The sequence below is a fragment of the Streptomyces sp. NPDC001889 genome, assembly GCF_053594535.1.
The window spans coordinates 56993-239737 of the sequence record NZ_JBSFER010000016.1 but is presented as its reverse complement, the minus strand read 5'-3'; the positions used below and the strand labels follow the sequence as shown (position 1 = coordinate 239737).

The following is a 182745-nucleotide window of genomic DNA, read 5'->3' as shown; positions in this document are numbered from 1 at the left end:
GGTCGCCGACGCTCCGCGTGGGCTCCCTCCTCCGCCTCGCGATCCACGGCACCGGACCCCGCTCACCGATCCGGCCCGATCCGAAAGAAACTCCCCAGCGGAGCCTCACACCACGGCTCCCCGCCCCGGGTCGTCGTTCTCCTCGTCGTCCCCGCTGGACATCCGCGCCACCAGCGTGGCGAACCCGCCCAGGAAGCCGCCGATGCAGAGCGTCGTCAGCCACCAGGTCATCTCCCAGCGGAAGAGCACCGCGATCAGCATCAGCACCGGCCCGCCGATCACCGCCAGCCAGGCGAACTTCGCCGTCACATCCGCCTCGGGCAGCGGGGGCGGCTCCGGCGGGACGAAGTGGCCCTCGTCGCTCTCGTCCAGGTCGTCGTCCTTGGGCGCGGCGACCTGGTAGTCACGCGGGCCGGCGCCGCCGACCCCGGGGGCGAAGGTGATCGAGCTGCCGAGCGCCGGACGGTCCTCGTCGGACTCCGGCTCCGGCTCCGGGGGCTCGGCTCTCGCTCTCGGGGTCTCGTTGATCTCGACCCCGCCTTCGAGCTTGGCGAGGTCCTCCACGGACTTGAACGGCTTGGCCCCCGGCGGGTCCGCCGGCTCCTCGCCGTACCCCGCGACGATCGCGGCCCAGGCGGCCTCTTCGTCAATGGGCTGCGGCTCACGGTCCGCGTCATGCTGCTCAGCCACCGGCGGTGCTCCCCTTCGTCCCGACACTTGGAGCGAACCGGCCGATGAACGCGTGACTCTCCTCGAAAATCCGCTCCGCATCGAGGTCCAACGTCGCGACGTGGTAGCTGTGTTCCAGGAGGACCTCCCGGACATCCGTGGAGGAGACCCGGCCGAGGATGCGCGCCGAGTCCACCGGCGGCACCACATGGTCGCGCGGACTGTGCAGCAGCAGCATCGGCTGGGTCACCCGGGGCAGCTCGCGGTCGACCACGCGCAGGAAATCCCGCAGGGAGTTCGCCGCGTGCAGCGGCACCCGGTCGTATCCCACCTCGTGGGCGCCCGGCTTGGCGATGTCGTCGGCCACCCCCGCGGTGGAGCGGACGAAGTGCCGCAGCACCGGCAGCGCCGCCGCGGTGATCCCGTGCACCTTGTTGGCCGGGTTCACCACCACGATCCCGCGCACCGCGTCCCCGTGTCTCGCGGCCAGCCGCAGGGTCAGCGCGCCTCCCATGGAGAGCCCGAGGACGAAGACCTGGGAGCACCGCGCGCTCAGCTCCCGCAGCTCCCGGTCCACCTCCGCGTACCAGTCCTGCCAGCCGGTGATCCGCAGGTCCTGCCAGCGGGTGCCGTGCCCGGGGAGCAGCGGCAGCGAGACGGTCAGCCCGCGCTCGGCCAGATAGTCGGCCCAGGGGCGCAGCGACTGAGGAGATCCGGTGAATCCGTGACAGAGAAGGACGCCGACCTCTCCGCCCTCGTGGCGGAACGGCTCGGCTCCGGGAAGGACCGGCACCGGGGTCTCCTGTTCTGTGGCTGGGACGCCCGCGGCGTGGACTGCCGTGTCGGGGGTGTCCGTGGCGGGCGTTTCTGTGGCGGGGTCGCACAGCTCCGAGGGTGTATTCACCGTACGCGACCGGACTGACACCGACCAGATCCACTGGCCCTCCGGCGCGGAGATACCCGGTCACCTCGGGTTAAGGTCTGTTCGACAGCAATAGGAGGCATTCGAGTTGATCTACGGCGCAATGAAGTTCTCCCTGGGAGGCTCGCTCAAGCTTGCCTTCAGGCCCTGGGTGGAGGGTCTGGAGAACGTTCCCGTCGACGGGCCGGCGATCCTCGCGAGCAACCACCTCTCGTTCTCCGACTCCTTCTTCCTCCCCGCGGTGCTCGACCGGAAGGTCACCTTCGTCGCCAAGGCGGAGTACTTCACCTCGCCCGGGGTCAAGGGCAGGCTCACCGCCGCCTTCTTCAAGGGCGTGGGGCAGCTCCCCGTGGACCGCTCGGGCGCGCGCGGCGCGGCCGAGGCGGCGATCAAGGCGGGGATCGAGGTCGTGCGGGGCGGCGGCCTCTTCGGCATCTACCCGGAGGGCACCCGCTCCCCGGACGGCCGCCTCTACCGGGGCAAGCCCGGCGGGCTCGCCCGGGTCGCGCTGGCCACCGGAGCCCCGGTCATCCCGATCGCCATGATCGACACCGAGAAGATCCAGCCCCCCGGCAAGGTCATCCCCAAGCTGATGCGGCCGGGCATCCGGATCGGCAAGCCGCTCGACTTCAGCCGTTACCACGGCATGGAGGAGGACCGGTACATCCTCCGCTCGGTGACCGACGAGGTCATGTACGAGATCATGAAGCTCTCCGGCCAGGAGTACGTGGACATCTACGCCACGGTCGCCAAGCGCCAGCTGGCCGAGGAGGAGAAGGCGGCGAAGGCCGCCGCGAAGGTCGAGAAGGCCGAGGCGGAGAGAGCCGAGGCGGAGAGAGCCGAGGCGGAGAGAGCCGAGGCGGAGAAGGCCGAGGCGGAGAAGGCCGAGGCGCGGGCTGAGCAGGACGCCGGCGCCGAGGACGGCGGAGCGGCGGACGGCACGGAGTCGACGAACCGCCCGGCCGCCTAGCCGAGACGCGTTCGTTCCTGGGGGGAAGACGTGGGGAATCCGGCCAAGCGCGAGCGGGTCGTACGGATGTCGGTGGAGCTGCCGCTGTGGCGCGCCCTGACCGGCTATCGCGTCCTGACCATGGGGTACGCGGTACTGCTCTTCGTCTTCGAACGGGAGAGGTTCGAGCGCCCCTGGGTCGCCGCCGGATTTCTCGCGGTGATGGTCGTATGGACGCTGGCCACCCTGCCCAGGGTGTTCAGCGCCGACCGGTGCACCAAGCGGTTCCTCGGCGCCGATCTGACCGTCGCGCTCACCGGCATTCTCCTCACCCCGCTCGCCGACACCCACGCGCAGCAGGTCGACGGGCCGACGCTGCCGTCGATATGGACCGCCGGCTCCGTGCTCGCGTTCGCGCTCAAGGGCGGCTGGCGCTGGGCGGGCTTCGCCTCCTCCTTTGTCGCCGTCGCCAATATCGTCGAGCGCGGTGAGCCCAGCCGGGACACCTTCCACAATGTGCTGCTGGTCTGGGTCGCCTCCATCGCGATCGGCTATGTGGTCGAGGTCGCCCGCGCCTCCGAGCGCACCCTCGCCCGGGCCCTGGAGATCGAGGCCGCCACCCGGGAGCGGGAGCGGCTCGCCCGCGACATCCACGACAGCGTCCTCCAGGTGCTGGCGATGGTGCAGCGGCGCGGCACCGCGATCGGCGGCGAGGCGGCCGAGCTGGGGCGGATGGCGGGGGAGCAGGAGATCGCCCTGCGCACCCTGGTCTCCAGCGGTCTGGTGCCCGCCACCCGCGTTCCGGGCGACACCCCGGCACGGGCTGTCCCGGCGGACCCCGCCGGGAGCGGGGACGGCGGGGACGGCGACCGCGATCTGAGGTCGCTGCTCGCCCCGTACGCGGGCCCCGCTGTCACCTTCTCGGAGCCCGGCGCTCCGGTCACCCTGCCGTCCGCCGCGGCACGCGAACTGGCCGCCGCTGTCGGTGCCGCCCTGGACAATGTGGGACGGCACGCGGGGGAGGGCGCCCGCGCCTGGATTCTGGTCGAGGACTGGCCGGACGAGGTGATCGTCACGGTCCGGGACGACGGGCCCGGCATCCCCGAGGGCCGGCTCGCCCAGGCGGAGGGCGAGGGGCGGCTCGGGGTCGCGCTCTCGATCCGGGGCCGGCTGCGGGATCTGGGCGGCACCGCCGAGCTGATCTCGGTGCCGGGCCAGGGCACGGAGGTCGAGCTGAAGGTGCCCCGGACACCGGGTGCGGCACACCGGGCGCGGGGATCACAGGAATCAGGGACAGCACAGGTTTGACGGGGGAAGGCGGACGGAAGATGACGGACCGGATGGAGCGGACGGGCCCGGCGGACCGGGAGGGCCGGGAGGGCCGGGAGGGCCGGGCGGGCCGGGCGGACCGGCGGCCGGTGAGGGTGATGGTCGTCGACGACCACCCGATGTGGCGGGACGCGGTCGCCCGCGACCTCGCCGCCGCCGGTTTCGACGTGGTGGCGACGGCGGGCGACGGCCGGCAGGCGGTGCGCCGCGCCCAGGCCGCCGTCCCGGAGGTCCTCGTCCTCGATCTCAACCTCCCCGAGCTGCCCGGAGTGCGGGTCTGCAAGGAACTGGTCGGCTCGCTGCCCGGGCTGAGGGTGCTGGTGCTCTCCGCGAGCGGTGAGCACGCGGATGTGCTGGAGGCGGTGAAGTCGGGTGCCACCGGCTATCTCCTCAAGTCCGCGAGTACGGAGGAACTGGTCGACGCCGTGCGCCGCACCGCGGTCGGGGACGCGGTCTTCACCCCGGGCCTGGCCGGCCTCGTCCTCGGCGAGTACCGCAGACTGGCGTCCGAGCCCGCTCCGTCCCCCGGGGCCGGTGAGCCCAACGCCCCTCGGCTGACCGACCGGGAGACCGAGGTGCTGCGGCTGGTGGCCAAGGGGCTCTCGTACAAACAGATCGCCGAGCGGCTGGTGATCTCCCACCGCACCGTGCAGAACCATGTACAGAACACCCTGGGCAAGCTCCAGCTCCACAACCGCGTGGAATTGGTGCGCTATGCGATTGAGCGCGGACTGGACGACATCGACGCCTGATCACTCCTTCGGGTGTAGAGGGCGTCTCGTGTCGTCCCCCGTTCTGCTGAATTCCCGGCGGCGCCCGGAACCGCTCCAGGACTGGTCCGGGGCGGCTCCGAGGCCGCAAACACCGCGTCCCGGACAGAAATTGACCTTCCCTCCCATCCCGGAGTGACGTGGATCACCATTAGCGTGGCGCTCCACAGGGCTCACTCAGGCGAAGGGAGTATCCATGCGCGTCGGAGTACTGACCGGAGGCGGCGACTGCCCCGGTCTCAACGCTGTCATCCGCGGAGCCGTCCGCAAGGGTGTTCAGGAGTACGGGTACGAGTTCATCGGCTACCGCGACGGATGGCGCGGCCCCCTCGAAGCCGACACGATTCCGCTCGACATTCCGGCTGTACGCGGCATTCTGCCCCGCGGCGGCACCATTCTCGGGTCTTCGCGCACCAACCCCCTCAAGGCGGAGAACGGCATCCGCCGCATCAAGGACAACCTCGCCAAGGCGGAGGTCGACGCGCTGATCGCGATCGGCGGCGAGGACACCCTCGGGGTCGCCGCCCGGCTCCACGACGAGTACGGCGTCAGCTGTGTCGGCGTCCCCAAGACCATCGACAACGACCTGTCCGCCACCGACTACACCTTCGGCTTCGACACCGCCGTCTCGATCGCCACCGAGGCCATCGACCGGCTGCACACCACCGCCGAGTCCCATATGCGGGTCCTGGTCGTGGAGGTGATGGGCCGCCACGCGGGCTGGATCGCCCTCCACTCGGGGCTCGCCGGCGGCGCCAATGTCATCCTCATCCCCGAGCAGCGCTTCGATCTCGACCAGGTCTGCGCCTGGGTGACCTCCCGGTTCCGGGCGACGTACGCGCCGATCGTCGTGGTCGCGGAGGGAGCGATGCCGCAGGACGGCGACGCCGTGCTCAAGGACGGAACCCTCGACTCCTTCGGCCATGTACGGCTCTCCGGCGTGGGCGAGTGGCTGGCGAAGGAGATCGAGCGGCGCACCGGCAAGGAGGCCAGGACCACGGTGCTCGGCCATGTCCAGCGCGGCGGCACCCCGAGTGCCTTCGACCGCTGGCTGGCCACGCGCTTCGGGCTGCACGCCATCGACGCGGTCAGGGACGGCGACTTCGGCAAGATGGTCGCCCTCCAGGGCACGGACATCGTGCGGGTCCCGATCGCCGACGCCACCGCCAGGCTCAAGACGGTGGACCCCCGGCTGTACGCGGAGGCCGGGGTGTTCTTCGGCTGACGGCCACCGCACCGGACCGGCCCTGACCGGACCGGCCCGGACCCGGTGGAGCCGCCCGGACCGGGTCCGGACACCCGTATCCGGACCCCGCCCGGTCGGCCGGGCGCGCCCGCGCCCGCGCCGCGTACGCCCCGGTGGTGCCCCGGCGAGGCGGGCGGTTCAGCCCCCCCGGGGCCGGGGACGGACCCCGCGCCACGGGGGACCCGCACCGTGCGGGCCACCCGGGGCCCGGCCCCCCCGGGCGCACCCACCGCCTGGTCACGGCCCCGGCCGGAGCCGCCGCCGCCCGGTCACGGCCGCGGCACGCGGCCCGGCCGCTCGCCCCCCACGGCCCCGGGGGCTCCCGCTGCCCCAGCGGCCGGCGCGCCCTCCGCCGCCGCGGCAGGCACAGCGGACAGCGCGGGCACAGCGGGCGCAGCGGGCACAGCCGCGGCTCCTGGCAGCCCCGCCAGCAGCTCCGCCACCACCCGGGGGCCGTCCAGCGTCAGCACCGACTCCGGGTGGAACTGCACCGAGGCGAAGCCCGCCGCCCGCAGCGCGTGCACCTCCCCGCTCGCCGGATCGCGCGCCGTCTCCACTCCCCGGGCCGCCAGCTCCGCCGCCTCCTCCGCGCCGCAGCGCGCGGTGAAGCTGTTGTAGAAGCCCACCGTCTCCGTCCGCCCGAAGAAGTCGATCCGCTCCTGCGTCCCCTGGTACGGGATCTTCTTCCGCACCACGTCCAGCCCCAGCCCGGCGGCGATCAGCTCATGCCCCAGACACACCCCCAGCACTCCGTGCCGGTGACCGGCCAGCAGCTCCGCCGTGAGCGAGCGCAGCGCCCGCATCCGGGCGTCCGCCCCGTCCGCCGGATCGCCCGGTCCCGGGCCGAGCACCACGGGACCCGGGTGTGCCAGCGCCGCCTCCCGCAGGCCCGGCTCGTCGAACCGCCGCACCGACACCGAGGGCCCCGCCGACCGCAGCAGATGCGCCAGCATCGAGGTGAAGGTGTCCTCGGCGTCGATCACCAGCACCTGCCCCCGGGTCTCGCCGCCGCCCTCCCGCATCCGCAGCCAGAACGGCGCGAGCGAGGCCCGGCGCCCGTCCAGCGCCGCCCGCACCCGGGGGTCGGCCGCCAGACCCGCGTACCCCCCGGACCCGCGCGCCGCCCCCGGGCGCACGCCCAGCGCCGCCAGCACCCCCGCCGCCTTGGCATGGGTCTCGGCGACCTCGCCCGCCGGGTCCGAGTGGCGCACCAGCGTGGCGCCCACCGGCACCTTCAGCCCGCCCCCGGCGTCGATGTCGGCGGTGCGGATCAGAATGGGGGAGTCCAGGGTCTGCCCGCCGCCCGCGTCCCGGCCGATCAGGGCCAGCGCCCCCGCGTAGTAGCCGCGCCCGCCCGTCTCGTGGCGCTCGATGACCCGGCACGCGTTCTGCACCGGGGAGCCGGTGACGGTCGCCGCGAACATCGTCTCCCGCAGCACCTCCCGCACATCGAGCGAGGACCGGCCGCGCAGCTCGTACTCGGTGTGCGCGAGATGCGCCATCTCCTTGAGCCGGGGCCCGACCACCACCCCGCCCATGTCGCCGACCGTGCACATCATCTTCAGCTCCTCGTCCACGACCATGGAGAGCTCGTCCCGCTCCTTGGGGTCGTCGAGGAAACGCAGCAGCGCCTCGGTGCTCGGGCCCCCGGGCGGATAGCGGAAGGTGCCGCTGATCGGATTCATCACGACCGTCCCGCCGCTCATCCGGACATGCGCCTCGGGGCTGGCGCCCACCAGGGTGCGCTCCCCGGTGTGGACGACAAAGGTCCAGTACGCGCCGCGCTCACCGGTCAGCAGCCGCCGGAACAGGGCCAGCGCGTCGGCCCGCCCGAAACCGGGGATCGTGCCGGTGAAGGTCCGCCGGATGACGAAGTTCGCGCCCTCGCCCCGGCCGATCTCCTCCGTGACGACCCGGCGGACGGTCTCCGCGTACTCCTCGTCCCCCACGTCGAACGCCCCGCCCTCGACCCGTACGGCATGGGCGGGCAGCGCGGCCACCATCCCCGCGAGAGGCAGGGCCGCCGACTCCTCGGCGAGCAGCACGCTCAGCGGGGTGCCGTCGTCGCGGACGTCGAAACCGCGCTCCCTGATCTGGCGGAAGGGGATCAGGGCCAGCGCCGGAGTCCGGCCGGCCGGGATCTCGGCGAGCGTCGCGCACTCCACGACCGGGCCGGTGAGCACCTCCACGGTGTCCTCGTCGTGGCCGGGGGTGCGCCGGCGCAGCAGGGCGAAGGGGCCATCGCCGGCGAGCAGCCGGGCGAGGACCGCTCCGGGAGCGGGGGAGGTGTCGGGGTGAAGCGGCATCGGATGTGTTCCTTCCGGTGGTCCCACCGTGCGGTGGGGCGGGGGAGGAACGGCCGGTTTCCCTGCGGATACACCAAAGGCCGCCCCTCGGGCGGCCTTCGCGGTACGGATCGGGTACGCGCAGTCAGTGGGCCGCCGGATGAGCGGTCCACCACCAGTTCCGGTTCGGAAGCGTCTGGTCTCGGTGCGCGAACATGCCGGGAACCCTACCCCAGCCCGGTGCGGACCGTGGGCGGAGTCACAGGACGGTGGAATGGGTGTCTCATTTACTGGGCGGCTTGAGGTGTGCACGGTGTGACCACGTACTGTGGGCGGTGTGACCGTGAACGCTAAGACCACCCCCGCTGGTGGCAACACCTGGCGAGACCTGCCCGCGGCGCAGCAGCCCGAGTACCCGGATGCCGAGGCTCTGCGCGATGTGATCGCCGAGCTCGAAAGCTATCCGCCACTCGTCTTCGCGGGCGAGTGCGACCAGCTGCGCGCCCGTCTGGGAGCCGTCGCCAGGGGCGAGGCGTTCCTGCTCCAGGGCGGCGACTGCGCCGAGTCCTTCGAGGCCGTGGGCGCCGAGGACATCCGGGCGAAGCTCAAGACCCTGCTCCAGATGGGCGCGGTCCTCACCTACGCGGCATCGGTGCCGGTGGTCAAGGTCGGCCGGATCGCCGGTCAGTACTCCAAGCCCCGCTCCAAGCCCACCGAGACCCGTGACGGTGTGACCCTCCCCACGTACCGGGGCGACTCCGTCAATGGATTCGAGTTCACCGAGGCGGCCCGGATTCCGGACCCGCAGCGGCTGAAGCGGATGTACAACGCCTCCGCGGCGACGCTCAACCTGGTCCGCGCCTTCACCACCGGCGGCTACGCCGATCTGCGCCAGGTGCACGCCTGGAACCAGGACTTCGTGAAGTCCTCGCCCTCCGGCCAGCGGTACGAGCAGCTCGCGCGCGAGATCGACAACGCGCTGAACTTCATGGAGGCGTGCGGCACCGACCCGGCGGAGTTCCGCACGGTCGAGTTCTACGCCTCCCACGAGGCGCTGCTGCTGGACTACGAGTCGGCGCTCACCCGCACCGACTCCCGCACCGGACAGCTCTACGACGTCTCGGGCCACATGGTCTGGATCGGTGAGCGCACCCGGCAGCTGGACGGCGCGCACATCGAGTTCGCGTCGAGGATTCGCAACCCGATCGGGATCAAGCTCGGCCCGACGAGCACCGTCGACGAGGCGCTGACCTACATCGACCGGCTCGACCCCGAGCGCGAGCCGGGCCGGCTGACCTTCGTCGTCCGCATGGGCGCCGACAAGGTCCGCGACAAGCTCCCCGAGCTGGTCGAGAAGGTCACCGCCTCCGGCGCGGCCGTGGCCTGGGTCACCGACCCGATGCACGGCAACACCTTCGAGGCGGCCTCCGGCCACAAGACCCGCCGCTTCGACGACGTGCTCGACGAGGTCAAGGGCTTCTTCGAGGTCCACAAGGCCCTCGGCACCCACCCGGGCGGCATCCATGTCGAGCTGACCGGCGACGATGTCACGGAGTGCGTGGGCGGCGGCGATGAGATCTTCGTCGACGATCTCCACCAGCGCTACGAGACGGCCTGCGACCCCCGGCTGAACCGGAGCCAGTCGCTGGACCTGGCGTTCCTGGTCGCCGAGATGTACCGCGACCAGTGATCCGGCCGGCCCGTTGAACCGACGGGCCGGTTGATCTTCCGGAGAGCGGCAGTGGGGCGCGGATTCATGTGATCCGCGCCCCACCGTGCGTCCGACTGCTTTTACGCCGCCACCGGGACGGGTAAGGTTAGGTTAGCCTCACCGAAGATCGGCGGGGGCGCGACCGACAGTCCCCCGGGAGGTGAACCGCGTGTACGTCTGCTCTTGCTTCGGTATCACCGAGCAGCAGGTGAAGGAGCACGCGGACGCCGGTGCCTGCACGCCCCGCCAGATCGCCTCCGCCTCCAAGGCGGGCACGGACTGCGGATCGTGTGTGCGCAGGATTCAGTCCATTCTCGGCCGGGGTGCGTGTCCCCGGCGCGAGCTTCTCGACCGGGGCCGCCCCGCGCTGGCGTCCGGTGTCGCGGACGCCGTCGCGCTGGACGAGGCCGCCTAGGTCGTCTCAAGGCGGCGCGGCGGCGCGCCGTGTGCGGGTGGGCCCGGCGGGCTCAGCTGCTCGGCTGCTCGATCTGCTGTGCCAGATAGAGGGGCTCGCCGAGGGACTCGATCAGCTCCAGCTGGGTGTCGAGATAGTCGATGTGGTGCTCCTCGTCCTCCAGGATCGACTCGAAGATATTGGCCGATGTGACATCGCCCTTGGCCCGCATCACATCGATCCCGCGCTTGAGGCGGTCGATCGCCTCCACTTCGACCTGCCGGTCGGCCTGGAACATCTCGGTGACCGTCTGGCCGACCCGCACATGGAACAGCCGCTGGTAGTTCGGCAGCCCGTCCAGGAAGAGAATGCGTTCCGTCAGGACATCCGCGTGCTTCATCTCGTCAATGGACTCGGCACGTGTGTATGCGGCCAGCTTCGTCCAGCCCTTGTTCTCCTGGATACGGTAATGGAGCCAGTACTGGTTGATAGCGGTCAGCTCGCCGGTCAGCTGCTCATTCAGAAACTCGATGACCTCGGGGTCGCCCTGCATCGCGGGTGCTCCTTCCACGCGTATGGCCTCGGGGGCAGGTCCGCGCATCCTCGCATCGCCATCGGGAGCCGTCCAGTAAGTGCCTCCTTAGTAGTAGTTGCCCGAATCGGCTCAGACCTGGTCATGACCACCCCTCCCGGTCTGTCACCATTGAGGCATGGGTCAGCCGGAGAACCGGGATTACCGCGCACCGGAGGAGTCCGCGCTTCCGCCGGGCCAGAGATTGCAGCGCGGCTGGCCGGTCACCCATTACGGGCCCGTTCCGAAGTTCAAACCCGACCGCTGGGAGTTCAGGGTCTTCGGTGCCACGGCGGACGGCGACAAGCACTGCTGGAATCACGAGGAGTTCTCGGCGCTTCCGTTCTCGACGGTCGTCGCCGATCTGCACTGCGTGACGAAGTTCAGCATGCTGGGGGCCGAATGGGGTGGTGTGTCCACCCGTGCGATCGTCGAGCTGGCGCCGCCGGCACCCCATGTCACACATGTCATGGTCTGGGCCGAGTACGGGTTCAGCGCCAATATGAGGCTCTCCGATTTCACCGCCGAGCGGGCGATTTTCGCCACGCATAAGGACGGTGAACTGCTCACCGCCGAACACGGCTTTCCGCTGCGCCTTGTCGTGCCCCAGCTCTATGCCTGGAAAGGGCCCAAATGGGTCCGGGGTGTGGAATACATGACGGCGGACCGCCGGGGTTTCTGGGAGGAGCGCGGCTACCACAATCTGGGGGACCCCTGGCGGGAGCAGCGCTACTCGTACCAGGAGGAGCCGGGGGACGGCCCGGAGCTGTAGCCCGGCGTCCCGGGCTCACGGCGGGGCCGGCGGAGCCGGAGCGGCGCCGGGCCGGTGGAGGGTCAGTGGAACCGGTGCATCACCGCGTGCCCCCTGCCCCGGCCGATCAGCCACTTGTTCACCGGAGTGGTGATGACGAAGGCGACCGCGAAGGCGATGGCCAGGGCGTACCAGAACAGGGCGTCCGACAGCTCCGCGTGCAGCGCGCCCGGCCAGAGGGCGAGCACGCTGTTGTCGGTGATCTCCATGACGGTGATGGAGAGGGTGTCGGCGGCGAGTGCGATCTTCACGGCGGTCCGGAAGCCGATGCCCGCCCGCAGGATGGTGACCATGGTGAACGAGTAGCCGAAGACAAAGGCGAGGAAGATCGCCAGGGCCATCGTGGGCACGTTGTGCCAGCCGAGCGCGGTGCCGATCGCCATGCCGAGAACCTCGCCGATGGCGCAGCCGACGAGGCAGTGCAGGGTCGCCCGGACGGCCATGCCCCAACTGGCTCCGCCGTTCCCCGGGTGCTGATGCCGCGCGTGGTCCGCCCGCTGTCCGGGGCCCTCGGGCCGACGGTGGCCGTCGCGGCCGTCGCGGCCGTTGTGCCGGTCGTGGCCGTCGTGCCCGTGGTCCGTGGGGCGGGAGTGGGCTCCGTGGTCCATGAGGGGTCCCCAGGGTCAGGTGTGCGGGTGCGCCGACAGGGAGACTCTATACCCCCCTAGGGTACCTCGCCAGGTTCACCGCTCCCGGAGCGTCTTGAGCAGGGCCACATCCGCCGTGTGGCCCTCCTTGCCGCCGGGCGTCTCGATGATCAGCGGCACCCCCTCGGTGGCCGGATGGCGCAGCAGCTCCCGGAAGGGCTCGGCGCCGATATGGCCCGCGCCGATACTGGCGTGCCGGTCCTTGTGCGCACCGGCCGGCTCCTTGGAGTCATTGGCGTGGATCAGTTTCAGCCGCCCCTCGCCGACGGTCCGCACCAGCAGATCGAGGGTCTCGGTCACGCCGCGCGGAGCCGCGAGGTCGTGCCCGGCGGCGTGGATGTGGCAGGTGTCCAGACAGATGCCCAGCGCGGGGTGGGCGTCGAGCGCCTCGAAGTACGGCCCGAAGTCCTCCGCCCGCGAGCAGAGCGAAGCGCCCTGCCCGGCCGTGGACTCCAGCAGCAGCCGGGGATCGTCGTCATGGGTCAGCTCGTCCAGCAGCGGCAGCATCAGCTCGCGCGCCTGGGCGAGCGCCACCTCCCGGGAGCGGCCCCCGGTCGCCGAACCGGTGTGGACGACCACACCCCGCGCACCGATCTCCCGGCCCCGGCGCAGCGAGTGGCGCAGGGACTCCACGGACCGCTCGGCGGTCGCCTCGGTGTGCGAGCCGAAGTTGATCAGATAGGGGGCGTGGACATACACGGACAGCCCCGCCTCGGCGCATCCGGTGCGGAACGCCTCGTCCTGGGCCGGGTTGCCCGGAGGCGTCGCCCAGCCGCGGGGATTGGCCACGAAGACCTGGAGGGTCTCCGCCGCCAGCTCACGGGCGTAACCGAGGCCCGTGGTGGCGAGGCCGCCCGCCACGGGCACATGTCCGCCGACCGGATTGCGCATAGCTGTCTCGTCAGTCCTTCGCTGGTGTGCGGGGGCGCCCCCGGAGGAACGGGAGGCGCCGGAACGCTGATGTCCGGGGGTGTCCCGGGGCGGAGGGAGCGAGCGGCGGCGCTCACAGCCCCTGGAGACGGACGGTGACCGTACTGCCCTCGGGTGCCCGGTCCCCGGCCCCCGGTGACTGGCTCTCGACGGTGTCGCCGAGGTAGGGGAAGCTCTTCTCCACCCTGACCTCGAAGCCCGCCGACTCCAGCGCGCTCCTGGCCTCGTCCTCGCTGTCGCCGGTCACCTCGGGGACGGTGACCATGCGCGGGCCCTTGGAGACGGTGAGGGTGACCGTGTCGCCGGCGGCCAGCCTGGCGCCCCGGGCCGCGGACTGCCGGGCCACGGTGCCCTCGTCCTTCGGTGAGTGGACCCGCCCGGAGGCGATCTCCACCGTGAATCCGGCGCCCTCCAGTTCCTCGGTCGCCTCCGCCACGGAATCGCCGGTCACCCCGGGCACCTCGATCGGGGCGCCCTTGCTGACCACCACGGCCACTCCCGAGTCCGGGCTGCGCCGGGCGCCCGCCTCCGGGTCGGTGCGGACGACCGAGCCCTGCGGCACCGTCTCGCTGAACTCCCGGGAGACCGCGCCGGGCGCGAGACCGGCCTCCTTGAGCCGGCGCTCCGCCTCCGCGAGCGGCTCGCCCTTCACCGAGGGCACCCGGATCACCTCCGGGCCGCGCGAGACGACCAGCGTCACCGAGCCGTTGCCCCGGATGCGCTCGCTGGTGGCCGGGTCGCTGGTGATGACCGCGCCCCGGTCGAAGGTCTCGCTGAACTCCTCCCGCACCGTCCGCACATCGAGACCGGCGCTCTCCAGCTCCCGGCGGGCGTCGCTCTCGGTCTTGCCGATCAGGGCGGGGACCCGGGTGAACTGCCCGGAATTGATGTACCAGACACCGATTCCGCCGCCGAGCACCACCAGGACCGCGGCCACGATCGCGAGAACACCCCGCCGGGACAGGGTGAGCCGCCAGGACCGGGCGCCTCGGCGCGCGGGCGGCGCCGGTGCCGCCGGTGTCAGGGAGAGCCGGGCGGTGCGGCTGACCCCGGGCTCCTCCCGGGGGAGGGCCCGCGCGATGACATCCGTACGCTCCTCGCCGGTGGCGGGCGCCGGGGGGTCGTCCGGCTCGCGGGCGCCCGGCGGCACCAGGTCGAGCTGTTCGTCACCGAGCGCCGCCCGGGCCTCGCGGGCGCGGGCCAGCAGCTCCACGGCGTCGTACGGGCGGGCCCCGGCGTCCCGCGCGGTCGCGCCGGCCACCAGCGCGTCCAGCTCCGGGGCCAGGCCGGGGGCGGACGCGGAGGGCGCCGGCACGTCCTCGTTCAGATGGCGGTAGATCACCTGGGCGGGGGTGTCCCCGGAGTGCGGCTTGGCGCCCGTCAGCATCTCGTACAGGACCACCCCGCACGCGTACACATCGCTGCGGGTGTCGGAGGCGCCGTCCTCGATCTGCTCGGGCGCCAGATAGGAGACCGTGCCCAGCACGGCGCCGGTGGTGCTGGTGACCGAGCCGACGGCCCGCACCAGGCCGAAGTCGGCGACCTTCACCCGGCCGTCGTCCCCTATGAGGACGTTCTCCGGCTTGATGTCCCGGTGGACGAAGCCCGCCCGGTGCGCGGCGCCGAGTGCGGCGAGCACCGGCTCCAGGATGTCCAGCGCGGCCCTGGGGCGCAGCGCGCCGCGCTCGCGCAGCACGTCGCGCAGGGTGCAGCCGGCGATGTACTCCATGGCCAGATAGACATAGGCGCCCTCGGCGCCCTGGTCGAAGACACCCACCACATTGGGGTGGGCGAGCCGCGCCACCGACCTGGCCTCACGGATGAAGCGCTCCACGAACGCGGCATCCCCGGCGAGGTCCGGATGCATCACCTTGAGCGCCAGCTCGCGGTCGAGCCGGGTGTCGACGGCCCGGTAGACCGTGGCCATACCGCCGACGGCGATGCGCGCGTCGACGCGGTAGCGGCCGTCGAGCACCTGCCCGACGAGAGGGTCCTGGAGGGTCGTATCCACCCCGCGATTCTACGAGCCGCCACCGACACCCCCGGTCCGGCGGGGTGCGGCGGGCGGTACTGGGGCCGAGCTGTGACAGCCCGGGCGCCCACCCCGGACCCGTACCGCCCCGGGGCGCGGCCGGAACCCGTGCGGCCGGAACCCGTGCGGCCGGGACGCGGGCCGGCCCGTGCGGCCGGGTCCGTATCGCCGGGGGCGGAGGCGGGTCCGCGCGGCCGGGCCCGTACAGCCGGGCGCGCGGCCGGGCTCAGAAGGCCGGGCGCTCCGGGTCCAGCGCCGCCATGCCGTCGACCGGGGACGACGCCTCGGCGAAGTGGCGGCGCGGAATCCGGCCCGCGCGGTGCGCCAGCCGGCCGGCCTCGACGGCGTGCCGCATCGCCCGAGCCATCAGCTCCGGCTCCTGGGCCCGGGTGACGGCCGACGCCAGCATCACCGCCGCGCACCCCAGCTCCATGGCGAACGCCGCGTCGGACGCCGTGCCCGCGCCCGCGTCGAGGATCACCGGCACCCCCGCCCCCTCGACGATCAGCCGGAAGTTGTGCGGGTTGCGGATGCCGAGCCCGGAGCCGATGGGGGAGCCGAGCGGCATGATCGCCGCGCAGCCCACATCCTCCAGCTTCCGGGCGAGGACCGGATCGTCATTGGTGTACGGGAGGACGGTGAAGCCGTCGTCCACCAGGATCTCGGCCGCGTCGAGCAGCTCGATCGGGTCGGGCAGCAGGGTCCGCTCGTCGGCGACGACCTCCAGCTTGATCCACGAGGTGCCCAGCGCCTCCCGGGCCAGCCGGGCGGTGAGCACCGCCTCCCCCGCCGTGAAGCAGCCCGCCGTGTTGGGCAGCACCTGGATACCGAGCTTCTCCAGGACGGACAGGACGGAACCCTGGACGGTCGGGTCGAGACGGCGCATGGCGACCGTGGTGAGTTCGGTGCCGCTGGCGACGAGGGAGCACTCCAGGACCTGGAGGCTGGGCGCCCCGCCCGTGCCCATGATCAGCCGGGAGCCGAAGGTGGCGGGCCCGAGGGTGAGCCGGTCGTCCGACATCGCGCCTCAGCCTCCCTGGACGGCGGTGAGGACTTCCACCCGGTCGCCGTCGCCGAGCGGGGTGTGGGCCCAGCGGCTGCGCGGGACCACCGTCTCGTTGACGGCGGCGGCCACCCCGGCCCCGGCGCTGGTGAGCTGCGCGATCAGGGTGTCCAGCGTGGTTCCGGTGGCGAGTTCACGCCGTTCGCCGTTGACGGAGACGGCGACGGGCACAGTACTCATACGGGCTGCTCCTGGGAGAGGGGGGAGAAGCGGCGGGGAGTGAAGGGGCGGGCTTCCTCCGGCAGTACGCCGGTGCTCAGCGCGGTCGCCAGCACATCGCCGGTGACCGGCGCCAGCAGCACGCCGTTGCGGTGGTGGCCGGTGGCCAGCAGCAGGCCCGGCAGGGCCGTCGGGCCGAGCAGGGGCGCGTTGTCGGGCGAGCAGGGGCGCAGCCCGGCGCGGGTCTCGGTCAGCGGGAGCTCGGTGATGCCCGGGACCAGCTCATGGGCGTCCCGCAGCAGTTCGTACACCCCGCCGGCGGTGACGGTGGTGTCCCACCCCAGCTCCTCGCTGGTGGCGCCGATGACCAGCTCACCGCTCTCGCGCGGCACCAGATAGACCTGGCTGCCCCGCACCACGGCCCGGACGGTCCGGGACAGGAAGGGGGCATGGGACGGTGGCACGGTCAGCCGCAGCACCTGGCCCTTCACCGGGCGGACCGGAGGAAGCACATCCTCCGGGACCCCGCCGAGACGGCCGCTCAGACTGCCCCCGGCGAGCACCACCTGCCCGGCGTCCACGGCGGTCCCGTTGTCGAGCACGGCTCCGGTGGCCCGCCCGCCCGCCACCGAGAGCCGCTCGGCCCAGCCGAGGTGGAAGGCCACCCCCGCGCGCTCACAGGCCGTCACCAGGGCGCCGGCGAGCCGCCGGGGATCGACCTGGTGGTCGCCGTCCACCCGCAGCCCGCCGCGCACACCGGGGGCCAGCATCGGTTCGAGCCGACGGCACTCACGGCCGCTCAGCCACTGGGACTCCAGCCCCGACCGCAGGTGCAGGGCGTGCAGCTCGCGCAGATGCGCCCGGTCGTCGGCGTCGAGGGCCACGGCGAGGGTGCCGCAGGCGCGATAGCCGATGTCCCGTCCGGACGCCTCCTCCAGCTCGGCGGCGAAACCGGGGTAGCGGCGGGCGGATTCGAGGTTGAGGCCGAGCAGGGTCTGTTCGCCGTAGTGGAGTTCGGTGACGGCGGCGAGCATCCCGGCGGCGACCCTGGCGGCCCCCCGGCCGGGGCGCGGGTCCGCGACGGTGACGCTCAGCCCCCGTTGGGCGGCCCGCCAGGCCGTGGCGAGGCCGATGATTCCGCCCCCGATGACCAGGACGTCCGGCACCGGTGGTCGGTCCGTCGCGGTCCGTGTGACAGAGATCTGTGGCATGGACGGTCGGCTCCTCCCTTCGCCGGCATGACCCGGATCAGGTTCGTACGGTCGGAGGCCGTCCAGCCTCCCTCTCAGCCCGGTGCGTCCGGGCTCCCGCGAGTGCTTTACGGTGGCCACCCTAACCCCAGCGCCCAACGCGCAGTAAGGCGCGTGGGCACCGGCCGGACACCGAGGCAGAGGGAGCACGGCAGTGACGAGGTCGCTCGACGGACTGGTCTTCGCGCCGGTCGCGGATCAGGCCCCCGGACAGGTGGGCACCGGCACCCGCTTTCTCTACCACGAGCGGGACGGCCGGATCTGGGCCGAGTACGAGGGCGGCGATGTGGTCCTGGGCCGGCTGGTGGGCACCCGGGAGGGCGACCGCGTCGACTTCCGCTACGTACAGCTCACGGCCGACGGCGCCACCTCGTCGGGGCACTGCGTCTCGACCGTCTCCCCGCTCGCCGACGGCAGGCTGCGGATGACGGAGACCTGGGAGTGGGAGTCCCGGGCGGGCAGCGGGACGAGCGTGGTGGAGCAGGTGCGGTGACGGCGGGGCGGACGCCTCCTGTTCGCGGGGATCACCGGCTGCGTAAGGTTGGCGCGTGAGCGAGCGGAGCGGTGAGCGGCGGGCGGGGCGCGTGGTCGTGGCCGGCGCGGGCATGGCCGGGGTGCAGACCGCCGTCGCCCTGCGCGATCAGGGATTCACCGGACCGGTCACCCTGATCGGAGCCGAACCCCACCAGCCCTACGACAGGCCGCCGCTCTCCAAGGCGGTCCTGCTCGGCACGGCCGAGGGCTCGGCGTTCGATGTGGACTTCGAGACACTCGGCATCGAGCTGCGGCTCGGCTGCGCCGTCACCGGCGTACGGCCCGGGGCGCACGAGCTGGACACCGAGGCCGGAGCCGTCCCGTACGACACCCTGGTCATCGCCACCGGCGCCGAGCCCCTCACCCTGCCGGGCACCGGCGCGGTCCCCGGGGTCCATCTGCTGCGCACCCTGGACGACGCCGCCCGGCTGCGGCCCGTCCTCACCGCCCGGCACGACATCGTGGTCGTCGGCGCGGGCTGGATCGGGGCGGAGTTCGCCACCGCCGCCCGGGGCGCGGGGTGCGCGGTCACCGTGGTGGAGGCCGCCGGGCGGCCTCTCGCGGGCGCCCTGCCCGCCGAGGTCGCCGCCCCGATGGCCGGCTGGTACGCGGAGCACGGGGTCACGCTGATCACCGGCGCCCGGGTGGCGGGGATCGAGCCGGGCACCGTCGTCCTCGCGGACGGGCGGAGGCTCCCGGCGGGCGCGGTGGTCGTCGGCATCGGCGCCAGGCCCGCCACCGGCTGGCTCGCCGGCTCCGGGATCGAGACCGGCCCCGACGGCGCGATCACCGCCGACAGCCATCTGCGCACCTCCCGCCCCGATGTGTACGCCGTCGGGGACTGCGCCTCCTTCCCCTCCGCCCGCTACGGCCGGCGGCTGCTCGTCCACCACTGGGACAACGCCCTCCAGGGCCCGCGGACCGTCGCCGCGAACGTGCTGGCCGCCGGGCGGGGGGAGCCGCCGCTCCGCTACGACCCGGTGCCCTACTTCTGGTCCGAGCAGTTCGGCCGCTTCGTCCAGTACGCGGGCGACCACACCGGCGCCGACACCACGTGGTGGCGGGGCGGCCCCGACGACACCGGCTGGACGGTGCTCTGGCTGCGCGACGGCGCCCTCACCGCACTGCTCGCCGTGGACCGCCCACGGGACCTCGCCCAGGGCCGCAAGCTCCTCCTGTCGGGCGCCCGGCTGGACCGGGAGCGGGCCACCGACCCCTCCGTACCCCTGAAGGGCGCGTCCGTCTGATCCGGTCATGACCGAGATGCACCGCTCTGACCAGCCATAATGTTAAAAAGGTGGTTCGCCTTCAGCGGATGGCCCGGGGGCTGGCTACCGGCTGTCAGTCCCAGATGGCAGGCTTGTCCCGTGACCGAGATTGACGCAAAGATCGATGCTCTCGTCCCTGCCTGGCTCACCCTCCCCGACATCGCGGAACTCCTCGATGTCGAGGTGACGCGTGTGCGCCAGCTGGTCAAGGAGGGCCAGCTGATCGCCGTGCGCCGGGGTGAGAACCGGGCGCTTCAGGTTCCCGCCGCCTTCATCGACGGCGACAAGGTCGTCAAGGGCCTCTCCGGCACCCTGACGCTCCTGAAGGACGACGGCTTCACCGACGGAGAAATGCTGGAGTGGCTCTTCACTCCCGACCCCAGCCTGCCCGGCACCCCCGCGCAGGCCCTCAGCGAGAACCGCGGCACGGAAGTGAAGCGCCGCGCCCAGGCGCTGGCCGTCTGAGCCCGGCGCCCGCGTCCGGCCGTCCCCGGCGGGCGCTCCGACGACCGCACCACGGCCACGTGGAGCGATGACACCAGAGCGGGGTGCGTGCGGGGCCGCCGCGCCATGCGGCGCGCGCCCGCCCGTGCCCCGCCGACCCACCCGGGGGGAACCGCCATGCCCAGCACCCGAGCGCCGCTCACCGACGCCCGGCTCTACCTCTGCACCGATGCCCGCACCCGGCAGGGCGACCTCCCCGAGTTCCTCGACGCGGTCCTCGCCGCCGGGGTCGACATCGTGCAGCTCCGCGACAAGGGCATGGAGGCCGCCGAGGAACTGGACCGGCTGAGCGTCTTCGCCGACGCCTGCCGGCGCCACGGCAAGCTGCTCGCGGTGAACGACCGGGCGGACGTCGCCCACGCGGCCGGCTCCGATGTGCTCCATCTGGGCCAGGGTGATCTCCCGGTCCCGGCCGCCCGGGCGGTCCTCGGCGAGTCCGTTCTCATCGGCCGCTCCACCCACTCCCCGGCCGAGGCGGCGGCCGCCGCCGCCGAGCCGGGCGTGGACTACTTCTGCACCGGGCCCTGCTGGCCCACCCCGACCAAGCCCGGGCGGCACGCCCCCGGGCTCGACCTGGTCCGCTCCACCGCGGCCCTCGCCACCGACCGTCCCTGGTTCGCCATCGGCGGGATCGACGCGACCAATCTCGACGAGGTGCTGGAGGCGGGCGCCCGCCGGATCGTCGTGGTCCGGGCGATTACGGAGGCGTCCGACCCCGCCGCGGCGACCGCGGATCTCAGCAGGAGGATTCGGGCATACAGCTCATAGTCGAAGGCTGTCGAGCCCTGGCCGCGCCCGGTGGGAAACCGCTTTCCGGCGGGCGGAGTGATCAAGCCGAATGCGCGCGGCGCGTGTCCGATTGCTGGACTCCTGTTGGGTGACCCCCTTACCCCCGATAACCTGCGGGTATGGCCTTCGGAACATATTCGACCAGGACGGACCGCGCACGGACCGTGCGCGAGTTGCTCGCGACAGGCAAGGCGTCCTACTCCTTCGAGTTCTGGGCGCCCAAGACCGAGAAGGGCGAGCGCAACCTCTGGAACGCCCTGCGCAGGATCGAGGCGGTGGCCCCCAGCTTTGTCTCCGTGACCTACGGCGCGGGGGGCTCCACCCGGGCCGGCACGGTCAAGGCCACCGAGCAGATCGCCGCCGACACCACGCTCACCCCGGTGGCCCACCTCACCGCGGTGAACCACTCCATCGCCGAGCTGCGCAATATGATCGGCCAGTACGCCTCCGCCGGAATCCGCAACATCCTCGCCGTCCGGGGCGACCCGCCCGGCGACCCGATGGGGGAGTGGGTCGAGCATCCCCAGGGCGTGCGGTACGCGGCCGAACTGGTCCGGCTCATCAAGGAGTCCGGCGACTTCTGCGTGGGCGTCGCGGCCTTCCCCGAGATGCACCCCCGCTCCCAGGACTGGGAGACGGACATCCGGCACTTCGTCGACAAGTGCCGCGCCGGTGCCGACTACGCGATCACCCAGATGTTCTTCCGCCCCGAGGACTATCTGCGGCTGCGCGACCGGGTCGGGGCCGCGGGCTGCGACACCCCGATCATCCCCGAGATCATGCCGGTCACCAGCGTCCGGCAGCTCGAACGGTTCGGGCAGCTCAGCAATGCCGTGATCCCGGCGAAGCTGAAAGAGGGCATCCTCAGCGTCAAGGACGACCCCGCGGCTGTACGCTCCATGGGAATAGAGTTCGCAACCGAGTTCTGTGCGGAGCTGCTCTCCGAGGGTGTTCCCGGGCTGCACTTCATCACGCTCAACAACTCCACGGCGACACTTGAGATATACGAGAATCTCGGACTGCACAGACAGTCCTGATCGGCCCTACCCGCCCCGAGCCGGGGCGGGGGCCGAGGGAGAGGGGCGGGCATGGGCTGGACGGTCCTCTACATCGCGTTCGGCGTGGTCGCGCTGTGGCTGCTCGGTGAGGTGCTGCTGCAGTACAAGGCGCGGCTGAGGTGGCGTCTCCTCGCCTTCGTCGGGTTCCTGGGGGTGGTGCTGGGGGTGCTGCTCTCCTCCGTGGTGGTGATCGCGCTCGGCACGATCACCTTCGCCGTGGGGCAGACCTATGTGACGCTCTCCTTCCGCCGGGGCTTCTCCACCGGCTGGGCGATCGGCGGGCGGCCCGGGGCGAGCCGCCGCCGCAAGGCAGGGGAGAAGGACGCCTCGCGCGAACCGGTCATCGAGGTCTCGGGACTTGAGGAGACCGCCGTACCGCCCTACGCGACGGCGGCCCCGCTGGATCTGGACCCCGAGCCGGTCTACGCGCCACAGCCGATGCCCGACGACACCAACGGGTACGGCGTCTACACCGGCGCCCCCTTCGACGGCCCCCAGCCCGCCCCGGGCGGCCCGTCCGGCGAGGGCTACGGCCAGTACGACCCGTACTACGACGCCGGACAGCCGCCCGCCCGGGACGACTTCGGCACGGACCCCCAGCAGTACCCCGCGTACTCCGATCCCTATGTGGGCGGCCAGCAGTACAGCCCGGCGGAGAGCTACGACAGCTTCGGCAACCCGCAGTCGTACGACGCCGATCCGTACTACGCGCAGCAGTCGTACACGGATACGCCTCCCGGTGGTGTGTGGGTCCCGCAGCAACGGGACACGGAGCCGCCCCGGGAGCAGCCGGACCCGCAGCAGCCGTACGGCTACGACCCCGAGTACAACAACGAGCAGCAGTACCGCTACTGACTCGCAGGGGGCTGACCTCCCTGACCCGGCCGCACCCCGGCCACTCCCTGCCCCTGTGGTGAGGGGTCCGTCCTCAAGCGCCGGGCGGGCTGGAGATGCGCATGCTCGGGCTCCCGTGGTGCGGGTGCGTCCTCAAGCGCCGGGCGGGCTGGGGGTGACGGGTTCGCCCGGCGCGGAGCGCTCTCACTGGGAGCCGCGGAAATCCGGCCCCTCGACGATCAGCCCCGCCACCAGCGCCCCGGACATCCCCGCATGAGCCAACCCCCCGCCCGGATGCGCATACCCCCCCACCAGATGGAGCCCCGGGAGCCGGGTGCTGTTCGCCGGGTGGAGATGGCGCCCCCCGGGCCCGGCCAGCGAGGGCGCCGCCATCCCTCCCGTCTCGGCGGGGGTCAGGATCTCCCGCCACAGCATCCGCTCCCGCAGCCCGCCCCCGCTCTCACCCATGGCCCGGGCGGCCGCCTCGACCAGGACCTCCGCGTACCGCTCGCGCAGCGCCTTGTCCGTCCAGTCGACCGGGCCCCCGTGGCCCGCGACCGTCGCCGACACGGTGACCGCCTCATGGCCGCCGTCCGGGCGGGTCGCCGGATCGTCCGGACGCAGCACGGTGACGGTGGGCCGCTCGGCGAGCCGCCCGCCGAAGACGGCCGCAGCCTCCTCCCCGGTGTCCGGGGCGTGCACCACACTGCGGTGCGCAACGGCCGCCGGCCGCCCCCCGCGCAGCGCCAGCAGCACGGTGAACCTGCCGGGCAGCGGCTCCTCGCCGCCGCCCTCGCGCGGCCGGATGTCATCCTCCCCCCACAGCGGACACCCGGTCAGCGCGGCGGCCCCCGCGCCCGCCACCACCTGGTCGGCCTCCACGGCCGAGCCGTCCGCCAGCACGACGCCCGCGGCCCGGCCGTCCCGCACCACCACCGAGGTCACCTCGCACTCGAAGCGGAACTCAACCTTCCGGGCGAGGCATCTCCCGTGCACCGCCCGCGCCAGCCGGTGCAGCCCGCCCTCGACGTACCAGGTGCCGAAGGTCTGCTCCAGATACGGCAGCAGAGCCGCCCCCGCCGGCGCGTGCCGGGGGTCCAGGCCGTACCCCAGGACACAGCCCTCGAGGAGCGCGGCCAGCCGGCGGTCGGCCAGCTCCCACGCCCCGGTCTCGGTCACGCTGGCCGCCTGCCGGGTGCGCAGCATCCGGCGCTGCCGGAGCGCCGGATAGGGATCGCGCTCCAGCACCCGCCAGTCCCGCCACAGCGGCTCCTCCAGCAGGGGCCGCCGGGAGCGGTCCCAGGCATCCCGGGCCCGGCCCAGGAAGTCCCCCCACCGCTCGCCCGCCCCCCCGCCGAGCGCCGACTCCAGCGCGGAGACGATCCCCGCGCGCGACGCGTCGGGCAGCACGGCCTCGGTGCCGTCGGCGAACAGATGCCGGCCGGCCGGATCGACCTGGACCAGGCCGACGCACCGCTCCAGCGGCTCCCGGCCCGTCTTCACGAAGAGATCCCGCCAGACCGCGGGCAGATGCAGCAGACCGGGCCCGGTGTCGAAGGCGAACCCCTCGCGCTCGAAGGAGCCCACCGACCCGCCGGGGGCAGCCGAGCGCTCGTACACCGTCACCCGGTGGCCTGCCACGGCCAGCCGGGCGGCCGCCGCCATCGCGCCCATCCCGGCGCCGATCACCGCAATCCGTGCCATGCCGAAAACTCTATCGACCCCCACTGACACTGCCGCCGCACGCCCTCGGCCCGCGCCCGCCCACCCGGGCGGGGACCGCGCCGGCGACCGCAGCCCCGCACGGGGGGAGTACGGACGCGGACGCGATCGTCACCAGACCGGACCTCCCACGGCTGGGCCCGCGCCCCCACGGCTGAGTACGACTACCTAGCCGCCGATATGAGTACGCGCGCGGATGGGCCGCCACCTGCGCGGACGGAAGAGTGGAGCCCACGGAGGGGGACGCGGCGCCGGCACCGACGACACGGGGCGGCGGAACGGCGCGGCGCCCCCGACGGAGAGCTTCCCTCGCGGAAGCGTTCCGGCGGCACGAGGGGAACGGGGAACGGGGAACGGGGCGCCGGAAACGGGGGACAGGGGGAACAACGGGGGAATCGAGGGAACGGGGGAACAGCGGGGGCCGCGATGCGCCGGCCCGGCGGGACTCGGGGGAGTCCCGCCGGGCCGGCCCATCGCCGTCCGCGCGGGTCAGCGCCCGCTGACCCGCCCGTGCAGCAGCCGCGACAGCGCCGCGTGCACATCGTCCAGGGACCGCTCCGGCTGGAACGACTGCCAGTCCAGCGCCGCCACCAGCACCATCCCCACCAGGGCCGCCGCGCTGAGCGGAATATCGATCTCCTCGCTCAGCTCGCCGTTCTCCACGGCCTCCCGCAGCACCGTCTCGACCACCGCCACCGCCTGCTGACGCACCACCAGCAGCGTGGACTGCCACGCCCGGTTGGTGCGCCACAGCTCGGCGACGTAGAGCTGGGTGAAGGCCGGATAGCGGTCGATGAAGACCAGACCCGCCCGGATCATCCCGTCCAGCGCCTCGACCTTGGTGCCCCCGCGCTCCGCGGTCTCGTCCGCGGCGGACTGGAGCGACGCGGTCAGCAGGCCGACCCCGAACCGCAGCAACTCCTCGAACAGCTCCGTCTTGCTCTTGAAGTTGTAGTAGACCGTGCCCTTGGCGACCCCGGCCCGCTCGGCGATCTCGTCCACCGTGGTCGCCGAGAAACCCTGCTCGGCGATCAGGGTCACCGCGGCCTCGTAGAGCTTGGCCCGGGTCGCCCGGCGTCTGGTGCTGCTGCTGTCCCTCGCGTCCATGCCGCCGATTCTCACAGGTCTCGGGGTTTTCCCGGGCTTGTTCCGGCAGCCGGCCGGCCTCGTCACAGACTCAGCTCGGGGTGGAGCCGGTCCAGTGTCCAGACCTGCTTGCGCCGCGCCGTCAGAGCGGTGAGAGCCAGCGCCCCGGCCGTGAAGGCGAGCAGGACGGCCGTCGCCTGCCACACCGGTCCGAGACCGCCGCCCGTGATCAGCCTCCGCAGCGCCTCCACCACATGGCTCATCGGCAGGAACGGATGGATCGCGTTGAAGAACGCCGGACTGGTCTGAACGGGATAGGTGCCGCCCGCCGAGGTCAGCTGGAGCATCAGCACCGCCAGGACGAGAATCCGTCCGGCCGCCCCGAAGCGGGCGTTCAGCCACTGGATGATCGCGGCGAAGCAGCAGATGACGAGCGCGAGGAAGGCGAGCGTCCCGGCCGCGTACGCCACCCTCATCCCCAGCGACCAGTGCAGCACCGCCATCAGCGCCCCGACCTGCACCAGACCGATGGCCACCACCGGCAGCCAGCCCGCCAGCGCGATCCGCCAGGCCGAACCCCCGGCGGCGAGCGCCCTCCGGTTCATCGGCTGGATGATCATGTACGCCACCATCGCGCCGACCCAGAGGGAGAGCGGGATGAAGTACGGGGCGAAGCCCGTGCCGTAGTTGGGCGCCTGGTTCAGGGTCTGGCTGGCCAGTTTCACCGGGTCCGCCATGACCTCGGTGCGCAGATCGCGGTCCTTCTCGCTGTAGTCGGGGATCTTCGCCACACCGTCGTGCAGGCCCCCCGCCAGATCGGCGGAGCCGTCGGCGAGCTTGAACAGGCCGCCGTCCAGGTCCCCCGCGCCCTTCTTCAGCTTCCCGACACCGGTGTCGATCTCGCCGGCGCCGGACCGGGCGCCGGTCAGCCCCGTGTGCAGCTCGGTCATGCCCCGGGAGACGCTCTGCGCACCCGTGTTGAGCGCGTTGATCCGTTCCAGGGCCGAGGCGAGGTCCTTCTCCAGGCCGGGCGAGCGCTCGGCGAGCTCCGCCGCCTTCTTCTGGAGGTCCTGGAGACGGCTGTCCAGCTTCCGCAGACCGCCCTGGTTCTCCCGGACCAGGGCGGTGACCCCGGCCGCCGATGCGGCGGCCTCCGTCGCGGCGGCGCTCGCGCGCTCCAGCGCGGGGCAGGCGACGGGGTCGGGCTCGGCCACGTCCCCGCACTGCTTCCCGTGGAGCGCCTTCAGCTCGTCGGCCGAGGTCTGGACACGTGTCGCGGCGGCGGGGCCGCTCTCCGTCAGTCCGGCGAGGCCGTCGCGGATCAGCTTCGAGGAGTCGGCGACCAGCAGGGCCGCGTCACCGATGGATGTGCCGTTGTCCTTGAGGTACGGGCGGATGCCGCCGGCGAGGCCGCCCGCCTTCCCGGCGAGCGCCCCGGTGCCGTTCGCCAGCTCCCGGGTCCCGGTCCTGAGATCCCCCGCGCCCTTCTCCAGCCGGGCGAGGGCTCCGGTGAGCCTGTCGGTGCTGTTCTTGGCGTTCTTCAGGCCGTCCGCCAGCTCCGTGGAGCCCTTCCTGGCCTCGCCGATGCCGCCCTTGAGGTCGTCCGCGCCCTTCGCGGCGTCCTCGGTCGCGCTGTGGATGTCCGAGAAGTTGATGAAGATCCGGTCCAGGAACGAGCGGGACGCCTTGGTGGAGGCGGCGGTGCGCACCTCCGCGAACACGGTCCGGGAGACCTGTCCGACGATGTAGTTGCTGGCGTCGTTCGTGCGCACCTGGAGGGCGCCGGTCTCCGGTGAGTCGCCGGAGCTGGACGCGATCCGCTCGCTGAAGTCCTCGGGCATCGTCAGGGAGAGGTAGTACGCGCCGTTCTCGACGCCCTCGCGGGCCTCGGCCCCGCTCACCTCGTGCCAGTCGAACACCTCGCTGTCGCGCAGGTTCCGGGCGATCTCGTCGCCCGCCGCGAGCCTCCCGTCGCCCTCCTCGGCCCCCTTGTCGTCGTTGACCAGGGCGACGGGGATGCGGTCGAGCCGTCCGTACGGGTCCCAGAAGGACCACAGGTACAGCGCCCCGTACAGCAGCGGCAGCAGCACGATCGCCACCACGGCGGCCCTGGGGAGCCTGCCCCTGCCGAACCGCCTCAGCTCAAGCGCGGCCAGTCTCGGCGAACGCATCGGCCGTCCCCTCCCCGTTGTCGTCGTCCATGGAGCCGCCCGCACCGTCGGTGCCGCCGCTGCTGTGGGTGCTGTCCGTGCTGTCCGTGCTGTCCGCGGCGCCTGCGCCGTCCGGACCGTCCGTGCGGACGACGGTGGTCCCCTCGGGCGCCTGGCTGCACACGGACACCACGGTGGTGCCGGTGCCGGCCGCCACCGAGCGCAGCAGCTCCCACGCCTCGGTCCGTTCGGCGTCCGAGAGCTTCAGATCGGTGTCGTCCACCGCGAGGAGCCGGGGGCGCCCGATCAGCGCGAGCGCGATGGACAGCCGCAGGGCCTCCAGCCGCTCCAGGGCGCGTACGGGGGTGCGCTCCGCCCTCGGGAGCGAGGCCGGGTCGAGCCCGGCCGCCGACAGCGCCTCCGCGATCCGCGCCCGGGTCCCGGCCGCCCGCTCGCCCGGCGGGCGCAGCAGCGCCCGCAGCGAGCCGTCGAACCGCCGCTGGAGCAGGGCGCGCTCGCGCAGATGCTCCGCGACGGTCAGTGCCGGGTCCAGCTCGCTCACCGACGGTACGGGGCCGAGCGCGCTGATCCTGCGGACCGCGGCCATCCCGCGCGGCAGCGTGAGACCGCCGATCTCGGCACGGCCCTCGGTGGGGCGCATCCGGCCGGCGAGCGCGAGCAGCAGACAGGTCCGGCCGGAGCCGGAGAGGCCCTCGACCGCGATGAGCGAACCGGGCGCCGCGTCGATGTCGACCGAGCGGAAGGCCCATCCCCGCGGGCCCTTGAGCCCGAACCCCTCGGCGAAGACGGCCGCCCCGTGCGGGCTGTCCACAGGCCCCTCTTGTTTTTGTACTGACCAGTCAGTGCAAAAACTAACCCTGGATCGAGCGTTGAGGCAAAAGCGCAGGTCAACGCGGATTGTCAGTGGCTGCCCCCACGATGGACACATACGGCCACAGTGCCGTCACACGACGACAGGAGGCTCGTCATGGCCAGCGACCACACGGCAGCCCCACACCGGCGCCGTGCCACCGGCCCTGTCCCCTCACTGACCGGGCCCGCGAGCGATGTGCACCCCGTCCCACGGCGTGCGTCGGCCCCGCCCGCGGCCCTCGATCTGCTCGCCCAGGCCCGCCGGGGCCTCGACGAGGCCGCCGCTCTCGAACCGCCCAACGAGCGGTACGCCACCGCCCACCTCGCCGCCCTGCGGACCGCCGCCGCGGTCCTCGCCGCCCGGGGCTACCCCGACGGTCCGCCCGCCGCCCGGCGCGGCCGGGGAGAGCCCACCCGGCGCGGTCGCAGGGCGGGCATCCGCAGCGCCTGGGAGCTGTTGCCCGAGAGCGCTCCCGAACTGTCCGAGTGGAGCGCCCACTTCGCCTCCGGAGCGCCGCGCCGGGCGCGCGCGGAGGCCGGTATACGCGGCGCGGCCAGCAGCCGCGAGGCCGACGACCTGCTGAGGGACGCGGCGATGTTCCTCCGCCTGGTGGAGCGCCTGCTCGTGCTCCACCCCGCACCGCCCGGGCCGGCGGCGGCCGGTCCGCCCGCACCGCGCCCCCCGGAGCCCGGGCCGCGGCCCGCCGTGCGGCAGGAGGAGGCCGGGTGAGCGCGCCCGCCGCCCGGCCTCCCTCTCCCGCCGCCCGGCCCCGTGCCGGTCCTCGCGGCCCCGCCGTCCCGCCGTCCCGCTGACCCGGCGTGCTGCCGCCCCGCCGCCCTGTCGCGCGCACCGGCCGCGGGCGCGCGCGACCACGGAGCGGGACGCGGCGCCGGCGTCCGGGAAGGAGGCAATAGGGTGGGAGATGTCCTCAGTCCCACGGGGGCCACCCAGCGGGAGGCCCTCCACGAGAGTCCACCGTCCACCGCGAGAGCCCGACCCGGCGGTCCCCGACCGAGGTCGTCGCCCACCGCACGCCCCGCCGCTCCCGCGCGGCCGGGGCGGCACCGTCCGAGGAGTCAACTGCCGTGCCGGACCCGTCCCACCGCGGGGCCACCCCGCCGCGCCCGCCCCGCGCCGCCCTCCGCACCTCCGTGGTCTGGGAGGTCCTCAAGGAGGCCCTCGACCGCCGGGTCGAGGCCACCGGGAGGGAGGCCCTGGACGTCCTCGACACCGGCGGCGGCAGCGGGTCCTTCGCGGTGCCCGTCGCCCAGCTCGGCCACCGGGTGACCGTCGTCGACCCCAGCCCCAACGCGCTCTTCGCGCTGGAGCGCAGGGCGGCCGAGGCGGCCGTCGCCGACCGGGTGCAGGGCGTCCAGGGCGATGTGCACGGCCTCTTCGACGTCGTCGGGCGCGACGGCTACGACGTGGTCCTGTGCCACGGCGTCCTGGAGTACGTGGACGACCCCGCCGACGGCGTGCGCAACGCGGTGGACGCGCTGCGGCCCGGCGGCGCGCTCAGCCTGCTCGCCGCCGGGCTGGGCGGGGCCGTCATGGCCCGCGCGCTCGCCGGCCACTTCGCGGAGGCCCGCCAGGCGCTCACCGACCCCCGGGGCCGCTGGGGCGACGGGGACCCGACGCCCCGCCGCTTCACCGCCGAGCAGCTCTCCGGGCTGGTCACCGGGGCCGGCGCCGAGATCGGCGCGGTCCACGGGGTGCGGGTCTTCGCCGACCTGGTCCCCGGCGTCCTGGTGGACACCGAGCCGGGCGCCCTGGACGCCCTGCTGAAGCTGGAGGCCGAAGCCGCCGAGCTGCCCGCCTTCCACTCGGTCGCCACCCAGCTCCACGTACTGGGCCGGAAGCACGGCTGATCAGGGGCGCAGCCGCAGATGGAGTAGGACACAGACCCCCCGATCGGGTCCGCCGCCCCGTATGATCGAGGGACACCATCCGGCATGACGGATCGGAGGTTGGGGAATCTACGCCTCAGCAGCCAAAGCCGCCGTGGCGGCCCAAACTGGCGAACTGGCGTAGAGGGCGGGTTTCACGGGGGCGATTCCCTGCCTATCCTGAAAGGGCCGCATACGGTCGCCCCCGCGGCCGACGACTAGGAGGACTCCGTGCCGCTCTCGGAGCACGAGCAGCGAATGCTCGAGCAGATGGAGCGAGCGCTGTACGCCGAAGATCCCAAATTCGCGACAGCGCTTGAGGGAAGCGGGCTGCGTACGTACACCCGGCGACGGGTCTACCAGGCGGTTGCAGGCTTCCTGGTGGGTATCGCGCTCCTCATGGCCGGAATGGTCGCGCAGATGATCTGGATCAGTGTGGTGGGGTTCCTCGTCATGCTGGGCTGTGCGGTTCTGGCCGTCACCGGATGGCGCAAGGCGCCCAAGCCGGGCGAGCAGCAGACCCTGGGGGAGACGGCGGGCAGCGCTCGTCGCCCGTCCCGTCAGTCCCGTCAGCGCAAGTCGATGATGGACCGGATCGAGCAGCGGTGGCAGCGCCGCCGCGACGAACAGGGCCACTGAACCACCCGGTCCCCAGGGACCGGCGGACCGGCCCGGACCTTGTGTCCGGGCCCTGCGGCACAGGGCGGCCTCCGCCGCGCCCCCTTCCGCCCGGGAGCTGAGCCCCGGCGGACTCCCCTCTCCGGCACGGACCCGCGCCCGGTCACCGCTCCGTCTCCGGTCACTGATCCGTGACCGATCGCGGAACCGCCCCCGATCCGCCCCGGGGCCCTCCCCGGGATGGCTCCGGGCCACCGACCCCGACCAGCGAGACGCCGATCAGACGTCGATCAGACGTCGATCAGCGGCGTACGGGCCGTGGCGGCGGCCGGGGAGCAAGCGTCCGGGGGCCGGCCCCGCCGGGCACCGGCCCCACTCCTGCCCTCCCCGCCCGTCCGTCAGCCCCGCTGACGGAACGGCCGGCGCAGCAGTGCCGCCCGCCACTCCCCGCCCCGGGCCCGCAGACGGCCGGTCACCGAGGCCCACCGGTCCGACCCCGCCCAGATCACCCGGACGGCCGAACGGGGAAGCAGCACTGCCCTCAGCCGCCCCCACCGGCCCGCCCCGGCGCGCAGCCCGGCCCGGACACGCGCCGCGTCGTCGGCGAGACCCGTGACCGGCCGGGGCTCCGGCGCGTACAGCACCTGCTCCACCGCGCCGGCGAGGCGGTGCAGCGCCTCGGCGGGCTCGCCCGCCAGCTGCCCCAGCCGCACGATCCGCTCCGCTGTTCCGCGCGGCGTCCGTGAATCGTCCGGCGGGACACCGTGGTCCCAGGCCGTGTCCAGCACCTCCTGCCAGGCCGCCAGCACCCGCGCCCGGACATCCGCCGGGGCCCGGCCGCCGGACGACCGCAGCCTCCGCGCACCGGCGCCGCGCCGCCACAGCATCGGCCCCAGCAGCAGCGCCGCGGCGGCCACCACTCCCGCCACGACCAGCGCCACCGAGCCGATGGACCGGCCCGACCCGGCCGATGTCTCCTCGTCCACCGGGGCGGCCACCGAGCACTCACCGGCCCGCCGCAGCTCCGGAGGGCAGCTGTCCGAGGCCGAGGGAGCCGCGCTCGCCTCGTCGGAGGCCGTCGCCGAGGGCTGCGCCGAGGCGCTCGGCCCACCGGCGGGCGTGTTCTCCAGGGTGTAGTCCGGCTGGCTGCCCCGGCTCGGCGTCGGCTCGAAACGGGTCCAGCCGACCCCCTCGAAGTACAGCTCGGGCCAGGCGTGGGCGTCCCTGGTGCTGACCGACATGGTGCCGTCGGCGCGGGGAGAACCCGGGGTGAACCCCACGGCGACCCGCGCCGGTATACCGAGCGTCCGGGCCATCGCCGCCATCGAGAACGAGAAGTGGATGCAGAAGCCCTCCTTCTCGCGGAGGAAGCGGCTGATCGCGTTGACGCCCGTGCCCGACTGCACCTCGGTGTCATAGGTGAACTCACCGCTGTCGGCGAACCACTCCTGGAGCAGCACCGCCCGCTCGTGGTCGTTGGCCGCACCGCTGGTGACCCGCTCGGCCGTCCGCCGGACCGTCTGCGGGAGGTTGTCGGGCACGTCGGTGTACTCGCGCCGCAGAGCGGCTGGGGCGGGCGGAGCACCGGCCAGCTGCTCCGCCGTCGGGTTCACCGCCAGGCTGCTGACGGTGTACTGCGCCCCGCGGGAGTCCTGGCCCCGGTCCCCGACCAGGGTCCGGCCGCTCGGCTCGAACCGCCAGCGGCCGTCGATCCCGACCCGGGTCGCCGGATAGGGCAGCGGCAGCCAGTTCTGCTTGTAGTAGTCGGCGGCCGAGATGCTCGACCGGACGGGCTTGGTGGGGACCGCGCCGCTCAGCCCCTCCGGCCGGGGGAACCGCTCCGGCACCTCCTGCACCTTGCGCGGCGAGGACCGCCAGGTCGTGCCGTCGAACTGGTCCAGGGCGACGATCCGCAGATAGAAGTCCTCCTTGTTCTCCGCGTCGGTGCGGTAGCGCAGCACCTCGCGGTCCTCCGGCTGGTTCAGGCTCTCCTGGAGCGACACCAGCGGATTCACCGCCGAGATCGTGCTCCCGCCGCCCGACCCGGACCCTCCGGACCCGCCGCCCACATCGGCCAGCAGCCCGCCGTCCAGCGCGGGCAGGGCCGCGGGCACCGCGAGGGCCACACCGAGCGCCAGGACGCCGATCCGGCGTCCGGTGCGCAGCGGGGAGACGGACGGTCCGGCGCCGGGCTCGAAGGGCCGGGCGCCGCCCGTCCGGGGAGAGCCGAAGACCCTGCCCCACTGGGCGACCCGGTCCCGGCCCTCCGCCAGCAGAAGCAGCAGATAGCCGGAGGCCGCGAGCAGGAACCAGAGCCAGTTCGCCGCACCTCCCGCGAGACCCGCCGCCACCGAGTACAGCGCGAGCAGCGGCAGACCCGCCGGGGCGGCACTGCGGAAGGTCACCGCGATGGTGTCCACCGCGAGCCCGATCACCAGCACCCCGCCGATCACCATCAGCGAGATGCCGTCGGAGACGGGCGCCGGGATGGCGTACTGCCCGATGTCGTCGCCGCCCGCGCTCAGCAGCCCGGCGAACCGCTGGAAGACCTCCGGCCCCGGCAGCAGCCCGAACAGTGCCTGCTCCCGGGCGAAGACCCAGGTCAGCAGCGTCAGCCCGGCCAGCGCCTGGACCAGCGCCGTGAGCGGCCCGGCCAGCGCCGCCCGCCTGGCCAGGGCGCCCGCGGCGCTCTGGACGCCCAGCAGCACCACGGCCTGCACCAGCCAGCCCACGCCGTCGAGCAGCGGCACCATCGCGCACGCCGCCATCAGCGTGGCCGCGTACGCACTCAGCGTCAGCCGTCCCCGACCACTCATGACCCATCCCCACCGTTCATGACCATCCCCCGAAGCCGCCGCCCGCACCGCCGGACGGTTCGCCGCGCTGCTGGTCGGCCAGTTGCCACAGTGCCGGGAACGACGCCCCCGGCGGTACGGCCAGCGCCGTCCAGCCGGCCTCGCGCAGCACCCTCAGCCGGCTCTCGACCGGGCCCGGCGAGCCTCCGCCGCTCGTCCACGCCCCGCTGTCCAGGACAAAGGCCACCGCCGAGCCGGCCCGCCGGCACATCCGGGCCGCCAGTGCCGCCTGCTCCTCGTCCAGATCGCCGAAGAAGGCCACCAGCAGCCCCTCGCTCCCGCCGCGCAGCGCCGTGTGGGCGGCCCGCAGCCCCTCCTCCTCCGAGTGGTCCACCACCGCCAGCTCGTCCAGCATCAGCCCGGCGGTGTCGGCGGAGTCCTGGGCACCGGCGAACCCGTCGCCCGTGTCCTCGGGGACGGTGCTCCCGGTGTCCGTCATCAGCCGCACCGAGAAGCCCCGCTCCAGTATGTGGACCAGCGCGGAGGCGGTCCCGGAGACCGCCCACTCGAAGGCGGAATCGGGGCCCGCCCCCTGGTAGGCGATGGCCCGGGTGTCCAGGAGGACCGTGCAGCGGGCGCGCTGCGGCTGCTCCTCGCGCCGCACCATCAACTCGCCGTACCGCGCGGTGGAGCGCCAGTGCACCCGGCGCAGATCGTCGCCGTAGCGGTAGTTCCGCGGGATCACGTCGTCGTCCCCGGCGAGCGCAAGGGAGCGCCGCCGGCCCTCCCCGTACCCCGAGGCGTCACCGGTCAGCCGCACGGGCGGCAGCGGCTCGGTCCGCGGGATCACGGTGAGGGTGTCGAAGGCGCCGAACGAGCGGGTCAGTTCGCACATGCCGAACGGGTCGGTCAGCCGCAGCTGGAGCGGGCCCAGCGGATACCGCCCCCGCAGATCGGAGCGGACCCGGTACGACACCTCGCGGCGGCCCCCCGCCTCCATCCGGTCCAGCACGAACCGGGGCCGGGGTCCCAGCACATAGGGCACATGGTCCTGGAGCATCAGCAGTCCGGTGGGCATCCGCGAGACATTGTCCATCCGCAGGTGCACCCGCGCCTCGGTGCCGGTGGGCACCCGCGCGGGAGTGAGCCGGCGGCTGCCCGTGACGCGGTGGCGGGTGCGGTGGAGCACGGAGACACAGACCAGCGGCAGCACCGCGAGGAGCAGCCCCACCCGCAGCAGATCGCTCTGCCCCAGGACATAGGCACAGCCCGCGGCCGCCACCCCGGCGGCCAGGAACGACCGGCCGCGCGTGGTCAGCCCGCTGAGACCGGCCCGGAAACCGGGCCGGTCCGCGCCGTCGGTGCCGCTGTCGCCGTCCGTTCCCGCCGCCGCGCCGGAAGCCCCGGCGGGCTCCCCCGCGCCTTCCCCGGCCAGGCCCCCCGGAGACATCACAGCCGCCGGGCCCCGGGTACCCCGCCGGGGAGGGGCTGTGGCCGCTCGCCCGCCACATACGCGGTCCGCGCGCCCTCGGCCGTGGGCACCGGAGTGCGCTGGAGGATGTCCAGCACCACCTGCTCCGCCGTGCGCCGGTTCAGCTGGGCCTGCGCCGTGGGCAGCAGCCGGTGCGCCAGCACCTGCACCACCAGCGACTGCACATCGTCCGGCAGCGCGTAGTCCCGGCCGGCCAGCGCGGCGGTGGCCTTCGCCGCGCGCAGCAGATGCAGGGTCGCGCGCGGGGAGGCACCGAGCCGGAGGTCGGGGTGGCTGCGGGTCGCGGCCACCAGCTCCACCGCGTACCGGCGGACGGGCTCGGCCACATGGACATGGCGCACGGCGTCGATCAGCTTCACCATGTCGTCCGCGTGCGCCACCGGCTCCAGGTCGTCGAGGGGCGAGACCCCGCCGTGCACATCGAGCATCTGGAGCTCTGCCTCGGCGCTGGGGTAGCCGATGGAGACCCGCGCCATGAAGCGGTCGCGCTGGGCCTCCGGCAGCGGATAGGTGCCCTCCATCTCCACCGGGTTCTGGGTGGCCACCACCATGAAGGGGCTGGGCAGTTCATAGGTCTTGCCGTCGATGGTGACCTGGCGCTCCTCCATCGACTCCAGCAGCGCCGACTGGGTCTTGGGCGAGGCGCGGTTGATCTCGTCCCCGATCACGATCTGGGCGAAGATCGCGCCGGGCTTGAACTCGAAGTCCCGCCGCTGCTGGTCGAATATGGACACGCCGGTGATGTCGGACGGCAGCAGATCCGGCGTGAACTGGATACGCCGCACCGAGCAGTCGATGGATCTCGCCAGTGCCTTGGCCAGCATGGTCTTCCCCACGCCGGGGACATCCTCGATGAGCAGATGTCCCTCGGCGAGCAGCACGGTCAGCGAAAGCCGTACGACCTCGGGCTTGCCTTCGATCACCCGCTCCACCGATCTGCGGACACGATCCGCTGTGGTGGTCAGATCTGTGAGGCTCGCTCGATTGTCATAGGTCGTCACCCGGCCCTCCTCGGCCCGTTCCACACGGGCCGGGTCTCCAAGCGGCCCGGCCCACCCCGAATCACGAACACCGCACGCGGGAAGTTCCGGAGTGGTGTCGTACCCGCATTCTTGTTGCCGTCGGCGGGTCGTGTCACTTGCCTGTGGACAAGGGGGTGTGATTTGCCGGGTTGATGGGGCTATTTCATGGTGTTCCGGTCGAGCCCTCGAACTTTCCGCCGGGGCGGCCGCATCCGTACGGCCGCCCCGGCGCTTCTCAGAGGCCCGCTCCGGCCATCATTCCGAGGGGACGATCATTCCGGGGGGTCGGTGGGGTCGATCTCCCGCAGCACACCCTGCTTCACATCGAACACAAAGCCGCGCACATCATCGGAGTGCAGCAGGAACGGCGAGGTGCGCACCCGCTGCATGGACTGCCGTACATCCTGGTCCACATCGCGGAACGCCTCCACCGCCCACGGAGGACGCTGCCCGACCTCGTCCTCCAGTTCGTGCCGGAAGTCCTCGGTCAGCGATTCGAGGCCGCAGCCGGTGTGGTGGATGAGGATCACCGTGCGGGTGCCCAGCGCCCGCTGGCTGATGGTGAGCGAACGGATCACATCGTCGGTGACCACGCCGCCGGCGTTCCGGATGGTGTGGCAGTCACCCAGCTCCAGTCCGAGGGCGGCGTGGAGGTCCAGCCGGGCGTCCATGCAGGCGACCACGGCGACCCGGAGAACGGGGCGAGCGTCCATCCCGGGGTCCTGGAACACGGCGGCATAGCGCTGATTCGCCTCGACGAGGCGATCGGTGACCGATCCGCCCGTACGCACAGCGTCGGGGGAGTGGTGCGCGGAAGTCGTCATGGTGACGACGTTAATGGGAACGGGCCGCACCGGCCTGCTGACGGAGGTGACAAAGAACATCAACACGGCTTGTTGTGAGGTAACCCACAGGGGTGCCGACGCCCCACCCGTTCGAGTGAAGTGTTCGCCGTCCCGGCCGCTCCGCCACGCCGTCGGCCGGTTGATTGACCGGCAAGGCCGGTGGACTAAAGTGACGCGCAGTTCACGGAATCATCCTGCACGTTTCCACGATTTCCCCGCGTGTGCGGCGGTACGCACCGCGAGTGCGGCGTACGCACGGTCCGGTCCCGCTCGGCGGTGGACCGGGCCCCCGCGCCGGACCTGAGAGGGCCCTTTGAGCAATACCCGACACGTCCCGGTGATGCTCCAGCGGTGCCTGGACCTCCTGGCCCCGGCCCTGGAAACGCCGGGGTCGGTCGTCGTCGACTGCACCCTGGGGCTCGGCGGCCACAGCGAGGCCCTGCTCACCCGCTTCCCCGGCGCGCGGCTCATCGCCCTCGACCGCGACCCCGAGGCCCTGCGGCTCTCCGGCGAACGGCTCGCCCCCTTCGGCGAGCGTGCCACGCTCGTCCACGCGGTCTACGACGAGCTGCCGGACGTGCTGGAGCGGCTCGGCGTCCCCGCCGTCCAGGGCGTCCTCTTCGACCTCGGCGTCTCCTCCATGCAGCTCGACGAGGCCGGGCGCGGATTCGCGTACGCCCAGGACGCCCCGCTCGACATGCGGATGGACCAGACCACCGGGATCAGCGCCGCCGAGGTCCTCAACACCTATCCGCCCGGCGAGCTGGTGCGCATCCTGCGGATGTACGGCGAGGAGAAGCAGGCCAAGCGGATCGTCTCGGCCGTCGTGCGCGAACGGCAGACGGACCCCTTCACCAACAGCGCCCGGCTGGTGGAGCTGATCCGTGACGCGCTGCCGCAGGCGGCCAAGCGCACCGGGGGCAACCCCGCCAAGCGCACCTTCCAGGCGCTGCGGATCGAGGTCAACGGCGAGCTGACCGTCCTGGAGCGGGCGATTCCGGCGGCGGTCGGGGCGCTCGCGGTCGACGGCCGGATCGCGGTCCTCTCGTACCACTCCCTGGAGGACCGGCTCGTCAAGCAGGTCCTCGCGGCGGGCGCCGCCACCACGGCCCCGCCGGGCCTCCCGGTGGTGCCCGAGGAGTTCCAGCCCCGGCTGAAGCTGCTGACCCGGGGCGCCGAACTGCCGACCGAGGAAGAGGTGGCCGAGAACCGCCGCGCCGCCCCCGCCCGGCTGAGGGGAGCACAGCGCATCCGGGAGGACGTGCGGTGAGCCCGGCGGCCGAGCAGCTCAAGGGGCGTGCCGCCAGGCTCGCCCGCATGATGCCGGCGGGCCCCAGCACCGCCGCGCGCACGCCGTTCGTGCTGCTGGTCGTCGTCCTCCTCGGCGGCGGACTGATCACCCTGCTCCTGCTGAACTCCTCGCTCAACGAGGGCTCCTTCGAACTGAACGAGCTGAAGCAGGAGACCACCGAACTCACCGATGAGCAGCAGGCCCTCCAGCGGGACGTGGACAGCGGGCTGGCCCCCGACGCGCTGGAGCGGCGCGCCCGCGAGCTGGGCATGGTCCCCGGCGGCAACCCCGCCTTCATCGACCCCGGCGGCAGGGTCCGCGGCACCCCCGGCGAGGCCACCGCGCCCCCCGCGACCGGCGTCGCCCCCTCCCCGACCCTCCCCGCCCCTCTCGGCCCCACCCCCCAGACCCTGGGCGGGACCCCCGCCGGTCCGCCGTCCGAGGGACCGACCCCCGGCCCGGGCCAGACCGGCCCCGGACAGACCGGCCCGGCGCCCGGGGGCGGACCCCGCGCCCCGGGCGACCCGACGCAAGCGGACCCGACGCAAGCGGACCTGACGCAAGCGGACCTGACGCAAGCGGACCTGACGCAAGCGGACCCGACGCAAGCGGACCCGGACCGGCCGCCCTCCCCGTCCGGCACCCCCGCCCCGCCCTCCACGCCCCCCGGCAGGTGACCCAGTGCCACCCAAGGAACGATCAGCGCGCCCCTCGGGACGGCCGGCCGGCCCGCACGACCGGGTGCCGGGACCGGCCCGCAAACCACCGGCCCGCAGATCACCGTCCGGTGGGCCACCCTCCCGCCCGGCCCGCCGGACCCCGAAGCCGCCCCCGCTGCGGCTCGGCAGCCCCCGCCCCCGGCTCCGCCTGGTCAGCCTCGGTCTGACGCTGGTGATGCTGGTCTTCGTCGTCCGGCTGCTCCAGGTGCAGGCCGTCGACGCCGAGGCGTACACCGACAAGGCGGAGAAGCACCGCTATATGAGCGTGGTGCTCGCCGCCGAGCGCGGAGAGATCACCGACCGGTCCGGGGTCGCCCTCGCCAGCAGCGTCGACGCCCACGACATCACGGCCGACCCGAAGCTGTTCACGCCCGGCGAGAGCAAGTCCCCGAACGCGCCCGAGCAGGCCGCCGCCCTGCTCGCGCCCATCCTCGGCAAGGAGACCGGCGAACTCGCCGAGAAGCTCCGCACCCCGAACTCCCGCTACACCGTGCTGGCCCGCCGCCAGACCCCGCAGGTCTGGAAGCAGATCAAGGACCTCAAGGGCGTCCTCGCCGAGAAGGCCCGCACCGACCGGGCGGCCGGCGGCCCCGGGGCCAATGTCCTCGCCGGGGTGCTCCAGGAGTCCAGCAGCAAGCGCGTCTACCCGAACGCCGATCTCGCCGCCGGGATACTGGGCTATGTGAACGCCGAGGGCCGCGGCGGCGGGGGCGTCGAGTCCATGCTCGACAAGACCCTCGCCGGCGAGGACGGGGAGATCACCTACGCCCAGTCGGGCGGCCGGCGGGTCCCCACCGCCGACGGCACCCGCGAGACCCCGGCCGTTCCCGGCTCCGATGTGGAGCTGACCATCGACCGCGACATCCAGTGGGCGGCCCAGCGCGCGATCAGCGACCAGGTCTCCAAGTCCAGGGCCGACCGCGGCTATGTGATAGTCCAGGACACCCGCACCGGCGAGGTGCTCGCGATGGCGAACGCGCCCGGCTTCGACCCCAACGACATCTCCCGGGCCGACGCCACCGCCATGGGGAACGCCGCCCTCCAGGACGCCTTCGAGCCCGGCTCCACCGCCAAGGTGATGTCGATGGCCGCCGTTCTGGAGGAGAAGGCCGCCACCCCCGGCACCCATGTCGTGGTCCCCAACCGGCTGCACCGGGGCGATCGGCTGTTCAAGGACGACATCGACCACCCCACCTGGTATCTGACCCTCAACGGGGTGCTCGCCAAGTCCAGCAACATCGGCACCATCCTCGCCACCGGACAGCTCGGCAGGACCCAGGCCGAGGCCAATGAGGTGCTCCACTCCTACCTGCGGAAATTCGGCATCGGCAGCCCCAGCGGGCTCGGCTACCCGGGGGAGACCCCCGGCATCCTCGCCCCGCCGAAGAAGTGGTCCACCTCGCAGCAGTACACGATCCCGTTCGGCCAGGGACTGTCCATCAACGCCATGCAGGCCGCCTCCGTCTACCAGACCATCGCCAACGGCGGCGTACGCGTCGAGCCCACCCTGGTCCGGGGCACCAGGGGGCCCGATGGCCGGTTCGGCGCCGCCCCCGAGCCCAGGAAGACCCGGGTCGTGAGCGAGCGGACCGCCAAGACGCTCTCCACCATGCTGGAGTCCGTCGTCGGCAGCGAAGAGGGCACCGGCACCAAGGCCCGCATCCCCGGCTACCGCGTCGCGGGCAAGACCGGCACCGCCAACCGTGTCGACCCGGAGCTGGGCCGCTACCGCGGCTACACCGCATCCTTCGCCGGCTTCGCCCCCTCCGACGAGCCCCGGATCGCCGTCTACTGCGCCATCCAGAACCCCACCAAGGGAAGCTACTTCGGCGGCCAGATCTGCGGCCCGGTCTACCAGCAGGTCATGCAGTTCGCGCTGAAGACCCTCCAGGTGCCGCCCACCGGCAACGCACCGGCCAGACTCCCCGTCACCTTCGAACCCGGCCCATGACCCGCCGGCGCACCTCCCGCGAGGCGGCCCCGGGCCGGCGGCCGGCCCGCCGGCCCCCGGCCCGCCCCGCACCCGATCGCTCCGGCACCCGATCGCTCCGGCACCCGATCGCTCCGGCACCCGGCCGGCCCGGCCCCCGACCGCCGGGCGTCCCGCCCGAGAACGACCCGAGGAACCACCAGTGACAACCATCACCCCCGACTCCGGGAACCGCGGACCCTCCGGGGCCACACCCTCCGGCAGCCCGCCACCGCCCCCGGCGGACGGCACCGAGGGCGGCCCCCCCTCTTTTGGCTCCGGGCCGGGTGCGCCCGGTACGCTCACCGCCGTGCCACACGCTGATCAGTACCGAACCGCCCCGCAGGACGCCCCCGCGAAGCAGCCGGGAGCTCCCCGGCCGGAAAGGCCCCACCCGACCCCCCTGGGGGACCTGGCCGCCCGGCTGGGGGTGACGAGCCCCGCGGCGGACGAGATCACCGTCACCGGCATCACCCACGACTCACGGGCGGTACGCCCCGGTGATCTGTACGCGGCCCTGCCCGGCGCCCGGCTCCACGGCGCCGACTTCGTCGCCCAGGCCGCCGGTCTCGGCGCCGCCGCCGTCCTCACCGACCCGGCGGGCGCCGAGCGCGCCGCCGCCACCGGACTGCCGGTCCTGGTCACCGGGGACCCGCGGGGCCGGATGGGCGCCCTCGCCGCCGAGATCTACGGCCGGCCCGGCGAGCGGCTGCTCCAGCTCGGCATCACCGGCACCTCGGGGAAGACGACCACCGTCTACCTCATGGAGGGCGGCCTCCGCGCGGCGGGCCGCACCACCGGTCTGATCGGCACGGTCGAGACCCGGATCGGCGACGAGCGGCTCAAGTCGGAGCGGACGACCCCGGAGGCCACCGACCTCCAGGCGCTCTACGCCGTCATGGGCGAGCGCGGGGTCGAGGCGGTCGCCATGGAGGTCTCCAGCCACGCCCTGGTCCTCGGCCGGGTCGACGGCTGTGTCTTCGACGTCGCCGTCTTCAACAACCTCAGCCCGGAGCACATGGAGTTCCACTCCGGCATGGAGGACTACTTCCAGGCGAAGGCGCGGCTCTTCACCCCGGCCCGCAGCCGGCGCGGCGTGGTCAACCTCGACGACGAGTACGGCCGCAGGCTCGTCACGGAGGCCTCCGTCCCCCTCACGACCTTCTCCGCCGAGGGCCATCCGGACGCCGACTGGCGCGCCGAGGACGTGGAAGTGGGCTCCCTGGGCTCCGTCTTCACCGTCGTGGGCCCCGGCGGGGTGCGGGTGCGGGCCGCGGCGCCGCTGCCCGGCCCCTTCAACGTCGCCAACACGCTCGCCGCCGTCGTCACCCTCGCCGTCGCCGGGATCGACCCGCAGACCGCCGCCGACGGCATCGCCGCCGTCCCCGGCGTCCCGGGCCGGCTGGAGCGCGTGGACGAGGGCCAGCCGTACCTCGCCGTGGTCGACTACGCCCACAAGACCGACGCCGTCGAGTCCGTGCTGCGCTCCCTGCGCAAGGTCACCGACGGCCGGGTGCACATCGTCCTCGGCTGCGGCGGCGACCGCGACACCACCAAGCGCGGCCCGATGGGCGCCGCGGCGGCCCGGCTCGCCGACACCGCCGTGCTGACCTCCGACAACCCGCGCTCGGAGGACCCTCTCGCCATCCTCGCCACCATGCTCGCCGGCGCCGCCGAAGTGCCGGCCCACGAGCGCGGCGACGTCCTCGTCGAGGCCGACCGCGCCGCCGCCATCGCCGCGGCCGTCTCCCGGGCCGAGCCCGGTGACACCGTGCTCATCGCCGGAAAGGGCCATGAGCAGGGCCAGGACATCGCCGGAGTCGTCCGTCCCTTCGACGACCGCCAGGTACTGCGCGACGCCATCCGGGCCTCTCGCGCCTCCGTTCACCAGAAACCCCGGGGATGACCAAGTGATCGCCCTCTCCCTCGCCGAGATCGCCAGCATCACCGGCGGGCAGTCGTACGACATACCGAATCCGGAGCTGCTCGTCACCGGGCCCGTGGTCACCGACTCCCGCGCGGTCGGGCCGGGCGCCCTGTTCACCGCCTTCGCGGGCGAGCGCGCCGACGGCCACGACTTCGCCGCCGGCGCGGTCGCGGACGGCGCCGTCGCGGTGCTGGCCACCCGGCCCGTCGGCGTGCCCGCGATCGTCGTGGACGATGTGACCGCCGCCCTCGGCGCCCTCGCCCGCCATGTCGTCGAACGCCTCGGCGCCACCACCGTCGCGCTCACCGGCTCCGCCGGGAAGACCAGCACCAAGGACCTGATCGCCCAGATCCTCCAGCGCAAGGGGCCCACCGTCTACCCGGCGGGCAACCTCAACAACGAGATCGGACTGCCGCTGACCGCGCTGCGGGCCGATGAGACCACCGAGCACCTCGTCCTGGAAATGGGCGCGCGCTATGTCGGTGACATCCGTTACCTGACCGGCCTGGTGCCGCCCCGGGTGGGCCTGGTGCTCAACGTCGGCACCGCCCATGTCGGCGAGTTCGGCAGCCGTGAGCGGATCGCCGAGGCCAAGGGCGAGATGGTCGAGTCCCTGCCGGAGGACGGGGTCGCCGTCCTCAACGCCGACGACCCGCTCGTCCGCGCCATGGCCTCCAGGACCAAGGCCCGGGTGACCCTCTTCGGCGAGTCCGCCGACGCCGACGTACGTGCCGAGAATGTCCGGCTCACCCGGCATGGTCAGCCCGCCTTCACGCTTCACACCCCCACCGGGTGCAGCGATGTGACGATGCGGCTGTACGGTGAGCACCACGTGTCGAACGCGCTCGCCGCGACCGCCGTCGCCCATGAGCTGGGCATGCCCGTCGAGGAGATCGCCAGCGCGCTCTCCGAGGCCGGCACCCTCTCCCGCTGGCGCATGGAGGTCACCGAGCGTCCGGACGGCGTGACGATCGTCAACGACGCCTACAACGCGAACCCCGAGTCCATGAGAGCGGCACTGCGCGCGCTGGCCGCCATGGGCCAGGAAGCGCAGTCCCGGGGGGGACGCACGTGGGCGGTGCTCGGCCTGATGGCCGAACTCGGAGACGAAGCGCTCGCCGAGCACGACGCTGTCGGACGGCTCGCCGTCCGGCTCAACGTCAGCAAGCTCGTCGCAGTCGGGGGCAGGGAAGCGTCCTGGCTGCAACTGGGCGCATATAACGAGGGTTCGTGGGGTGAGGAGTCGGTGCACGTGTCCGACGCACGGGCGGCGGTCGACCTGTTGCGCAGTGAACTGCGACCGGGAGACGTCGTGCTGGTGAAGGCATCCAGATCGGTCGGGCTTGAGCGGGTCGCCGAGGCGCTGCTCTCGAACCCGGCAGCGCCTTCGGATGGGCAGGGTGCCGGCCGATGAGGCAGATCCTCTTCGCGGGGGCCATCGGGCTCTTTCTGACGCTCATCGGCACCCCGCTGCTGATCAAACTCCTGGCCCGCAAGGGGTACGGGCAGTTCATCCGGGACGACGGCCCGCGCACCCACGGCAGCAAGAAGGGGACGCCCACCATGGGCGGTATCTCCTTCATCCTGGCCACCCTGATCGCCTACGCGCTCGCCAAGGTGATCACCGGGGAGAAGCCGACCATCTCGGGCATCCTGGTGCTCTTCCTGATGGCCGGCATGGGTGTCGTCGGATTCCTGGACGACTACATCAAGATCGTCAAGCAGCGCTCGCTGGGTCTGCGGGCCAAGGCGAAGATGACGGGGCAGCTCGTCGTCGGCATCGCCTTCGCCGTGCTGTCGCTGCAATTCGCCGACCAGCGCGATCTGACCCCGGCCTCCACCAAGCTCTCCTTCATCACGGACTTCGGCTGGTCGATCGGACCGGTGCTGTTCGTGGTCTGGGCGCTCTTCATGATTCTCGCCATGTCCAACGGCGTGAATCTGACGGACGGTCTGGACGGCCTCGCCACCGGCGCGTCGGTGATGGTCTTCGGCGCGTACACCTTCATCGGCCTCTGGCAGTTCCAGGAAGCCTGTGCGCGGGCCGGCTCGCTGACCAACCCGGCGGCCTGTTTCGAGGTACGCGACCCACTGGACCTCGCGGTGGTGGCCTCCGCCCTGATGGGCGCCTGCTTCGGCTTCCTGTGGTGGAACACCTCACCCGCCAAGATCTTCATGGGTGACACCGGCTCTCTCGCCCTCGGCGGCGCCCTCGCGGGTCTGGCCATCTGCTCCCGCACGGAGCTGCTGCTGGCGCTGCTCGGCGGTCTCTTCGTCCTCATCACCATGTCCGTGGTGATCCAGGTCGGCTCCTTCAAGATGACCGGTAAGCGGGTCTTCCGGATGGCCCCGCTCCAGCACCACTTCGAACTCAAGGGGTGGTCCGAGGTCCTGGTGGTGGTCCGGTTCTGGATCATCCAGGGCATGTGCGTGATCGTGGGTCTGGGGCTCTTCTACGCGGGCTGGGCGGCCGACAAGTGAGTACGGAGCAGTGGCGGGGCAAGCGGGTCACCGTCGCCGGACTCGGGGTCTCCGGGATTCCGGCGGCGAAGGCCCTGCACGGCCTCGGCGCGGTGGTCACCGTCGTCAGCGACGGCGACGACGAGCGCTCCCGGGCCCAGGCGGCCGAGCTGACCGCCTGGGCCCGGGAGCGGGGCGGCGCCGATCCGACCGTGCGCCTCGGCGACGGCGCCACCCTGCCCGAGGGCACCGAACTGGTCGTCACCGCGCCCGGCTGGCAGCCCGGCAAGCCCCTGTTCTCCGCCGCCGCCGAGGCGGGCGTGGAGATCTGGGGCGATGTGGAGCTGGCCTGGCGGCTGCGCGACAGCCGCCCCGGCCGCACCCCGGCCCCCTGGCTCGCCGTCACCGGCACCAACGGCAAGACCACGACCGTGCGCATGCTCGCGTCGATCCTGAGGGCGGCGGGCCTGCGCACGGCCGCCGTCGGCAACATCGGCGTCTCCCTCCTGGACGCCGTCCTCGGCGACGAGGAGTACGACGTCCTCGCCGTCGAGCTGTCCAGCTACCAGCTCCACTGGTCGCCCTCGCTGCGCGCCCACTCCGCCGCCGTGCTCAATCTGGCGCCCGACCACCTCGACTGGCACGGCTCCATGGCCGCGTACGCCGCCGACAAGGGCCGGGTCTACGAGGGCAACACCGTCGCCTGCGTCTACAACGCGTCCGACCCCGCCACCGAGGAACTGGTGCGCGAGGCGGAGGTGGAAGAGGGCTGCCGGGCGATCGGCTTCACCCTCGGCACCCCCGGCCCCTCCCAGCTCGGCGTCGTCGAGGGAATCCTCGTCGACCGGGCCTTCGTGGCCAACCGGCGGCAGCAGGCGCAGGAGCTGGCCGAGGTCGCCGATGTCAGCCCCCCGGCCCCGCACAACATCGCCAACGCCCTCGCGGCGGCGGCGCTGGCCCGTGCCTACGGTGTGCCCCCGGCGGCCGTACGGGACGGTCTGCGGGCCTTCCGGCCCGATCCGCACCGGATCGAGAAGGTCGCCGACGTGGCGGATGTCGCCTATGTCGACGACTCCAAGGCCACTAACACCCACGCCGCCGAGGCGTCGCTGGCCGCCTACGACCCGATCGTCTGGATCGCGGGCGGACTGGCCAAGGGAGCCTCCTTCGACGAGCTGGTCCGGACGTCGGCGGAGCGGCTGCGGGCCGCTGTCCTCATCGGCGCGGACCGTGCGCTCATCCGGGAAGCCCTCGCGCGACACGCCCCCGAGGTCCCGGTCGTGGACCTCGACCGGACCGACACTGGGGCGATGTCGGCGGCGGTCCGGGAGGCGGCACGGCTCGCCCGGCCCGGGGACACGGTACTGCTGGCCCCGGCCTGTGCCTCGATGGACATGTTCGTCAATTACAACAAGCGAGGCGAGGCGTTCGCGGAAGCGGTCGGAGCCCTCGCCGCCGAGCGCGCCTGAGCGCCCGGACACCTGAGCGGACCGGCCTTCGCGCCGTGCCCGGTGTCCCGGGGCCCGCCCCGGACACCGGGCACGCGCCGGGCACGACTGGAGGGGACAGCGTCCATGCCGGCCGATGACACCACCGCCGGGCCGGGTCCGGCCCGCCCGCCCCAGCGGTGGGCGCGCCCCCTCACCCCCGCCCCGGCCCTCGCGGGCCTCACAGGGGCCCGCCCGGGCCGTCCCGGGCTCGCCCTGCGCGGCCGTACCGCCCAGGCGCGCGGCGGCCCGCCCCCGCGTGGCCCGCGCGGCGGCGCCCGCACCCCCGGGCCCCCGCGCGGCGGTGGCCCGCGCCGGGCCTTCGAGCGGGCCCGCAGAGCCTGGGACCGGCCGCTGACGGCGTACTACGTCATCATCGGCAGCGCCCTGCTGATCACCGTGCTCGGCCTGGTGATGGTCTACTCCGCCTCGATGATCAGAGCGCTGTCGCTCTCGCTCCCCAGCTCCTACTTCTTCCGCAAACAGCTCCTCGCCGCCTTCATCGGCGCCGGACTGCTGCTGCTCGCCTCCCGGCTGCCCTCCCGGCTGCACCGCGGGCTCGCCTATCCGCTGCTGCTGGTGACCGTCTTCCTGATGGTGCTCGTGCAGATCCCCGGGATAGGGGAGTCGGTCGGCGGCAATCAGAACTGGCTCTCCCTCGGCGGCCCCTTCCAGCTCCAGCCCAGCGAGTTCGGCAAGCTGGCGCTGATCCTCTGGGGCGCCGACCTGCTCGCCCGCAAACAGGACAAACGGCTGCTGAACCAGTGGAAGCACATGCTGGTCCCGCTCGTCCCGGTCGCGTTCATGCTCCTCGGGCTGATCATGCTCGGCGGGGACATGGGCACCGCGATCATTCTCACGGCGATCCTCTTCGGCCTGCTCTGGCTGGCCGGAGCGCCCACCCGGCTCTTCGCCGGAGTCCTCGCCTTCGCCACCCTCGTCGGGTTCATGCTCATCAGAACGAGCCCGAACCGGATGTCCCGGCTCACCTGCGTGGGCGCGGCCGATCTCGGCCCCAAGGGCGAGTGCTGGCAGGCGGTCCACGGGATCTATGCCCTCGCCTCCGGCGGATGGTTTGGTTCCGGACTGGGCGCAAGTATGGAAAAATGGGGTCAACTCCCCGAACCGCACACCGATTTCATCTTCGCCATCGCGGGGGAGGAACTGGGCTTGGCGGGGACGCTGTCGGTGCTCGCCCTGTTCGCGGCTCTAGGCTATGCGGGTATCCGCGTGGCCGGACGCACGGAGGACCCCTTCGTGAGGTACGCGGCGGGAGGTGTGACCACCTGGATCATGGCGCAGGCCATGATCAATGTCGGTGCGGTGCTCGGTCTGCTGCCGATCGCCGGGGTCCCGCTCCCGCTGTTCTCCTACGGGGGTTCGGCGCTGCTGCCGTCCATGTTCGCGATCGGGCTGCTGATCGCCTTCGCGCGAGAGGAGCCCGCCGCGAAGGCGGCCCTGGCCATGCGGAGGCCAGGGAGATGGAAGACGATGAGACGGCGCGCGACCAAGCGTCCGTCCGGAGAGCGGTGAATTTCGGTGCATGTCGTACTCGCCGGTGGGGGGACCGCCGGCCACATCGAGCCCGCGCTCGCCCTCGCGGACGCCCTGCGCAGGCAGGACCCCACCGTGGGGATCACGGCCCTCGGCACGGAACGCGGACTGGAGACCAGGCTCGTCCCGGAGCGCGGCTACGAACTGGCGCTCATCCCCGCCGTGCCGCTGCCGCGCAGGCCCACACCCGAGCTGATCACCGTACCCGGACGGCTGCGCGGCACCATCAAGGCGGCCGAGCAGATCCTGGAGCGGACCAAGGCCGACTGCGTCGTCGGCTTCGGCGGCTATGTGGCGCTGCCCGGCTATCTCGCCGCCAAGCGGCGCGGAGTGCCGATCGTCGTCCACGAGGCCAACGCCCGGCCCGGCCTCGCCAACAAGATCGGTTCGCGGTACGCCGCCGGGGTGGCCGTCGCCACGCCCGACAGCAAGCTGCGCGGTGCCCGCTACATCGGCATCCCGCTGCGCTACTCCATCGCCACCCTGGACCGCGCCCGGGTGCGCCCCGAGGCGCGCGCCGCGTTCGGGCTCGACCCGAACCTGCCCACCCTGCTGGTCTCCGGCGGCTCCCAGGGCGCCCGGCGCCTCAACGAGGTCGTCCAGCAGGCCGCTCCGGTGCTCCAGCGCTCCGGAATCCAGATCCTGCACGCGGTCGGCCCCAAGAATGAACTGCCGCATGTGGACAACATGCCCGGAATGCCGCCGTACATCCCGGTACCGTATGTCGACCGGATGGATCTCGCCTACGCGGCGGCCGACATGATGCTCTGCCGCGCGGGTGCGATGACCGTCGCCGAACTCTCCGCCGTCGGGCTCCCCGCCGCCTATGTCCCGCTGCCCATCGGCAACGGCGAACAGCGGCTCAACGCCCAGCCGGTGGTGAAGGCCGGCGGCGGACTGCTCGTCGACGACGCCGAACTGACCCCCGAGTGGGTCCAGGGCAATGTCCTCCCGGTACTGGCCGATCCGCACCGGCTGTACGAGATGTCCCGCGCGGCCGCCGAATTCGGCCGCAGGGACGCCGACGACCTGCTGGTCGGCATGGTGTACGAGGCGATCGCGGCGCGCCGGCAGGCGTGAGCCGCGCGGCCCGGGGAAGCCCCCGGGCCCCAGCCGGAAGGAGACCGGAGCGTGGCCGGACCCACCACCGCCGAACGCGGTGCGCGCAGACCCTCACGTCGTCCCCGGGGGGCGTCCGGCCCGCCCCCCGGCGGCCCGGGACCGCGCCGCCGGCTGCGCCTGCCCGGCCGCAGGACCCTGCTCATCGCCCTGGCCGCCACCGCGCTCCTGGCCGGCGCCGGCTGGCTGCTGTACGGCTCCGAGTGGCTGCGCGTGGAGCGGGTGCGGCCCTCGGGCACCGAGGTGCTGACCCACCGCCAGGTGACCGGGGCCGCCGGGGTGCCGATGGGGTCCCCCCTGATCTCCGTGGACACGGACGGGATCGAGGACCGGCTGCGCGCCCGGCTGCCCCGGATCGACTCGGTGGAGGTCTCCCGGTCCTGGCCGAGCACCATCACCCTGGAGGTGACCGAGCGCCGGCCCGTTCTGCTCCTGCGCAAGGGCGGGCGCTTCGTCGAAGTCGACGCCGGCGGCTTCCGTTTCGCGACGGTCGACAAGGCCCCCCGGGGCGTACCCCTGCTCGAACTGAATGCCGGTGACGCGCCGAGTCTGCGCCGCTTCCCCGCGGCCCGGCTGACCGAGGAGGCGGTACGGGTCAGGGCCGAGCTGCCCGAGAAGGTGGCCGCCGACGCCCGTACCATCGCGGTGCGCTCATACGACTACTTCGCGGTCGAGTTGACCGGGGGCCGGACGGTCCTCTGGGGCAGTCCCGAGGACGGCGAGGCCAAGGCCCGGGCGCTCTCCGCGCTGATGAAAGCGGCCCCGAAGGCCCGTCACTTCGATGTCAGCGCCCCCACCGCCCCTGCCGCGTCCACCAGTTGACGCGCAAACGCACTGGCCAGGCCCCTGGCTGGTCAGCGCAATGGCTGATCACATAGGGTGAAAAGAAAAACGGGAGGTTCGGCGTGTTCATTGAACGCGCGCCACTTGTCGACTTAGTGTCCTGTTCGGAGAGTCCAACGAACAGACACACTGGTAACCCTAAACTTCAACGTTAGGGTTCGGGTCGGCGTTTCGGACCGTCCCATCGGCATCCGTCGTCGCAGCGCGTGAACCGCGCCGTGGACGACACGTATCTCGAGGCGAGAGGCCTTCGACGTGGCAGCACCGCAGAACTACCTCGCAGTCATCAAGGTCATCGGTGTCGGCGGCGGTGGTGTCAATGCCATCAACCGAATGATCGAGGTCGGCCTCAAGGGCGTCGAGTTCATCGCCATCAACACCGATGCCCAGGCACTGTTGATGAGCGACGCCGACGTCAAGCTCGACGTCGGCCGGGAACTCACCCGGGGCCTCGGCGCCGGCGCCAACCCGGCCGTGGGCCGGAAGGCGGCGGAGGACCACCGTGAGGAGATCGAGGAGGTCCTCAAGGGGGCCGACATGGTCTTCGTCACGGCGGGTGAAGGCGGCGGCACCGGCACCGGCGGCGCCCCCGTCGTGGCCAACATCGCACGCTCGCTCGGCGCCCTGACGATCGGTGTGGTCACCCGCCCGTTCACCTTCGAAGGGCGCCGCCGGGCCAATCAGGCGGAGGACGGCATCGCCGAACTCCGGGAAGAGGTCGACACCCTCATCGTCATCCCCAACGACCGGCTGCTGTCCATCTCGGACCGCCAGGTCAGCGTGCTCGACGCGTTCAAGTCCGCTGACCAGGTACTGCTCTCCGGCGTTCAGGGCATCACCGATCTGATCACCACACCGGGTCTGATCAACCTGGACTTCGCCGACGTCAAGTCGGTGATGTCCGAGGCCGGCTCGGCGCTCATGGGCATCGGCTCGGCCCGTGGCGACGACCGCGCGGTGGCCGCGGCCGAGATGGCGATCTCCTCGCCGCTGCTGGAGGCGTCGATCGACGGAGCGCGCGGAGTGCTGCTCTCCATCTCCGGCGGCTCCGACCTCGGTCTCTTCGAGATCAACGAGGCGGCCCAGCTGGTGAGCGAGGCCGCGCACCCCGAGGCCAACATCATCTTCGGCGCGGTCATCGACGACGCCCTCGGTGACGAGGTCCGGGTCACGGTCATCGCGGCCGGGTTCGACGGCGGCCAGCCGCCCGCCCGCCGGGACACCGTCCTCGGCTCGTCGGCCGGCAGCAAGCGCGAGGAGCCGCAGGCCCCTCCGGCCCGCACCGAGACCTCGCGCTCCACCGGCGGCCTCGGCACGGTCCCGCTCCGCGACGAGCCCGCCGCCGAGCCCGCGCCGCTCGCCACCGATCACCACACCTCCGCACCCCAGGTTCCCCCGGCCCGTCCCTACCCGGACACCTCGGTCGAAGAACTGGATGTTCCGGACTTCTTGAAGTGACCGTGGGGCACGACGCGATACACGCGAACGGCGCGCACTTCGCCTTCACCAGCCGGTGGGGCGGGGTGAGCGCCGTTCCGTACGAGGAGCTGAACCTCGGCGGCGCGGTCGGCGACGACCCCGGGGCCGTACGGGCCAACCGGTCCATCGCCGCCAAGGAGCTGGGGCTCGACCCGGACCGGGTGGTCTGGATGAACCAGGTCCACGGGCGGGATGTCGCCCGGGTCGACGGACCCTGGGGCGAGGGGCCGGTGCCCTGTGTGGACGGGGTGGTCACCGCCCGGCGCGGGCTGGCCCTCGCCGTGCTGACCGCCGACTGCACCCCCGTACTGCTGGCCGATCCGGTCGCCGGAGTGGTCGCCGCCGCCCACGCGGGCCGGCCGGGGCTGGTCGCCGGGATCGTGCCGGAGACCGTCCGGGCGATGGTCGCCGCCGGCGCGGCGACGGAGCGGATCGTCGCCCGCACCGGGCCCTCGGTCTGCGGTCGCTGCTACGAAGTGCCCGAGCGGATGCGGGACGAGGTGGCCGCGGTCGAACCGGCCGCCTGGTCCGAGACCAGCTGGGGAACCCCGGCCGTCGATGTCACCGCGGGGGTCCACGCCCAGCTGGCGGCGGCCGGAGTCCGGGACCGGGACGCGTCCCGGTTCTGCACCCTGGAATCGAACGACCATTATTCGTACCGACGGGACCGCGTCACCGGGCGGCTCGCCGGATATGTCTGGCTGGCACCGCTCTCCGGGGAGACGGACGCCGATTCCCCGGCAGGAGAGAGCGCATGATGACGGACCGCGACAGCACCACCGGCGCCGGGGGGCCGGAGGGCACGCCCCTGGGCGGCCGGCCCTCCGCCGGGGAGACCGGGACCACCGGGACCACCGGGACCACCGAAGGCGCCGGGGCCCGGCGGGCCGAACTCGCCGCGAATCTGGCCCGCGTGGAGGAACGTATCGCCTCCGCCTGCGCCGCCGCCGGCCGGGAACGGTCGGATGTGACGCTCATCGTGGTCACCAAGACCTACCCCACGAGCGATGTCCGGCTGCTCCATGAACTCGGTGTGAGGAATGTCGCCGAGAACCGCGACCAGGACGCCGCCCCGAAGGCCGCGGCCTGTGCGGATCTGGACCTCCGCTGGCACTTTGTCGGTCAACTCCAGACCAATAAAGTCCGCTCCGTCGCGAGTTATGCCGATGTGGTGCACTCGATCGACCGCATGAAACTGGTCACCTCTCTCTCCACCGCGGCCGGGAACGCCGGGCGGGAGCTGGGGTGCCTCCTCCAGGTGGCGCTGGACGCGGGCGCCGGCGCGCGCGGGGAGCGCGGTGGGGTCGCGCCGGAGGGAATCGAGGAGCTGGCCGCGGCGGTTGACGCCGCGTCAGGACTCCGTCTCGAAGGACTGATGACCGTCGCCCCGCTGACCGGTCCCTACGCGGGACGGCCGCGGGCGGCGTTCGAGCGGATGATGGAATTCTCATCCGGCCTGCGCGGGGGGCATCCTGCTGCGAACATGGTCTCGGCCGGGATGAGTGCGGACCTCGAAGAGGCCGTGGCGGCCGGGGCGACACATGTGCGCGTCGGCACTGCGGTACTCGGAGTCCGTCCTCGGCTCGGGTAACGTCGCCAAGAAGTCGGACCACAGCAGAAAATATGGTCATTCCCGTAACAAAGCGGGCAGACCTAGTGGATCGCGGGCACTTGGTGACACGAGGACATTCGTGGCGAGGGCGATCCACCACAGAGCGGAGGACTCAGAGCATGGCCGGCGCGATGCGCAAGATGGCGGTCTACCTCGGCCTCGTGGAGGACGATGGTTACGACGGCCGGGGCTTCGACCCCGACGACGACTTCGAACCCGAGCCGGAGCCCGAGCGGGACCACCGGCGGCACCAGCCCCCGCACCCCGTGGAACGCGAGGAGCCGGTACGGGCGGTGCAGCCCCCGGCGCAGCGCGAGCCGATGCCGATTCCCGTGTCGCTACCCGCAGAAAACGGGCGTCCGGCGCGAATCGCCCCCGTGGCGTCCATCACACCTGAACGTCCGAGCCTGGAGAAGAACGCACCGGTGATCATGCCCAAGGTCGTGTCCGAGCGGGAGCCTTACCGCATCACCACTCTGCACCCCCGGACCTACAACGAGGCCCGTACCATCGGGGAACACTTCCGCGAGGGGACTCCGGTGATCATGAATCTGACCGAGATGGACGACACCGATGCGAAGCGACTTGTCGACTTTGCCGCGGGACTTGTCTTCGGTCTCCATGGCAGCATTGAGCGGGTGACACAGAAGGTGTTCCTGTTGTCGCCTGCTAACGTCGATGTCACGGCGGAGGACAAGGCCCGTATCGCAGAGGGCGGTTTCTTCAACCAGAGCTGAGAAGCACCACACCGGGACGACCCGGCCGTACGGCCGGACCACGAGAGCACAGGGGAGAAGCGCGGGATGGGCGTCGCACTACAGGTGGTCTACATCGCGCTGTTGTGTTTCCTCGTCGTGCTGATTTTCCGGCTGGTCATGGACTACGTCTTCCAGTTCGCCCGTTCATGGCAACCCGGTAAGGCGATGGTGGTCGTCCTTGAGGCCACCTACACTGTCACCGATCCACCACTCAAGCTTCTTCGGCGGTTCATCCCGCCGTTGCGTCTCGGGGGCGTGGCACTCGACCTGTCCTTCTTCGTTCTGATGATCATCGTCTACATCCTGCTCAATATCGTGGGTCGCTTCGCGAGATGAGGGAGACAACCGTGGACGATACGGTCTTGCCGACTGCCGACGACTACGTAGAGGTGAAGAAGAGATGCCGCTGACCCCTGAGGACGTGCGGAACAAGCAGTTCACGACCGTCCGCCTCCGAGAAGGCTATGACGAGGACGAGGTCGATGCCTTCCTCGACGAGGTCGAGTCGGAACTGACCCGCCTGCTCCGTGAGAACGAGGACCTGCGGGCCAAGCTGGCCGCCGCGACTCGTGCGGCAGCGCAGAACCAGCAGCAGCAGGGAATGCGCAAGCCGCCGGAGCCGCAGGACGGCCGGCAGGGACCGGGTGCCCCGGTGCCCGCCGCCATATCCGGACCCCCCGTCCAGCAGCAGCAGCCCCCGCAGATGGGTCCCCCCCAGCTGCCCGGTGGAGCTCCTCAGCTGCCGGCCGGTCCCAGCCATGGCAACCCGATGCAGGGCGGCCCCGGCGGTCCCATGCAGGGCGGCCCGATGCAGGGCGGTCCCATGCAGGGCGGTCCCATGCAGGGCTCGATGCAGGGGGGCCCGATGCAGGGCGGTCCCATGCAGGGCGGCCCGATGCAGGGTGGTCCCATGCAGGGCGGTCCCATGGGCGGTCACGGCCAGCAGATGCAGCAGCCCGGTCAGGGCCCCGGCGGCGACAGCGCGGCACGGGTCCTCTCCCTGGCGCAGCAGACCGCCGACCAGGCGATCGCGGAGGCCCGTTCCGAGGCCAACAAGATTGTCGGCGAGGCGCGTTCGCGCGCCGAGGGCCTGGAGCGGGACGCCCGCGCCAAGGCCGACGCGCTGGAGCGGGACGCCCAGGAGAAGCACCGTGTCGCCATGGGCTCCCTGGAGTCGGCGCGCGCCACGCTGGAGCGGAAGGTCGAGGACCTCAGGGGCTTCGAGCGCGAGTACCGGACCCGGCTGAAGTCGTATCTGGAGAGCCAGCTGCGTCAGCTGGAGACCCAGGCCGACGACTCCCTGGCCCCGCCGCGCACCCCGTCGGCGGCCTCGCTGCCGCCGTCCCCGTCGATGGCGTCCGCGGGCGCCCCCTCGATGGGACACGCGATGGGTGGAGCCCCGTCGATGGGCCAGTCCATGGGCGGGAACCCGTCGATGGGCGGAGCCCCTTCGTACGGTGGCCAGCAGCAGATGTCGCCGGCGATGACCCAGCCGATGGCTCCGGTCCGGCCGCAGGCTCCGCAGCCGATGCAGCAGGCGCCGGCGCCGATGCGGGGATTCCTGATCGACGAGGACGACAACTGAGTGGCGGCAGCGCGCTGAGCGCGTAGCCGTCGGCAGATCATGGGGCCGGGCCCGGGACACTGTTCCGGGCCCGGCCCCATGTCGTGCCCGAATCCCCCCGGCCTCCGGGTCCCGAACCCCGGCTTCCGGCCCGCGAACCTCCGAGTCATGGGGGCCTTTCGGACCCACAGGACGCGGATACGCCCGAGGGCCGGGTCCTTGTCCAGGACCCGGCCCTCGGGGTGTGCCCGCCGGTGCGGCCGGCGCGGCTACACCTTGCGCAGATGGAAGGTGAGCGCCAGGGGCTCGTCCGTGAAGGCCGCGCCGAAGGAACCGTCCGGGTCCGACGCGGCGAAGCTCTCCGCCAGGACCTCATCGGCGATCAGCGGCGAGTGCGCGGTGAGCGCCTCCACCGTGGACGGGTCGGCGGACGACCAGACCACCGCGATCCGGTCGGCCACATCCAGCCCGCTGTTCTTCCGGGCCTCCTGGATCAGCCGGATCGCGTCCCGGGCCAGCCCCGCGAGCCGCAGCTCGGGGGTGATCTCCAGATCCAGCGCCACCGTCGCCCCGGAGTCCGACGCCACCGACCACCCCTCCCTCGGGGTCTCGGTGATGATCACCTCGTCGGGGGAGAGGGTGACCGTCTCGCCGTCGGCCACCACGGAGGCCGTACCCTCGCGCAGCGCGAGCGACAGCGCGGCGGCGTCCGCCTCGGCGACGGCCTTCGCCACCGCCTGGACCCCCTTGCCGAACCGCTTGCCCAGCGCCCGGAAGTTCGCCTTCGCCGTGGTGTCGACCAGCGAGCCGCCGACCTCGGAGAGCGAGGCCAGCGAGGAGACATTCAGCTCCTCGGTGATCTGCGCCCGCAGCTCGGGCGGGAGCGCGTCGAAGCCGGCCGCCGCCACCAGCGCGCGGGAGAGCGGCTGACGGGTCTTCACTCCCGACTCGGCCCGGGTCGCCCGGCCCAGCTCCACCAGCCGGCGCACCAGCACCATCTGCCGGGACAGCTCGGGGTCGATCGCGTCCAGCTCCGCCACCGGCCAGGTGGAGAGGTGCACCGACTCCGGCGCGTCGGCGGTGACCGGGACCACCAGGTCCTGCCAGACCCGCTCGGTGATGAACGGGGTCAGCGGCGCCATCAGCCGGGTCACCGTCTCCAGCACGTCGTGCAGGGTCCGCAGCGCGGCCGGGTCGCCCTGCCAGAACCGGCGGCGCGACCGGCGCACGTACCAGTTCGACAGATCGTCCACGAAGGAGGAGAGCAGCTTGCCGGCACGCTGGGTGTCGAAGGTCTCCATCGCCTGGGTGACCTGGTCCACCAGCGCGTTCAGCTCGCTCAGCAGCCAGCGGTCCAGGACCGTGCGGCCGGCCGGGGCCGGGTCGGACGCGGAGGGCGCCCAGTTCGCCGTACGCGCGTACAGCGCCTGGAACGCCACGGTGTTCCAGTACGTCAGCAGGGTCTTGCGCACGACCTCCTGGATCGTGCTGTTGCCGACCCGGCGCGCGGACCACGGGGAGCCGCCGGCGGCCATGAACCAGCGCACCGCGTCCGCGCCGTGCTGGTCCATCAGCGGGATCGGCTGGAGGATGTTCCCCAGGTGCTTGGACATCTTGCGGCCGTCCTCGGCGAGGATGTGGCCGAGGCAGACGACGTTCTCGTACGAGGACTTGTCGAAGACCAGGGTGCCGACCGCCATCAGGGTGTAGAACCACCCGCGGGTCTGGTCGATCGCCTCCGAGATGAACTGCGCCGGATAGCGCTTCTCGAAGATGTCCTTGTTCTGGTAGGGGTAGCCCCACTGCGCGAAGGGCATCGACCCCGCGTCGTACCAGGCGTCGATCACCTCCGGCACCCGGGTCGCGGTCCCCTCGCACCGCGGGCAGGGGAAGGTGACCTCGTCGATGAAGGGCCGGTGCGGGTCCAGCTCCGTCTGGTCGGTGCCGGTCAGCCCGGTCAGCTCGGCGCGCGAGCCGACACAGGTGAGATGGTCCTCCTCGCAGCGCCAGATCGGCAGCGGGGTGCCCCAGTAGCGGTTGCGGGAGAGCGCCCAGTCGATGTTGTTGTTGAGCCAGTCGCCGAACCGGCCGTGCTTGACCGACTCCGGGAACCAGTTGGTGTTCTCGTTCTCCTCGATCAGCCGGTCCTTGACCGCGGTGGTACGGATGTACCAGGACGGCTGCGCGTAGTAGAGCAGCGCGGTGTGGCAGCGCCAGCAGTGCGGATAGCTGTGCTCGTACGGAGTGTGGCGGAAGAGCCGGCCGCGCTCCTGGAGGTCGGCGGTGAGCCGCTCGTCCGCCTTCTTGAAGAAGACCCCGCCGACCAGCGGTACGTCCTCCTCGAAGGTGCCGTCCGGGCGGACCGGGTTCACCACCGGCAGTCCGTAGGCGCGGCAGACCTTGAGGTCGTCCTCGCCGAACGCGGGGGACTGGTGGACCAGGCCCGTGCCGTCGGAGGTGGTGACGTACTCGGCGTTGACGACATAGTGCGCCTCGGCCGGGAAGTCGATCAGCTCGAAGGGACGCTCGTACGTCCAGCGCTCCATCTCGGCACCGGTGAACGACGCACCCGTGCGCTCCCAGCCCTCGCCGAGGGCCTTCTCCAGCAGCGGTTCGGCGACGACGAGCCGCTCCTCGCCGTCGGTCGCCACCACATAGGTGACCTCGGGGTGCGCGGCCACGGCGGTGTTCGACACCAGCGTCCACGGGGTGGTCGTCCAGACCAGCAGCGACGCCTCGCCCGCGAGCGGCCCCGAGGTCAGCGGGAAGCGGACGAAGACCGAGGGGTCCACGACCGTCTCGTACCCCTGGGCCAGCTCGTGGTCCGAGAGGCCGGTGCCGCAGCGGGGGCACCAGGGGGCGACCCGGTGGTCCTGGACCAGCAGTCCCTTGTTGAAGATCTCCTTCAGCGACCACCACACCGAGTCGATGTACTCGGGCTTCATGGTCCAGTAGGCGTCGTCGGTGTCGACCCAGTAGCCCATGCGCTCGGTCAGCTCGGCGAAGGCGTCCGTGTGCCGGGCGACCGACTCACGGCACTTGGCGTTGAACTCGGCGATGCCGTACGCCTCGATGTCCTTCTTGCCGGAGAAGCCCAGCTCCTTCTCCACGGCCAGCTCCACGGGCAGGCCGTGGCAGTCCCAGCCGGCCTTGCGGGCGACGTGGTAGCCGCTCATGGTGCGGAACCGGGGGAAGACGTCCTTGAAGACGCGGGCCTCGATGTGGTGGGCGCCGGGCATGCCGTTGGCGGTCGGCGGGCCCTCGTAGAAGACCCACTCGGGCCGGCCCTCGGACTGGGCCACACTCTTGGCGAAGACCTTGTTCTCGCGCCAGAAATCGAGCACGGCGTGCTCCAGCGCGGGCAGGTCGACCTGGGCGGGCACCTGACGGTACTGCGGGGGTGTCATCGAAACTCCTCCGGCGGACTGCGAACTCTTCCGTCGGAGGGACGAGAGCCGACAGCTCCCGCGGTACCACCCTCCTTGGCGGCGCGGACCCGCACCGCCCCCTCATTGGGGTCGCGACACCGGGTCTAGTCACCGGCGGGTCGTCCGACGGTTTTCTTCCGGTGGCTCCGGGGTGATCCTTCACCTCGCGCTCGCCCCCGGGCTCGCACCGTCCCCGGGTCGCTCATGGCTGCGTACGACGTTACTCGTCCCCATCCAAGCCTTTCGCTCCGCCCAGTGTAAGGGGCCGGGGGCCGGGCGTCGGACCGATTAATTCCGGGCCGGACACCGGGCTCGGCACCGGGCTGGATTCCGGGGCGGATTCCGGGGCGCGCTCCGGGTGGGGTGCGCCCCGGGCGGATGACCCGGATGGCGGGATGTGCGCCGGTGGGGACCGAGGCCCCGGCCCGGGGCGGATTACCGGGCGAGGGGCTGGGCACAACGGATGCAGGTCCGTTTCACCGAGGCCGGGGCGGGCCGCCGTGCGGTGTGCCCCGATTGCCGCGGAGCTGGGGTCGATTTATCGTCCCAGCACGATTCGCGAGCAATATCACAGTATGTGAAGGGGCCGCGGCCATGGTGGCGAAGAAGACCGCCGAGAGCGATCCGGCGTCCGTGAGTACCACCGCCGCCTCGGCTCCGGCCGAGGGCCGGGCGGGCCCGGCGTCTGCGAGAAGGACGGCGGGCACGACCCCGGCGGAGAAGGCCCCGGCCAAGAAGGCGGCGGCGAGGAAGGCGGTCGCCAAGAAGGCGGTCGCGAAGAAGGCCGTGGCCAAGAAGGCGGTCGCCAAGAAGGCGGCGGCGAGGAAGGCGGCGGCGAAGAAGAGTGCGGCGGGGACGGGCGCGGCCGGGAAGGCCGTGGCCGGGAGGACGGCGGCCGGTACGGCGCCCGACGGGAAGGCCGGGGCGCGGACCCCGGCCAGGACCGCGAAGAAGACCGCGCGGAAGACCGCGGCCCGGAAGGCGCCCACCGCAGCGGCGCCCGCGAGACAGACAGGAGCCCCTACGGTGCGAGCGAAGAAGACGGTGGCCGCCGGCACCGGCCCGGCGGCGGTGCCCACGGCCCGTGCGGCGGACGAGCCGGCTCCGGGAGAGCTGGCGGTCCGGCCGGGCGAGGAACCCTGGACCCCGGAGGAGGTCGCCGAGGCCAGGGCGCTCCTGGAGAGCGATGTCACCCGGCTGAACGCCGAGCTGACCGCGTCCGAGGCGGCCCTCGCCAATCTGATGCGCGACTCGGGCGGCGGCTCCGGCGGCGACGACGCCGACACCGGCACCAAGAACATCACCCGGGAGCACGAGCTGTCGCTCGCCGCCAACGCCCGCGAGGTGCTGGAGCAGACCGAGCGGGCGCTCCAGCGGCTGGAGGCGGGGACCTACGGCCTCTGCGAGAACTGCGGCAAACCCATCGGCAAGGCCCGTATGCAGGCGTTCCCGCGCGCCACGCTCTGTGTCGAGTGCAAGCAGAAGCAGGAACGCCGGGGCTGATCCCGTACGCGTGTGCCGTACCCTCGTGGTCAGTCAGGCACCTAGGTTGAGGGACTCACGTGGCAGAGGCGGAGCGCATCATCGGTACGCCGGATGTTGACGACGAGGCTGCGGCGCCCGCCGAGCAGCCCAAGGGCAGGCGCAGAGTCGCCGTACTGCTCTCGGTCGCGGTCGTCGCGTATCTGATCGATCTCACCACCAAGATGCTCGTGGTGGCGAAGCTGGAGCACCACGAGCCCATCGAGATCATCGGTGACTGGCTGCGGTTCGAGGCGGTACGGAACGCGGGTGCCGCCTTCGGCATCGGCGAGGCGTTCACGGTGATCTTCACCGCGATCGCCTCCATCGTGATCGTGGTGATCATCCGGCTGGCGCGCAAGCTCTACAGCCTGCCCTGGGCCATCGCGCTCGGTCTGCTGCTCGGCGGCGCGCTCGGCAACCTCACGGACCGGATCTTCCGGGCCCCCGGGGTCTTCAAGGGCGCGGTGGTCGACTTCATCGCCCCCGCGCACTTCGCCGTCTTCAATCTCGCGGACACCGCGATCGTCTGCGGCGGCGTTCTGATCGTGATCCTCTCCTTCCGCGGCCTGGACCCGGACGGGACTGTCCACAAGGACTGAGGACCCGGGGCCGGAGGTCCGGGCGGGGAAACCGGGACCGGGGGTCCGGGACCGGAAGCCGGACCGGGAGGCAGACCCGGGGCCGGACCGGGAGGCCGGGCTCTTCGGGGCCGGGCGGGCCCCGGGGCCCGCCCGCACCGGCCGCGGCTCCGGGCGTGTCCCCGGACAAGGCATACTCGACGGGTGAGTACCCTTCCCGAGATCCGCACCCTGCCCGTACCCGACGGCCTTGAGGGCGAGCGCGTCGACGCCGCCATCTCCCGTATGTTCGGGTTCTCCCGCACCAAGGCCGCCGAGCTGGCCGCCGCCGGGAAGGTGCTGGTCGACGGCGCTGCCGTGGGGAAGTCCGAGCGGGTGCACGGCGGTGCGTGGCTGGAGGTCGAGATGCCCCAGGCGCCCGCCCCGGTCCAGATCGTGGCCGAGCCGGTCGAGGGCATGGAGATCGTCCACGACGACGACGACATCGTCGTGATCATGAAGCCGGTGGGCGTGGCCGCGCACCCGAGCCCCGGATGGACCGGCACCACCGTGATCGGCGGCCTGGCCGCCGCCGGGTACCGCATCTCCACCTCCGGCGCCGCCGAGCGCCAGGGCATCGTGCACCGGCTGGACGTCGGCACCTCCGGTCTGATGGTGGTGGCCAAGTCGGAGCGCGCCTACACCCTGCTCAAGCAGCAGTTCCGCGAGCGCACGGTCGACAAGCGCTACCACGCGCTGGTGCAGGGCCACCCGGACCCGATGAGCGGGACGATCGACGCGCCGATCGGCCGTCACCCCACCCACGACTACAAGTGGGCCGTGACCGCCGAGGGCAAGCCGTCGGTGACCCACTACGACCTGATGGAGGCGTTCCGCGCCGCCTCGCTGCTGGACATCAAGCTGGAGACCGGGCGCACCCATCAGATCCGGGTGCACATGTCCGCCCACCGCCACCCGTGTGTCGGCGACCTCACCTACGGCGCCGATCCGACGATGGCCAAGCGGCTGGGTCTGACCCGGCAGTGGCTGCACGCGGTGCGCCTCGGCTTCGAGCACCCGGCGGACGGGCAGTGGGTCGAGTTCGAGAGCGGCTACCCGGACGATCTGCGCCAGGCGCTCGACCGCATCGCGGAGGAGAGTGCGTGACCGGGTCCGGCCGCTGGGAGGTCCGGGTCGCCGGGAGCGCCACCGACCGCGCGGCCTGCTTCGCCCTCCGTGAGGAGGTCTTCATCGCCGAGCAGCGGGTGCCCGCCGAGATCGAGTACGACACCTTCGACGAGGAGGGCGCCGACACGGTGCATGTGCTGGCGGTCCGCGCCGACGGCACCCCGCTCGGCACCGGGCGGCTGCTGCACGGCCCGGCCGCCGCCGGGCGGACCGGTGGTGACCCGGCGCTGGGTGTGCTGGGCCGGCTCGCGGTGACCGCGCGGGCGCGGGGTCTGGGCGTCGGGGTCGCGCTGGTCCGCGCGATCGAGGACGCGGCCCGTGCCCGGGGGCTCACGGCGGTGGATCTGCACGCCCAGACCGGGGCGCTCGGGTTCTACGAGCGGCTGGGGTACGTGGCGTACGGGGCGGAGTTCTCCGAGGGGAACATCGGCCACCGGGGGATGCGGCGGGAGCTGTAGCTCCCGGGAGCCGCCGGGCCGGGACCCGCCGGGCCGGGACCCGCCGGGCGGGCACGGGCCCCGCGTGGCCGGAGCCGCGCACGGGGGCAGGGGCAGGGGCAGGGAGGCACAGGGCGCGGGCGCGCGGGTGCTGGATTCGCATTTCGGGCTTACCGGACCCTTCGCATGGCAGGCTGAGGCCCTGATCGTGGAGGTTCGCCACCCCGGAGGCCACCGACGTGGACCAAGTCGCCCTGCTGCTCGCGCTGCTGCTCGGCGCCGTGGTGACCGTACCGCTGGGGGAGCGGTTCGATCTGCCCCCGCCCGTGCTGATGACCCTCGCCGGCGCGGGCGTCGCCTTTCTGCCCTTCGCCCCGACCGTCGACATCCCGCCCGAGTTCATTCTCCCGCTGGTGCTGCCGCCCCTGCTCTACGCGGCGGTCCAGCGCACCTCCTGGCGGCAGTTCACCGCGCATCTGCGGCCCATTCTGCTGCTCGCCGTCGCCCTGGTCTTCGTCACCACCGCGGCCGTCGCCGCGGTCCTCCACTCCATCGTGCCCGGGCTGCCGCTGGCCGCCGCCGTCGCGCTCGGGGCGCTGATCGCGCCGCCCGACCCGGTCGCCGCCACGGCCGTGGCCGGCCGGCTGGGGCTGCCCCGGCGGCTGGTCTCCATCCTGGAGGGCGAGGGCCTCTTCAACGACGTCACCGCGATCGTGCTCTACCACGCGGCCATCGCCGCCGTCGTCAGCGGCACCTTCTCCTGGCCCGCCGCCGCCGGGCAGTTCGTCCTCTCCGCCGTGGTCGCCGTCGCCGTGGGGTTCGCCCTCGGCTGGGCCTGCAACAAGCTGATGGGCTTCCTCGGCGACGCCACCCTCCAGATCGGCCTCTCGCTGATGGTGCCGTTCGTCAGCTATGTCCTGGCCGAGGAACTGCACGGCTCCGGGGTCCTCGCGGTCCTCACCACCGCCCTCTACCTCGCCGAGCACACCGCCGACGCGGACGACGTGATGGGGCGGATCGCCGGAACCACCTTCTGGGAAGTGATCGACACCCTGGTCACCGGGGTCGCCTTCGGACTGATCGGCCTGGAGCTGCGCACGGTCTTCGGCACCGTGGACGGCCGGCTGCCGCTGCTGCTCGGCTGGGGTGCCCTGATCACCGCCGTGGTCGTCGGCGTACGGCTGCTGTGGCTGCTGCCCGCGACCTGGCTCGCCCAGCGGCTGCACACCCGCCGCGACATCGAGGAGGACATCCCCGTCAGCTGGCGCGAGACCGTCGTGGTGTGGTGGTCCGGGATGCGGGGCGTCGCCTCGGTCGCCCTGGCCCTCGCGATCCCGCTGACGACGGACGCCGGTGACCCCTTCCCGCACCGCGACGAGATCGTCTTCATCGCCTTCGTGGTGATCCTCGCCACCCTGCTGCTCCAGGGGCTCACCCTGCCCTGGCTGGTGCGCCGGCTCCATGTGCGGGCCGACGCGGGAGCCGAGCGCGAACTGGAGCACAGCCTCGCGCTCCGCGCGGCCCGCGCCGCCCGCCACCGGCTCCGGGAGATCGAGGAGGTCGAGGAGCTGCCCGAGGACATCAGCGAGCGGCTGCTGCGCGGCGCCTACGAGGTGGGGGCGAGGATCAGCCCCGACATCGTCGAGGAGGACCGGCGCGACTGGTATCTCCGGCGCACCGAGCGGGCCAGGACCGTCCGCCGCATCCAGCGGGAGATGATGTCGGCCGCCCGCCACGAGGTGCTCGCCGCCCGCAGCGAGCCGGGCGCCCACCCCGAGGTCGTGGACCGGGTGCTGCGGCATCTGGACGTCAGCGGACTGCACTGACCGCACGCCGGTCCGCCGTTCCCCCGGTGGCGCCCGCCACCGGGGGAACGGCGGACCGGACGTGGACCGCTCCGGGCCGTTCCTTCCGGACCTTTCCGGTCCGGAAGGAACGGCCCGGAAAGGTCCGGAAGGAACTGCCTAGCCCCGGCCCGTCCGGGGGGTGTCCTCCTCCACCGGACGGTCCCCGTCGGCGGGCTTCTTCACCGAGACGCCCTCCACCTGCTGCGCCGGACGCTCCGCCGGCTCCACCGCGGGGCCGGTCGCGATCTTGGGCAGCGCGTACGGATGGTGCTCGTGCAGCCAGGCCACGAGCTGCTCGCGGACCGTGCACCGTACGGTCCAGATGTCGTCCGCGTCCTTCGCGGTGACCACCGCCCGTACCTGGATCGTGGTGGGAGTGGTGTCCGTGACGGCGAGCGACCAGTCCCGGCCGTCCCAGGCCGGGCACTCGCGCACGATGTCATGGAGCTTCTCCCGCATCAGGGTCACCGGAGTGGAGTGGTCCAGATGGAGGAAGACGGTCCCCGTCATCTGCACCCCGCCGCGCGACCAGTTCTCGAACGGCTTGCTGGTGAAGTACGAGACCGGCATGGTGATCCGGCGCTCGTCCCAGGTCCGTACGGCGAGGAAGGTGAGGGTGATCTCCTCGATCGTGCCCCACTCGCCGTCCACCACCACGGTGTCGCCGATGCGGACCATGTCGCCGAAGGCGATCTGGAGACCGGCGAAGAGATTCCCCAGCGTCGACTGGGCGGCCACACCGGCGACGATGCCCAGCACACCGGCGGAGGCCAGCATCGAGGTGCCCACCGTCCGCATGGCCGGGAAGGTCAGCAGCATCGCGGCGACCGCCACCACGCCGACCACCGCGATCACCACCCGCTGGATCAGGGTCACCTGGGTCCGCACCCGGCGCACCCGGGCCGGGTCGCGGGTGGCCGTCGCGTAGCGGGAGTAGACCGACTCCACCACGGCCGTGGCGATCTTGACGACCAGCCAGGCGGACGCGCCGATCAGCACCAGGCTCAGCAGCTGTCCGATGCCGCCGTGGTACTGCCGGATGGACTCGATCTGCGCCTGCCGGTAACTGCCTCTCAACAGCGCCGTCCCCAGCACCACCAGCAGCGGATTCCGGCAGTTGCGCAGCAGACCCCACAGCGGGGTCTCGGGGTGCCGGGCGTCGGCCCGGCGGAGCAGCAGGTCGACCAGCCATCCCACGAGAAGCGTGAGGACGGCCGACCCGCCGATGACGATCAAAGGGCGCAGCACGTTCTCCATGTCTTCGAACGTAACCTGAAGACATGCACATCATGCTTTTCCATTCCACTTACGGTCTCCGCCCCGCCGTGCACTCCGCCGCCGAGCGGCTGCGGGAAGCGGGCCACCAGGTGTGGACACCCGATCTCTTCGACGGTGCGACCTTCACCACGGTCGAGGAGGGGATGGCCTTCAAGGACGGCCTCGGCAAGGACGAGCTGCTGAAGCGCGCGGTCATGGCCGCCGCGCCCTACTCGGACCGGGGACTGGTGTACGCGGGGTTCTCGCTCGGCGCCTCCATCGCGCAGACCCTGGCGCTCGGCGACGAGAAGGCCCGGGGACTGCTGCTGATGCACGGCACATCGGACATCGCCCCCAGCGCCTCGGTGGACGAGCTGCCCGTACAGCTCCACATCGCCGACCCGGACCCCTTCGAGCCGCACGACTGGCTCACCGCGTGGTACCTCGGCATGGGCAGGGCGGGCGCCGACACGGAGGTCCACCACTATCCGGGCGCCGGGCATCTGTTCACCGACCCGGAGCTGCCGGACCACGACGCGGAGGCGGCGGAGGCGGCCTGGCGGGTGGCGCTCGACTTCCTCCGCTCGCTGGAGACCGACGGCGCCGGGGACGGCCCGAGGGTGTGAACCGCCTCCCCGGGAGCCCGGCCGGGCTCCCGGGGAGCGGCGGGGATCAGCCCTTCAGGGCCTTGTCCACCGACGCGCGGAACTGCTCGACCGTCATCGGCGGGTTCTGCGTGCCCTCGGCGGTGACCTTCTTGCCGTCCATCCGGAGCGTCGGAGTGCCCTTGACCCCGCTGTCGTCGAACGCCTTGGACATCTTCATCGCCCAGGCGTCGAAGGTGCCCTCCTCGACGTTCTTCTTGAAGGCGGCGTTGTTCTTGAGCGCCGGGACCGCCTCGGCGATCTCCAGCATGTAGGAGTCCTTGGCGAACGAGTCCGCGTTCTCCTCGGGGTGGAACTGCTTGGAGTAGAGCGCGGCCTTGTAGTCCATGAACGCGTCGGGGCTGACATCGAGCGCCGCGCCCAGGGCGCTCAGCGCGTTCCGGGAGCCCTCGCCCTGGGCCACGTCGTCGATGAAGGTGGCACCGACGTACTTGACCTTGTACTTGCCGGCGTCGACGTCCTTCTTCAGCGTCTCGCCCACCTCCTGCTCGAAGGCAGCGCACGACGGGCAGCGGGAGTCCTCGTACAGCTCCAGGGTCTTCTTCGCCGACTTCTCGCCGATCACCACGTCGGTGCCGTGGGTGCCCGAGGTGTTCTTCGGGGCGGTGACGGTCTTGGCGTCCTTCGCCTCGTCCCAGGCGGACGGCTGGTTGGCCTGCACCACGGCGTAGCCGATGCCGCCGGCGAGGGCGAGGACCGCGACCGTGGAGCCGATCACGACCAGCTGCCGGCGCGCCTTCGCCTTCTTCAGCTCGCGCTCGCGCTCCTGCCGGAGCCGCTCACGGGCGGCGGCCTTGTTGGCCTTGCTGTTACGTGCACTCATGCTGATGTCACTCCGGAAGATGACGTATCGGTGGGATACGGGACAAGTGGGGGAGCGGGGGCGCGCGGGTGGCGGGTCCCCGGGGCCGCGGAGGCGGTGGCCTCAGCCGCGGCGGGGTACGGCTCGGCTCAGCCGAGGGCCGGGGCCGGGCACGGGGGACCCCGCCGTCCGACGGAGTGCACCAGTGAACGGGTCCGCGAGACGGCGGGCCGGGCGAGGGCGCGCGCCCCGCGCCGTACCGGCGGGCGCACGGCCGTGACCACGGCGACGGCGATCAGCAGCGGGCGGAACGCGAGGGTGCCGACCGTCCGCAGCAGGGCGGCCAGCGCGGCCTCCCCGTGCCACAGCCAGGCGGCGGCGAGCAGCCCGACCGAGACATGCGCGGCGAGCAGCAGCCAGGGCAGCGCCGGGGCGGGGCTCTGCAGGAGAGCCGCCGTGCCGTGCTCGGCCGGGCTCACCCCGGCGAGCTGTCCGCCGACGCCGCCGCAGAGCACATCGAGCCCCAGCGCCCGCAGCGATCCGGTGACCGGGCCGCCCCCGGGGCCGTAACAGGCGTCCTGCCCGGCGGTGAAGACCGTGTCGGCGGCCAGTTCGAGCGGGACGAGCAGGCTCGCGATCCGCCAGTACCCCCGCTCACGGCCCGAGAGGGCGTAGGCGACGGCGAAAACGCCCGCGGACAGCGCCGCCACCGTGGTCCACGGCAGCGGGGCCCGGGAGAGCAGCACATGGGACGCGGCGGACAGCGTCACGGCCAGTGCCGTGAAGATCGCCGCCCGCAGCGCTCTGAGCTGCACTCCCGATACGTCCATCGCCATCCGAGTGTGTCATGCCCGCCTGAGAGGAGCCTTAAGGGCTCCGGCCCAATCCGCCGGAGCCCCGGGCCCGGCCGGAGCCCCTGTCACCGCCCCGGCGCCCGCCCTGGTCACCGCTTGCTCACCCTCCGCTCACCGCCCCGCTCACAGTCCCGGGATGCGGCCGTTGCGGAAGAGATCGACGAAGATCTGGTGGTCGGCCCGCGCCCGCGCGCCGTACCCGTGCGCGAACTCCACCAGCAGCCGGGCGAAGCCCTCCTCGTCGGCCGCGATGGCCGCGTCGATGGCCCGCTCGGTCGAGAACGGGACCAGCGAGTGGCCGCTCTCGTCGTCGGCGGCGCCGTGCATGGTGGCCGCGGCCCGGCCCAGATCGGCGACGACCGCCGCGATCTCCCCGGCGTCGTCGATGTCCGACCAGTCCAGGTCCACCGCGTACGGGGAGACCTCGGCGACCAGCTGTCCCGCGCCGTCCAGCTCGGTCCAGCCCAGCCAGGGATCGGCGTGGTCCTGGAGCGCCCGCTGCGAGATCACCGTGCGGTGGCCCTCGTGGCGGAAGTACCCGCGCACGGCCGGATCGTCGATATGGCTGGAGACCGCCGGGGTCTGCGCCTGCTTCATATAGATCACGACATCGTTCTCCAGGGCGTCGCTGTTGCCCTCCAGGAGGATGTTGTACGAGGGCAGCCCGGCGGAGCCGATGCCGATGCCGCGCCTGCCGACCACGTCCTTCACGCGGTACGAGTCGGGGCGGGTGAGGCTGGACTCGGGCAGTGTCTCCAGATAGCCGTCGAAGGCCGCGAGGACCTTGTACCGGGTGGCGGCGTCGAGCTCGATCGCGCTGCCGCCGGGGGCGAAGCGCCGCTCGAAGTCCCGGATCTCGGTCATCGAGTCCAGCAGCGCGAACCGGGTCAGCGAGCGGGCGTCGCGGAGCGCGTCCAGCAGCGGGCCCTCGGCGGTGTCCAGGGTGAACGGCGGCAGCTCCTCCTCCTTGGCGCCGCTCGCCAGGGCGCGGATGCGCTCCCGGTAGGCGGTGGCGAAGGTGGACACCAGCGCGGTGATCTGGTCGTCGCTGAACGCCTTGGTGTAGCCGATCAGCGCCAGCGAGGCGGCCAGCCGCTTCAGATCCCAGGTGAAGGGGCCGACATAGGCCTCGTCGAAATCGTTGACATTGAAGATCAGCCGGCCGTTGGAGTCCATATAGGTGCCGAAGTTCTCCGCGTGGAGATCGCCGTGAATCCACACCCGGCTGGTGCGCTCGTCCAGATACGGACCGCTGTGGATGCCCTGGTCCCCGCGCGCCGCGTGCTCCCGCTCCAGATCGCTGTAGAACAGGCAGGCGGTGCCGCGGTAGAAGGCGAAGGCCGAGCCGGCCATCTTCCGGAACTTGACCCGGAAGGCGGCCGGGTCGGCGGCCAGGAGCTCGCCGAAGGCGCTCCCGATCACGGTGAGAATCTGCTCACCGCGCTCTTCGGCCGTGACCTCGGCGGGGTGCGGTACCGACATCGCTCTGTGCCTCCTGGGCAGGGACGAGAGGGCCCCGGCGCTGACCGGGGAGAAGGGTTCTTCCGACCTCTCCAACGCGCGGACCCGCACGGGAGTGCCCCCACCCGGCTTCCTCCGGGCGAGCCTCGTCTGTCGGTCCCAAGTCGTAGACTTCCGAGCTGTCCCCCCAGACACTCCGCTGCCTGCCGTCGCCCGTTTCTCTGGAGGCCCCCGCCGTGACCAAACCGCCGTTCACGCATCTGCATGTGCACACCCAGTACTCGCTGCTGGACGGTGCGGCGCGGTTGAAGGACATGTTCGCGGCCTGCAATGAGATGGGCATGTCGCACATCGCGATGACGGACCACGGCAATCTCCACGGCGCCTACGACTTCTTCCACACGGCGAAGAAGGCCGGTGTGACACCGATCATCGGCATCGAGGCGTATGTGGCGCCCGAGTCGCGGCGGACGAAGCGGAAGATCCAGTGGGGACAGCCGCACCAGAAGCGGGACGATGTCTCCGGTTCCGGTGGTTATACGCATAAGACGATCTGGGCGGCGAACAAGACGGGGCTGCACAATCTCTTCCGGCTCTCCTCGGACGCGTACGCGGAGGGGTGGCTCCAGAAGTGGCCGCGGATGGACAAGGAGACGATCGCCCAGTGGTCGGAGGGCCTGATCGCCTCCACCGGGTGCCCCTCCGGTGAGCTCCAGACACGGCTGCGGCTGGGTCAGTTCGACGAGGCGCTGAAGGCGGCGTCGGAGTACCAGGACATCTTCGGGAAGGAGCGGTACTTCCTGGAGCTGATGGACCACGGGATCGAGATCGAGCGCCGGGTGCGGGACGGGCTGCTGGAGATCGGGCGGAAGCTGGACATCCCGCCCCTGGTGACCAATGACTCGCACTACACCTACGCGAGCGAGGCGACGGCGCACGACGCGCTGCTCTGCATCCAGACGGGCAAGAACCTCTCCGACCCGGACCGGTTCCGTTTCGACGGCACGGGCTACTACCTCAAGTCCACCGACGAGATGTACGCGGTGGACTCGTCGGACGCCTGGCAGGAGGGCTGCCGCAACACCCTGCTGGTGGCGCAGCAGATCGACACCGAGGGCATGTTCCAGGAGCGGAACCTGATGCCCAGGTTCGACATCCCCGAGGGATACACCGAGGTCTCCTGGTTCCGGGAGGAGGTCCGGGTCGGCATGGAGCGCCGCTTCCCCGGCGGCGTCCCGGAGGACCGCCAGAAGCAGGCGGAGTACGAGATGGACGTCATCATCAAGATGGGGTTCCCGGGGTACTTCCTGGTGGTCGCCGACTTCATCATGTGGGCGAAGAACCAGGGCATCGCGGTGGGCCCCGGCCGCGGCTCGGCCGCCGGCTCGATCGTCTCCTACGCGATGGGGATCACCGACCTCGACCCGATCGAGCACGGGCTGATCTTCGAGCGGTTCCTCAACCCCGAGCGTGTCTCCATGCCCGATGTCGACATCGACTTCGACGAGCGCCGGCGCGTGGAGGTCATCCGCTATGTGACCGAGAAGTACGGCGCCGACAAGGTCGCCATGATCGGCACCTACGGAAAGATCAAGGCGAAGAACGCGATCAAGGACTCGGCCCGGGTCCTCGGCTATCCGTACGCCATGGGCGACCGGCTCACCAAGGCCATGCCCGCCGATGTCCTCGGCAAGGGCATCGACCTCTCCGGCATCACCGACCCCTCGCACCCGCGCTACAGCGAGGCGGGCGAGATCCGCGCGATGTACGAGAACGAACCGGATGTGAAGAAGGTCATCGACACCGCCAAGGGCGTCGAGGGCCTGGTCCGGCAGATGGGTGTGCACGCGGCCGGCGTGATCATGTCCAGCGAGACCATCACGGACCACGCGCCGGTCTGGGTCCGCCACACCGACGGCGTCACCATCACCCAGTGGGACTATCCGCAGTGCGAGTCGCTCGGACTGCTGAAGATGGACTTCCTCGGTCTGCGCAACCTCACGATCATGGACGACGCCATCAAGATGGTGAAGGCCAACAAGGGCGTCGACCTGGAGATGCTCGCTCTCCCCCTCGACGACGCCCCCACCTTCGAACTGCTCTGCCGGGGCGACACCCTCGGCGTCTTCCAGTTCGACGGCGGGCCGATGCGCTCGCTGCTGCGGCTGATGAAGCCCGACAACTTCGAGGACATCTCCGCCGTCTCGGCCCTCTACCGGCCGGGCCCGATGGGAATGAACTCCCACACCAACTACGCCCTGCGCAAGAACAAGCAGCAGGAGATCACCCCGATCCACCCGGAGCTGGAGGAGCCGCTCCGGGAGGTCCTGGACATCACCCACGGCCTGATCGTCTACCAGGAGCAGGTCCAGAAGGCCGCCCAGATCATCGCCGGGTACTCGCTCGGCGAGGCCGATATCCTCCGCCGCGTCATGGGCAAGAAGAAGCCCGAGGAGCTGGCGAAGAACTTCACGATCTTCCAGGCCGGCGCGCGCGAGAACAACTACTCCGACGAGGCGATCCAGGCCCTGTGGGACGTGCTGGTCCCCTTCGCCGGATACGCCTTCAACAAGGCCCACTCCTCGGCCTACGGCCTGGTCACCTACTGGACCGCCTATCTGAAGGCGAACTACCCGGCCGAGTACATGGCCGCGCTGCTGACCTCGGTGAAGGACGACAAGGACAAATCGGCGGTCTATCTCAATGAGTGCCGCCGCATGGGCATCAAGGTGCTGCCGCCCAATGTGAACGAATCCCAGTCGAACTTCGCCGCCCAGGGCGACGACGTGATCCTCTTCGGTCTCACAGCGGTACGGAATGTCGGCACGAATGTCGTCGATTCGATCATCCGCTGCCGCAAGGCCAAGGGGAAATACGCCTCGTTCCCCGACTTCCTGGACAAGGTGGAGGCCGTCGTCTGCAACAAGCGGACGGTGGAGTCGCTGATCAAGGCCGGCGCCTTCGACGAGATGGGCCACACCCGCAAGGGGCTGGTCGCCCACCACGAGCCGATGATCGACAACGTGGTGGCGGTGAAGCGCAAGGAGGCCGAGGGGCAGTTCGACCTCTTCGGCGGGATGGGCGACGCGGACGCGCCCGACGAGCCCGGTTTCGGCCTGGACATCGAATTCTCCGATGTGGAGTGGGACAAGTCCTATCTGCTGGCCCAGGAGCGGGAAATGCTCGGGCTGTATGTCTCCGACCACCCGCTCTTCGGCATCGAACACGTCCTCTCCGACAAGTCCGACGCCTCCATCTCCCAGCTCACCGGCGGTGAGCACGCGGACGGCGCGGTGGTGACCATCGGCGGGATCATCTCCGGCCTCCAGCGGAAGATGACCAAGCAGGGCAACGCCTGGGCGATCGCCACCGTGGAGGACCTCGCCGGGTCGCTGGAGTGCATGTTCTTCCCCGCGACCTACCAGCTCGTCTCCACCCAGCTCGTCGAGGACACCGTCGTCTTCGTCAAGGGGCGCCTCGACAAGCGCGAGGACGTGCCCCGTCTCGTCGCCATGGAGCTGATGGTCCCCGATCTCTCGTCGGCGGGCACCAACGCCCCGGTGGTCGTCACCATCCCCACCGTGAAGGTCACCCCGCCGATGGTGACCCGGCTCGGGGAGATCCTCAGCCACCACCGGGGCAACACCGAGGTGCGGATCAAGCTCCAGGGCCCCCGCTCCACCACGGTGCTCCGGCTCGACCGGCACCGGGTGCAGCCGGACCCGGCGCTCTTCGGCGATCTGAAGGTGCTGCTCGGCCCGGCCTGCCTGGCGGGCTGACCGGCAGACCGGCACACGGAAGGGGCGCGCCCGTCGGTACGGGCGCGCCCCTTCCGTGCGTCCACGGCTCCGCCGGGGCGGGCGTCAGGGATGGCGTCAGTTGTGGCCGAAGCGCCGCTGGTGCTTCCGGGCGACATCCGACGGGCTGCCCTGCGCCTGCGACTGGGGCTGGTTCTGGGTCTCGAACGCCGTCGACCTGGCCTCCTCCTTGCCGCGTTCCGCGGCGCTGGAGCGGTCCTGCTGATGACTGCCCTTGCGATTCTTGTTCTTGGCCATGGTGTGCCTCCATCGGGGGTTCTCGGGGCCAGGGCCGCGACCAGATTCACATACGGGACGATGAGTCGCATTTTGGATCATTGCGGTGGGTAAGGGCCCCTTGTCATCGACGTCTGGCGAGGTTTCGCCACGCCGATGATCGAGTTCCGGCCGTTAACCCTCATCCCGTCGGGCAGACTCGAAGGAAACCCGGAACAATCCCCGGTCCGGAACCGTACCCGGGGTGTGTACGTTCCTCGATTCCCCGGAACCGCCGGATCTCTCAGATTTCCCAAGATCGATTCTTCACTTTCTCAGATCTTCAGGCATTTCCCCGATTTCCCAGTCCCCAGGACCTCTGAGTACCCGAAAGAGGGTGGAGCGCGTGGACCGTTGCGTTGTGCTGGTGGACGCCGGCTATCTGCTCGGCGCCGCCGCGAGCCTGCTCGCCGGGGAACCGACACGTTCCCGGATCACCGTCGACCACGCCGCCCTCATCCTGGGCCTGCGTGAACTCGCGGAGGCCGACACGGAACGCCCCCTGCTGCGCATCTACTGGTTCGACGGCGCCCCCGACCGAGTGCCCCAGCCGGAGCACCGCCGGCTGCGGGTGATGCCCCGGGTGACGGTCCGGCTGGGCGCGCTCACCCGCAGCGACGGCCGCTGGGCGCAGAAGGGGGTGGATGCGGCCATGCACGCCGAACTGACCGAGCTGGCCAGAAACCGCGCCTGCTCCGATGTGGTGCTCGTGACCGGGGACGGCGATCTGCTGCCCGGTCTGATGTCCGCGAAGGAGCACGGCGTCGCCGTCCACCTCTGGGCGGTGCAGGCCGCCGACGGCGACTACAACCAGTCGGAGGACCTGGTCGCCGAGGCGGATGAGCGCCGGGTGCTCGACCGGGCCTGGATCACCACCGCGGTCCGGGCCAAGGAGCTGAGCGGGGTCTGCGCGCCGCCGCCCGTGCCCCGGCCGGAGATCGCGGCCATCCTCTCCGCCCCGCTGCCCGAGTCGGCCCTCGCCGCCGCCCAGGCCGCCGGCGGCGATACCCCCCGCAACGGCTCGCGGCCCGCCCCGCCGGACGGGCCCCCGGCGGCTCCCGCCCCCGCGGCCGCCAAGGGGGTGCCCACCCCCAAGGACCTCGCGAGCCTGCGCGCCCCGGGCAGCCACACCCCGCACCACCCGGCGAGCGCCACCCTGCGCTGGTCCTCCGACAAGGGCTGGGTGGAGCGGCCGGGCGCCGGGCCGCTGGGGGAGCCGGCCGAGACCGCGTCCCTGCCCACCCTCGCCCAGCTCACCAGCGCCGAGCAGCGCTGGGCCGACCGCGAGGAGGACATCACCACCGTCGGCGGGGACCCTTTCGAGGTCGGCCAGGTCTTCGCCCGGCGCTGGATGGAACGGCTGACCGAGACCGGGCACGTCCAGAAGCTGTCCACGATGTACCCGCGCATTCCCCACCGCATCGACGGTGAACTGCTCCGGTACGCGGCACGGTTCGGCCTCCTCGCGCACAAGGACGACCAGATCGACGAGCACGACCGCTATGCGATCCGCGCCGGATTCTGGCGGGAGATCGATGTACGGGCCGCCGCCGAACACGCCCCCGCGGGGGAGTAGCGAGCGCGACCCCGTACTCTCGTACCTCGTGAGTACGGTGTGCGTAGTGCGGCGACTGGTGAAGACGTACCCTGCCGCGCGCGCCCGCAGAGGAGTCCCGGCGACGCCGGAGGTCCGGGCAACGGACGGCATCAGCCTGGAAGTCGAGGGCGGTGAGATCTTCGGACTGCTCGGTCCGAACGGAGCCGGGAAATCCACTCTCGTCCGCCAGCTCACCGGTCTGATGCGGCCCGACTCGGGCAGCGTCGAGGTGCTCGGCCACGATCTCGTGCGCCACCCCGAGCGGGCGGCGCGGCTCATCGGCTATCTCGGACAGGAGTCCACGGCGCTCGACGAGCTGACCGTCGCCCTCGCCGCCGAGACCACCGGGCGGCTGCGCGGGCTGACCACCCGGGACGCCCGCGCCGAGCGGGACGCCGTACTGGAGGAACTGGGGCTGACCGAGCTGGCCGGGCGCCCGCTCAAGCGGCTCTCCGGCGGACAGCGCCGGCTGGCCTGCTTCGCCGCCACGCTGGTCGGCCGGCGCCCGCTGCTCGTCCTGGACGAGCCCACGGCCGGGATGGACCCCGTGGCCCGGCGCGCGGTCTGGGGCGCGGTGGACCGCAGACGGGAGCGGTACGGCACGACCGTCCTTCTCGTCACCCACAATGTGATCGAGGCGGAGACCGTGCTCGACCGGGTCGCCGTGCTCGAACGGGGCCGGGTGATCGCCTGTGACACCCCCAGTGGGCTCAAGGAACGAATCGCGGGTGAGGTACGGGTGGAACTGGTGTGGCGCGAGCGCGCACCGCTGGATGTGCCGGAGGTGGCCGCGCTCCGCGGCTCCGCGCAGGAGTCCGGGCGCCGCTGGGTGCTCAGGCTCGCGCCGGACGAGGCACGGGCCGCGGTCGCCGCGGTGACGGGCGGCGCGGCCTTCGCGGCGCTCGACGACTTCACGCTGGCGACGCCCAGCCTGGAGGACGTGTATCTGGCGCTCGGGGGGAACGCGACGAAGGGGCTGGTCAAGGCGTGAGCATCGTGCCCGTGGAGGCGGTGTCCGGGAGGACGAGGACCAGGGGGATCGAGGTGCCGGAGGCCATGGCCGCCGCGCCGCTCGCGCCCCGGGCCCGGCTGTTTCCCGCGATGGGCGCGGTCTACCGCGCCCAGTTGTCGCGGGCGCGGGTCGCCCGCATCCCGCTGCTCTTCGTGGCGACCTTCCAGTCGGTCGGGATCATGGTCCTGATGCGGGGGGTCGTCGACGGCGGGGACGAGGCGCGGGCCGTGGTGGCCGGCTCCTCCGTGCTGGTCGTCGCGTTTGTCGCACTCAACCTCCTCGCCCAGTACTTCGGGCAGCTGCGGGCGAGCGGCGGCCTGGACCACTACGCCACCCTGCCCGTGCCGCCCGCGGCCGTGGTGCTCGGCGCGGCGGGGGCGTACGCCTCCTTCACCGTGCCCGGCACCATCGTGACCGCGGTGGCCGGCAGCGTGCTCTTCTCGCTGCCGATGACGCATCTCTGGGTGCTGGTCGCGGTGATCCCGCTCGCCGGGGCGGCCCTCGCGGGCCTCGGCGCCGCGCTGGGGCTGCTGGCGCCGCGCCAGGAACTCGCCACACTGCTGGGCCAGTTGGGGATGTCGGCGGCGCTGCTGCTCGGGGTGCTGCCGGCCGACCGGATGCCCGCGGTCATCTCGTACGCGCGTGATCTGCTGCCCTCCACCTACGGTGTGGAGGCGCTGGCCAGGACGTTCGAGAGCAGCCCGGACTGGGCGGGCGTCGCGCTCGATCTGACGGTCTGCGCCGTGGTGGGTGTGGTGTCGCTGGCGGTCGCCACCTGGGCGTACCGGCGGGCGGCGGTCCGGTGAGGCGCGGACCGCGCCCGCCTGGCACGATGGCCGGGTGACCGCACCTCTGACTCCGCCGCCGCCGAACGACGACCCCTGGCAGGCTCCGCCCCCGCCCGGCCCGGCGGACGGGACCGCCGGCGACCCCGGGCTCCGGGCCGAGGCCCGGGACGGCGCGCTGGTCATGGTGGCCGTGGCCGCGCTCGGCGTGGCGCTGGGCCTGCTGTGGCTCTGGCTGGCACCGAGGGTGCCGCTGATCTCCGACGGCAAGGCCGTCTTCCTGAAGAACACCGAGGGCGAGGCGGCGGTGGGGGCGGACAGCGTCTTCGCGCTGCTGGGGATCGGCTTCGGGGTGGTGAGCGCGGCGGCGGTGTACTGGTACCGGCGGCGCGGCGGGATCGTCCTGGTCGTGGGGCTGGCGCTGGGCGGGGCGCTGGGGTCGCTGCTGGCGTGGCGGGTGGGGGTGTGGTGGGGGCCGACGGCGGATGTGGTGGCCCACGCGAAGGAGGTGGGGAAGGGGGTGACCTTTGACGCGCCGCTGAAGCTGGGGGCGAAGGGGATGCTGCTCGCGTGGCCGCTCGCGGCGATGCTCACCCATCTGACCCTCACGGCCTTCTTCACCCCGAAGGACCCGGACCCCGCTCCGGCGCTCCCGCCCTGGGATGCCCCTCCCACTTCCTGAGCCTCCCCTCGCACGGCGCGGGCGACGGTCGGGGGCCTGTCCCCGAGCCCCCGCGCCTCCATCGCCGGCGGGGCTGTTTTCTGCCGCTGCGGTGATCTGCGGGGGGCCCGGGGATTTGGGTGGTCTGGGCTGACTGGGCCGGTTCGAGGGGTGTTCCTGGTGGGGGTGGGGTATTTCAGCCCGTCCGGCATTTGAGGACGGACCCCGCACCTCGGGAGACCCGCACGGCGCGGCGGGCCGCGGTCGCGGGCCTGCCCCCGACCCTCCCCGCCTTCATCGCCGGCGGGGCTACGCCGGGCGGCGGCCGTGGTTGGCCTTGCGGGTGCGCCACTTGCGTTTGCGGGTGCGCTTGGACACGGAGGGCCTCCTCGGTGGGCGTCCCTACGGGAATACCGGAGGAACCCCTCCCCGTCGACCCCTACACCCGCCCGATCCTCGCCAGCACCGCCCCCGTCAACCCCACCAGATCCCCGGGCGCCACCTCCACCTCCAGCCCCCGCCTCCCCGCCGAGACACAGATCGTGGAGTGCTCCGAGGCCGACTCGTCCAGCACCGTCGGCAGCCGCTTCCGCTGGCCCAGCGGTGAGATCCCGCCCCGGACGTACCCGGTGACGCGCTCCGCCGCCGCCGGGTCCGCCATCGCCGCCCGCTTCCCGCCGACGGCCGCCGCCAGCGCCTTCAGATCCAGCCGCCCCGCCACCGGGACCACCGCGACCGTCAGCTCTCCGTCCACCTCGGCCACCAGCGTCTTGAACACCCGCTCCGGCGCCACCCCCATCGCCTCGGCCGCCTCATCGCCGTACGACGCGGCCGACGGGTCGTGCTCGTACGCGTGCACCGTGAACGGCGCGCCCGCCGCCGTCAGCGCCACCGTCGCCGGGGTGCCCCCCTGCTTTCCGGACTTCCTCGCCACTGGGCCGTCTCTTTCGGATCGTGCCGGGCTCGCGAGCCCCGGCACCGTGCCTCGCCGTCTCGTCGTCCGTCGCCGACGCTCCGCGTGGGCTCCCTCCTCCGCCTCGCGATCCATGGCACCGGACCCCGCTCACCGATCCGGCCCGATCCGAAAGGAACTCCCCGGGCGGTCTCTCCTGGTTCAGTTGGGGTTGGTCGGTGCCTGGGTCAGATTCACCGCGGGCAGCGACGGCAGATGCCGGATCACCGCCGTCTCCGCGCGGAGCAGCTCCAGTTCCTCCCGCAGCCGCCCCGCCGTGTCCGGCGCCTCCAGCAGCCGCTGCTTGGCGGGCGTGTCCAGCACCGCCGCCGCCGCGACCAGATACGACACCACGGACGGGTCGTCCGGCAGCTCCGCGCCGGTCGACAGGGTCCGCTCGCGCGCCCCGGCCAGCCGTTTCTGGTAGCTCCGGAAGGCCCGCAGCACCCCTTCGGCCAGGGCGCCCGCGCCCTCGCCGGTCGCCTCGGGGATCTCCTCCACCTCGGCGGTGAGGAAGGGGCCGCTCGCGTCGACGGAGAGCAGCCGCACCCGGGTCGTACCGGTGGCGAGCACCTCGAAGGTGCCGTCCTCGCGCTCGCGGATCGTCGCCGCGTCCGCGACACACGCCACCGGGTGGAACACCTGGAGGGGATCGTCCCCGAAGCCCGCCGCGGGGCCGCGCTCGGGCAGCGCGGTCGGGTCGGGCAGGCCGGGCGCCGTCGCCGCGGTCTCGCGGCCGTCGCGGATGGCGACCACGGCGAACAGACGCGGTTCGGAATCATCCGTCTTGAGCAGTTCGCGCATCATGGCGCGGTAGCGCTCCTCGAAGACGTTCAGGGGCAGGACGAGCCCCGGGAACAGTACCGAGTTCAGCGGAAAGAGCGGGAGCCGTGCGGTGGTCACAACGGTCTAGCCTAATGGCCCGCGGGGCCGCTTCGTCCGGTACGGGACCGCAGAGGTGTCCGGGACGCCAGCTCGATCCGTACCCCGTCCCGCGCGTCCAGGAACTGTCCGAGCGGATCATCCGAGAACCGGTTCCACGGGAACGAGGTCGCGTACGGCCCGATCAGCCGGAACTGCTCCAGCGCCGCCTCCCACCGCCCCCGTCTGACCAGGATGTACGCGGTGAGATTGCGGACCTCGGCCGGCCAGGGGTCCGCCGCCGGGTATCCGGCGGAGAGCGCCGCCGCCAGATCGGCCGCGCGGTCGATCCGCTCGGCCTCCAGCGCCGATACCGGCTTCGCCGCGGTCCCGAACCCCTCGTTCTCGATCCTGGCGAAGGCCGCCCGCACCGGCAGCGCCTGCACCAGCGACCCCGGCAGCGCGTCCGCCGCCGCCTGCTCGGCGAAGTCGAAGCACTCCCGGTGCGAGCCGTGCCACTGCGCCGAGAGATAGCGCAGGGCCGCCACATGGCAGCCGTAGTGGTGCGGCGAACGGCGCACCGCCTGTTCCCACAGCCCCTCGAACGCGGTGTGCCCGGCATGGGTGCCGCGGGCGTGGTCCAGGGCGATCCGCCAGGGCACGGGATCGCCGGGGGCCGCCGCTGCCGCCGCGCCGATCAGCGGACCGATCTCGCGCAGCCGCTCCACCCGCGCGGGCGACTCCCACGCCCGCCGCACCGCCAGCTCCGCCTTGACGGTCAGCGCGTCCGGATCGTGCGGCGCGGCGGCCAGCCAGGAGCCGAGCCACTCGCCCCGGGAGTACGCGAAGACCGCGAGCCGCATCACATACCGGTCGCGGTTCTCCCACTCCGCCGCCTCCCGGGTGGTCGCCAGCAGCTTGGCCGCCGGTTCGTACTCGCCCAGGGCCGCGGCCACCAGGGCCGGCCCGATCCGTTCATCGGGCGCGTCGAGCAGCACCTCCTCGCCGGGTGGCAGTCCCTCGGCCAGCCGCGGCGAATGGCGGATCATGCGCAGGGTGCGAAGCAGTGCTCTCGGCAATGACATGGTGCGGACCATTGAAAACCGCAGGTGGGGGCGGCGCCAGAGGGTGGCTGTGAAGCTTTGGTGGCGGCGGGATGGTTGTCCTGACGCAAGCCAAGAGACTGTAAAGAAAAGCGCCCCCGCCATGAGGAAGGGCGCCCCCGCCGTCCGCCGGGGCACGCGCTCACCGCCCGGCCCGCCACTCCCGGCCGCCCGCCAGGCCCCGGCCGCACCTCACGGCCCCCGGCGCATCCCCGGCTCATCCCCGGTTCAGCAGCCTCGTCGCCCCCGCCGCCACCGTCGTCGCCAGAATCCACCCCAGCATCACCAGCACCGCGGCGGCCCACTGCCAGTGCCCCTCCAGCCGCCAGTACCCGTCCTGGCCGAGGTTGATCACCGGGATGAGCAGATCCAGCGCGTAGAGCGGGGCGTTCCACTCCGGGTGCTCCTCCTTCTTGATGGGGGCCGGGTCGACCCGGGAGAAGGCGAGCGCCCCCGCCGCCCACACCACCGCCATCCACAGCGCGGCCCGCCCCGGCCGGTAGCCGTACGCCACGGTCCAGTCCTGGAGGAAGCCCCACAGCTTCGCCGCCAGCGGCAGCGTCTCGCGGCGGCGGCGCTGCTTGGTCAGCAGCACCTCCCGCGCGTCCGCGTCCTCCCCGCTGTTGCGGAGCACGGTCGCCAGCCGCTCGTACGGCTCCGGGGAGTACTCCGGCGTCGCCGACGCCACCCACTCCAGCCGGCGGCTGAGCGGGAAGTCCTCGTACGGCACGAGGTTCTCGTAGACGAAGCCGCCCATCGCCAGGCCCCCGGGCCCCGGCCAGCTCGCCGCCAGATCGACCAGGGTCACCACCTTCGCCCCGTTCAGCACGACCCGGCCCTCCTCGGGGCGCTGGGCGTTGAACCGCAGTTCGGGGCTGACTATCCGGCGCAGCGACAGCTCCTCCCCGGGGCTGAGCACAAAGCGCGCCCGGTGCAGATCCACCGCGTCCCCGAACCGGCCATCGTCCAGACGCACCCCGCCGTAGCACTCGAAGGGCCGGAGCCGGGTGTTGCGCCGCCGCGCGTCGCCCAGCGGGATGCCGAACGGGGGAGTGGCGTTCTGGTCGCCGGTGGTCTCGCTCACCCAGGCACCGGTCATGTACAGCGTCCGCTCGACCGTCAGCTGGGGGGCGTTGAGCGCCCGGCGCTCGGCGGCGGCCCGCAGCCGGCTGCCGCGCAGGCTCAGGGAGACCCCGACCTTCGCGCCGCGCAGACTCACCTCCCCGTACGTCTCGATCAGCTCCGCCTGTAAGTCCTGCGCCACCGAGAGGCCGTCCGCCGTGATCGCCCGGCCCCGGCGGTCCGGCCGCACATGGATCTGGTTGATCAGCAGATCCGTGCCGATCTGCGCGTCGGTGAGCCGGATGCCGTGCTCCACCCGGCAGCGCGGCAGATGCAGATCGCCCTCGGTGCGCAGCCGGGCCGCCTCGATCCGCGGAATCGCGCAGCCCACCATGCGCACGGTCGTGAAGTGCGTCTCCGGCAGCCAGATCTCGTTCTCGAACCGGCAGCCGCTCAGCTCGACATAGGGGGAGACGCTGCCGCCGGCCAGCTTGAGCGTGCCGGTGATCTGCCCGCCGCGCAGCTTCAGCGCCGCGACCCGCCCGGGGTGCGGCTCCGGTCCGCTCAGCAGCAGCCGGGCCACGATCGAGGCCCGGACACTGCGCTCGGGGCCCCAGCGGCGGGGCGAGAAGGGGTCGTTCAGCAGGGGGTCGGGATCGCTCAGGTCGTAGGTGCTCCCATTCCGAAAGGCGTTCCACATGCGCTGTTCGGTCGGGCTGAGCCCGTCCGGGGGTCCCTCGTCCGGCGGCTCTGTCAAGGCCGCTCCTCCGCTTCCTCTGCGTGCACCGGTGCTCACTCAACGTGTCGTACAGTCGTTCTTCCCGCTGAGTGACCGGGTGAACGCTAGTGGTCATGGAATATGCGGGAGCACCCTGGGGTGTGTATCAGCCAGTGATACGGCGAACGGCAGTCGAATCGGGTCTGCGAGAATTGGCCGTGTGATTTCCCGAATCGATCTGCGCGGCGATGCCCTCCCCGAGGGGGCCGCCCTGCGCGCCCTGCTGCCCCGTGCCGAGTTCGACGTGGAAGCCGCCCTGGAGAAGGTGCGGCCCATCTGCGAGGACGTGCATCATCGCGGCACGGCGGCGCTGATCGAGTACGCGGAGAGGTTCGACGGCGTCACCCTGGAGCGGGTCAGGGTCCCCGCCACCGCGCTCGCCACCGCACTGGCGGGGCTGGACCCCGAGGTCAGGGCGGCGCTGGAGGAGTCCATCCGGCGCGCCAGGATCGTCCACCGCGCCCAGCGCCGCGGCGAGCACACCACCCAGGTCGTCCCCGGTGGCACCGTCACCGAGAAGTGGGTCCCGGTCGAGCGCGTGGGTCTCTACGCGCCGGGCGGCCGGTCCGTCTACCCCTCCTCCGTGATCATGAATGTGGTCCCGGCGCAGGAGGCCGGTGTCGAGTCCATCGCGCTCGCCTCCCCGCCGCAGAAGGACCACGGCGGTCTGCCCCACCCGACCATCCTCGCCGCCTGCGCCCTCCTCGGCGTCGACGAGGTGTACGCGGTGGGCGGCGCCCAGGCCGTCGCGATGTTCGCGTACGGCACCACCGGCCCCGACGGCTGCCCGCCCGCGAACATGGTCACCGGCCCCGGCAACATCTGGGTCGCCGCCGCCAAGCGCTACTTCACCGGCCGGATCGGCATCGACACCGAGGCCGGCCCCACCGAGATCGCCGTCCTCGCGGACGCCACGGCCGACCCGGTCCATGTCGCCGCCGATCTGATCAGCCAGGCCGAGCACGACCCGATGGCCGCCGCCGTGCTGGTCACCGACTCGCCCGCGCTGGCGGACGCGGTGGAGCGGGAGCTGGTCCCGCAGATCGCGGCCACCCGGCACGTCGAGGACCGCATCGTGCCCGCCCTCTCCGGCACACAGTCCGCGATCGTCCTGGTCGACGGAGTGGAGGAGGGGCTGCGCGTCGTCAACGCCTACGGCGCCGAGCACCTGGAGATCCAGACCGCCGACGCCGCCGCGGTCGCCGCCCGGGTGCGCAACGCCGGCGCGGTCTTCATCGGCCCCTACGCGCCCGTCTCGCTCGGCGACTACTGCGCGGGCTCCAACCACGTCCTGCCGACCGGCGGCTGCGCCTGCCACTCCTCGGGGCTCTCCGTCCAGTCCTTCCTCCGCGGCATCCACCTCGTGGACTACACCCGCGACGCCCTCGCCGAGGTGACCCACCACGTCGTCACCCTCGCCGAGGCGGAGGATCTGCCCGCGCACGGAGCCGCCCTGAAGGCGCGCTTCGGATGGAAGGTACCGAGCAAGTGACCGAGCCGCCCGCCCGCGAGAAGTCTCCCGTCCGCGAGAAGTCCCCCGTCCGCGAGGAGCTTCCCGTCCGTGAGGAGCTGCGCGGCAAGTCCCCGTACGGCGCCCCCCAGCTGGACGTCCCCGTCCAGCTGAACACCAACGAGAACCCCTACCCCCTGCCCGAGCCGCTCGTCGAGCGCATCGCCGAGCGGGTGCGGGAGGCCGCGCGCGGCCTCAACCGCTACCCCGACCGGGACGCGATCGAGCTGCGCACCGGCCTCGCCGCGTATCTGACCCGCACCACCGGGCACTCCGTCGGGGTGCGGAACGTCTGGGCGGCCAACGGGTCCAACGAGGTCATCCAGCAGCTGCTCCAGACCTTCGGCGGCCCCGGCCGGACCGCCATCGGCTTCGAGCCCTCGTACTCGATGCACGCGCTGATCTCCCGGGGCACCGGCACCGGCTGGATCTCCGGCCCCCGCGATGACGACTTCACCGTCGATGTCGCGGCGGCCTGCCGTGCCATCGCCGAGCACCGGCCCGAGGTGGTCTTCATCACCTCGCCCAACAACCCCACCGGCACCGCCGTCGCGGCCGACACGGTGCTCGCGCTGTACGAGGCGGCCCAGGCGGCCCGCCCGTCGCTGGTGGTGGTGGACGAGGCGTATGTCGAGTTCAGCCACCGCCCCTCGCTGCTCCCGCTCATCGAGGGCCGTCCCCACCTGGTCGTCTCCCGGACGATGTCCAAGGCGTTCGGCGCCGCCGGGCTCCGGCTCGGCTATCTCGCGGCCCACCCGGCCGTGGTCGACGCCGTCCAGCTCGTCCGGCTGCCGTACCACCTCTCCGCCGTCACCCAGGCCACCGCGCTCGCCGCGCTGGAGCACACCGATACGCTGCTGGGGTACGTCGAGCAGCTGAAGACCGAGCGGGACCGCCTGGTCACCGAGTTGCGCGCCCTCGGATTCGAGGTCACCGACTCGGACGCGAACTTCGTCCAGTTCGGCCGGTTCGCCGACGCCCACGAGGCCTGGCAGCGGATTCTCGACCAGGGCGTCCTGGTCCGGGACAACGGTGTGCCCGGCCGGCTGCGGGTCACCGCGGGCACCCCCGCCGAAAACGACGCGTTCCTCGACGCGGTACGTCAGTTGAAGAAGGAGCAGAGCGCATGAACCGCGTGGGCAGGGTGGAGCGCACCACCAAGGAGACCTCCGTGCTCGTCGAGGTCGATCTCGACGGCACCGGGAAGACCGACATCTCGACCGGGGTCGGCTTCTACGACCACATGCTCGACCAGCTCGGCCGCCACGGGCTCTTCGATCTGACCGTGCGCACCGAGGGCGACCTCCACATCGACTCGCACCACACCATCGAGGACACCGCCCTCGCCCTGGGCGCCGCCTTCAAGCAGGCCCTCGGCGACAAGGTCGGCATCTACCGCTTCGGCAACTGCACCGTCCCCCTGGACGAGTCGCTCGCCCAGGTCACCGTGGACCTCTCCGGCCGCCCGTATCTGGTGCACACCGAGCCCGAGCGCATGGCGCCGATGATCGGCTCGTACGACACCACGATGACCCGGCACATCCTGGAGTCCTTCGTCGCCCAGGCGCAGATCGCGCTGCACGTCCACGTCCCGTACGGCCGCAACGCCCACCACATCGTCGAGTGCCAGTTCAAGGCGCTCGCCCGGGCGCTGCGGTACGCCTGCGAGCACGACCCGCGCGCCGCCGGAATCCTCCCCTCCACGAAGGGCGCGCTGTGACCGGCCTCTCCACTGTCCTGATCGTCGTGGGGCTCTTCCTCCTCGGCGGTGTGTACTCCTTCGCCAAGCAGGAGCAGCCCAAGGGCGTCATCGTCCTCCTCGCGATCGGAGCCGCGATGTGTCTCGTCGCAGGTGCGCTCCGGCTGACGGTGTGGGCATGAGCGCCCCCCGGAAGGTCGTCGTCCTCGACTACGGATTCGGCAACATCCGCTCCGCCGAGCGGGCGCTGGCCCGGGTCGGCGCCGAGGTCGAGATAACCCGCGACTTCGACACCGCGATGAACGCCGACGGCCTCGTCGTCCCCGGCGTCGGCGCCTTCTCCGCCTGCATGGACGGACTGCGCGCCGCCCGGGGCGAGTGGATCATCGGGCGCCGGCTCTCCGGCGGCCGGCCGGTGCTCGGGATCTGCGTCGGCATGCAGATCCTCTTCGCCCGGGGCATCGAGCACGGGGTGGAGACCGAGGGGCTCGACGAGTGGCCCGGCACGGTCGGCCCGCTCAAGGCCCCGGTCGTCCCCCACATGGGCTGGAACACCGTCGACACCCCCGCCGACAGCACTCTCTTCGCCGGGATCGACCCCGGCGACCGGTTCTACTTCGTGCACTCCTACGCGGTGCGCGACTGGGATCTGGAAGTCACCAACCCCGTCATCCGCGCCCCCCGGGTCACCTGGGCCACCCACGGCGAGCGCTTTGTCGCCGCCGTGGAGAACGGCGCGCTGTCGGCGACGCAGTTCCACCCCGAGAAGTCCGGCGACGCCGGCGCCCAGCTGCTGACCAACTGGATCGGAACACTGTGAGCAAGCTCGAACTCCTCCCCGCCGTCGATGTCCGCGACGGCCAGGCCGTCCGTCTCGTCCACGGAGAGTCCGGTACGGAGACCTCCTACGGCTCCCCGCTGGACGCGGCCCTCGCCTGGCAGCGCGCGGGCGCCGAGTGGCTGCACCTGGTCGACCTGGACGCCGCCTTCGGCACCGGCGACAACCGCTCGCTGATCGCCGAGGTCACCTCCGCCATGGACATCCGGGTGGAACTCTCCGGCGGCATCCGCGACGACGCCTCGCTCGCCGCCGCCCTCGCCACCGGCTGCACCCGGGTCAACCTGGGCACGGCCGCGCTGGAGAGCCCCGAGTGGGTCGCCAAGGTCATCGCCGAGCACGGCGACCGGATCGCGGTCGGCCTCGATGTCCGCGGCACCACTCTGCGGGGGCGCGGCTGGACCCGCGACGGCGGCGACCTCTACGAGACCCTCGCCCGGCTCGACTCCGAGGGCTGCGCCCGCTATGTCGTCACCGACATCGCCAAGGACGGCACTCTCCTCGGCCCCAACCTGGAGCTGCTGAAGAACGTCTGCGCCGCCACCGACAAGCCCGTCGTCGCCTCCGGCGGGGTCTCCTCGCTGGACGATCTGCGGGCCATCTCCGCCCTCGTCCCCACGGGTGTGGAGGGCGCGATCGTCGGCAAGGCGCTGTACGCGAAGGCGTTCACCCTGGAGGAAGCGCTCGCGGCGGTGGCGGAGTGACCCTCGCCGTCCGGGTCATCCCCTGTCTGGACGTCGACAACGGCCGGGTCGTCAAGGGCGTCAACTTCCAGAACCTGCGGGACGCCGGCGACCCCGTCGAGATGGCGAAGCTCTACGACGCCGAGGGCGCGGACGAGCTGACCTTCCTCGACATCACCGCCTCGTCCGGGAACCGGGAGACCACCTACGACGTGGTGCGCCGCACCGCCGAGCAGGTCTTCATCCCGCTCACCGTCGGCGGCGGGGTCCGCTCGGCCGACGACGTGGACCGGCTGCTGCGCGCGGGCGCCGACAAGGTGGGCGTCAACACCGCCGCCATCGACCGCCCCGAGCTGATCCGCGAGATCGCCGAGCGCTTCGGCCGCCAGGTGCTCGTGCTCTCCGTCGACGCCCGCCGCACCCCGTCGGGCTCCTTCGAGGTCACCACCCACGGCGGCCGCCGGGGCACCGGCATCGACGCGGTCGAGTGGGCGCACCGCGCCGCCGAACTGGGCGCCGGTGAGATCCTGCTCAACTCGATGGACGCCGACGGCACCAAGGACGGCTACGACACCGAGATGATCGCCGCGGTACGCGCCCTGGTGAGCGTCCCGGTGATCGCCAGCGGTGGCGCGGGACGGCTGGAGCACTTCCCGCCGGCGATCACCGCCGGCGCCGACGCGGTGCTGGCCGCCTCGGTGTTCCACTTCGGCGATCTGCGCATCGCGCAGGTCAAGGACGCACTGCGGGAAGCCGGTCACCCGGTCCGCTGAGCCGTGGCGGCGGTGCCGCGGGAGGCTTCGGCCAAACCCGTGGCACCCTACACGTACAGAAGTCCTAAAACCGTCGTACAGCCGCCCCGCGGGCCGGGTTAGCGTGCCGTTCAACCCGTCTATCCTCTGGGGGAACACCATGGCGGTCCGGCCCGTTGTCGATCTGCTGGAGCTCAGCCCGGATTTCCTGCGCGACCCGTACCCGGTCTACGCCAAACTGCGGGCCGAGGGCCCGCTCCACCGGGTGCGCAACCCCAGAGGTCTGGAGCTGTGGCTGATCGTCGGACACGACGCGTGCCGTGCCGCCTTCACCGACCCGAGGCTGAGCCGCGACTGGGTGGGGTCGGGGGACATCTCGCTGATCTCCGGCGCGGGACCCGACCACCCGGGCCACGCCCATATGCTGATGGCCGACCCGCCCGACCACACCCGGCTGCGCCGGCTGGTCGCCCGCGGCTTCACCGTCCGCCGGGTCGAGTCGATGGCCGCCCGGGTCCAGCAGGTCGCCGATGAACTGCTCGACGCGATGGAGGCGGACGGGCGGCGCGAGGCCGATCTGATCGCCTCCTACGCCTTCCCGCTGCCGATGATCGTCATCTGCGAGCTGCTCGGCGTGCCGGAACTGGACCGGGACCGCTTCCGCGTCTGGTCCAACGAGATCATCGCCCCCACCAACCCCGCGAACGAGGGGCGGGCCTACACGGAGCTGCTGGAGTATCTGGTCGCGCTGATCGCCGCCAAGCGGGAGCGGCAGGGCGACGACATGCTCAGCGCCCTGATCCACGCCGTGGACGAGGGCGGCGACCGGCTCTCCCACAAAGAGCTGATCGGGATGTCCCTGCTGATCCTGGTCGCCGGGCACGAGACCACGGTCAATCTGATCGGCAACGGCATGCTCGGGCTCTTCGCCCACCCCGATCAGCTCGCCGACCTCCGCGCCGACACGGGTCTGCTCGACGGCGCGATCGAGGAGATGCTCCGCTACGACGGCCCGGTGGAGAACTCCACCTTCCGGCTCGCCCTGGAGGACATCGAGCTGGGCGGGGACACCATTCCCGCGGGCTCGCCCGTCGTCATCGCGATGGCCGACGCCGACCGCGACCCGGTGCGCTTCCCGGAGCCGGACCGCTTCGACATCCGCCGGGACGCCCGGGGCCATATCGCCTTCGGCCACGGCCTCCACTACTGCCTGGGCGCGCCCCTGGCCCGGATGGAGGGGAAGATCGCGATCCGCTCGCTGCTGGAGCGCTTCCCCGGTCTGGCCCTGGCCGTGGACGAGCGGGAGCTGAACTGGATGTCCGGGATGCTGATCCGGGGGGTGCGGTCGATCCCCGTGCGCTGGTGATCACCCCACGGCGCCGGCCCGGCACGGTCGGTTCCGGCACGGCGGGGCCCGGGCGGGGATGCCGTGCGCCCCCGGGGCCGGGCCGGAGCCCGGGCGCCTCGGTCAGGACGAGATGCCGAGGCGGGCGTCCCGGACCCGGGAGACCGCTTCCTTCTCGCCCGCCAGATCCACCTGGGCCGCGTCCTGCCGGCCGAAGGCGAAGACGGTCAGCTCACCCGGTTCCCCGGTCACCGTGACCACCGGGGTGCCCCGGTGCGCCACCGCCGTCTGCCCGTCCGGGCGGCGCAGCACCAGTCCGACGGGTGACTTCCGGCCAAGCAGCCGGGCACCCTTCTCCAGCCGGGCCCAGAGCGCGTCCTCGAACACCCGGTCCAGCGGGCGCGGCGTCCAGTCGGGCTGGGCCCGCCGCACATCCTCCGCGTGGACGAAGAACTCCACCGTGTTCGCGGCCTCGTCCACCTGCTTGACGCTGTACGGGGAGAAGCGCGGCGGACCCGTGCGGATCAGCTGGATCAGCTCCTCGTACGGCTTCGCGGCGAACTCCGACTGCACCCGCTCCAGCCTGCCGCGCAGGGCGCCGAACAGGATGCCGCCGGCCGCGTCGGCCCGGCGCTCGCGCACCACCACATGGGCCGCGAGGTCCCGGGTGCGCCAGCCCCCGCACAGGGTCGGCGCGTCCGGACCGGCCGATTCCAACAGATCCGCGAGCAGAAGCCGTTCACGCTTCGCATGGGTCGACATGCTGGCCAGGGTACGGCGACCGGGCCCGGTCCGCCCAGCGACCCGTCCGCGACCCGCCCGGGTGCGGCCCGGTGACCCGTCCGCGCCCCGCCGGGCGGCCCGCCCGTGCCCGTCCGGGTCCGGCCTGTGGACGGCGGCCCGGACCACCCCCGGGGCGCGGCACAATGGAGCGCATGACCAGCAGTGTCCCCGCCAGCTCCCTCGACCCCGCCGTCGCCGCCCGCCTCAAGCGCGACCCCGACGGGCTCGTCCCCGCCATCGCCCAGCAGTACGACACCGGGGAGGTGCTGATGCTGGGCTGGATGGACGACGAGGCCCTGCACCGCACCCTCACCACCGGCCGCTGCACCTACTGGTCCCGCAGCCGCCGGGAGTACTGGGTCAAGGGCGACACCTCCGGCCATGTCCAGCACGTCAGGTCCGTCGCCCTCGACTGCGACGCCGACACCCTGCTGGTCAAGGTCGACCAGGTGGGCGCGGCCTGTCACACCGGGGACCGCACCTGCTTCGACGCGGGCGCGCTCCCGCTCGGAAAGTAGGGTCGGGCGCCATGGACCTGGAGACCTTCCGCAAGCTCGCCGCCGACCGCCGTGTCATCCCCGTCAGCCGCCGCCTCCTCGCCGACGGAGACACCCCGGTCGCGCTCTACCGCAAACTGGCGGCCGAGCGCCCCGGCACCTTCCTGCTGGAGTCGGCCGAGAACGGGCGGTCCTGGTCCCGCTACTCCTTCGTGGGTGTGCGCTCCGCCGCCACCCTCACCGAGCGGGACGGCCGGGCGCACTGGCTCGGCACCCCGCCCGTGGGCGTCCCCGCCGACGGCGATCCGCTCGCCGCGCTGCGCGCCACCGTGGAGACCCTGCACACCCCGCGCGACCTGGTCTCCGGCATGCCGCCCTTCACCGGCGGCATGGTCGGCTATCTGGGGTACGACATCGTCCGCAGGCTGGAGCGGATCGGCCCCGGCGAGCGGGACGATCTGCGGCTGCCCGAGCTGACCATGCTCCTCACCTCCGATCTCGCGGTGCTCGACCACTGGGACGGCACCGTCGTGCTGATCGCCAACGCCATCAACCACAACGACCTCGACACCGGGGTCGACGAGGCCCACGCGGACGCCGTCGCCCGGCTCGACGCCATGGAGAGGGACCTCGCCCGCCCGCTGGCCTCCGTACCGGCCGTGCTGCCGCCCTCCGAGCTGCCCGCGTTCTCCGCGGAGTGGGGCGGCGAGCAGTACCAGGAGGCCGTCGAGGACATCAAGGAGCGCATCCGGGCCGGGGAGGCCTTCCAGGTCGTGCCCTCCCAGCGGTTCGAGACGGAGTGCGCGGCGAGCGCTCTCGACGTCTACCGGGTGCTGCGGGCCACCAACCCCAGCCCGTACATGTACCTCTTCCGCTTCGACGGCTTCGATGTCGTCGGCTCCAGCCCCGAGGCCCTGGTCAAGGTCGAGGACGGGCACGCCATGGTCCACCCCATCGCCGGCACCCGCCCGCGCGGCGCCACCCCGCAGGAGGACCAGGCCCTCGCCGACGAGCTGATGGCCGACCCCAAGGAGCGCGCCGAGCATCTGATGCTGGTCGACCTCGGCCGCAACGACCTGGGCCGGGTCTGCCGCCCCGGCAGCGTCGAGGTCGTCGACTTCATGTCCATCGAGCGGTACAGCCATGTGATGCACATCGTCTCGACGGTGACCGGCGAGGTCGCCGAGGGCCGTACCGCCTTCGACGTGCTCACCGCCTGCTTCCCGGCCGGCACCCTCTCCGGCGCGCCCAAGCCCCGCGCCATGCAGATCATCGACGAGCTGGAGCCCTCCCGGCGCGGGCTGTACGGCGGCTGTGTCGGCTATCTCGACTTCGCCGGCGACTCCGACACCGCGATCGCCATCCGCACCGCGCTGCTGCGCGACGGCACCGCGTACGTCCAGGCCGGAGCGGGTGTCGTCGCCGACTCCGACCCGGTCGCCGAGGACACCGAGTGCCGGAACAAGGCCGCCGCCGTGCTCCGCGCCGTCCACACCGCCAACCGTCTGAACGGCGGTACCGGCCGGTAGCCTCCGGCCGCCCCCCGGTTCCGGAACGGCGTAGGGGATAGTGGGTCGGGTGAGTGCTGTTCCCGTACCCCAGCCCCGTACCGCCTCCACAGCCGCCCCGGCCGCCCGGAGCGGCCGCCGGAGCCTCGCCGCCGCCCTGCTCCTCGGCGCCGCCGGCGCCGCCGTCGTCCTGCTCACCTCGGGACAGACCTGGGCCGAGGGCACCGCCGAGGCCGCAGGCACCCCGCTGCCGCTGGAGGCCGGCGGCAGCGAGGTCACCGGCGTCCCCACCGCTCTCGCCGTCGTCGGCCTGGCCGCGCTCGTCGCCGTCTTCGCGGTCCGCCGCTCCGGCCGGCTCCTCGTCTCGGCGCTGCTCGCCCTGAGCGGCGCCGGCGCCGCGCTCGCCGCCTTCCTCGGCGCCACCGACTCCACGGCCCTCGACGCCAAGGCGGCCGAGGCCGTCGGCGACTCCGCCGCCACCGCCGACGCCCTCACCCATACGGCCTGGCCCTGGGTGAGCATGGCCGGCGCGCTGCTGATCCTCGCCGCCGGGCTGCTCGCGCTCCGCTACGGCGCCCGGTGGCCCGCCATGTCGGGGCGGTACGAGCGCGAGGGAGCGCCCCGGGCCCGCACCGCGCCCGCTTCCGCCGACCCCGACCGCCCCGAGGACCTGTGGAAGGCTCTGGACCGCGGCGAGGACCCCACCCGCTGACACCCGGCCCGCCGGCACCCGGGCCCCCGCCGCCCGGCCCCCGGCCGTCCGGGCCATCCGGCCCCGCTCCCGGCCCCCGGACGCGTACGGACGCACCGCGTGCGGAACAATGAGTGACGAGCCCGGCGGATTCCCGTACCAGGGCTCACCGGCACGGCGCCGGGCTCACTCCCGAGCACCTGCACCGGGCTCACCACAGACATCAGCAACGAGGAGCAATTCATGTCGGCCTCCGCCCACGGACACACCCCGGCCGCCTGGACCGGTGTCGTCATCGCCTTCGTCGGCTTCTGCGTCGCCGGCGTCTTCATGGTCGCCGCCAACCCGCTCGGCTTCTGGGGCGGCATCGCGCTCGTCTTCGTCGGCGGTGCCGTCGGCCTGGCGATGAAGGCCGCCGGTCTCGGGAGCCCGAAGAAGTCCGCGGAGCAGCTGGAGGCCCGGGAGCGGGCCACCGAGGCGGCGCGCGCCCACGCCCGCCCCGCTCTCTGACGGCCCGGGACGACCCGCGGCGCGCGGCGCGGACCGGCACCGCCGGGCTGCGCCCGCCCGCGTCCCCGGCGACAATCACGGGGTGGACGCCATGACCTCCTCCGCCGCCCCCGGGCGGCGGCCCGGACCCGCCCCGCTCGCCCGCCGGCTCGTCGCGCCCCTGGCCACCCTCGCGGCGGTGGCCGGGGCCTTCGCGTACGTGGGCGCGGTCGACCCCAATGAACCCGGCCACTATCCGGTCTGTCCGCTGCTCGGCGTCACCGGTCTGTACTGCCCGGGCTGCGGCGGTCTGCGCAGCGCCCACGCCATGGTCAACGGCGACCTGGCCACGGCTCTCGGGTCCAACGCGGTCGCCGTGGCCGGCGCTCTCGCCTTCGCCGTCATCTGGCTGGCCTGGCTGATTCTCGCCGTCCGGTCCCGCCCTCTGAGACTCCGTGCCGCACCCGTGTGGTGGTGGTCGCTCGGCGGCGCCGTCCTGCTCTTCAGCGTGGTGCGGAATCTTCCGTTCGGCTCCGCGCTGGCCCCCTGAGGCCCCGCGCCGGGCCTCCCGGAGTCCCATCACGTGGGACGGCCGGCGGCCGGATGCGAGGCCGGAGCCCCGCTGCGGATACCATCGGCAGTGGCTGAACCTCAACCATCAACGTTCCGGAAGGGGGCCGCTCGGGTGAGTGTGCTCGACGAGATCATCGAAGGCGTACGCGCCGACCTCGCGGAACGGCAGGCGCGCGTCAGCCTCGACGAGCTCAAGGAGCGTGCCGCCAAGGCCCCCGCGGCCCGGGACGGCGCCGCCGCGCTGCGCGGCGAGGGTGTCCAGGTCATCTGCGAGGTGAAGCGCTCCAGCCCGTCGAAGGGCGCGCTCGCCGCCATCGCCGACCCGGCCGGACTCGCCGCGGACTACCAGGAGGGCGGCGCGGCCGTCATCTCCGTCCTGACCGAGCAGCGCCGCTTCGGCGGCTCGCTCGCCGACCTGGAGGCCGTCCGGGCCAAGGTCGACATCCCGGTCCTGCGCAAGGACTTCATCGTCACCGCCTACCAGCTCTGGGAGGCCCGTGCCCACGGCGCCGACCTGGTGCTGCTGATCGTCGCCGCGCTGGAGCAGGAGGCCCTGGTCTCGCTGATCGAGCGCGCCGAGTCGATCGGCCTCACCCCGCTGGTCGAGGTCCACGACGAGGAGGAGACCGAGCGCGCGGTGGCGGCCGGCGCCCGCATCATCGGCGTCAACGCCCGCGACCTCAAGACCCTCAAGGTCGACCGCTCCACCTTCGAGCGGGTCGCGGAGGACATCCCGGCCCACATCGTGAAGGTCGCCGAGTCCGGGGTGCGCGGCCCGCACGACCTGATCGCCTACGCCAACGCGGGCGCCGACGCCGTGCTCGTCGGGGAGTCCCTGGTCACCGGGCGCGACCCCAAGGCGGCCGTCGCCGACCTCGTCGCCGCCGGCGCCCACCCGGCCCTGCGCCACGGACGGAGCTGACGCTCCCCGTGCACCCGCCCCGCCGACCGCCGCCGGTCCCCGGCCACGCCTACGCCCGCCTGGCGCGCGGCTGCCGCCCCCGCGGCTGCCGCGCCCCGGCCCGGCGCGTGCACGGCCGCCGGGTCCGGTATGTGATCGGCTCGGAGCCGGGGCAGGTCAACGGCATGCGATGGCGCGCCGAGCCCGCGCACCACTGACGCCCGCTCCGCCCGGGGAGTGCTCCCCGGCGGGCCCGCACCGGTGATCCCCCGGCTCTTCCACCCGCGTACGAGGACCAGCTCCGCCGCCGCCCCACGGCCGCGCCCGGAGCCGTTCCCCCGTGCCACGGGCCCGGCCGCGGGAACACGGGCCCCGGTGACCGCGCACACCGCCCGTCCCGAGCCACACCAGACTTCAGGGGCCCCGCGCCCCGACCGAGGAGTACGCCGGATGTCTTCCGACTTCTTCATTCCCGACCCCGACGGCCGCATCCCCAGCGCGACCGGCTACTTCGGCGACTTCGGGGGCAAGTTCATCCCCGAGGCGCTCGTCGCCGCCGTCGACGAGGTCGCCGTCGAGTACGACAAGGCCAAGGCGGACCCCGCCTTCACCGCCGAGCTGAACAGCCTGCTGGTCAACTACACCGGCAGGCCCAGCGCCCTCACCGAGGTGCCCCGGTTCGCCGAGCACGCGGGCGGCGCCCGGATCTTCCTCAAGCGGGAGGACCTCAACCACACCGGCTCGCACAAGATCAACAATGTGCTGGGCCAGGCGCTGCTCACCCGGCGCATGGGCAAGACCCGGGTCATCGCCGAGACCGGAGCCGGACAGCACGGCGTGGCCACCGCCACCGCCTGCGCCCTCTTCGGCCTGGACTGCACCATCTACATGGGCGAGATCGACACCGAGCGCCAGGCGCTCAACGTCGCCCGGATGCGCATCCTCGGCGCCGAGGTCATCGCGGTGAAGTCCGGCAGCAGGACCCTCAAGGACGCCATCAACGAGGCGTTCCGCGACTGGGTCGCCAATGTCGACCACACCCACTACCTCTTCGGCACGGTCGCCGGACCGCACCCCTTCCCGGCCATGGTGCGCGACTTCCACCGGGTGATCGGCGTCGAGGCCCGCCGCCAGATCCTGGAGCGCGCCGGCCGCCTGCCGGACGCCGCCCTCGCCTGCGTCGGCGGCGGCTCCAACGCCATCGGGCTCTTCCACGCCTTCATCCCCGACAGCGGGGTCCGGCTCATCGGCTTCGAGCCCGCCGGCCACGGCATCGAGACCGGCGAGCACGCCGCCACCCTCACCATGGGCGAGCCCGGCATCCTGCACGGTTCGCGGTCGTACGTCCTCCAGGACGAGGAGGGCCAGATCACCGAGCCCTACTCGATCTCCGCCGGACTCGACTACCCGGGCATCGGCCCCGAGCACTCCTACCTCAAGGACAGCGGCCGGGGCGAGTACCGCGCCGTCACCGACGACGAGGCGATGAGCGCGCTGCGGCTGCTCTCCCGCACCGAGGGCGTCATCCCGGCGATCGAGTCCGCGCACGCGCTGGCCGGCGCCCTGGAGGTCGGCCGCGAGCTGGGCCCGGAGGGGCTGCTCCTGGTCAACCTCTCCGGCCGCGGCGACAAGGACATGGACACCGCCGCCCGCTACTTCGGGCTGTACGACGGGGAGGAAGCGAAGTGAGCGGACAGGTACAGCTGCTGGGCGAGGCGCTCGCGGCGGCGAAGGCGGAGGACCGGGCCGCGCTCATCGCCTATCTGCCGGCCGGCTTCCCGACGGTCGACGGCGGCATCGAGGCGGTCAAGGCCGTACTGGCGGGCGGCGCCGACATCGTCGAGGTGGGGCTGCCGCACAGCGACCCCGTCCTGGACGGGCCGGTCATCCAGACCGCCGACGACATCGCCCTGCGCGGCGGAGTCAAGATCGCCGATGTGATGCGCACGGTCCGCGAGGCCCACGCCGCCACCGGCAAGCCGGTCCTGGTGATGACGTACTGGAACCCCATCGACCGCTACGGCGTCGAACGCTTCACTGCCGAGCTGGCCGAGGCGGGCGGCGCCGGCTGCATCCTGCCCGATCTGCCGGTCGAGGAGTCCGGGGTGTGGCGCGAGCACGCCGAGAAGCACTCCCTGGCCACCGTCTTCGTCGTCGCGCCGAGCAGCAGGAACGAGCGGATCGCCACGATCGCGGCGGCCGGCTCCGGCTTCGTCTACGCGGCCTCGCTGATGGGGGTCACCGGCACCCGCGCCTCGGTGGGGGCCCAGGCGCAGGACCTGACCGAGCGCACCCGCGCCGCCACCGATCTCCCGGTCTGCGTGGGCCTCGGCGTCTCCAACGCCCGGCAGGCGGCCGAGGTCGCCGCCTTCGCCGACGGAGTGATCGTCGGCTCCGCCTTCGTCCAGCGGCTGCTGGACGCCCCGGACGAGGCCACGGGACTGGCGGCCGTACGGCAGCTGGCCGCCGAACTCGCCGACGGCGTGCGGCAGGGGCGCACCGGCGCGTAGGACGGCGCGCTCGTACGTGATCCCTCGTACGGGTGGTTCCGGACCGGGGAGGCGCGTTGGCGCCTCCCCGGTTCGTTTGCGGGATGTGAGCGACAACAATCAGGTACGGAAAGGGTCCGCGCGCGAGCGGCTCCAGCAGGAACGCGAGCGGGAGAAGGCCCGGGACAGACGGCGGCGGACACTGATCGTCTCCGCCGCGGTGGTGGCCGTCCTCGGTCTCGCGGCCGTGATCGGGGTGATCGCCGCCAACACCGACAGCGGCAAGGACAGCGGCACCGGGAGCGGTCCGCTGCTGGCCCCCGCCGGCGCGGAGGGCAAGGACCAACTGGCCATCCCGGTCGGCGCGAGCGACGCCCCGTCCACGCTCACGGTGTGGGAGGACTTCCGCTGCCCGGTCTGCGCCCAGTTCGAGAACGTCTTCCGGGACACCATCCACGACCTGGAGAAGTCCGGTCAGCTGAAGGTCGAGTACAACCTCGCCACGATCATCGACGGGAACATGGGCGGCAGCGGCTCCCTGCGCGCGGCCAACGCGGCGGCCTGCGCCCAGGACGCCGGCAAGTTCGCCCCGTACCACGATGTCCTCTTCCAGAACCAGCCGCCGGAGCCGGACGACGCCTTCGGGAAGAACAGCCGGCTGATCGAGCTGGCGGGCAAGGTCGACGGCCTGGACACCCCCGCCTTCCGCGGCTGTGTGGAGGACGGCGCGCACGACTCCTGGGTCCGGAAGTCGAACACGGCCTTCTCGGAGGGCGGCTTCCGGGGCACGCCGACCGTGCTGCTCAACGGCGAGTCGGTCTTCCCGGACAAGGCGGGGGAGCAGATCTCCGTGGCCAATCTCCGCAGGTGGGTCACCGAGGCCAACAAGGGCAAGCGGCCGGGGAGCCGGACGCCCGCCCCGCCGGCCTCCTCGGCGCCCGCCTCCGCGTCGCCGGCCCCCGCGTCGCCCGCCATGGCGCCGCCGCCCGCCGCGCCGGCACCGGGCGCGACCGCTCCCTGAGCCCGCCGGGGCCCGGCGGCGGGCGGCCCGGACACCCGCCCGCCGCCGGGCCCCGTTATGCAGACGTTGCCCGGGCGGGTTGTCCCGGTCGCGGTGCGGCAGGGTAGCGTCGGACCTGCCATGGAACTTGCCTACATTCCCAGCCCGTCGAGCGGGGCGATCCATCTCGGACCGCTTCCGCTCCGCGGCTACGCGCTCTGCATCATCATCGGCGTCTTCGTCGCCGTCTGGTACGGCAACAAGCGGTGGATCGCCCGGGGCGGCAAGGCCGGCACCGTGGCCGACATCGCCGTCTGGGCGGTGCCCTTCGGACTTGTCGGCGGCCGGCTCTACCACGTGATCACCGACTACCAGCTGTACTTCAGCGAGGGTGAGAACTGGGTTGACGCCTTCAAGATCTGGGAGGGCGGCCTCGGGATCTGGGGAGCGATCTCCTTCGGCGCCGTCGGCGCCTGGATCGGCTGTCGCCGCCGGGGCATCCCCCTGCCCGCCTGGGCCGACGCCCTCGCGCCCGCCATCGCCTTCGCCCAGGCGATCGGCCGCTGGGGGAACTGGTTCAACCAGGAGCTCTACGGGAAGCCGACGGATCTGCCCTGGGCTCTGAAGATCAGCGAGGGGCCGAACCGCGAGGCGGGGCTCTACCACCCGACCTTCCTGTACGAGTCCCTGTGGTGCGTCGGGGTCGCGGTCCTGGTGATCTGGGCGGACCGCCGTTTCCGGCTGGGCCACGGCAGGGCGTTCGCCCTCTATGTCGCCGGTTACTGCGCGGGGCGCGGCTGGATCGAGTACATGCGGGTCGACGAGGCGCACGAGGTGCTGGGGCTGCGGCTCAATGTGTGGACCTCGATCGTCGTCTTCGTCCTGGCGGTGGTGTACATGGTCATCTCGGCGCGGCTGCGGCCGGGCCGGGAGGAGATCGTGGAGCCCGAGGGCACGGGCGCTGTCTCCGCCGACGGTTCTGACCTTTCCGACGGTTCTGACGTTTCCGATGGTTCCGACGGTTCCGACGAGGACGCGTCGGACGGTTCCGGGGGGACGAAGGCCGCGGACGGCTCCTCCGCCTCTCCCGGCTCTTCCGGCTCCTCCGGCGCGGGCAGTGGCAGTGGCAGTGGTTCCGGCTCCGGCTCCGGCTCCGGTGGTCCGGCCGCGGCCAAGAAGGTCTGACACCGGCCGGCACGTCCGCGCCGTGCCGTGGGCCGCCGGGTATCCCTGGATACCCGGCGGCCCACGGCCGTTTCCGGGACTCCGCACAGGGTCCCGTGGCGGGGCCGCCCGGCCCCCGTTCCGTGCGCATCGCCCCTGTGGAGGCGGCAGTTGAACGATCCCGCTCCGCCCAGCGGCGCCCGGCGGGCCGCCCATGTCGCCGTCTCCGCCGCCCTCGCCCGGTACGGTGACACGGCCCTGGCCGAACTGCTCGACACGGCGGAGCCGATCGGCTCCGGCATCGGCGGGACATCGGCGCTGCTGGAGATCGCCGGCACACCGGTCTTCGTGAAGCGCGTCCCCCTGACCGATGTGGAGCGCGGACCGGAACACCTCCGGTCCACGGCGAACCTCTTCGGACTGCCCGTCTTCTGCCACTACGGCATCGGCGCCATCGGCGGACCCGGCTTCGGGGTCTGGCGTGAACTCGCCGCGCACATCATGACGACGGAGTGGGTGCTCGCGGGGGAGTACGAGGGTTTCCCCCTGATGTACCACTGGCGGGTGGTCCCCGGCGCGGCGCCCCTGCCCGACGAGCTGGCCGATATCGAGCGGGCCGTCGCCTACTGGGGCGGCGGCCCGCGGGTGCGCCACCGGATCGAGGCGCTCCGGGAGGCGTCGGCGAGCGTCGCGCTGTTCCTGGAGTACATTCCCCGGGATCTGCACCAGTGGCTGGGGGACCGCGTCGAAGCGGGCGGCGGCACCGCCGCGGCGGCCTGCGCCATGGTGGAGCGGGAGCTGCGGGCCGGTACCTCGTTCATGAACAGCCGCGGACTGCTGCACTTCGACGCGCACTTCCAGAACATCCTGACCGACGGCCGGCGCCTCTTCTTCACGGACTACGGCCTGGCGCTCTCCTCCCGCTTCGCGCTGTCCCCCGATGAGCGGGACTTCTTCGGGCGCCATGAGAGCTACGACCGCGACTACACGGCGAACCACCTGGTGAACTGGCTGGCGACCGCCGTGTACGGGGACGGACGGGAGGAGCGCGAGGCGCGGATACGCCGCTGTGCCGGAGGCGAGCGGCCCACCGGGGTCCCCGAGGAGGTGGGGGCGATCCTCACCCGCCACGCGCCGCGCGCCGCCGTGCTGTCCGGCTTCTTCCGCGGATTCCGCGAGGAGAGCAGATCGACCCCGTACCCGCTGGAGCGGCTCCGCCGCGTCGGCGACCCGTGGACCGGGGCGCCGGGCCGGCCGGACACCTCCCGGCGGGCGGCGGACTAGGCCGTCTCTTTCGGATCGTGCCGGGCTCGCGAGCCCCGGCACCGCGCGCCGCCGCGGTGTCGGTTGCCGTCCGTCGCCGGTGCTCCGCGTGGGCTCCCTCCTCCGCCTCGCGGTCCACGGCACCGGACCCCGCTCACCGATCCGGCCTGATCCGAAAGAAACTCCCTAGCCGGGCGCCTCCCCGAGGGAGCCCGGCCGGCCGGGCGACTCCCGGCGGGCGGCGGAGAGGGTGCGCCGGGCCGCCGCCACGATCGCCGCGTCCACGAAACGGCCGTCCGGGAGGGCGAACGCCGCCCCGCCCGTCGCGGCGGCCCCGATGATCTCCTCGGCGGCCTCGATCTCCTCCGGCGCGGGCCGGAAGACCCGCTCGATGACCGGGAGCTGGCGCGGATGGATCGCGGCCCGGCCCACGAAGCCCAGCGACCGGCCGCGGACGCAGGACGTGCGCAGCGCCTCCATGTCCCGGATGTCGGGGAAGACGGACTGGACCGGTGGCGCGAGCCCGGCCGCGCGGGCGGCGACCACGACCCGGGCGCGCGGCCAGTCGAGCGCGGAGTCCTCCCGTACGCCCAGGTCGGCGCGGAGGTCCGCCTCCCCGATGGAGATGGCGTGGACGGCGGGGTGCGCGCCGGCGATGGCGTAGGCGTGCTCGATGGCGAGGGCGGACTCCAGCAGCGGGTGGAGCGGGACGCCGGGGGCCAGCTCCGCGATCCGGTGGATGTCAGTGGCGTGTGCGACCTTGGGAACACGGAGCGCGCCGAGGCCGGGAAGTCCGGTCAGTGTCGCGATGTCCTGGGGGGAGTTGATGCGGACATGGACGGGCCGTGGCTGGGGGGCCGTGAGGAGTTCGGCCGTGGCGGCGAGGGCGTATTTCCTCCGGTCGGGGGCGACCGCGTCCTCCAGGTCGACGATCACCACATCGGCGCCGGAGGCGAGCGCCTTGAGCACGGTCCGGGGGCGGTCGCCCGGGGCGTAGAGATAGGTGAGGGGGAGGGTCACAGGGCGCCCTGGCCGCGGAGTTCGGCGATATCGGCCCCGGTGAGGCCGAGTTCGGTGAGGACCGTCTCGGTGTCGGCGCCGTGCGGGCGCCCGGCCCAGCGGATGGCCCCGGGCGTCTCGGAGAGCCGGAAGAGGACGTTCTGCATACGGATGGTGCCCAGTTCCGGGTCGGGCACCTCGGTGATGGTCCCCAGCGCCTGGTACTGCGGATCGTCCATGACATCGCGGATGTCGTAGACGGGGGCGACGGCCGCCTCCGCCTTCTCGAAGGCGGCGAGGACCTCGCTCCGGCCGCGCCGGGCGATCCAGCCGCCGACCGCCTCGTCCAGCTCGTCCGCGTGGCCGGCCCGCCCGGCGCCGGTGGCGAACCAGGGCTCCTCGGTGAGTTCGGGGCGGCCCACCAGCCGCATCAGCCGTTCGGCGACGGACTGGGCCGAGGTGGAGACGGCCAGCCACTGTCCGTCCCGGGTGCGGTAGGTGTTGCGGGGCGCGTTGTTGCGGGAGCGGTTGCCGGTACGGGGCTGTACGTACCCCAACTGGTCGTACCAGAGCGGCTGGGGGCCCAGCACGGTCAGGATCGGTTCGATGATCGCCATGTCCACCACCTGGCCCCGCCCGGTGACCGCCCGGGCGGCCAGCGCGGTCATCACGGCGTAGGAGGTGGCGAGGGCGGCGATCGAGTCGGCGAGTCCGAAGGGAGGGAGGGTCGGCGGGCCGTCGGGCTCGCCCGTGACGGCGGCGAAGCCGCTCATGGCCTCGGCGAGGGTGCCGAAGCCGGGGCGGTGGGAGTAGGGGCCGAACTGGCCGAAGCCGGTGACCCGGGTCAGCACCAGACCGGGGGCGGCGGCGCTCAGCTCCGGCCAGCCGAGCCCCCATTTCTCCAGGGTGCCCGGGCGGAAGTTCTCGATGACCACATCGGCGGTGGCGGCCAGGCGCAGCAGGGTGTCCCGGCCGCCGGGACAGGAGAGATCGAGGGTGATGGCGCGCTTGTTGCGGCCCAGCAGCTTCCACCAGAGGCCCACCCCGTCCCGGGCGGGGCCGTGGCCCCGGGACGGGTCGGGGCGGCCGGGGTGCTCGACCTTGATGACCTCGGCGCCGAAGTCGCCGAGCATCGTGGCTGCGAGCGGCCCCGCGAAGAGGGTGGCCAGATCCAGGACCCGCAGGCCCTGAAGGGGGGTGGTGGTCATGTGCGGTGTGCCTCCTGGTGGGTGAGGTGGGCGAGGGTGTCGAAGCCGATGCCGTCGAAGCCGGGGACGGAGGTGGCGAGCCGGTTCTTGAGCGGGGTGGTCCAGCGCTCGGGCAGGGCGTTCGGGTCTCCGGCGAGCAGCCCCGCGACGGACCCGGCGGTGGCGCCGTTGGAGTCGGTGTCCCAGCCGCCGGAGACGGCCCGGCAGATGGAGCCGGAGAAGTCGCCATCGGCATGGGTGAGGGCGGCGGCGAGCAGGGCCGCGTTGGGCACGGCGTGCACCCAGTGGTGGTGGCCCCAGCGGGAGTGCAACCGGTCCACAACCGTGTCGAAGGAGGGTTCGGCGCGGGCCTGTTCGATACCGGAGCGGACCGCCCGCGCGAGACGGGAGCGGGGCGGTACGACGGTGAGACCGGTGGCCAGGGCGCCGTGCACATCGTGGGTGCCGTCCGCCGCGGCGGCGATCGTGGCGGCGATGAACATCGCGCTGTGGACACCGCTCGCGGTGTGGGTGAGGGCCGCGTCGCGGTGGGCCTGCTCGGCGGCGCCGCCGGGGTCGCCGGGACGGGTCCAGCCGTGGACATCGGCCCGGATGGCGGCGCCGATCCACTCCCGGAAGGGGTTGTGGTGGAGGGCGGTGAGCGGGGGCTCGACGCCGGAGAGGAGATTGCGGTAGGCGACGCGCTCGGCGGTGAAGGTGCGGCCCGCGGGGAGTTCGTCCAGCCAGAGGCGGGCCACGTCGGTGGTGCGGAAGCCGCGTCCGTACCGCTGGAGCAGAAGGAGGTTGAGCAGGGGGTAGTTGAGGTCGTCGTCCTCGGGCATGCCGTCGATGTTCTCGGCGAGGGAGGTGGGGGCGGAGCGCCGGTTCCAGGGGTGGGCGCGGGCGAGGTCGCCGGGGAGGCCCTTGGCGGTGAACCAGGTGGTGAGCGGCCAGTTCCCGGTGGCGCGGGCGAGGGCGCGGATGGCGCCCAGCGGGAGCTTCTCCACCGGCTTGCCGAGCAGGCACCCCGCGGCCCGGCCGAGCCAGGCGGCGTGCAGGGCGTCGGGGGAGGGGCCGTCCTGCGCGGTCCCGCGCGGCGCGGGGGCGGCCGGCCAGTCGGGGCAGACGGCACGGATGGCGGGGAGGGCGGTCGGCTCGTCCCCGGTCAGCGGGGAGGGGAGGGCGGCCAGGTCGTCCAGCAGCCGGAGGGCGAGGGCCCGCAGGGCGGGAGGGGCGGGGGCGGGGGAGGCGCCCGCCGCGCCGGGCGGGCGATGCCCGCCCGCCCGGCGCCAGGCGGCGGCGATCCCGGCGGCGTCCCGGCCGTCCTCCGCCGCCTGCCGCAACTCGTGCCCGAGCAGGTCCTCGGGCTGCACCCAGGTCAGCCTGAGCGCGTCGTCCGTCACCGGGGGCCGTCCGCCGTCAGCAGGCCGAAGGCGGCCTCGTGGGCGCGGTGGCGCTCCCGGTCGCGCGCGAAGACCTCCCGGGCCACCGATGCCAGCTCGCGCGCGGGGGCGTGCAGATCGAGCCGGCTGGCCCCGGCGACCTCCCCGGCCCACTCCGGGGGCACCGCCGCCTCCCCGTGGAGCGCGCCCGCGATGGCCCCCGCCATGGTGGCGATGGAGTCGCAGTCGCGGCCGTAGTTGACCGCGCCCAGCACGGTCCCGCGGTAGTCGCCCCCGGCGATCAGCAGCATGCCCAGGGCGATGGGCAGCTCCTCGATGGAGTGCACCCGGGAGGGGCGGCGGGCGGCCAGCGAGGGGTTGCGGTAGTCGGGTCCCACGGTGTCGAAGGGGGCGACGGCCGCCCGCAGCGGGGCGAGCGCGGCTTCGGGGTCGGTGTGGCGGGCCGCGACCCCGGCGACGGCCTCGATGGCGGCGCGCGTGCCGTCCTTGGCGAGGGAGAGGGCCGTGTCCAGGACGGTCGCGGGCGTGGCGCCCGGCGCGCAGGCCGCCGCGACCGACGCCGCGAGGACCCCGGCCGCCTCCCGTCCGTACGAGGACTGGTGGGCGCCCGCGATGTCGAGGGCCTCGGCGTAGGCGGCCCGGGGGTTGGCCGCGTTGACCAGCCCGACCGGGGCCGTGTACATCGCGGCACCGCAGTTGACGATGTTGCCGGAGCCCGCCTCGCGCGGGTCGTGGTGGCCGTAGTGGAGCCGGGCCACCAGCCACTTCTCGGCGAGGAAGATCCGCTGGAGGGGGAGTGCCTCGGCCTCCAGCTCGGGAATCCAGCGCGGGCGGGTCATCAGGTCCGGCACCAGGTGGTCGGCGACCGCGTAGGCGTCGAGATGGTCGCGGACCGTGGCGTACACCCTGATCAGCGCGTGGGTCATCAGGGTGTCGTCGGTGACGTGCCCGTCTCCCTTGTGGTAGGGGGCGATGGGGCGGGCGGTGCGCCACTCGTCGCCGTACCAGGGGCCGACGATGCCCTGGACACGGCCGCCGTGGCGTTCGGTGATCTGCTCCGGGGTCCAGCCCTCGACCGGGCCGCCGAGCGCGTCGCCGACGGCGGCGCCGATCAGACTGCCGGTGATCCGGTCATCGAGTGCCGTGGTGGGGAGTGCTGTCAGCATCATGCCGGAATTGTCCACCCATGACGGCCAGTTCCGAGTCTGCCAGCATCTCGGCGAGTTTCACCAGATCCGTCCCCGCGAGTCGGGGCAGTGCGCACCCCGCGAGGGTGCGGCAGGCCGCACGCCAGCCGGCCGGGATGGTGTCGCCGCCGCCGAGCGCCCCCGTCAGCGCGCCGGCCAGCGCGGGGGCCGAGTCGGCGACCCGGGAGAGACAGGCCGCGGTGGGCACCGCCTCCGACACCCGTCCGCGCGCGGCCGTCGCGACGGCGAGGGCGACCGGGACCGTCTCGGCCGCGGCGATGCCATAGCTGTAGACATGGTCCACGATCTGATGCTCCAGCAGCGGTACGAGATCGAAGGCCGCGGCGGCCTCCCGGGCGAGCCTGACGGCGTGCCGGCCGTTGCGGCCGATCTCCGTGGTGTCGGGGAGCTGGGCGAGCGCGGCGTCCACGGCGTCGTCGACGGCCGCGCCCCCGAGGGCCGCCGAGACGGCGGCGGCCATGGCGCGGGCGCCGTGCACCCCGTCGCCGTCCTGGGTGTAGCGGGCGTCGAACTCCGCCAGGGCGGCGGCCGATTCGGGGTCGCCCGGGTGGACGGTGGCCAGGACCACCGCCCGTACACAGGCGGCGTCGTCGAAGTAGTGCGGATTGTCGTGGCCGGTGGCGGGCGGGCGCAGCCCGGTGGCCAGATTGCCGAGGCCCGCGCGCACGGAGATCCGCGCCCGGAGCGGCAGGACGGCCGACTCCACCTCGGGCGCCCGGGCCGCCGCCGCCGCGACCTCGCCGGCCAGCGCGTTCCAGGCGAGATCGACGGCGGCGCGCAGCCGGTGGGCGGGGGCGAGAGCGGTGAAGAGCCGGCCGGAGGCGGCGAGGACGGTCTCGGCGGTGAAGGCGGCCCACTCCGCGTCGTCGGACGGTCCGAGCCGCAGCGGCTCGGGCGGCTGGTTCAGGGCGATGGGGACGGGGAGGGTGGTGGTGGCGTTCTGCTCGGCGAAGGTGTCCAGCTCCCGGGTGAGCCGGCGGGTCCACTCGGGCATCCGGGCCGCGCGGTGGCGGGCGGCGGGCCAGCCGGCGGCGTCCCCGGCGGCCAGCCCGAGGAGCAGCCCCTCGACGGGGCGGGCGACCGCGCCGGCGGGGCGCCCCGGGGCGGTCCGCGCCGCCCGCCGTCCGCTCTCCCGGCCTGCGTCGCCCGGTCCGGTCCGGGTGAGGTGCGGGCGGGAGGCGGTGTCGGGGCCGGCCGGGGGCAGGTGTGGGCAGGAGGCGGTGTCGGGGCCGGACGGGGGCGGGTGCGGGCGGGTGGTGTCCGCGGGCCCGGGGTGCAGCGGCTCCCGTGGTTCCGGCGCGGGCCAGGCCTGCGTCGCGCTCGTCATGACGCCGCCTCCGGGCCGTCCTCCGGACAGAGCAGATCCGCGATGTCCAGGACATGCTGGCCGCGCATCGACGGCAGACAGCTCCCCCGCACCGGGCCGATCGCCGCCGCCCACGCGGCGGGAATCGCCGAGACACCGGAGACCGCCCCGGCCAGCGCGCCCGCCACCGCCGCCGTGGTGTCGGCGTCGCGGCCCATGTTGACGGCGGTGAGCACCGAGGTGCGGAAGTCGCCGCGCGCCGCCGTGAAGGCGCCGAACGCCAGGCCCACGGCCTCCGGCGCGAGATCCGTCCAGGGGTACCCGCCGATCACCACCGAGGAGCGGACCGCCCGCTCCATCGTCAGGGTGTCCGGGTAGTCGCGCTGGGCGGTGACCACGCCCCGGCGCAGCGACCGCGCCGTCCAGGAGTCCATCGGGATCACCGAGAGCGCGGCGCCGATCACCCCGGCGGGGCCCGCGCCCGCCATCGCCGCCGCGACGCCCGCGGCCACCGCCCGGCCGCCGTAGATGCCCTCGCCGTCGTGGCTGACCGTGCCGTCGATCGCCACCAGCCGGGCCGCCTCCAGCGGCCGTCCGGCCGCGAAGACCCCGAAGGGGGCGGCCCGCATCGCCAGACCGTCGCTCCAGGCGTGCCGGTGCTGGGCCGAGATGGGGGCGGCGAGCCCGCGCCGGAGGTTCTCCAGGGTGCCGCGCTCGCTGAATCCCGCGCCCCGGAAGGGGCCCTCGTCGAGATCGGCGATCCAGTGGTGCCAGGCCCGCTCCACATGGGCGACGGTCAGAGCGGAGCCGTGCCGGGCGAGGAGCAGGCCGGAGAAGATGGCGTACTCCGTGTCGTCGGTGCCGGCCGGGTCGTCGGTGACGAAGCCCTCGATCCTGCCCCACCGGCGGCGGATCTCCGAGGGCCGCAGATTCTCGGCGGGCGCCCCCAGCGCGTCGCCGACCGCCAGTCCGAGGAGGGCGCCCCGGGCCCGTTCGGAGAGCGCGCGGGGGAGGGGGGCCGGGGGCGCGGGGCGGAGGGGGGCGGGGTGGCGGGCGGTCACAGCGGTCAGATCCATGGGGTGGGGCCTCTCGCGCGCGATCCGGGTTGCTGGATCTGTGCCCCGGGTGCCCCCGTGCGAGTCGGAGAATCGTTTCTGTCACCCCCTCGACGTCAGGTAAGTACGGCCTGCCTTGCTGGCGCGCCCCTTACTTCGTGCGTATTTTCGACACTGTTCGAAAGGTGTGGGACGGAACGGTCCGTTCTGTGCCGGGGAAGGGGATTGACCGTGTCCATCATCGAGAGCGCGGCGCCGACGCACGAGGCGCACCGCGACAACCACACGCACCGCGATGTGAACGGCGGCTGGCTGCGGCCCGCCGTCTTCGGCGCGATGGACGGTCTCGTCTCCAATCTGGCGCTGATGACGGGGGTCGCGGGCGGGGCGGTCTCCACCCGGGTCGTGGTGGTGACGGGGCTGGCCGGGCTGGCGGCGGGGGCGTTCTCGATGGCCGCGGGGGAGTACACCTCGGTCGCCTCCCAGCGGGAGCTGGTCCAGGCGGAACTGGAGGTGGAGCGGCGCGAATTGCGCAAGCACCCGGTGGACGAGATGGAGGAGCTGGCGGCGCTGTACGTGGCGCGCGGGGTGGAGCCGGCGCTCGCGCGGGAGGTGGCGATGCAGCTCTCCCGGGACCCGGAGCAGGCGCTGGAGATCCATGCCCGGGAGGAGCTGGGGATCGACCCGGACGATCTTCCGTCGCCGGTGGTGGCGGCGGTGTCGTCCTTCGCGGCGTTCGCGCTGGGGGCGCTGCTGCCGCTGCTGCCGTATCTGCTGGGAGTGGGGGAGCTGTGGGCCGCGGTGGGGGTGGGGCTGGCGGGGTTGTTCGGGTGCGGGGCGCTGGTGGCGAGGGTGACGGCGAGGAGCTGGTGGTTCAGTGGGGTGAGGCAGCTGGGGTTGGGGGGGTTGGCGGCGGCGATCACCTTTGGGTTGGGGGCGTTGTTGGGGGCCGCGCTTTAGGGCCCGGGCGGCCTGAGCCCGTCTGGGGCTTGAGGGCGGCCCCCGCGCCGGGGCCGGTCCGGTGCCCCCGGCCCGTCCGGGAGCCCCAGAGGGGCTGGGGTGGTGCTGCTCAAACCCCGGCGGGGCCGAGGTGGCGCTCCTCGGAAATGCCGATGGAGCGGGAATTCGTGCCTGGGGTCCGCGCTGGGGCGGGGGCCTCAGGGGGATGGGGGTGCCCCGGGGTGGGAGGGGCTTGAGGGTGAGACACTATGCGGGGGGATGCAAAAGTAGCCGTAACTCGCCGGTTTCGATTCCTTCATCTCCGGGCATGAGCCGGGGGCGCCGCGGGCAACGAAGCCCGCTCTTCGAAGGCCCTGCGGATACCGATCTGTCCGACGGTGACCCCTTCACCCGCTTAGTGCGGTGTCCGCATGCTGGAATGAGCTATCCGCTTTCCGAGAACCTCTCCATCATGTAACCTGCACGAAATTTCACGGAGGGCCAACGTCGTCCCTCGGTATCTGATACATGCCACGACGACGACGGGAGAGCCGATGCGTTCCGACGCCTGGTCGCCCATGGACGGTCGCCCCGCCCCTCAGGGGATGTACGACCCCCGTAACGAACACGATGCCTGCGGCGTCGGGTTCGTGGCCACCCTGACCGGTGTTGCCAGCCATGAGCTGGTGGAACAGGCGCTGACCGTACTGCGGAACCTTGAGCACCGCGGTGCCACCGGCTCCGAGCCCGACTCGGGAGACGGCGCCGGAATCCTGTTCCAGGTGCCCGACGCGTTTCTGCGCGAGGTCAGCCCGTTCGAGCTGCCCGATGCCGGGGCGTACGCCGTCGGCATCGCCTTCCTCCCCGAGGACGGCACCGACGAGGCCGTCTCGCGGATCGAGACCCTCGCCGCCGAGGAGGACCTCACCGTCCTCGGCTGGCGCGAGGTCCCCGTCACCCCGGGCCTCCTCGGCAACGGCGCCCGCGCCACGATGCCTGTTTTCCGCCAGCTCTTCGTGGCCGACGGCAGCAGCACCGGGATAGCCCTCGACCGCAAGGCCTTCGTGCTGCGCAAGCGCGCCGAGCGCGAGGCCGGCGTCTACTTCCCGTCCCTGTCGGCGCGCACCGTCGTCTACAAGGGCATGCTCACCACCGGCCAGCTGGAGCCGTTCTTCCCGGACCTCTCCGACCGCCGGCTCGCCTCCGCCGTCGCCCTGGTCCACTCCCGGTTCTCCACCAACACCTTCCCGAGCTGGCCGCTGGCCCACCCGTACCGCTTCGTCGCCCACAACGGCGAGATCAACACGGTCAAGGGCAACCGCAACTGGATGCGCGCCCGCGAGTCCCAGCTGGCCTCCGGCCTCTTCGGGACCGCCGCGCTGGAGCGGATCTTCCCGGTCTGCACCCCTGACGCCTCCGACTCCGCCTCCTTCGACGAGGTCCTGGAGCTGCTCCACCTCGGCGGCCGGTCCCTGCCCCACGCGGTGCTGATGATGGTCCCCGAGGCGTGGGAGAACCACGACTCCATGGACCCGGCCCGCCGCGCCTTCTACCAGTACCACTCCACGATGATGGAGCCCTGGGACGGCCCGGCCTGTGTCACCTTCACCGACGGCACCCAGGTCGGCGCGGTCCTGGACCGCAACGGTCTGCGCCCGGGCCGCTACTGGGTCACCGACGACGGCCTGGTCGTGCTCTCCTCCGAGGTCGGCGTCCTCGACATCGACCCCGCCAAGGTCGTCCGCAAGGGCCGTCTCCAGCCCGGCCGGATGTTCCTCGTCGACACCGCCGAGCACCGCATCATCGAGGACGACGAGATCAAGGCCGGTCTCGCCGCCGAGCACCCCTACGAGGAGTGGCTCGACGCGGGCACCATCGAGCTGGAGGACCTGCCCGAGCGGGAGCACATCGTGCACACCCACGCCTCGGTCACCCGCCGCCAGCAGACCTTCGGCTACACGGAGGAGGAGCTCCGCATCATCCTCGCGCCGATGGCGAGGACCGGTGGCGAGCCCCTCGGTTCCATGGGCACCGACTCCCCGATCGCGGCCATCTCCCAGCGGCCCCGGCTGCTCTTCGACTACTTCACCCAGCTCTTCGCCCAGGTCACCAACCCTCCGCTGGACGCCATCCGCGAGGAACTGGTCACCTCCCTGCTCTCCACGCTCGGCCCGGCCGGCAATCTGCTGGAGCCCAACGCCGCCTCCTGCCGCAGCGTCACCCTCCCCTTCCCGGTGATCGACAACGACGAGCTGGCCAAGCTCGTCCACATCAACGCCGACGGCGACATGCCCGGGATGAAGGCCGCCACCCTCTCCGGCCTCTACCGCGTCAGCGGCGGCGGCGACGCGCTCGCCGCCCGTATCGACGCCATCTGCGCCGAGACCGACGCGGCCATCGCCGACGGCGTCCGGCTGATCGTGCTCTCCGACCGCCACTCGGACGCCGAGCACGCGCCGATCCCGTCGCTGCTGCTCACCTCCGCCGTCCACCACCACCTCATCCGCACCAAGCAGCGCACCCAGGTGGGCCTGCTGGTCGAGGCCGGCGATGTGCGCGAGGTCCACCATGTGGCGCTGCTGATCGGCTACGGCGCCGCCGCGGTCAACCCGTATCTGGCGATGGAGACCGTCGAGGACCTCGTCCGCGCGGGCACCTTCATCGAGGGCATCGAGTCCGAGCAGGCCATCCGCAACCTGATCTACGCGCTCGGCAAGGGCGTGCTGAAGGTCATGTCCAAGATGGGCATCTCGACCGTCGCCTCCTACCGGGGCGCCCAGGTCTTCGAGGCCATCGGCCTGGACGAGGCCTTTGTCGAGCAGTACTTCAACGGCACCGCCAGCAAGATCGGCGGCGCGGGTCTCGCCGTCGTCGCCGACGAGGTCGCCGCCCGCCACGCCAAGGCGTACCCGGTCTCCGGCATCTCCTCCGCGCACCGCGCGCTGGACATCGGCGGCGAGTACCAGTGGCGCCGCGAGGGCGAGCCGCACCTGTTCGACCCGGAGACGGTCTTCCGCCTCCAGCACTCCACCCGCAACCGCCGCTACGACATCTTCAAGCAGTACACGGACCGGGTGAACGAGCAGTCCGAGCGGCTGATGACGCTCCGCGGGCTCTTCGGCTTCCGCTCCGGCCGCGAGGCCGTCCCGATCGACGAGGTCGAGCCGGTCTCCGAGATCGTCAAGCGGTTCTCGACCGGCGCCATGTCGTACGGATCGATCTCCCGCGAGGCCCACGAGACCCTCGCCATCGCCATGAACCAGCTCGGCGGCAAGTCCAACACCGGCGAGGGCGGCGAGGACCCTGAGCGGCTCTACGACCCCGCCCGCCGCTCCAGCATCAAGCAGGTCGCCTCCGGCCGCTTCGGTGTGACCAGCGAGTACCTCGTCAACGCCGACGACATCCAGATCAAGATGGCCCAGGGCGCCAAGCCCGGCGAGGGCGGCCAGCTCCCCGGCCACAAGGTCTACCCCTGGGTGGCGAAGACCCGCCACTCCACCCCCGGCGTCGGACTGATCTCCCCGCCGCCGCACCACGACATCTACTCCATCGAGGATCTCGCCCAGCTGATCCACGACCTCAAGAACGCCAACCCGAGGGCCCGTATCCACGTCAAGCTGGTCTCCGAGGTCGGGGTCGGCACGGTCGCCGCCGGTGTCTCCAAGGCCCACGCCGATGTGGTGCTGATCTCCGGACACGACGGCGGTACGGGAGCCTCCCCGCTCACCAGCCTCAAGCACGCGGGCGGCCCCTGGGAGCTGGGACTCGCCGAGACCCAGCAGACCCTGCTGCTCAACGGCCTGCGCGACCGGATCGTCGTCCAGACCGACGGCCAGCTCAAGACCGGCCGCGATGTGGTGATCGCCGCTCTGCTGGGCGCCGAGGAGTTCGGTTTCGCCACCGCCCCGCTGGTGGTCTCCGGCTGCGTCATGATGCGCGTCTGCCATCTGGACACCTGCCCGGTCGGCATCGCCACCCAGAACCCGGTGCTGCGCGACCGCTTCTCCGGCAAGGCCGAGTACGTCGTCAACTACTTCCAGTTCATCGCCGAGGAGGTCCGGGAGATCCTCGCCGAGCTGGGCTTCCGCACCGTCGAGGAGGCCGTGGGCCACGCGGAGCTGCTCGACACCGAGCGGGCCGTGGACCACTTCAAGGCCCAGGGCCTGGACCTCGCCCCGCTCTTCCACGTCCCCGAGCTGCCCGAGGGCGCGGTCCGCCACGCCCTGATCGAGCAGGACCACGGGCTGGCCAAGGCGCTCGACAACCAGCTGATCAAGCTGGCCGCCGACGCGCTGGGCGCGGAGAGCGCCGAGGCCGCCCAGCCGGTGCGCGCCCAGGTCCCCATCCGCAACATCAACCGGACCGTGGGCACCATGCTCGGCCACGAGGTGACCCGGAAGTTCGGCGGCGCCGGGCTCGCCGACGACACCATCGACATCACCTTCACCGGTTCGGCCGGCCAGTCCTTCGGCGCCTTCCTCCCGAGCGGCGTCACCCTGCGCCTGGAGGGCGACGCCAACGACTACGTCGGCAAGGGCCTCTCCGGCGGCCGGGTGATCGTCCGCCCCGACCGGGCCGCCGACCACCTCGCCGAGTACTCCACCATCGCGGGCAACACCATCGCCTACGGGGCCACCGGCGGCGAACTCTTCCTGCGCGGGCGCACCGGTGAGCGGTTCTGTGTCCGCAACTCGGGCGCCACCGTGGTCTCGGAGGGCGTGGGCGACCACGGCTGCGAGTACATGACCGGCGGTCACGCGGTGGTCCTCGGCGAGACCGGGCGCAACTTCGCCGCTGGTATGTCCGGTGGTGTCGCCTATGTCATCGACCTCGACCGGGACAACGTCAACTCCGGCAACCTCCAGGCGGTCGAGACCCCGACCGAGGCCGACAGGCAGTGGCTGCACGATGTCGTGCGCCGCCACCAGGAGGAGACGGGCTCCACCGTCGCGGAGAAGCTGCTCGCCGACTGGCCCGCCGCCGCCGAGCGCTTCAGCAAGATCATTCCGACCACGTACAAGGCAGTGCTCGCCGCCAAGGACGCCGCTGAGCTCGCCGGTCTCTCCGAGCAGGAGACCACCGAGAAGATGATGGAGGCGGCGATCAATGGCTGACCCCAAGGGCTTCCTGACCACCGGGCGCGAGACCGCGTGCACCCGCCCGGTGGGCGAGCGACTCAAGGACTGGAACGAGGTCTACGTACCCGGCTCCCTGCTGCCGATCATCAGCAAGCAGGCCGGCCGCTGCATGGACTGCGGCATCCCGTTCTGCCACAACGGCTGTCCGCTCGGGAATCTGATCCCCGAGTGGAACGACTACGCCTACCGGGAGGACTGGGCGGCGGCCTCCGAGCGGCTGCACGCCACCAACAACTTCCCGGAGTTCACCGGGCGGCTCTGCCCCGCGCCCTGTGAGTCGGCCTGTGTGCTGGGCATCAACCAGCCCGCCGTCACCATCAAGAACGTCGAGGTCTCCATCATCGACAAGGCGTGGGACTCGGGCGATGTCACCCCGCAGCCCCCGGAGCGCCTCTCCGGCAAGACCGTCGCCGTCATCGGCTCGGGACCGGCCGGTCTCGCCGCCGCCCAGCAGCTGACCCGGGCCGGCCACACCGTCGCCGTCTACGAGCGCGCGGACCGGATCGGCGGACTGCTCCGCTACGGCATCCCCGAGTTCAAGATGGAGAAGGTGCACATCAACCGCCGTATCGAGCAGATGCGCGCGGAGGGCACCAAGTTCCGCACCGAGGTGGAGATCGGCCGTGACATCGACGCGGCCAAGCTGCGCCGCCGCTACGACGCGGTCGTCATCGCCGCCGGGGCCACCGTCTCCCGCGATCTGCCCGTGCCGGGCCGTGAGCTGAGCGGTATCCACTTCGCGATGGAGTACCTGCCGCTCGCCAACAAGGTGCAGGAGGGCGACTTCATCGCCCCGCCGATCACCGCCGAGGGCAAGCATGTCGTCGTCATCGGCGGCGGCGACACGGGCGCGGACTGCGTGGGCACCGCCCACCGCCAGGGCGCGGCCTCCGTCACCCAGCTGGAGATCATGCCCCGGCCGGGCGACGAGCGCGCCGCCGGGCAGCCCTGGCCGACCTTCCCCATGCTCTACAAGGTCACCTCGGCCCACGAGGAGGGCGGCGAGCGGGTCTACTCCGTCTCCACCACCCACTTCGAAGGCGACGAGGAGGGCCGGGTGCAGGCCCTGCACCTGGTGGAGGTCGAGTTCATCGACGGCAGGCTCACCCAGAAGCCGGGGACCGAGCGCAGCATCCCGGCCCAGCTGGTCACCCTCGCGATGGGCTTCACCGGCACGGACCGGGCCAACGGGCTCGTCGAGCAGTTCGGCCTGGAGCTGGACGAGCGCGGCAACATCGCGCGGGACGCGGAGTACGCCACCAACGTCGACGGCGTGTACGTCGCGGGGGACGCGGGCCGCGGCCAGTCGCTGATCGTCTGGGCCATCGCCGAGGGCCGTTCGGCCGCCCGCGGCGTGGACCGCTATCTGACCGGTGCGAGCGATCTGCCCGCCCCGATCCGCCCCACGGACCGGGCGCTCACCGTCTGAGCCCCGGCCCGCCAGACGTCCCGTACAACGGCGTGCGGAACTGACAACGGCGCCTGCCCCGTCCCCGACCGGACCAGGGTGGGCGCTGTTGCGCGTTCACCGGCCGGCCCCCTCCGGTCACCCGCCCCCGGTCACCTGCCCCGGTCATCTGTCGGCGGGCACCCGCTCGGCGGGCCGGGGCCCGGGGGGCAGGGGGGCCTTCCGGGCGGTACGGGGGCGCAGCAGCCGGTGCGCCAGTACGGCGGCGATCAGCAGGGCCGCCCCGATGGCGCCCAGCAGGGTCTGCCAGGCGCCGGTGAACTCCCCGGCGACCTCCGCGCCCCGGCCCGTCACCACCAGATCCGCCGCGCCCCGGTCGCCCAGCTCCGTCTCCACCAGCGTCATCAGCGCCGCGCCGAAGCCCGCGAGGACCAGGGTGCCCGCGACGCTGCGGCCCGTGCTGAGCAGCCCGGACGCCATCCCCATCCGCTCGGCGGGCACCGTGCTCAGCGCCTGGGCGTCGATCTGGCCGAGCCCCAGGCCATTGGCCGCCCCGATCAGCAGCAGCGGGACGGCCAGCCGCGCGGCCCCCGCGTCCGGGGCCAGGGCCAGCGCCAGCGAGAGATTGCCGACGGCCGACAGCAGCAGCGCCGTCACCGCCAGCCGGCGCGCCGGGACCCCCCGGGCGACCAGCAGACCGCTCACCGAGGGCAGGGCGAAGACCGGGACCGTCATCAGCAGCATCAGCGTCCCGGCGCCGGAGGCCGAGAGCCCGCCCGTGCCCTGGAGATACGTCGGCAGGAAGACCAGCACCCCGATCGAGCCCAGACTGATCGACATCGCCGCGAAGAGCCACCCCGAGAACAGCCGATCGCGGATCAGCGACAGATCCAGCACCGGGTGGCCGCTGCGCCGCTCCACGGCCACGAACACCACGAGCAGCGCGACACCCGCCCCCAGCGGGCCGAGCACCGCGAGGCTGCCCCAGCCGGACTGCGCGCCCTGGGTGACGGCGAACATCAGCAGGGCGAGCCCGGCGATGAAGGTGAGCACCCCCGGACGGTCCACCTTCGGCCGGTCGGCGGCCCGGGACTCCGGGATCAGCGCGGTGAGCGCGAGGACCAGCAGCGCGGCCACCCCGAAGAGCAGGAACGAGGCCCTCCAGCCGAAGGCGCCCACCAGCGCGCCCGACAGGGTCGGGCCGATCGCGATGCCGATCCCGGCGGTGGTGCCCACGGCGGCGAAGACCCGGGCGCGCGCCGGGCCCTCGTGGAGCGTCGCGAGGATCGCGACCCCGCCGGCCATCACCGCGGCGGCGCCGACACCCGCGACGGTCCGGGCGATGTCGAGCACCAGGATGCTCTGTCCGGCGGCGGCGGCGAGGGTGCCGGCGGCGTAGAGCGCGACTCCGGCGGCGAAGACCCTGCGCCGGCCGAAGAGATCGCCCAGCGAGCCGGCGACCAGCATCACCGAGGAGGCGGCGAGGACATAGCCGGTGACCACCCACTGGAGAGCCGCACCGGAGGCGCCCAGGTCCCGGCCTATCTCGGGGAGCGCGACGGAGGTGCCCGTCATGGCCATGGGGAAGGTGAAGTAGGCGAAGAGGATGGCGAGGAGGGCGAGGGTGGGGCGGGAGGGGCGGCGTGGTGAGGTCATGGTCACAGCCTTGGGGCTCAACTTTGGTTGAGGTCAAGGGGTGTGGTCTTTCCTCGCGGGGCGCGGAAATCCCGACAGGGGGTGGCGGGATTGGGTGGTTGGGTGGGTGCATGACTTCGGATACGGGCTCGGGCTCGGGTTCGGCCCCGGCCCCGGCCTCGTGGTCCGGTTTCCGGGCGGCGGAGCCCGCCTTCGCGGACGCCGTTCAGGACCGCTTCGGGAAGCACCGCCACCATGTGCTGGCGACCCTCCGCAAGGACGGGTCGCCCCGGGTCTCCGGGATCGAGGTGATCTTCCGCGACGGAGAGCTGTGGCTCGGCATGATGCCCGGCTCGGCCAAGGCGCGGGACCTCCGCAGGGACCCCCGGCTGGCGCTGCACGCCAATCCGGGGGAGGGGGATTCGATGGACGGGGGAGATGTGAAGGTGGCGGGGTGGGGGGTGGAGGTGGTGGACGAGGGGGAGGTGGGGAGGTTCGCGGAGGCGATGGGGCAGCCGTTGCCGTTTCATCTGTTCCGGGTGGGGGTGGGGTCGGTGGTGCGCACGGGTGTGGAGGGTGCCCGCCTGGTCGTCCACACCTGGCACCCGGGCCGTGCCCTGACCCGCGCCTCCCGCGCCTGACCTCCGGCCGTTCTCTGTCCCGTGCTAGCCGCGCTTGACCTTCGGCGGTGCTCTGACCCGTGCTAGCCGCGCTTGACCTTCGGCGGTGCCCTGACCCGTGCCTCCCGCGCCTGACCTCCGGGCCCGCCCGGAGCGAATCCGCCCCCGCTGGTGTTCGAGGCGAACACTCCAGCCCCTTCGGCGGACATCTCAGCCCCTCCGGCGAGCTGAGGCACAAAATCCAGCCTCGCTGGGGGGTGCCCCCGGACGGGCCGGGGGTGCCGGGTCCGGCGGGAAGTGGTCAGGTGCGGGGCGGGGCGGGGAGGAGTTGGGTGCGGCAGGCGGCGGGGGTGCCCCAGGCGGTGAGGAGCGGGCGGGCCTTGCGGAGCCACAGGGAGAGGTCCAGCTCATCGGTGTAGCCGATCGCCCCATGGAGCTGAAGCGCCGCCCGCGCGGCGGCATACCCCGCCTCCCCGGCCACCACCTTCGCCGCCGCCACATCCCCCGCGTCCCGCGTCACCCCCGCCCCCCACACCACCGCCCTCGCGAACTCCACCCCCACCGCCACATCCGCCAACCGGTGTTTCACCGCCTGAAACCCCCCGACCGCCGACCCGAACTGCACCCGTCCCCGCACATACCCCACCGTCCGCTCCAGCAGCGCCACCCCCACCCCCAGGCACTGCGCCGCCGTCAGCAGCCGCGCCGTCTCCCCGGCGAGCACGGCCGCGGCCCCCACCTCCGCCGACTCCACCACCACCTCCCCGCCCGCGAGCGGCACCGCCAGCCGCCGCACCGGGTCGGAGGAGACCCGCAGCGGCCCGTGCCCCGGCGCGGCCCGCACCCGCCCGGCCTCCGCGACCAGCACCGCCCCCGCCGCGTCCGGGTCCAGCGCGTACCGCCCCCCGCCCGGCAGCACCACCGCCGTCGGCACCCCCTCCGCCACCTCCCGCCACAGCCTCCCCTCCGGGGCGCCCGCGCGCCCCAGCAGCACCCCGGCGGCGACCGTCTCCGCCAGCGGCCCCGGGACCGCGTGCCGTCCCAGTTCCACGAAGGCCACCACCCGCTCCACCGCCGGCAGCTCCGGGTCGAAGACCCCCGCCCCCGCCAGCCGCCGGAACAGCTCCCGGCCGGGAGCGTGGTCCCCCGCCGCCCAGGCCCGGGCCGCCGACGGGACATCGGCGGCCGTCAGCATCGCGTCCAGCGACCGCCCGAACGCCTCCTGCTCCCCCGTCGGCAGAAACCGCATCAGCGCCGCCCCTTCGGCAGGCCGAGCAGCCGCTCGGCGATGATGTCGCGCTGGATCTCGTTGGTCCCGGCGTAGATGGGCCCCGCCAGGGCGAAGAGATGCCCCTCCGCCCACGCGGTGTCCGCGAACCCGCTCTCCTCGCCGAGGAGATCGAGCGCCGTCTCGTGGAGCGCGATGTCGTACTCCGACCAGAACACCTTGTTGAGGCTGGACTCCGCCCCGATCGTCCCGCCCCGGGCGACCCGCGCCGCCCCCGCCCAGGTGAACAGCTGGTAGGCCCGTGCCCCGATGACCGCGTCCGCCACCCGGTCCCGCAGCGCGGGGTCCCCGCCCCCCGCCTCCCACTCCCGTACCAGCCGGCGCGCCGCCGCCAGAAAGCGCCCGGGGGAGCGGAGCATCAGCCCCCGCTCGTTCCCGGTCGCCGACATCGCGATCCGCCACCCCTGTCCCGGCTCGCCGATCACATCCTCGTCGGGGACGAACACCTCATCGAGGAGGAGTTCGGCGAAGGCGGGCTTCCCGTCGAGCCGGCCGATGGGCCGGACGGTGACCCCGGGCTCGGAGAGGCCGAACATCAGATACGTCAGCCCCTGATGGGGGCGGGCGGCCCCCGGGTCCGTACGGAAGATCCCGAACGCCCGGTCCGCGAAGGCGGCCCGCGACGACCAGGTCTTGTGCCCGCTCAGCAGCCACCCCCCGGCGGTGCGCACCGCCCGCGACCGCAGCGCCGCGAGATCCGAACCGGCCCCGGGCTCCGACCACGCCTGCGCCCAGATCACCTCACCGCCGGCCATCGGCGGCAGTATCCGCGCCCGCTGCTCCTCCGTGCCGTGGTCGAAGAGGGTGGCGGCGAGCAGCTGGACGCCGTTCTGCGAGACCCTTCCCGGCGCGCCCGCCGCCCAGTACTCCTCCTCGAAGAGCAGCCAGCGGACGAGACCGGCCCCCCGGCCCCCGTACCGCTCGGGCCAGGAGACGGCGGACCAGCGGTCCGCGTACAGCTCCGCCTCCCAGGCGCGGTGGGCCGCGAACCCCTCCCGGGTCTCCAGGGACGGCAGGGCCGTCCGGGGCACATGGGCGGCCAGCCAGTCCCGGGCCCCGGCCCGGAACGCCTCGTCCTCGGGGGAGTGGTGCAGATCCATGCGCACGCCCATCCTTCCCTAACAAGTGTTTGGTAGGTTAACGTGCCCCTGTGAAGGACAACAGGGCCGGCGGCCCACCGGAGTACGTTCCCGGGCACGGCCTCCTCGCGGGCCGCACCGCCGTCGTCACCGCCGCCGCCGGCACCGGGATCGGCGGCGCGACCGCCCGCAGATTCCTGGAGGAGGGCGCCCGGGTCGTCATCGGCGACGCCCACTCCCGCCGCCTCGGTGAGACCCGGGCCGCCCTCGCCGAGGAGTTCGGCGCGCCCGCCGTCGCCGCCCAGCCCTGTGACGTCACCGACGAGACACAGGTCCTGGCCCTCTTCGAGCGGGCCGCCGAGGAGCACGGCGGGCTGGACATCGTCGTCAACAACGCGGGCCTCGGCGGTACGGCGGCCCTCGCCGACATGACCGACGAGCAGTGGGACCGGGTCCTCGACGTGACCCTGAACGGCACCTTCCGCTGCACCCGCGCCGCCCTGCGCGCCTTCCGCGCCACCGGCCGGCCCGGGGTGATCGTCAACAACTCCTCCGTGCTCGGCTGGCGGGCCCAGGCCGGCCAGGCCCACTACGCCGCCGCCAAGGCCGGGGTCATGGCCCTCACCCGGTGCGCGGCGATCGAGGCCGCCGGGTACGGCGTACGGATCAACGCCGTCGCGCCCAGCCTCGCCCTCCACCCCCATCTGGCGAAGGTGACCTCGGCCCGGCTCCTCGACGAGCTGACCGCGCGCGAGGCGTTCGGCCGGTGGGCCGAGCCCTGGGAGGTCGCCAACACCATCGTCTTCCTGGCGAGCGACTACTCCTCGTACCTCACCGGAGAGGTCCTCTCGGTCAGCGGCCAGCACCCATGAGCCCACAATGAGCGGGTGCCAGCAGACATCACCCCCGAGAACACCACCCCCGAGAACACCAGCCCCGCGAACACCGGCCCGGCGAACACCGGCCCCGCCGAGAAGAAGAGCCCGGTGACCTCCGCACCCGCGCGCCGCCGCGAACTCCTGGACCTCGCCGCCGAGGTCTTCGCCGCCCACGGCTACAACGCCACCACCGTCCGCCGGATCGCGGACGAGGCCGGCATGCTCGCCGGCAGCCTCTACTACCACTTCGATTCCAAGGAATCGATGCTGGACGAGATCCTCTCCACCTTCCTCGACGAGCTGTGGCAGGGGTACGACGAGGTACTGGGCGCCGGTCTCGGCCCCCGGCGGACCATCGAGGCCCTGGTCACCGAGTCGTTCCGGGAGATCGACCGGCACCGCGCCGCCGTCGCGATCTACCAGAAGGAGTCCCGGCAGCTCGCCGCCCAGCCCCGCTTCCACTACCTCGCCGAGTCCCAGCGGAAGTTCGAGAAGGCCTGGCTCGGCACCCTGGAGCGCGGTGTCGCCGACCGGGCCTTCCGCGAGGATCTCGACATCCGGCTCACCTACCGCTTCGTCCGCGACACGGTCTGGGTCGCCGCGTCCTGGTACCGGCCGGGCGGACAGCACAGCGCCGAGGAGATCGCCCGCCAGTACCTGTCGATGGTGCTGGACGGAATCGCCGTACGTGAGGAGTAGTCATGGGCGAGGCCTACATCGTCGAAGCGGTACGCACCCCTGTCGGCAGGCGCCGGGGCGGTCTCGCCGCCGCGCACCCCGCCGATCTCGGGGCGCATGTGCTCAAGGAGCTGGTCCGGCGCGCGGGGGTCGACCCGGGCGCCGTCGACGATGTCGTACTCGGATGTCTGGACGCGGTGGGCCCGCAGGCCGGTGACATCGCCCGGACCGCGTGGCTGGCCGCCGGGCTCCCGGAGGAGGTGCCCGGGGTGACCGTGGACCGGCAGTGCGGATCGTCCCAGCAGGCGGTGCACTTCGCCGCGCAGGCCGTGCTCTCCGGCACCCAGGACCTGGTGGTCGCGGGCGGCACCCAGAACATGTCCATGATCCCCATCGCCTTCGCCTCCCGGCGGGCCGCCGAGCCGCTCGGACTGGTCCAGGGACCGTTCGCGGGCAGCGAGGGCTGGCGCGCCCGCTACGGCGACCAGCCCGTGAACCAGTTCCACGGCGCCGAACTCATCGCCGCCGCGTGGGGCATCACCCGCCGCGACCAGGAGGAGTTCGCCCTGCGCTCCCACCGGCGGGCGGTCCGCGCGCTCGACGAGGGCCGGTTCGCGCGCGAGACGGTCCCGTACGGAGCGGTGACGGCCGACGAGGGGCCGCGCCGGGACACCACCCCGGAGAAGATGGCCGCCCTGCCGCCGGTCGCCGATGGCGGCACCATCACCGCCGCCTGCTCCTCGCAGGTGTCGGACGGCGCCGCCGCGCTGCTGCTCGCGAGCGAACGGGCCGTACGGGACCACGGGCTCACCCCCCGGGCCCGCGTCCACCATCTCTCGGTGCGCGGCGGCGACCCCATCCAGATGCTCTCGGCCCCGATCCCGGCGACGGCCCATGCCCTCAGGAGGACCGGGATGTCCATCGACGACCTGGATCTGATCGAGATCAACGAGGCGTTCGCGCCGGTGGTGCTGGCCTGGCTGAAGGAGACGGGCGCCGACCCCGCGCGGGTGAATGTCAATGGCGGCGCCATCGCGCTGGGGCATCCCCTGGGCGCGACCGGGGCGCGGCTGATGACGACCCTCCTCCACGAACTGGAGCGCACCGGGGGAAGGTTCGGGCTCCAGACGATGTGCGAGGGCGGCGGCCAGGCGAATGTGACCGTCATCGAACGGCTCTGACCCGTGGGCGGGGTGGCGGAGGCGCCCCGCCACCCCGCCCCGCCGGTTCAGGCCCCGCGGATACGGTCCGGGAGGCCGATCGGGTTCGGGAAGCGCAGGGTCTTCGCGACCGTCTCCGCGAGGGGCGAGAGCACCGCGCCCAGCTCCCCGGTGTCCACCGGGGCCCAGGGGCGGGCCGCCGCCCGGTCCGTCGCCTCCTCGATCCCCGCGAGGACCCGGCGCCCCTCGTCCGTCGCCTGCCCGTCCGGGACCAGCAGCCCCCGCTCCACCAGCCGCCGCACCGAGGCGTCCCACTCGTCGTCCGTCCACCCCCGGTACGGCTGGAGCTCACTGCGCGGCAGATCGATCCCGACCCGCAGCGCGAGGATCTCGCAGCCGTCGAGGTCCTCCGCGAGCTGCGCGGCGACATGGCCGTCGCCCCGGTGCTCCCGCAGGATCGTCGCGGCGTGCCACAGCCGGTCCAAGGGGTCCCTCGGCCAGGGCAGGGCGACATTGGCGGCGGTCAGCGGGCGGCCCGTGGAGTCCGGGGCCACGGCGGCGGCCGCGAGCAGCTCGCCCGCCCGCACCACCTCGTCCTCCTGGCCCGCGAGCAGCCGCGCCAGCGCCGCGCGGGCGCCCGCCCGGCGCACCTCCAGGGCCTGCTCCGGGTGGACGGTCTCCCAGACGGACGGGAGGGACTCCGCCACCATCGACGGGGCGAACGAGCAGAAGACGGCGGCTGCCGGCTCCGGGCGCACGGCCCCCAGGGGAGCGGCCCGCCCGGCGAAGTAGCCGCGCCAGAAGCCGCGCAGACCGGCGTCCTCGAAGGCGGCGACGGCCTCGGGGGAGAAGTAGGTGACGGCGTGGATCGGCTCGAACAGGCCCCACAGATGGCGGGGGGTGACGACCGGGGTGTCGGTGATGGCTTCCATGGGCGGCATTTTGTCGGGAGGGGAGGGGGGTGGGGGCGTGCGGAGGGGGGTGGGGTGGGGGGTGGCCGTGGCCGAGACAAGCAGATAAGAACGCCGGGGGTGTTCCCCGGCTGGCCCCGGGGGTGTCCGGCTCTCGCGGGGCCCCGGGTGCCGCAGCTGTGTTCGTGGTGGTCAACCCTCCCCCGTGTACACCTGTCCGGGCTACCTCCCGGTCCCCCGCGCCTCAATCGCCACCGAGCCCGAGCCGGCCCACCCCGCCCGCCACCCGGGCACGCCCCCCGCACTACGGGTGCCCCGAGCAATCCCAGCCCGTCCGGGGGCACCTCCCAGAGGCAGCTCCGGGGGGCGAGGACGGACCCTGTGCCACAGGTGCCCGCGTGCTGCGGGTCCGGGTCGGGGGCCGGCCCCCGAGCCCCCGCTCCTCAATCGCCGGAGGGGCTGGGGGTGGCGGCCTAATCGCTGGCGGGGCTGGGTGGGCGTGCCCGCGCGTCACAGGTGCCCCGAGCAATCCCAGCCCGTCCGGCGTTTGAGGACGGACCCCGCGCCACGGGTGCCCCGAGCAATCCCAGCCCGTCCGGCGTTTGAGGACGGACCCCGCGCCACGGGTGCCCCGAGCAATCCCAGCCCGTCCGGGGGCACCTCCCAGAGGCAGCTCTGGGGGAGTTTGAGGACGGACCCTGTGCCACAGGTGCCCGCGTGCTGCGGGTCCGGGTCGGGGGCCGGCCCCCGAGCCCCCGCTCCTCAATCGCCGGAGGGGCTGGGGGTGGCGGCCCAATTACCGGAGGGGCTGAGGGGTGCGGCCCAATCGTCGGAGGGGCTGGCTGGGCGCGCCCCCGCGTCATGGGTGGGTCGGGCCATTTCAGCCCGTCCGGGGGCACCTCCCAGAGGCAGCTCCGGGAGGGGCGAGGACGGACCCCGCGCCGCACAGGACCGGGTCGCGCGGGTGCGCGGGGAGAGCGGGGGCGGTCAGCAGGCGGGGAGGCTTCTGATGACCGCCTCCGCGTCCGCCACCATCCCCTCCACCAGCTCCGCGCAGCTCGGCAGATCCCCGATCACCCCCGCCACCTGGCCGGAGGCCATCACCCCCAGATCCGCCCGCCCCTCCACCATCGCCGCGCGCAACAGCATCGGCGCGTTCGCCGCCATCAGCACCTGCCCCCAGCTCAGCCCCCTCCCGCGCCTCATCGCCACCCCGTCCCGCACCATCCCCGCCCAGGTCAGCCCCGAGAGCCGCCGGAACGACGCCGCGTGCCGCACCGCCCGCAACAGGGTCCTCGCGCGGCCGTGTCCCTCCAGCGAGCGCACCAGGTCGGTACGGAGCATCCGGTGCGGCAGCCCGTCCACGGCCCGGGTCACCGTCACATCCCGTACCGTCGCCGCCAGATACCGCGCCTTCACCGCGTCCGGCACCGTCGAGTCGGAGGTGAGCAGGAAACGGGTGCCCATCGCCACCCCCGCCGCGCCCAGCGCCAGTGCCGCCACCAGACCACGGCCGTCCCGGAAACCGCCGGCCGCGATCACCGGGATGGAGACCGCGTCCACCACCTGCGGCAGCAGCACCGTCGTCGCCACCTCCCCGGTGTGGCCGCCGCCCTCCCCGCCCTGCACGATCACCGCGTCCGCGCCCCACGCGGCCACCTTCTCCGCGTGCCGCCGCGCCCCGACCGACGGGATCACCACCACGCCTGCGTCCCTCAGTTCGGCGATCAGCTCCCGCGAGGGCGCCAGCGCGAACGACGCCACCCGTACGCCCTCCTCGACGACGATCCGCACCCGCTCCCGCGCGTCCGCCGCGTCCGCGCGCAGATTCACCCCGAAGGGCGCGGGAGTGCGGGACCTCACCTCGCGCACCGCGCTCCGCAGCTCCCCGGTGGTCATCGTCGCCGAGGCGAGGATGCCGAGCGCGCCCGCGTTCGCCGCGGCGGAGACCAGCCGGGGCCCGGCCACCCACCCCATTCCGGTCTGCACCACCGGATGCCGTACCCCGGTCAGCGCGGTGAGCGCCGTCTCCATCTACCGCACCGCCCCGACCTCGCGCTCGCGCACCCCGTCCGGATCGAGGACCTCACGGATCAGCCGCAGCTCACCGGCCGTGGGATCGCGGGTGTACGGGACGTCCGCCGGCACCGTCAGCGGGAACCCGGTCGACTCCCTCACCCGCTCCGCCGTCACCCCGGGGTGGAGCGAGGCGAGGCGCATCGAGCGGTCGGGGGTGGCGAAGTCGAAGACGCCGAGGTCGGAGACGACGCGGGCGATGCGGTGGTAGCGGGTGGCGCTGGGCCCGGCCGCCGCGGCCCGGTCGTACCCCACCCCGCACACCAGGTCGACCTCCGCCACGAACACCCGGGTCGAGTGCCGGGGTATCCAGTAGCTGACCGGGTTGTTGAGGGTGTTGACGGGGGCCCCGCGCACCCCGAGCAGCTGGCGGGCGGGCCGTTCCCAGTCGCCGACGCAGGAGATGTTCTGGTTGCCGTGGCGGTCGATCTGGCTCGCGCCCATCATCACGTGCCGCCGCCCGCCGCTGACCATGGTCAGATGACGGCGGTACGGAAGCCACCCCTCCACCTCCCCGTCGGCGCCGAGCAGCATCGCCTCGCCGTCGGTGAGCAGCAGATCGGGGGAGAAGGTGGCACGGGCGAGCCGTGCGGCGATCGACGGAATCGCGCCCATGGGGCTCGCCAGCACCTCACCGGCGCCGCGCCAGGCCTCGGCGCAGGCGATGACACAGTGCTCGGCCCGGGTGACGGCTTCCGCGCTCATCGGCTGTTCTCCTCGTGCCAGGTACGGACGGCCGACTGGTAGGCGTGCTCGTCCCCGGTGAGGAACCGTCCGGCGAACTCCTCCCAGGGGGTGGCCGCGTACATCCGCTGGAAGGACTCGTCCCGGCCGTGGTCGGGCGCGCCGGAGGTGAAGTGGGCGCCGTTCGGGGCCCGGACGACCCCGGTCACCGAGTGCCGGCTGACCAGCAGGGTCTGCGGCACGGCGCCCGCGAAGGAGTCCACCAGCTCCTCGCAGGAGAGATAGGCGCTCTCCGCCGCCTCGCAGAAGAGATCGTCGAAGTAGGGGTCGGGGCCCAGGTACTGGCCGTTGCCGAGCCGGTCGGCCCGGTTGAGGTGGACCAGGGCGGCGTCCATCCGCAGCGCGGGCGCCGCGACGAACTCCTCGCCGTCCTCGTACGGCGAGACCACCGTCCGCAGCTCCGGGTTGACCCGCATCACGTCCGACCCGAGCCCGGCCCGCACCGGCAGGAACGGCAGCCGGCCGGCGGCGGCCCGCAGCCCTGACAGGAACATGGCCTCGTCGATCTCCGTCAGCGCGAGGCCGCCGCGCTCGCGGGCGGCCCGGTAGTGCGGCTCCAGGGGGATGGAGTCCAGGGTGACGAAGGGGGTGACCAGCCGGCGGACGCGGCCGGCGGCGGCGAGCATGCCGACGTCCGGGCCGCCGCAGGAGACCACGGTCAGATCGGTGACCGCGGACCGCAGCAGCGCCCGGACCAGCGCCATCGGCTTGCGGCGCGAACCCCAGCCGCCGATGCCGATGGTCATGCCGCTGCGCAGCCGCCCCACGGCCGCCTCGGGCGTCATGGTCTTGTCGGTCATGCCCCCTCCCCGCGGCCGGACGGTCCGGGCGCCCCGAAGGCGGACCGGACCCGGCCGGCCGCCCCGCTGAGCGCCGCCTCGAAGGTGAACCCCTGCTCGTACCGGTAGCTGCGGCGCACATCGACCGGGTCGATGCCGTTGATGGCGGCCTTGGCCAGCCGGATCAGGGTGCCGTCCTTGGCGGCGATCTCCCCGGCCAGCGCCAGCGCCGCCCCGGCCAGGTCCTCGCGCGGAACCACCCGCCACACCGAGCCGTGGGCGCGGAGTTCGGCGGCGGTCGCGGTCCGCGAGGTGTAGTAGAGGGCGCGCATCAGATGCCCGGGGACCAGCCGGGCCAGATGGGTGGCCGCGCCCAGCGCGCCCCGGTCCAGCTCCGGCAGCCCGAAGACGGCGTCGTCGGCGGCGACGATCGCGTCCGCGTTCCCGGCGAGCCCCACCCCGCCGCCGAGACAGAAGCCCTGGACGGCGGCGACGACCGGCACCTCGCACTCGTACACCGCGGCGAACGCCTCGGCGCAGCCCCGGTTGGCGCCCAGCAGCGCGCCCTGCCCGGGGTCGCGCCGGATCTCCTTGATATCCACGCCCGCGTTGAAGCCGCGGCCCGCCGCCGCCAGGACGACACAGCGGATCGCCGGGTCCCGGCCCGCGGCGCGGACCGCTTCCGCGAGGTCGTGCCAGCCGCTCACCGGGAGGGCGTTGACGGGCGGATAGTCGGCCGTGACGACGCGCACGCCATCGGCCGCGTCCGTGGTGGAGACACCCATGACAGGATCAGCTACCTTTCCACCAAACATTTGTTAGGTGAGGAAGGTAGCAGCCGATGGAGCTGGACGGGAGGGTCGCCGTCGTCACCGGCGGGACGCGCGGGGTCGGCGCGGGCATCGCCCGCGCCTTCCTGCGGGCGGGCGCCCGGGTGGTGGTCTGTGCCCGCAGACCGCCCGAGGAACCCCTGCCGGGCGCCGTGTTCCTCCCGCTCGATCTGCGCGACCCGGCCGCCGTGGAGTCCTTCTTCGCCACGGTCGCCGAGCGGTACGGACGGCTGGACACCCTGGTCAACAACGCCGGCGGCACCCCCCGGCGGCTGCTCGCCGACGCCGGGGCCGAGCGCCACGCCCGGGTGATCCAGCTCAACCTGGTCGCACCGCTCACCGCCTCCCTCGCCGCCCGGCCGCATCTGCGGGCGGCGCGCGGCTCGGTGGTGATGGTCGGCAGCGTCAGCGGCGGCCGGCCGTCGCCCGGGTCGGCGGCCTATGGCGCCGCCAAGGCCGGTCTGGAGAGCCTGGCCCGTTCGATGGCGGTGGAGTGGGCGCCGGAGGTGCGGGTCAACACCCTGGTGCTCGGGATGGTCCGCACCGAGCGGTCCGCACGGCACTACGGCGACGGGAGCGGTGTCGCGGCGGTCGGCCGCACGGTCCCGCTGGGGCGGCTGGCCGAGCCGTCGGAGGCGGGGGACGCGGCGGTCTTCCTCGCCTCCGGACGCGCGGCCTACATCAGCGGGGCCGCACTGCATCTGCACGGTGGCGGGGAGCGCCCCGCCTTCCTCGACGCCGCGACATCCCCTCAGGAGGGCTGAGATGACGGGTATCTGCGCGAACCGGGTGGTCGTGGTGACGGGCGCGGGCCGGGGGCTCGGGCGGGCCCACGCCCTGGCGTTCGCCGCCGAGGGGGCCGCGGTCGTCGTCAACGACCTGGGCGCCGCCCTCGACGGGGCGGGGGCGTCGGACGCGCCCGCGCGCGAGGTGGTCGCGGAGATCGAGGCGGCGGGAGGACGGGCGGTCGCCCACGGCGGGGACATCGCCACCGCCGAGGGGGCGTCCTCACTGATCGCCACCGCTCTGGAGACCTATGGGCGGCTGGACACCCTGGTCAACAACGCGGGGTTCCTGCGGGACCGGATGCTGGTGAATCTGACGGAGGACGACTGGGACGCGGTGGTGCGGGTGCATCTGCGGGGCCACTTCCTCCCGCTCAAGCACGCCGCCGCGCACTGGCGCGCCGAGTCCCGGGCCGGGCGCCCGGCCGCGGCCCGGGTGATCGGCACGACCTCCGGGGCGGGGCTGCTGGGGAGCGTGGGGCAGGGCAACTACTCCGCCGCCAAGGCCGGGATCGTCGCCCTGACGCTGGTCGCGGCGGCGGAGCTGGGGCGGTACGGGGTCGGGGTCAACGCGATCGCCCCGGCGGCGCGGACCCGGATGACCGAGGGGGGGTTCGCGGGGTTGCGGGGGCTGCCGGAGGATGTGTCGCCGCTGGTGGTGTGGTTGGGGTCGGGGGGGAGTGAGGGGGTGACGGGGAGGGTGTTCGAGGTGGAGGGGGGGAGGGTGACGGTGATGGAGGGGTGGCGCCGGGGGGCCTCCGCCGAGGCGCCCGCGCGCTGGACGCCCGAGTCGGCCGGGGCCACCGCCCGCACCCTCCTCTCCACGACCCCTCCTCCTCTCCCCCCGTACGGCAGCACCCCCACCCCCTGACCCCGAAGACCCCGGACCCCCGCGCCTCAAACGCCGGCGGGGCTGGATGTGGTGCCTCGGCCCTCGGCGGGGCGGGGGTGTGCTCGGCCCCTCGTGGGGCTGGATGTGGTGCCTCGGCCCTCGGCGGGGCGGGGGTGTGCTCGGCCCCCAGCGAGGCAGGGGTGTGCCCGGCCCCGGCGGGGCGGCTCCGTGCGAGGCCAGGGCGCCCAGGTGCCGCAGACCCCGGCGGGGTTCTTCAGGTCTCGCAGTCGAGGATCGAGTGGCAGACCCCGCACCGCACCCTCCCCCGCACCCCCACCCCCACCCGAATCCGCTGATGGCAGGTCGGACACCCGAACAGCACCCGCCCCCGCTCGAACGCGTACCCCGCCCCCGCCGAAGCCACCCCCGCCCGCCGGTCCCTCGCGTACCGGTGCCGCGCCGCCCACCCCGCCGTCGTCAGCGGGGGGCGGCGCGCGTCCCGCAGCGCGCGGGCGCGGCCCTTCGTGTACGCGGTGTACCCCTGCGGGCTGGTGAACCACGGCGACGGGTCCTCCCCGAACACCAGCGCCCGTTCGGCCAGCACATAGCCGAACTCCTCCGGAGTGAGATACCCCAGCTTCTGGCTGGTCAGCCGGTCCTCCCGGAAGGCGTCGAGCAGCAGCCACCCCGCCCCGAGATAGGTCGTCACGGTGTCGGTGAGGATCTCGTTCTCCCGGGTCCCGGGAAAGGAGAGATCCAGCCGGTGCAGCAGCACATGGGTGATCTCGTGCGCCAGCGCCGCCCCCACATCCCGCCGATGCCCCCGGAAGCGGTCGTTCAGCTCGATGAAGTACTCCGGTCCCGCCGTCAGCTCCACGCTCGCCGCGTGCTCCATCTCCCGGAAGCTGATGATCATCCGCGCGTCCGGCAGCCGCAGATGCCGCACCAGCGCCCGCGCCACCGACTGCGCCCCGAGATGGAGATCGTCCCCGTCGGAGAAGGCGACATCGGCCGGCGGCACGCTGGGCGCGTACGAGAGCACCCCTTCCGGCGAGACGCGCCGGTAGAGCGCCGTGACCGCCGCCCGCACGGTCTCCAGGTGCGGGAAGCCGTGCTCGACCCCGCTGTCCTTCGACACCACGTTCTCCGCACCCCCTGTACGACGGTCCGCGGCCCGCTCCAACTCTACGGCGGACCCCGACGACCTTGGCCGAAATCTGATGCTTGTGGCGCGCCCCGCTCACTCCCCATAATCCCGATCACGCCTTGTCGGGCTCATGTCAGGGAGTGATGTTCCCTGTCGGGGACCGGCGCGGGCCAGACACCTCAACCCCCCACGAAGGGCAGGCCGTTGAAGCTCATCCGCACGTTCAAGAGATTCGCTGTCATCGGCGCGGCCATGGCTGCCGCCGCCGTCAGTGTCACCCCCGCCACCGCCGGCGCCGCCACCCCGGCCGACACCCCCGCCGCCACCGCGGCCGCCCCGCCCGTCGTCGGCGGCACCCGTGCCGCGCAGGGCGAGTTCCCCTTCATGGTGCGGCTCTCCATGGGCTGTGGCGGCTCTCTGCTCACGCAGCAGATCGTCCTGACCGCGGCCCACTGTGTGAGCGGCTCCGGCAACAACACCAGCATCACCGCCACCGCCGGAGTCGTGGACCTCAACAGCACCAGTGCGATACGGGTCCGCTCCACCAAGGTCCTCCAGGCCCCCGGCTACAACGGGACCGGCAAGGACTGGGCCCTGATCAAGCTCGCCACGCCGATCAACCTGCCCACCCTGAACATCGCCGAGACCACGGCCTACGACAGCGGCACCTTCACCGTCGCCGGCTGGGGAGCGGCCCGTGAGGGCGGCGCCCAGCAGCGCTACCTGCTCAAGGCCACCGTCCCGTTCGTCTCGGACGCCTCCTGCCGCAGCTCCTACCCGGGCCTGGTCGCCGCCGAGGAGATCTGCGCCGGTCTGCCCCAGGGCGGTGTCGACACCTGCCAGGGCGACTCCGGCGGCCCGATGTTCCGCCGGGACAACGCCAACGCCTGGGTCCAGGTCGGCATCGTGAGCTGGGGCCAGGGCTGCGCCCGCCCCAACTACCCCGGTGTCTACACCCAGGTCTCGCACTTCGCCGCGCAGATCAAGTCCGCGGCCGCGACCCTCTGACGGACCCGCGGTGACGCCGTGACGGCGGGGGCGGGTGCGAGGGCGCTTTAGTCCAACACCTGCCCCCGCTTTGTCCATGGGCGTACTCCCCCGCCCGGCGGAGATTGTCGGTGTACGACATCCCCGTCACCGAGGAGGACGAGCGTGTACGCAAGCGATGCCGGTCCCAGCCGCAGGACCGTGGTGGCCGCGACCGCCCTGGCCGGCGCGGCCGTCGCCGCCGGCACCCCGGCGGACGCGATCGCGGCTTCCCGGGCCGAGACCGTCCTCCGCTCGCCCGAACTGGAGGTCCGCGTCGACAGCGGCTTCCCGCGCATCGTCTCGTACACCGACCGCGACAGCGGAGCGATGCTGTACGGGCAGGAGGAGCCGATCACCTCCGTGCTGATCGACTCCACCGCCCACACCCCCGGCAGGGTCACCGCGAGAGCCCGGCGCGACCGGGTCGCGTACACCCTCTCCTTCGGGCCCACCGAGATCGATGTCGAGATCCGCGTCGACGGCCGCGCCGTCCACTGGCGTGTCACCCGGATCGCGGACACCGGGGCGCTGCGCGTGGGCACCCTCCAGATCCCGTCGCTCGCCCTGCTGTCCGTACGCCACGACCAGCCGGGCGCGACCCTGCTCGCCGCCCGCGTCCAGCTGGACAAGGCGGCCAGCGGCGACACCCTGATCCGGCTCGCCCCGGACACCCCGGCCGAGCCGGGGCCCACCGGCTGCGCCTACGCGGTCCTCTCCCACGACCGGCTCGGCGGCGCGATCGAGACCAACACCGTCTGGGACAAGCCCGACAGCGCGTCCGGCACCACCTGGGACAACGGCCGGCTGATGCGCCAGACGGTCGTCCGGGACGGCCTGGTCACGGCCCGGCTCGCCCCCGGGCAGTGGACCCACCGCGCGGCCGGCTCACCCGTCGGAGCGGTCGAGCCCCTCCCGTACGCCACCGTGGTGATCACCGGCGACCGCAACGGCGACGGGGTCGTGGACTGGCAGGACGCGGCCATCGCCTTCCGGGACATCATGACCGACCCGCTCGGCGCCGAGCAGCAGCATCTGCGGGTGGTCCCGCACATCCCCTTCAACTTCGCCTCCCAGGCCACCAACCCCCATCTCGCCACCCTCGACCAGGTGAAGCGGATCTCCCTCGCGACGGACGGCCTGCGCCAGTACACCCTGCTCAAGGGCTACCAGTCCGAGGGCCACGACTCGGCCCACCCCGACTACGCGGGCAACCACAACAAGCGCGCGGGCGGCCTCGCCGACCTGAACACCCTGCTCCGCGAGGGCCGCGCCTGGGGCAGCGACTTCGGTGTCCATGTGAACGCCACCGAGTCCTACCCGGTCGCCAACGCCTTCTCCGAGACCCTCGTCGACAAGAGGAACGAGCAGTGGGACTGGCTGGACCAGTCCTACCGCATCGACCAGCGGCGCGATCTGATCAGCGGCGACATCGTCCGCCGCTTCGCCGCTCTGCGGGCCGAGACCGACCCCGCGCTGAACATGCTCTACATCGATGTCTTCCGCGAGTCCGGCTGGACCTCGGACCGGCTCCAGCGGGCGCTGCGCGAACAGGGCTGGCAGATCACCACCGAGTGGGGCCACGGACTGGAGCGCTCCGCGCTCTGGGCGCACTGGGCCACCGAGGTCGACTACGGCCCCGACTCCTCGCGCGGGATCAACTCCCGGCTCATCCGCTTCATCCGCAACCACCAGAAGGACGTCTTCGCCGACAAGTGGCCCACCCTGCTGGGCATCCCGCGCACCGGGAACTTCGAGGGCTGGGTCGGCAAGACCGACTGGAACACCTTCTACCGGCTGATCTGGACGGACTCGCTGCCCGCGAAGTACCTCCAGGCCCATCCCATCAAGCGCTGGACCGACCACGAGATCACCTTCTTCGGCCCCGGCGCGGTCTCTGTCTCCGACGCCGGCGGCGTCCGCCGGATCGAGACCGACGGGCGGCTGGTGTACGAGGGCGGCACCTATCTCCTCCCCTGGGAGCCGCGCCGGGCGGCCGACCCCTCCCGGCTCTACCACTACAACCCGGCCGGCGGCAGCAGCACCTGGCGGCTGCCGCGCGGCTGGTCGGGCGCGTCGACGGTGGTGCTCTACCGCCTCACCGACCAGGGCCGGGTGTACGAGAGGGAGCTGCGGGTCCGGTCCGGCCGGGTCACCATCGAGGCCGAGGCCGACCAGCCGTACGTCGTCCACCGCACCCGCGCCCGCGCCGTCGGCGACCCCGGCTGGGGCGAGGCGACCGGGCTCCACGACCCCGGCTTCCACTCCGGCTCCCTGGACGGCTGGCGGGTCACCGGCCCCGCGTCGGTCGAGCTGAGCGCGCTCGGCGACTACGAACTGGTGATCGCGGCCGGCGCGGCGGCCTCGGCCGGCCAGCGCCTGGACCGGCTGCGGCCCGGTACCTACGCCGCCTCCGTCCAGGTCGAGGTGGGGGAGCGGGCGGGGGAGCGGCGCCGGGCGAGTCTGGAGATCCGTACCGCCGACGGGGTACGGGCGGTGAACTGGACCGACGTCTCCACGGCGGGCAACTTCGTCGCGGCGGACCGCAAGCACGGCACCCGCTTCCAGCGGATGTTCACCCACTTCACCGTCCCGGAGGGCGGCGGCCCGGTCCATCTCGCCCTGCGCGCGGGGCCGGGCACCGCCCGGGTCCGCTTCGACAACGTACGCGTCGTCCCGGCGAAACCGGCCCGCGGGGCGGGCACCCTCGCCTACGAGGACTTCGAGAACGTTCCCCAGGGCTGGGGCGTCTTCGTCAAGGGCGACGCGGGCGGCGCGACCGACCCCCGCACCCATATCGCCCAGCGCCACGCCCCCTTCACCCAGCGCGGCTGGAACGGCAAGGCGATCGACGATGTCATCGACGGCACCGAGTCCCTCAAGTCGCGCGGCGAGAACAAGGGCCTCGTCTACCGGACCGTCCAGCACACCGTCCGGTTCGAACCGGGGAAGCGGTACCGGGTGAGCTTCCGGTACGAGAACGAGCACGCGGGCCAGTACGCCTGGATCACCGGCGCCGACGACCGCGAGCTGTCCCGGGAACCGATCCCGGTGGCGACCGCGCCGACCGTGTGGGAGTACGAGTTCACGGCGCCCGGCGAGGGCGAGACCTGGGTGGGCCTGCGCAAGACCGGGGACGCCGGGAAGTCGGAGTTCGTCCTCGACACCTTCGAGGTCCGGGAACTCTAGCCCCGGCCCTCTCCAGCCCCGGCCCTCTCCGGACCGGCTCTCCCCGGACCGGCCCTCCCCGGACCGGGCCCCCTGGACCGGCCCGCCGCCCCTGCGGGCCGCCCCGGCCCCGCCCGTCCGCCGCTTCCCCCCTTCCGGCGGACGGGCGGGGTCCGTCACGGCCCGCTCACCCCAGCGACACCACGGCCCCGGCCTCCTCCAGCTCCAGCACCCACACCTCGTTCTCGCCCTCCCGCAGCACCGGACCCGGCACGAAGAGCGATTCCTGCGCCCCCACCCACCAGTACCGGCCCAGACAGAAGCCGTTGACCCAGACGAACCCCCGGTTCCAGCCGGGAAGGCTCAGCCGGGTGTCACCGGGCGCGTACACCGTCACCGAACCCCGGTACAGACCGGCCGCACCGCCCTCCGGCGCCCGGAAGGGCATCCGCGCCACCGCCTCGGTCCCGAAGGCCGCCAGCCGCAGCCCGCGAGCGCGTACGCCGTGCAGATACTGCCGCTCGTGGAGCAGCCCGCCGGTGATTCCCTTCGGCTCGCCGACACGGGGGCCGTAGTTCACCCGGCCCAGCGACTCCACCCACAGCTCGACCTCGGCCGGGCCCGGCACCGGCTCCGGCAGCGTCTCGTGGTCCTCGCTCAGCACCCCGGCCCGCACCCCGTCGACGTACACCACCGCCCGGTCCCGCAGACCGGCCGCCCGCAGCGGATAGGGCTGCCTCGGGCCCGGCACCCGGACGCGGTAGCGCACCAGGCCCCGGTCGACGCCCAGCTCCTCGAAGACGGGCGGCACCCGGCCCCCGGTCTCGGGGTCGCCGAGGGTGTCGATCACCGTGCCCAGCGGCGCCCACCCGGTGAGCCGGATGCCCGCCGGCTCGGCCAGCACCGGCGGGGCCGGCGGCACCTCGGGGAGCGGGCCGTCCGCGTACGCCGACAGCACCTCGCGGAACTGCCAGAACTTCTCCGTCGCCCGCCCCGCCTCGTCGATCGGCGCGTCGTAGTCGTACGAGGTCACCGTCGGCTCCAGCGCGCCGTCCTGGACGTCCCCCGCGCGGTTCGCCCCCGCCCAGCCGCCGAAGCTGGTGCCGCCGTGCGCCATGTAGATGTTCACCGAGGCACCGCACTCCAGGATCTCCCGCAGCGCGCCCGCCGCGTCGCGCGCGTCCCGCACCCCGTGCTGCTCGCCCCAGTGGTCGAACCAGCCGCACCAGAACTCCATGCACATCAGCGGACCCCCGGGCTGGTGGCGGCGGAGGATCTCGAAGGCCCCCCGCGCGCCCGAGCCGAAGTTCACCGTCGCCAGCGCCCCCGGCACCGAACCCCCGGTCAGCATGTGGTCCTCGGGCCCGTCCGAGGTGAAGAGCGGCAGCCGCACCCCGCACTCCCGCACCAGCTCCACCAGCCGCCGCAGATAGCGCTGGTCGCTGCCCCAGCTCCCGTACTCGTTCTCGATCTGCACCATGAGCACCGGACCGCCCCGGTCGATCCCCCGCTCCACCACCTGGGGCAGCAGCGCCCGGAACCAGCGCTCCACATGGCCGAGGTACTCGGCGTCCCCGGTCCGCACCCGGCGCCCCAGCGCGCCGGTCACCCAGTGCGGCAGCCCGCCGTTCTCCCACTCGGCACAGATGTACGGACCCGGCCGGACGATGGCCCACAGCCCGGCCCGCCGGGCCGCGTCCAGGAACCGGCCGAGCGCCCCCGGGTCGGAGAACTCCCCGGGCGCGGGCTCGTGGAGGTTCCAGGGGACATAGGTCTCCACGCAGTTGAGGCCCATCGCGCGCAGCATCGCCAGCCGGTGGTCCCACTGCCCCTCGTGCACCCGGAAGTAGTGCAGCGCCCCCGACAGCAGCCGCACCGGCCGCCCGTCCAGAAGGAAGTCCGACGCACCCACCCGGAAGTCCGCGCCACCGCCGGTCCCGGTCCCACTGCCACCGCCGGTGCCGGTGCCGGTCCCGGTCCCACCGCCCGTGCCGCTGCCCGTGCCTCTGCCGCTCTCGCTGTCCCTGCTGATTTCCGCCATCCCACCACCATCGGCCTCTGGCGGCGGACCGGTCCATGGACAAAGATCGGCGCTGTTTGGACACAACTCGGGCGGGACGACGGAGTAAGGGCAGCGAACGGATGTACCACACCTGGATGCGCTATTTCACCCCCGGACCCGTCCACCGCCGCCTCGGCCTGGTCTGTCTCGGCGTCGGGCTCCAGCACGGCGCCCTCCCCACCGTCGGCCCCCGCACCCTCGACCACCATGTCGCCGTCGTCATCAGCGCCGGGCACGGCTGGTTCCGCACCCCCGACGGACGGCGCACCGGCGTCACCGCGCCCGCCCTGATCTGGATCACCCCCGGGGTGCCCCACCACTACGGCCCCGACCCCGGCGGCTGGGACGAGAGCTTCGTCGACTTCGACGGACCCGCCACCGCCACCTACACCGAGCTGGGCTACATCGACACCGACCGCGCCGTCGTCCCGCTCTCCGACACGGCCGGGCCGCGCGCCGCCATCGGCCGGATAGCCCGCGCCGCCCGCCGGGGCAATCCGCTCCTGGAGGTCGAGACCGCCGCCGCCGTCCACGAGCTGCTGGTCGCGCTCCGCCGGGCCCGCGCCGACACCAACCCCGCCGGCGACCCCGTCCTCTCCGCGCTCGCCCGCGACGCCTTCCTCCCGCTCTCCGTCGCCGAGCACGCCGCCCGCCACCGGATGACCGCGGCCGAGCTGCGCGCCGCGGTGCGCCGGGGCGCGGGATGCAGCCCCAAGGACTATCTGCTCTCCATCCGCCTCGGCCGCGCCAAGGAACTCCTCGCCGCCACCGAGCTGCCGGTCGCCGCCGTCGCCCGGAGGGTGGGCTACGAGGACCCGGCCTACTTCTCCCGGCTCTTCACCCGCCGGGTCGGGACCGCGCCCATCCGCTTCCGCCGCCAGCAGGGGCGCGCCGTCCCCGGCGGATGGAGCGACCGCGTCCCGCATCCCGACCACCCTCCGACGATCCCCACCCGTTGCCCGTAAGCTCGGCATCCATGACCACCAGGGACATCGACACAGACGTACGGGCGGAGCTGGACCGGCTGCGCGGGAGCATCGACAACATCGACGCCGCCGTCGTCCATATGCTCGCCGAGCGTTTCAAGTGCACCCAGCAGGTCGGCCGGCTCAAGGCACACCACCAGCTGCCGCCCGCGGACCCGGAGCGCGAGGCCCGCCAGATCGAGCGGCTGCGCCAGCTCGCCGAGAGCGCCAGGCTGGACCCGGCATTCGCGGAGAAACTGCTCAATTTCATCATCGCCGAGGTCATCCGGCACCATGAGACGATCGCCGCCAATCCGGACGCACCCGATCCGGATTACCACGCCTGAGCGCCCGGCGGGTGCCCGTGCGCTCAGAGCGCAACCCCCACCCCGTGTGCTCGACGGCTCTCATCAGGCAGCATGGCCCCCATGTCCGTACTCACGCGCGACGAAGCGCAGCACCGTGCCCGGCTTCTCGACGTCCACCGGTACACGATCGACCTCGATCTGACCACAGGGGCCGAAGTTCCTCCCGATCCGTCCGCCACCGGGGCCACCGGGGAAGAGGTCTTCGGCTCCCGCAGCGTCATACACTTCACCGCCCGCGCGGACGGGGACACCTTCGTCGAGCTGAAGCCGGCCGTACTGCACTCCCTCACGCTGGACGGACAGTCCCTCGACCCCGCCCTCCTGGAGGGCAACCGCTACCCGCTCACCGCGCTGAGCGCGGGCGAGCACACCCTGAGCGTCGAGGCGGACATGCGCTACTCCCGCACGGGGGAGGGGATGCACCGCTTCACCGACCCCAGCGACGGTGAGGTCTATGTCTACACCCAGCTCTTCCTCGACGACATCCAGCGGGTCTTCGCCGCGTTCGACCAGCCCGACCTCAAGGCCGTCTTCGAGCTGACGGTGAAGGCGCCGCGGGGCTGGACCGTCCTCGGCAACGGCATCGCCACCGACCACGGCGACGGCACCTGGACCTGCGCCCCCACCCCGCCGCTCTCCACCTATCTGGTCGCCGTCGCCGCCGGGCCCTGGCACTCGGTGCGCACCGAGCACGCCGGGCTGCCCTTCGGCCTGCACTGCCGCCGCTCCCTCGCCGAGCACCTCGACGCGGACGCCGAGGAGATCCTCGACATCACCCGCCAGTGCTACGACCGCTACCACGAGAAGTTCGAGGAGCCCTACCCCTTCGACTCCTACGACCAGGCGTTCGTCCCCGAGTTCAACGCGGGCGCGATGGAGAACCCCGGGCTGGTCACCTTCCGGGACGAGTTCGTCTTCCGCTCGGCCGTCACCGACACCGAACGGCAGACCCGGGCCGTGGTCATCGCCCACGAGATGGCCCATATGTGGTTCGGCGACCTCGTCACCATGGTCTGGTGGGACGACCTCTGGCTGAACGAGTCCTTCGCCGAGTACATGGGGTTCCAGATCCTCACCGAGGCCACCCGCTTCACCGACACCTGGGTGGACTTCGCGGTCAACCGCAAGGGCTGGGGGTACGACGCCGACCAGCGGCCCTCCACCCACCCCGTCGCCCCCGACCCGGACGCCGTCCCCGACACCGCCGCCGCGCTGCTCAACTTCGACGGCATCTCCTACGCCAAGGGCGCCTCCGCGCTGCGGCAGCTCGTGACCTGGATGGGCGAGAAGGACTTCCTCGCCGGGATCAACACCCACTTCGCCCGGCACCGCTTCGGCAACGCCACCCTCGCCGACTTCATCGACTCCCTCGCCCAGTCCACCGACCGCGATGTGCACACCTGGGCGGAGAGCTGGCTGCGCACCACCTCCGCCGACACCCTGAGGCCGTCGGTCACCGAGTCCGGCGGCACCTGGCAGCTGAGCGTCGAGCGGGAGGGCAGCCGGCCGCACCGCGTCGCCGTCGGCGCCTACGACGTCGACCCGGTGGACCCCGAGCGGGTCGTCCCGCGCGACCGCTTCGAGCTGGACCTCCCGCTGACCGGCCCCGACAGCCGGCCCGGGCGCCGGCCGGCCCTCGTCGTCCTCAACGACAACGACACCACCTACGCCAAGATCCGCCTCGACGAGGGCTCCTGGACCACCGCCGTACGCATCCTCTCCCGCATCCCCGACCCGCTGACCCGCGCGGTCGTCTGGAACGCGGCCCGTGACATGGTCCGCGACGGCGAACTCGCCCCCACCGCCTATCTGGAGGCCGCGAGCGCGCATCTGCCGCGCGAGACGGATCTCGCGGTCGTGCAGGGGGTGCTGGGGTTCGCGGCGGGTCAGATCGCCGAGCGGTATGTGCCCGCCGAGGAGCGGCCCGCGGCCCTCCGCGCGATCCGGGAGATCTGCCGGGCGCTGATGCGCCGCACGGAGGACGGCAGCGACAGCGGGCTGCGGCTGATCGCCGTACGCCACTGCATCGCCGCCGCGGCCCAGCCCGAGACCATCCAGGAGTGGCTCTCCGACGGCAGTGTGACCGGCGGGCCCGAGCTGGACCCGGAGCTGCGCTGGCGCATCCTCCACCGCCTCGCCGTCCTCGGCGCGACCGACGAGCGCGCCATCGCCGCGGAGCTGGAGCTGGACCCCAGCGCCACGGGCCGCGAGGGCGCGGCCCGCTGCCGCGCCGCGCTGCCCGACCCGGAGGCGAAGGCGGCGGCCTGGGAGCTGCTGTTCGGCTCGGACACGCTCTCCAACTACCTCTTCACGGCGACGGCCCAGGGGTTCTGGCAGCCGGAGCAGGCCGAGCTGGTACGGGAGTACATCCCGCGCTTCTACCCCGCGGCCGTCGAGCTGGCGGCCCGCCGGGGCCCGGCGCTGGCGGACGCGGCGGCGCGCCACGCCTTCCCCCTCCACGCGGTGGACGCGGAGACCCTGGCCCTGGGGGAGCGGTGTCTGCGCGACACGGAGATGATCCCGGCGCTCCACCGCCGCCTCGCCGACCAACTCGACGACCTCCGCCGAGCCCTCACCATCCGCACCCCCTGACCCCCTCTCCCCCGAGCCGAGCCCATCCGCCCTGCGAGGCGAACCCCCGTAGCCCTCGCTCAGCCCGTCCGTCGCGTGAGGCGACCCCTCTCAGCCCTTCCGGCGCCCCGAGTCCCGAATTCCAGCCCTGCCGGCGAGCTGGGCAGCACCACCTCACCTTCGCCGGCGGGCTGAGGAGCACCACCTCACCTTCGCTGGCGGGCTGAGGAACAAGACCAGCCCCGCCGGCGAGCTGAGCCGCACCACCTCACCTTCGCGGGCGGGCCGAGGCACAAGAACCAGCCCCGCTGGCGAGCTGAGCCGCACTACCTCACCTTCGCCGGCGGGCTGAGGAGCACCACCTCAGCCCCTCCGGCGAGCTGGGCAGCACCACCTCACCTTCGCCGGCGGGCCGAGGCACAAGAACCAGCCCCTCCGGCGATTGAGGAGCGGGGGTTCGGGGGCTGGCCCCCGACCGTGGCCCGCAGCATGCGGGAACCTGTGGACCAGGGTCCGTCCTCAAACGCCGGACGGGCTGCATCTTGCGGCATGCGGGAACCTGTGGACCAGGGTCCGTCCTCAATCTCCCCCAGAGCTGTCTCTGGGAGGTGCCCCCAGACGGACCGGGTGTGCCGGACGGGCCCGGTGTGCCGGGTGTGCCGGGTGTGCCGGACGGACCGGGTCCGCTGGGCGGGCCGGGGTTGCTCCGGGTCGACCGGGGCGCGGGGTCCCGCACCGCACGGGGGCGAGGGGCGGGGCCGCACCCAAAGAGGGGGGCTCCTCGTTGAACCCGGCGACCCCACCGGAGGTGAAGGACCTCGCATGCCCCCCACCCCCCTCGCCGGAGGCCCCCCCGGACCCGACGCCCTCCACCCCCTCCTCCGCACCGTCCTCCACGCCCTCCGCGACGGCGCCACCGAGCGCGCCGGCCCCCTCCCCCGGGGCGGCCCCGCCGAGACCGCCGCCCGGGTCCTCGCCGCCGCCACCCCCGTCCTCCCCGAACACGGCACCGGCCCCGCCGAGGCCCTCCACCGCCTCGTCCACACCCTCGCCCTCGGCGCCTGCGACCCCGCCCACCCCCTCTGCGCAGCCCACCTCCACACCCCGCCCCTCGCCCTCGCCGCCGCCGCCGACCTCGCCGTCTCCGCGCTCAACCCCTCCCTGGACTCCTGGGACCAGGCCCCCGCCGCCTCCGCCCTGGAGCGGCTCGTCACCGCCGCCCTCGCCGCCGAGGTCTTCCCGGCGGCACCCGCCCCGGACGCCCTGGTCACCACCGGCGGCACCGAGTCCAACCAGCTCGCCCTGCTCCTCGCCCGGGAGCGGCACGGCGCCGTCCGGGTCGTCTGCGGCTCCGGCGCCCACCACTCCGTACGCCGTGCCGCCTGGCTCCTCGGACTGCCCGAGCCCCTCACCGTCCCCGACGCCCGCGGCCTCGACCCCGCCGCCCTCGACGACACCCTGGCCCGTCTCCCCGGCCCCTGTCTGGTCGTCGCCACCGCGGGCTCCACCGACACCGGCCGCATCGACCCGCTCCCGGAGATCGCCGACCGCTGCGCCCGCCACCGCGCCGAACTCCACATCGACGCCGCCTACGGCGGCGGGCTCCTCCTCAGCCCCCGCCACCGCCCCCTCCTCACCGGCCTGGACCGCGCCCACTCCGTCACGCTCGATCTGCACAAGCTCGGCTGGCAGCCCGTCCCCGCCGGGCTGTTCGCCGTCCCCGACGGCGCCCTCCTCGCCCCGCTCGCCCTCACCGCCGACTACCTCAACCCCGGCGACGACACCGAGGCCGGCCTCCCCGATCTCCTCGGCCGCTCCCTGCGCACCACCCGCCGCGCCGACATCCTCAAGGTCGCCGTCACCCTCCGCGCCCTCGGCCGGAGCGGCCTCGCCCGACTGATCGACACCGTGATGGACCACGCCCGCCGGTTCGCCGCGCTGGTCGACGCCCACCCCCGGCTGGAGCTCTTCGAACCCCCGGCCCTCACCACCGTCCTCTTCCGCCCCACCGGCGCGGACGACGCACAGATCGCCGGAATCCGCCGGCACCTGCTCACCACCGGCAGCGCCGTCCTCGGCCGGGCCCGCGCCGACGGCCGGCTGTGGCTCAAGGCGACCCTCCTCAACCCCCACGCCACCCCCGGCGACCTGGACCGCCTGATCGAACTCGTGGAAGGCAGCACCCCCGATGACCGCCATGCCCCCCGCCGAACCCGACCAGCCCCATGACCTCGTGGGAGTGGGCCTCGGCCCCTTCAACCTCTCCCTGGCGGCCCTCGCCCACGGCGTCCCCGGCGGCCTCGCCACCGCCTTCCTCGAACAGCGCCCCCGCTTCAGCTGGCACCCGGGACTGCTGATCGACGGCGCCACCCTCCAGGTCCCCTTCCTCGCCGACCTGGTGACCCTCGCCGACCCGGCGAGCCCCTGGAGCTTTCTGCGCTATCTGCGCGGACGCGAGCGCCTCTTCCCCTTCTACTTCGCCCAGAACTTCCACATCCACCGCGCCGAGTACGACGCCTACTGCCGCTGGGTCAGCGACAGCCTCCCCGGCATCCACTTCGGCCACCGGGTCGACGCGGTCCACTGGAACCCGGAACGCGAACTCTTCACGGTCGACTTCACCCACCTCGCGGCGGACGGCGGCGACGACACCATCGGCCGCACCCACGCCCGCAACATCGTCCTCGGCGTGGGCACCGAGCCGTACATCCCCGAGGCGCTCCGCCCGCTCGCCGACGCCCCCGGCGTCCCGGTCATCCACTCCGGCGACTACCTCGCGCACCGCGCCCAACTGCTCGCCGCCGGCCATGTCACGGTCATCGGCTCGGGCCAGTCGGGGGCCGAGATCTTCCTCGATCTGCTCCGGCAGCGCCCCGCCGGGGCCGAGCGCATCCACTGGCTCGCCCGGACCGAGTCCTTCGCCCCGATGGAGTACTCCAAGCTCGGCCTGGAGCACTTCACCCCCGACTACACCCGCTACTTCCACGCCCTGCCCGAGCAGACCCGCGACCGGCTCATCCCCCGGCAGTGGCAGCTCCACAAGGGCATCGACGCCCGCACCATCGCCGCCATCCACGACGAGCTGTACCGCCGCACCCTGGACGGCGGCTGGCCGGACGCCGTCCTCACCCCCGGGGTCGCCGTGCGCACCGCCGGCCGGATCGCCACCACCCGGATCGAGCTCCATCTGGAGCACCGCCAGCAGTCGATCCGCACCTGCCTCGCCACCGAGGCCGTCGTCCTCGCCACCGGCTACCGCGAGCGCCCGCCCGGCCCGATGCTCGCCGGACTCGATCCGTACATGCGCCGGGACTCCTCCGGCCGCCCCCGGATCGACAGCGAGTTCCGGCTGCTCCTCGACGCCTCGGTGGCCGGCTCGGTCTATGTGCAGAACGCCGAGACGCACACCCACGGCATCGGCGCCCCCGATCTGGGGCTCGCCGCCTGGCGCAGCGCCTCCATCCTCAACTCGCTCACCGGCAAGGAGCCGTATCCGATGCCGCGCCGTACCGCCTTCACCAGCTTCGGCGTCGACCGCCGCCCCCCGGCCACCGTGCCGAGCCAGTCCACCCCCCTGACCCGTCTCGCCCCCGGAGTCTAGGAACATCACCGCCGCCCGGATGCGAGAGTGGACGGTACGCGGCCGGTCCGGCCGCACCCGTTCCGTACGAGGGAGCCCTCCGTGACCGCCGACGCACCCGCCCCCGCCGCCCCCTACGGCACCCCCGAGACCCCCAGGGTCGCCGTGATCGGCGAGGCCCGGCTGGAGGTGGACCCGGAGATCGCCAGGATCGGGGTCGTCGTCAGCGCCCGGGGTGTCGACCGGCGGGGCGCGCTCGACGATCTCACCCGCCGCAACGCCGCCGTGCTGGAGCTGATCAAGTCCTATGGGGACGCGGTGGAGAAGCTGGAGACCGGGGCGTTCTCCATCAGCCCCCAGCTGGCCCGGCACGGGCGCGGCGAGCGGGTGCGGGCGTACCACGGCAGTGTCCATCTCACCGCCGAACTGGGCGACTTCACCGCACTCGGCGAACTGACCACCCGGCTCGCGGATCTGGAGCTGACCCAGGTGGACGGCCCCTGGTGGGCGCTGCGCCCCGATTCGCCCGCGCACGGCGAGGCCCGCCGCACGGCGGTGCGCGAGGCGGTGCAGCGCGCCCGTGAGTACGCCGGCGCGCTGGGCGCCGGTCTGGCCGCCCTGGTGGAGCTGGCCGATCTGGGGGCGGAGAGCCCGGAGCCGTACGGCAGGCCGGGCGGGGGCGTGCCGCGGATGGCGGCCTTCGCGGGGGGCGAGTCCCTGGAGTCCGCGCCCGCCCTCGATCTCGAACCGCAGCGCCAGACGGTCCACGCGCAGGTCACCGCGCGCTTCACGATGACCCCGCCGAAGCTGTGACCGCCCCCCGGTGGAATTGCTCATCAGAGCGACCCTGCGCACAATTCAACACTTGTCAATAACCTTTCACGCAACGGTTGTTGAGTAGTCATGTGCGGCCAATTCTCTACCGGTCGGTAAGGCATAGTGTCGGACCATGCGCCGAGCGAAAATCGTCTGTACCCTGGGCCCAGCCACCGACTCGTACGACCAGATCAAGGCACTGGTCGAGGCCGGAATGGACGTGGCCCGCTTCAACCTCAGCCATGGTTCGCACGCGGACCACGAGGAGCGCTACCACCGCGTCCGCAAGGCGTCGGACGAGACGGGCCGCAGTGTCGGGGTGCTCGCGGACCTTCAGGGGCCGAAGATCAGGCTCGGGCGCTTCCGCGAGGGTCCCGTACTTCTCGAACGCGGCGACGAGTTCACCATCACGGTCGAGCCGGCCGAGGGCGACCGCTCTCTCTGCGGCACCACCTACCCGGGCCTGGCCGAGGACGTCACCGCAGGTGAGCGCATTCTGGTGGACGACGGCAAGGTCACCCTGGAGGTCACGGGCGTGGACGGCCCCCGGGTGCGGACCACCGTGATCGAGGGCGGGATGGTCTCCGACCACAAGGGGCTGAACCTCCCCGGGGTCGCGGTCTCCGTCCCCGCGCTCTCGGAGAAGGATGTCGAGGATCTGCGCTGGGCGCTGCGGATCGGCGCGGACATCGTCGCCCTCTCCTTCGTCCGCAGCGGCCGGGACATCGTCGATGTGCACCGGATCATGGACGAGGAGGGCCGCCGGGTCCCGGTCATCGCCAAGGTCGAGAAACCGCAGGCGGTCGAGAACATCGACGACATCGTGGCCGCTTTCGACGGCATTATGGTGGCCCGGGGTGATCTCGGTGTCGAAATGCCGCTGGAGCAGGTGCCGATCGTCCAGAAACGAGCGGTGAAACTCGCCCGGCGCAATGCCAAACCGGTCATCGTCGCCACGCAGATGCTCGACTCGATGATCGAGAATTCCCGGCCGACCCGCGCCGAGGCGTCCGATGTGGCCAACGCCGTCCTCGACGGCACCGACGCGGTGATGCTCTCCGGCGAGACCAGCGTGGGCAAGTACCCCGTGGAGACGGTCCGGACGATGGGCCGGATCGTGGAAGCGGCGGAGGAGGATGTGCTCGCCAAGGGGCTGCCGCCGCTGACCGAGCACAACAAGCCGCGCACCCAGGGCGGCGCGGTGGCCCGCGCGGCGGCGGAGATGGGCGACTTCCTGGGGGCGAAGATCCTGGTGGCCTTCACGCAGTCCGGGGACACCGTCCAGCGGCTCTCCCGCTACCGTTCCCCGATTCCGCTGCTGGCCTTCACCCCCGACCCGGCGACCCGCTCCCGGCTCACCCTGACCTGGGGGGTGGAGACCTTCCTCGGCCCCCATGTGGAGTCCACGGACGCCATGGTCGCGCAGGTGGACGAGGAGCTGCTGAAGATCGGCCGCTGCGAGCGGGGGGACACCGTGGTGATCACCGCGGGTTCGCCGCCCGGAGTCGCGGGCTCCACGAATCTGGTCCGGGTCCACCACATCGGCGAGGGCGATCCCTCGGTGTGATTCCTCGGTGTGAACGGCCCGCCAACGCGGGGAGGCCCCTCGGAAGAGGGGCCTCGGTGGTGACCTTGGAATTGCAGGTAAAGTACCCCGGGTGGGATTCGAACCCACGCTGGATGGTGTTTGAGACCACTGCCTCTACCGCTGGGCTACCGGGGTGCCCTTGGAAAAGAAGGATGGCGGGCACCCTTCGTGCCCCAACCATACAGGAGCTGGGTAGTCTCATGGGGAGCACCCTGCCTTGGAATGAGGAGCCCCGTGATCGCCCCCGACTCGCCCCAGCCCGCCTCCGGCGACGAGCCGTCGCCCGCCGACGAGGACACGTCGCACATTCCCCCGCTGACGACCCGTGTGGTGATCGCGGAGGACGAGGCCCTCATCCGGCTCGATCTCAAGGAGATGCTGGAGGAGGAGGGATACGCGGTGGTCGGAGAGGCCGGGGACGGCCGGCGGGCCGTCGAACTGGCCCGTGAGCACCGCCCCGATCTGGTCATCCTCGATGTGAAGATGCCGGTCCTGGACGGCATCTCCGCCGCCGAGAAGATCGCCGAGGAGTCCATCGCGCCGGTGCTGATGCTGACCGCGTTCTCCCAGCGCGATCTGGTCGAGCGGGCCAGGGACGCCGGGGCGATGGCGTATCTGGTCAAGCCCTTCAGCAAGAGCGATGTCGTGCCCGCCATCGAGATGGCCGTCTCCCGCTTCACCGAGCTGAAGGCGCTGGAGAAGGAGGTCGCCGACCTCTCCCAGCGGCTGGAGACCCGCAAGCTGGTGGACCGCGCCAAGTCCGTTCTCCAGACGGAGTACGGCCTGACCGAGCCGGCCGCGTTCCGCTGGATTCAGAAGACCTCGATGGACCGCCGGCTGTCGATGCAGCAGGTCGCCGAGGCGGTCATCCAGGACGCCGAGGAGAAGAAGGCGGCCAAGGGCCAGTAGACCCCGCGTACCGCACGACCGGGCCCGCACCCCTCCAGGGGGTGCGGGCCCGGTCGTGCCGTACACGCGTCCGCGTACCGGTCAGTCCTCGCCGAGATACGCCTTGCGGACCGACTCGTCCACCAGCAGATCCCGGCCCGTGCCGGAGAGCACGATGTTCCCGACCTCCATCACATGCCCCTGATCGGCGAGCGAGAGCGCGGCCTGCGCGTTCTGCTCCACCAGCAGGATGGTGGTGCCCTGGGACTTCAGCTCGCCGATGGTGGACATGATCTTCTGCATCATGATCGGGGAGAGCCCCATGGAGGGCTCGTCCAGCATCAGCAGCTTCGGCCGGGACATCAGCGCCCGCCCCATCGCGAGCATCTGCTGCTCACCGCCGGAGAGGGTGCCCGCCGCCTGCTTGCTGCGCTCGCCCAGGATCGGGAAGAGGTCGTAGGCGCCCTGGATGTCCTTCTCGATGCCCGCCTTGTCGGACCGGAGGAACGCCCCGAGCTTGAGGTTCTCCGCGATTGTCAGCCGGGGGAAGATGTGCCGTCCCTCGGGCGAGTGGGCGAGCCCCAGCGCCACGATCTTATGGGCGGGGACGGAGGCGAGCGGCTTCCCGTCGAAGACGATCCGCCCCCCGGAGGGCTTCAGCAGCCCGGACAGGGTGCGCAGAGTGGTGGTCTTGCCCGCGCCGTTGGTGCCGATCAGGGTCACGATCTGGCCGGCCTCGACGCTGAAGGAGATCCCCTTCACGGCCTCGATCTTGCCGTAGGCGACCCGGAGGTCCTCCACCTGGAGCAGTGCGGTCACTGGGCTTCCTCCTCTGCACCGGTGCCGGCGCCGTGCTCTGTTCCCGTACCGGCGCCCTGGTCCCCGCCCGCACGGGGGCTCTGCTCCCGTCCCGGACCGGTCGCCGCGTGCGCCTCGGCCGCCTCGACCTCGGCGACCTCCGCCGCGCCCGGCGCGCCCTCGAAGGGGGTGCCGAGATAGGCGGCCACGACCCGCTCGTCCCCCTGGACCGTCTCCGGGGTGCCCTCCACCAGCTTCTCGCCCTGGACGAGGCAGGCCACCCGGTCGCAGAGGTTGAAGATGAAGCGCATATCGTGCTCGATCACCAGGATCGCGATGCCCTGGTCCCGGATGGCGAAGATCAGCTCCTCCGCCGCCCGGGTCTCCTGCGGATTCATCCCGGCGGTCGGCTCGTCGAGCAGCAGCAGACCGGGATCGCTCGCCAGCGCCCGGGCGATCTCCAGCTTGCGCTGCTCGCCGTAGGGGAGATTGCGGGCGAGGTGGTCGGCCTTGTGCGCCAGACCCGTGAACTCCAGCAGCTCCATGGCGCGTTCATGGGACGCCGCCTCGGCCCGCTTGAACCCGGGCCCGCGCAGCAGCGCCGACCAGAGCCCTTCCTTCGTCCGGGTGTGCCGGCCGACCAGCACATTCTCCAGCACCGTCATATTGGCGAAGAGCCGGATGTTCTGGAAAGTCCTCGCCACTCCGGCCTTGGTGACCAGATGGGGCTTGGGCGGCAGTACGGCTCCCTTGTAGACGACCTTGCCGCGCGTGGGGACGTACAGGCCCGTGAGGCAGTTGAAGAAGGTGGTCTTGCCCGCGCCGTTGGGGCCGATGAGACCGACGATCTCGCCCGCCCCGACCGTCAGATCGACCGAGCGGACGGCGACGAGCCCGCCGAACTCCATGGTGACCCCGCCGGCCTCCAGCACGGGCACCGAGGGTCCATCGGTGGTGGTGGTCGTCATGGCGTCACGCCCCCGCCTTGGTGATGCCGACGCCGGAGCCGGGCAGGCCCTTGTCCGGTACGTCGAGCTGATCGGTCTCGTGGTACTCCAGCTGCGCCCGGCGGTTGGCGATCAGGCCCTCGGGGCGGAACCGCATCAGCAGGATCAGCGCGATGCCGAAGCCGAGGAGCTGGTAGTCCTGGAGGAACTGGAGCTTCGCCGGGATCATGTACAGCAGCGTCGCCCCGAGCAGCGGGCCGCTGACCGTGCCCATGCCGCCGAGGATCACCGCCGCCAGCAGGAAGGCCGAGTTGGGCGGCACCGGCCCGGCGAACTGGTACATCTCCGGTACGACGGTGTGCTGCACATGCGCCTGCACGGTGCCGGCGAGGCCCGCCAGGGTGGCGCCGAGGGCGAAGGCGATCAGCTTGACCCGGAAGCCGTTGATGCCCATCGCGGTCGCGGCGGTCTCGTCCTCGCGGATGGCGACCCAGGCACGGCCGATCCGGGAGCTGCCCGCGCGGCTGAAGACGATGACGACCAGCACCATCGCCAGCAGCATCAGCAGATAGTAGTTCCCGTAGGCGCCCAGTTCACGGCCGAGGACGTTGTGGGACTCCCCGAAGTTGTACCCGAAGAACTCCAGGTCCGGGATGTTGGGAATACCGTTGGGACCATTGGTGATCTTCGGTCCCGAGACCCCGTCGAGATTGCCCATCGCGATCCGGAAGATCTCGCCGAACCCGAGGGTGACGATGGCGAGATAGTCGCCGCGCAGCCGCAGCGTCGGGGCGCCGATGACCACGCCGAAGACGAGTGAGGCGACCGCGCCGGTGAGGACCGAGGCCCAGAAGGGGAACTGCACATCGAACGCCGACGCCGTCGAACCGGAGACCAGCGCCGCCGTGTACGCGCCCACACCCAGGAAGGCGACATAGCCGAGGTCGAGCAGACCGGCCAGGCCGACGACGATGTTCAGGCCCAGCGCGACCGTCGCGAAGATCAGGATGTTGACCGCGATCAGGGTGTACATGTCGGTGTTCTGGGTGAACGGGAAGACCGCGGCGGCGGTGAAGGCCGCGATCATCGTCACCTGGCGGTACTTCGCGGTGAGCGCCGACACCCGGGCGACGACCCCGGCCTTGATGAGCGCGGCGACGGCGAAGCCCACGGTGACGAGGTAGCCGGTGAACAGCTCCGGGTCCTCGGTGTCGATGCCGTAGGTCACCACATAGAGCCCGATGCCGAAGACCGCGACGATGATCAGGATCTCGGCCCAGGAGGAACGCTCCTTGGGGCGGGCGGCCTTGCGGGTGTCGTCGGGCAGCCCCAGGGCGACCAGGGGGACCGCCGAGGCGACGGCGGCGACGAAGCCGCCGGGTTCGAGGTTGACCACCCCGCCCAGCTGCACGGCGATGGCGACGACCGTGAACCAGGTGGTGCCGAACGCGCCGAGCGCGGCCATTCGCAGCGCCTGCGAGGTGCCGGTGGGGGCGATTCGGCGGAGCCCCTTCACACCCAGTGCGGCCAGCGCGTAGAGGGTGACGAGCACCCCGGCCGCCAGGGTCAGGACCTGAAGGCCGCCCGGGTAGCCGTAGACGGTGAGATCCCCGGGGAACTCGGAGGTGTAGGTCCAGGCCAGGAAGGTGCTCGCGATGGTGGCGAGCCCTCCGGCGGCGATGATCCTGTGCAGCGTGGCGGCGCGGGCGGCGGACGCTCCGGTGTTCTTCCCGTCGGTGTGCCGGCCCGTGCCGGCGCCCGTGTTCTTGGTGGCTTCGGTGTCTTTGGTCATCGCTCTCACGCCCGATCCGCGACGCGCTCACCGAGCAGGCCCTGCGGCCTGACCAGGAGCACGACGATGAGAAGGACAAACGCCCAGACGTTGGACCAGGCGCCACCGCCGAGCTGCTGCATTCCGGGGATCTCTTCGATGTACGCGATCGACAGCGACTCGGCGAGCCCCAGCACGACCCCGCCGACCATGGCGCCGTAGATGTTGCCGATGCCCCCGAGGACCGCGGCGGTGAAGGCCTTGAGCCCGAGGATGAACCCCATCTCGAAGTTGATCTGCCCCTTGTCCAGCCCGTAGGCGACCGCCGCGACCGCCGCGAAGGCGGCGCCGATGGCGAAGGCCATCACAATGATCCGGTCGGTGTTGATGCCCATCAGCTTCGCGGTGTCCGGGTCCTGGGCGGTGGCCTGCATGGCCCGTCCGCTGCGGCTGCGGGAGACGAAGAAGCCGAGGGCGAGCATGCAGAGCGGGGCGAGGACGAAGACGAAGGCGTCGGCGCGCTGGATGGTGAGGTGATCGGTGATGTGGAAGGACTCACCGGTGAACTGCGGGAAGCTCCTGGCCTTCTTGGCGTCGGGGTAGAAGCCCCAGACCAGCTGCTGGAGGGCGATGGAGAGACCGATCGCCGTGATCAGCGGGGCGAGCCGGGGGGCGCCGCGCAGGGGCCGATAGGCGAATCGTTCCGCCGCGGTGGCGACGGCCACGGAGGCAAGGGCCCCGCCCGCGATCATCAGAGGTATCGCCACCAGGAGCGATACTCCGCTGGGGAGCCAGATGTAGACGGTGAGGGCGCCGAAGCCCCCGATCATGAATATCTCGCCGTGGGCGAAGTTGATGAGCTGGACGATGCCGTAGACCATGGTGTACCCGATGGCGATGAGACCGTAGAGGGCACCCAGGGCAAGGCCGTTCGCCAGCTGTTGCGGCAGTTCGTTCACCGCAGAGCCTCCGATGAGCGTGTCGGATATGACGACGCGCGAGGGCGCTGTTTGCGCCCTCGCGCGGCTGGTTCAGGGATTGCGGTATCGAGGGGCCGGAGTCAGTCCTCGAAGGTGACGCTCTTGAGGTCGGTCCACTTGCCGTTCTTGACCGTGTAGACGCTGAGCTGCTTGTTGGTGGTGTCGCCGAACTCGTCGAAGGAGACCTGGCCGGTCACGCCCGAGAAGGAGACCTTGCCCATCGCCTCGGTGACCTTGGCGCGGGCGTCGCTCGGCAGCTTGCCGTCGTTCGCCGCGACCACGGCCTTGACGGCCTGGATGATCGACCAGGCGGCGTCGTAGGAGTAGCCGCCGTAGGAGGCGTACGGGTCCTTGTAGCCGCCGGCCGCGTAGTCCGCGACGAACTTCTTGGCGGTGTCCAGCTTCTCGATCGGGTAGCCGACGGCGGTGGAGAGGTCACCGTCGTTGGACTCGCCCGAGGCGCTGATGTAGGCGGGGTCGTACATGCCGTCGCCGCCCATGGTCGGAACCTTCGCCCCGGCCTTCTTGATCTGGTCGGCGAGGAGGCCGCCCTCCGGGTACTGGCCGCCGAAGTAGACCGAGTCCGCGCCGTCCGCCTTGACCTTGTCGGCGGTGCTGGAGAAGTCGGTCTCCTTCACCGTCACATGGTCGGTGCCGACCACCTTGCCGCCGAGGCGCTTGAACTCGGCGGTGAAGATCGCGGCGAGGCCGGCGCCATAGGTCTGCTTGTCGTCGACGACGAAGACCTTTCTCTTCTTCGCGTCGTTGTAGAGGTACTGCGCGGCGAACTTGCCCTGGATCACGTCCGTGGTGGCGGTGCGGAAGAAGGTCTTGAAGGGCCGCTTCTTCTCGTCCTTGCCCCAGTCGTCGCCCTGGGTCAGCGCCGGGTTGGTGCTGGCCGGGGAGACCAGGGTGAGGCCGGCCTTGTCGAAGTCGCCCTGCATCGACTGCGCGACACCCGAGTTCATGGGCCCGACCGCGCCGAGCACATCCTTGTCCGCCACCAGCTTCTGGGCGTTCGCCTGCCCCGACGCCGGGACCGCCTGGTCGTCGAAGGCCTTTATCCTGAACTCGACGCCGGGGACCTCGTTGTTCTTGTTCGCGGTCTTGACCGCGAGGTCCACGGAGTTCTTGATGCCCTGGCCGATCGCGGAGAGGGAGCCCGTGAGCGGGCCGTCCATACCGATGACCACGGTGGTCTTCCCGCTGTCGCCGTCGGAGCCCTTGTCGTCGTCGCGCGATCCGCAGGCGGTGAGAGTGAGTGCTCCCGTGGTGACCACGGCGGTGAGCATGAGCAAGGAACGGTTGCGCACGATAAGTCCTTTCCCTGGCGCGGCCCCTCCCCTGAGGTGCCGTTTGGTCGCCGGGCCGTACGGAGGTACAGGGCCGTGCTGACAGCGCCCGGCGGCGCGGTGACTGGCCGTGACTCTAAGCGCAGCGACTGGAGCGGGGCACTACGGATGTCAGGATGTGACGTTCTTGTTATGCCACGGCCAAATCCCGACGGCTGGAGTGGGGCGGATCGGGCGTTGCGCCATTTCAAACCTCTGTTCAAAACGCCTGAACTCCCAGTTCCACTAAGGGCCTTCAGTGGATCTTGGTACTGACACCCCGGAGTGCGCGCACGTCGGGCGGAAGGGGGCGGGGGAGGGTTCGGAGGTGGTCGGGTCTCCCGCGCGCGATTCCGCGACGACTACGGGGAGTTATTTTTCGGGCGCCCGCTCCGATGGCCGCCGATCCCCGGGAGCGCTCCCGGAACCGGCTCCGGGCACTCCGCGCAAGGGAGGGGACAAGAGGATCATGAGAAGGGCCTCCGGCGGCCGGTTCGCGCCATGGAGATCTGCTGAAGCGTATGTCAGAGCATTACGTTCGGTGATCTACCGCTGAGGGGCGGCTGACCCCCGCTGCCGTGCTGCGCTGGGCGAACGGTCCGGCGAAACGGAGCCGGGCCCGTTCCGTCGCGCCGGTTCCGGGCGGGGCTTTCCGGCCGCGTCCGCCCGTGTTTTCGGCCGTGTTCGCCCCTCCGGGGGGCGCTCGGGCGGGCCGGACGGGCGGACTTGGTGTGATGGGGCTCCAACCGCACCTTCCAGACGCCGGGGACCCCGCTGATGATCTATGTGGCCTTCGCCTGCCGGATTCTGCTGATCGGGGTCTTTCTGACGGCCGTCGCGGGGAAGGCGCGCAGCCGGACGGCGTTCGCCGCGTTCGAGCGGTCCCTGGCGGGACTGGGGCTCCTGCCCGCGCGGCTGTCGCGCGCGGTCGCGGTTTCGGTGATCGCGGCGGAGTCCGCCACGGTGGTGCTGCTGGTGCCCGCGCCGACCGTGCCCCTGGGGTTCGCCCTGGGCGCGCTGCTGCTGCTCGGCTTCAGCGCGGGCATCGCGCTGGCGCTGCGCCGGGGGCGGCGCGCCCCCTGCCGCTGCTTCGGCGCCTCCGCGGCCCCGCTGGGCCCCGTCCATGTGGTGCGCAATCTGCTGCTGGCCGCCGCGGGCGCCGCCGGGGCCGTCCTGGTGGCCGCCGGGCCGGCGGACGGCTGGCCGCCGCACCCCGGCGGGGCCGCCATCGCCTGTGCCTCGGCGCTGGTCGTGGTGGTGCTGACGGTCCGGCTCGACGATCTCACCGAACTCCTCCGCTGACCGGCCGGCCCCGGCGCCCGCGCCGTCCGGCCCGTGCGTCTCCGGCGGCGGGCGTGGCGGCCCCCCCCCGGACGTGGCGGCCCCCCGGGCGGATCAGCCGGTCGGGGCCCCGGTGCCACTGCCGGTGCCCGCGGGCGCGGCGGGCGCGGCGTCACGGAGCAGACAGGTGAGCCGCGCGGTGCACACCCGCTTCTGCTGCTCATCGGTGATCACGATCTCGTACGTCGCCGTCGTGCGGCCCCGGTGCACCGGGGTGGCCACCCCGGTGACCAGCCCCGAGCGCACGCCCCGGTGGTGGGTGCAGTTGAGGTCCACACCGACGGCGATCCTCCCGCTGCCGCCGTGCAGCATCGACCCGATCGACCCCAGAGTCTCGGCCAGCACGGCGGAGGCGCCGCCGTGCAGCAGTCCGTACGGCTGGGTGTTGCCCTCCACGGGCATGGTGCCGACGACCCGCTCGGCGGAGGCCTCCACCACTCTCAGCCCCAGCCGGCTGCCCAGATGGCCCGCCGAGAAGAGTGCGGGCAGATCCACGCCGAGCGCGGCGTACTCGTCGATGACCTCTTGCGGGAACTTCACAGCGGACTGCTCACCCATGGGGCCCGGCTCCGATCCGATTGCGTGATGTGCGCGTCCCCACCGTCCTATCAGATGCCTGAGCAGACGCTTAGTGACTGCGTCACATTCCCGCCCGGCGAATTGATCACACCCCGGGACCGGGGCCGGGGCCGCCGGCGCCGGGCCGGGCCGGCTCGAACCGCACCACCACGGACTTGCTCGCCGGGGTGTTGCTGGTGTCCGCGGTGGAGTCCAGCGGCACCAGCACATTGGTCTCCGGGTAGTAGGCCGCCGCGCAGCCGCGGGCGGTCGGGTAGTGCACCACCCGGAACCCGGGTGCCCGCCGCTCCACCCCGTCCTTCCACTCACCGACCAGATCGGTGTACGAGCCGTCGGCGAGGCCCAGCTCCCCGGCGTCCTCCGGGTTCACCAGCACCACCCGCCTGCCGCCCCTGATGCCCCGGTAGCGGTCGTCCAGGCCGTACACCGTGGTGTTGTACTGATCGTGCGAGCGCAGGGTCTGGAGCAGCAGCCGCCCCTCGGGGACCCTCGGGTACTCCACGGGCGCGGCGGTGAAGTTGGCCTTCCCGGTCGCCGTGGGGAAGCGGCGCTCGTCGCGCGGCGCGTGCGGCAGGGCGAAACCGCCCGGGCGGGCGATCTTCGCGTTGAAGTCCTCGAAACCGGGCACCACCCGAGCGATGCGGTCGCGGATCGTCCCGTAGTCCCGTTCGAACTCCTCCCAGGGTGTCGTCGAACCCGGACCGAGCACCGCCCGCGCCAGCCGCGCCACGATCGCCGGCTCGGAGAGCAGCCGGGGACCCGCCGGGGGCAGATTCCCGCGCGAGGCGTGCACCATGCCCATGGAGTCCTCGACGGTCACCACCTGTCGCCCGCCCTCCTGCACGTCCTTGTCGGTGCGCCCCAGGGTGGGCAGGATCAGCGCCCGCCGGCCGGTCACCGCGTGGGAGCGGTTCAGCTTGGTCGAGACATGGACCGTCAGCCGGGCCCGGCGGATCGCCGCCTCGGTCACCTCCGTGTCGGGCGACGCGGCGACGAAATTGCCGCCCATCGCGAAGAAGACCTTCGCGGTGCCATCGCGCAGCGCGCGGATCGACCGCACGACATCCAGACCGTGCCGGCGCGGGGGAGTGAAGTCGAATTCCTTCTCCAGGGCGTCCAGAAAAGCCGCCGAGGGGCGCTCGAAAATGCCCATCGTGCGGTCGCCCTGGACATTCGAGTGCCCGCGCACGGGGCAGACACCGGCGCCGGGGCGGCCGATATTGCCGCGCAGCAGAAGGAAATTGACGATCTCGCGGATGGTGGCCACGGAGTGCTTGTGCTGGGTCAGTCCCATCGCCCAGCACACAATCGTCCGCTCCGACTCCAGCACCATCGCGAGCGCCCGCTCGATGTCGGCGCGGACGAGGCCCGTCGCGGTCAGTGTCTCCGCCCAGTCGGCGGCCCGCGCCGCCGCGCGGAACTCGTCGTACCCGTGGGTGTGGGTGCGCACGAACTCCTCGTCCACCGCCCCCGGGGCGGCGCCGGACGGCCGGTCGCCCCCGACGTCCGCCGCCTCCGCCGTGTCCCTCGCACCCGCCGTGTCCGCCGCCTCCAGGATCAGCTTGTTCAGCAGGCGGAAGAGGGCCTGGTCGCCGCCGATCCGGATCTGGAGGAAGAGATCGTTGAGGGCGACGCCCTTGAGCATCCCGCGCGCCGTCTGCGGATTCCGGAACCGCTCCATCCCCGCCTCGGGCAGCGGGTTGACCGAGATGATCCGCGCGCCGGCGGCCTTGGCCTTCTCCAGCGCCGAGAGCATCCGCGGGTGGTTGGTGCCGGGATTCTGCCCCGCCACGATGATCAGATCCGCCTGGTGCAGATCCTCCAGCGACACACTGCCCTTGCCGACGCCCAGCGTCTCGGTGAGGGCCGAGCCGGAGGACTCGTGGCACATGTTGGAGCAGTCGGGGAGGTTGTTGGTGCCGAACTCGCGGGCGAAGAGCTGGAGCAGGAACGCGGCCTCGTTGCTGGTGCGGCCCGAGGTGTAGAAGAGGGCCTCGTCGGGGGAGTCCAGCGCGGTCAGCTCCTCGGCGATGATCGCGAACGCCCGCTCCCAGGTGATCGCCTCATAGCGGTCGGCGCCCTCCGGCAGATACACGGGCTCGGTGATCCGCCCCTGCTGGCCCAGCCAGTAGCCACTGCGGGCGGCGAGGTCGGCGAGCGGATGCGCGGCGAAGAAATCGGGGGTGACCCGGCGCAGGGTGGCCTCCTCGGCGACCGCCTTCGCGCCGTTCTCGCAGAACTCCGCCGTATGGCGCCGGTCCTCCTCGGGCCACGCGCAGCCCGGGCAGTCGAAACCGTCCTTCTGATTGACCTTGAGCAGGGTCCGGGCGGTCCGCCGCACCCCCATCTGCCGCTGGGCCATCCGCAGCGTGTGCCCGATCGCGGGCAGGCCCGCCGCGGAGTGCTGGACCCCCGAGACCCGGGGCGCGTCCTGGATCGGATCGTCTGCGGGCGGCTTACCGGTCATCGGGCTCTCCTTTGCGGGCGGACACCTGCTCCGGGCGGTCCCCGTCCCCGCACGGACTCTCCCCGTGCGGTCACCGCCGGGGACCCGGCGGCCGCGCGTCCGTACACGCTGTGCGGACGCGCGCGGGCGGCGGAGTGCGAGAAGCCTCCTCCACCCACTGTCGATCCTGTCACGGCCCGCTGACAACGGCTCCGCCGCGGCCGGTGTGGACGGCATTGTCAGTGGTCCGTGGCAGGATCGTCCCCGTGGCTGAGACAGCGTCGAAGAAGACCCCAGACGACAACCGTCCGCGCCTGCTCCTCATGGACGGGCACTCCCTGGCGTACCGGGCGTTCTTCGCGCTGCCCGCGGAGAATTTCTCGACCGCGAGCGGTCAGACGACCAACGCCGTCTACGGCTTCGCGTCGATGCTGGCGAACACGCTGCGCGACGAGGCGCCCACCCATTTCGCGGTGGCCTTCGACGTGTCCCGCAAGACCTGGCGCTCCAAGGACTTCCCCGAGTACAAGGCGAACCGCTCCGCGACCCCCGATGAGTTCAAGGGCCAGGTCGAGCTGATCGGCGAGCTGCTGGACACGATGAACGCCGCCCGTTTCGCGGTCGACGGCTTCGAGGCCGACGACATCATCGCCACCCTCGCCACCGAGGCCGAGGCGGCGGGTTTCGATGTGCTGATCGTCACCGGCGACCGGGATTCCTTCCAGCTCGTCAGCGAGCACACCACCGTGCTCTACCCCACCAAGGGCGTCTCCGAGCTGACCCGCTTCACCCCGGAGAAGGTCCAGGAGAAGTACGGACTCACCCCCGGGCAGTACCCCGACTTCGCCGCCCTGCGCGGCGACCCGTCCGACAACCTCCCCGGCATCCCCGGCGTCGGCGAGAAGACCGCCACGAAGTGGATCAACCAGTTCGGCTCCTTCGCCGAGCTGATCGAGCGGGCCGACGAGGTCAAGGGCAAGGTCGGCCAGTCGCTCCGGGACCACCTGGAAGCCGTCAAGCTCAACCGCCACCTCACCGAGCTGGTGCGCGATGTCGAGCTGCCCAAGTCGGTCGCCGAGCTGGAGCGCGCCCCCTACGACCGCAGCGCGCTGAAGGGCTTCCTGGAGGTCCTGGAGATCCGCAACCCCAGCCTGCGCGACCGTCTGCTCGCCGTCGACCCCGGGGCCCGGGAGGACGAGCCCCCGGTGCCCGACGCCGGAGTCGAGCTGGACGGCACGGTCCTGGCCACCGGCGAGCTGGGCTCCTGGCTGGAGCGCCACGGCGGGCAGCCGCTCGGTGTGGCGACCGTCGCGAGCTGGGCCCTGGGCGTGGGGAGCGTCAGCGAGGTCGCCCTGGCCGCCGCCGGCGGCCCGGCCGCCTGGTTCGACACCACCCGGCTCGACGAGGCCGACGACCGGGCCCTCACCGACTGGCTCGCCGATCCGGCCCGCCCGAAGGTCCTGCACAGCGCCAAGGACGCGCTGCGGGTCTTCCCCGAGCACGGCTGGCACATCGACGGCATCGTGATGGACACCGCGCTCGCCGCCTATCTCGTCAAGCCCGGCCGACGCTCCTTCGCCCTGGACACCCTCTCGATCGAGTACCTCCACCGCGAGCTGGCCCCCGCGGCGGCCGACGGCCAGCTGGCCTTCGGCGCCGACGACGAGCACGCCGAGGCCGATGCCCTGATGGCCCAGGCCCGCGCCGTCCTCGACCTGGGGGACGCCTTCACCGAGCGGCTCGGCGAAGTCGGCGCGGCCGAGCTGCTGCACGACATCGAGCTGCCCACCTCCCTCCTGCTGGCCCGGATGGAGCGCCATGGCATCGCCGCCGACCGCGCCCATCTCGAAACCATGGAGCAACTGTTCGCGGGCGCGGTCCAGCAGGCCGTGAAGGAGGCCCACGCGGCCGTGGGCCACGAGTTCAACCTCGGCTCGCCCAAGCAGCTCCAGGAGGTCTTCTTCGGTGAGCTGAACCTCCCCAAGACCAAGAAGACCAAGACCGGCTACACCACGGACGCCGACGCGCTGGCCTGGCTCGCCACCCGGACCGACCACGAGCTGCCGGTCATCATGCTGCGCCACCGCGAGCAGGCCCGGCTGCGCTCCACCGTCGAGGGTCTGATCAAGACCATCGCGGCGGACGGCCGGATTCACACCACCTTCAGCCAGACCGTGGCCGCGACCGGCCGGCTCTCCTCCACCGACCCGAATCTCCAGAACGTCCCGGTCCGCACCGATGAGGGCCGCGCCATCCGCCGGGGCTTCGTCGTCGGCGAGGGCTTCGAGTCGCTGATGACGGCCGACTACAGCCAGATCGAGCTGCGGGTGATGGCCCATCTCTCCCAGGACGAGGGCCTGCTCCAGGCCTTCACCTCCGGTGAGGACCTGCACAACACCGTGGCGTCCCAGGTGTTCGGCGTCGAGACCTCCGCGGTCGACGCCGAGATGCGCCGCAAGATCAAGGCGATGTCGTACGGACTGGCCTACGGGCTCTCCGCGTTCGGCCTCTCCCAGCAGCTGAACATCGAGGCCGGTGAGGCCCGCGCCCTGATGGACACCTACTTCGAGCGGTTCGGCGGAGTGCGGGACTACCTCCACCATGTGGTCGACGAGGCCCGCGCCTCGGGATACACGGCGACGATGCTCGGCCGCCGCCGCTACCTCCCCGACCTCAACAGCGACAACCGCCAGCGCCGCGAGGCCGCCGAGCGCATGGCGCTGAACGCCCCGATCCAGGGCACCGCGGCGGATATCGTCAAGATCGCGATGCTGAGGGTGGACGGGGCGCTGCGCGAGGCGGAGCTCTCCTCCCGGCTGCTGCTCCAGGTCCATGACGAAATCGTGCTGGAGATCTCCCCGGGCGAGCGCGCGGAGGTCGAGAGGATCGTCCGCCGTGAGATGTCGTCGGCGGTCTCGCTGAGCGCTCCGCTCGATGTCTCGGTGGGTGTGGGGCCGGACTGGGAGTCGGCCGCGCACTGACCCGCGCCGTGGATCAGGGTGCCGGAGCGGTCAGACCCGCTCCGGCACCCGCTCCCGCAGCCGCATGACCCCGCCGTACAGCAGCAGTCCCACCGCGAGCCCCGCCCCGGCGCCGAAGCAGGCCGTCGGGATGACGGCGAGCGGTGAGTCCCAGGGCCCGGATCGCTCGTACCAGCGCACACAGCGGTCGACGGCTCCGAGCAGGGCACAGGCGCCCAGCAGTGCGGCCACCATCCGACGGCCGCGCCGGTCGAGCACGGGCACGGACGGCGGCGGGCCGGAGAGTGAGCGCTCGCGGAGCACGGGCCGGGCGAACCAGCCGATCACCAGCAGCGCCAGCGCCGAGGAGCCGTACTGCGCGATCTGATGGCCGCCGAACCCGGCCACCGACTCATTGAGCACGGGCATCAGCCGGGTGCCCCAGCGTCCGTGGTGGGTGAAGGCGTCCCAGACGACATGGCTGGAGGCGCCGAGCACCGCCGAGAGATAGAAACGCAGCGCGTACCCGGGGGAGAGGTTCCGCCGCCCGCCGTCCAGCCAGGCGTGCACCGGCCCCTGACGGCCGGAGGGGAGCAGGGCCAGCAGGGGGTCGCGGATCAGCAGCCACATCGCCACCAGTGCGGCGGTGATGGCCGCGTCGACGGTGAACAGACCGAGGAGTCCATGGGTGAACCGCCCGAACTCCATCGCGCCCGGCACCGCCGTCGCCGCGAAGAACGTCATATCGGGGGAGAGCGACCCCATGATCAGCGCCGAGGCGACCAGGGGGCCCCGCCCGGTTCCGTCCCTCCGGATACCCGGCAGCACCGCGGCGGCGTGGCTCAGCGTGAAAGGCATACGTCGTGATCCCCCTGTGACGCCTGTTGATTGATTTCGATCTTCCGGGATCGACGCTGCTCAGTATGGGCGATCAAGTCGGATCGGGAGTTCGCACGCATGCGCCATGGCGAACCGGTGAAAGCCGGTCAAGGCCAGGTGTTCCGCGGCCGACGGGTGCCGTAGGGTCACCTGAGGAATCGCCCGTTATCGCACAGGGGAGCGCGGACAGCCGCTTTCGGGGAGGGAAGAAGACGTATGGCAGCCCAATTCGGCCGACGCCTGCGCAAGGGAGCCACCACCACCGCCATCGCGGCCGCCGCTGTCGCGGCGCTCTCCGCCTCACAGGCGCCCGGGATCACCCATGCCACGCTCGGTGGCGGCGACGGCAGCCCGGGACAGGGCGCCGCCGACACCGATCCCGCGTCGACCGACGGCTCCGCCACGGGCAACTCGCCGTATCACACGGATCTCCCGCCGCTGACGACCCCGGACAGACCGGGTAATTCCCCCCATCTCCCGGCCCATGGGCCGTCGGAGTCCGGTATACCGGCGACCGTCCTCTCCGCCTACAAGAAGGCCGAGAAGACCATCTCGGCCTCGGACCCCGGCTGCCATGTCCCCTGGCAGCTGCTCGCCGCCATCGGCAAGGTGGAGTCGGGGCAGGCGCGGGGCGGCAAGGTCGACGGCAACGGCACCACGTACTCCCCGATCCTCGGCCCCGCCCTCAACGGCGTGGGCTTCGCGAACATCTCGGACACCGACAACGGCGCGTACGACAGCGACACCACCTACGACCGCGCCGTCGGCCCGATGCAGTTCATCCCCTCGACCTGGGCCACCTGGGGACAGGACGCCAACGGGGACGGCCGCAAGGACCCCAACAACATCTACGACGCGGCCCTCGCCGCGGGCCGTTACCTCTGCGCCGGTGACCGCGATCTGACGGACGCGGCCGACCTCGACCGGGCGATCCTCTCCTACAACCGGTCCCGCGAGTACCTCCGCACGGTGCTCTCCTGGTTCGAGTTCTACAAGACCGGTACCCACGAGGTGCCGGACGGCACGGGCGAGCTGCCCGACTCCAGCACCCCCGACTCCGCGTCCGGCTCCGGTACGGGTGCCACCGGCTCCACCGGCACCTCCACGGACAACAGGACCAAGTCGGCCGGCTCGGACTCCCCGGCCAAGAGTCCCGGGAAGAAGCCGGCCCCCTCGCCGAAGCCGGAGAAGCCCGGCGGCGGGACCACGGGCAAGCCCACGCCCCCGCCGGCCACCAAGCCGCCCACGACGCCCCCCACCACCCCGCCGGCGCAGGCGCCCGTCACCCGCGTCGAGAACGCGGGCACCGGGAAGCTCACCGCCATGGCCGGACGTGCCTTCGCCGAGAAGGTCACCGTGCGGGTGCGGAACTCGCTGGGCCGCGGCGTCGCCGACCAGTCGGTGCGCTTCGAGATCGTCGGTGCGACGGACACCCGCTTCCAGGGCGGACGCCGGGTCGTCGTCGGCACCACCGGCAAGGACGGCAAGGTCACCGCACCCGCCCTCACCGCGGGCGAGGAGACCGGGAACTTCTCCGTACGGGCCACGGCCCCCGGCCACCGGGTGCCCGCCGCCGAGTTCACCGCGAAGGTCACCCCCCGGGCCGCCGACCGGCTCACCCGGGTCGGGGACGCTCCCCTGACGGCCGCCGCGGGCGCGGAGTTCACGGAGGCCGTCGAGGTCAAGGCCGGCTACCAGGGCGGCATCGCCCCCGGTGTCGGAGTCACCGCCACTCTGATCAAGAGCGATCAGGACCCGGCGGAGAACGACAAGGGCCCCCTCTTCAAGGACGCCGACGGCAAGCCCGTCCGCACCCTCACCGGCCTCACCACCGGCACCGATGGCACGCTCAAGCTCCCGAAGCTCCTCGCGGACGGGGAGCCGGGCACTTTCCTGCTGCGGCTCACCGCCGTCGGCGGTGCCACGGTGACCATCGAGCTGACGGTGACCCCGCCCGCCTCCTCCGCCCCGCCCGCCCCGTCTCCCTCTTCGTCGCCCACGGGCTGATTCCCACCTCCTTCTCCACCCGCCGCCCCTGTGCCGCCACGGCACAGGGGCGGTGCGACGTGTTCTCATCTCGCGGTCCGGTTGCTACGGTGCCCAGCCCTGACGTCGCGTCAGATCCCTCTGGACCCGATTCCCCGGGAGGCCGAGCATGCGTGCCCTCGTCGCCGCCGCCATCGGACTGGCCGCCGCCTTCGCCCTCGTCCTCACCCTCACCGCCGTCGGCTCACCCCCGGGCGAGACCTCCCCCGAACCTCTGCTGACGACCGTCCCCGGCCCCAAGAAGTAGACGGGCCGGCCATGCACCGCCGCGCCGGCCTCGTCCTCCTCGCCCTCGCCGTCTTCTGCGCCGCCCTCTCCCCGCTGCTGCGCTGGTACGCCTTCCCCCGGCTCGCCAAGGTCCCGCCCGGCCAGTACCAGGAGATGGTGCTGGAGGCGAGGCCCGCGACCCTCCTCGACTACAGCACCCTCCGGGCCGAGCAGGTGGAGAAGGTCACCATCGTCCAGACCCTCAAGGGCAATGTGGAGGAGTCGGAGAGGATCGAGCGCACCGCCGGCCGCGATGTCGTCGTCTGGGACGCGCTCTCCCATGTGCAGGGCCCCGACGGCAGGACGGTCTCCCAGATCCCCGAGCGGTATGTCTTCGACGCCCACACCCAGGCCCCGGTGCACGCCCCGGGCGAGATGGTGGACGGGACCCCGGTCCGCCGCGAGGGCATCGAGTTCAAATGGCCCTTCCTCACCGAGAAGCGCGCCCACCTGTACTTCGACGCCCAGACCCGCACCTCCGCCCCCATCCACTACCGGGGCACCCGGGACTTCCGAGGGCTCAGCGTCTACTACTTCGAGCAGACGATCCCCTGGACCAAGGTCCCGTACCCCAGGAAGATGCCCATCCCCGGTATCGACGCCTCCACCCTGGAGAAGAACACCGGCACCACCCGCTGGTACACCACCACCCGCATGTTCTGGGTCGACCCGGTCACCGGGGCCCCGGTCAACGGAGAGGAGATCCACCGGGAGGAACTGCGCGGCGGCACCCTCCTCGGCGGCCGTGACAGGGTCACCGCGTTCGCCGGTCATGTGAAGATGCGCCCCGACTATGTCGACCACACCGTCGAACTGGTCAAGTCCCAGCGGCTGCTGGTGCTCCTGCTGACCTCCTTTCTCCCCTGGGGCCTGCTGCTGTCGGCCGGCGCCCTGCTGACGCTGGCCCTGGTCCTGGAGGCCCGCGGCCGGCGCCCCGGTCCGCCCGCCCCCGAGGGCGAGCCCCCTCCCCCCGACCTCCTCCCTGCCTGAGAACCCTCCCCGGCCCGCACCCCTCCCTGTCTGAGAACCCCCCGGCCCGCACTCCTCCCTGTCTGAACCTCTCCCCTCCCGGCCCCTTCCCCGCCCGCGCCCCTCCCTTCCCGAGGCCGCCGCCCCTCGTCTTCCCTTCCCTCTCCTCAGCCCCGCCCTCCGCCGCCCCGGGCGGCTCCTTCCCCGCCCCCGGCCGCTCCGGCCCGACGCGCCTTGGTGTGGCGGGTCGGCTCCGCCGTGGCAGGGTCCTCCGGCCAGGGGTGCCGGGGGTATCTGCCGCGCAGCTCCGCCCGGACCGCGCGGTATCCGTCCCTCCAGAACGAGGCCAGATCCGCGGTCACCGCCGCGGGCCTGCCCGCCGGGGAGAGCAGATGCACCACCACCGGCACCCCCGCCAGCCGGGGTGTCTCCCGCAGCCCGAACAGCTCCTGGAGCTTCACCGCCAGCACGGGCTGCGCCCCGCCGTACTCCACCCGTATCCGCGACCCGGTGGGGACCTCGATCCGTTCCGGCGCCAGCTCGTCCAGCCGAGCCGCCTCCCCGCTCGCCCACGGCAGCAGCCGCTGCAGGGCCTGCCCCGCCGGAATCCGCCCCAGATCGGCCCGCCGGCGGGCCCGCGACAGCTCCGGTTCGAGCCACTCCTCCGTGCGCTCCAGCAGCGCGGCGCCGGACACATCGGGCCAGGGCGCACCCAGCTCCCGGTGGAGAAAGGCGAGCCGTTCCCGCAGCCCGCGGGCATCCCGTGTCCAGTGCAGCAGCCCCAGCCCCTCGCCGCGCAGCCCGTCGAGGAGCGCCTCGCGCACCAGCGCGGGCCGAGGGTCCCGCAGAGGGCGCACCGACAGCTCGATGGCCCCGAGGCGCCGCACCCGGCGGGCGAGGACATCCCCGTCCTCCCAGCGGACCTCCTCACCGGAACCGAGCAGAGGGGCCGCGGCCGAGCGGGCCCCGTCCTCGTCCATCGCGGCGGCGAGCCGCACCCGGGCGGACGCGGCGGTCGCCGGCCGGTCGGCGACCGCCACCGCGAGCCAGGGCGCGCCGCGCAGCACCGAGCCCGCCCCGACCTCCGCCCCGGTGCCGGAGGCCATGAGGAACCCGCCCTCACCCCGGGCCCTCGCCACCCGCTCGGGGAACGCCAGCGCCGTGACCAGCCCCGCCACGGCGTCGTCACCGGCCTCCGTCCGCCGCCCCCGGTCCGGGGCTCCCGGGCCGCCACCCGGCCGGTCCGCCGTGGAGGAGGAGAGGGACGACATCAGCCGCCGAGCCTCCGTCCGCCACCGCGCCCCATAGGCGTCACCACCCCGGCGAGCCGTCCGCCAGGCCCCCGCGAGGTCGTCGCCGTACTCCCTCGGAGGCTCCTCGCTGAGCAGGGCGACCACCTCGGCCGCCCGGCGGGCCCCGACCTCGGAGGCGCCGTCGATCAGCGCCCGGGCCAGCCGGGGGTGCAGCCCGAGCCGGGACATCCGTATCCCCCGCTCGGTGGCCCGGCCGTCCGGGCCGACCGCGCCGATCGAGGTCAGCACCGAGCGCGCGGCGGCCATCGCCCCGGCCGGTGGCGCGTCCAGCAGCGCCAGCCCGGCGGCCGAGGGGTCGCCCCAGCAGGAGACCCGGAGAGCGAACGCGGCCAGATCCGCGATCCTGATCTCCGGCAGCGGGAAGCGGGGGCGGCGGACGTCGTCCGCCGGGGCCCAGCAGCGGTACACGGTCCCGAAGGCCTCCCGGCCGGCGCGCCCGAGCCGCTGGGTCGCACCGGCCGCCGACACCGGCACCGTCGCCAGTGAGCCCAGCCCCCGCGCGTGATCCATGCGCGGCTCACGCGCCAGCCCCGAGTCGACGACGATCCGCACCCCGGGCACCGTCAGACTGGACTCCGCGACCGATGTGGCCAGCACCACCCGCCGCCCCTCACCGCCGCGCAGCACCGCGTCCTGCACCGCGGCCGGCGCCCGTCCGTGCAGCTGGAGCACCTCGGCGCCGACCCCTTCCAGCATCCCGGCGGTCCGGGCGATCTCCCCGGTCCCGGGCAGAAAGCAGAGGACATCGCCCTCGTGCCGGTCGAGCGCCAGCCGCACCGTCGCCGCGACATGCCGCAGCAGGGCCGGATCGACCCAGGTCCCATGGGCCGGCCGGATACCGCCGGGCGGAGGCGCGTGGAGGAACCGGGAGCCATGGCCCTCGCCCGCGCCACGCACCACGGGCGCGGGCCCCGAGCCGTCCAGCACGGTCAGCAGCTCCGCCCACGCCTCCGCGTCGCCGGTCGCGGAGGCAGCGATCAGCTGGAGATCCGGGCGCAGGGCCGCCCGCACATCCACCAGGAACGCCATGGCGGTGTCCGCGTCCAGATGCCGTTCGTGGCACTCGTCGAGGAGGACCACATCGACGCCGGGGAGTTCGGGATCGCGCTGGAGCCGCTGCAACAGAACACCGGTGGTGACCACCTCGACCCGGGTCGAGGGCCCGGCCCGCCGCTCGCCGCGCACCGTGTACCCGACCTCGCCGCCGGTCTCCTGGCCCAGCAGCCATGCCATCCGCCGTGCCGCGGCCCGCACGGCCATCCGGCGGGGCTCGGCGACCAGCACCCGCCGCCGCGGCCCCGTCCCGGTCAGGCCGGCCAGCGCCAGGGGCACCAGCGTGGTCTTGCCGGTGCCGGGTGGCGCGTACAGCACAGCGGTGCCGCGCTCCTCCAGTGCGGAGAGCAGCTCGGGCACGGCGGTGCGCACCGGCAGGCGGTCGAGTGCGTCGGTTCGGATCATGGCTTCAGTCTCGTACGGTCCGGCCGGCGGTGCCCCGAGCCGTCCACAGGGGCGATGCGTTCATCGGTTTGTATGACCGCTTGTGCCACATTGGACCGCCCGGACCGCCCGGACCGCCCGGACCGCCCGGACCGCATGGACTTCCCGGACCACGCGGGCCGCACGGACCGGTGGGGCGGCGCGAGCCAGGACCCGCGCCGCCCCACCGGACCGCCTCACCAAACCGGTCCGGACCCTCAGTCCCGTACGCACACAAAGATCGCCGTACCCGGGATCAGATTCCCCCGCAGCGGGGACCAGCCGCCCCACTCCTGGCTGTTCCAGGCGGGCCACTCCGGCTCGACCAGGTCCAGCAGCCGGAAACCGCCGGCCACCACATCGCGCACCCGGTCCCCCACGGTCCTGTGGTGCTCCACGTACACCGCGCGGCCCTGCCCGTCCTGCTCCACATAGGGAGTGCGGTCGAAGTAGGACGCCGAGACGCTCAGCCCCTCGGGCCCGGGCTCGTCCGGGAACGCCCAGCGGATGGGGTGGGTGACCGAGAAGACCCACCGGCCGCCGGGCCGCAGCACCCGGCGCACCTCCGTGAACACCGTCACGGGATCGGCGACGAAGGGCACGGCCCCATAGGCGGAGCAGGCGAGGTCGAAGGAGCCGTCGCGGAACGGCAGCGCCGTCGCGTCCGCCTCCACCAGGGAGAGGTCCGCGCCGATCCGCAGCGCGTGCTGGAGCTGGCGGTGGGAGAGATCCAGCGCCACCGGCCGCGCGCCCTGGGCGGCGAGCCAGCGGGAGCACTGCGCCGCGCCCGCCCCGATCTCCAGCACGTCCAGCCCCTTCAGGGACTCCCGTGGACCGAGCAGCTCCGCATCCGCCTCGTCCAGCCCCTCGGGCCCCCAGACGAAGCGGTCGTCCCCCAGGAAGGCCCCGTGCTCGCTCTGGTACTCATCGGCGTTCCGGTCCCACCAGCCGCGGCTCGCCCGGCTGCTCTCCGTGTCGTCGGCGTCACGACGGGTGGCTTCGGGGTCGGGGTCCGCGATGTCCGCGGCGTCTTTGATGTATTGGCTCATCATCACCGTCGTTGTAGTTTGCGTTCAGGCACAGCCCAAAGAGCAGCCGTTGTGGCCTCTGCAAACACTAGTTGTGCCGGGTATGAGACGTTCTGCCCCGGGTGTGCGCCTTCGCGCATTGACCGTGTCCGGCTGCCCCCGTATGCTACAAGTTGCGCTGCGGGCCTGCGTGCCTCAGACAGAGTAGGCCGCGCTCGCATCTGTATGTATGTCCCCTCGGTTTGCGAGGCGCCTCCAGGCGGTTCGTCTCCGGATCACTCCGGAAGCGGCGGTCAGGTGGGTGCTTCCACGGCTGTCCGGCTTCTTGCAGCTGCGATACGGGCTCACGGCGTAGCAGTACCTACGACTTCAATGTCCGTACCGGAGCCCTTTCCCACATGACGAGCAGCACCGAGACCACCGCCACTCCGCAGGTAGCGGTCAACGACATCGGTAACGAGGAAGCCTTCCTCGCCGCGATCGACGAGACGATCAAGTACTTCAACGACGGCGACATCGTCGACGGCGTCATCGTGAAGGTCGACCGGGACGAGGTCCTGCTCGACATCGGTTACAAGACCGAAGGTGTCATCCCGAGCCGCGAGCTCTCGATCAAGCACGACGTCGACCCCAACGAGGTCGTCAAGGTCGGCGACGAGATCGAGGCCCTTGTTCTCCAGAAGGAGGACAAGGAAGGCCGCCTGATCCTCTCGAAGAAGCGCGCCCAGTACGAGCGTGCCTGGGGCACCATCGAGAAGATCAAGGAAGAAGACGGCATCGTTACCGGTACCGTCATCGAGGTCGTCAAGGGTGGACTCATCCTCGACATCGGCCTGCGTGGCTTCCTGCCCGCCTCCCTCGTCGAGATGCGCCGTGTCCGCGACCTCCAGCCCTACGTGGGCAAGGAGCTCGAGGCCAAGATCATCGAGCTGGACAAGAACCGCAACAACGTGGTCCTGTCCCGCCGTGCCTGGCTTGAGCAGACCCAGTCCGAGGTTCGCCAGACCTTCCTCACCACCCTCCAGAAGGGCCAGGTCCGTTCGGGCGTCGTGTCCTCGATCGTCAACTTCGGTGCCTTCGTGGACCTGGGTGGCGTCGATGGACTCGTGCACGTCTCGGAGCTGTCCTGGAAGCACATCGACCACCCCTCCGAGGTTGTCGAGGTCGGCCAGGAGGTCACCGTCGAGGTTCTCGACGTCGACATGGACCGCGAGCGTGTCTCCCTGTCGCTGAAGGCGACGCAGGAAGACCCGTGGCAGCAGTTCGCCCGGACCCACCAGATCGGCCAGGTCGTTCCCGGCAAGGTCACCAAGCTGGTTCCGTTCGGCGCGTTCGTCCGTGTGGACGAGGGCATCGAGGGTCTGGTCCACATCTCCGAGCTGGCCGAGCGCCACGTGGAGATCCCGGAGCAGGTTGTCCAGGTCAACGACGAGATCTTCGTCAAGGTCATCGACATCGACCTTGAGCGCCGTCGCATCAGCCTCTCGCTGAAGCAGGCCAACGAGTCCTTCGGCACCGACCCGGCCTCGGTCGAGTTCGACCCGACCCTGTACGGCATGGCCGCGTCCTACGACGACCAGGGCAACTACATCTACCCTGAGGGCTTCGACCCGGAGACCAACGACTGGCTCTCCGGCTTCGAGACCCAGCGCGAGGCCTGGGAGACCCAGTACGCCGAGGCGCAGTCGCGCTTCGAGCAGCACCAGGCTCAGGTCATCAAGTCCCGCGAGGCCGACGAGGCCGCTGCTGCCGAGGGTGGCACCGCCGCTCCGGCCGCCGCGCCCGCCAGCGGTTCGTACTCCTCGGAGTCGGACGACAACTCCGGCGCCCTGGCGTCGGACGAGGCGCTCGCCGCCCTTCGCGAGAAGCTGGCCGGAGGCCAGAGCTGACGCTCTGCACCGGCTGACGGATAGCTGACGGTAAGGCCCGCTCCCCCTGGGGAGCGGGCCTTACCGGTTCTCCGGCGCTCCCCGGGCCCCTCCGGCCGGACCGCCGCGCGGGCACACCGGCCTCCGCCGCCCCCGGGGTGTGTATTCCGGGTGAGGGGGGAATGCCCCTGTGCTACCGCGTGTTGTCGGTTAGGAACACGAGGAGGAGCGGTAATCGTGCTTGATCCGCAGGATTTGTACGAATGGGAGCCGAAGGGCCTCGCGGTCGTCGACATGGCGCTCGCGCAGGAGTCGGCCGGCCTGGTCATGCTGTACCACTTCGACGGATACATCGACGCGGGCGAGACCGGCGAGCAGATCGTCGGCAATCTGCTCGACACACTGCCCCACCAGCTCGTGGCCCGCTTCGACCACGACAGGCTGGTGGACTACCGTGCCCGCCGCCCGCTGCTGACCTTCCGGCGCGACCGCTGGACCGGGTACGAGACCCCGGGCATCGAGGTCCGCCTCATCCAGGACGCCACCGGAGCGCCCTTCCTTCTGCTGTCGGGCCCGGAGCCCGATGTGGAGTGGGAGCGGTTCGCCGCGGCGGTGGCCCAGATCGTGGAACGGCTGGGAGTGCGCCTCTCGGTCAACTTCCACGGCATCCCCATGGGAGTCCCGCACACCCGCCCGGTGGGCCTCACCCCGCACGGCAACCGCACCGACCTGATGCCTGGCCATCGCAGCCCCTTCGACGAGGCCCAGGTCCCGGGCAGCGCGGAGTCGCTGGTGGAGTTCCGGCTCATGGAGGCCAATCACGACGTGCTCGGTGTGGCCGCCCACGTACCGCACTACGTCGCCCGCTCCTCCTACCCGGACGCCGCGCTGACCGCCCTGGAGGCCGTCACGGCCGCCACCGGACTGGTCCTCCCCGGTGTCGCCCACGCGCTGCGCACCGAGGCGCACCGCACGCAGAACGAGATCGAGCGCCAGATCGGCGAGGGCGACGAGGAACTGATCGGACTCGTCCAGGGACTTGAGCACCAGTACGACGCCATGGCGGGCGCCGACAGCCGGGGCAGCCTGGTCGCCGAACCCGTGGATCTGCCGTCGGCCGACGAGATCGGTCTCGAATTCGAGCGCTTCCTCGCGGAGCGCGAGGGCGACTCCTGACGGCCGGCCCCACGGACCCCTGCCCGGAGCCGGAAGGACTAAGCTGCCGCTCATGCTGTCCGTAGGTCTGACCGGTGGAATCGGCGCCGGCAAGAGCGAGGTCTCCCGGCTCCTGGAGTCGTACGGAGCGGTGCTGATCGACGCCGACAGGATCGCCCGCGAGGTGGTCGAGCCCGGCACCCCGGGGCTGGCCGCCGTCGTGGCGGCTTTCGGCGAGTCGGTCCTCGCCCCCGACGGCACTCTGGACCGGCCGAAGCTCGGCGCGATCGTCTTCGCCGACCCCGACCGGCTCGCCGCGCTCAACGCGATCGTGCACCCGCTGGTCGGGGCGCGCTCACAGGAGCTGGAGCGGGCGGCGGGGCTGGAAGCGGTCGTCGTCCACGACGTCCCCCTGCTCACCGAGAACGCGCTCGCGGACCGGTACGACCTCGTCGTGGTCGTGGACGCGAGCGTGGAGACCCAGCTCGACCGGCTCGTCGGGCGGCGCGGAATGACGGAGTCCGACGCGCGGGCGCGGATGGCGGCACAGGCCACCAGGGAGCAGCGGCGCGCCATCGCTGACCTTGTGATCGACAACGACGGTCCCCTGGAGCAGCTGGAACCGCAGGTGCGACGGGTGTGGGCGGAGCTGACCCGGCGGGCGGAGCGGCGATCCGGCTGAGCCCGGCCCCGTAACAGCGCGTTCCGTGACAGGGGCTCACAACAGCCCCTGACCGTACCGGAATACCTCTCCCGTGACCTGTGTTGGAACGGTGCGGCGAGGGGAAGGATTCCGTTGTGCCCAAGAGCAACCCGGAGACGCACGTCATCGACTACCGCGCGGCCGAGCGGCTGCTCGCCGCGCGGGACCCGCGTGGTGCCGTGAAGCTGCTGGACTCGGTCATCGCGGCCCATCCCGAGAACACGGCCGCCCGGCTGCTCCGCGCCCGCGCCTTCTTCGCCGCCGCCCAACTGCGGCCGGCGGAGCTGGAATTCGCATGGGTCCTGGAGCGCGAACCGGACAACGCCTTCGCGCATTTCGCCCTGGCCCGCACCTTCGAGCGCGCCGGCCGGCCCGGGCAGGCGCAGCGCCACTACCGTCTCGCGGCGGCGCTCGACCCCAGACCGGAGTATCTCCGCGCGGCCCGTTTCGACCCGGACGGCAAGCCCTAGGGGCCGGGTTCCCGCCCCTGCCCGGGGTCCGGCGGGCGGCGGTCGTGGACCGGTTCGTACGGTGGGATGTCCCGGCCGGGCTGATAGTGCGGGCCCTGGCGGACATGGCGGACGATGATGAACAGATCGACCAGGACGATCAGCAGGATCACCCCGCACAGCGCGGCCCAGCCGGGGTGGCCGGAGAGCGCGAAGGCCACCGTCCCGGAGGTGGTCCAGATCAGTCCCCAGACGGCCAGCCAGAAGCGCATCCGCAGAGGGCTGCGGGCGGTGATCGGTTCACTTCCCGTGCGCACGGTCCATTCATCTCCTTCTCCAGAGTGCACCCTCGCCTCCTCCCGGCGCGCCCCCGCGCGCTCCCGTGCCGCTCCGCGCCGGCGCGGCGGCGGAATCTGGTCTTAAGCCTCATACCGGGCATACGGTGGAAGAGGGCGTCCGGCTCGACCGAAGGGGGTGCCCTGATGATCGAGACGCTGGTGATCGCCTGTGTGGCGGTCGTACTCGGTGCTCTGGCGTACGCGACGGCGGCGGCCAGGATCGTGAAGCAGTACGAACGCGGTGTGGTCTTCCGTCTCGGACGGCTCCACGGGGGCGTCAGAGGCCCCGGATTCACCATGATCCTTCCCGCCGTCGACCGGCTCCGCAAGGTCAATATGCAGATCGTGACGATGCCCGTGCCCGCGCAGGAGGGCATCACCCGGGACAATGTGACGGTCCGGGTCGACGCGGTGGTCTACTTCAAGGTGGTCGAGGCGGCGGACGCGATCATCAAGGTCGAGGACTACCGGTTCGCGGTCTCCCAGATGGCGCAGACCTCGCTCCGGTCGATCATCGGCAAGAGCGATCTGGACGATCTGCTCTCCAACCGCGAGAAGCTCAACGAGGGGCTGGAGCTGATGATCGACAGCCCGGCGATCGGCTGGGGGGTCCAGATCGACCGGGTCGAGATCAAGGATGTGTCGCTGCCCGAGGCGATGAAGCGGTCGATGGCCCGGCAGGCGGAGGCCGACCGGGAGCGCCGGGCCCGGGTGATCAACGCGGACGCGGAGCTCCAGGCGTCGAAGAAGCTGGCCGAGGCGGCCGGGGTGATGTCGAAGGAGCCGGCCGCGCTTCAGCTCAGGCTGCTTCAGACGGTGGTGGCGGTCGCGGCGGAGAAGAACTCCACCCTGGTGCTGCCGTTCCCGGTGGAGCTGCTCCGCTTCCTGGAGCGGGCGCAGCAGCAGCCCCAGCAGGCGCAAGGTGGGTCCCCGGCGCAGGCGGTGGAGCAGGAGCCGGGGCGGGAGCGTGGTGGTACGGAGGAAGTGGAGCCGAGCCCTCCGCCGCCGCACGCGGCCGAGGCCGGACCCGGACAGGACGAGGGCCCCGCCCTGGAAGCCCCGGAGTCCTGGGGATCGGGTGACCGCCCGGCGGTCACCGGGGGCGCGGCGGCCGACCCGGCTGATCCGGGGCACGTGCGGCCCCTCCCTCCGGCCGCCTGACCCTCGCGGCCCCGGCCTCGCGGCCCCGGCCTCGCGGCCCCGGCCTCGCGGCCCCGGCCTCGCGGGGGTCTGAGCGGCATGCACGGGCCTCGTGGGGTGGAGTCGATCGCCTCGGGCTGTCGCGGGTGCGAGCCGGCTGCTCCGGGCTTCCGCGGGCGCGAGAGGAATGCCCTGACCGCTCGCCGGTTGCGAGGCGGGCGCCCTGGCCTGTCACCGGTTCGAGCGGTACGCCCCGGGCCCACCGATTCGAGTGGAACGCACCCGGCCCCCGCCGGTTCGAACAGGGCGAGCCGGCCTTCCCCGCTCGTCGCGTGGGGCCGAGCCACCCGAGGCCCGTGGACCCCGTGCCCCTGCCCTTGCGCCCGGACCCACGGGATGCCCGCGCCTCCCGCCGCCGCGCGAGCCGGACCACTCACCACCCGCCGCGCGAGCCTGGCCCCTGGCCGAGGCGCGGACCGGCGCCGATGATGACGCGCCCTTCCGGCGCCGCCCCCTTCCCCGGCGTCACGCGGTCCGGGAGCACACGGCCCGGCGTCACGTGGTCCGTCAGGCCGCGCGGCACCAGCGGGAGACCCCTCCGACCAGGCATTCCGCCCCGGATCGACGTCGTTGTCAGACCCCACCCGTAAGGTCGTAGGTCCGTTGTCCCGATACGCATCCGACGGTGGGAGGTGGCCCGCATGACAGCCGAGACGGCGCCCTCTCCGTCCGGTCTGCCCGGCCTGTTCGGTCTGTCCGGTCGCGCCGCGGTCTTCCTGCCGTCCGCGCTGCCGCGCGAGGGCAGGATCGCCTTCTGGAACCCCGGCGGCGAACCCCTCGACGACGCGACCGGGGAGATCACCGTCGTCCGGCACACCGGCCCGGAGCCCGTCCCCGCCGCCCCCGCGCCGCAGGACATCCGCGAGCATTCCGTACCCGCCCTGCTGCTCCCGGTCGCGGAGGCCCTGCCGCTGCTGATGCGCGCCCGCCGCCATCCGGCCGCGCACCCCGCAGCCGCCTGCTGGGGTGCCGCGGCGCTGCACGCCCTCCATCTGGTGGCGCGCGGCCGGCTGCTCCCCGGCCTGACCGGGGCCGACGAGGACGCCTGGCGCGCCGGTCCGCTGGACGCCGACGACATCGCCCAGCTCAGAGCGATCGCCGCCGCGATGCCCCACGAGGCCCACGCCGTACCGATGCCCGCCTCCGGGGCACCATCGGCGGGCCCCCTCCGGCTCCCCGAGCCGGAGGCGCTGGTCCGTGCCTTCTTCGACGCGGTGGCGGACACCCTTCCCCGCACCCCGGCGGCGGCCTTCGCCGCGGGCGCCCCGTTCGCCGCCGAGGCGCCCCAGCGGCTTCCGGGGGCCCGGGAGTGGGCCGCCGAGGCCGCGGCCGGGATGGACGCGGGGGTGCGGGTCTCGCTGCGGCTCGATCTCTCGTCCCTGGAGCTCTTCGACACCGCCGCCGAGGACGAGGGCCACGGGAGCGGACGGAGCGCGGCCGCCGCCGTCGTCCAGGTGCACAGCCTCGCCGATCCCACTCTCGTCACCGACGCGGCACGGCTCTGGGCGGCCGACGGCGACGAACACCTCGGGCCGCGTGCCCGTATCGACACGGTGCTCGCACTGCGCCGCGCCGCCCGGGTCTGGCCTCCGCTCGCCGGGCTGCTGGAGCGGGATGTCCCCGATGTGCTCACCCTCACCGAGGACGAGCTGTACGAACTGCTGGGCCCCGGAGCGGCCCGGCTGGCCGCCGCGGGGGTGGCCGTGCACTGGCCGAGGGAGCTGGCCCGGTCCCTCTCCGCCTCCGCCGTGGTGCGTGCCGCCGCCCCCGGCTCGGCGACCGACGGCACCCCTTTCTTCGACAGCGCGGAGCTGCTGAAGTTCAACTGGCAGCTCGCTCTCGACGGAGACCCGCTGACCGAGCGGGAGATGGATGCCCTGGCCGAGTCGCACCGGCCGGTCGTGCGGCTGCGGGACCAGTGGGTGGTGGTCGACCCGGACCTCGTGCGCAAGGCCCGCAAGCGCGAGCTGGGCCTGCTCGAACCGGTCGACGCGCTCGCCGTGGCGCTGACCGGCACCGCGGAGGTGGACGGCGAGACGGTACCGGCGGTGCCCACCGGCACCCTGGCGGTGCTGCGCGACCGCCTCACCGGGGGAGCGGCCCCGGTGCCGGCCCCCGAGGGCCTCCAGGCCACCCTGCGGGACTACCAGCTGCGCGGGCTCGCCTGGCTCGACCTGATGACCTCGCTCGGGCTGGGCGGCTGTCTCGCCGACGACATGGGCCTCGGGAAGACCGTCACCGTGATCGCCCTCCATCTGCACCGGGCACACCCGGCCCCCACCCTGGTCGTCTGCCCCGCCTCCCTCCTCGGCAACTGGCAGCGAGAGATCAACCGGTTCGCCCCCTCCGTCCCGGTCCGCCGCTTCCACGGCGCGGACCGGACGCTGCCCGGTGCCGGTGCCGGTGCCGGTGCCGGTGGTGGCTTCGTGCTCACGACCTACGGCACGATGCGCACCAGCGCCCCCCGGCTCGCCGCCCAGAGCTGGGGGATGGTCGTCGCCGACGAGGCACAGCACGTCAAGAACCCCTTCTCCGCCACGGCCAAGGCCCTGCGCACCCTCCCGACTCCCGCCAGAGTCGCGCTGACCGGCACCCCCGTGGAGAACAACCTCTCCGAGCTGTGGGCCCTGCTCGACTGGACCACCCCCGGTCTGCTGGGCCCCCTGAAGACCTTCCGCGCCCGGCACGCCCGGATCGTCGAGCTGGGCGAGGACGACGAGGCGGTCGAGCGGCTCTCCCGGCTGGTCCGCCCCTTCCTGCTGCGCCGCAGGAAGTCCGACCCGGGCATCGTGCCCGAGCTGCCCCCCAAGACGGAGTCCGACCACCCGGTCGCGCTCACCCGCGAACAGGCCTCGCTGTACGAAGCGGTGGTACGGGAGATGATGGCGGCCATCGGGAGCGCGGAGGGGATCGCCCGCCGCGGACTGGTGATGAAGCTGCTGACCGACCTCAAACAGATCTGCAACCACCCGGCGCAGTTCCTGAAGGAGCGCGGCGGTCCGCCACGGCCGGCCTCCACGGCCACCCGCCCCACCGCTCCCCGGAACCCGCCCGGCGGCAGGGGCCCGAGGCTGGCGGGGCGCTCCGGCAAGCTCGCCCTCCTCGACGAACTGCTGGAGACCATCCTCGCCGAGGACGGCTCGGTCCTGGTCTTCACCCAGTACGTCTCCATGGCGCGCCTGCTCTCCGAGCACCTCACCTCCCGGGCCATCCCCTCCCAACTGCTCCACGGAGGCACCCCGGTCGCCGAGCGGGAGCGCATGGTCGACCGCTTCCAGTCCGGGGGCGTGCCGGTGTTCATCCTGTCCCTCAAGGCAGCGGGCACGGGGCTCAACCTCACCCGGGCCGGCCATGTCATCCACTACGACCGCTGGTGGAACCCCGCAGTGGAGGAGCAGGCGACGGACCGGGCGTACCGCATCGGCCAGACCCAGCCCGTCCAGGTCCACCGGCTGATCGCGGAGGGCACCGTGGAGGACCGCATCGCCGGGATGCTCGCCGCCAAACGCGCCCTGGCGGACGCGGTCCTCGGCTCCGGCGAGGCCGCGCTGACCGAGCTGACCGACCACGAGCTGGCCGATCTCGTCTCCCTGCGGAGGCCCTCATGACCCCGCCCGCCACCCCGGGTCCGCACGGTGACCGCCGTGCGTCCAGCCGTCCGCGGACCTCCTCCACGCGCCGCCGCGCGGGCTCCCCGGGGGACGACCGGCGCCGCACCTTCCCCGCGCCGGAGCCCCTGCCGCCCGGCGGGACGGCGTCGAGCTGGTGGGGAAACGCCTGGGTGGAGGCGCTGGAGGACACCGCTCTCGACCCGGCCAGGCTCGCCCGCGGCCGCGCGTACGCGGGGCGCGGCCAGGTCGACGCGATCACGGTCACCCCCGGCCGCGTCACCGCCTATGTGCACGGCAGCAGACCGCGCCCGTACCGCACGGAGATCCGCCTCCGCACCCTCTCCGACGAGGAGTGGGAAGGCTTCCTCGGCGCCGCCGCCGCCCGCCCCGACCACATCGCCGCACTGCTCGACAAGGATGTGCCGCACGCCCTGGCCGGCGCGGCCGATCTGCTGCCCATGGCGGGCGACCTGATCCCCGACTGCTCCTGCCCCGACGACGGCTACCCCTGCAAGCACGCCGCCGCCCTCTGCTACCAGACCGCCCGGCTGCTGGACCAGGACCCGTTCGTGCTCTTCCTCATGCGCGGCATGGGCGAGCGGGACATCCTCGCCGCGCTCGCCCACCGCAACGCCATCCGGTCGGCCGCCGAGCGGGCCGCCGTCGCCGCGCCGTCCCCCGCGACCGTCCCGGCCCACGAGGCGCTCGCTCCCCGGGTGCTCCCCGCCCTGCCGCCCCCCTTCCCGGCGCCGGCCCAGCCGGGCCGTCCACCCGCCTACCCCCACGCGGCGGGCGCGCCCGACCCGCTCGCGCTCGATCTCCTCGCCGGTGAGGCGGCGGCCCGCGCCCTGGCCCTGCTCACCACCGGTATCGACCCCATCGCCCGGCTCACCACCTGGCAGGACGCGGTCCGCCTCGCCGCCGCCCACCCCGGTTCCGGGCTCACCGCGTCCACCCGTGCCCTCTACCGCGATCTGGCCGGGGCGGCGGACCGTACACCCACCGAACTGGCCCGGGCGGTCGCCGCCTGGTGCCAGGGCGGCGGTCCCGCCCTCGATGTGCTGGAGGAGCCCTGGGACCCGCCCGCAGGCCCCTTCGACCGGGCGCGGCCCGCCCTGGCCGCCGCCGACTTCCCGGACTTCCGCCCCTGGCGCAACCGTCTCTCCACCGCCTCCCTCCAGCTCCGCTTCGGCCGTGACGGACTCTGGTACGGCTACGAGTCCGATAGTGGGCGCGAGGACTGGTGGCCCCGCGGCACCCCCGACACCGACCCCGTCGGGGTGCTCACCGCCCTGCTCGACCGGTGAAGCCTCCCGGGAGCGGGCGCGCCGCCGACGCCTCCCGGGAGGACCGTCCGGGGGGCGCTGACGCGACCGGGAGGCGATCGGTTCCGCCGGGGCGGGCCGCGCACTCGATGGAGTGAAAGGGACCGGCCGGATGGGCCCAAGCGGTGCGGGAATTCGTTGTCCGGATGCGGGCGGGTGCCCGCGCACTTCTCCGGAAAGCAGGAAACCCCATGAGGCAGCTCCACCGAAGAGGTCTGGCCACCGTGATGCTCACGGGCGGCGCGCTCGCGATGGCCGGACCGGCCCAGGCCGACGCCGTCGCCGACGGCGGCACGGCCGGTTCGCCCGGGGTGATCTCGGGAAACACGGTGCAGCTGCCGGTCCATCTGCCGGTCAGCGTCTGCGGCAACACGGTCAATGTGGTCGGCCTGCTCAACCCGGCCGCCGGCAACACCTGCGAGAACACCTCGCGCGGCGACCAGCCCCCGCCGGGCTCCTCGGCGAACGGCGGCGGAGCCGTCGCCCAGGGAGGCGCGGCGAACTCCCCGGGAGTGGACTCCGGGAACAGCCTCCAGCTCCCCATCGATCTGCCCGTCAATGTCACGGGCAACTCGGTCAACGCGGTCGGCCTCCTCAACCCCGCCGTGGGCAACACCTCGGCCAACGTCCCCGCCGAGCCGACCGCCCCCAAGCCGCCCACCCGCCCGGCACCCGTCACCCCGCCGAAGACCGTCCCGCCGCCGGAGACCGCCGTGCCCCCGCGCGAGCCGGAGGCGCCGGCGGCCGTCACCCCCGCCGACTCCGGGCCCTCACCTGCGTCCGGACCCACCCGGGTGCTCGCCGAGACGGGAACCGGCGACGGAGTCGGTTACGCGGTGCCCGCGGGCGCTGCCCTGCTGCTGGCCGGTACGGCGCTCCTCCGCCACGGACGCGGGAGCCGCCGGGCCGAGAGCTGAGCACTGGGCCGTGCGCGCGTCACCGGTCCGCGCGGCTCCGGGCGCGCCGGCAGCCGGGGCCCGGGCCGGAGCGGAAGCGGGGGCGGGGGCGGGGGCGGGGGCGGGGGCGGTTCAGCGCACGCTCGGGGCCGCCGCCTCGATGAACTCCGACAGCGTCTCACGTGCCTGCTCCGAGCGCTGGGAGCGGTCGTCCTCGTCCGGCGCCTCGTGCATGCAGTTCGTCACCTCGAAGGCCGCCGAGGCGAGCTCCAGTGTCTGGGCGTCGTCACACACCAACTGGACCCTCACCAGCGCCTGATGGGCGCTGGAGCGCAGTTGGTAGGAGCCGATCCTGGCCTCCTCGGCCGCCGGGCTGCCCGGGGCGTCCAGCGCGCGGTGCCAGCGGTCGTTCTGGCCGCGCCGGTAGTCCACCAGGGCGCCCGCGAAGGCGCTGTACGCGGCGATCCGGTCCTGGCGCAGCTGTTCGGCGCGGGTGAGCGCGGCGACCCGCTCGGTCGTCCTGCTCTGGAACACATGGGTGATCACCGAGCCGAGCAGTGTGCCGATGACCGCGATGACAGCTGTCTCCATGGTGCTTACTTCCCAAGAGGTGTGAAGGGGCCGGACGGAGGAGAAGCGGGAACCCGTCGCAGACGCGCAGGTGCGCAGGTGCTCCCGCGCGCGATCGAGTGCCTGATGAGAGTCCTGGCGGCTTGATCGTGCAGCGAAACCCCATCAGATCATCGCAGTGGAGAAGTGCGTCAAGACCAAGCGCGTCACGACCTGGCCTCCGCCTTCCCCCGCCGTGGTTTCCCCGGGAGCGACGGGTCCGGGACAGCCTCTGTCCCGGGCTCGCTCCTGCCGCCGGCGCCCGCCCCAAGTCCCCTTTCCCGGCGGGAAGTTCCCTTCTGGCCGATTCCCCCTCGCCCGGGTTCCGGTTTCGGTAGCGTGCCCGTCTTCGGCGGCGGCCGGTGTGGGGCGTTCGCAGGGGAACGCCTCTGCCATGCCGAAGAACTGGGGAGGGCTCCGTGGGGTTGAAGAACAGGCTGAGGCGAATAGGACGACAAGGGCGCTCGCGGGGCGCGGTGCTGCTCGCCGCCTTCCTGGGGCTGACCTCGTCCGTCCCGTCCGCCGCGGGCGTCACCTCCGGTCATGGCGTCACCGGCACGGTGCTCGCACAGGGCGTCTCCGAGAAGAGGCTCAAGCTGAGGGCCAGGGGACGCTCCGATGTCGTCGTCCGGACCATCGTCATCGACCCGGGCGGCTCGACCGGGTGGCACTACCACGACGGCCACATGCTGGTCGTCGTGCAGTCCGGGACACTGACCCGGACCCTTGAGGACTGCTCGGTCGAAGTGGCCCCGGCGGGCTCCGCCTTCGTCGAGCCCTCCGGAGAGGACCACCGCCACGTCGGCCGGAACCTCGGCACCGAACCGGTGGTGCTCTACGCGACCTATGTGCTGCCGAAGGGCAGTCCCCTCTCCGTGGGTGTGGAAGCACCGTCCTGCGCGGGGGAGTAGGCGCCTCGGACCCGGCACCGGTGCCGCGCCGTGGCGCGTGGCCGCCACCCCCGGCACCGGCCCGGACGATGATGAACCGGTGAGACTCGAAGCGATCACCTGGGAGCGGCTGACCGATGCCGTGGCCGACGAGGTTCTCCGGACACCGGTGGCCGGGGGCGGGCCCTGGCCCCGCGTCGGGCTGGACGGGCCGCCCGCCGCGCGGTGCGGGGAGTTCGCCGAGCGGCTCGGCGAGGCCCTGCGGCTGCGCGGGCGCGACAGCCTCGCCATCGGCACCGACGGCTTTCTCCGCCCCGCCTCACTGCGGTACGAGTACGGGCGCGACGACCCCGACGCGTACTACAGC

Annotated in this window: 155 protein-coding genes, 1 tRNA gene and 1 riboswitch (1 of these 157 running past the window's edge); of the genes, 97 read left to right on the top strand and 59 right to left on the bottom strand. The window is 72.7% G+C overall.

Annotation, left to right across the window (positions count from 1 at the left end):
* Window positions 1–105 precede the first annotated feature (105 nt).
* Window positions 106–690, bottom strand: a complete 585-nt coding sequence (locus tag ACWCRA_RS20540; protein WP_351544474.1) for a hypothetical protein — start codon at window positions 688–690, stop codon at window positions 106–108.
* Window positions 683–1462 (bottom strand): alpha/beta hydrolase, encoded by a 780-nt coding sequence (locus tag ACWCRA_RS20535; protein ID WP_351544477.1) that lies wholly within the window; start codon window positions 1460–1462, stop codon window positions 683–685. The genes ACWCRA_RS20540 and ACWCRA_RS20535 overlap by 8 nt, the downstream gene beginning before the upstream one ends.
* 232 nt (window positions 1463–1694) lie before the next feature.
* Here ACWCRA_RS20535 and ACWCRA_RS20530 point away from each other — a divergent pair, with 232 nt between their 5' ends.
* The 4 genes from ACWCRA_RS20530 to ACWCRA_RS20515 all read left to right on the top strand — a co-directional run bounded on the left by ACWCRA_RS20530 (window position 1695) and on the right by ACWCRA_RS20515 (window position 5864).
* Entirely contained in the window at window positions 1695–2561 is an 867-nt protein-coding gene (locus tag ACWCRA_RS20530) for a lysophospholipid acyltransferase family protein (RefSeq protein ID WP_451068232.1), read from the top strand.
* Window positions 2562–2627: 66 nt separating this feature from the next.
* The gene (gene macS, locus ACWCRA_RS20525) at window positions 2628–3848 is read left to right on the top strand and encodes a MacS family sensor histidine kinase (protein WP_451068231.1); all 1221 of its coding nucleotides are present in this window, start codon (window positions 2628–2630) and stop codon (window positions 3846–3848) included.
* A gap of 119 nt (window positions 3849–3967) precedes the next feature.
* The gene (locus ACWCRA_RS20520; protein ID WP_451068230.1) at window positions 3968–4621 is read left to right on the top strand and encodes a response regulator; all 654 of its coding nucleotides are present in this window, start codon (window positions 3968–3970) and stop codon (window positions 4619–4621) included.
* Window positions 4622–4835: 214 nt separating this feature from the next.
* Window positions 4836–5864, top strand: a complete 1029-nt coding sequence (locus ACWCRA_RS20515; protein ID WP_351544483.1) for a 6-phosphofructokinase — start codon at window positions 4836–4838, stop codon at window positions 5862–5864.
* A gap of 290 nt (window positions 5865–6154) precedes the next feature.
* On the opposite strand, the gene ACWCRA_RS20510 is transcribed toward ACWCRA_RS20515, so the two are convergent.
* Together ACWCRA_RS20510 and ACWCRA_RS20505 are read right to left on the bottom strand one after the other, a co-directional pair.
* Window positions 6155–8191: an anthranilate synthase family protein gene (locus ACWCRA_RS20510; RefSeq protein WP_451068221.1), complete on the bottom strand. Its 2037-nt coding sequence runs from the start codon at window positions 8189–8191 to the stop codon at window positions 6155–6157.
* 124 nt (window positions 8192–8315) lie between these two features.
* Complete coding sequence (locus ACWCRA_RS20505; protein WP_351544823.1) at window positions 8316–8387, bottom strand: trp operon leader peptide; 72 nt, start codon at window positions 8385–8387, stop codon at window positions 8316–8318.
* A 126-nt stretch (window positions 8388–8513) separates the two neighbouring features.
* Here ACWCRA_RS20505 and ACWCRA_RS20500 point away from each other — a divergent pair, with 126 nt between their 5' ends.
* A complete protein-coding gene (locus ACWCRA_RS20500) occupies window positions 8514–9860 on the top strand; it encodes a class II 3-deoxy-7-phosphoheptulonate synthase (RefSeq protein WP_351544826.1) in 1347 nt (448 codons plus the stop codon).
* Window positions 9861–10041: 181 nt separating this feature from the next.
* Window positions 10042–10296 (top strand): (2Fe-2S)-binding protein, encoded by a 255-nt coding sequence (locus tag ACWCRA_RS20495; protein WP_351544489.1) that lies wholly within the window; start codon window positions 10042–10044, stop codon window positions 10294–10296.
* A gap of 52 nt (window positions 10297–10348) precedes the next feature.
* Here the strand turns inward: ACWCRA_RS20495 and bfr are convergent, their stop codons facing one another.
* Entirely contained in the window at window positions 10349–10828 is a 480-nt protein-coding gene (bfr, locus tag ACWCRA_RS20490) for a bacterioferritin (protein ID WP_351544491.1), read from the bottom strand.
* A gap of 157 nt (window positions 10829–10985) precedes the next feature.
* On the opposite strand from bfr, the gene ACWCRA_RS20485 reads away from it, so the two are divergent.
* On the top strand, window positions 10986–11618 hold the full coding sequence (locus ACWCRA_RS20485; RefSeq protein ID WP_351544494.1) for a sulfite oxidase-like oxidoreductase: 633 nt from the start codon (window positions 10986–10988) through the stop codon (window positions 11616–11618).
* A 62-nt stretch (window positions 11619–11680) separates the two neighbouring features.
* Here the strand turns inward: ACWCRA_RS20485 and ACWCRA_RS20480 are convergent, their stop codons facing one another.
* From ACWCRA_RS20480 to thiO, 6 genes are all read right to left on the bottom strand, one after another.
* Window positions 11681–12265 carry a DUF4396 domain-containing protein gene (locus ACWCRA_RS20480; protein ID WP_351544497.1) on the bottom strand — a complete coding sequence of 195 codons (585 nt, stop codon included), beginning with the start codon at window positions 12263–12265 and terminating at the stop codon, window positions 11681–11683.
* Window positions 12266–12340: 75 nt separating this feature from the next.
* Window positions 12341–13195 carry a deoxyribonuclease IV gene (locus ACWCRA_RS20475; RefSeq protein WP_351544500.1) on the bottom strand — a complete coding sequence of 285 codons (855 nt, stop codon included), beginning with the start codon at window positions 13193–13195 and terminating at the stop codon, window positions 12341–12343.
* A gap of 112 nt (window positions 13196–13307) precedes the next feature.
* On the bottom strand, window positions 13308–15245 hold the full coding sequence (pknB, locus tag ACWCRA_RS20470; RefSeq protein WP_451068220.1) for a Stk1 family PASTA domain-containing Ser/Thr kinase: 1938 nt from the start codon (window positions 15243–15245) through the stop codon (window positions 13308–13310).
* 247 nt (window positions 15246–15492) lie between these two features.
* On the bottom strand, window positions 15493–16287 hold the full coding sequence (locus tag ACWCRA_RS20465; RefSeq protein WP_451068219.1) for a thiazole synthase: 795 nt from the start codon (window positions 16285–16287) through the stop codon (window positions 15493–15495).
* A 6-nt stretch (window positions 16288–16293) separates the two neighbouring features.
* A complete protein-coding gene (gene thiS / locus ACWCRA_RS20460; RefSeq protein WP_351544509.1) occupies window positions 16294–16509 on the bottom strand; it encodes a sulfur carrier protein ThiS in 216 nt (71 codons plus the stop codon).
* Complete coding sequence (gene thiO, locus ACWCRA_RS20455; protein ID WP_451068218.1) at window positions 16506–17699, bottom strand: glycine oxidase ThiO; 1194 nt, start codon at window positions 17697–17699, stop codon at window positions 16506–16508. Before thiO ends, thiS begins: the two co-directional genes overlap by 4 nt.
* Window positions 17696–17809, bottom strand: a riboswitch (TPP riboswitch). Its footprint overlaps the gene before it by 4 nt.
* Window positions 17810–17892: 83 nt before the next feature.
* Between thiO and ACWCRA_RS20450 the strand changes: the two genes are divergently transcribed.
* The 6 genes from ACWCRA_RS20450 to ACWCRA_RS20425 all read left to right on the top strand — a co-directional run bounded on the left by ACWCRA_RS20450 (window position 17893) and on the right by ACWCRA_RS20425 (window position 22746).
* Window positions 17893–18231: a hypothetical protein gene (locus ACWCRA_RS20450; RefSeq protein WP_351544515.1), complete on the top strand. Its 339-nt coding sequence runs from the start codon at window positions 17893–17895 to the stop codon at window positions 18229–18231.
* A 112-nt stretch (window positions 18232–18343) separates the two neighbouring features.
* Complete coding sequence (locus ACWCRA_RS20445; RefSeq protein WP_451068229.1) at window positions 18344–19519, top strand: NAD(P)/FAD-dependent oxidoreductase; 1176 nt, start codon at window positions 18344–18346, stop codon at window positions 19517–19519.
* A gap of 120 nt (window positions 19520–19639) precedes the next feature.
* Window positions 19640–20005, top strand: a complete 366-nt coding sequence (locus ACWCRA_RS20440; RefSeq protein ID WP_351544519.1) for an Rv2175c family DNA-binding protein — start codon at window positions 19640–19642, stop codon at window positions 20003–20005.
* A 156-nt stretch (window positions 20006–20161) separates the two neighbouring features.
* A complete protein-coding gene (gene thiE / locus ACWCRA_RS20435; RefSeq protein ID WP_351544522.1) occupies window positions 20162–20812 on the top strand; it encodes a thiamine phosphate synthase in 651 nt (216 codons plus the stop codon).
* A 140-nt stretch (window positions 20813–20952) separates the two neighbouring features.
* Window positions 20953–21870, top strand: a complete 918-nt coding sequence (gene metF, locus ACWCRA_RS20430; protein WP_351544525.1) for a methylenetetrahydrofolate reductase [NAD(P)H] — start codon at window positions 20953–20955, stop codon at window positions 21868–21870.
* A gap of 51 nt (window positions 21871–21921) precedes the next feature.
* A complete protein-coding gene (locus ACWCRA_RS20425) occupies window positions 21922–22746 on the top strand; it encodes a hypothetical protein (protein ID WP_351544527.1) in 825 nt (274 codons plus the stop codon).
* Between the two features lie 183 nt (window positions 22747–22929).
* Here ACWCRA_RS20425 and ACWCRA_RS20420 read toward each other — a convergent pair whose 3' ends face one another.
* From ACWCRA_RS20420 to ACWCRA_RS20405, 4 genes are all read right to left on the bottom strand, one after another.
* Complete coding sequence (locus tag ACWCRA_RS20420; RefSeq protein WP_451068228.1) at window positions 22930–24414, bottom strand: phytoene desaturase family protein; 1485 nt, start codon at window positions 24412–24414, stop codon at window positions 22930–22932.
* Window positions 24415–24936: 522 nt separating this feature from the next.
* Window positions 24937–25554, bottom strand: a complete 618-nt coding sequence (locus ACWCRA_RS20415) for a TetR/AcrR family transcriptional regulator (protein WP_351544532.1) — start codon at window positions 25552–25554, stop codon at window positions 24937–24939.
* A 62-nt stretch (window positions 25555–25616) separates the two neighbouring features.
* Window positions 25617–27704: a YhgE/Pip domain-containing protein gene (locus ACWCRA_RS20410; RefSeq protein ID WP_351544535.1), complete on the bottom strand. Its 2088-nt coding sequence runs from the start codon at window positions 27702–27704 to the stop codon at window positions 25617–25619.
* A complete protein-coding gene (locus tag ACWCRA_RS20405; RefSeq protein WP_451068217.1) occupies window positions 27676–28515 on the bottom strand; it encodes an ATP-binding cassette domain-containing protein in 840 nt (279 codons plus the stop codon). The genes ACWCRA_RS20410 and ACWCRA_RS20405 overlap by 29 nt, the downstream gene beginning before the upstream one ends.
* A gap of 156 nt (window positions 28516–28671) precedes the next feature.
* Between ACWCRA_RS20405 and ACWCRA_RS20400 the strand changes: the two genes are divergently transcribed.
* The 3 genes from ACWCRA_RS20400 to ACWCRA_RS20390 all read left to right on the top strand — a co-directional run bounded on the left by ACWCRA_RS20400 (window position 28672) and on the right by ACWCRA_RS20390 (window position 31082).
* The gene (locus tag ACWCRA_RS20400; RefSeq protein WP_451068216.1) at window positions 28672–29286 is read left to right on the top strand and encodes an SAV_6107 family HEPN domain-containing protein; all 615 of its coding nucleotides are present in this window, start codon (window positions 28672–28674) and stop codon (window positions 29284–29286) included.
* A 356-nt stretch (window positions 29287–29642) separates the two neighbouring features.
* Window positions 29643–30425 (top strand): methyltransferase, encoded by a 783-nt coding sequence (locus tag ACWCRA_RS20395; RefSeq protein ID WP_351544543.1) that lies wholly within the window; start codon window positions 29643–29645, stop codon window positions 30423–30425.
* Between the two features lie 249 nt (window positions 30426–30674).
* A complete protein-coding gene (locus ACWCRA_RS20390) occupies window positions 30675–31082 on the top strand; it encodes a DUF3040 domain-containing protein (protein ID WP_351544546.1) in 408 nt (135 codons plus the stop codon).
* Between the two features lie 377 nt (window positions 31083–31459).
* On the opposite strand, the gene ACWCRA_RS20385 is transcribed toward ACWCRA_RS20390, so the two are convergent.
* The 4 genes from ACWCRA_RS20385 to ACWCRA_RS20370 all read right to left on the bottom strand — a co-directional run bounded on the left by ACWCRA_RS20385 (window position 31460) and on the right by ACWCRA_RS20370 (window position 37194).
* The gene (locus ACWCRA_RS20385) at window positions 31460–33877 is read right to left on the bottom strand and encodes a transglutaminase TgpA family protein (protein WP_451068215.1); all 2418 of its coding nucleotides are present in this window, start codon (window positions 33875–33877) and stop codon (window positions 31460–31462) included.
* Between the two features lie 16 nt (window positions 33878–33893).
* A complete protein-coding gene (locus tag ACWCRA_RS20380) occupies window positions 33894–35306 on the bottom strand; it encodes a DUF58 domain-containing protein (protein ID WP_451068214.1) in 1413 nt (470 codons plus the stop codon).
* Window positions 35306–36349, bottom strand: coding sequence for an AAA family ATPase (locus ACWCRA_RS20375; RefSeq protein ID WP_351544554.1), 1044 nt, complete (start codon window positions 36347–36349; stop codon window positions 35306–35308). The genes ACWCRA_RS20380 and ACWCRA_RS20375 overlap by 1 nt, the downstream gene beginning before the upstream one ends.
* A 293-nt stretch (window positions 36350–36642) precedes the next feature.
* On the bottom strand, window positions 36643–37194 hold the full coding sequence (locus ACWCRA_RS20370; RefSeq protein ID WP_451068213.1) for a beta-class carbonic anhydrase: 552 nt from the start codon (window positions 37192–37194) through the stop codon (window positions 36643–36645).
* Window positions 37195–37528: 334 nt separating this feature from the next.
* On the opposite strand from ACWCRA_RS20370, the gene rsmH reads away from it, so the two are divergent.
* The 16 genes from rsmH to ACWCRA_RS20290 all read left to right on the top strand — a co-directional run bounded on the left by rsmH (window position 37529) and on the right by ACWCRA_RS20290 (window position 56018).
* A complete protein-coding gene (gene rsmH / locus ACWCRA_RS20365) occupies window positions 37529–38485 on the top strand; it encodes a 16S rRNA (cytosine(1402)-N(4))-methyltransferase RsmH (protein ID WP_351544560.1) in 957 nt (318 codons plus the stop codon).
* The gene (locus tag ACWCRA_RS20360; RefSeq protein WP_451068212.1) at window positions 38482–39183 is read left to right on the top strand and encodes a septum formation initiator family protein; all 702 of its coding nucleotides are present in this window, start codon (window positions 38482–38484) and stop codon (window positions 39181–39183) included. Before rsmH ends, ACWCRA_RS20360 begins: the two co-directional genes overlap by 4 nt.
* 4 nt (window positions 39184–39187) lie before the next feature.
* On the top strand, window positions 39188–41176 hold the full coding sequence (locus tag ACWCRA_RS20355) for a peptidoglycan D,D-transpeptidase FtsI family protein (protein ID WP_451068211.1): 1989 nt from the start codon (window positions 39188–39190) through the stop codon (window positions 41174–41176).
* 181 nt (window positions 41177–41357) lie between these two features.
* Window positions 41358–43100, top strand: coding sequence for a UDP-N-acetylmuramoyl-L-alanyl-D-glutamate--2,6-diaminopimelate ligase (locus tag ACWCRA_RS20350; RefSeq protein WP_451068210.1), 1743 nt, complete (start codon window positions 41358–41360; stop codon window positions 43098–43100).
* A 4-nt stretch (window positions 43101–43104) separates the two neighbouring features.
* Window positions 43105–44535, top strand: coding sequence for a UDP-N-acetylmuramoyl-tripeptide--D-alanyl-D-alanine ligase (locus ACWCRA_RS20345; RefSeq protein WP_351544566.1), 1431 nt, complete (start codon window positions 43105–43107; stop codon window positions 44533–44535).
* Window positions 44532–45602, top strand: coding sequence for a phospho-N-acetylmuramoyl-pentapeptide-transferase (gene mraY / locus ACWCRA_RS20340; RefSeq protein WP_351544569.1), 1071 nt, complete (start codon window positions 44532–44534; stop codon window positions 45600–45602). Before ACWCRA_RS20345 ends, mraY begins: the two co-directional genes overlap by 4 nt.
* Window positions 45599–47050 carry a UDP-N-acetylmuramoyl-L-alanine--D-glutamate ligase gene (gene murD, locus ACWCRA_RS20335; protein WP_451068209.1) on the top strand — a complete coding sequence of 484 codons (1452 nt, stop codon included), beginning with the start codon at window positions 45599–45601 and terminating at the stop codon, window positions 47048–47050. The genes mraY and murD overlap by 4 nt, the downstream gene beginning before the upstream one ends.
* Before the next feature lie 105 nt (window positions 47051–47155).
* Complete coding sequence (ftsW, locus tag ACWCRA_RS20330; protein ID WP_351544575.1) at window positions 47156–48601, top strand: putative lipid II flippase FtsW; 1446 nt, start codon at window positions 47156–47158, stop codon at window positions 48599–48601.
* 6 nt (window positions 48602–48607) lie between these two features.
* Window positions 48608–49702 carry an undecaprenyldiphospho-muramoylpentapeptide beta-N-acetylglucosaminyltransferase gene (gene murG, locus ACWCRA_RS20325; protein WP_351544578.1) on the top strand — a complete coding sequence of 365 codons (1095 nt, stop codon included), beginning with the start codon at window positions 48608–48610 and terminating at the stop codon, window positions 49700–49702.
* Between the two features lie 51 nt (window positions 49703–49753).
* A complete protein-coding gene (locus ACWCRA_RS20320) occupies window positions 49754–50563 on the top strand; it encodes a cell division protein FtsQ/DivIB (RefSeq protein WP_351544580.1) in 810 nt (269 codons plus the stop codon).
* A gap of 276 nt (window positions 50564–50839) precedes the next feature.
* Window positions 50840–52042: a cell division protein FtsZ gene (gene ftsZ, locus ACWCRA_RS20315; protein ID WP_351544582.1), complete on the top strand. Its 1203-nt coding sequence runs from the start codon at window positions 50840–50842 to the stop codon at window positions 52040–52042.
* Window positions 52039–52821 carry a peptidoglycan editing factor PgeF gene (gene pgeF / locus ACWCRA_RS20310; RefSeq protein WP_351544584.1) on the top strand — a complete coding sequence of 261 codons (783 nt, stop codon included), beginning with the start codon at window positions 52039–52041 and terminating at the stop codon, window positions 52819–52821. Before ftsZ ends, pgeF begins: the two co-directional genes overlap by 4 nt.
* The gene (locus ACWCRA_RS20305) at window positions 52818–53654 is read left to right on the top strand and encodes a YggS family pyridoxal phosphate-dependent enzyme (RefSeq protein ID WP_451068208.1); all 837 of its coding nucleotides are present in this window, start codon (window positions 52818–52820) and stop codon (window positions 53652–53654) included. Before pgeF ends, ACWCRA_RS20305 begins: the two co-directional genes overlap by 4 nt.
* Window positions 53655–53794: 140 nt before the next feature.
* Window positions 53795–54412, top strand: coding sequence for a cell division protein SepF (sepF, locus tag ACWCRA_RS20300; RefSeq protein WP_351544590.1), 618 nt, complete (start codon window positions 53795–53797; stop codon window positions 54410–54412).
* Window positions 54413–54478: 66 nt separating this feature from the next.
* Window positions 54479–54769, top strand: coding sequence for a YggT family protein (locus tag ACWCRA_RS20295; protein WP_190125990.1), 291 nt, complete (start codon window positions 54479–54481; stop codon window positions 54767–54769).
* A gap of 64 nt (window positions 54770–54833) precedes the next feature.
* Window positions 54834–56018 (top strand): DivIVA domain-containing protein, encoded by a 1185-nt coding sequence (locus ACWCRA_RS20290; protein ID WP_351544594.1) that lies wholly within the window; start codon window positions 54834–54836, stop codon window positions 56016–56018.
* Window positions 56019–56266: 248 nt separating this feature from the next.
* Here the strand turns inward: ACWCRA_RS20290 and ileS are convergent, their stop codons facing one another.
* Window positions 56267–59404, bottom strand: a complete 3138-nt coding sequence (gene ileS / locus ACWCRA_RS20285) for an isoleucine--tRNA ligase (protein ID WP_451068207.1) — start codon at window positions 59402–59404, stop codon at window positions 56267–56269.
* A 615-nt stretch (window positions 59405–60019) separates the two neighbouring features.
* On the opposite strand from ileS, the gene ACWCRA_RS20280 reads away from it, so the two are divergent.
* The 5 genes from ACWCRA_RS20280 to ACWCRA_RS20260 all read left to right on the top strand — a co-directional run bounded on the left by ACWCRA_RS20280 (window position 60020) and on the right by ACWCRA_RS20260 (window position 64957).
* Entirely contained in the window at window positions 60020–60928 is a 909-nt protein-coding gene (locus ACWCRA_RS20280; RefSeq protein WP_351544599.1) for a TraR/DksA family transcriptional regulator, read from the top strand.
* 59 nt (window positions 60929–60987) lie between these two features.
* Window positions 60988–61548 (top strand): signal peptidase II, encoded by a 561-nt coding sequence (gene lspA, locus ACWCRA_RS20275; protein WP_351544602.1) that lies wholly within the window; start codon window positions 60988–60990, stop codon window positions 61546–61548.
* Between the two features lie 183 nt (window positions 61549–61731).
* Window positions 61732–62673, top strand: coding sequence for an RluA family pseudouridine synthase (locus ACWCRA_RS20270; protein WP_351544605.1), 942 nt, complete (start codon window positions 61732–61734; stop codon window positions 62671–62673).
* Window positions 62670–63152: a GNAT family N-acetyltransferase gene (locus ACWCRA_RS20265; protein ID WP_351544608.1), complete on the top strand. Its 483-nt coding sequence runs from the start codon at window positions 62670–62672 to the stop codon at window positions 63150–63152. Before ACWCRA_RS20270 ends, ACWCRA_RS20265 begins: the two co-directional genes overlap by 4 nt.
* Before the next feature lie 218 nt (window positions 63153–63370).
* Complete coding sequence (locus tag ACWCRA_RS20260; protein ID WP_351544611.1) at window positions 63371–64957, top strand: Na+/H+ antiporter; 1587 nt, start codon at window positions 63371–63373, stop codon at window positions 64955–64957.
* 138 nt (window positions 64958–65095) lie between these two features.
* Here ACWCRA_RS20260 and ACWCRA_RS20255 read toward each other — a convergent pair whose 3' ends face one another.
* The gene (locus tag ACWCRA_RS20255; protein WP_351544614.1) at window positions 65096–66235 is read right to left on the bottom strand and encodes a mechanosensitive ion channel family protein; all 1140 of its coding nucleotides are present in this window, start codon (window positions 66233–66235) and stop codon (window positions 65096–65098) included.
* A 23-nt stretch (window positions 66236–66258) separates the two neighbouring features.
* Here ACWCRA_RS20255 and ACWCRA_RS20250 point away from each other — a divergent pair, with 23 nt between their 5' ends.
* The gene (locus tag ACWCRA_RS20250; RefSeq protein ID WP_351544617.1) at window positions 66259–66861 is read left to right on the top strand and encodes a dienelactone hydrolase family protein; all 603 of its coding nucleotides are present in this window, start codon (window positions 66259–66261) and stop codon (window positions 66859–66861) included.
* Between the two features lie 46 nt (window positions 66862–66907).
* Here the strand turns inward: ACWCRA_RS20250 and ACWCRA_RS20245 are convergent, their stop codons facing one another.
* From ACWCRA_RS20245 to ACWCRA_RS20235, 3 genes are all read right to left on the bottom strand, one after another.
* Complete coding sequence (locus ACWCRA_RS20245; protein ID WP_451068206.1) at window positions 66908–67723, bottom strand: DsbA family protein; 816 nt, start codon at window positions 67721–67723, stop codon at window positions 66908–66910.
* 128 nt (window positions 67724–67851) lie between these two features.
* Window positions 67852–68532, bottom strand: coding sequence for a hypothetical protein (locus tag ACWCRA_RS20240; protein ID WP_451068205.1), 681 nt, complete (start codon window positions 68530–68532; stop codon window positions 67852–67854).
* A gap of 147 nt (window positions 68533–68679) precedes the next feature.
* Window positions 68680–70038, bottom strand: coding sequence for a DUF2252 domain-containing protein (locus ACWCRA_RS20235; protein WP_351544626.1), 1359 nt, complete (start codon window positions 70036–70038; stop codon window positions 68680–68682).
* Between the two features lie 215 nt (window positions 70039–70253).
* Between ACWCRA_RS20235 and dnaE the strand changes: the two genes are divergently transcribed.
* Window positions 70254–73796 (top strand): DNA polymerase III subunit alpha, encoded by a 3543-nt coding sequence (gene dnaE, locus ACWCRA_RS20230; RefSeq protein ID WP_351544629.1) that lies wholly within the window; start codon window positions 70254–70256, stop codon window positions 73794–73796.
* 96 nt (window positions 73797–73892) lie between these two features.
* On the opposite strand, the gene ACWCRA_RS20225 is transcribed toward dnaE, so the two are convergent.
* Entirely contained in the window at window positions 73893–74072 is a 180-nt protein-coding gene (locus tag ACWCRA_RS20225) for a hypothetical protein (RefSeq protein WP_351544632.1), read from the bottom strand.
* A gap of 355 nt (window positions 74073–74427) precedes the next feature.
* On the opposite strand from ACWCRA_RS20225, the gene ACWCRA_RS20220 reads away from it, so the two are divergent.
* Genes ACWCRA_RS20220 through ACWCRA_RS20205 form a run of 4 tightly spaced genes read left to right on the top strand, consistent with a single transcriptional unit; the run spans window position 74428 to window position 78166 of the window.
* On the top strand, window positions 74428–75666 hold the full coding sequence (locus ACWCRA_RS20220) for an NYN domain-containing protein (protein ID WP_351544635.1): 1239 nt from the start codon (window positions 74428–74430) through the stop codon (window positions 75664–75666).
* A 37-nt stretch (window positions 75667–75703) separates the two neighbouring features.
* Entirely contained in the window at window positions 75704–76678 is a 975-nt protein-coding gene (locus tag ACWCRA_RS20215; protein ID WP_351544834.1) for an ABC transporter ATP-binding protein, read from the top strand.
* A complete protein-coding gene (locus tag ACWCRA_RS20210) occupies window positions 76675–77505 on the top strand; it encodes an ABC transporter permease (RefSeq protein WP_351544638.1) in 831 nt (276 codons plus the stop codon). Before ACWCRA_RS20215 ends, ACWCRA_RS20210 begins: the two co-directional genes overlap by 4 nt.
* A 34-nt stretch (window positions 77506–77539) precedes the next feature.
* Entirely contained in the window at window positions 77540–78166 is a 627-nt protein-coding gene (locus ACWCRA_RS20205) for a DUF2567 domain-containing protein (RefSeq protein WP_451068204.1), read from the top strand.
* Window positions 78167–78584: 418 nt separating this feature from the next.
* Here the strand turns inward: ACWCRA_RS20205 and ybaK are convergent, their stop codons facing one another.
* From ybaK to ACWCRA_RS20185, 4 genes are all read right to left on the bottom strand, one after another.
* Window positions 78585–79079 (bottom strand): Cys-tRNA(Pro) deacylase, encoded by a 495-nt coding sequence (ybaK, locus tag ACWCRA_RS20200; protein ID WP_351544644.1) that lies wholly within the window; start codon window positions 79077–79079, stop codon window positions 78585–78587.
* 180 nt (window positions 79080–79259) lie between these two features.
* Complete coding sequence (locus ACWCRA_RS20195) at window positions 79260–80000, bottom strand: LON peptidase substrate-binding domain-containing protein (RefSeq protein ID WP_351544647.1); 741 nt, start codon at window positions 79998–80000, stop codon at window positions 79260–79262.
* Window positions 80001–80011: 11 nt separating this feature from the next.
* A complete protein-coding gene (locus ACWCRA_RS20190) occupies window positions 80012–81055 on the bottom strand; it encodes a hypothetical protein (RefSeq protein WP_351544650.1) in 1044 nt (347 codons plus the stop codon).
* 223 nt (window positions 81056–81278) lie between these two features.
* Complete coding sequence (locus ACWCRA_RS20185; RefSeq protein WP_351544653.1) at window positions 81279–82880, bottom strand: oxidoreductase; 1602 nt, start codon at window positions 82878–82880, stop codon at window positions 81279–81281.
* Window positions 82881–83061: 181 nt separating this feature from the next.
* Here ACWCRA_RS20185 and hisD point away from each other — a divergent pair, with 181 nt between their 5' ends.
* The 8 genes from hisD to ACWCRA_RS20145 all read left to right on the top strand — a co-directional run bounded on the left by hisD (window position 83062) and on the right by ACWCRA_RS20145 (window position 89749).
* The gene (gene hisD, locus ACWCRA_RS20180) at window positions 83062–84393 is read left to right on the top strand and encodes a histidinol dehydrogenase (protein ID WP_451068203.1); all 1332 of its coding nucleotides are present in this window, start codon (window positions 83062–83064) and stop codon (window positions 84391–84393) included.
* The gene (locus ACWCRA_RS20175) at window positions 84390–85541 is read left to right on the top strand and encodes a histidinol-phosphate transaminase (RefSeq protein WP_351544659.1); all 1152 of its coding nucleotides are present in this window, start codon (window positions 84390–84392) and stop codon (window positions 85539–85541) included. Before hisD ends, ACWCRA_RS20175 begins: the two co-directional genes overlap by 4 nt.
* Window positions 85538–86131 (top strand): imidazoleglycerol-phosphate dehydratase HisB, encoded by a 594-nt coding sequence (gene hisB / locus ACWCRA_RS20170; RefSeq protein ID WP_351544662.1) that lies wholly within the window; start codon window positions 85538–85540, stop codon window positions 86129–86131. The genes ACWCRA_RS20175 and hisB overlap by 4 nt, the downstream gene beginning before the upstream one ends.
* Window positions 86128–86292, top strand: a complete 165-nt coding sequence (locus tag ACWCRA_RS20165; RefSeq protein WP_351544665.1) for a hypothetical protein — start codon at window positions 86128–86130, stop codon at window positions 86290–86292. Before hisB ends, ACWCRA_RS20165 begins: the two co-directional genes overlap by 4 nt.
* Window positions 86289–86930, top strand: a complete 642-nt coding sequence (gene hisH, locus ACWCRA_RS20160) for an imidazole glycerol phosphate synthase subunit HisH (RefSeq protein ID WP_351544668.1) — start codon at window positions 86289–86291, stop codon at window positions 86928–86930. The genes ACWCRA_RS20165 and hisH overlap by 4 nt, the downstream gene beginning before the upstream one ends.
* The gene (gene priA, locus ACWCRA_RS20155; protein WP_351544670.1) at window positions 86927–87652 is read left to right on the top strand and encodes a bifunctional 1-(5-phosphoribosyl)-5-((5-phosphoribosylamino)methylideneamino)imidazole-4-carboxamide isomerase/phosphoribosylanthranilate isomerase PriA; all 726 of its coding nucleotides are present in this window, start codon (window positions 86927–86929) and stop codon (window positions 87650–87652) included. The genes hisH and priA overlap by 4 nt, the downstream gene beginning before the upstream one ends.
* Window positions 87649–88404, top strand: coding sequence for an imidazole glycerol phosphate synthase subunit HisF (hisF, locus tag ACWCRA_RS20150; protein ID WP_351544673.1), 756 nt, complete (start codon window positions 87649–87651; stop codon window positions 88402–88404). Before priA ends, hisF begins: the two co-directional genes overlap by 4 nt.
* Window positions 88405–88543: 139 nt before the next feature.
* Window positions 88544–89749 carry a cytochrome P450 family protein gene (locus tag ACWCRA_RS20145; RefSeq protein ID WP_451068202.1) on the top strand — a complete coding sequence of 402 codons (1206 nt, stop codon included), beginning with the start codon at window positions 88544–88546 and terminating at the stop codon, window positions 89747–89749.
* Between the two features lie 102 nt (window positions 89750–89851).
* Here the strand turns inward: ACWCRA_RS20145 and ACWCRA_RS20140 are convergent, their stop codons facing one another.
* Window positions 89852–90490 (bottom strand): TIGR03085 family metal-binding protein, encoded by a 639-nt coding sequence (locus ACWCRA_RS20140; protein ID WP_451068201.1) that lies wholly within the window; start codon window positions 90488–90490, stop codon window positions 89852–89854.
* Window positions 90491–90654: 164 nt separating this feature from the next.
* On the opposite strand from ACWCRA_RS20140, the gene hisI reads away from it, so the two are divergent.
* The 12 genes from hisI to ACWCRA_RS20080 all read left to right on the top strand — a co-directional run bounded on the left by hisI (window position 90655) and on the right by ACWCRA_RS20080 (window position 101107).
* Window positions 90655–91029 (top strand): phosphoribosyl-AMP cyclohydrolase, encoded by a 375-nt coding sequence (hisI, locus tag ACWCRA_RS20135; RefSeq protein ID WP_451068200.1) that lies wholly within the window; start codon window positions 90655–90657, stop codon window positions 91027–91029.
* 11 nt (window positions 91030–91040) lie between these two features.
* Window positions 91041–92537, top strand: a complete 1497-nt coding sequence (locus tag ACWCRA_RS20130; protein WP_451068199.1) for an anthranilate synthase component I — start codon at window positions 91041–91043, stop codon at window positions 92535–92537.
* A gap of 40 nt (window positions 92538–92577) precedes the next feature.
* A complete protein-coding gene (locus tag ACWCRA_RS20125) occupies window positions 92578–93228 on the top strand; it encodes a TIGR02234 family membrane protein (protein ID WP_351544683.1) in 651 nt (216 codons plus the stop codon).
* A gap of 222 nt (window positions 93229–93450) precedes the next feature.
* A complete protein-coding gene (locus ACWCRA_RS20120) occupies window positions 93451–93717 on the top strand; it encodes an HGxxPAAW family protein (RefSeq protein WP_351544686.1) in 267 nt (88 codons plus the stop codon).
* A gap of 91 nt (window positions 93718–93808) precedes the next feature.
* Complete coding sequence (locus tag ACWCRA_RS20115; RefSeq protein ID WP_451068227.1) at window positions 93809–94246, top strand: DUF2752 domain-containing protein; 438 nt, start codon at window positions 93809–93811, stop codon at window positions 94244–94246.
* Window positions 94247–94381: 135 nt separating this feature from the next.
* Window positions 94382–95191, top strand: coding sequence for an indole-3-glycerol phosphate synthase TrpC (trpC, locus tag ACWCRA_RS20110; RefSeq protein ID WP_351544689.1), 810 nt, complete (start codon window positions 94382–94384; stop codon window positions 95189–95191).
* On the top strand, window positions 95188–95388 hold the full coding sequence (gene trpM / locus ACWCRA_RS20105; protein ID WP_451068226.1) for a tryptophan biosynthesis modulator TrpM: 201 nt from the start codon (window positions 95188–95190) through the stop codon (window positions 95386–95388). Before trpC ends, trpM begins: the two co-directional genes overlap by 4 nt.
* A gap of 232 nt (window positions 95389–95620) precedes the next feature.
* Window positions 95621–96859 carry a tryptophan synthase subunit beta gene (gene trpB / locus ACWCRA_RS20100; RefSeq protein ID WP_351544695.1) on the top strand — a complete coding sequence of 413 codons (1239 nt, stop codon included), beginning with the start codon at window positions 95621–95623 and terminating at the stop codon, window positions 96857–96859.
* Window positions 96856–97680, top strand: coding sequence for a tryptophan synthase subunit alpha (trpA, locus tag ACWCRA_RS20095; protein WP_351544698.1), 825 nt, complete (start codon window positions 96856–96858; stop codon window positions 97678–97680). Before trpB ends, trpA begins: the two co-directional genes overlap by 4 nt.
* 85 nt (window positions 97681–97765) lie before the next feature.
* Window positions 97766–98680: a DsbA family protein gene (locus ACWCRA_RS20090; protein ID WP_451068198.1), complete on the top strand. Its 915-nt coding sequence runs from the start codon at window positions 97766–97768 to the stop codon at window positions 98678–98680.
* A gap of 120 nt (window positions 98681–98800) precedes the next feature.
* Window positions 98801–99844, top strand: coding sequence for a prolipoprotein diacylglyceryl transferase (lgt, locus tag ACWCRA_RS20085; RefSeq protein ID WP_451068197.1), 1044 nt, complete (start codon window positions 98801–98803; stop codon window positions 99842–99844).
* Window positions 99845–99994: 150 nt separating this feature from the next.
* Complete coding sequence (locus tag ACWCRA_RS20080) at window positions 99995–101107, top strand: protein kinase family protein (protein WP_451068196.1); 1113 nt, start codon at window positions 99995–99997, stop codon at window positions 101105–101107.
* 165 nt (window positions 101108–101272) lie between these two features.
* Here ACWCRA_RS20080 and ACWCRA_RS20075 read toward each other — a convergent pair whose 3' ends face one another.
* The 6 genes from ACWCRA_RS20075 to ACWCRA_RS20050 all read right to left on the bottom strand — a co-directional run bounded on the left by ACWCRA_RS20075 (window position 101273) and on the right by ACWCRA_RS20050 (window position 108265).
* On the bottom strand, window positions 101273–102106 hold the full coding sequence (locus ACWCRA_RS20075; protein ID WP_351544710.1) for an HpcH/HpaI aldolase/citrate lyase family protein: 834 nt from the start codon (window positions 102104–102106) through the stop codon (window positions 101273–101275).
* Window positions 102103–103293: a CaiB/BaiF CoA transferase family protein gene (locus ACWCRA_RS20070; RefSeq protein ID WP_351544713.1), complete on the bottom strand. Its 1191-nt coding sequence runs from the start codon at window positions 103291–103293 to the stop codon at window positions 102103–102105. Before ACWCRA_RS20070 ends, ACWCRA_RS20075 begins: the two co-directional genes overlap by 4 nt.
* A complete protein-coding gene (locus ACWCRA_RS20065) occupies window positions 103290–104675 on the bottom strand; it encodes an ADP-ribosylglycohydrolase family protein (protein WP_451068195.1) in 1386 nt (461 codons plus the stop codon). Before ACWCRA_RS20065 ends, ACWCRA_RS20070 begins: the two co-directional genes overlap by 4 nt.
* Window positions 104672–105844, bottom strand: a complete 1173-nt coding sequence (locus ACWCRA_RS20060) for an ADP-ribosylglycohydrolase family protein (RefSeq protein ID WP_351544718.1) — start codon at window positions 105842–105844, stop codon at window positions 104672–104674. The genes ACWCRA_RS20065 and ACWCRA_RS20060 overlap by 4 nt, the downstream gene beginning before the upstream one ends.
* Window positions 105807–107087 carry an ADP-ribosylglycohydrolase family protein gene (locus ACWCRA_RS20055; protein WP_451068225.1) on the bottom strand — a complete coding sequence of 427 codons (1281 nt, stop codon included), beginning with the start codon at window positions 107085–107087 and terminating at the stop codon, window positions 105807–105809. The genes ACWCRA_RS20060 and ACWCRA_RS20055 overlap by 38 nt, the downstream gene beginning before the upstream one ends.
* A gap of 119 nt (window positions 107088–107206) precedes the next feature.
* Window positions 107207–108265 (bottom strand): ADP-ribosylglycohydrolase family protein, encoded by a 1059-nt coding sequence (locus ACWCRA_RS20050; RefSeq protein ID WP_351544723.1) that lies wholly within the window; start codon window positions 108263–108265, stop codon window positions 107207–107209.
* Between the two features lie 210 nt (window positions 108266–108475).
* Here ACWCRA_RS20050 and ACWCRA_RS20045 point away from each other — a divergent pair, with 210 nt between their 5' ends.
* The 3 genes from ACWCRA_RS20045 (at window position 108476) to ACWCRA_RS20035 (ending at window position 115750) form a co-directional block, all read left to right on the top strand.
* Complete coding sequence (locus ACWCRA_RS20045; RefSeq protein ID WP_351544726.1) at window positions 108476–109204, top strand: VIT1/CCC1 transporter family protein; 729 nt, start codon at window positions 108476–108478, stop codon at window positions 109202–109204.
* Between the two features lie 533 nt (window positions 109205–109737).
* A complete protein-coding gene (gene gltB, locus ACWCRA_RS20040) occupies window positions 109738–114297 on the top strand; it encodes a glutamate synthase large subunit (protein ID WP_351544729.1) in 4560 nt (1519 codons plus the stop codon).
* Entirely contained in the window at window positions 114290–115750 is a 1461-nt protein-coding gene (locus ACWCRA_RS20035; protein WP_451068194.1) for a glutamate synthase subunit beta, read from the top strand. Before gltB ends, ACWCRA_RS20035 begins: the two co-directional genes overlap by 8 nt.
* A 144-nt stretch (window positions 115751–115894) precedes the next feature.
* Here the strand turns inward: ACWCRA_RS20035 and ACWCRA_RS20030 are convergent, their stop codons facing one another.
* Window positions 115895–117385 carry an MFS transporter gene (locus ACWCRA_RS20030; RefSeq protein WP_451068193.1) on the bottom strand — a complete coding sequence of 497 codons (1491 nt, stop codon included), beginning with the start codon at window positions 117383–117385 and terminating at the stop codon, window positions 115895–115897.
* Between the two features lie 110 nt (window positions 117386–117495).
* On the opposite strand from ACWCRA_RS20030, the gene ACWCRA_RS20025 reads away from it, so the two are divergent.
* Entirely contained in the window at window positions 117496–118005 is a 510-nt protein-coding gene (locus ACWCRA_RS20025; protein WP_451068192.1) for a pyridoxamine 5'-phosphate oxidase family protein, read from the top strand.
* 280 nt (window positions 118006–118285) lie between these two features.
* On the opposite strand, the gene ACWCRA_RS20020 is transcribed toward ACWCRA_RS20025, so the two are convergent.
* Both ACWCRA_RS20020 and ACWCRA_RS20015 read right to left on the bottom strand, forming a co-directional pair.
* Complete coding sequence (locus tag ACWCRA_RS20020) at window positions 118286–119233, bottom strand: acyl-CoA dehydrogenase (protein WP_351544739.1); 948 nt, start codon at window positions 119231–119233, stop codon at window positions 118286–118288.
* Window positions 119233–120372, bottom strand: coding sequence for an acyl-CoA dehydrogenase family protein (locus tag ACWCRA_RS20015; protein WP_451068191.1), 1140 nt, complete (start codon window positions 120370–120372; stop codon window positions 119233–119235). The genes ACWCRA_RS20020 and ACWCRA_RS20015 overlap by 1 nt, the downstream gene beginning before the upstream one ends.
* Before the next feature lie 50 nt (window positions 120373–120422).
* On the opposite strand from ACWCRA_RS20015, the gene ACWCRA_RS20010 reads away from it, so the two are divergent.
* The 3 genes from ACWCRA_RS20010 (at window position 120423) to ACWCRA_RS20000 (ending at window position 123088) form a co-directional block, all read left to right on the top strand.
* Entirely contained in the window at window positions 120423–121223 is an 801-nt protein-coding gene (locus ACWCRA_RS20010; RefSeq protein ID WP_351544744.1) for an SDR family oxidoreductase, read from the top strand.
* A 114-nt stretch (window positions 121224–121337) separates the two neighbouring features.
* Window positions 121338–121928 (top strand): TetR/AcrR family transcriptional regulator, encoded by a 591-nt coding sequence (locus ACWCRA_RS20005; RefSeq protein WP_351544839.1) that lies wholly within the window; start codon window positions 121338–121340, stop codon window positions 121926–121928.
* 2 nt (window positions 121929–121930) lie between these two features.
* On the top strand, window positions 121931–123088 hold the full coding sequence (locus ACWCRA_RS20000) for an acetyl-CoA C-acetyltransferase (RefSeq protein WP_451068190.1): 1158 nt from the start codon (window positions 121931–121933) through the stop codon (window positions 123086–123088).
* Window positions 123089–123135: 47 nt separating this feature from the next.
* Here ACWCRA_RS20000 and ACWCRA_RS19995 read toward each other — a convergent pair whose 3' ends face one another.
* The 5 genes from ACWCRA_RS19995 to ACWCRA_RS19975 form a co-directional block, all read right to left on the bottom strand.
* Entirely contained in the window at window positions 123136–123999 is an 864-nt protein-coding gene (locus tag ACWCRA_RS19995; protein ID WP_351544750.1) for an SCO6745 family protein, read from the bottom strand.
* A gap of 966 nt (window positions 124000–124965) precedes the next feature.
* Window positions 124966–126012, bottom strand: coding sequence for an NAD(P)H-dependent flavin oxidoreductase (locus tag ACWCRA_RS19990; protein WP_351544753.1), 1047 nt, complete (start codon window positions 126010–126012; stop codon window positions 124966–124968).
* Window positions 126013–126759, bottom strand: a complete 747-nt coding sequence (locus tag ACWCRA_RS19985) for a CoA-transferase subunit beta (RefSeq protein WP_451068189.1) — start codon at window positions 126757–126759, stop codon at window positions 126013–126015.
* Window positions 126756–127598: a CoA transferase subunit A gene (locus tag ACWCRA_RS19980; RefSeq protein WP_451068188.1), complete on the bottom strand. Its 843-nt coding sequence runs from the start codon at window positions 127596–127598 to the stop codon at window positions 126756–126758. The genes ACWCRA_RS19985 and ACWCRA_RS19980 overlap by 4 nt, the downstream gene beginning before the upstream one ends.
* A complete protein-coding gene (locus ACWCRA_RS19975; protein ID WP_351544762.1) occupies window positions 127595–128362 on the bottom strand; it encodes an enoyl-CoA hydratase family protein in 768 nt (255 codons plus the stop codon). Before ACWCRA_RS19975 ends, ACWCRA_RS19980 begins: the two co-directional genes overlap by 4 nt.
* A 56-nt stretch (window positions 128363–128418) precedes the next feature.
* Here ACWCRA_RS19975 and ACWCRA_RS19970 point away from each other — a divergent pair, with 56 nt between their 5' ends.
* Together ACWCRA_RS19970 and ACWCRA_RS19965 are read left to right on the top strand one after the other, a co-directional pair.
* The gene (locus tag ACWCRA_RS19970) at window positions 128419–129171 is read left to right on the top strand and encodes an SDR family oxidoreductase (RefSeq protein WP_351544765.1); all 753 of its coding nucleotides are present in this window, start codon (window positions 128419–128421) and stop codon (window positions 129169–129171) included.
* Between the two features lies 1 nt (window position 129172).
* The gene (locus ACWCRA_RS19965) at window positions 129173–130063 is read left to right on the top strand and encodes an SDR family oxidoreductase (RefSeq protein WP_451068187.1); all 891 of its coding nucleotides are present in this window, start codon (window positions 129173–129175) and stop codon (window positions 130061–130063) included.
* 235 nt (window positions 130064–130298) lie between these two features.
* On the opposite strand, the gene ACWCRA_RS19960 is transcribed toward ACWCRA_RS19965, so the two are convergent.
* Entirely contained in the window at window positions 130299–131162 is an 864-nt protein-coding gene (locus ACWCRA_RS19960) for a hypothetical protein (protein ID WP_351544771.1), read from the bottom strand.
* 261 nt (window positions 131163–131423) lie between these two features.
* Between ACWCRA_RS19960 and ACWCRA_RS19955 the strand changes: the two genes are divergently transcribed.
* Entirely contained in the window at window positions 131424–132179 is a 756-nt protein-coding gene (locus ACWCRA_RS19955; protein WP_451068224.1) for a serine protease, read from the top strand.
* Window positions 132180–132323: 144 nt separating this feature from the next.
* A complete protein-coding gene (locus tag ACWCRA_RS19950) occupies window positions 132324–135386 on the top strand; it encodes an endo-alpha-N-acetylgalactosaminidase family protein (RefSeq protein ID WP_451068186.1) in 3063 nt (1020 codons plus the stop codon).
* A gap of 166 nt (window positions 135387–135552) precedes the next feature.
* Here the strand turns inward: ACWCRA_RS19950 and ACWCRA_RS19945 are convergent, their stop codons facing one another.
* The gene (locus ACWCRA_RS19945) at window positions 135553–137406 is read right to left on the bottom strand and encodes a glycoside hydrolase family 35 protein (RefSeq protein WP_451068185.1); all 1854 of its coding nucleotides are present in this window, start codon (window positions 137404–137406) and stop codon (window positions 135553–135555) included.
* 101 nt (window positions 137407–137507) lie between these two features.
* Between ACWCRA_RS19945 and ACWCRA_RS19940 the strand changes: the two genes are divergently transcribed.
* The 7 genes from ACWCRA_RS19940 to pyk all read left to right on the top strand — a co-directional run bounded on the left by ACWCRA_RS19940 (window position 137508) and on the right by pyk (window position 147294).
* Window positions 137508–138392 carry a helix-turn-helix domain-containing protein gene (locus tag ACWCRA_RS19940; protein ID WP_351544783.1) on the top strand — a complete coding sequence of 295 codons (885 nt, stop codon included), beginning with the start codon at window positions 137508–137510 and terminating at the stop codon, window positions 138390–138392.
* An 11-nt stretch (window positions 138393–138403) separates the two neighbouring features.
* Window positions 138404–138739 carry a chorismate mutase gene (locus ACWCRA_RS19935; RefSeq protein ID WP_351544786.1) on the top strand — a complete coding sequence of 112 codons (336 nt, stop codon included), beginning with the start codon at window positions 138404–138406 and terminating at the stop codon, window positions 138737–138739.
* Between the two features lie 81 nt (window positions 138740–138820).
* Entirely contained in the window at window positions 138821–141352 is a 2532-nt protein-coding gene (gene pepN / locus ACWCRA_RS19930; protein WP_351544788.1) for an aminopeptidase N, read from the top strand.
* A gap of 801 nt (window positions 141353–142153) precedes the next feature.
* Complete coding sequence (locus tag ACWCRA_RS19925; protein WP_351544791.1) at window positions 142154–143560, top strand: pyridoxal phosphate-dependent decarboxylase family protein; 1407 nt, start codon at window positions 142154–142156, stop codon at window positions 143558–143560.
* Window positions 143520–144932 (top strand): lysine N(6)-hydroxylase/L-ornithine N(5)-oxygenase family protein, encoded by a 1413-nt coding sequence (locus ACWCRA_RS19920; protein WP_351544794.1) that lies wholly within the window; start codon window positions 143520–143522, stop codon window positions 144930–144932. Before ACWCRA_RS19925 ends, ACWCRA_RS19920 begins: the two co-directional genes overlap by 41 nt.
* Window positions 144933–145013: 81 nt before the next feature.
* On the top strand, window positions 145014–145724 hold the full coding sequence (locus ACWCRA_RS19915) for an SIMPL domain-containing protein (RefSeq protein WP_351544797.1): 711 nt from the start codon (window positions 145014–145016) through the stop codon (window positions 145722–145724).
* A 136-nt stretch (window positions 145725–145860) separates the two neighbouring features.
* Window positions 145861–147294 carry a pyruvate kinase gene (gene pyk / locus ACWCRA_RS19910; protein WP_351544800.1) on the top strand — a complete coding sequence of 478 codons (1434 nt, stop codon included), beginning with the start codon at window positions 145861–145863 and terminating at the stop codon, window positions 147292–147294.
* Window positions 147295–147377: 83 nt separating this feature from the next.
* Here the strand turns inward: pyk and ACWCRA_RS19905 are convergent.
* A tRNA-Leu gene (locus tag ACWCRA_RS19905) sits at window positions 147378–147450 on the bottom strand.
* 99 nt (window positions 147451–147549) lie between these two features.
* On the opposite strand from ACWCRA_RS19905, the gene ACWCRA_RS19900 reads away from it, so the two are divergent.
* Entirely contained in the window at window positions 147550–148224 is a 675-nt protein-coding gene (locus ACWCRA_RS19900) for an ANTAR domain-containing response regulator (RefSeq protein WP_351544842.1), read from the top strand.
* Between the two features lie 81 nt (window positions 148225–148305).
* Here the strand turns inward: ACWCRA_RS19900 and ACWCRA_RS19895 are convergent, their stop codons facing one another.
* From ACWCRA_RS19895 to ACWCRA_RS19875, 5 genes are all read right to left on the bottom strand, one after another.
* Window positions 148306–149022, bottom strand: a complete 717-nt coding sequence (locus ACWCRA_RS19895; RefSeq protein WP_351544803.1) for an ABC transporter ATP-binding protein — start codon at window positions 149020–149022, stop codon at window positions 148306–148308.
* A complete protein-coding gene (locus ACWCRA_RS19890) occupies window positions 149019–149969 on the bottom strand; it encodes an ABC transporter ATP-binding protein (protein WP_351544806.1) in 951 nt (316 codons plus the stop codon). Before ACWCRA_RS19890 ends, ACWCRA_RS19895 begins: the two co-directional genes overlap by 4 nt.
* Before the next feature lie 4 nt (window positions 149970–149973).
* Window positions 149974–151740: a branched-chain amino acid ABC transporter permease gene (locus ACWCRA_RS19885; protein WP_451068184.1), complete on the bottom strand. Its 1767-nt coding sequence runs from the start codon at window positions 151738–151740 to the stop codon at window positions 149974–149976.
* A gap of 5 nt (window positions 151741–151745) precedes the next feature.
* On the bottom strand, window positions 151746–152678 hold the full coding sequence (locus ACWCRA_RS19880; RefSeq protein ID WP_351544812.1) for a branched-chain amino acid ABC transporter permease: 933 nt from the start codon (window positions 152676–152678) through the stop codon (window positions 151746–151748).
* 101 nt (window positions 152679–152779) lie between these two features.
* A complete protein-coding gene (locus ACWCRA_RS19875; RefSeq protein ID WP_351549179.1) occupies window positions 152780–154012 on the bottom strand; it encodes a branched-chain amino acid ABC transporter substrate-binding protein in 1233 nt (410 codons plus the stop codon).
* Between the two features lie 795 nt (window positions 154013–154807).
* Between ACWCRA_RS19875 and ACWCRA_RS19870 the strand changes: the two genes are divergently transcribed.
* Window positions 154808–155332: a MauE/DoxX family redox-associated membrane protein gene (locus ACWCRA_RS19870; protein WP_351549176.1), complete on the top strand. Its 525-nt coding sequence runs from the start codon at window positions 154808–154810 to the stop codon at window positions 155330–155332.
* Between the two features lie 93 nt (window positions 155333–155425).
* On the opposite strand, the gene ACWCRA_RS19865 is transcribed toward ACWCRA_RS19870, so the two are convergent.
* A complete protein-coding gene (locus ACWCRA_RS19865; protein WP_351549174.1) occupies window positions 155426–155929 on the bottom strand; it encodes a PaaI family thioesterase in 504 nt (167 codons plus the stop codon).
* A 106-nt stretch (window positions 155930–156035) separates the two neighbouring features.
* Window positions 156036–158417: an FdhF/YdeP family oxidoreductase gene (locus tag ACWCRA_RS19860; protein ID WP_451068183.1), complete on the bottom strand. Its 2382-nt coding sequence runs from the start codon at window positions 158415–158417 to the stop codon at window positions 156036–156038.
* Between the two features lie 245 nt (window positions 158418–158662).
* Between ACWCRA_RS19860 and polA the strand changes: the two genes are divergently transcribed.
* On the top strand, window positions 158663–161377 hold the full coding sequence (gene polA / locus ACWCRA_RS19855) for a DNA polymerase I (RefSeq protein ID WP_451068182.1): 2715 nt from the start codon (window positions 158663–158665) through the stop codon (window positions 161375–161377).
* A gap of 30 nt (window positions 161378–161407) precedes the next feature.
* On the opposite strand, the gene ACWCRA_RS19850 is transcribed toward polA, so the two are convergent.
* Entirely contained in the window at window positions 161408–162214 is an 807-nt protein-coding gene (locus ACWCRA_RS19850; RefSeq protein WP_451068181.1) for a DUF4184 family protein, read from the bottom strand.
* Window positions 162215–162451: 237 nt separating this feature from the next.
* Here ACWCRA_RS19850 and ACWCRA_RS19845 point away from each other — a divergent pair, with 237 nt between their 5' ends.
* The 3 genes from ACWCRA_RS19845 (at window position 162452) to ACWCRA_RS19835 (ending at window position 165538) form a co-directional block, all read left to right on the top strand.
* Window positions 162452–164242 (top strand): lytic transglycosylase domain-containing protein, encoded by a 1791-nt coding sequence (locus ACWCRA_RS19845; RefSeq protein WP_451068180.1) that lies wholly within the window; start codon window positions 162452–162454, stop codon window positions 164240–164242.
* 148 nt (window positions 164243–164390) lie between these two features.
* On the top strand, window positions 164391–164528 hold the full coding sequence (locus ACWCRA_RS19840) for an SPW_0924 family protein (protein ID WP_351549160.1): 138 nt from the start codon (window positions 164391–164393) through the stop codon (window positions 164526–164528).
* A gap of 11 nt (window positions 164529–164539) precedes the next feature.
* A complete protein-coding gene (locus ACWCRA_RS19835) occupies window positions 164540–165538 on the top strand; it encodes a DUF3068 domain-containing protein (protein ID WP_451068179.1) in 999 nt (332 codons plus the stop codon).
* A gap of 146 nt (window positions 165539–165684) precedes the next feature.
* Here ACWCRA_RS19835 and hrpB read toward each other — a convergent pair whose 3' ends face one another.
* Both hrpB and ACWCRA_RS19825 read right to left on the bottom strand, forming a co-directional pair.
* Window positions 165685–168288, bottom strand: a complete 2604-nt coding sequence (gene hrpB / locus ACWCRA_RS19830; protein ID WP_451068178.1) for an ATP-dependent helicase HrpB — start codon at window positions 168286–168288, stop codon at window positions 165685–165687.
* 236 nt (window positions 168289–168524) lie between these two features.
* Window positions 168525–169355, bottom strand: coding sequence for a class I SAM-dependent methyltransferase (locus tag ACWCRA_RS19825; protein ID WP_351549197.1), 831 nt, complete (start codon window positions 169353–169355; stop codon window positions 168525–168527).
* A gap of 377 nt (window positions 169356–169732) precedes the next feature.
* On the opposite strand from ACWCRA_RS19825, the gene rpsA reads away from it, so the two are divergent.
* From rpsA to ACWCRA_RS19805, 4 genes are all read left to right on the top strand, one after another.
* Window positions 169733–171223, top strand: a complete 1491-nt coding sequence (gene rpsA / locus ACWCRA_RS19820; RefSeq protein ID WP_351549152.1) for a 30S ribosomal protein S1 — start codon at window positions 169733–169735, stop codon at window positions 171221–171223.
* Between the two features lie 216 nt (window positions 171224–171439).
* Window positions 171440–172378 carry a PAC2 family protein gene (locus tag ACWCRA_RS19815; RefSeq protein ID WP_351549149.1) on the top strand — a complete coding sequence of 313 codons (939 nt, stop codon included), beginning with the start codon at window positions 171440–171442 and terminating at the stop codon, window positions 172376–172378.
* 52 nt (window positions 172379–172430) lie between these two features.
* The gene (gene coaE / locus ACWCRA_RS19810) at window positions 172431–173039 is read left to right on the top strand and encodes a dephospho-CoA kinase (RefSeq protein WP_451068177.1); all 609 of its coding nucleotides are present in this window, start codon (window positions 172431–172433) and stop codon (window positions 173037–173039) included.
* 116 nt (window positions 173040–173155) lie between these two features.
* Window positions 173156–173530, top strand: coding sequence for a tetratricopeptide repeat protein (locus ACWCRA_RS19805; protein WP_351549143.1), 375 nt, complete (start codon window positions 173156–173158; stop codon window positions 173528–173530).
* Here the strand turns inward: ACWCRA_RS19805 and ACWCRA_RS19800 are convergent.
* Window positions 173527–173826: a DUF6343 family protein gene (locus ACWCRA_RS19800; protein WP_351549140.1), complete on the bottom strand. Its 300-nt coding sequence runs from the start codon at window positions 173824–173826 to the stop codon at window positions 173527–173529. The two genes, ACWCRA_RS19805 and ACWCRA_RS19800, sit on opposite strands and share 4 nt — an antisense overlap.
* A gap of 165 nt (window positions 173827–173991) precedes the next feature.
* Here ACWCRA_RS19800 and ACWCRA_RS19795 point away from each other — a divergent pair, with 165 nt between their 5' ends.
* The 4 genes from ACWCRA_RS19795 (at window position 173992) to ACWCRA_RS19780 (ending at window position 180900) form a co-directional block, all read left to right on the top strand.
* Window positions 173992–175008, top strand: coding sequence for a slipin family protein (locus tag ACWCRA_RS19795; RefSeq protein WP_451068176.1), 1017 nt, complete (start codon window positions 173992–173994; stop codon window positions 175006–175008).
* Between the two features lie 680 nt (window positions 175009–175688).
* Window positions 175689–178655, top strand: coding sequence for a DEAD/DEAH box helicase (locus tag ACWCRA_RS19790; protein ID WP_451068175.1), 2967 nt, complete (start codon window positions 175689–175691; stop codon window positions 178653–178655).
* Window positions 178652–179965 carry an SWIM zinc finger family protein gene (locus tag ACWCRA_RS19785; RefSeq protein ID WP_451068174.1) on the top strand — a complete coding sequence of 438 codons (1314 nt, stop codon included), beginning with the start codon at window positions 178652–178654 and terminating at the stop codon, window positions 179963–179965. The genes ACWCRA_RS19790 and ACWCRA_RS19785 overlap by 4 nt, the downstream gene beginning before the upstream one ends.
* A 209-nt stretch (window positions 179966–180174) precedes the next feature.
* Window positions 180175–180900, top strand: a complete 726-nt coding sequence (locus ACWCRA_RS19780) for a chaplin family protein (protein WP_451068173.1) — start codon at window positions 180175–180177, stop codon at window positions 180898–180900.
* A 111-nt stretch (window positions 180901–181011) separates the two neighbouring features.
* Here the strand turns inward: ACWCRA_RS19780 and ACWCRA_RS19775 are convergent, their stop codons facing one another.
* Window positions 181012–181470 carry a hypothetical protein gene (locus ACWCRA_RS19775; protein ID WP_351549126.1) on the bottom strand — a complete coding sequence of 153 codons (459 nt, stop codon included), beginning with the start codon at window positions 181468–181470 and terminating at the stop codon, window positions 181012–181014.
* A gap of 443 nt (window positions 181471–181913) precedes the next feature.
* On the opposite strand from ACWCRA_RS19775, the gene ACWCRA_RS19770 reads away from it, so the two are divergent.
* Window positions 181914–182399: a cupin domain-containing protein gene (locus ACWCRA_RS19770; RefSeq protein ID WP_451068223.1), complete on the top strand. Its 486-nt coding sequence runs from the start codon at window positions 181914–181916 to the stop codon at window positions 182397–182399.
* Between the two features lie 79 nt (window positions 182400–182478).
* On the top strand, window positions 182479–182745 hold the start of the coding sequence (locus tag ACWCRA_RS19765; RefSeq protein WP_451068172.1) for a uridine kinase. The gene runs 372 nt beyond the window's last position; 267 of the gene's 639 nt are visible here — the first part of the coding sequence; its start codon is at window positions 182479–182481; the stop codon falls past the right edge of the window.

Excerpts from the sequence above, each read along its gene's own strand:
- rpsA (WP_351549152.1), top strand. The coding sequence starts at position 169,733 with ATGACGAGCAGCACCGAGACCACCGCCACTCCGCAGGTAGCGGTCAAC.
- ACWCRA_RS19860 (WP_451068183.1), bottom strand. The coding sequence starts at position 158,417 with ATGACCGGTAAGCCGCCCGCAGACGATCCGATCCAGGACGCGCCCCGG.
- ACWCRA_RS20240 (WP_451068205.1), bottom strand. The coding sequence starts at position 68,532 with ATGGACGTATCGGGAGTGCAGCTCAGAGCGCTGCGGGCGGCGATCTTC.
- ACWCRA_RS20190 (WP_351544650.1), bottom strand. The coding sequence starts at position 81,055 with ATGGTCCGCACCATGTCATTGCCGAGAGCACTGCTTCGCACCCTGCGC.
- ACWCRA_RS20400 (WP_451068216.1), top strand. The coding sequence starts at position 28,672 with ATGGCCAGCGACCACACGGCAGCCCCACACCGGCGCCGTGCCACCGGC.
- ACWCRA_RS20415 (WP_351544532.1), bottom strand. The coding sequence starts at position 25,554 with ATGGACGCGAGGGACAGCAGCAGCACCAGACGCCGGGCGACCCGGGCC.
- ACWCRA_RS19990 (WP_351544753.1), bottom strand. The coding sequence starts at position 126,012 with ATGGAGACGGCGCTCACCGCGCTGACCGGGGTACGGCATCCGGTGGTG.
- ACWCRA_RS19795 (WP_451068176.1), top strand. The coding sequence starts at position 173,992 with ATGATCGAGACGCTGGTGATCGCCTGTGTGGCGGTCGTACTCGGTGCT.
- ACWCRA_RS19845 (WP_451068180.1), top strand. The coding sequence starts at position 162,452 with ATGGCAGCCCAATTCGGCCGACGCCTGCGCAAGGGAGCCACCACCACC.
- ACWCRA_RS20025 (WP_451068192.1), top strand. The coding sequence starts at position 117,496 with ATGACTTCGGATACGGGCTCGGGCTCGGGTTCGGCCCCGGCCCCGGCC.
- ACWCRA_RS19935 (WP_351544786.1), top strand. The coding sequence starts at position 138,404 with ATGACCACCAGGGACATCGACACAGACGTACGGGCGGAGCTGGACCGG.
- ACWCRA_RS20130 (WP_451068199.1), top strand. The coding sequence starts at position 91,041 with ATGGACCTGGAGACCTTCCGCAAGCTCGCCGCCGACCGCCGTGTCATC.
- ACWCRA_RS20485 (WP_351544494.1), top strand. The coding sequence starts at position 10,986 with ATGGGTCAGCCGGAGAACCGGGATTACCGCGCACCGGAGGAGTCCGCG.
- ACWCRA_RS19850 (WP_451068181.1), bottom strand. The coding sequence starts at position 162,214 with ATGCCTTTCACGCTGAGCCACGCCGCCGCGGTGCTGCCGGGTATCCGG.
- ACWCRA_RS19925 (WP_351544791.1), top strand. The coding sequence starts at position 142,154 with ATGCCCCCCACCCCCCTCGCCGGAGGCCCCCCCGGACCCGACGCCCTC.
- ACWCRA_RS19980 (WP_451068188.1), bottom strand. The coding sequence starts at position 127,598 with ATGACCGACAAGACCATGACGCCCGAGGCGGCCGTGGGGCGGCTGCGC.
- ACWCRA_RS20370 (WP_451068213.1), bottom strand. The coding sequence starts at position 37,194 with ATGACGACTTCCGCGCACCACTCCCCCGACGCTGTGCGTACGGGCGGA.
- ACWCRA_RS20520 (WP_451068230.1), top strand. The coding sequence starts at position 3,968 with ATGGTCGTCGACGACCACCCGATGTGGCGGGACGCGGTCGCCCGCGAC.
- ACWCRA_RS19865 (WP_351549174.1), bottom strand. The coding sequence starts at position 155,929 with ATGGGTGAGCAGTCCGCTGTGAAGTTCCCGCAAGAGGTCATCGACGAG.
- ACWCRA_RS20425 (WP_351544527.1), top strand. The coding sequence starts at position 21,922 with ATGGGCTGGACGGTCCTCTACATCGCGTTCGGCGTGGTCGCGCTGTGG.
- ACWCRA_RS20510 (WP_451068221.1), bottom strand. The coding sequence starts at position 8,191 with ATGCCGCTTCACCCCGACACCTCCCCCGCTCCCGGAGCGGTCCTCGCC.
- ACWCRA_RS19970 (WP_351544765.1), top strand. The coding sequence starts at position 128,419 with ATGGAGCTGGACGGGAGGGTCGCCGTCGTCACCGGCGGGACGCGCGGG.
- bfr (WP_351544491.1), bottom strand. The coding sequence starts at position 10,828 with ATGCAGGGCGACCCCGAGGTCATCGAGTTTCTGAATGAGCAGCTGACC.
- hisI (WP_451068200.1), top strand. The coding sequence starts at position 90,655 with ATGGAGCGCATGACCAGCAGTGTCCCCGCCAGCTCCCTCGACCCCGCC.
- ACWCRA_RS20050 (WP_351544723.1), bottom strand. The coding sequence starts at position 108,265 with ATGGATCTGACCGCTGTGACCGCCCGCCACCCCGCCCCCCTCCGCCCC.
- ACWCRA_RS19790 (WP_451068175.1), top strand. The coding sequence starts at position 175,689 with ATGACAGCCGAGACGGCGCCCTCTCCGTCCGGTCTGCCCGGCCTGTTC.
- ACWCRA_RS19890 (WP_351544806.1), bottom strand. The coding sequence starts at position 149,969 with ATGACGACCACCACCACCGATGGACCCTCGGTGCCCGTGCTGGAGGCC.
- ACWCRA_RS20515 (WP_351544483.1), top strand. The coding sequence starts at position 4,836 with ATGCGCGTCGGAGTACTGACCGGAGGCGGCGACTGCCCCGGTCTCAAC.
- ACWCRA_RS20305 (WP_451068208.1), top strand. The coding sequence starts at position 52,818 with ATGATGACGGACCGCGACAGCACCACCGGCGCCGGGGGGCCGGAGGGC.
- ACWCRA_RS20015 (WP_451068191.1), bottom strand. The coding sequence starts at position 120,372 with ATGGATCTGCACCACTCCCCCGAGGACGAGGCGTTCCGGGCCGGGGCC.
- thiO (WP_451068218.1), bottom strand. The coding sequence starts at position 17,699 with ATGCCACAGATCTCTGTCACACGGACCGCGACGGACCGACCACCGGTG.
- ACWCRA_RS19885 (WP_451068184.1), bottom strand. The coding sequence starts at position 151,740 with ATGACCAAAGACACCGAAGCCACCAAGAACACGGGCGCCGGCACGGGC.
- ACWCRA_RS20290 (WP_351544594.1), top strand. The coding sequence starts at position 54,834 with ATGCCGCTGACCCCTGAGGACGTGCGGAACAAGCAGTTCACGACCGTC.
- ACWCRA_RS20035 (WP_451068194.1), top strand. The coding sequence starts at position 114,290 with ATGGCTGACCCCAAGGGCTTCCTGACCACCGGGCGCGAGACCGCGTGC.
- ACWCRA_RS19955 (WP_451068224.1), top strand. The coding sequence starts at position 131,424 with ATGGCTGCCGCCGCCGTCAGTGTCACCCCCGCCACCGCCGGCGCCGCC.
- ACWCRA_RS19775 (WP_351549126.1), bottom strand. The coding sequence starts at position 181,470 with ATGGAGACAGCTGTCATCGCGGTCATCGGCACACTGCTCGGCTCGGTG.
- ACWCRA_RS19870 (WP_351549176.1), top strand. The coding sequence starts at position 154,808 with ATGATCTATGTGGCCTTCGCCTGCCGGATTCTGCTGATCGGGGTCTTT.
- ACWCRA_RS20060 (WP_351544718.1), bottom strand. The coding sequence starts at position 105,844 with ATGATGCTGACAGCACTCCCCACCACGGCACTCGATGACCGGATCACC.
- ACWCRA_RS20235 (WP_351544626.1), bottom strand. The coding sequence starts at position 70,038 with ATGTCGGTACCGCACCCCGCCGAGGTCACGGCCGAAGAGCGCGGTGAG.
- metF (WP_351544525.1), top strand. The coding sequence starts at position 20,953 with ATGGCCTTCGGAACATATTCGACCAGGACGGACCGCGCACGGACCGTG.
- ACWCRA_RS19780 (WP_451068173.1), top strand. The coding sequence starts at position 180,175 with ATGAGGCAGCTCCACCGAAGAGGTCTGGCCACCGTGATGCTCACGGGC.
- ACWCRA_RS19975 (WP_351544762.1), bottom strand. The coding sequence starts at position 128,362 with ATGGGTGTCTCCACCACGGACGCGGCCGATGGCGTGCGCGTCGTCACG.
- ACWCRA_RS20465 (WP_451068219.1), bottom strand. The coding sequence starts at position 16,287 with ATGTCGGACGACCGGCTCACCCTCGGGCCCGCCACCTTCGGCTCCCGG.
- trpB (WP_351544695.1), top strand. The coding sequence starts at position 95,621 with ATGTCTTCCGACTTCTTCATTCCCGACCCCGACGGCCGCATCCCCAGC.
- macS (WP_451068231.1), top strand. The coding sequence starts at position 2,628 with ATGTCGGTGGAGCTGCCGCTGTGGCGCGCCCTGACCGGCTATCGCGTC.
- hisB (WP_351544662.1), top strand. The coding sequence starts at position 85,538 with ATGAACCGCGTGGGCAGGGTGGAGCGCACCACCAAGGAGACCTCCGTG.
- ACWCRA_RS20145 (WP_451068202.1), top strand. The coding sequence starts at position 88,544 with ATGGCGGTCCGGCCCGTTGTCGATCTGCTGGAGCTCAGCCCGGATTTC.
- ACWCRA_RS20410 (WP_351544535.1), bottom strand. The coding sequence starts at position 27,704 with ATGCGTTCGCCGAGACTGGCCGCGCTTGAGCTGAGGCGGTTCGGCAGG.
- ACWCRA_RS20445 (WP_451068229.1), top strand. The coding sequence starts at position 18,344 with ATGGCCGGGGTGCAGACCGCCGTCGCCCTGCGCGATCAGGGATTCACC.
- ACWCRA_RS20245 (WP_451068206.1), bottom strand. The coding sequence starts at position 67,723 with ATGAGTGCACGTAACAGCAAGGCCAACAAGGCCGCCGCCCGTGAGCGG.
- ACWCRA_RS19995 (WP_351544750.1), bottom strand. The coding sequence starts at position 123,999 with ATGGAAGCCATCACCGACACCCCGGTCGTCACCCCCCGCCATCTGTGG.
- ftsW (WP_351544575.1), top strand. The coding sequence starts at position 47,156 with ATGCCGGCCGATGACACCACCGCCGGGCCGGGTCCGGCCCGCCCGCCC.
- ACWCRA_RS20280 (WP_351544599.1), top strand. The coding sequence starts at position 60,020 with ATGGTGGCGAAGAAGACCGCCGAGAGCGATCCGGCGTCCGTGAGTACC.
- ACWCRA_RS19785 (WP_451068174.1), top strand. The coding sequence starts at position 178,652 with ATGACCCCGCCCGCCACCCCGGGTCCGCACGGTGACCGCCGTGCGTCC.
- sepF (WP_351544590.1), top strand. The coding sequence starts at position 53,795 with ATGGCCGGCGCGATGCGCAAGATGGCGGTCTACCTCGGCCTCGTGGAG.
- ACWCRA_RS19965 (WP_451068187.1), top strand. The coding sequence starts at position 129,173 with ATGACGGGTATCTGCGCGAACCGGGTGGTCGTGGTGACGGGCGCGGGC.
- ACWCRA_RS20250 (WP_351544617.1), top strand. The coding sequence starts at position 66,259 with ATGCACATCATGCTTTTCCATTCCACTTACGGTCTCCGCCCCGCCGTG.
- thiS (WP_351544509.1), bottom strand. The coding sequence starts at position 16,509 with ATGAGTACTGTGCCCGTCGCCGTCTCCGTCAACGGCGAACGGCGTGAA.
- hrpB (WP_451068178.1), bottom strand. The coding sequence starts at position 168,288 with ATGATCCGAACCGACGCACTCGACCGCCTGCCGGTGCGCACCGCCGTG.
- pepN (WP_351544788.1), top strand. The coding sequence starts at position 138,821 with ATGTCCGTACTCACGCGCGACGAAGCGCAGCACCGTGCCCGGCTTCTC.
- ACWCRA_RS19945 (WP_451068185.1), bottom strand. The coding sequence starts at position 137,406 with ATGGCGGAAATCAGCAGGGACAGCGAGAGCGGCAGAGGCACGGGCAGC.
- pyk (WP_351544800.1), top strand. The coding sequence starts at position 145,861 with ATGCGCCGAGCGAAAATCGTCTGTACCCTGGGCCCAGCCACCGACTCG.
- ACWCRA_RS20255 (WP_351544614.1), bottom strand. The coding sequence starts at position 66,235 with ATGGAGAACGTGCTGCGCCCTTTGATCGTCATCGGCGGGTCGGCCGTC.
- ACWCRA_RS20070 (WP_351544713.1), bottom strand. The coding sequence starts at position 103,293 with ATGACCACCACCCCCCTTCAGGGCCTGCGGGTCCTGGATCTGGCCACC.
- ACWCRA_RS20385 (WP_451068215.1), bottom strand. The coding sequence starts at position 33,877 with ATGAGTGGTCGGGGACGGCTGACGCTGAGTGCGTACGCGGCCACGCTG.
- hisH (WP_351544668.1), top strand. The coding sequence starts at position 86,289 with ATGAGCGCCCCCCGGAAGGTCGTCGTCCTCGACTACGGATTCGGCAAC.
- ACWCRA_RS20480 (WP_351544497.1), bottom strand. The coding sequence starts at position 12,265 with ATGGACCACGGAGCCCACTCCCGCCCCACGGACCACGGGCACGACGGC.
- ACWCRA_RS19835 (WP_451068179.1), top strand. The coding sequence starts at position 164,540 with ATGCACCGCCGCGCCGGCCTCGTCCTCCTCGCCCTCGCCGTCTTCTGC.
- lgt (WP_451068197.1), top strand. The coding sequence starts at position 98,801 with ATGGAACTTGCCTACATTCCCAGCCCGTCGAGCGGGGCGATCCATCTC.
- ACWCRA_RS20000 (WP_451068190.1), top strand. The coding sequence starts at position 121,931 with ATGGGCGAGGCCTACATCGTCGAAGCGGTACGCACCCCTGTCGGCAGG.
- ACWCRA_RS20295 (WP_190125990.1), top strand. The coding sequence starts at position 54,479 with ATGGGCGTCGCACTACAGGTGGTCTACATCGCGCTGTTGTGTTTCCTC.
- ACWCRA_RS19825 (WP_351549197.1), bottom strand. The coding sequence starts at position 169,355 with ATGAGCCAATACATCAAAGACGCCGCGGACATCGCGGACCCCGACCCC.
- ACWCRA_RS20030 (WP_451068193.1), bottom strand. The coding sequence starts at position 117,385 with ATGACCTCACCACGCCGCCCCTCCCGCCCCACCCTCGCCCTCCTCGCC.
- ACWCRA_RS19985 (WP_451068189.1), bottom strand. The coding sequence starts at position 126,759 with ATGAGCGCGGAAGCCGTCACCCGGGCCGAGCACTGTGTCATCGCCTGC.
- ACWCRA_RS19920 (WP_351544794.1), top strand. The coding sequence starts at position 143,520 with ATGACCGCCATGCCCCCCGCCGAACCCGACCAGCCCCATGACCTCGTG.
- ACWCRA_RS19940 (WP_351544783.1), top strand. The coding sequence starts at position 137,508 with ATGTACCACACCTGGATGCGCTATTTCACCCCCGGACCCGTCCACCGC.
- ACWCRA_RS20120 (WP_351544686.1), top strand. The coding sequence starts at position 93,451 with ATGTCGGCCTCCGCCCACGGACACACCCCGGCCGCCTGGACCGGTGTC.
- ACWCRA_RS20530 (WP_451068232.1), top strand. The coding sequence starts at position 1,695 with ATGAAGTTCTCCCTGGGAGGCTCGCTCAAGCTTGCCTTCAGGCCCTGG.
- ACWCRA_RS20115 (WP_451068227.1), top strand. The coding sequence starts at position 93,809 with ATGACCTCCTCCGCCGCCCCCGGGCGGCGGCCCGGACCCGCCCCGCTC.
- ACWCRA_RS20225 (WP_351544632.1), bottom strand. The coding sequence starts at position 74,072 with ATGGCCAAGAACAAGAATCGCAAGGGCAGTCATCAGCAGGACCGCTCC.
- ileS (WP_451068207.1), bottom strand. The coding sequence starts at position 59,404 with ATGACACCCCCGCAGTACCGTCAGGTGCCCGCCCAGGTCGACCTGCCC.
- coaE (WP_451068177.1), top strand. The coding sequence starts at position 172,431 with ATGCTGTCCGTAGGTCTGACCGGTGGAATCGGCGCCGGCAAGAGCGAG.
- thiE (WP_351544522.1), top strand. The coding sequence starts at position 20,162 with ATGCCCAGCACCCGAGCGCCGCTCACCGACGCCCGGCTCTACCTCTGC.
- ACWCRA_RS20475 (WP_351544500.1), bottom strand. The coding sequence starts at position 13,195 with ATGCGCAATCCGGTCGGCGGACATGTGCCCGTGGCGGGCGGCCTCGCC.
- ACWCRA_RS20020 (WP_351544739.1), bottom strand. The coding sequence starts at position 119,233 with ATGCGGTTTCTGCCGACGGGGGAGCAGGAGGCGTTCGGGCGGTCGCTG.
- ACWCRA_RS20140 (WP_451068201.1), bottom strand. The coding sequence starts at position 90,490 with ATGTCGACCCATGCGAAGCGTGAACGGCTTCTGCTCGCGGATCTGTTG.
- mraY (WP_351544569.1), top strand. The coding sequence starts at position 44,532 with ATGAGGCAGATCCTCTTCGCGGGGGCCATCGGGCTCTTTCTGACGCTC.
- ACWCRA_RS20380 (WP_451068214.1), bottom strand. The coding sequence starts at position 35,306 with ATGTCTCCGGGGGGCCTGGCCGGGGAAGGCGCGGGGGAGCCCGCCGGG.
- gltB (WP_351544729.1), top strand. The coding sequence starts at position 109,738 with ATGCGTTCCGACGCCTGGTCGCCCATGGACGGTCGCCCCGCCCCTCAG.
- ACWCRA_RS19840 (WP_351549160.1), top strand. The coding sequence starts at position 164,391 with ATGCGTGCCCTCGTCGCCGCCGCCATCGGACTGGCCGCCGCCTTCGCC.